Source organism: Cloacibacterium sp. TD35, from assembly GCF_028864635.1.
Lineage (GTDB): Bacteria > Bacteroidota > Bacteroidia > Flavobacteriales > Weeksellaceae > Cloacibacterium.
Genome location: NZ_CP104850.1, coordinates 230687 through 435000 on the forward strand (window position 1 = coordinate 230687; position 204314 = coordinate 435000).

The 204314-nt window shown below is 33.0% G+C and carries 178 protein-coding genes, 1 other RNA gene, 1 pseudogene and 1 riboswitch (1 of these 181 cut by a window edge); of the genes and pseudogenes, 65 read left to right on the forward strand and 115 right to left on the reverse strand.

Translation table 11 applies throughout. The features are described 5' to 3' along the window. A protein-coding gene (gene ygiD / locus N7277_RS00990; protein ID WP_274779924.1) for a 4,5-DOPA-extradiol-dioxygenase crosses the window boundary here: on the forward strand, nucleotides 1–109 show its 3' portion. It extends 719 nt beyond the left edge of the window; 109 of the gene's 828 nt are visible here — the last part of the coding sequence; its start codon lies off the left edge, out of view; its stop codon occupies nucleotides 107–109. 67 nt (nucleotides 110–176) lie between these two features. Here the strand turns inward: ygiD and hutH are convergent, their stop codons facing one another. The 9 genes from hutH to folE all read right to left on the reverse strand — a co-directional run bounded on the left by hutH (nucleotide 177) and on the right by folE (nucleotide 13862). Next, nucleotides 177–1670, reverse strand: a complete 1494-nt coding sequence (gene hutH, locus N7277_RS00995) for a histidine ammonia-lyase (protein ID WP_274779925.1) — start codon at nucleotides 1668–1670, stop codon at nucleotides 177–179. Between the two features lie 71 nt (nucleotides 1671–1741). After that, nucleotides 1742–3667: a transglutaminase gene (locus tag N7277_RS01000; protein ID WP_274779926.1), complete on the reverse strand. Its 1926-nt coding sequence runs from the start codon at nucleotides 3665–3667 to the stop codon at nucleotides 1742–1744. Nucleotides 3668–3670: 3 nt separating this feature from the next. Continuing rightward, nucleotides 3671–5557, reverse strand: coding sequence for a DUF3857 domain-containing protein (locus N7277_RS01005; RefSeq protein ID WP_274779927.1), 1887 nt, complete (start codon nucleotides 5555–5557; stop codon nucleotides 3671–3673). A 134-nt stretch (nucleotides 5558–5691) separates the two neighbouring features. Continuing rightward, nucleotides 5692–6135, reverse strand: a complete 444-nt coding sequence (locus N7277_RS01010) for a hypothetical protein (protein ID WP_274779928.1) — start codon at nucleotides 6133–6135, stop codon at nucleotides 5692–5694. A gap of 89 nt (nucleotides 6136–6224) precedes the next feature. Next, nucleotides 6225–7205 (reverse strand): glycosyltransferase family protein, encoded by a 981-nt coding sequence (locus N7277_RS01015; RefSeq protein WP_274779929.1) that lies wholly within the window; start codon nucleotides 7203–7205, stop codon nucleotides 6225–6227. 259 nt (nucleotides 7206–7464) lie between these two features. Continuing rightward, nucleotides 7465–8388, reverse strand: a complete 924-nt coding sequence (locus N7277_RS01020; protein WP_274779930.1) for a hypothetical protein — start codon at nucleotides 8386–8388, stop codon at nucleotides 7465–7467. A gap of 210 nt (nucleotides 8389–8598) precedes the next feature. Then, nucleotides 8599–11250, reverse strand: coding sequence for a 4-alpha-glucanotransferase (locus tag N7277_RS01025; RefSeq protein ID WP_274779931.1), 2652 nt, complete (start codon nucleotides 11248–11250; stop codon nucleotides 8599–8601). A gap of 310 nt (nucleotides 11251–11560) precedes the next feature. After that, nucleotides 11561–13033: a cysteine--tRNA ligase gene (cysS, locus tag N7277_RS01030; protein ID WP_274779932.1), complete on the reverse strand. Its 1473-nt coding sequence runs from the start codon at nucleotides 13031–13033 to the stop codon at nucleotides 11561–11563. A 163-nt stretch (nucleotides 13034–13196) separates the two neighbouring features. Continuing rightward, entirely contained in the window at nucleotides 13197–13862 is a 666-nt protein-coding gene (gene folE, locus N7277_RS01035; protein WP_274779933.1) for a GTP cyclohydrolase I FolE, read from the reverse strand. 171 nt (nucleotides 13863–14033) lie between these two features. On the opposite strand from folE, the gene N7277_RS01040 reads away from it, so the two are divergent. The 5 genes from N7277_RS01040 to pyk are packed head-to-tail and all read left to right on the forward strand — an operon-like array spanning nucleotide 14034 to nucleotide 18173. Then, nucleotides 14034–14273 (forward strand): acyl carrier protein, encoded by a 240-nt coding sequence (locus N7277_RS01040; protein WP_069800766.1) that lies wholly within the window; start codon nucleotides 14034–14036, stop codon nucleotides 14271–14273. Nucleotides 14274–14299: 26 nt separating this feature from the next. Then, on the forward strand, nucleotides 14300–15547 hold the full coding sequence (fabF, locus tag N7277_RS01045; protein ID WP_274779934.1) for a beta-ketoacyl-ACP synthase II: 1248 nt from the start codon (nucleotides 14300–14302) through the stop codon (nucleotides 15545–15547). Then, nucleotides 15547–16314 (forward strand): ribonuclease III, encoded by a 768-nt coding sequence (gene rnc, locus N7277_RS01050; protein ID WP_274779935.1) that lies wholly within the window; start codon nucleotides 15547–15549, stop codon nucleotides 16312–16314. The genes fabF and rnc overlap by 1 nt, the downstream gene beginning before the upstream one ends. After that, nucleotides 16289–16744, forward strand: coding sequence for an IPExxxVDY family protein (locus N7277_RS01055; RefSeq protein WP_274779936.1), 456 nt, complete (start codon nucleotides 16289–16291; stop codon nucleotides 16742–16744). The genes rnc and N7277_RS01055 overlap by 26 nt, the downstream gene beginning before the upstream one ends. Further along, nucleotides 16737–18173: a pyruvate kinase gene (gene pyk, locus N7277_RS01060; protein ID WP_274779937.1), complete on the forward strand. Its 1437-nt coding sequence runs from the start codon at nucleotides 16737–16739 to the stop codon at nucleotides 18171–18173. The genes N7277_RS01055 and pyk overlap by 8 nt, the downstream gene beginning before the upstream one ends. A gap of 42 nt (nucleotides 18174–18215) precedes the next feature. On the opposite strand, the gene N7277_RS01065 is transcribed toward pyk, so the two are convergent. Beyond that, nucleotides 18216–19511 carry an NAD-dependent succinate-semialdehyde dehydrogenase gene (locus tag N7277_RS01065; protein WP_274779938.1) on the reverse strand — a complete coding sequence of 432 codons (1296 nt, stop codon included), beginning with the start codon at nucleotides 19509–19511 and terminating at the stop codon, nucleotides 18216–18218. Nucleotides 19512–19529: 18 nt separating this feature from the next. Between N7277_RS01065 and N7277_RS01070 the strand changes: the two genes are divergently transcribed. Continuing rightward, on the forward strand, nucleotides 19530–19751 hold the full coding sequence (locus N7277_RS01070; RefSeq protein WP_274779939.1) for a hypothetical protein: 222 nt from the start codon (nucleotides 19530–19532) through the stop codon (nucleotides 19749–19751). Here N7277_RS01070 and hutG read toward each other — a convergent pair. The 3 genes from hutG to hutI all read right to left on the reverse strand — a co-directional run bounded on the left by hutG (nucleotide 19748) and on the right by hutI (nucleotide 22463). Further along, nucleotides 19748–20665 carry a formimidoylglutamase gene (gene hutG / locus N7277_RS01075; RefSeq protein WP_274780781.1) on the reverse strand — a complete coding sequence of 306 codons (918 nt, stop codon included), beginning with the start codon at nucleotides 20663–20665 and terminating at the stop codon, nucleotides 19748–19750. The genes N7277_RS01070 and hutG overlap by 4 nt on opposite strands. Beyond that, a complete protein-coding gene (locus N7277_RS01080; protein ID WP_274779940.1) occupies nucleotides 20665–20865 on the reverse strand; it encodes a hypothetical protein in 201 nt (66 codons plus the stop codon). Before N7277_RS01080 ends, hutG begins: the two co-directional genes overlap by 1 nt. A 371-nt stretch (nucleotides 20866–21236) precedes the next feature. After that, nucleotides 21237–22463 (reverse strand): imidazolonepropionase, encoded by a 1227-nt coding sequence (hutI, locus tag N7277_RS01085; RefSeq protein ID WP_274779941.1) that lies wholly within the window; start codon nucleotides 22461–22463, stop codon nucleotides 21237–21239. 102 nt (nucleotides 22464–22565) lie between these two features. On the opposite strand from hutI, the gene ruvB reads away from it, so the two are divergent. The 3 genes from ruvB (at nucleotide 22566) to coaE (ending at nucleotide 25170) form a co-directional block, all read left to right on the forward strand. Next, on the forward strand, nucleotides 22566–23588 hold the full coding sequence (gene ruvB / locus N7277_RS01090) for a Holliday junction branch migration DNA helicase RuvB (RefSeq protein ID WP_274779942.1): 1023 nt from the start codon (nucleotides 22566–22568) through the stop codon (nucleotides 23586–23588). A gap of 83 nt (nucleotides 23589–23671) precedes the next feature. Then, on the forward strand, nucleotides 23672–24538 hold the full coding sequence (locus N7277_RS01095; RefSeq protein ID WP_274779943.1) for an MBL fold metallo-hydrolase: 867 nt from the start codon (nucleotides 23672–23674) through the stop codon (nucleotides 24536–24538). Nucleotides 24539–24549: 11 nt separating this feature from the next. After that, on the forward strand, nucleotides 24550–25170 hold the full coding sequence (coaE, locus tag N7277_RS01100; protein WP_274779944.1) for a dephospho-CoA kinase: 621 nt from the start codon (nucleotides 24550–24552) through the stop codon (nucleotides 25168–25170). Nucleotides 25171–25237: 67 nt separating this feature from the next. Here coaE and N7277_RS01105 read toward each other — a convergent pair whose 3' ends face one another. The 17 genes from N7277_RS01105 to lpxB form a co-directional block, all read right to left on the reverse strand. Further along, nucleotides 25238–27211, reverse strand: coding sequence for a M43 family zinc metalloprotease (locus N7277_RS01105; protein WP_274779945.1), 1974 nt, complete (start codon nucleotides 27209–27211; stop codon nucleotides 25238–25240). Nucleotides 27212–27332: 121 nt separating this feature from the next. Beyond that, on the reverse strand, nucleotides 27333–27983 hold the full coding sequence (locus tag N7277_RS01110) for a DUF6048 family protein (RefSeq protein WP_274779946.1): 651 nt from the start codon (nucleotides 27981–27983) through the stop codon (nucleotides 27333–27335). After that, nucleotides 27949–28422 (reverse strand): DUF6452 family protein, encoded by a 474-nt coding sequence (locus N7277_RS01115; protein ID WP_274779947.1) that lies wholly within the window; start codon nucleotides 28420–28422, stop codon nucleotides 27949–27951. Before N7277_RS01115 ends, N7277_RS01110 begins: the two co-directional genes overlap by 35 nt. Nucleotides 28423–28586: 164 nt before the next feature. After that, nucleotides 28587–31067, reverse strand: coding sequence for a zinc-dependent metalloprotease (locus N7277_RS01120; protein ID WP_274779948.1), 2481 nt, complete (start codon nucleotides 31065–31067; stop codon nucleotides 28587–28589). 124 nt (nucleotides 31068–31191) lie between these two features. Beyond that, nucleotides 31192–32601, reverse strand: coding sequence for a 23S rRNA (uracil(1939)-C(5))-methyltransferase RlmD (rlmD, locus tag N7277_RS01125; protein WP_274779949.1), 1410 nt, complete (start codon nucleotides 32599–32601; stop codon nucleotides 31192–31194). A gap of 116 nt (nucleotides 32602–32717) precedes the next feature. Continuing rightward, on the reverse strand, nucleotides 32718–34229 hold the full coding sequence (locus N7277_RS01130) for a TlpA family protein disulfide reductase (protein WP_274779950.1): 1512 nt from the start codon (nucleotides 34227–34229) through the stop codon (nucleotides 32718–32720). 104 nt (nucleotides 34230–34333) lie between these two features. After that, a complete protein-coding gene (locus tag N7277_RS01135) occupies nucleotides 34334–36457 on the reverse strand; it encodes a peptidase domain-containing ABC transporter (RefSeq protein WP_274779951.1) in 2124 nt (707 codons plus the stop codon). A gap of 70 nt (nucleotides 36458–36527) precedes the next feature. Further along, on the reverse strand, nucleotides 36528–37049 hold the full coding sequence (locus tag N7277_RS01140) for a peroxiredoxin family protein (protein ID WP_274779952.1): 522 nt from the start codon (nucleotides 37047–37049) through the stop codon (nucleotides 36528–36530). Nucleotides 37050–37229: 180 nt separating this feature from the next. Continuing rightward, the gene (locus N7277_RS01145) at nucleotides 37230–37769 is read right to left on the reverse strand and encodes a hypothetical protein (RefSeq protein ID WP_274779953.1); all 540 of its coding nucleotides are present in this window, start codon (nucleotides 37767–37769) and stop codon (nucleotides 37230–37232) included. 120 nt (nucleotides 37770–37889) lie between these two features. Beyond that, on the reverse strand, nucleotides 37890–38174 hold the full coding sequence (locus N7277_RS01150; RefSeq protein WP_274779954.1) for a hypothetical protein: 285 nt from the start codon (nucleotides 38172–38174) through the stop codon (nucleotides 37890–37892). Nucleotides 38175–38386: 212 nt separating this feature from the next. Further along, nucleotides 38387–38905: a hypothetical protein gene (locus N7277_RS01155; protein WP_274779955.1), complete on the reverse strand. Its 519-nt coding sequence runs from the start codon at nucleotides 38903–38905 to the stop codon at nucleotides 38387–38389. Between the two features lie 76 nt (nucleotides 38906–38981). Further along, nucleotides 38982–39137, reverse strand: a complete 156-nt coding sequence (locus tag N7277_RS01160) for a hypothetical protein (RefSeq protein WP_274779956.1) — start codon at nucleotides 39135–39137, stop codon at nucleotides 38982–38984. A gap of 204 nt (nucleotides 39138–39341) precedes the next feature. Then, nucleotides 39342–40112 (reverse strand): succinate dehydrogenase/fumarate reductase iron-sulfur subunit, encoded by a 771-nt coding sequence (locus N7277_RS01165; RefSeq protein WP_274779957.1) that lies wholly within the window; start codon nucleotides 40110–40112, stop codon nucleotides 39342–39344. 22 nt (nucleotides 40113–40134) lie between these two features. Continuing rightward, a complete protein-coding gene (locus tag N7277_RS01170) occupies nucleotides 40135–42147 on the reverse strand; it encodes a fumarate reductase/succinate dehydrogenase flavoprotein subunit (RefSeq protein WP_274779958.1) in 2013 nt (670 codons plus the stop codon). A 13-nt stretch (nucleotides 42148–42160) separates the two neighbouring features. After that, nucleotides 42161–42817 carry a succinate dehydrogenase cytochrome b subunit gene (locus N7277_RS01175; RefSeq protein WP_274779959.1) on the reverse strand — a complete coding sequence of 219 codons (657 nt, stop codon included), beginning with the start codon at nucleotides 42815–42817 and terminating at the stop codon, nucleotides 42161–42163. Between the two features lie 100 nt (nucleotides 42818–42917). Further along, nucleotides 42918–44696, reverse strand: coding sequence for a ComEC/Rec2 family competence protein (locus N7277_RS01180; protein WP_342455287.1), 1779 nt, complete (start codon nucleotides 44694–44696; stop codon nucleotides 42918–42920). A gap of 49 nt (nucleotides 44697–44745) precedes the next feature. After that, on the reverse strand, nucleotides 44746–45852 hold the full coding sequence (gene lpxB / locus N7277_RS01185) for a lipid-A-disaccharide synthase (protein ID WP_274779960.1): 1107 nt from the start codon (nucleotides 45850–45852) through the stop codon (nucleotides 44746–44748). A 104-nt stretch (nucleotides 45853–45956) separates the two neighbouring features. Between lpxB and N7277_RS01190 the strand changes: the two genes are divergently transcribed. Next, nucleotides 45957–46466, forward strand: a complete 510-nt coding sequence (locus tag N7277_RS01190) for a DUF2480 family protein (protein ID WP_274779961.1) — start codon at nucleotides 45957–45959, stop codon at nucleotides 46464–46466. A gap of 27 nt (nucleotides 46467–46493) precedes the next feature. Here the strand turns inward: N7277_RS01190 and N7277_RS11920 are convergent, their stop codons facing one another. Continuing rightward, nucleotides 46494–46721: a 30S ribosomal protein THX gene (locus N7277_RS11920; RefSeq protein WP_342455288.1), complete on the reverse strand. Its 228-nt coding sequence runs from the start codon at nucleotides 46719–46721 to the stop codon at nucleotides 46494–46496. A gap of 380 nt (nucleotides 46722–47101) precedes the next feature. Between N7277_RS11920 and aspS the strand changes: the two genes are divergently transcribed. Together aspS and N7277_RS01205 are read left to right on the forward strand one after the other, a co-directional pair. Then, on the forward strand, nucleotides 47102–48850 hold the full coding sequence (gene aspS, locus N7277_RS01200; protein ID WP_274779962.1) for an aspartate--tRNA ligase: 1749 nt from the start codon (nucleotides 47102–47104) through the stop codon (nucleotides 48848–48850). 133 nt (nucleotides 48851–48983) lie between these two features. Continuing rightward, nucleotides 48984–50672 (forward strand): putative transporter, encoded by a 1689-nt coding sequence (locus N7277_RS01205; protein WP_274779963.1) that lies wholly within the window; start codon nucleotides 48984–48986, stop codon nucleotides 50670–50672. 81 nt (nucleotides 50673–50753) lie between these two features. On the opposite strand, the gene yajC is transcribed toward N7277_RS01205, so the two are convergent. The 3 genes from yajC to nusB are packed head-to-tail and all read right to left on the reverse strand — an operon-like array spanning nucleotide 50754 to nucleotide 52518. Then, the gene (yajC, locus tag N7277_RS01210; RefSeq protein ID WP_069800706.1) at nucleotides 50754–51074 is read right to left on the reverse strand and encodes a preprotein translocase subunit YajC; all 321 of its coding nucleotides are present in this window, start codon (nucleotides 51072–51074) and stop codon (nucleotides 50754–50756) included. A gap of 11 nt (nucleotides 51075–51085) precedes the next feature. Continuing rightward, entirely contained in the window at nucleotides 51086–51571 is a 486-nt protein-coding gene (locus N7277_RS01215; RefSeq protein WP_274779964.1) for a DUF1573 domain-containing protein, read from the reverse strand. A gap of 41 nt (nucleotides 51572–51612) precedes the next feature. Next, a complete protein-coding gene (nusB, locus tag N7277_RS01220; protein WP_274779965.1) occupies nucleotides 51613–52518 on the reverse strand; it encodes a transcription antitermination factor NusB in 906 nt (301 codons plus the stop codon). A 121-nt stretch (nucleotides 52519–52639) separates the two neighbouring features. Between nusB and N7277_RS01225 the strand changes: the two genes are divergently transcribed. Both N7277_RS01225 and N7277_RS01230 read left to right on the forward strand, forming a co-directional pair. Beyond that, on the forward strand, nucleotides 52640–54319 hold the full coding sequence (locus N7277_RS01225; protein WP_274779966.1) for an ABC transporter ATP-binding protein: 1680 nt from the start codon (nucleotides 52640–52642) through the stop codon (nucleotides 54317–54319). A 102-nt stretch (nucleotides 54320–54421) separates the two neighbouring features. After that, nucleotides 54422–54757, forward strand: coding sequence for a DUF3276 family protein (locus tag N7277_RS01230; protein ID WP_069800699.1), 336 nt, complete (start codon nucleotides 54422–54424; stop codon nucleotides 54755–54757). A 78-nt stretch (nucleotides 54758–54835) separates the two neighbouring features. Here the strand turns inward: N7277_RS01230 and N7277_RS01235 are convergent, their stop codons facing one another. The 23 genes from N7277_RS01235 to N7277_RS01345 all read right to left on the reverse strand — a co-directional run bounded on the left by N7277_RS01235 (nucleotide 54836) and on the right by N7277_RS01345 (nucleotide 73366). Continuing rightward, nucleotides 54836–55357, reverse strand: coding sequence for a hypothetical protein (locus N7277_RS01235; RefSeq protein ID WP_274779967.1), 522 nt, complete (start codon nucleotides 55355–55357; stop codon nucleotides 54836–54838). A 24-nt stretch (nucleotides 55358–55381) separates the two neighbouring features. Then, nucleotides 55382–55870, reverse strand: coding sequence for a hypothetical protein (locus N7277_RS01240; protein ID WP_274779968.1), 489 nt, complete (start codon nucleotides 55868–55870; stop codon nucleotides 55382–55384). Nucleotides 55871–55972: 102 nt separating this feature from the next. Beyond that, complete coding sequence (locus tag N7277_RS01245) at nucleotides 55973–57334, reverse strand: DUF4153 domain-containing protein (protein ID WP_274779969.1); 1362 nt, start codon at nucleotides 57332–57334, stop codon at nucleotides 55973–55975. Between the two features lie 18 nt (nucleotides 57335–57352). After that, nucleotides 57353–57643 carry a hypothetical protein gene (locus N7277_RS01250; RefSeq protein ID WP_274779970.1) on the reverse strand — a complete coding sequence of 97 codons (291 nt, stop codon included), beginning with the start codon at nucleotides 57641–57643 and terminating at the stop codon, nucleotides 57353–57355. A 107-nt stretch (nucleotides 57644–57750) separates the two neighbouring features. Then, nucleotides 57751–58041: a winged helix-turn-helix domain-containing protein gene (locus N7277_RS01255; protein WP_274779971.1), complete on the reverse strand. Its 291-nt coding sequence runs from the start codon at nucleotides 58039–58041 to the stop codon at nucleotides 57751–57753. Between the two features lies 1 nt (nucleotide 58042). Continuing rightward, nucleotides 58043–58594, reverse strand: a complete 552-nt coding sequence (locus N7277_RS01260) for a hypothetical protein (RefSeq protein WP_274779972.1) — start codon at nucleotides 58592–58594, stop codon at nucleotides 58043–58045. Next, nucleotides 58587–59204, reverse strand: a complete 618-nt coding sequence (locus N7277_RS01265) for a hypothetical protein (protein ID WP_274779973.1) — start codon at nucleotides 59202–59204, stop codon at nucleotides 58587–58589. The genes N7277_RS01260 and N7277_RS01265 overlap by 8 nt, the downstream gene beginning before the upstream one ends. Nucleotides 59205–59275: 71 nt before the next feature. Beyond that, complete coding sequence (locus N7277_RS01270) at nucleotides 59276–60043, reverse strand: enoyl-CoA hydratase/isomerase family protein (RefSeq protein ID WP_274779974.1); 768 nt, start codon at nucleotides 60041–60043, stop codon at nucleotides 59276–59278. A gap of 7 nt (nucleotides 60044–60050) precedes the next feature. Further along, nucleotides 60051–61292, reverse strand: coding sequence for a glycoside hydrolase family 5 protein (locus tag N7277_RS01275; RefSeq protein WP_274779975.1), 1242 nt, complete (start codon nucleotides 61290–61292; stop codon nucleotides 60051–60053). Between the two features lie 73 nt (nucleotides 61293–61365). Next, a complete protein-coding gene (gene paaZ / locus N7277_RS01280) occupies nucleotides 61366–63858 on the reverse strand; it encodes a phenylacetic acid degradation bifunctional protein PaaZ (protein ID WP_274779976.1) in 2493 nt (830 codons plus the stop codon). Nucleotides 63859–63917: 59 nt separating this feature from the next. Further along, a complete protein-coding gene (locus N7277_RS01285; RefSeq protein WP_274779977.1) occupies nucleotides 63918–64508 on the reverse strand; it encodes an acyltransferase in 591 nt (196 codons plus the stop codon). 192 nt (nucleotides 64509–64700) lie between these two features. Continuing rightward, nucleotides 64701–65909, reverse strand: coding sequence for a 3-oxoadipyl-CoA thiolase (gene pcaF, locus N7277_RS01290; RefSeq protein ID WP_274779978.1), 1209 nt, complete (start codon nucleotides 65907–65909; stop codon nucleotides 64701–64703). A 14-nt stretch (nucleotides 65910–65923) separates the two neighbouring features. Next, nucleotides 65924–66337: a PaaI family thioesterase gene (locus N7277_RS01295; RefSeq protein WP_274779979.1), complete on the reverse strand. Its 414-nt coding sequence runs from the start codon at nucleotides 66335–66337 to the stop codon at nucleotides 65924–65926. A 10-nt stretch (nucleotides 66338–66347) separates the two neighbouring features. Beyond that, the gene (locus N7277_RS01300) at nucleotides 66348–66554 is read right to left on the reverse strand and encodes a hypothetical protein (RefSeq protein ID WP_274779980.1); all 207 of its coding nucleotides are present in this window, start codon (nucleotides 66552–66554) and stop codon (nucleotides 66348–66350) included. A gap of 58 nt (nucleotides 66555–66612) precedes the next feature. Beyond that, on the reverse strand, nucleotides 66613–67716 hold the full coding sequence (locus N7277_RS01305; RefSeq protein WP_446715131.1) for a 3-hydroxyacyl-CoA dehydrogenase NAD-binding domain-containing protein: 1104 nt from the start codon (nucleotides 67714–67716) through the stop codon (nucleotides 66613–66615). A 95-nt stretch (nucleotides 67717–67811) separates the two neighbouring features. Continuing rightward, nucleotides 67812–68609 (reverse strand): enoyl-CoA hydratase/isomerase family protein, encoded by a 798-nt coding sequence (locus N7277_RS01310; RefSeq protein ID WP_274779982.1) that lies wholly within the window; start codon nucleotides 68607–68609, stop codon nucleotides 67812–67814. 115 nt (nucleotides 68610–68724) lie between these two features. Continuing rightward, the gene (gene paaD, locus N7277_RS01315) at nucleotides 68725–69189 is read right to left on the reverse strand and encodes a 1,2-phenylacetyl-CoA epoxidase subunit PaaD (RefSeq protein WP_274779983.1); all 465 of its coding nucleotides are present in this window, start codon (nucleotides 69187–69189) and stop codon (nucleotides 68725–68727) included. Nucleotides 69190–69191: 2 nt separating this feature from the next. Beyond that, nucleotides 69192–69932: a 1,2-phenylacetyl-CoA epoxidase subunit PaaC gene (paaC, locus tag N7277_RS01320; protein WP_274779984.1), complete on the reverse strand. Its 741-nt coding sequence runs from the start codon at nucleotides 69930–69932 to the stop codon at nucleotides 69192–69194. 79 nt (nucleotides 69933–70011) lie between these two features. After that, on the reverse strand, nucleotides 70012–70293 hold the full coding sequence (gene paaB, locus N7277_RS01325) for a 1,2-phenylacetyl-CoA epoxidase subunit PaaB (RefSeq protein ID WP_069800659.1): 282 nt from the start codon (nucleotides 70291–70293) through the stop codon (nucleotides 70012–70014). A gap of 16 nt (nucleotides 70294–70309) precedes the next feature. Further along, entirely contained in the window at nucleotides 70310–71260 is a 951-nt protein-coding gene (gene paaA, locus N7277_RS01330) for a 1,2-phenylacetyl-CoA epoxidase subunit PaaA (RefSeq protein ID WP_274779985.1), read from the reverse strand. A gap of 79 nt (nucleotides 71261–71339) precedes the next feature. Continuing rightward, nucleotides 71340–71597 (reverse strand): hypothetical protein, encoded by a 258-nt coding sequence (locus tag N7277_RS01335; RefSeq protein ID WP_274779986.1) that lies wholly within the window; start codon nucleotides 71595–71597, stop codon nucleotides 71340–71342. Between the two features lie 23 nt (nucleotides 71598–71620). After that, entirely contained in the window at nucleotides 71621–72706 is a 1086-nt protein-coding gene (locus N7277_RS01340; protein ID WP_274779987.1) for a 2Fe-2S iron-sulfur cluster-binding protein, read from the reverse strand. A gap of 72 nt (nucleotides 72707–72778) precedes the next feature. Continuing rightward, a complete protein-coding gene (locus N7277_RS01345; RefSeq protein ID WP_274779988.1) occupies nucleotides 72779–73366 on the reverse strand; it encodes a TetR/AcrR family transcriptional regulator in 588 nt (195 codons plus the stop codon). A 260-nt stretch (nucleotides 73367–73626) separates the two neighbouring features. Between N7277_RS01345 and clpB the strand changes: the two genes are divergently transcribed. Together clpB and N7277_RS01355 are read left to right on the forward strand one after the other, a co-directional pair. Then, nucleotides 73627–76233, forward strand: a complete 2607-nt coding sequence (gene clpB / locus N7277_RS01350) for an ATP-dependent chaperone ClpB (RefSeq protein ID WP_274779989.1) — start codon at nucleotides 73627–73629, stop codon at nucleotides 76231–76233. Nucleotides 76234–76590: 357 nt separating this feature from the next. After that, on the forward strand, nucleotides 76591–77574 hold the full coding sequence (locus N7277_RS01355) for a zinc metalloprotease (protein ID WP_274779990.1): 984 nt from the start codon (nucleotides 76591–76593) through the stop codon (nucleotides 77572–77574). Nucleotides 77575–77623: 49 nt separating this feature from the next. Here the strand turns inward: N7277_RS01355 and N7277_RS01360 are convergent, their stop codons facing one another. The 6 genes from N7277_RS01360 to N7277_RS01385 all read right to left on the reverse strand — a co-directional run bounded on the left by N7277_RS01360 (nucleotide 77624) and on the right by N7277_RS01385 (nucleotide 85962). Next, complete coding sequence (locus N7277_RS01360; RefSeq protein ID WP_274779991.1) at nucleotides 77624–79747, reverse strand: T9SS type B sorting domain-containing protein; 2124 nt, start codon at nucleotides 79745–79747, stop codon at nucleotides 77624–77626. A 68-nt stretch (nucleotides 79748–79815) separates the two neighbouring features. Further along, nucleotides 79816–80001, reverse strand: a complete 186-nt coding sequence (locus N7277_RS01365) for a hypothetical protein (RefSeq protein WP_274779992.1) — start codon at nucleotides 79999–80001, stop codon at nucleotides 79816–79818. 128 nt (nucleotides 80002–80129) lie between these two features. Continuing rightward, a complete protein-coding gene (locus N7277_RS01370) occupies nucleotides 80130–80564 on the reverse strand; it encodes a hypothetical protein (protein ID WP_274779993.1) in 435 nt (144 codons plus the stop codon). Nucleotides 80565–80599: 35 nt separating this feature from the next. Beyond that, on the reverse strand, nucleotides 80600–81481 hold the full coding sequence (locus N7277_RS01375; protein ID WP_274779994.1) for an SDR family oxidoreductase: 882 nt from the start codon (nucleotides 81479–81481) through the stop codon (nucleotides 80600–80602). A 137-nt stretch (nucleotides 81482–81618) separates the two neighbouring features. Then, on the reverse strand, nucleotides 81619–84546 hold the full coding sequence (locus N7277_RS01380; RefSeq protein ID WP_274779995.1) for a M16 family metallopeptidase: 2928 nt from the start codon (nucleotides 84544–84546) through the stop codon (nucleotides 81619–81621). Nucleotides 84547–84627: 81 nt separating this feature from the next. Next, a complete protein-coding gene (locus N7277_RS01385; protein ID WP_274779996.1) occupies nucleotides 84628–85962 on the reverse strand; it encodes a dihydroorotase in 1335 nt (444 codons plus the stop codon). 171 nt (nucleotides 85963–86133) lie between these two features. Between N7277_RS01385 and N7277_RS01390 the strand changes: the two genes are divergently transcribed. The 9 genes from N7277_RS01390 (at nucleotide 86134) to ribA (ending at nucleotide 93440) form a co-directional block, all read left to right on the forward strand. After that, a complete protein-coding gene (locus tag N7277_RS01390; RefSeq protein WP_274779997.1) occupies nucleotides 86134–87585 on the forward strand; it encodes a lipopolysaccharide biosynthesis protein in 1452 nt (483 codons plus the stop codon). Beyond that, a complete protein-coding gene (dut, locus tag N7277_RS01395) occupies nucleotides 87582–88022 on the forward strand; it encodes a dUTP diphosphatase (RefSeq protein WP_274779998.1) in 441 nt (146 codons plus the stop codon). Before N7277_RS01390 ends, dut begins: the two co-directional genes overlap by 4 nt. A 37-nt stretch (nucleotides 88023–88059) precedes the next feature. After that, entirely contained in the window at nucleotides 88060–89085 is a 1026-nt protein-coding gene (locus N7277_RS01400; RefSeq protein WP_274779999.1) for a sugar phosphate nucleotidyltransferase, read from the forward strand. 104 nt (nucleotides 89086–89189) lie between these two features. Beyond that, on the forward strand, nucleotides 89190–89984 hold the full coding sequence (locus N7277_RS01405; RefSeq protein WP_274780000.1) for a DUF4292 domain-containing protein: 795 nt from the start codon (nucleotides 89190–89192) through the stop codon (nucleotides 89982–89984). Continuing rightward, nucleotides 89981–91522 carry a murein hydrolase activator EnvC family protein gene (locus N7277_RS01410; RefSeq protein ID WP_274780001.1) on the forward strand — a complete coding sequence of 514 codons (1542 nt, stop codon included), beginning with the start codon at nucleotides 89981–89983 and terminating at the stop codon, nucleotides 91520–91522. The genes N7277_RS01405 and N7277_RS01410 overlap by 4 nt, the downstream gene beginning before the upstream one ends. Before the next feature lie 31 nt (nucleotides 91523–91553). Next, nucleotides 91554–91748: a twin-arginine translocase TatA/TatE family subunit gene (locus tag N7277_RS01415; RefSeq protein WP_104794158.1), complete on the forward strand. Its 195-nt coding sequence runs from the start codon at nucleotides 91554–91556 to the stop codon at nucleotides 91746–91748. Nucleotide 91749: 1 nt separating this feature from the next. Next, the gene (locus N7277_RS01420) at nucleotides 91750–92361 is read left to right on the forward strand and encodes a DUF4254 domain-containing protein (protein ID WP_274780002.1); all 612 of its coding nucleotides are present in this window, start codon (nucleotides 91750–91752) and stop codon (nucleotides 92359–92361) included. Nucleotide 92362: 1 nt separating this feature from the next. Further along, nucleotides 92363–92815, forward strand: a complete 453-nt coding sequence (locus tag N7277_RS01425) for a hypothetical protein (RefSeq protein WP_274780003.1) — start codon at nucleotides 92363–92365, stop codon at nucleotides 92813–92815. 25 nt (nucleotides 92816–92840) lie between these two features. Continuing rightward, a complete protein-coding gene (gene ribA, locus N7277_RS01430) occupies nucleotides 92841–93440 on the forward strand; it encodes a GTP cyclohydrolase II (protein WP_274780004.1) in 600 nt (199 codons plus the stop codon). Nucleotides 93441–93493: 53 nt separating this feature from the next. Here the strand turns inward: ribA and deoD are convergent, their stop codons facing one another. Together deoD and N7277_RS01440 are read right to left on the reverse strand one after the other, a co-directional pair. After that, the gene (deoD, locus tag N7277_RS01435; protein ID WP_274780005.1) at nucleotides 93494–94201 is read right to left on the reverse strand and encodes a purine-nucleoside phosphorylase; all 708 of its coding nucleotides are present in this window, start codon (nucleotides 94199–94201) and stop codon (nucleotides 93494–93496) included. Between the two features lie 153 nt (nucleotides 94202–94354). After that, nucleotides 94355–94870: a hypothetical protein gene (locus tag N7277_RS01440; protein ID WP_274780006.1), complete on the reverse strand. Its 516-nt coding sequence runs from the start codon at nucleotides 94868–94870 to the stop codon at nucleotides 94355–94357. A 106-nt stretch (nucleotides 94871–94976) separates the two neighbouring features. On the opposite strand from N7277_RS01440, the gene N7277_RS01445 reads away from it, so the two are divergent. The 4 genes from N7277_RS01445 (at nucleotide 94977) to N7277_RS01460 (ending at nucleotide 100118) form a co-directional block, all read left to right on the forward strand. Then, complete coding sequence (locus N7277_RS01445; RefSeq protein WP_274780007.1) at nucleotides 94977–95747, forward strand: alpha/beta hydrolase family esterase; 771 nt, start codon at nucleotides 94977–94979, stop codon at nucleotides 95745–95747. Nucleotides 95748–95872: 125 nt separating this feature from the next. Next, nucleotides 95873–97558 carry a glycoside hydrolase family 3 protein gene (locus N7277_RS01450; protein ID WP_274780008.1) on the forward strand — a complete coding sequence of 562 codons (1686 nt, stop codon included), beginning with the start codon at nucleotides 95873–95875 and terminating at the stop codon, nucleotides 97556–97558. Nucleotides 97559–97652: 94 nt separating this feature from the next. Beyond that, nucleotides 97653–98792, forward strand: a complete 1140-nt coding sequence (gene bshA / locus N7277_RS01455) for an N-acetyl-alpha-D-glucosaminyl L-malate synthase BshA (RefSeq protein WP_274780009.1) — start codon at nucleotides 97653–97655, stop codon at nucleotides 98790–98792. A 66-nt stretch (nucleotides 98793–98858) separates the two neighbouring features. After that, nucleotides 98859–100118 carry a DUF2851 family protein gene (locus N7277_RS01460; protein ID WP_274780010.1) on the forward strand — a complete coding sequence of 420 codons (1260 nt, stop codon included), beginning with the start codon at nucleotides 98859–98861 and terminating at the stop codon, nucleotides 100116–100118. On the opposite strand, the gene N7277_RS01465 is transcribed toward N7277_RS01460, so the two are convergent. After that, nucleotides 100115–102727, reverse strand: coding sequence for an MGH1-like glycoside hydrolase domain-containing protein (locus tag N7277_RS01465; protein WP_274780011.1), 2613 nt, complete (start codon nucleotides 102725–102727; stop codon nucleotides 100115–100117). The genes N7277_RS01460 and N7277_RS01465 overlap by 4 nt on opposite strands. A 149-nt stretch (nucleotides 102728–102876) precedes the next feature. After that, a riboswitch (SAM riboswitch) is annotated at nucleotides 102877–102987 on the forward strand. 63 nt (nucleotides 102988–103050) lie between these two features. Between N7277_RS01465 and N7277_RS01470 the strand changes: the two genes are divergently transcribed. Genes N7277_RS01470 through metF form a run of 3 tightly spaced genes read left to right on the forward strand, consistent with a single transcriptional unit; the run spans nucleotide 103051 to nucleotide 107746 of the window. Then, a complete protein-coding gene (locus tag N7277_RS01470) occupies nucleotides 103051–104061 on the forward strand; it encodes a homocysteine S-methyltransferase family protein (protein ID WP_274780012.1) in 1011 nt (336 codons plus the stop codon). A 39-nt stretch (nucleotides 104062–104100) separates the two neighbouring features. After that, on the forward strand, nucleotides 104101–106752 hold the full coding sequence (gene metH, locus N7277_RS01475; protein WP_274780013.1) for a methionine synthase: 2652 nt from the start codon (nucleotides 104101–104103) through the stop codon (nucleotides 106750–106752). Nucleotides 106753–106783: 31 nt separating this feature from the next. Then, complete coding sequence (gene metF, locus N7277_RS01480) at nucleotides 106784–107746, forward strand: methylenetetrahydrofolate reductase [NAD(P)H] (protein ID WP_274780014.1); 963 nt, start codon at nucleotides 106784–106786, stop codon at nucleotides 107744–107746. On the opposite strand, the gene N7277_RS01485 is transcribed toward metF, so the two are convergent. The 4 genes from N7277_RS01485 to N7277_RS01500 all read right to left on the reverse strand — a co-directional run bounded on the left by N7277_RS01485 (nucleotide 107743) and on the right by N7277_RS01500 (nucleotide 112337). Next, nucleotides 107743–108897, reverse strand: a complete 1155-nt coding sequence (locus N7277_RS01485; protein WP_274780015.1) for a hypothetical protein — start codon at nucleotides 108895–108897, stop codon at nucleotides 107743–107745. The two genes, metF and N7277_RS01485, sit on opposite strands and share 4 nt — an antisense overlap. 366 nt (nucleotides 108898–109263) lie before the next feature. Beyond that, entirely contained in the window at nucleotides 109264–110634 is a 1371-nt protein-coding gene (locus N7277_RS01490; RefSeq protein ID WP_274780016.1) for an alpha-amylase family glycosyl hydrolase, read from the reverse strand. Between the two features lie 82 nt (nucleotides 110635–110716). Continuing rightward, nucleotides 110717–111388: a hypothetical protein gene (locus N7277_RS01495; RefSeq protein ID WP_274780017.1), complete on the reverse strand. Its 672-nt coding sequence runs from the start codon at nucleotides 111386–111388 to the stop codon at nucleotides 110717–110719. Nucleotides 111389–111725: 337 nt separating this feature from the next. Further along, nucleotides 111726–112337, reverse strand: coding sequence for a recombinase family protein (locus tag N7277_RS01500; protein WP_274780018.1), 612 nt, complete (start codon nucleotides 112335–112337; stop codon nucleotides 111726–111728). 480 nt (nucleotides 112338–112817) lie between these two features. Between N7277_RS01500 and N7277_RS01505 the strand changes: the two genes are divergently transcribed. After that, a complete protein-coding gene (locus N7277_RS01505) occupies nucleotides 112818–114134 on the forward strand; it encodes a tyrosine-type recombinase/integrase (protein WP_274780019.1) in 1317 nt (438 codons plus the stop codon). 55 nt (nucleotides 114135–114189) lie between these two features. On the opposite strand, the gene N7277_RS01510 is transcribed toward N7277_RS01505, so the two are convergent. After that, nucleotides 114190–114891, reverse strand: coding sequence for a hypothetical protein (locus N7277_RS01510; protein WP_274780020.1), 702 nt, complete (start codon nucleotides 114889–114891; stop codon nucleotides 114190–114192). Between the two features lie 417 nt (nucleotides 114892–115308). Here N7277_RS01510 and N7277_RS01515 point away from each other — a divergent pair, with 417 nt between their 5' ends. From N7277_RS01515 to N7277_RS01530, 4 genes are all read left to right on the forward strand, one after another. After that, a complete protein-coding gene (locus N7277_RS01515) occupies nucleotides 115309–116118 on the forward strand; it encodes a hypothetical protein (protein WP_274780021.1) in 810 nt (269 codons plus the stop codon). A gap of 130 nt (nucleotides 116119–116248) precedes the next feature. Next, nucleotides 116249–116527, forward strand: a complete 279-nt coding sequence (locus N7277_RS01520) for a helix-turn-helix transcriptional regulator (protein ID WP_274780022.1) — start codon at nucleotides 116249–116251, stop codon at nucleotides 116525–116527. 12 nt (nucleotides 116528–116539) lie between these two features. Beyond that, nucleotides 116540–116941: a hypothetical protein gene (locus N7277_RS01525; protein ID WP_274780023.1), complete on the forward strand. Its 402-nt coding sequence runs from the start codon at nucleotides 116540–116542 to the stop codon at nucleotides 116939–116941. Between the two features lie 91 nt (nucleotides 116942–117032). Further along, a complete protein-coding gene (locus N7277_RS01530) occupies nucleotides 117033–118331 on the forward strand; it encodes a hypothetical protein (RefSeq protein ID WP_274780024.1) in 1299 nt (432 codons plus the stop codon). 52 nt (nucleotides 118332–118383) lie between these two features. On the opposite strand, the gene N7277_RS01535 is transcribed toward N7277_RS01530, so the two are convergent. Both N7277_RS01535 and N7277_RS01540 read right to left on the reverse strand, forming a co-directional pair. After that, on the reverse strand, nucleotides 118384–118950 hold the full coding sequence (locus tag N7277_RS01535) for a hypothetical protein (protein ID WP_274780025.1): 567 nt from the start codon (nucleotides 118948–118950) through the stop codon (nucleotides 118384–118386). Between the two features lie 541 nt (nucleotides 118951–119491). Beyond that, nucleotides 119492–119650 carry a hypothetical protein gene (locus N7277_RS01540; RefSeq protein WP_342455289.1) on the reverse strand — a complete coding sequence of 53 codons (159 nt, stop codon included), beginning with the start codon at nucleotides 119648–119650 and terminating at the stop codon, nucleotides 119492–119494. Between the two features lie 320 nt (nucleotides 119651–119970). Here N7277_RS01540 and N7277_RS01545 point away from each other — a divergent pair, with 320 nt between their 5' ends. From N7277_RS01545 to N7277_RS01560, 4 genes are read left to right on the forward strand one after another with little or no spacing between them, the layout of a single operon-like run. Beyond that, nucleotides 119971–120729, forward strand: coding sequence for a hypothetical protein (locus N7277_RS01545; RefSeq protein ID WP_104793492.1), 759 nt, complete (start codon nucleotides 119971–119973; stop codon nucleotides 120727–120729). 7 nt (nucleotides 120730–120736) lie between these two features. Then, entirely contained in the window at nucleotides 120737–121141 is a 405-nt protein-coding gene (locus N7277_RS01550) for a DUF5675 family protein (protein WP_274780027.1), read from the forward strand. A 1-nt stretch (nucleotide 121142) separates the two neighbouring features. Then, nucleotides 121143–121355 (forward strand): hypothetical protein, encoded by a 213-nt coding sequence (locus N7277_RS01555; RefSeq protein ID WP_274780028.1) that lies wholly within the window; start codon nucleotides 121143–121145, stop codon nucleotides 121353–121355. A 41-nt stretch (nucleotides 121356–121396) separates the two neighbouring features. Beyond that, entirely contained in the window at nucleotides 121397–121588 is a 192-nt protein-coding gene (locus N7277_RS01560; protein ID WP_104793489.1) for a hypothetical protein, read from the forward strand. 127 nt (nucleotides 121589–121715) lie between these two features. On the opposite strand, the gene N7277_RS01565 is transcribed toward N7277_RS01560, so the two are convergent. Both N7277_RS01565 and lnu(H) read right to left on the reverse strand, forming a co-directional pair. After that, entirely contained in the window at nucleotides 121716–122141 is a 426-nt protein-coding gene (locus N7277_RS01565; protein ID WP_213188625.1) for a DUF6943 family protein, read from the reverse strand. A gap of 1434 nt (nucleotides 122142–123575) precedes the next feature. Continuing rightward, nucleotides 123576–124346, reverse strand: coding sequence for a lincosamide nucleotidyltransferase Lnu(H) (gene lnu(H) / locus N7277_RS01570; RefSeq protein ID WP_077564604.1), 771 nt, complete (start codon nucleotides 124344–124346; stop codon nucleotides 123576–123578). 1035 nt (nucleotides 124347–125381) lie between these two features. Here lnu(H) and ere(D) point away from each other — a divergent pair. Next, entirely contained in the window at nucleotides 125382–126608 is a 1227-nt protein-coding gene (ere(D), locus tag N7277_RS01575) for an EreD family erythromycin esterase (protein WP_095073170.1), read from the forward strand. A 634-nt stretch (nucleotides 126609–127242) separates the two neighbouring features. On the opposite strand, the gene N7277_RS01580 is transcribed toward ere(D), so the two are convergent. The 3 genes from N7277_RS01580 to N7277_RS01590 form a co-directional block, all read right to left on the reverse strand. After that, nucleotides 127243–128055: a hypothetical protein gene (locus N7277_RS01580; protein WP_274780029.1), complete on the reverse strand. Its 813-nt coding sequence runs from the start codon at nucleotides 128053–128055 to the stop codon at nucleotides 127243–127245. A gap of 10 nt (nucleotides 128056–128065) precedes the next feature. Beyond that, the gene (locus N7277_RS01585) at nucleotides 128066–128587 is read right to left on the reverse strand and encodes a hypothetical protein (RefSeq protein WP_274780030.1); all 522 of its coding nucleotides are present in this window, start codon (nucleotides 128585–128587) and stop codon (nucleotides 128066–128068) included. A gap of 280 nt (nucleotides 128588–128867) precedes the next feature. Then, nucleotides 128868–130508, reverse strand: a complete 1641-nt coding sequence (locus N7277_RS01590) for a phospholipase D-like domain-containing protein (RefSeq protein WP_274780031.1) — start codon at nucleotides 130506–130508, stop codon at nucleotides 128868–128870. Between the two features lie 90 nt (nucleotides 130509–130598). On the opposite strand from N7277_RS01590, the gene N7277_RS01595 reads away from it, so the two are divergent. Next, entirely contained in the window at nucleotides 130599–130808 is a 210-nt protein-coding gene (locus N7277_RS01595) for a helix-turn-helix transcriptional regulator (RefSeq protein WP_274780032.1), read from the forward strand. Nucleotides 130809–131083: 275 nt separating this feature from the next. Here N7277_RS01595 and N7277_RS01600 read toward each other — a convergent pair whose 3' ends face one another. The 19 genes from N7277_RS01600 to ssrA all read right to left on the reverse strand — a co-directional run bounded on the left by N7277_RS01600 (nucleotide 131084) and on the right by ssrA (nucleotide 157956). After that, nucleotides 131084–131728, reverse strand: a complete 645-nt coding sequence (locus tag N7277_RS01600) for an SOS response-associated peptidase (RefSeq protein ID WP_274780033.1) — start codon at nucleotides 131726–131728, stop codon at nucleotides 131084–131086. Between the two features lie 145 nt (nucleotides 131729–131873). Continuing rightward, nucleotides 131874–134051, reverse strand: coding sequence for a hypothetical protein (locus tag N7277_RS01605; RefSeq protein WP_274780034.1), 2178 nt, complete (start codon nucleotides 134049–134051; stop codon nucleotides 131874–131876). A 172-nt stretch (nucleotides 134052–134223) separates the two neighbouring features. Further along, a complete protein-coding gene (locus N7277_RS01610; RefSeq protein ID WP_274780035.1) occupies nucleotides 134224–135339 on the reverse strand; it encodes a S41 family peptidase in 1116 nt (371 codons plus the stop codon). A gap of 634 nt (nucleotides 135340–135973) precedes the next feature. Further along, nucleotides 135974–137239, reverse strand: a complete 1266-nt coding sequence (locus tag N7277_RS01615) for a Y-family DNA polymerase (RefSeq protein WP_274780783.1) — start codon at nucleotides 137237–137239, stop codon at nucleotides 135974–135976. Continuing rightward, nucleotides 137239–137706 carry a LexA family protein gene (locus N7277_RS01620; RefSeq protein ID WP_274780036.1) on the reverse strand — a complete coding sequence of 156 codons (468 nt, stop codon included), beginning with the start codon at nucleotides 137704–137706 and terminating at the stop codon, nucleotides 137239–137241. Before N7277_RS01620 ends, N7277_RS01615 begins: the two co-directional genes overlap by 1 nt. Before the next feature lie 927 nt (nucleotides 137707–138633). Then, nucleotides 138634–141843: a type I restriction endonuclease subunit R gene (locus N7277_RS01625; protein ID WP_274780037.1), complete on the reverse strand. Its 3210-nt coding sequence runs from the start codon at nucleotides 141841–141843 to the stop codon at nucleotides 138634–138636. Nucleotides 141844–141852: 9 nt separating this feature from the next. Next, a complete protein-coding gene (locus N7277_RS01630) occupies nucleotides 141853–143973 on the reverse strand; it encodes an ATP-binding protein (RefSeq protein ID WP_274780038.1) in 2121 nt (706 codons plus the stop codon). A gap of 18 nt (nucleotides 143974–143991) precedes the next feature. Then, a complete protein-coding gene (locus N7277_RS01635) occupies nucleotides 143992–145242 on the reverse strand; it encodes an SIR2 family protein (RefSeq protein WP_274780039.1) in 1251 nt (416 codons plus the stop codon). A gap of 75 nt (nucleotides 145243–145317) precedes the next feature. Then, the gene (locus N7277_RS01640; protein WP_274780040.1) at nucleotides 145318–146475 is read right to left on the reverse strand and encodes a restriction endonuclease subunit S; all 1158 of its coding nucleotides are present in this window, start codon (nucleotides 146473–146475) and stop codon (nucleotides 145318–145320) included. Next, complete coding sequence (locus tag N7277_RS01645; protein WP_274780041.1) at nucleotides 146462–148012, reverse strand: type I restriction-modification system subunit M; 1551 nt, start codon at nucleotides 148010–148012, stop codon at nucleotides 146462–146464. Before N7277_RS01645 ends, N7277_RS01640 begins: the two co-directional genes overlap by 14 nt. 82 nt (nucleotides 148013–148094) lie before the next feature. Further along, nucleotides 148095–149276 (reverse strand): hypothetical protein, encoded by a 1182-nt coding sequence (locus N7277_RS01650; RefSeq protein WP_274780042.1) that lies wholly within the window; start codon nucleotides 149274–149276, stop codon nucleotides 148095–148097. Between the two features lie 2 nt (nucleotides 149277–149278). After that, complete coding sequence (locus tag N7277_RS01655) at nucleotides 149279–151744, reverse strand: N-6 DNA methylase (protein ID WP_274780043.1); 2466 nt, start codon at nucleotides 151742–151744, stop codon at nucleotides 149279–149281. Nucleotides 151745–151805: 61 nt separating this feature from the next. Further along, nucleotides 151806–152804, reverse strand: coding sequence for a helix-turn-helix transcriptional regulator (locus N7277_RS01660; protein WP_274780044.1), 999 nt, complete (start codon nucleotides 152802–152804; stop codon nucleotides 151806–151808). 107 nt (nucleotides 152805–152911) lie between these two features. Beyond that, nucleotides 152912–153553 carry an AAA family ATPase gene (locus N7277_RS01665; protein WP_274780045.1) on the reverse strand — a complete coding sequence of 214 codons (642 nt, stop codon included), beginning with the start codon at nucleotides 153551–153553 and terminating at the stop codon, nucleotides 152912–152914. Between the two features lie 57 nt (nucleotides 153554–153610). Beyond that, nucleotides 153611–154537, reverse strand: coding sequence for a transcriptional regulator (locus N7277_RS01670; protein ID WP_274780046.1), 927 nt, complete (start codon nucleotides 154535–154537; stop codon nucleotides 153611–153613). A 36-nt stretch (nucleotides 154538–154573) separates the two neighbouring features. Continuing rightward, entirely contained in the window at nucleotides 154574–154834 is a 261-nt protein-coding gene (locus tag N7277_RS01675) for a helix-turn-helix domain-containing protein (protein WP_274780047.1), read from the reverse strand. Nucleotides 154835–154976: 142 nt separating this feature from the next. Continuing rightward, complete coding sequence (locus N7277_RS01680) at nucleotides 154977–155819, reverse strand: RteC domain-containing protein (protein ID WP_274780048.1); 843 nt, start codon at nucleotides 155817–155819, stop codon at nucleotides 154977–154979. 256 nt (nucleotides 155820–156075) lie between these two features. Beyond that, nucleotides 156076–157308 carry a site-specific integrase gene (locus N7277_RS01685; protein ID WP_274780049.1) on the reverse strand — a complete coding sequence of 411 codons (1233 nt, stop codon included), beginning with the start codon at nucleotides 157306–157308 and terminating at the stop codon, nucleotides 156076–156078. A 248-nt stretch (nucleotides 157309–157556) separates the two neighbouring features. After that, nucleotides 157557–157956: a transfer-messenger RNA gene (gene ssrA, locus N7277_RS01690) on the reverse strand. Nucleotides 157957–158246: 290 nt separating this feature from the next. Here ssrA and N7277_RS01695 point away from each other — a divergent pair. Both N7277_RS01695 and N7277_RS01700 read left to right on the forward strand, forming a co-directional pair. Further along, nucleotides 158247–158975: a hypothetical protein gene (locus N7277_RS01695; protein WP_274780050.1), complete on the forward strand. Its 729-nt coding sequence runs from the start codon at nucleotides 158247–158249 to the stop codon at nucleotides 158973–158975. 73 nt (nucleotides 158976–159048) lie between these two features. Next, nucleotides 159049–159780: an SIMPL domain-containing protein gene (locus N7277_RS01700; protein ID WP_274780051.1), complete on the forward strand. Its 732-nt coding sequence runs from the start codon at nucleotides 159049–159051 to the stop codon at nucleotides 159778–159780. Nucleotides 159781–159788: 8 nt separating this feature from the next. Here N7277_RS01700 and N7277_RS01705 read toward each other — a convergent pair whose 3' ends face one another. The 4 genes from N7277_RS01705 to N7277_RS01720 are packed head-to-tail and all read right to left on the reverse strand — an operon-like array spanning nucleotide 159789 to nucleotide 162276. Continuing rightward, nucleotides 159789–160301: a GNAT family N-acetyltransferase gene (locus N7277_RS01705; protein WP_274780052.1), complete on the reverse strand. Its 513-nt coding sequence runs from the start codon at nucleotides 160299–160301 to the stop codon at nucleotides 159789–159791. Beyond that, entirely contained in the window at nucleotides 160301–160537 is a 237-nt protein-coding gene (locus N7277_RS01710) for a PspC family transcriptional regulator (RefSeq protein ID WP_446715116.1), read from the reverse strand. The genes N7277_RS01705 and N7277_RS01710 overlap by 1 nt, the downstream gene beginning before the upstream one ends. Further along, a complete protein-coding gene (locus tag N7277_RS01715; protein ID WP_274780053.1) occupies nucleotides 160537–160863 on the reverse strand; it encodes a nucleotide pyrophosphohydrolase in 327 nt (108 codons plus the stop codon). Before N7277_RS01715 ends, N7277_RS01710 begins: the two co-directional genes overlap by 1 nt. Before the next feature lie 12 nt (nucleotides 160864–160875). Continuing rightward, the gene (locus N7277_RS01720) at nucleotides 160876–162276 is read right to left on the reverse strand and encodes a hypothetical protein (protein WP_274780054.1); all 1401 of its coding nucleotides are present in this window, start codon (nucleotides 162274–162276) and stop codon (nucleotides 160876–160878) included. 210 nt (nucleotides 162277–162486) lie between these two features. On the opposite strand from N7277_RS01720, the gene N7277_RS01725 reads away from it, so the two are divergent. The 6 genes from N7277_RS01725 (at nucleotide 162487) to N7277_RS01750 (ending at nucleotide 166665) form a co-directional block, all read left to right on the forward strand. Further along, entirely contained in the window at nucleotides 162487–162738 is a 252-nt protein-coding gene (locus tag N7277_RS01725) for a type B 50S ribosomal protein L31 (RefSeq protein WP_069800586.1), read from the forward strand. A 241-nt stretch (nucleotides 162739–162979) separates the two neighbouring features. Further along, on the forward strand, nucleotides 162980–164140 hold the full coding sequence (locus N7277_RS01730; protein WP_274780055.1) for a GlmU family protein: 1161 nt from the start codon (nucleotides 162980–162982) through the stop codon (nucleotides 164138–164140). A gap of 192 nt (nucleotides 164141–164332) precedes the next feature. Continuing rightward, nucleotides 164333–164842: an RNA polymerase sigma factor gene (locus N7277_RS01735; RefSeq protein ID WP_104794192.1), complete on the forward strand. Its 510-nt coding sequence runs from the start codon at nucleotides 164333–164335 to the stop codon at nucleotides 164840–164842. Between the two features lie 11 nt (nucleotides 164843–164853). Continuing rightward, entirely contained in the window at nucleotides 164854–165492 is a 639-nt protein-coding gene (locus N7277_RS01740; protein ID WP_274780056.1) for a hypothetical protein, read from the forward strand. Nucleotides 165493–165505: 13 nt separating this feature from the next. Continuing rightward, complete coding sequence (locus N7277_RS01745) at nucleotides 165506–166072, forward strand: DUF4252 domain-containing protein (protein WP_274780057.1); 567 nt, start codon at nucleotides 165506–165508, stop codon at nucleotides 166070–166072. Between the two features lie 80 nt (nucleotides 166073–166152). Continuing rightward, nucleotides 166153–166665: a DUF4252 domain-containing protein gene (locus tag N7277_RS01750; protein ID WP_274780058.1), complete on the forward strand. Its 513-nt coding sequence runs from the start codon at nucleotides 166153–166155 to the stop codon at nucleotides 166663–166665. A 31-nt stretch (nucleotides 166666–166696) separates the two neighbouring features. Here N7277_RS01750 and N7277_RS01755 read toward each other — a convergent pair whose 3' ends face one another. Next, a complete protein-coding gene (locus N7277_RS01755; RefSeq protein ID WP_274780059.1) occupies nucleotides 166697–167221 on the reverse strand; it encodes a phosphoglycerate mutase family protein in 525 nt (174 codons plus the stop codon). 209 nt (nucleotides 167222–167430) lie between these two features. Here N7277_RS01755 and recA point away from each other — a divergent pair, with 209 nt between their 5' ends. Next, nucleotides 167431–168429 (forward strand): recombinase RecA, encoded by a 999-nt coding sequence (recA, locus tag N7277_RS01760; RefSeq protein WP_274780060.1) that lies wholly within the window; start codon nucleotides 167431–167433, stop codon nucleotides 168427–168429. A 105-nt stretch (nucleotides 168430–168534) separates the two neighbouring features. Here the strand turns inward: recA and N7277_RS01765 are convergent, their stop codons facing one another. The 7 genes and pseudogenes from N7277_RS01765 to N7277_RS01795 all read right to left on the reverse strand — a co-directional run bounded on the left by N7277_RS01765 (nucleotide 168535) and on the right by N7277_RS01795 (nucleotide 177868). Then, a complete protein-coding gene (locus tag N7277_RS01765; protein ID WP_274780061.1) occupies nucleotides 168535–168849 on the reverse strand; it encodes an MGMT family protein in 315 nt (104 codons plus the stop codon). Nucleotides 168850–168939: 90 nt separating this feature from the next. Then, nucleotides 168940–169917 carry a deoxyhypusine synthase family protein gene (locus N7277_RS01770; RefSeq protein WP_274780062.1) on the reverse strand — a complete coding sequence of 326 codons (978 nt, stop codon included), beginning with the start codon at nucleotides 169915–169917 and terminating at the stop codon, nucleotides 168940–168942. Nucleotides 169918–170131: 214 nt separating this feature from the next. Continuing rightward, nucleotides 170132–170523: pseudogene (gene arfB / locus N7277_RS01775) on the reverse strand (alternative ribosome rescue aminoacyl-tRNA hydrolase ArfB). Next, nucleotides 170523–171542, reverse strand: a complete 1020-nt coding sequence (locus N7277_RS01780; RefSeq protein ID WP_274780063.1) for an AMP-binding protein — start codon at nucleotides 171540–171542, stop codon at nucleotides 170523–170525. The pseudogene arfB and the gene N7277_RS01780 overlap by 1 nt, the downstream one beginning before the upstream one ends. 1 nt (nucleotide 171543) lies before the next feature. Then, nucleotides 171544–173301: an arginine--tRNA ligase gene (gene argS, locus N7277_RS01785; protein WP_274780064.1), complete on the reverse strand. Its 1758-nt coding sequence runs from the start codon at nucleotides 173299–173301 to the stop codon at nucleotides 171544–171546. A gap of 82 nt (nucleotides 173302–173383) precedes the next feature. Next, nucleotides 173384–174835 carry a SusD/RagB family nutrient-binding outer membrane lipoprotein gene (locus tag N7277_RS01790; protein WP_274780065.1) on the reverse strand — a complete coding sequence of 484 codons (1452 nt, stop codon included), beginning with the start codon at nucleotides 174833–174835 and terminating at the stop codon, nucleotides 173384–173386. 18 nt (nucleotides 174836–174853) lie between these two features. Beyond that, nucleotides 174854–177868 (reverse strand): SusC/RagA family TonB-linked outer membrane protein, encoded by a 3015-nt coding sequence (locus tag N7277_RS01795; protein ID WP_274780066.1) that lies wholly within the window; start codon nucleotides 177866–177868, stop codon nucleotides 174854–174856. Nucleotides 177869–178002: 134 nt separating this feature from the next. Between N7277_RS01795 and N7277_RS01800 the strand changes: the two genes are divergently transcribed. Next, entirely contained in the window at nucleotides 178003–178587 is a 585-nt protein-coding gene (locus N7277_RS01800; protein ID WP_274780785.1) for a ribonuclease HII, read from the forward strand. 54 nt (nucleotides 178588–178641) lie between these two features. Here N7277_RS01800 and yidC read toward each other — a convergent pair whose 3' ends face one another. Beyond that, nucleotides 178642–180447, reverse strand: a complete 1806-nt coding sequence (gene yidC, locus N7277_RS01805; protein WP_274780067.1) for a membrane protein insertase YidC — start codon at nucleotides 180445–180447, stop codon at nucleotides 178642–178644. A 147-nt stretch (nucleotides 180448–180594) separates the two neighbouring features. Continuing rightward, nucleotides 180595–182202 carry a CTP synthase gene (locus N7277_RS01810; RefSeq protein ID WP_274780068.1) on the reverse strand — a complete coding sequence of 536 codons (1608 nt, stop codon included), beginning with the start codon at nucleotides 182200–182202 and terminating at the stop codon, nucleotides 180595–180597. A 155-nt stretch (nucleotides 182203–182357) separates the two neighbouring features. Here N7277_RS01810 and N7277_RS01815 point away from each other — a divergent pair, with 155 nt between their 5' ends. The 4 genes from N7277_RS01815 (at nucleotide 182358) to N7277_RS01830 (ending at nucleotide 189739) form a co-directional block, all read left to right on the forward strand. Further along, on the forward strand, nucleotides 182358–185150 hold the full coding sequence (locus N7277_RS01815) for a T9SS type A sorting domain-containing protein (protein ID WP_274780069.1): 2793 nt from the start codon (nucleotides 182358–182360) through the stop codon (nucleotides 185148–185150). A 151-nt stretch (nucleotides 185151–185301) separates the two neighbouring features. Further along, entirely contained in the window at nucleotides 185302–187539 is a 2238-nt protein-coding gene (locus N7277_RS01820; RefSeq protein WP_274780070.1) for a T9SS type A sorting domain-containing protein, read from the forward strand. Nucleotides 187540–187643: 104 nt separating this feature from the next. Continuing rightward, nucleotides 187644–188993, forward strand: a complete 1350-nt coding sequence (radA, locus tag N7277_RS01825) for a DNA repair protein RadA (protein ID WP_274780071.1) — start codon at nucleotides 187644–187646, stop codon at nucleotides 188991–188993. A gap of 125 nt (nucleotides 188994–189118) precedes the next feature. Continuing rightward, nucleotides 189119–189739 (forward strand): acyl carrier protein phosphodiesterase, encoded by a 621-nt coding sequence (locus N7277_RS01830; RefSeq protein WP_274780072.1) that lies wholly within the window; start codon nucleotides 189119–189121, stop codon nucleotides 189737–189739. Here N7277_RS01830 and N7277_RS01835 read toward each other — a convergent pair. Beyond that, nucleotides 189696–190196: a DUF6702 family protein gene (locus N7277_RS01835; protein WP_274780073.1), complete on the reverse strand. Its 501-nt coding sequence runs from the start codon at nucleotides 190194–190196 to the stop codon at nucleotides 189696–189698. The genes N7277_RS01830 and N7277_RS01835 overlap by 44 nt on opposite strands. Before the next feature lie 64 nt (nucleotides 190197–190260). On the opposite strand from N7277_RS01835, the gene N7277_RS01840 reads away from it, so the two are divergent. From N7277_RS01840 to uvrC, 7 genes are all read left to right on the forward strand, one after another. After that, a complete protein-coding gene (locus N7277_RS01840; protein WP_274780074.1) occupies nucleotides 190261–190836 on the forward strand; it encodes a HupE/UreJ family protein in 576 nt (191 codons plus the stop codon). A gap of 113 nt (nucleotides 190837–190949) precedes the next feature. Beyond that, the gene (locus N7277_RS01845; RefSeq protein WP_274780075.1) at nucleotides 190950–193334 is read left to right on the forward strand and encodes a M1 family metallopeptidase; all 2385 of its coding nucleotides are present in this window, start codon (nucleotides 190950–190952) and stop codon (nucleotides 193332–193334) included. Nucleotides 193335–193519: 185 nt separating this feature from the next. After that, entirely contained in the window at nucleotides 193520–193798 is a 279-nt protein-coding gene (locus N7277_RS01850; RefSeq protein WP_274780076.1) for a co-chaperone GroES, read from the forward strand. Between the two features lie 73 nt (nucleotides 193799–193871). Further along, entirely contained in the window at nucleotides 193872–195500 is a 1629-nt protein-coding gene (groL, locus tag N7277_RS01855) for a chaperonin GroEL (RefSeq protein ID WP_274780077.1), read from the forward strand. Between the two features lie 192 nt (nucleotides 195501–195692). Further along, on the forward strand, nucleotides 195693–198833 hold the full coding sequence (locus N7277_RS01860) for a UvrD-helicase domain-containing protein (RefSeq protein WP_274780078.1): 3141 nt from the start codon (nucleotides 195693–195695) through the stop codon (nucleotides 198831–198833). Nucleotides 198834–198853: 20 nt separating this feature from the next. Further along, nucleotides 198854–199330 carry a hypothetical protein gene (locus tag N7277_RS01865; protein WP_274780079.1) on the forward strand — a complete coding sequence of 159 codons (477 nt, stop codon included), beginning with the start codon at nucleotides 198854–198856 and terminating at the stop codon, nucleotides 199328–199330. 91 nt (nucleotides 199331–199421) lie between these two features. Further along, complete coding sequence (gene uvrC / locus N7277_RS01870; protein WP_274780080.1) at nucleotides 199422–201212, forward strand: excinuclease ABC subunit UvrC; 1791 nt, start codon at nucleotides 199422–199424, stop codon at nucleotides 201210–201212. A 31-nt stretch (nucleotides 201213–201243) separates the two neighbouring features. On the opposite strand, the gene N7277_RS01875 is transcribed toward uvrC, so the two are convergent. The 3 genes from N7277_RS01875 to N7277_RS01885 form a co-directional block, all read right to left on the reverse strand. Further along, nucleotides 201244–202014, reverse strand: coding sequence for a hypothetical protein (locus N7277_RS01875; RefSeq protein ID WP_274780081.1), 771 nt, complete (start codon nucleotides 202012–202014; stop codon nucleotides 201244–201246). Nucleotides 202015–202246: 232 nt separating this feature from the next. Then, a complete protein-coding gene (locus N7277_RS01880) occupies nucleotides 202247–203326 on the reverse strand; it encodes a putative type IX sorting system protein PorV2 (RefSeq protein ID WP_274780082.1) in 1080 nt (359 codons plus the stop codon). 15 nt (nucleotides 203327–203341) lie between these two features. After that, nucleotides 203342–204241 (reverse strand): DMT family transporter, encoded by a 900-nt coding sequence (locus N7277_RS01885; protein ID WP_274780083.1) that lies wholly within the window; start codon nucleotides 204239–204241, stop codon nucleotides 203342–203344. Nucleotides 204242–204314 lie beyond the last annotated feature (73 nt).

Sequence of the window (204314 nt, forward strand, 5' to 3'; positions counted from 1 at the left end):
ACCCCTAATTTACACACTTGGTTTGAAAGAAAAAAGCGACAACATATCACTTTTTAACGACGAACTCATCGGTGGAAGTCTAAGCATGACGAGTGTTTACATAGACTAAAACGACTTGAGTAAAATAAAAAAAACCGCCAAAGTTAAGTTTGGCGGTTTTTTATTTTAATAGCGATTTAAACCTCCACTTTAAATACTCTATTTTTAACCATTTCTGCAATGGTGAGAATGTCTTCGCCGATTAATCGGTCATCTTCTAGTTTTCTTACTTTTTGGCGGATGATTTCGTAGTTTTCTTCGATGATTTTAGAAGATTTCAGCGGTCTGCGGAATTCTAAACCTTGCGCCGCAAACATAAGTTCTATCGCTAAAATATTTTCTAAATTCCCTAAAACTTGATTGAATTTTCTACCCGAAATACTTCCCATAGAAACGTGGTCTTCTTGACCTAAACTCGTAGGAACAGAATCTGCCGAAGCTGGGAAACAAAGCGTTTTGTTCTCGGTAACCAATGCGGCTGTAGTATATTGCGGAATCATGAATCCTGAATTAAGACCAGAACTTTCGATGAGTAATTTTGGCAAACCATATTTCCCTTCGAGTAAAAGATAACTTCTTCTATCAGAAATATTTCCTAATTCTGCTGCAGCTAAAGTGGCATAATCAATGGGTAAGGCCATTAATTGACCATGAAAATTCCCTCCAGAAATCGCTTCTTCATCAGAAATTACGATAGGATTATCGGTTACAGAATTCAGTTCTGTTTCTGCCATTTGTTTTAGATGTTCATAAGCATTTCTACTCGCACCGTGAACTTGCGGAACGCAGCGCATAGAATATGGGTCTTGAACTCTTCCACAATTTTCGTGGTATTCTAAATTTTCAGAATTTTTAAGCAGTTTGGTCATTCTTTTTGCGACCAATTGACTGCCTTTATACGCTCTAATTTCGTGCAATTCTTTCTTAAAAGGACTTGCAGAACCTTGATACGCTTCTATCGAAAATGCAGCAGCTACATCTGCTAAATCTAATAAATATTTGAATTTATCTAATCCTAAAATTGCATGTGCCAGAATAAATTGAGTTCCATTGATTAATGCTAAACCTTCTTTAGCTTGTAATTTTAGAGGTTGTAATTGATGTTTTTCTAAAACTTGGGCAGTTTGTACTATATTTTCGCCTTCCCAAACTTTTCCTAAACCCAAAAGTGGTAAAACCAAATGAGAAAGCGGTGCTAAATCTCCACTTGCGCCAACTGATCCTTGCTCTGGAACTACAGGAATAATATCTTTTTCTAGCATAAGCATCAATCGTTCTACAACGTCTAAAGAAATCCCCGAATACCCTTTTGACAAGGCGTGAATTTTACACACCATCATGATTTTTGAGAGTTCTTTAGCAATCGGTTTTCCTACCCCTACTGAATGCGAAATGATAAGATTTTCTTGTAACTGTGCAGTTTCTTCTTCGGAAATTTTTACATCACAGAGCGGACCAAAACCGGTATTAATTCCATAAACGGTTTTATCTGATTTTACAATCTTTTGTACATTTTGGTAAGAATTCTGAATTTGGTTTTTTGACTGTTTATCCAAATTTGCTATTTGCTTACCATTAATGATATTGATAACATCTTGGTAAGTAAAGTGGTCTACTCCGTAAATTAACATTTTAAAATATTTTGCCTAAAATTACACAAATCATCGCAAAGAAAAAAGCGAGAAAAAATCTCGCTTTTTGTTTATTTTTTTACCAGCGTTACTAGCTGACCTTCGAGTTGTGTAATACCATCAAAAATCTGCTTAAATGCTGGGTAATATTCTCTCGGGAAGTTATCAGAATCTATTTTCACAGAGGTTTCTACGGTGATTTTATTTCCTTCTGTACTTACTACATAAGAATAAACAATTCCATCATCTTCCGTCTTAAATTTTTTAGACTTCGGTAGATTTTCAAACTTATAGTTATCCGGGATTGTAATTACCACTTTTTTTACCGTTTCGTAAGGAGAAACGAATTCTATAGGATATTTTCTTGATTCAGTTTGATTAAACTCATGATTTTGTCTGTATAAAAAAAGTAATGGGTTAAAAATTAATTTACCTCCTACACCATCTACAAAACCGTCTGAATTAAAATCAAAACTAGTTTGAAACTCATTATCATTTACTACTTCTGATTTGTAATTATTGAAAGTAAAAGTGTACTTATTTTTATATTTTTTCTCGTAATCTTGTTTATTGTCTAAATATTCGTCATAAGACAGAATAGCAAAAGTTTTAGTATCTCTGTCTTTGAACTTTCCTTCAAAAGTATTATCATTATTGAGTTTAGCTTCTACATCTAAATAGGTTTTACTCTCAATAAAATTATTAATCTGTAGAATTTCCGTTTTTTTCTCTTTTAAAAGAATTGCGTTATAATTGTAAGCTCTCGGAGGCAATAGATTGGGTAAAGAAAACTTAGAAGTCGCATCATATAAATAGTAACTTCCGTTATCTTCTAGACACGCTACTACATAATTAGGTGCACCAATAGTGGGAAAAGAGATGTTTAGAAACCCTCTATTCACAGTATTCATTATCATCGGGCTTACGTTAAGACCAGCTTCTCTCATCAGCATAATGAGATATAGATTAATCTCTGCACTATTCCCGATTTTAGTATCTAACAAACTCTTAATTCCATTTTCTGTAAATAGTCCTGTATTTCCGTTCCAAGTGTAGCTAGTTTGCACGAATTTTAAAATTTTATTGGCTTTTTCTTTGGGTAAGGTCATACTCAAAATATCTTGTGAAAGAACATTTCTCGCCAATGATTTTTTGCCTAATTGTACTCCAAAATCATCATATTCTTTTAATTTATCTCTAATATCATCCCAGCTGGTAGCATAAGATTTAAAGATATTATTAAAATTGGTAGAATTAAGCTCTGGTCTTACACTTGTGATGTAATTTCTTTCATTTTTTATGAAATTTTCTGCTTTAAACGGCTGCACATTTTCGAAGCCTAATCTTAGAGAGTAATAGTCTTCTCCGTACATAATTTCTACCTTATCTTGCTTATATTTTGGTATTAATCCTCCTTGAAAATTATAATTATATCCTAAATACCTCGGAAAATCAAAAATATATTCCTCATATATAACAGGTATATCAAACTCTAAATAAGTTTTATCTAACATCTGTAAAAAAGGAGAATTTACTTGATACTGATATTCTATAATAGAACCATCTTTCACATTGGGAAAAGTAAATTTCTGAAGGAATAAATTTTTCTGTTCTTTTGATTTAAATTTAGCATCTTTTTCAACTTTAGAAGTGATTACTTTATCATTTTCGATGTTATAAGTATATGCTTTAAGACCAGAAACGGTTTCTTTTTCTCCACTGTATTCATAAAGAGGAACTTCTACATCTAGATATTTAGAGGCTTTATCTTTATTATAGATTTTAATTCTCCCAAAAACTTTAGTTTCTAATTGACCATTAGAAATAACATGACTCACTGAACTATAAAGAATTTCTGCTGGAGCATCTTCTTTGATGGTAGATTTGACCTTAGAAAGGTCATTTTTATTAAATTCTGGATATTTCAAAAACTTGTGCTGAGAAAACACAAACATTGAAATAAAAAATAAAAAAATGGTTAAAAATTTAGTTTTCATGAATTAGATTTTAGTTAAAAGAATTTTTGTATTATCGTGATTATTGGTTTTTTTTCTGAATTCTATATATTCTTTGTATTTTTCTTTAGGATAAATGTTTTTCTGAATGGTGATTTTTCTTTGGGTGACTAATTTGCCATTTTCCAATGAAAAACTAATAGAATAGCTTCCAAATTCTGAATTGAGAGATACAGATTTTGGGATTTCAGCTAATTTATAACCTTCAGGAATCTCTAGTGAAAAATTGTAAGTATCTTGATAAGGAAAATATACTTCTAATGGCAGTTTTCTATCTTCGTGACCGGTAGTTTGCAATAGGTCTAGAAATGGCATTGCTCTTAAAATAACGTCATTCCCTATCTTTTTAGAATAATTTTTGGCTTGGAGCTTTAATTCATAATTTACCAATGCTTCATCTCTATTATTGGTAATATTATTAGCTTCTAGGTTTTCCAGATTGAGGTAATAAAATCTTTCTTTAATAGCTTCTTTTACCTCATCTTTATTTAAAGTGGTAAGTGGCAATTGAAAATCATATTGTGCCCCAGAATATCTAAATTTAGCATCTATGTGAATGCTATTATCTGGACTTAATTTCACATGAGCATTTAGAATTTCGCTACTCTCTTCTGGCTTGTAAGAAGGCGTATTGATTAATTTGATTTCATTTTCAGAAATTGCCATCACGTTTCTATTGAGAGAAGTGTAATTCAAGTGATTAAAAGCAATTTCCTGCGATGTATTTTCTAGCCAAATATTCCCTTTTTCTGTAGGAATCATCAGAATGGCGTGATTACCAAACATTTTAGGAAAATCTTCGGAAAATTTTATGGGTGAGCGATCATCTGTGATAATACAATAATAAGATTTAATTCCTGCAGCCTGTAAAAGCGTTCTCATGTAATTCGTCAAAGCTTTACAATCACCATAACCTTTTTTTCTAACATCTTCTACCAACATAGGTTTCCAACCACCTATTCCTATTGCTACCAAAACATATCTGGTTTTACTCTGCATGTATTGATAGAGTTTTTTTACTTTGTCATGGGTACTTCCTGTTAAATTAAGTGCTGCTACTTCTGCTTGCAGTGCTGGTGTAACTTCAGAAACAGGCTGAATGAGGCTTTGGTAATACCAGCTTCCAAATTCATTCCATTGGGTAAGATTTCCTTGTTTACCTTCTAATGAAAATTTATCCAAAGAAAACTCTGCTTTTGGTAAAAAATCTATTAAACTTGGTGAGCGTGGTTCATCTTCTACTGCAGGAACATTAGAAAAACTATAAAAATATTTTTGTCCATTTTCAGAAAACGTAATCTTTGCAAAATCTGCCTCATGAACTTTGGTTCTTAGTCTAATACCAGATTTATTATTAATGACTAAACTCGTTTTTTCTGTAGAAACATTATACCCTTCAATGGGGAAAAAATCTGGCAGAAACACTGTATTTCTTGTTTCTGTGGTGTACGAATACTGTAAAGAATATGGGTAGCTAACAGACATATATTTCAGAAAAAGAATTCTGTTATCATCATAAAATGAAAAACTTGGGCTATGACTTGCATCGGTAAAATCACTTTTAGAATATTTTTTGATTACCTTTCCATTTTCGTCTAAAACCGCCACTTTTATATTACTTACAGATACACTTTTATCGTAAGGAATACTGATACTCGAGAAATCTTCTCCAGATTTATTAAGAATAGTAATGGTTTTACTGAAGGTTTGCACCATATTATCTATGGCATTAATATCAATAGAGGTCTCATCATTTCTTACAACAGCATTGGCTTTATGAAGTAAATTTTCTGGAATCGCTGAAACAGCAAAATTTTGAGAAAAATGTAAAGAACTGAAAATAAACAAGAAAATAGATAAAAATTTGCTCATATAATGGTTTTATAGTTTTTCGCTAAATTTATAAAAAAAGTTTTATCAAGCAAAGCTTTCTTACCTTGATATAAATCACAAAAAAAGCGAAAAAAAATCTCGCTTGTAATATTAAAAATATGAAAGAAAATTAATTATTGAGGTGAATTTTGTGGTTTCATTCCGCCTTTTCTCATAGCTTTATTTCTCCATGCATCTCTCTGTTTTTGCATGTTATCTAATCTTTGTTTTTGCCATTTATCATACTGCTCTGGCGAAAGTATTTTTTTCATTTCTGCTTCGTTAGCATCTTTTTTGGCTTGCATTTCTTGAAGTCGTTGCTTTCTCATTTCTTCCATTTTTGCTCTATTCGCTTCTCTTTCTGCATTATTTTTTTCTTGCAAACTTTTTATTTGTTCTACTTGCTTTTTAGAAAGATTAAGTTCTGCAGTCATCTTTTCTAAATTAGCTTGTTGTCTTTCTTTCGCTTTTTGAACCATTTCTGCTTTTTTAGCTTCTCGTTGTTCAGGAGTAAGTTTCTGTCCGAACATAAACACAGCACCGAAAATAGCTGCACTTAAAATTATTTTTTTAGTCATTTTTTTTTAATTATTTGGTTAACTGTCTTTTTGATAGTAAAACAAAACAAAGGTTAAATTCCCAAAAGCTAAAATTTCGTTAAAATAGTTTAACCGTATTTTTCGATAAGGTTTTTAATGACGATTTCTGTCTCATCAGGAAAATCTACTTGAATAGGCTCTGCATTTCTGAGCCAATAATCTAATTTTTGGTCAAATTCTTTTTCATTCCAAATCACAGTTACTCCCATTCTTTCGGCAGCCAAAGCATTGCACTGCTGTTCGTACTGATGAAACATGGGAACACACAAAAGCTTTTTTCCCAAAAATAAAGCTTCAGCAGGTCCTTCGAAGCCTCCCCCGGTTAATAGACCTTCGGATTTTGCTAAAGATTGATTAAATTTTTCATTATTCACCTTGTAAACCTCCACATTATCATGTATGTAATCAGTTCGTGTATGTTTAGAAAAAACTTGAAATTTTTGGTCTGGATGTTTTGATAATTTTTTCAAAATAAACTTATCTGAATACGCAGGTAGATAAACTGTGTAATGTCCTAAATATTCTGGGTTTAAATTTCTGATTTCCGAACGGATTACTGGAGTTCTAATAAAATTATCATATCGCTGAAAATGAAAACCCACTTTATAAGTAGCTGGCGCATAATTTTTGAGAATAATTGCACCCAGATGAATTCCAGAAATAATAGGTGTTTTAGGAGAAAGAAATGCAGACTGATGACTTAGCGCAACCGATTTTTTACCTCTTAGTTTACAAGCCCAAGCGGTAACGGGTTCAAAATCATTAATCACCAAATCATAATCTTTCACAGGGAGATTTCTAATATCTTTTATTAATTGTGAAAAATCTGCTTTTCGGAAACTGCTTTTGTAATTTATTCCACCGTTTGTTCCGAAATCAAACCCGAAACCTTTGAATTGATATTTTATTTCTTTATCTAAATTCACATCTGCTTGTGTTCCGCTGATGAGAATATCTAGTTCACCATATTTTTTGAGGATGGGAATTATTTCTCTAGCCCTAGAAACATGTCCATTCCCCGTTCCTTGAATCGAATACAAAATTTTCATAACCACTAAGTTAGAAGAAATAATTACTCAAAATTCAAGTTTAAATAAATTTAACATTAGAATAAAAAAAGCGGAGATAATTCCCGCTTTTTCTGTGAATGTAAAAAATTAATTTGATATGAAGAGTTACCTCCATTTATGTTATATCAAATCTCGTGCCTAAACAATTGTTTAGCTTTTTTTTGTAAAAAAATGAGGAACAAGTGAATTGTTCCCCATTTTAAAAATCAAAGTATTTAGTATGTAAAGTATGATGTTTCTATCTAAATCCTCCACCTCTGTTTCCGTTTCCTCTTCCATTTCCATTTCCATTCCCAGTAGAACGACTTTCTGAAGCTTTATTTTCTTGACCTCTGAAACCACCACTTCTTACGGCGTCATTTCCTCTGTTTTGGTTTTCATTTCTTTGAGGTGAAGCACTTCTGAAGCCATCATTTCTAGATGGTTGTTGATTTTGGTTTCCGTAATTTCTGTCATTATCATTTCTAGAATCTGAACTCCTAAAACCACCGTTATCTCTAGGTCTTTCTGCAGATGAACCTGATCTAAAACCTGAATTTTCTCGAGATTTTTCGAAGTTTCTATTGTCATTATACGATCTATCATTATTTCTGAAACCACCTGTTCTGTAAGCATCATTTTTAAAAGTTCTTACATCTAAATTTCTATATCTAGGCGTAACATAAACTGTTGGTCTATAATGTTTTACTCTATAATTTTGATAATAAACGATTGGATTATAATTGCGATAATATCTTTGATAATACACTACGTAAATTCTAGGACCTAGAATTCTTTCTAATGCAATAAATCTGTCATAGTACCATCTGTTAGGATTATATCTGTAATATCTGTGCCAGTTTCCGTAACTAGAGAAACGTGAGTTTAAAATTCTTATTTCTCTGATTTGATAAGGAGAAAGCCTGAATTCTACAAAAAATCTATCCCAATTGATGCTAATAATCGTGTTCCTATAATCATTATAATATCCTCTATATAAATCATTGGTATAATAATCATTAGGATATTCATAATAATATTCGTCTGGATAATTGTAATCATCATAATAATATTCTTGGCCATAATTGTTGCCATAATCATCATTAGGATAATATTGTGCGTATGAAATTCCTGTAACTGATAAAGCAGAGACGAGGAATAATTTTGTGAATATGGATTTCATCTTCTTAATTATTAAAGGTTCTATTAAGCATTATTAAAAATACGTGCCAAACTTTTTATTTTTTGATAACGATTGAAGCATATTTTTTCGAAAATGTAGAATTCAAGCCATATTTAATAACTAAAAATTTGATGTAGAAAAATAAAAAAAGTTAAAATCTAAACTCGATTTTAACTTTTTTATTGTGTAACTAAGTAATTTTAATCTCAATTATTGTCTGTTTGATTCACTAACAAACTGTGCAATTTTATCATTAAAATGTTCTTTTTGTAATAAATCTTCTAGTGCGATATGCATTCTGTATCTCCAATAATGAGGGAAAACCGCTGGATTATTGATTCTCTCGTCATCAGCATAAGGATTTACAATTTCATAATCTGTAGCAAAATACTCTTGAATTGGGAAAATCGCTAACATCGCTTGAGAATGTAAATGCTGTTTCATAATAATCTCTGCCAATTCTGGAAAAAGTTCCGAAGGTGCAGTTCCGTATTGATTAAGCTGATTATTATAGTAATTCTGTGTAAGTTCTCTGTTTTCTTTCCACCATTGTCTTAGTGTAGAACTGTCGTGAGAAGAAGCCGTAACTACGTTCATATAACCTGCATTTTGAGGGTTATAATATGGAACATCTTCTTTTGGCGAACGCTGAACTTTTAATGCTGTAATTCCTAAAGCATCCATCACACCAGGAACACAATCTGGAACCAAACCTAAATCTTCACCACAAATTAACATATCTGTTGCTGAAAGCAGCATTGGTAATTTTTCCATGGCTTTTTCATGCCAAAGTCCATCTTGTCTTCTGAAGAAATAATCGATATATACTTCATGCAACGCATTCTTTTCCCAATCAGAAAGATGTTGATATGAAGATGTTTTTTGAATATTAAATCTTGGGTGATAAACAATGTCTTCACCATTATTTTCGGTTAAGAATAACACATTCGCAGCAAGTGAAATCATTTTTTCTTCCATCCAATCTCTTGGATGAGTTTTAAAATAATCTACTAATTTTCTTTGCGAATCATATTCTGATTTAAAATGATACACTCCATTTTCTTGATACAAGAAATGTTCTGCAATCACCTCTTTTTCGTATCCGAAATTATCCCAAAGAATTTGGTCATTGATAAAAGGTCTGCAATATCTATCATAATTAAATGGAATATGTCTTGCCGAAAATTCTAGCAAAGTCACAGGAACCGCAGGATAAAAATACCCTAAAATTCCTTGTGTAGCAGACATTGGCATTCTCCAAATTCTGAAAAATCCTAGAATATGGTCTATTCTCATTGCATCAAAATAGCGCGCAATTACGTTAAAGCGTTTTTTCCACCAATCGTAATTGTTTTCTTTCATCACTTCCCAGTTATAAGTTGGGAATTCCCAGTTTTGACCTAAATCAGAGAATTCATCAGGTGGTGCTCCTGCTTGAAAATCCATTCCGAAAAGTTCTGGCTCTGTCCACGCATCGGCAGAAAATCTGTAAATACCGATTGGCAAATCTCCTTTCAGAGAAATTCCTAAACAGTGAGTATAATCTACAGCATCTTTTAACTGTAAATGCAACTGGTATTGCACCCAAGAATGAAGCATTACGCTTTCAAATTCGGCATGTTTTGCATCAAAAAACTGAGAAATTTTTCCTGCAACATATTTTTTATGCGTTTTCCAATTGTTAAAATTAGGCGTATTATTTTTGTCTCTTAAAACACAAAAGGCTGCATAAGGTTTCAGCCAATCTGCATTTTCTTTCAAGAATTTCAAGAAATCTTTGTCTTTAAGAATTTCAGATTTATTTTCTTCAAAAACAGCTTTGATGAATTTCCATTTCCCTGAAATCATTTGTTCATAATCCACAAATTTCTCAGCATTTAATTCATCTTTTCTGTGCTTATATTCTACTTTTAAATTTTCTGGAATTGAATACTGCAGATTTTCTAAACTCAAATACTGTGGATGCAATGCATACACCGAAATCGCCGCATAAGGATAAGAATCCGTCCAACTGTAATTAGCGGTAGTATCATTAATCGGCAAAATCTGAATGATAGAAAGATGGGTTTTATGTGCCCAATCTGCTAATTTTTTAATATCGGTAAATTCCCCAACTCCAAAACCGCTTTCGCTTCTTAAACTGAAAACAGGAATAGCAACTCCAGCTGCTTTGTAGAGCTGTTCGGCATTAAATCTGAAATAATGATCTGCATGAATTTGTAAAACTTCTGCATCTTGATTTGGGAAAGCTAATCTATTTTCGCCGTATTCTACTGCAATGATTTCACCTTTTTTCTCATCGAAAATTCCATATTTATACTGTACAAATTCTTTTTGTTTTTTTAAATCTACCGCCAATTCCCAAACGCCAACAGAAGTTTGAGCCATTTTTGGAGCGTCAGCATAACTCCAATTCCCTAAAGCTTCATTATTTCCTAAAATCACGATTTTCCAATCAGGCGAATACAGCGGAGCTTCTATTCTGAAATGATGCGTATGTTTTTTAAGAATTGTAACTTTCTCTGCTTTGAAATCTCCTAATTTATTTTGAAGAATCTTATTATTGAGATAGTTTTCGGGGAAATTTTTATTGTTCCAGACATCATAAATATTATACTCTTGGAAATTATTCACAAAATTCAATCTGTGATGGCAAATCTCCTCGTTAATGATTTGATTATTAGCATCTAGAACCAAATATTTGTATTCTATAGATTTAGAGAAAAAATCGATTTCGCCCTTCCAATTTCTATTATCAGAGAAATGAAGGTCATGTGTTTTCACATTTTTCCCTTCAGAAACTTGAATGGCTAACCTCTGCCCAAACTCAGTTCCATAATTAATAGTGAAATATAATTTCATTTTTTTCGTTTTTCAACTCACGAATTTACAAAAATATATATGCTCTAGAAAAAATTAATTATATGATTTTTAATTTGTTTCTGATTATTTATGTCTTTAAATAAAGGGATTTAATGTCTCCTGATGACATAATAATATCTAGTAAAGTATATAAAAAATCAAGTATTTTAAAAAATTTTATTCTGCTGTAAATTTGTCATTTTTAGTAAAAAGTATTCTAATTTTATAAACAGGAGTTTCTTTTCAAGAAAACAAAAACCCTTTCTGCATTTAGAATACAAAAAGGGTATATTATAAAAAATTGATTTTTTTAATTTAAAACGTAAGAAGTTCCTTCTCTTCCGTCTTTCAGTTCTATGCCTTGTTCTAATAACTTATCACGAATTTGGTCAGAAAGTTCAAAATTTTTGGCTTTTCTGGCTTGATTTCTTAGTTCTATAAGCACTTGTAATGTTTGGTCTAATTTCGAATTGTTATTTTCTTCAATATTTTGTAAACCTAGAACATCAAATACAAAAGCATTCATCAAGGTTTTTAATTCTTCTAAATCTTCTGCAGTAATGTTTTCTTTGCCATCTTTCAGTTTAAAAATAAAACTTACCGCTTCAAAAAGATGAGAAATTAAAATTGGCGAATTGAAATCATCATTCAAAGCATCATAGCATTTCTGTTTCCATTCTTTCAAATCAAAACTGGATTGTTCTTTATTTTTAGAATTTGATTCTTGATTCATCAAAATTTTCACTGCTTCCATTAAACGTTGGAAACCTTTTTCTGAAGCCAACATCGCTTCGTTTGAAATATCAAGAACGCTTCTGTAATGTGCTTGTAAAAAATTAAAACGAACTACGCTTGGATGAAACGGTTTTTCAAAAAAATCATTTTCACCAGAAATCAATTGCTGCGGAAGAATGTAGTTTCCTGTAGATTTACTCATTCTTTGTCCGTTCATGGTCAGCATATTCGCATGCATCCAATATTTCACTGGCGAAACACCGTTGCAACCTTTTCCTTGTGCAATTTCGCATTCGTGGTGCGGAAATTTAAGATCTATTCCACCTCCGTGAATATCAAATTGTTCACCTAAATACTTGGTAGACATCGCGGTACATTCAAGATGCCAACCTGGGAAACCTTCTCCCCAAGGTGAAATCCATTTCATAATATGTTCTGGACTGGCTTTTTTCCAAAGGGCAAAATCCTGTGGATTTTTCTTTTCGTTTTGTCCGTCTAAATCGCGGGTATTGGCAAAAAGTTCGTCTATATTTCTCTTTGAAAGTTCACCATAATTTCCACCTTTTTCGTTGTAAGCACGAACATCAAAATAAACAGAACCGTTGCTTTCATAAGCCAAACCTTTTTCGATTAAATCTTTGGTCAATTCTATTTGTTCGATGATGTGACCAGTTGCAGTTGGCTCAATCGTTGGAGGCAAAAGATTAAATTTTTCTAAAACTTTATGAAAATCTACGGTGTATTTCTGTACAATTTCCATAGGTTCTAGTTTTTCTAGACGAGACTGCTTCACGAAACGGTCGTTATTTACATCTCCATCGTCTGTTAAATGCCCTGCATCTGTAATATTTCTTACATAACGAACATCATAACCCAAATGTTTCAAACTTCTATAAATAAAGTCGAAATTCATAAAAGTTCTCACATTTCCTAAGTGCACATTGCTGTAAACGGTAGGTCCACAAACGTACATTCCTACTTTGTTACCGTTAATAGGTGTGAAAATTTCTTTTTCCGCAGAAAGCGAATTGTATATTTTAAGTTGCATTATTTTATAATTAAGATTTAAAAATTAAAGAATTAAGATTTTATTTTATAAAAATCAGCAACAACAAATAATTGTAGTTGTAAAAATCTGGTGTGATATTTTTTTAAATCTGGTCATAATTAATTATTTGAAGTTTAGATCAAAATAAATTTTCCAATTGAAATTAATCAAACTTCGCATGACTTCCTACGTAATGTAAGAATTCTTGTCTTGTAATAGGATTGGTTCTGAATATTCCGCTTAATTCTGCGGTAATCGTAGAACTTGCAGTGTCTTTTATTCCTCTGCAATTTACGCAAAGGTGTTTAGCATCTATAATACAAGCTACATCTTTCGTTCCGAGTGCTTCTTTCAGCGCATCTACAATCTGCATCGTTAATCTTTCCTGCACTTGCGGACGTTTTGCGTAATAATCTACAATTCTATTGATTTTAGAAAGCCCAATTACGTCTCCGTTTGAAATATAAGCAACGTGCGCTTTGCCAATAATGGGTAAAAAATGATGCTCACAGAAAGAATACACGGTAATATCTTTCTCTACCAGCATTTGTCTATACTTATATTTATTACTGAAAGTAGAAATTCCTGGTTTGTTTTCTGGCAAAAGTCCACCAAAGATTTCGTTTACATACATCTTAGCAACACGTTTTGGTGAATCTTTAAGGGAATCATCGGTCATATCAAGACCCAAAGTGTGCATAATCTCTGCAAACTTTTCTTCTATAATTTTTATTTTTTCTTCTGGAGTCTTTACGAAAGCATCCTCACGAAGCGGAGTATGGTCTTTGCCTGTAAAAACATCATCATCGTTTTCAAAAAAGTTACTCATAGTCTGAAATAATGTCACAAAATTAAGAATTAATCTCTAAATCGTATTACTAAAATATTATTAGACTGATTTACAATAATTTAAAATCAAAATATATGAAAAAAATTTGTATTGGCACAGAATTTTATATATTTGCACTTGAATTAACAAAAATTTTTAAAACAAATTGCTATGTCAGACATTACATCAAGAGTAAAAGCTATCATCGCAGATAAGCTAGACGTGGAAGAAACAGAAGTAACTCCTGAAGCAAGCTTCACTAATGATTTAGGTGCAGATTCTTTAGATACTGTAGAATTAATTATGGAATTTGAAAAAGAATTCAACATTCAGATTCCTGATGATCAGGCAGAAAAAATCACTACTGTAGGTCACGCAATCGCTTATATTGAAGAAGTTATCAAACAATAATTTTTATTACAAAAATTAACAAAACTATGGAATTGAAGAGAGTTGTAGTAACAGGATTTGGTGCAATTACACCAATTGGTAATAATGCTCAAGAGTATTGGGAAAACCTTGTAAAAGGTGTAAGTGGCGCTGCTCCTATCACTCTCTTCGATTCCACTAACTTCAAAACAAAATTTGCTTGTGAGGTTAAAAACTTCAATCCTTTAGATAATTTCGAGAAAAAGGAAGCAAAAAAAATGGACCGAAACACTCAACTCGGTGTGGTGGCAGCTCGCGAAGCTGTATCACATTCTAGAATTATCGAAGATCAAGTAGATAAAAACAGAGTGGGTGTAATCTGGGGCTCAGGAATTGGAGGTTTAGAAACTTTCGAAACCGAAGTTCTAGGCTGGGCAAAATCTGAAGGAATACCTAGATTTAATCCTTTCTTCATACCAAAAATGATTGCGGATATTACTCCGGGTCATGTTTCTATGGAATACGGTTTTCATGGACCTAATTACACTACAGTTTCTGCATGTGCATCTTCTACAAATGCATTGATAGATGCTAAAATGCTTCTCCAATTAGGAAAAGCAGATGTAATAGTATGTGGAGGTTCAGAAGCTGCTGTTACCGCATCTGGAATGGGAGGATTTAATTCTATGATGGCTCTTTCTACAAGAAATGATGATTATAAAACTGCTTCTAGACCATTTGACAAAGACAGAGATGGATTTGTACTAGGAGAAGGTGCAGGTTGTATCATCCTTGAAGAGTATGAACATGCTAAAAAACGTGGCGCTACCATTTATGCAGAACTTGCAGGTGGTGGTTTAAGTGCAGATGCATATCATATGACTGCACCTCATCCAGAAGGATTAGGCGCTTATCTGGTTATGAAAAATTGTTTAGAAGACGCTGGTGTAACTCCAGATGAAGTAGACCATATCAATATGCATGGTACCTCTACTCCATTAGGAGACATTGCCGAATCTAATGCAATTGTTAAACTTTTAGGCGAACATGCATATGATATTCAAATAAACTCTACTAAATCTATGACTGGCCACCTTCTAGGTGCAGCTGGTGTAATAGAAGCTATAGCAGCGTTAGGAACTATTTTACATGGTATTGTTCCTCCTACCATTAACCATTTTACTGATGACGAAAACATAGACAGCAGATTAGATTTTACATTTAATCATGCCGTAAAAAAAGATGTAAAAATAGCCATGAGTAACACCTTTGGTTTCGGAGGTCACAATGCTTGCGTTCTATTCAAGAAATTATAATGGGCTTAAAAAATTCATTACAAAAATTTCTACTTAAAAGACCTTTCAAAAAAAAGACTGAAAAAGAAAAGCTACTTTCTGCCAGAGTTAGTAAAATAATTGGGCAGAATGTGAAAAATCTTGATTATTATCATGAAGCTTTTTCTCTGAAAATTACTAATAAAACGTCTGGAACTAAAAACTACGAAAGATTAGAATTTTTAGGAGATGCAGTCTTAGGAAGCATTATATCCTGCTACCTTTATAAAAATTACCCCGATGCCAATGAAGGATTTCTTACCCAAATGAAATCAAAAATTGTCAATCGAAAAAACCTTAACTCTCTAGGCGAAAAACTGAAGCTTACAGATTTTATTCAAAATGGTGGCAATGGTAATTTAGGTGAAAACATTTCGGGGAATCTTTTCGAAGCCTTTATTGGTGCACTTTATTTAGACACCAATTATGAAACTTGCGAAAAAATTGTTTTAGAAAAATTGTTTACAGATAAACATATCGAAAAACTAGAAAACAAAATCGTAAGCTACAAAGGATTATTGCTAGAATGGAGCCAAAAGAAAAAGGTGACTATAAAGTATGAAATCACCGAAGAAACTTTGCCCAATAAGAACCTTCTATTTAAGAGTTGTATCTACTTAAATAATGTAAAAATCTCTTCTGCCACAGAAACTTCTAAGAAAAAAGCAGAAGAAAAAGCAGCACAAAGAGCGTTTTATTCCTTAAATAAAAAAGAAAACATTGTTGAAAAACAAAAAAATATTTCTTGACCTAGAAGATGACGAACCAATGGACATTGGTTTAGTAAGATTGGCTAAAAAATTACCCGATCACGAAATATTTTTCGAAATTAATAAAATAAATTCCTTTCAATTCGTAAGAACAGACGACTTAAAAATTAAACAGTTTTGTTTTACAAAATTCGAAGGATATCACAAAGAAACTAAAAATTGCTATTCTATAGTATCTAACAAATCAGCACCATTACGAAAAAAAACAGACAACGAACTCTTTGCCCAGACTGAAGAAATAAAATTTCTGATGCCTAAAAATAAAGATGTAGACTACATTATTTATGCAAAGGATAGTTTTAAAGATTTTTCACTAATTTTGCTGCCAGAAAACATCATGTTTCAAATACAAGATTTTTCTTTACAACCCAATAGCGAACTATACAAGCTAATAAATTATTATGAATAAGAGAGCGAAAAAAACCAAAGTAATCGCAACATTAGGACCTGCTTCTTCTACGAAAGAAATCATGCTAGAACTGGTAAAAGCTGGAGCCGATGTTTTTAGAATAAATTTTTCTCATGCCGATTACGAACTGGTTAAGAGAAATGTAGACATTATTAGAGAAATCAATCAAGAATACGGTTATAACATCTCTATTTTAGGAGATTTACAAGGTCCTAAATTAAGAGTAGGCGTGGTAAAAGAAGGTTCTTTCCTTAATTCAGGAGACGTACTTACCTTTACCAATGAACCTTGCGAAGGAGATTCTACCAAAGTATTCATGACTTATGAAAAATTCCCGCAAGATGTAAAAGTTGGAGAAAGAATTCTTATTGACGACGGAAAATTAGTTTTCGAAGTCATCGAAACCAACCAAAAAGATACGGTAAAAGCAAAAACGATTCAAGGTGGACCATTAAGCTCTAAAAAAGGAGTGAATTTGCCAAACACTAATGTTTCTCTTCCTGCTTTGACAGAAAAAGACATCGAAGATGCTAAATTCATGATTGAAAATGAATTCGACTGGATTGCGCTTTCGTTTGTTCGTCATGCTCAAGACATCATCGATTTAAAGAAATTAATTCAGGCGCATTCTGATTTCAAAATTCCAATTATTGCAAAAATTGAAAAACCAGAAGGGGTAAAAAATATTGACGAAATTCTTCTAGAATGTGACGGATTAATGGTTGCACGTGGAGATTTAGGAGTAGAAGTTCCTATGGAAGAAGTTCCTGTCATTCAGAAAAAATTAGTAGACAAAGCCAGATATTACTCTAAACCAGTAATTATCGCTACACAAATGATGGAAACCATGATTAGTAGCCTTACTCCAACTAGAGCCGAAGTAAATGACGTGGCAAATAATGTATTAGACGGTGCTGATGCGGTGATGCTTTCTGGCGAAACTTCTGTAGGAAAATATCCGGTAGATGTAGTTAAAAACATCACGAAGATTATTAAGAATATAGAATCTACTAATCTTTACGAAAAGAAAAATGATATTATAGAAAAAATAACTTGTGTAGACGACCGTTTCGTAACAGATATGGTTTGTCTAAATGCAGTTAAAATTGCAGAAACCACTGGTGCAGCAGCTATTATTACGCTTACTCACTCTGGTTATACTGCTTTCCAAATTTCTGCACACAGACCTACTTCTAGAATTATCGTTTTCAGTTCAAACAGAAGAGTTCTTACCATGCTTAACCTTTTATGGGGAGTAAGAGCGTTCTACTATGATATGAACAAATCTACAGACGAAACGGTAATCCAAGTAAACATGTTGACACACCATTACGGCTATGTAGAAAAAGGAGATTTCGTAGTAAATCTTAATGCAATGCCAGTTTATGAAGGTGGAAAAACCAATACACTCAGATTAACAACTATATAAAATGAAAGCTCCAAATTTTGGAGCTTTTTTTTATTTACACTTCTAAAACTTACCGATAATGGTTTTGGGAGCGGTAAATTCTTTAAGTGCATAAAGAGACAATTCTACTCCATATCCAGAATTTTTTCTTCCACCAAAAGGTAATCTTACGTCGGAACGAAAAATTTGATTAACTGCCACACTTCCGCTTTCTAAATTATCAGCAAAGAACAAAGCTCTTTCTCTATTTGAGGTGAAAACAGCGTTTCCTAATCCAAACATTGTATTATTGGCAATTTGCAGAGCTTCTTCATCACTTTTCACTTTAAAAACCATTGCCAATGGACCAAATAATTCTTCCTGAGCAATGGGATTTTCGGGATTCATTTCTAAAATCCCAGGTTTAAAAGCCATATTTCCTGTAGATTCTAACTCTAAAATAGCTTTAGCTCCGTTTTTAAGGGCTGTTTGATATTGTTTATCTAAATCTGTAGCTAAATCTTCTCTCGCCATCCATCCTAGTTTTGTTTCTTCATTCATAGGATTTTCTGGTTGGTATTTTTTATACTCTTCGATAAAATTTTCTACAAAATCTTGATATATTTTTTCGTGAATAATAAATCTTTTCCCTGCCACACAAGTCTGTCCGTTATTCTGTAATCTTGCTGAAGCACCATATTTAGCTGCTTTTTGTACATCTGCGTCATCACAAACTATAAAAGCATCACTTCCACCTAATTCCATCACACATTTTTTTAAATTTTTCCCTGCGGTTTCGGCAATTTTTCTTCCTGCAGCTTCGCTACCTGTGAGAGAAACTCCTCTGATAATAGGATGAGCAATCATTTCTTCTACTTGCGCATGAGAAACCTTTAAAAAAGTAAAAATGCCTTTTGGGAAACCTGCTTTTTCAAAAATTTCTTGCATGGTTTCACCAGATTTCTCACAAATAGAAGCGTGTTTCAACACAATTACATTTCCCGCTAAAATAGTAGGAACTGCAAATCTAATCGCTTGCCAAAAAGGAAAATTCCATGGCATAACTCCCAAAATAACACCCAAAGGTTCGTGATGGATTTCGGAAATTTGAAATTCTGTTTCTACTTGTTCTGTTTTCAGTACATTTTCTGCGGCAGCATAATAATCACATAACGCCGCACATTTTTCTATTTCTGAAATGGATTGCGAAATAGGTTTATTCATTTCTTGGGTAATGATTGTCGCAAACTCTTGTTTTCTATTATTCAGAATTTCAGATAGTTGAGTAAAATATTTTTGTCTTTCTTCAAACGGAATTTTTCTCCATCTTTGGAAAGCGTCTTGAGAATTTTGTAAGGTATTTTGAAGGAACTGTTCCATAATTTTTGATTAAAAAAAGTGTACAAAGATACTGTACTAAAGCCTAAACGTGGTTTTGCCAAAGATAAAAATTTTAAATGCTTATCATTTAAAAAAGTGAAAATAAAACCGAAACTAATTTCAAGCCCTGATTGCAGTGGAAATCCTTTTATGTTGGCTGAGCTTGTTGAAGCCATAAAAAAGATTGTAATGAAAAGCAGGACTGAAAGTGAAAGAAAACAGAAAATGTATTGCTTCTAAATCATAAACCACTCATTTACCAAACTGGCAGCCAATCTGGCGGTTCTTTCGGCAATGTCAAAATCTGGATTTACCTCAGCAACATCTAGCGCGACCAATTTTTCTGACTTCAAAATATGTCTGTAAAAATGTAGAAAAGTAGCATCTGCAAAAATACCGTTGTACGCAGCAGCCGAAACTCCAGGCGCAATAGAAGCGTTGAAAACATCCATACAAATGGTGAGGTACAATTGGTCTACCGAGGAAATGAGTTCGTCTATTTGCTGATAGATTTTGGGAAGATTTTCGAAGAAAATTTCGTCAGCCAAAATATATTTCATCCCGAATTGATGGGCTGTATCAAACAACTTCAAGGTATTAGAATTTTTCTGAATTCCTATGTGCAATGAATGGATTTCTCCTTCTTGGGCAATTTGCCAAAAACCCGTTCCTGAGCTTGCTCCTACTCCATTTTCGGGTTCTCTGTTATCAAAATGTGCATCTAGATTTATGATTCCTATTTTCTGATGAGGAAATGCTTTTTTAATGCCAGAATAATGCGCAAAAGTCACTTCGTGACCGCCACCTAAAACAATAGATTTTGCTTTTTTAACTAAAACTTGAGAAACTTTTTCAGCAAGATTTTCTTGAGTTTTTTCTAAATTTTGGTCTTCACAAGTTATATTTCCAAAATCCAATAATTTAAAATCTGGAGAAACTACAGGAAAATTGCTCATGTTTTTTCGGATGATGTCTGGAGCTTTGGCAGCGCCAATTCTTCCTTTATTTCTTCTAACGCCTTCATCTACCGCAAAACCATGCAAAACGAAATTATTAGGTGAAATATTTTCATAGTTCTCCGATACTTTTACTAGTTGAAATATTCTGTGATGAAGCGGAGAATCTCCGTCGTTTCTGCCTTGCCAATTTACCATTATTCTTGTTGAATCCAATTAAATTTATTTTTATTAAAATATATAACTCCCCCTCCACTACTTTCTAATTGATGAATAAAAACTGCATTATTAGGTAAAGTTACTTTTGGCAGTTTATCAATGATGCTATCTTCAGTGATGATTTCTCCTTCATCATTTACATTATTCCAAAAAACCTCTCCTTTTTTACTCCAATCCAATTTAGGTCATCAAATCCTTGTTCTAAAACATCTTTTCCTGCACCTAAAACTTCTTTTTTACCATTGGCAAAATGAAACTTCAAACCAAATCTTCCATTCTTAATGTTTTTAACGATAATAACACTGTCTCTTTTGCCATCGCCATCAAAATCTGAAACTAAAAAATTTGGTTTATGTTTTTTTGAATAAATAAAGTCTGATTTTTCTTTTGTGGATGTTTTAAGCGAATCAACTATAGCTTTTTTTGAAATTTCTGTATCAATATGAACAGCAGATTCCTCTTTCCTTGAACAAGAAAAAATAAGTATAGAAATTAATAAATATTTTATATTTTTTCATTTTCAAATTCTCAAAATTACCTCATCCCTAAATTAAATTTTCTCTCCATCAATATAAACTTCACTTGCCAACAAACTTCCTTGGTTATACAAAATATTTTGGAAATTATCGGTTTCAAAAACTACGAAATCAGCTTTCATTCCCTTTTTCAGAATTCCTCTATCAGTTAAATTTAATGCTTTAGCAGCACGGAAGGTAATTCCTGCCAAAACCTCGGCAGTGCTTAACTTCTGAAAAGTGGCTAAAATGGACGCTTGGGCAATGAGATTTCCCATCGGTGCAGAACCTGGATTCCAATCACTTGCAATAGCGAGAATTCCGTTGTGATCTAAAATTTTTCTAGCAGGCGTAAAAGGTTCTCCCAAACCTAAACTTGCACCCGGAAGTGCCACTGCAACGGTTTCTGAATTGGCTAAATATTCTATATCTTCGTCTATCGTAGCTTCTAAATGGTCAGCTGAAACTGCACCAACCTCAACTGCAATTCTGGAACTTCCTGCAGTGAATTGGTCTGCGTGAACCGTAATTTCAAAACCTAATGTTTTTGCTTTTTCTAAAAATTTTCGGCTTTCTTCTGGTTGGAATGCAGATTTCTCAATGAAAATATCTACTCTTTTCGCTAAATTTTCTTCTTTTACTTTTGGTAAAATTTCATCTACAATATATTGTAAGTATTCTTCATTATTCCCTTCAAAATCTCTTGGTTTTAAATGGGCAGAAAGACAAGTTGAGACTAAAGTTGCTTTGGTTTTAGTTTGTGCTTGTTGAATCACACGAAGCATTTTCAGTTCGCTTTCCACATTCAATCCGTAGCCAGATTTAATTTCGATGGTGGTAATTCCCAATGAGATTAATCGATTTATTCTTTCTAAAAGCGTTTCTAAAAGTTCTTTTTCGGAAGCATTTCTGGTATGCTGAACCGAACTCCAAATTCCACCTCCTTTTTCTGCAATTTCTAAGTAAGTTTTTCCTGCATTACGCATCGCAAAATCATTAGCTCTATTTCCTCCAAAACAAATATGAGTGTGACAATCTACAAAAGCAGGAAGGCAGATTTTATCCTTTTCTATTGTCTCAACCTCTATATTGGCGTAGTTTGATTTTAAACTTTCAAAATCATCAATTGCTTCAATTTTATGGTCAGAATTAATTAAAATTCCACCATTTTTGATTATTTCTAATTCTTCATCAGAGATTTTCCCTCTTAATGGAAGATGATTAAGGGTAAGAATTTGCTTGAAAGGACCGATTAGTTTCATAGTTGTAAATTTAAAAAATTTAACCACAGAGAGACAAAGTTTTTCCACGATAACCTGTAATTTGATTAAAAAGCAATAAATTTGAAGATATAATTTTCACTGATGCCAGATTTTTTACACGCAGATAAAGAAAATTTCTCTGATGAGGAATTAATGCAGGAAGAACAGATTCGTCCACAAAGTTTTAAGGATTTTGCGGGACAAAGAAAAACGTTGGATAATTTAGAGGTTTTCGTGGCGGCTGCTAAAAATAGAGGTGGCGCTTTAGACCACGTACTTTTACACGGGCCTCCAGGTTTGGGAAAAACTACTTTGGCACATATTATTGCCAATGAACTGGGCGTAAATTGTAAAATTACTTCGGGGCCAGTTTTAGATAAACCCGGAAGTTTGGCTGGACTTTTAACGAATTTAGAAGAAAACGATGTGCTTTTCATTGATGAAATTCATCGACTTTCACCCGTTGTGGAAGAATATTTGTATTCTGCGATGGAAGATTATAAAATCGACATTATGCTGGAAACAGGTCCCAATGCTCGTTCTGTACAAATTGGGTTGAATCCTTTCACTTTAGTTGGTGCTACTACTCGTTCTGGAATGCTTACCAAACCGATGTTAGCAAGATTCGGGATTCAATCTCGATTAGAATATTACACGGTAGAACTTTTAGGAATGATTATCGAGAGAAGTGCAAGAGTTTTAGGCGTTCCTATTTATGAAGATGCTGCATTGGAAATTGCGAGAAGAAGCAGAGGAACACCAAGAATTGCCAATGCACTTTTGCGCAGAGTTCGAGATTTTGCAGAAATTAAAGGAAACGGCGAAATTGAAATAGAGATTACCAAGTTTGCACTTAATTCTCTGAATGTAGATGAATATGGGTTGGATGATATGGACAATAAAATAATGCGTGTAATGATAGAAAACTTCAAAGGAAAACCAGTTGGTATCTCTGCTTTGGCAACTTCTATTGGCGAAAATCCTGAAACTTTGGAAGAAGTTTACGAACCGTTTTTGATTCAGGAAGGATTTATCATCAGAACTCCAAGAGGAAGAGAAGTTACAGAAAAAGCTTATAAACATTTAGGGATTATGAGGCCGAAAAATCCAGGAGAACTTTTTTAGGTTAAGGCAAAGAATTATGTTAAGAAAATGAAAAATATAAACTATCAGAAAATTAATTAAATTAGCACAAAATCACACTTTATATGAAACTCTATCCAATACAATGCGGAAATTTTAAATTAGACGGCGGTGCTATGTTTGGTGTCGTCCCGAAATCTCTTTGGGAACGTACTAATCCTGCAGATTCTAAAAATTTAATCGAACTAGGGACTCGTTCTCTTTTGGTGGAAGATGGCAAAAAACTCATCTTAATAGACTGTGGATTAGGAAATAAGCAAGATGAGAAATTTTTCGGGCATTATTCGCTTTATGGTGATGAATCTCTCGACAAAAATTTAAAAAAATTCGGGTTTGTAAGAGAAGACATTACAGATGTTTTCTTGACACACCTTCACTTTGACCATTGTGGTGGCGCCATTGAGTGGAATGATGAAAAAACAGGTTACAGACCAGCATTTAAAAACGCACAGTTTTGGACCAACGAAAATCATTGGCAATGGGCAACTGAACCCAATCCAAGAGAAAAAGCAAGTTTCTTGAAAGAAAACATTTTGCCGATGCAAGAAAGCGGGCAATTGCAATTTTTGCCTACTCCAAAAACGGGAAATTATGGTTTTGCACCAGATTTGAAAATGGATGTGATCTTTGTAGACGGTCACACCGAAAAACAAATGCTTCCTGTGATACAATATCAAGAAAAAACAATTGTTTTTGCAGCAGATTTAATTCCAACAGCTGGACACATTCCGCAAGTTTACGTGATGGGATATGACACGAGGCCGCTTCTTACCATGGAAGAAAAAGGAAAATTTCTGAAGCAATGTGTAGAGAATGAATATTTACTGTTCTTCGAGCATGATGCTCATCATGAATTGGCAAGTCTGAAAATGACTGAAAAAGGCGTGAAGCTAGATGAAACTTTCAGTTTTAACGAAGTTTTTGGGTATTAATTTGACGGAAGATGGAAGATGGAATTTTAAAAACCACAAAAAAAATCATAGGAATTACGGGCGGAATAGGAAGTGGAAAATCTACGGTTTCTAAATTTATAGAAGAGTTGGGATTTCCTGTATATGATTCTGATTTTTGGGCGAAAGAACTGGTGAATATTGACGAAAATCTAAAGTCTAGAATTATAGAGCTTCTTGGTGAAGAATCGTATGATGAACACGGAAAATACAACCGGAAATTTGTTGCAGAAAAGGTTTTTGACCATCAAGAATTACTTTTAAAACTGAATCAAATCATTCATCCTGCAGTGAAAATTCATTTTGAGAATTGGGTAAATGCTCAAAACGCTGAATTTGTTTTCAAAGAAACAGCATTGCTTTTTGAATTAAAATTAAATGAAAGTTGCTATCAATCTATTTTAGTTACTGCTGATGAAAACATCAGAATAAAAAGAGTGATGGATAGAGATAGCAGAACGTACCGTGAAGTAAAAGAAATCATCGGAAAACAAATGCCTGAAGCCGAAAAAGTAAAATTAGCTGATTTTGTGATCCAAAACAATACTGATTTAAAGACTTTAAAAGACTTTACTCATCAAGCAATGAATGAACTAAAAAGAATGGATTTGTAAATTCTATTCTTATAAAAATAAAAACCCTTGAGATTACTCAAGGGTTTTCTTTTTATGAAGTCAAAAATTATTTTTTGATGAATTTTAATTTAGAAGTTGCTCCTTTTTCAGAAACTTCTATGAAATAAACTCCTTTTACAAGAGCTGCAACATCTACTTTATTATTGGTCACTTTTCCTTTTGAAATGAACTGACCCGAAATGTTATAAATCGTAAAGTTTGCATTATTAGATACTTTAGTAACGTTTAAAACATCATTTGTAGGATTAGGGAAAATTTCTGTTATTAATTTATTTGTTTCTTTGATTCCTAAAATATTTCCTAAAACAAAGGCATATGAAGCCTCAGAAGAACTAAATGTACTATTGGTCATAATTGTACCCGTACTCGTTGTTAATTTATAATAACCACTTCCGTAATTGCAACATATTCCATCCCCTGCACTATCATATATTTTGAAATAATAGCAAGTATTATTTGCTAAATTAAACGTATAATTTTTTACTGCTGGTGTAGTTGGATTGCTATTTTGATAGGTTTCACTTGTATATAAAGAATTTCCTAAGCCATCTATTAATTTCCAAGAAGTTTCTGAGCCAAAAATATCTAATTGTAATTCTAATAAAACTTGTGTAGCTGTAAAGCTTTGAGTAGCTGCATAAACAAGAGTGTTAGTATTATTAGAAACCCTATTATCAGTTGAAGAATTAACTGAATTAATAGTAACAGAAATATTATTACTGGTGCTTGTACCATTTAAACTAATTGGAATAAATGTTTCTGAATTTGTAGCTAAACTACCTGACCAGCTCTGATTATAAACAACTCCAGCATCATTCACAGAAATTATTGCGGAAGTAAGTGTATTGTTTCCTCTATTTATTAATCTAATTTGAGCCTTCTTAGGGAAAGAACAATCGGTATTATAAATTAATTGAACCTCTACTTCTGCATCATTACTAACCAAAGCTACAGGAGTAAGTGCATCGGAAGTTAATAGTTCTTTTCTTCTTGGCGAGTTAGCTAAAACTGCATTAAACCTATCTACTTGATTAATTGTAAAAATATTCATACAAGCATCATTGGTATAATCCATATAGTTTTCAAACATCTCGTCTGCCGTAGGAGGTGTACAAGTATTCGCCTTAGGATGCGTAAAACAGCCATAATTTTCAGTCTTATGAGTTGGAGTATCTGCTACATAATCTGTACCGCAATCTGAATCTCCCCAAATGTGACGTAGCCCTAGCCAATGTCCAACTTCGTGAGTGGCTGTTCTACCATAGCCATAGGTAGTATTTAAATTAAAACTTCCATCATTATAGTCTAAATTCCCAAAAAACTTATATCCAATGATAACTCCATCAGTATTTGCAGTAAAAGGAGGGTAATTCAATCCGCTTAATGTACTTGCTTCAGGAAACTGAGCATAACCCAAGTAACCATTTAAATCTCCGCCAAAATTTACTACCCATAAGTTTAGATATTTTGTAGGATCCCAAATAGTATTAGGTTTTAATTCATTTTCAATGGAAAATTCATCCCAAGAATCTTTATTAAAAGAAATTCTATCAATACCATTTGTAGGATTCCCATTAGGATCTCTTACAGCTAAAGCAAATTCAATATTAGCATCAGCGCCAACTGGATTAGTGTTATATCCTTTAGTTCCTATTTTTTTCCTGTAATCATTGTTTAGGGTGGTTATCTGAGAAATAACTTGAGCATCACTGATATTAGTTCCTGTCCCTACCGCTTCCCCTTTATTGATTACGTGTACTACTACAGGGATTGTTCTTATTGCAGAAAGTCTGTAATTGATAAGTTTTTGCTTAGATATTTTATTTGAAATCCAATCTTCAAAAACATTTGTACTGACTCTTTTATTATTATTTTTCTGAAGATTATTTTCGTATTCTGTAGAATAACATCTTATGTATCCTTCTGGAGACCTATTAAGTATTTTATTCGATTTTTTTATTTGAGATGTAATATTAATGGTACAAAAAACCAATAATATCAAAAATAAAAACTTTTTCATCTACATCTTATTTTATATTACACATTCATTTTACAAAACTCAAAGTTATACACATTTCATCAATAATTTATAAAAATTAACATTATTATCTAATAAAATATAATATTATCATTAAAAACTCTTAAAACTGATACGCTAAATTCCAGCTAAAGCCAACATTAAATTTTGTAGAACTTTTCCCAAATCCTGGCACAATCATAGGAGTCATTCCTTCTTGTTTGGTAGAATATATTATAAATCTTGGTTGCGCATTTACATCTACATATAAATTTGATTTGAACAACTGAACTCTAGCTCCAGCAAAACCTTCTAACCAATAGGCAGACTGATTCACTGATGGAAAGGCAAGATATTGGTCGCTGCCGCCAAAACCACGAACTGGGACTTTTTTGTATTCTTGATTGTAAAAACTTGCCGCCATTTTCGCTCCTGCATAAAAACCATTATTAGGATTTTCGGTATCCATAGAAAGCATATAATATCCTCCTAATTTTCCGAAAATTCCATTTGCACTAGCATCATAACCGTTTTTCTGATAAATGTTTTTTTCAAAACCTACATCTAAAATCGCATGAAGATTTTTCTTAATCTCAGAAGAAACATATCCTTGAAATAATTTTCGATCACTAAAAGTAGATAATGCACCATTTAGTACATCTACTCCTACTGTAAAATTGGGTTTATATTGATATTTGGTTTTTGCTGAATCTTTCTCTTGAGAAAAACCCAAACAAAAACTAAAAAACAAGATAAAGGTGAGCTTTGTTTTCATTGATAATTTGATTTTGATTGAGTTCTACTTTAGTGACTGGATTTACAGTTTCTAGAGTCCCAGAAAGGTTTTGATAAAGTCTTTTGAAGCCACAAGCTGGCGAAACATACTCAGAAGTGGTATTATAATTCAGTTTTATTTTAGAAACACTACCTTTTTTAGTGGTTCTTACATACAGTTCTGTAAAACCTGCGTCATCTACCCGAATAGGAACCAACGCAGAATCTACTTTAGCAGCTTTAATCACCGTTAAAACATTATTATTACCGTAGTCTACATCTAAATAAAGTGAATCTAATGTCTTCACTTTGTTATCTGTGCTTTTAAATTTAATTTTTAGTCTAGGTGTAGCTTCTCCACTTACGCAAACATCGTCATCGTTTTCGCAGGAAGTTAGCATAAACCCCAATATTAAAAAGGGAAAGATTAATTTTTTCATTTTTTAACGAGGAAATAATATTCTGAAAACGTTCTACTATTTGGTAGATTGTTCTCAGATATTTAACTTACTATTTTGATTTTTCTTATTTTAAATTTTCAGAAAAATCTCTTTTATAAAACAAAGTTCACCATTTTCTGGAAATGATGAACTTTATTTTTCAATTATTTTACTTCTAAAGCTTTATCTATCCTGTAAACCAAATCTTCTAAATGATATTTGGTCACTGGGTCTTGTACATTTTGTACATTTTTAGAAGCTTCTGTTTTTATTTCTCTTAAAACCCCTCTGGTTAATGATTTCACATCAGAATTATCAGAAACGGTTTCAGCATTTCTACCCGTGCTTGGTTTACTTGCCTGAGTTCTAGCAATTAAAGTTTCCACAAAATTTTTCTGTAAATTTCTTCTGTAAATATCAATTTTAGAAGAAGATTTCAACTCAGCAAATACACTGTTTTTAATATCTTGAAGATAATCATACACTGCATAAGCATTAGCATCTAAAGATTCTCCTTCGTATAATTTATTCAAAACGCCTTCGCTTAAAACTCTATTGAGCACTGTTTTTTGAAGATTTTCTACCACTTCTACTGGCGATTTATCTATTTTAGTTAAAACAGAAGTTTTTAACAACCAATTTGGAGTCGTAAATACATTTTCTGATAAAAATTTCAAAGCTTCTTTTTGCTCTGATTTAGAAACCAATTCATAAATAGCTCCTTTTTGTTCTACCATTTTCGGCGTTTCTTTTACTCCACCAATGTATTTAGAAACGTGACCTAAATATCTAGCAAACTGTCCTGAAACTTGAGTAAATCTATTATTAAGACTGTTATAATCTTCATTTGGTTTTGTACTCCACGCTTCTATGTTTTCCATGATTCTCTGAAGGTTTTTCACTCCATATTTTCCAGCAAGCATAGGATTATCTCCTACTTGTTCGCTTTGTGAACGCGGGTCATAAGGATTGGTTTCTGTACCGAACCAAAGTCTAGGATTTTGTAATTTTTCGATTACCCATTTATTAAGATATGCTTTTTCTTTTTCTGGAGAATTATAGTTGTAAAATCTTCTATACCCCCATTCTATTGCCCAATCATCATAGTCACCAATTCTTGGCATTAATCCAGCTTCACCTACATTATCTTCTGGTTGTGCTACGTAGTTAAATCTCGCATAATCCATAATTGAAGGAGTATGACCATTGGCTTTTAACCAAGCTTTATTTCTAAGATTTTCTACAGGAACAGTAGAACTAGACCCGAAATTATGTCTCAAACCAAGTGTATGTCCCACTTCGTGTGAAGAAACAAATCTGATTAATTGCCCCATTAATTCATCATCAAAATCTACTTTTCTAGCTCTAGGATCATTCGGTGAAGCTTGTACGAAATACCAATCGTTCAAAAGTTTCATTACATTATGATACCAATTGATGTGACTTTCTAAAATTTCACCAGTTCTAGGATCCGCAATTGAAGGACCAGAAGCATTAGGAACATCTGAAGGTTTATAAACGATAGCCGAGAATCTTGCATCTTCTAAACTCCATTCTGGATCTTCTTTAGCATTAGGAACTTTTGCATAAATCGCGTTTTTGAAACCTGCTTTTTCAAAAGCTTTTTGCCAATCATTTACCCCTTGAATTAAATAGGGAATCCATTTTTTTGGAGTTAATGGGTCTATGTAAAAAACAATTGGTTTCTCTGGCTCTACCAATTCTCCTCTTTTATATTTTTCTAAATCTTTTGCTTTTGGTTCAAGTCTCCATCTTTTTACCAAAGAAACTCTTTCTACGCCTTGAGGATTTTCATCAAAATCTGTATAACCTACTGTAAAATAACCTACTCTAGGATCGAAATATCTAGCCTGCATTTTATTTTCTGGCAAAAGAATAATAGAAGAATTCACTTCTACAGTATAATTTCCGCTCACTTCAGGTTTTGGAGCACCTGGAATTGGCGAAGCTTCTCCTGCGCTTCTGTTATAGGTTTTAGTAGTGTTAATTTCAATATTGGTAGGGAAAGATTTCACGAAATTGACAAAAGATTTATCTTTTTGAAAAGCGCCTACTCTAAATCCTTTCTTGAATCGAGTGTCAAAAGAAACTACATCATTATCTGCATTGATAAAATCTGTAATATCTATCACGGTAGAGTTTTTTTCTTTACCGAAAGCTTTAATATCAAAAGCTTGTTCTATAGCATTTACGTTATTCCTCATCACCGTTTTATACATAGAAGAGGTAGAATCTTTAGCATAATCTACATAAGAAATAGAACGTAAAAAAACCTTATCATTTGGGCCTTTCTCGAAACTGATAACGTTTTGACTGATTTGATCTCCCGCATAACCTACTGTTCCCATTCTCATTTCAGCACCAGCTTTGGTCAGTCTTGTGACTACCAAAAATTCTTTTTTCAGCGCTTTATCTGGAATTTCGAAATAGTATTTGTCTTCTACCTTGTGAACGGTAATAATTCCTTCATCGCTTACCGCTTTGCTGGTAATTACTTTTTCAAAAGGTTGAATTTTTTCTGGTTTTTTGTCTTTTGGTTTTGCAGTGTTTACGGTGTCTTTTTTAGCTTTTACGTCTACTTTTACACTGTCTTTCTGTTGAGAAAATGCGCTCGCTGACATCATTAATGACAATGCGCAAAACAAATTCAGTACATTTTTCATTCGATATTTTAATTTTTTATTTGGTTAAAATACCTCAACTATAAGATAAAAAAATTGAGGATTCTGTTTCGAACCCCCAATTTAGTTATTTTTTTATTAATAGCGCTATATTTTCTACGTGATGTGTCTGCGGAAACATATCTACTGGTAAAATTTTAACCACATCATAATGTTCTTTCATCAGTGCTAAATCTCTGGCTTGAGTAGCAGAATTACAACTTACGTATACAATTTTAGGCGGTGCTAATTTCAGAATTTGCTCTACCACTTTTTGGTGCATTCCGTCTCTAGGTGGATCGGTAACCAAAACATCTGCTTTTGGGTGATTGGCTAAAAACTCTTCGGTGAAAACGTCTTTCATGTCACCACAATAAAACTCACAGTTATCCAAACCATTGAGTTTAGCATGTTCTTTTGCAGCATCAATCGCTTCTTGCACTGATTCTATCCCGATTACGTATTTTGCTTTTTTGGCAATATACTGTGCAATGGTTCCAGTTCCTGTGTACAAATCGTACACTACATCATTTTCAGAAATTTCTGCAAATTCTAGTGTTTTTCTGTAAAGATTCAGCGCTTGTTTATAATTGGTTTGGAAGAAAGATTTCGGTCCGATTTTAAATTTCAGTCCATCCATTTCTTCATAAATAAAACCTTCACCAAAATATGTTTGTACGTCTAAATCATAAATAGAATCATTCTGTTTCGGATTGATTGCATAAACCAAAGTTTTAATCTGAGGGAATTTTTCTAAAATATATTCAAATAATTGCTCTCTGTTTTCTTTTTCTTCTCTGTAGAATTGAAATAGTACCATCCATTCTCCTTGCGAGTTCTGGCGAAGCATTAATGTTCTCAAAAACCCTTCTTGATTTCTTACATCAAAGAAATCTAGACCTTTTGCGATGGCATAATTTCTAACTGCTAATCTTAAATCATTAGATGGCGCTTCTTGAAGGAAGCATTCTTGCAAATCTAAAATTTTGCTCCACATTCCTGGAATATGAAATCCTAAAGCATCTTTATTCCCGAAATTTTCTTCGGAACTAATCTCGTATTGAGTAAGCCAACGAGCGTTTGAAAAAGAAAATTCCATTTTATTTCTGTAGAAATATTCTTGCTCTGAGCCGAGAATAGGCAAAGTTTCAAAATTTTCGATTCCTCCTATTCGTTTGATATTGTTATAAACTTCTTCTTGCTTGAAATCTAGTTGTTTTTGGTAAGAAAGGTTCTGCCATTTGCAACCACCGCAAACTCCAAAATGAATACATTTGGGCTCAACTCTGTAAGGTGATTTTTCTAAAATCTCTATGGCTTCTGCTTCGAAATATTTAGATTTAGACTTTTTCACTCTTGCGTTTACTACATCACCTGGAACCGCACCAGAAACCAAAACAGTTTTTCCTTCCTCAGTTTTTCCTACGGCTACACCTTTTGCACCAGCAGTAATTAATTTAATATTTTCTAAAATAATGTTTTTCTTTTTCTTACTCATAACGTTGCAAAATTAATGTTTTAAAACTAATTTTCAGAGTGATTGTTGATTTGATGTCTACTGAAAAAATAAAAAGCGGACTAAAGTCCGCTTTTTGATATGATGTTTTATCTTTTTTAGTGACCGTGACCATCATTAGCAGAATGCTGTTCTGTAGCTGAAGGCGCTGTCATTAAATCTGGTGCTTGAGGAACAGCAGTTGGAGCCTGTAGGCCTGAAGCTTTGTTTAATGCATCTACTAAGGCTGGATCTGCTATGTTTAGGTAAGTTTTACCTGCAATTTTTCCATCTTTATCGATGATGATGAAACTTGGCATTTTAAACCCATATATTGCAAATTTCTGAGCAATTTCAGATTTCATACCACCCGTTGCATAATAATTATTTCCTTGAACTCCTGTAAACATCGCTTTAGAAGTTTTCACGAATTGGTGTTGTGTATCATCTAAATTGATGAATGCAAAATTCATTTTTGAACCATAAAACTTCACCATTTCCTTTAGAACAGGAAGCGTACTTTCTGAAATATAAGGATTCCATGAAGCGTAGAATACTAATGCTGTAGGTTTTCCTTTAAGGTCTGCTAAAGTTGTTTTTTTACCGTCTTGTTTTACTACATTTAAACTAGAAACATCTGTTCCTTGCTCAATTCCGTAAATTGCTTCTTCTAAATTTTTTAACTCTGATTTAATTGCAGAATTTTTGATTTTAGTATCCAAAAATTTGAAAACTTCTTGTAATTTAGGATTTGCTGGCTCTCTCAAATCATATTGAGCCGCTACAGCAGCAATAAGATATTCTTTGGTTTTATCTGAAAGATCTTTTTGAGTATCTAAGAATTTAGAGAACATTTGAACATTAGAAGTAGGAGCGGTATTTTTTTGGCTTTCGAAGAATTTTTGGAAACCTGCACTCAATTTGCTGATGTTATAAGTTCTATAGTTAGGCATATCTTCGATATAGTTATCGTTTTCAAGACCTTTTTGGAATGCCAATAATTTAGCACCTGCTTTATACTTAGGGTCATTGGTAGCTTGACCATGCATGTTTTCGTATTGAGAAGAAATCATCAATAAAGTAACATCTAATTCTCTTTTATTGAATTTTTCTACATCGCTATCTGGTTTTTTAACCTTAGCGATTTCATCCATTTTTTTAGAAATATCAGTTTTATATTTTTCTAATTCTTTTAAGAAATCTTCTTCTTTTTTAGTAATGATTGATTGGTCTAATTTAGACATGTATTGATTAATGAATTGCTGAGACTCCATTAAGTATTCTGTATTTCCTTTGGCATCACCAGAAATTTTCATTCCTTGTGGGAAAAGCATTGCTTCAAAATCAATATTTACTTGATCACCACCTTTTAGATAAAGGAAGCCTGTGTTTCCACCGTAAGTAATTACGTATACTCCGTCTCTAGGGATTTCTACTGTTTCTGAGAAATTTCCTTTGGCATCTATACCAAAATTAGCAATAGGTAAAGTTGCAATTCCTGAGGCTTCTATAATTTCTAATCTTTCTAATGGAGAACCATTAGTCACTTTACCATTTATGGTTACTTTGCCACCTTTAGAACATGATAGCAGTAAAATGGAGAATAAGAATAATAAAAAATATTTTTTCATTTCTTTAAAAAAGTTGTTTTTAATTTTAATCACGCAAAAATATACTTTTAGTTTTATTTGCAGAAAAAAACTTTGTGTTTTGGGAAAGTTTTAACGAAAAATCTTTAGATACTCTTGATTTTTGTGTCATCTATTTTGTAGATTTCTTTTGAAATAAGTACCAAATCTTCTAGATGATGGCTGATGATAAAAATTATTGTTTTTTCTTTTAACCTATTAAGTAGTTGATAAATAAAATCTCTATTTCCTTTATCTAAAGAAGAGGTAGGTTCATCTAAAATTAAAAATTGAGGAGTATGGTATAATGCACGAAGCCATCCAAGAAGTTGCTTTTGCCCGCCTGAAAGATTGACTCCTTCTTCTCCTACAATAGTTAAAATATTTTGAGGAAGAGAATTAATGAATTTTTCAAAACCTAAGTTAATAACATTTTGAAGTTTTTGTTCATCCAAATGCTCATCTAAAATAATATTTTCTAAAACTGTTCCATTAAATAATTGAATATTCTGTGGAACAACTGAAATGTGTTTTCTCCAATTAGAAATAGATATTTCGCTTAAATTAATACTTGTATTGATTGTTATTTCTCCTTTTTCTTGAATATAATTCTTTTGCAAAATCTCCGCGAAAGTAGTTTTACCACTTCCGCTTTCACCGAGAAGGCATGTAATTTTACCTTTTTCTAGTTTCAAAGAAACATTATTAAGCAGTTTACCTCTTCCGTTAAATCTAAAATCTAGATTCTTAACTTCTATACTTTCTATATCTGAAACCTCTTTGCCTTCTGTTTTCTCTTTAGGTATTGAAGAATATTCAAACATTCTATCAAAAGCTACTTTAGCTTCTTGAATCGGAATGCTTACTAATGCCAGATTGGTAATAGAAGAAAGTAAAGAACTTGCAATACCAATAATTGCCATTAGTTCTCCTACTTTTATTTCATTATTTAGAACATTGTATGATGAGAAACTTAAAATAGTTACAAGAAAAACTACTAAAGCTAAACCCGAATAAAGTGCAATCTTAAGATTTAGCCTCCCCAATTCAAATATTTTGGTTTGAAAATTCCCAAAGATTAAGATATTTTTTTTTAAGAATAAATCTTGTTTGCCAAAACCTTTTATTACATCTATTCCTCTTATGCTGTCAATATAGTTCGCTTCATTAATACTATAAGATTGCATCACATCTTTTTGAGACTCTATGATTTGTTTATTGAATCTAAAAATAATGTAAAAGATAATAGGTGAAATTACCAAACATACTATTGTTAATTTCCAAGAATAATAAAATAAAAACCCAATTGAAATTAAGACCCCTAAAACATCTACCGCAGTATTGGTAATTAATTGCTTTATTACAGCTTGTATTCTTTGGGTATCATTAAGTCTTGCCACAAAGTCACCAATTTTTCTGGTGTCAAAAAACATTTTGGGTAGATGCAATAAAGAAGAAAAGAAATTTTTGTTAATCCTTTGATTAAATTCCTTGCTTTGTTTTATGATATAAAACTCTCTTAAAGCCTGTATAATTAATCTAGCAAATAAAAGAAAACTTAAAAAGCCAATACTTAATAATAGTACATTCAGTTTCTTTTTGGGTAAAATATCATCTATTAATTTCTGTGAAAAGATATACATAGACATCCCAAGAAGAGTAAATATAACGCCTAAAACTATAATGGTATAAATAGACTCTTGGTCTTCTTTTACCAAATTAATCAACCATTGTTTTTTCTCTGAATTGGTTTTTTCTTTTTTTTCAAAATGCTCATTTGGTTTTAGGGTAAGACAAGTTTTAGAAACCCATACTTTTTCTAAATCTTCTTGAGTCCAATATTCTAAACCTTTGGTAGGATCTCCAATAAGAAATTTATAATCTCCATTATGATTATAAGAATAATAGATGACATAGTGCTCGTATTTTTGGTCTATTATTACATGTAAAATTACAGGTTCTCCGTGTTCTATTAAGGCGTTAATATCTGCTTCGCAACCGTCAGCATTAAAACCAATTGCATTAGCACATTGGTATAAACCTAAAAGTGTAGTTCCTGTTTTGCTAGTTCCGCTTTTTTCTCTGAGTGTTTCTAGTGAAATGTCTCCGCCATAATATCTAACTAAAGATTGCAGGCAACCAACTCCGCAATCTGTTAAATCTTTTTGAAGAGAAAAAGTTTTTTTTATCTGAGTTTCGAGTTTCGGAGAACGAGATTCGAGTTTAAACATTTTCTTGTTTTTAAATTTTGGCTAAAGCCATTTGCATTTTTGAAATTTGAAAACGGGCTTTAGCCCGATCCTATTGATAAACATTGAAATCCTTTAAAACTTTCTCTATTTTTATAGCGCCTGTACTGCGGTGTACCAATTTATTATTTTTATTGTAACCTAAGAAATAAGGAATACCCGTCATTGCAAATTGTGTATAAACTTCTGCTCTAGGGTCTGTACACCATTTGATATTCTCTGCATTTTGCAAGTTGTACTTTGTTGCAAAATTTTTAATTTCTGCTATACTTTGGCTACTAAACATAATCCATTGCATATCTAGATGTTTATTATTAATAGAAGAAAGCTCTTGCATCTCTGCTTGGCAATACTCACATTCTGGATTGAAATACACCAACAGTTTATTGCCTTCTTGTAAATTTTTGTTAGTAATAGTAACACCATTGATATCTTTTACGGAAAAAGTAGGAATACTTTTCAATGCTTCTACTTTTGTTTTTTTGCTTTGATAATTGGTAAAAAGATACACCATTACTCCTATTAATACTGTAGGAATGGTAATGGCTAATATTTTTAAAGTTTTATTTTTCATAATCAGTAATGCGGCATAGGTTTCGGAGGCGTAAAGAAAATTTTAAAATATTACGTTAAAAAATCTTTATTGTTTGAGCGAAGCGAGTTATAAAGATTTTAGAAATATTTTAAAATTTTTAGCCGAGAAACCAAGCCTTGATTTTTTGGTTCTTTTGTATCAAGACAAAAGAACATTATATTAATAAGAAACACTAAGTATCAAGAAACACACTACCCCTACCCAAAAGAGTAAACCTATACCATAAGTAAGCGCAACATAACCTAGAGACCTCTGGTAAGAAATCTTTTTATCTGCCAGTTGCCATATCCCCCAAGCTAAAACGCCCCAATACATCAGCTCAAAAACATTTACCAATTGCAATGGATAAGCCAACCATTTTTCTGTAGAGATGGCTTCTTTATAGTTAATAAGCGAAAGAGGATAATACGTTTGTAGAGTTTCTAATGTATAATCTGTATCTATTAAATAGAAATTAAAAAACTTATAAAACCCTGCTATAATAAATACGAACTCTGCTATCAATACTACCGTAAGTATATCTCTAAACTTTACATCTTCTAGCTTCTCACTAATTATTTTTACAAAATTTAAACAAAATGCTACCAGCAACACTTTAATACCAATAAGTACAGGCGTTGTAGCATAGCTTACCCACCACCATTTTTTTTGGCTCTCCATATAATTTTGTACTACAGAACTGGGGTATTTATTTGCCAAATAATCAAAAATTTTAGATTCTGTTGCAATAAAATTCGAATCTAAAAAAGTTAAAGTATAGTATATAATTATAACGACAAAATATAATAATAACTTTTTCATTAATTGATTAGTCATTATTTATGATGAAATATCAAATAATATAAAAGTAAAGAAAGCTGAAATTACAAGTATCTTAATTTTCTTTTTCTTCTCATTTTCTTTTTCTTTACTACCTATATTTTCGCTCAAAATCTTATTATTAATATTTTTTTTATTAGAATCTATAAGTTCAGAAGTTATTATAAAAACAAAACTAAAGGCCAATAAAAATATATTATATTTTGGTTGATATTCCATTAAAAAACAAAAAACATATGAAACCAAAAACACTAATGCTATATTTTTTAAAACTTTTTTTAACATAATTTAATGTTTATTTAAATAAAAAAAACATGTTAATAATAGAAACTAGATAAAATCTTTTAATTTGCTCTCCATATAGTTTTGCACTACAGAACTCGGATAATCTTTTGCCAGGAAATCAAAGATTTTGGAGGAAGTGGTGATGTAGGTTTTATCTAAAAATACAAGAAGTGAATATAAGAATATAATGAAAATAAATGTTATGAGTTTTTTCATGGACTATTATCAATTCTTTTTTTTGAAAAATCAACAGCTTTGATATATATTAATTTTTTGAATTTTTCAATTGTTTTACTGAAAACATTGTACAATCTTCTTTGATAAAAAGTATTTATAAAAATTTTATTGTCCTCACATATAAATACAATAAACTCTTTATCGGCTCTATGTTGGAGTTCAAACATATACAGTCCATCTATAGTTGGAGACTGATAAACACATTTCTGCTTTTCAGCAATATCTTTAATGATTCTAATGTTTTCTTCACAATGTAGATTTGTTTTAATGACTTTAAAAAAACGATTGTAAAATAATAAGACTAATATAAAAAGAGGAATTAATATAGTGATATTAATTAAAATAAAACCGTTATTAATAATTGAAATGATAGGAAATATTAGTAACAATAAAAAATTAAATAATAAAAATTTTTCATTCAAAGAAAAAGGAAGAAAATATTGATTAAATATTTTTTTTATTTTTCTTTTATTAGCAATATCTATATACTTCATTTCAAGTTTATAAAAATAATTTTTTACTAAAGACAACCCACAACGTGTATGGGTTGTCTTTATTTTTTAGATTAAATTACTCACAAAGCAACATACCTACTCCAAAAATGAATATACCTGCACCACCAGCCAAAGCAGATGCTGCAGCCAAAAAGCCAGCATATACATATGTACATTTAGGTCTTTTACCCCCTTGCAAATTTTCCATTTGCGAAATTTCTAATTTTTTCATGCTTGTTTAAAATTTAATATTAATAATTTTTTTAGCACTTTTGTTTTTTGCAAAAGCTGTACTCAAAGGTTAGAAATAATTAACTGTTTTAAAAATATTTTTTGTAGAAATAAAAACATCTAAGTGTAGAAATATTACTATACATTAATATAAAAAGACTCCCAAAATTTGGGAGTCTTTTTATAACATATAGTATTGATATGGTTAATCTACTGTAGTAAATTTAGCCGCAAGAAATTCTCTGTTCATTCTAGCGATGTTTTCTAGAGAAATTCCTTTAGGACATTCTATTTCGCAAGCCCCTATATTAGAACAGTTACCGAAGCCTTCTTCGTCCATTTGTTTTACCATGTTTAGCACTCTTCTCTTCGCTTCTACTCTACCTTGTGGTAAAAGGGCAAACTGAGAAACTTTAGCGCCTACAAATAACATTGCAGAACCGTTTTTACAAGTGGCTACACACGCTCCACAACCGATACAAGCTGCAGCATCCATTGCTTTGTCTGCATCTTCTTTAGGAACTGGGATTGCGTTTGCATCTAATGTATTTCCTGAAGTATTTACAGAAACGAAACCACCTGCAGCCATAATTCTGTCAAATGCGCTTCTGTCTACTACCAAGTCTTTGATTACTGGGAAAGCAGCACTTCTCCAAGGTTCAATAGTGATGGTTTCACCATCTTTGAACATTCTCATATGCAATTGGCAAGTTGTAATTCCTGTATCTGGACCGTGAGCTCTACCATTAATGTACAATGAACACATACCGCAGATTCCTTCTCTACAATCGTGGTCGAATGCTACTGGTTCGCTTCCGTTATTTACCAATTGTTCGTTTAGCATATCTAGCATTTCAAGGAAAGAAGAATCCGTAGAAACATCTGATATTTTGTAGGTCTCGAACTGACCTTTTGATTTATTATTTTTCTGTCTCCAAATTTTTAGAGTCAGGTTTAATCCTTTTTTTGCACTCATTTTTTAAATTATTTTATGGAGATTATTTATAACTTCTCGTTTTCACTTCAATATTCTCGTACACCAATTCTTCTTTGTGCAATACTTCGGCGTTGATATCATCACCTTTGTATTCCCAAGCTGCTACATATTTGTAGTTCTCGTCATCTCTTTCTGCTTCACCTTCTGGAGTAGCGTGATCCCAACGGAAGTGTCCTCCACAAGATTCTTTTCTTTCAAGAGCATCTTTCGCCATTAATTGACCTAGTTCTAAGAAATCTGCTACTCTGAATGCTTTTTCAAGCTCTGTATTCATTCCGTTTGCTTCGCCAGGAACTTTTACATTTTTCCAGAAATCATTTCTGATTTCTTCTATTTCCTTAATCGCTTCAGCTAGTCCTTCTGGAGTTCTTCCCATACCTACTTTGTTCCACATTACGTTTCCTAGTTTTTTGTGGAAGTAGTCTACAGAGTGAGTTCCTTTATTGGTTAAGAAGAAGTTTACTTTGTCTTGAATTTCTTTTTCAGCTGCTTCAAATTCTGAAGAGTTAGTAGGAATTTGTCCTGTTCTGATGTCTGCAGAAAGATAATCTGCAATGGTATAAGGCAATACGAAATAACCGTCTGCTAAACCTTGCATTAAAGCAGATGCACCTAATCTGTTTGCGCCGTGATCTGAGAAATTAGCTTCACCTATTACGAAACAACCAGGAATAGTACTCATTAAGTTATAATCTACCCAAACTCCTCCCATGGTATAATGAACTGCAGGATAAATTTTCATAGGAGTTACATATGGATCGTCTGCTGTAATCTTTTCATACATTTGGAATAGGTTTCCGTATTTTTCTTCCACCCATTTTTTACCCAAATCGTAGATTTGTTGTTCAGAAGGATTGTGAATGTTTTTCTCAGTAGCAGCTTCTCTACCTTTTTTCATAATTTCTGTAGAGAAATCTAAGAATACACCTTCTTTAGTATCATTATTTTCGATTCCGAAACCAGCATCACATCTTTCTTTAGCGGCTCTAGAAGCTACGTCTCTAGGTACTAAGTTCCCGAATGCAGGATATCTTCTTTCTAAATAGTAATCTCTGTCTTCTTCTTTAATATTTTCTGGTCTTAGTTTTCCTTCTCTGATTGCTTGAGCATCTTCAATTTTTTTAGGAACCCAAATTCTACCAGAGTTTCTAAGAGATTCAGACATTAGCGTCAGTTTAGACTGTTGTGTTCCGTGAACAGGAATACAAGTTGGGTGAATCTGCACGAAACAAGGATTTGCGAAATACGCTCCTTTTTTATGAATTTTCCAAGCCGCAGAAACGTTAGAACCCATAGCATTAGTAGAAAGGAAATATACATTTCCGTAACCACCAGAAGCAATCACTACAGCGTGAGCAGAGTGTCTTTCGATTTCTCCTGTCACTAAGTTTCTTGCGATAATACCTCTAGCTTTGCCATCTACCATTACTAAATCCATCATTTCATGACGGTTGTACATCTTAATTCTACCTTTACCAATTTGACGGCTCATTGCAGAATATGCACCTAATAATAACTGCTGACCTGTTTGACCTTTTGCATAGAAAGTTCTCTTAACCTGTGTTCCACCGAAAGAACGGTTATCTAACTGACCACCATATTCTCTACCAAAAGGAACACCTTGCGCAACACATTGGTCTATAATATTTACAGAAACTTCTGCTAGTCTATGTACGTTAGCTTCTCTTGCTCTATAGTCTCCACCTTTGATGGTGTCATAGAATAATCTGTAAACAGAGTCACCATCATTCTGATAATTTTTAGCTGCATTAATACCACCTTGAGCTGCAATAGAGTGCGCTCTTCTTGGTGAATCTTGGTAGCAAAAAGCTTTTACATTATAACCTTGCTCTGCAAGAGTTGCCGCAGCAGAACCACCAGCTAAACCAGTTCCTACTACAATAATATCTATTTTATCACGGTTATTTGGTGCAACCAAATTCATGTGTGCTTTATGATTTTTCCATTTGTCTGCTAAAGGACCTGCTGGAATTTTTGAATCTAATTTGCTCATAATATTATGTAAATTATTGAGTTACGAAATGAAATACAGCTACTACGATAAATCCTAGCGGAATTAAAATAGAATACCAAGTTCCTAATGTGTTTACACATTTTAAATATTTAGGATGTCTCGCTCCAATCGACTGGAATGATGATTGGAAACCATGTGACAAGTGCAATCCTAATAGAATAAAAGAAATTACATAAAGAACTACTCTCCAAAGAGGTTGAAATTTTTCTTGCAAATGCTGAAAATCTGATTCAGCATGAACAGCACCTAAGTAATTTTTAGAAATAGTTGGTATCCAAAAATCAGCTAAATGAATAAATAGATAAACTAGAATGAATGCTCCAGAAATAATCATGTTTCTAGACATCCACGTAGAGTTCCCACTGTTGTTAGCAACTGCATATTTCACTGGTCTTGCACTTTTGTTTTTAATTTCTAAAACAAAACCCATTACAAAATGAAATATTACACCCACAAATAATACTGGCTGCATCACAAACTGAATCAGAGGATTAGTCCCCATAAACTCAGATGCCGAATTAAATGCTTCCTCACTAAATACTGAGATTAGATTTATCGACAAGTGAATTACTAAAAATATCAGCAAAAACATTGCTGAAAGCGCCATTAAAAACTTTCTACCAATTGTAGATTGAGTTAATCCTGCCATTGTTTATTATTTTTTTGAATTTTCACAAAATTAAGAATTTGTTAACGTTTGAAATTATGACAAATGTCATGTTTTTTAGTTTATAACAATTCTAAATAAATTATTCTACACTATAATTTCTGTCATTAATGACTAAAGATTTTACATTTTGAGGAACAATTATAATTTTAACAAAATTAGTTCTTTTAGCCACCAAATAAGGCTCTATAATGTACTTTTTCTGTTTTTCAAAATTTTTAGAATCTTTTAAAAAGAAGACTATTTTATCTCCTTCCTTAACCGAAATTATTTTATGTGTGAAAAATTCATGAACAATTACCTCTGATTTTGAATATTCATAAATATTAAATCCTATTCTAATCATTAAAAATAAAATGACCAAAAAACCTACTTTGAAGAGTGATTTTAGATGATGAAGCCATAAAACTTTTCTCAAAAAGTAAATTATTATAAACAAAATAATGACTTCTAACCAATGCATTGAGACATTTTTAAAAAAGAAAGTGTCTAAATCTGCAAAAAAATGAATCACCTTCAACAAATAATGAACTCCAGAATCATAAATAGTATTTAACCAAGGAATTTCGAAGCCAAAACCTAATAAAATGGCCATCGAAAGTGCAAAAATAATTATCATTTCAGAAAAAGGAATAACAACCAAATTGGCAATAACCGAAATTAAAGAATACTGATGAAAATAATAAATTACTAATGGTATAGTCACTATTTGTGCTGCAATACTAATCGAAACTACGTTCACAAAAAAATTCTGAACACTATTTTTAGGCTTCGGCAGATATTTTAGAATCGGTTCATTGAGCCAAAAAATCCCAAGAACAGCTATAAAACTCAGTTGAAATCCCACATCAAAAAGTTGGTTCGTATCAAAAATCAAAATCGCGAAACCCGAAATCGCCATCGCATGTAAGAGATCTGGTTTCCGCTGTAATAAAACGTATAAATAATACGCAGTAATCATAATACAAGAACGCATTACTGAACTTCCATAATCTATAAAAATCGCAAATAAACAAATGAAAATCAAAGAAATTACAATCGGAAAATTTCTAAACCTTGCAGTAAAAAGTGGCTTTAAAATAAACAGAATTAGCCAAAAAATAATCGCCATGTGTGAACCTGAAATCGCCAAAATATGCACCAATCCAGATTTGCTAAAATCTTCTACAGTTTCCTGGTCCATTTCTGTACGGTCTGCCAAAATAATCCCTTTGGTAAACGCTCTAGCCTTTTCAGAAAGCTTTGCTTGGTCTATATTTCGCAAAACTTCTAATCGCTTTTGCTTTATTTTTTCAGACAAAGTAAGGTTTCCCTTGTCAGCAATTTGATAAGAATCAGAAGCATATCCTTGATAATAAATATGTTTTCTGGCTAGATATTTTTGATAATCAAATCCGAAATTATGTTCAATTCCTTTTACTTTATTCAGATAAATTTCAGCATTATAAAAATGTTTGAAATCCAGTTCATTTTCTTCTTTTGGGACAAACAAAACCAAACCTAAATCAATTCGTTTTTCATTCACTTTCAGAACATTCACTTCATAGCGTTTATTTTTCTCATTAGAATTCAGTTTTTTACTCAATGTAAAAATTACTTCCGAAGAATTAGGAAACTCAGGAAGCACCTTTTCTTTATTATTTAAATGATGAGCAAAAATTCCTAATACCACAAAGAAAATAGACAATACATAGTCTTTGACTTTGCTAAAAAAGTCAATTTTAAAAAAGCTAAGAACTAAGAATAGGAAGCTAAAAATCAAAAATACATTCACTAAAATAGCTGATAGACTTAATTTTTCGAAAATAAGAATCCCGAAAATAAAACAAAGCCACATGATTAAAAGTGGTTGCTTATGCATATAATTTGGTTATTAGTTTAACCAAATATAAAAATTTCTGAAGATAATTCTAAGAATTTACCAAAATTTCGGCTGCATTTTGGCTTGCTCCTTTACCTCCCAATTTTTCTCTGAGAAGTTCAAAGTTTTGAAGCATTTCATCCCGTTTTTGTCCATCTAGAATTTGTTGAAGCTCTGCAACTAAATTTTCTGTATTGAGTTGATTTTGAATTAATTCCTTTACCACTTCTTTATCCATTATCAAATTTACCAGAGAAATAAATTTGATATTTTTTACCACGCGCTTCCCGATTTCGTAAGAAATTTTACTGGTTCGGTAACACACAATTTCTGGAATATTCAGCAATGCCGTTTCGAGAGTTGCTGTACCCGAAGTCACCAAAGCTGCTCTAGAACATCTTAGTAAATCATAAGTTTTATTGGAAACGAAATGCACATCATCATCCACAAATTTCTGGTAAAAGTCTTTGGGTAAACTTGGAGCACCAGCAATTACAAATTGATAATTTTTGAAATAATCTCTCACAGAAAGCATTAAACTGAGCATTTTTTCTACTTCTTGTTCGCGAGAACCTGGTAAAAGTGCGATAATTTCTTTTTCATTTAAACCATTTTCCTTTTTGAAATTTTCAGCAGAAATTTCTGGCAAATCAGAAATCGCATCTAATAAAGGATGACCTACGAAATGCGCATCCACTTGATGTTTTTTATAAAAATCTTTCTCAAAAGGAAGAATCACCAGCATTTCATCTACATATTTTTTGATGGTTTCTACTCTGCCTTCTTTCCAAGCCCACAACTGAGGAGAAATATAATAAACTACCTTTATTCCAAGATTTTTTGCAAACTCTGCAATCCTTAAATTAAAACCTGGATAATCTACCAAAACCAAGACATCTGGTTGATAATTCTTAACATCTTCCTTACAAAGTTTTATATTTTTTAAAATCGTTCTAAGGTTCATCGCCACTTCCAAGAAACCCATAAAAGCCAGTTCTTTATAGTGTTTTACAGGTTTTTCACCAGCTACTTTCGCCATTAAATCTCCTCCCCAAAATCTGAATTCTGCATTTTGGTCTTTATGTAAAATGGCTTTCATTAAATTAGAAGCGTGTAAATCTCCTGATGCTTCTCCTGCGATGATATAGTATTTCATAAGTGAAAAAATAATGAGGAATAAATGATTTTATCAATTTCGAATATCAACCCTCAAATTTCAAATTATATTTAATTAATTTTGCTCAAAGATAATAATAAAAAATGTCAGAAGATTTTGAAATAAAAAATAAAGTAGCAGAAAGCGGTTTGGTGAATTTTGATTTATCAGAACTTTCTCCTAAAGGCAAAAGAATCGGGATAGATTTAAAGGATTTCCTTTTCATGGAAATGATTTTGAAAGAAAAAGACTTCCGCGAAAAAGTTGCAGAAATAGACCCCGAAATCTATCGTGACTCTTTTGTTTACGTTTATTGTTCTGTAGACGCTATTATCCCTATTTGGGCTTATTTTCTAATCACTTCCAAACTCACGGGGGTTGCTAAAAAAATAGTTTATGGAACCAAGAAAGATTTAGAAGTGGTTTTAATGCACGAAGCAATTTCTAATTATAATTTCACTGATTTAGAAGCTAAACGCGTTTTAGTAAAAGGGTGTAGCGAAGAAGACATTCCCGAAAATGCTTACATAGAGCTGGTAGAAAAACTGAAACCTATTGTAAAATCACTCATGTTCGGTGAAGCCTGCAGCAATGTTCCGATTTTTAAAAATTAGAAAAAGTCTCAATAAAAAAACCGAAGATTATTCTTCGGTTTTTTTCTTTCTAGTAGTTTTTGGCTTTTCTTCAGCTGTTTCTTCTTTTGGTTTTGCCACTTTTTTAGGCTTTTCAGCTTTTGCTTCCACTTCTTTTGGGGCTTTCTCTACTTTAGGAGCGGCTACTTTTGCAATTCCAGATTTTCTAGGTCTTGTTTTACCATAGCTGCCTGCGGTAACTTTTCCTCTTCTCGTTTTTTTGTCTCCTTTTCCCATAAAAATTAGTTTTAAGTAATTGGTTCTTACAAAGTTAAAAAAATTAAAATAGTACACAAATGCATTTTATCATCTTAAAAAGTAGATTTTTTGGGCGTGTCTTTTTGTTTTTCGCCCCCCTTCATTCCTTACCAAAAAAAAACAAAAAGTCGGTCTTCACCTGCAATTCCTCGTTCCCATTCTTTTGCCTTAGCTTACTGCGGGATTTTCGGTTACGCCCTCACGCAAATTCATGTATTAAAATAAAGTTCAATATTCATTTTAAAAATATCAAAAACTTAGTTCCCAATTTTCCATCTTCCATCCTAAAATCTTATCTTTGCAACTTGAAATTCAGAAAAATCTGAAATCAAAAATCTTACATCTAAAATTTAAATTTTATGTTCAGAACTCACACTAACGGAGAACTTACACTCAAAAATCTTAATGAAAAAGTTACACTTTCTGGTTGGGTACAAACCATCAGAGACAAAGGTTTTATGGTTTGGATAGATTTGCGAGACCGTTACGGAATTACACAATTGGTTTTCGATGCAGACAGAACTTCGGCAGAAATTCTAGAAAACGCTAAAAAATTAGGTCGTGAGTTTGTCATTCAGGCAGAAGGAACCGTAATTGAACGTGCTTCTAAAAACCCAAAAATCCCAACGGGAGAAATTGAAATTTTAGTAGAAAAATTAACGATTCTCAATAGCGCAGAATTGCCACCTTTCACCATAGAAGACGAAACCGATGGCGGCGAAGAATTGAGAATGAAATACAGATATTTAGACATCCGTAGAAATCCTGTGAAAGACAAATTGATTTTCCGTCATAAAATGGCGCAAAAAGTAAGAAATTACCTTTCAGAAAAAGGATTCATAGAAGTAGAAACACCTGTTCTCATAAAATCTACTCCAGAAGGCGCGAGAGATTTCGTAGTACCAAGTAGAATGAATCAAGGGCAGTTTTATGCGCTTCCACAATCTCCACAAACTTTCAAACAACTCTTGATGGTTGGTGGAATGGACAGATATTTCCAAATTGTAAAATGTTTTCGTGACGAAGATTTACGTGCAGACCGTCAACCAGAATTTACCCAAATAGACTGTGAAATGGCATTCGTAGAACAAGAAGATGTTCTAGAAATTTTCGAAGGAATGACGGCTCATTTATTGAAAGACATTACAGGAAAAGAATTCGGCAAATTCCCAAGAATGACTTTTGATGAAGCAATGAGAACTTACGGAAACGATAAACCAGACATCCGTTTCGGAATGAAATTCGTGGAAGTAAATGAATTGGTAAAAGGAAAAGATTTCAAAATATTTGATGAAGCAGAATTGGTAGTTGGGATTAATGTAGAAGGCTCGGCAGATTATACCAGAAAACAAATTGATGAACTCATTGATTGGGTAAAACGTCCACAAATTGGCGCTTCAGGAATGGTTTGGATAAAATTCCAAAATGATGGCGTGGTTACTTCATCTGTCAATAAATTTTACAACGAAGAAGACTTAAAGAAAATTGCAGAGAAATTCGGAGCAAAAGAAGGAGATCTAATGTTATTAATGAGTGGAAACGCCAATAAAGTAAGAACTCAACTTTCTGCATTAAGAATGGAATTGGGTAACAGATTAGGTTTAAGAAAAGGCGATGAATTTGCTCCACTTTGGGTAATCGACTTCCCACTTTTAGAATGGGACGAAGAAACTGGAAGATATCATGCAATGCACCACCCTTTTACTTCTCCAAAACCAGAAGATGTACATTTACTAGAAACTGAACCAGGAAAAGCAAGAGCAAACGCTTACGACATGGTGCTTAACGGAAACGAAATTGGCGGTGGTTCTGTAAGAATTTTCAATAAAGAATTGCAGTCTAAAATGTTTGATTTATTAGGATTTTCTAAAGAAGAAGCAGAAGCACAGTTTGGTTTCTTAATGAATGCCTTCAAATTCGGCGCACCCCCTCATGCTGGTTTGGCATTCGGTTTTGATAGATTGGTTGCCATTCTCGACGGAAACGAAGTAATTAGAGATTACATTGCATTCCCGAAAAACAATTCTGGACGAGACGTGATGATAGACGCGCCAAGTCCGATTGCCAATGAGCAACTTAATGAATTAGCATTGAAAATAAATTTATAAATTAGAGCGAGGTTTTTTCCTCGCTTTTTTTATGAAATTTAAACGATTATTTGATTTCTGATTTATTTCAGTTACCATTTATTATTCACAAAATAACAATAGCGTAACTTTGTATTGTAAAAAAACTATTATTATGTTTGAATGGCTTAAAACCTTACTATTCCCAGCTGAAGACCCAACTGTAATTCAATCATTAGTCACCATAATGCTTGCAATAGGTACTGGCGTTTTCTTTGGAAGATTGAAAATGGGCAAAATTACCTTCGGTGTTTCTGCAGTAATGTTTACTGGATTAATATTGGGACATTTTGGGTATAGAATGAATGAAGAAATCTTCGACTTCATCAGAGATTTTGGGTTAATTTTATTTGTATATGGTATAGGATTACAAGTAGGTCCATCTTTCTTCTCTTCTTTTAGAAATGAAGGATTAAAATTTAACATTCTTGCAGTTTCTACAGTTTTATTTGGTGGATTCATCACTTTTCTACTATTTAAATTCACAGGAGTAAGCATAGAAAACCTAGTGGGAATTATGAGTGGCGCTGTAACGAATACTCCAGGTTTAGGAGCTGCTAAAAACACCATTGTAGAACTAAAAAATCAGTTTCCTGATAAAACCTTTGACGACCCAACCATTGGTTATGCCATCACATATCCTCTAGGAGTTTTTGGAATTATTGGAACTATTATCCTTTCAAAAATTCTTTTGAAAATTCATCCTGATGTAGAGATGAGAAAATTCAGAATGAATAAAATTAATCGCGAAGAACCATTGGTCAACAAAAAACTAAGAGTGACCAATCCACAATATTTTGGAATTCCATTAGGTGAAGTTATTAGCAGTATAGGTCATGATATAGTAGTTTCTAGACTAAAACACAGTGGAGAAGTTTCTGTTTTCTCACCAAAATTAGACACAGAATTACAAGACAGAGATGTACTGATGATTGTAGGAAAAGATGCAGAATTAGAAGACTTTATAAAAAAAGTAGGAAGACATTCTACTGACTCTTTCATAGAATCTGACTCTGACATTAATAAGAAAAATATTTTCGTGACCAAACCTTCTGCTGTTCACAAAACGCTCTCAGATTTAGACTTGTATAATGCTTATGATGTAAAAGTGACTAGAGTTTTCAGAGCGGGAAAAGAAATGATTCCTAGACCAAGTTTAGAGCTTTTCTATGGAGATATTTTGAGAGTTATCGGTACAGATCAAGGCATTAAAGAAGCAGAAAAAATCATTGGTAATCAAGAGAAAAAATTAATAGAACCAGATTTCTTATCTCTTTTCGGAGGTTTATTAATAGGGATAATCGTAGGCTCTATTCCATTAGTAATTCCGGGTTTACCAATTCCATTAAAATTAGGATTTGCAGCAGGACCACTGATTGTAGCATTGCTTATTTCCAGATATGGTGGTATTTCTTTTATTCACTCTTACATCAATAATGGAGCGACTTATTTCATGAAAGATTTAGGGATTTGTCTATTCTTTGCAGCTGTAGGTGTACATGCTGGAGAAGGATTTTATGAAAATTTCATAAAATATAACGGTTGGTTATGGATTTTATACGGTTCTGCGGTAACTTTCATTCCATTAATTTTGATGGTAATTATAGGCAGATTTTTCTTAAAGATCAATTATTTACAATTGGTAGGAATTATGAGCGGAAGCTATACAGACCCAGCTGCATTATCATTCAGTACTAATTATTTAGATTCAGACATCCCAATCCAAAGTTACGCACAAGTTTATCCTTTGGTTACCATTGCCAGAATTTTTACAGCGAGTTTATTAATATTACTACTGACTTAAAAAATAATATTATACCAAATAAAAAAATTCCATCAAATTATTGATGGAATTTTATTTTATAAAACTTCTAATTTTTTAGAATTATTTTCCTACTGTTTCTGGGAATCTTGCTTCTGTAAATTCTCTAGAAATTGCAGCTTTTTCAAATTTTAATTTACCGCTCATGGTTTCTAAAATCACGCCATCTTCTACTACTTGTACAATTTTAGCATGCATACCAGAAGTGGTTACTACTCTAGCACCTGGTTTTAGAGAATCTTGAAATTGTCTTTCTTTCTTTTGCTTCGTAGTCTGTGGTCTCAAGATTAAGAAGTAGAAAATTACAATCATTAAGACAAATGGTAAAATCATTGAGAAGAAATCACCTCCACCTTGTGCTTGTAGAAATATTGTTGTAAACATTTTTTTATTTTTTAGGGTTGAATATCTGCTGAGAATCTAATTTCGATAGGAACTTGTGCTACGTTTGCATAAACTTCTGCTGATTTATACACTACACCATCAAAATTTGTAGAATCAAATTTTAGCGTGATTTGACCTTTTTGACCTGGCATAATTGGTTCTTTAGTATAATCTGGAGCAGTACATCCGCAACCTGGTTTTACCGCAGAAATAATCAAAGGATTTTTACCTGTGTTGGTTACTTCGTAAATGTGTTCTACCACATCTCCTTTTTTGATTTTTCCGAAATTAAAATCTGGTTCAGAAAGTGCTAATGTAGTTTCTGCATGATTTTTTGCTTCGCTTACTAAATCACTTTGTTTTACTACTCTATCATCTGCAAAAGGATATTTCTGCTCTGTAGCAGGAGTAGCAGTTGATGTTTGTGCTTCTTCATTTTTTTTACAAGAAGCTAAAGTCAAAACAGCTAGTAAGCTTAAACCTAAAATTCTTTTCATTGATTCTGATTTTTTAAAATTTCCTCAAATTTAATCAAAATTTATGCTCTAGAAATATCTTTCGTGTATTTATCTAAGATTCCATTCACAAAAATCTGACTTCTATCGGTAGCAAACACTTTAGAAACCTCTATATATTCGTTGATTATTACTTTTGCTGGAGTGAGAGGGAAATTATCTATCTCTGTAATAGCTGTGATCAAAATCAATCTATCCATTAAAGAAATTCTTTCTAAATCCCAATTTTCTAGTCTTTCTTCGATTTTTTTCTCAGAATTTTCCCAGTGAGAAATACATTGCAATAATAATTTTTTGGCAAAATGTCTGTCTTCTTCATCTTTAAGCATTTTGATTAAAGTATGACTCGGCTGATTTTGTTTCATAAAACCAATGGTCTTCTGAATCATAGAATTCGAAATATGGAAATCATCTGCCCAAGACAATTCTAATTCTTCTAAACGCTCATGAAAATCTTCATTTTCGGCAACATATTTTAGAAATAATTTCCCAACAAACTTTTGGTCTTCTTCAAAACTAAGGCTTTCTTCGGCCATATATTCGTGATAACGCTTACTCGCAACGATTCTCTGAAATGTTTTTACTAACAATTCATCGTGTAAATCCCACTGATATTTTTTGTATTTTGAGTTAAAGGAAAGTCTTTCTTCGTTTTGATCAAGTTGTAAAAAAACTTGATTATTCACGAATTTCATGTTAGGATTAAGGTCTTCTTCAGTCTTAATAAATTTATTTTTACCGATTTCAATTTGTCTTTCGGCAAGATCTTTTAATGCAACCAAGAAGTTGAGTTGATAAATATAGAGATAATAGATTTTTTCAATCTCTGTAAACATATTTTTCTCTAAAACATCAGTTTTTATAGGATTCTGATGATAAGAATATAGTGTCTGCACTACTTTTTCACGGATTTGTCTTCTTCCTAACATTTTCAAAGAGCTTTTAATAAGATGCTGCAAAGATAGAAAAAAATGCTGGAAGTAAGAAACATGAAGCCAGAAGTTATTTTTGCTTCTTTTTCAAACTTATATTTTCTGTATTTTTGCAACTATGAATTCACTTAAAACGCTTAATCCTTACTTTTGGAAACACAGAGTTCTGCTATTTTGGGGCTTGCTATTTATCATAGCATCTAACTTTTTTGCTATTTATCAAGTACAGTTTGTAGGCAAGAGTGTAGATGTTATCAAAAGTGTTTTAGATAAAAAGAGTGTAGATAAAGAATTATTATTCAATACTTTACTGATTAATGGAGCCATTATCGTAGGAACTTCGGTTTTGTCTGGAGTTTTCAGATTTATGATGAGACAAACTATTATTGTTGCCTCTAGAAGAATAGAATACGAACTCAAAAATAAAATTTACAGACATTATCAAGAGCTTTCGCTTACTACTTATAAAAAAACCACAATTGGTGATTTACTGAACAGACTTTCTGAAGATGTAGTGGCAATTAGAATGTACCTTGGTCCTGGTGTAATGTATGTGGTGAACTTGGTGATTTTATTAGTCATCACGAGTATTTACATGCTCATGACTAATGTGCAAATGACACTTTGGACACTTATTCCTCTTCCTATTTTGTCTTTTTTGATTTACAAAGTAAGTTCTATTATCAACCGAAAATCTAAAATTATGCAGAAAAGCCAAAGTGCGATTTCTACATTTGTACAGGATAGTTTTTCGGGAATTAGAGTGGTGAAATTTTTCAACAAAGAAAAGTACATCGAAAAAAATTACGGCGAAAAAGTAAAGGATTATCAAGACAAAGCATTAGATTTAGCCAAAACAGAAGCCTATTTCTTTACCATTATTTTATTTGTTATTGGTTTATTGAATGTTGCCATTTTATACATCGGTGGTAAAAATTATTTCGAAGGAAAACTTACGGTAGGAACCATCGCAGATTTCTTCATGTATATAAACATTCTGATTTGGCCATTTTCTATGGTAGGTTGGGTTTCATCTGTTAATCAAAGAGCTGCTGCTTCTATGACCAGAGTGAATGAATTTTTGGACATAAAATCTGAAATCGTAAACAAAAATTTCGACCAATATGAAATTAAAGGCGATATAGAATTCAGAAATGTTTCTTACACCTATCCTAATACAGGAATTAAAGCTTTAGAAAATCTAAGTTTCAAACTAGAAGCTGGGAAATTTATGGCCATTATGGGAAAAACGGGCAGCGGAAAATCTACCATTGCACTATTGTTATGCAGATTGATTGACCCAGATGAAGGAGAAATTTTAATTGATGGAAAAAATCTAAAAGACCACAATCTAGAATTATACAGAAAACACATTGGCTATATTCCTCAGGAAAGTTACTTATTCTCGGATACTATTGAAAATAATATTGGTTTTGCAATAGACCAGCCTACGCATGATTTGGTAGAAGAATTTGCAAAAAAAGCAGATGTGCATAAGAATATTGTAGAGTTCAAAGACCAATATAAAACCATGGTTGGCGAACGTGGCGTAATGCTTTCTGGAGGGCAAAAACAGCGTATTTGTATCGCAAGAGCGCTCATTAAAAAACCAGAAATTCTCATCTTTGATGATTCGCTTTCTGCACTCGATACAGAGACCGAAGAAAACATCCTTCAAAACATAGAAAAAGATATTAAATCTTGCACTTCCATTATAATAACTCACAGAGAATCAAGCGCAAAAAGAGCAGACTTTATTCTAAACCTTAGTGATTTAGATGCTACGGAAAACTCGTAAAAACTTAAAAATTACGCTAAAATCTCAATTTCTTTAAAATTTATTTTGAGATTAAAAGAAATCTTTTATATTTGTTCAATAGGATTTCTAAAATAAGTAACAATGAGTGATTACAAGGAGAGAAACGAAAATGAAATTTTCACAAAGGTGTTGAAGGCAGGTAGAAGAACTTATTTCTTTGATGTGCGCGAAACAAAAGCAGGAGACTATTATCTTACCATTACAGAAAGTAAAAAGAATTTTGGTGAGAATGGAGAAGCAACTTTCGAGAAGCATAAAATCTATTTATACAAAGAAGATTTTGCAAGTTTCAGAGAAATGTTTAATGAATCTACAGATTTTATCATTGCTCAAAAAGGTGAGGACGTAATTTCTGAAAAACATGACAAAGACTTTAAGTCTAGATCTTTCACTATCGAATCTGACGACGAAGTATAAAATTAAAAAAGCATCCTTTTTTAGGATGCTTTTATATTTTTAAATGATTCTTTTGATCCAAATTCTTGGATTATTTTTCTATTGAATTGTCGCTGGAATACTTGAAAATCTCATGCTAATAGTGAGATTAGTATCATTAGTCGCCGTATTTTTCAATACATAAGCTACTCTAGCCTTTACAGAACCGCTTTTTACAATTTGGTCTAAAATTTTAGAAGTATCAGGATCTAAATTGAGCGTATTCCCAATATTAGAGCCAATATCTGTTCTTTGAGCCACTAAAATTTCACCAGTGTTATTTCCAGAAAGATAAACTTTAATGGATTTAAAAATTCCCAATTCGCCATTCGTACTCAAGTTGGTAGCAGTCGCTTTGGCGCTAGAAATTCTAATATCTTGAACCATGCTGGTTCCTGCTCCTACATATTGAGCGAAACTTGTAGCAGAAGACGTTACAGAAATTTCTTGATTTCCTGGCACTCTAGAAGAAACCAAAACATTAGTGGTATAAGGAACGGTATTCTGTACGATGCTTTGCACTGTACCACAACTCACTGTGGTGGCTGCAATTACAAAAGCTGATAAAATTAAATTTTTCATATCTACATTTTTACTTTTTTTATTTTATTCTACTGTCACGGAGATATTTCCCGTCAGTTTTCCTTCTGCCATAAGATTTTTGCCAAAAACAATCTTATAGGTTCCGCTTTGTTTTTTATTGTATTTCATTTCTCTTGAAAAAGGACCATCTGCAGAACCATCTGGTAAAATAATTTGATTGATTCTGAGATTTCTACCTTTCTCTACAGTATTGATTTTAGCAGAAAGAGTGGGCTTATTAAAATTTTTAATCACCAGAATAAATTGTTGGTTCTCATCTGTAAACTCTTCACCAATGGTAAATGGAAGTTGAGAAGCGTCTACTGTCCTGATGATTTTATTACCTTCTACCGTTCTCATTGCACCTCGTCTTCCTTGTGATGGTTGAGAAGAATTATTTTCCATGATATCTGTTTTAGTTGTAGTTGTATTTACATTTTGAGAAATTCCGTTGTTTGTACAACAACTCACGCCTAAAATAGAACTCCATAAAACATTAATTAAAATTTTCATAACATTTAGTTTATCATTAGCGAACTAATATTATACCAAAGTTACTTAATAAATTGTAGAATATTCAGCTTGATGTAAATGTTGTAACAATTCGTTAGAATTCTAAAAATCTAGCGTCTCGTAGTAAAGAATTTTTGATAAAAACGGCTTTTTATCATTCAACCCTTTTTCATAATTCGCTCTTTCAGCCATTTCTTTCGGAAATTTTTCTTGAAGTATTTTATCATTGTAATTCAAAGAATACAGAAATTTAAAATCTGCTTTTCCGTTATTAATATTGTAAACTGTGGAAAGATTTCCCCAATTGATAAAACTACACACCAAAATCGTTCCATAGAAATACCAAACCATTTGGTTAAAAAGATATGCATTGGTTTTTTGCTGATGAATTTTAATGAAAGTAAAAATCAATCCAATAATGGCTAAAATTAAAAATGCATAAACACCTAATCTTTTGTATGTTAAGCCTAAATTAAATACGTATTCAGAATTTTTTACAAAAGCCGAAATCACTAAAACTGCATTCAGAAATACCCAAATTTTTGCCAAAACTTTCAATGATTTTGCTTGTCTATCAAAATTGAAACTGCCTTTAAAATAGAACATAATCACACCTATTGCCATCACAATACTCGCAATTACCGCTCCTACTCTTTCGTGAGTTTCTTCGGCAAGTTGATTGGCAGTAGCTTTTGGTAACTCTACAAACTGCTCATAATTAAATGTGAAGATGAAGAATAACAATAAAATATTCAATGCTACAAAAGAAACCACACCGCTTAATCTTTCAAAAGGAAGGTTTAGAAAATCGTATGTAGGGTTCAATTTTTTGTCTTCATTCAAAAAATCGTTTTTCAGATAATGATTGTTCTTGATAAAAAATTCATAAATCGAAAAGTTGAAATAATTAAAAGCCAAGAAAAAGCCTAAAATACTTAATGCGATAACTTGCCAAAGATTGATATCTAATTCATAATCAGAAAAAAGCGAAGCAAAATGTGAACTTCCGTGCGTATAAATCGAAAAGAAAATCAACAAAAGAAAAGCTGGGATTAAAACCACCGCTAAAATTTTTTGCCAAAAACTTTCGGTTTTTCTCTGTGGCAACCATTGTTCCAACTGAAAAACACGGTAAATAAAAGTCACAAAATTAATCGCAAAAACAGGAATTACGAAAATGGATTTAAGTTCTTTGTTTTTGGAAGTGAAACCCAATAAAAAAAGCGAAGTAAAAATTGCCAAAAAAGAGGCAAAATCACCATACCAAGCAAAAGCAATACTGCTTAAAATGCTGGTGGCCAAAACTGAATAAAAAGTTCGGGTTTTGAATCTTTTTTCGGTATTAAAATAAGTAAGAACCGCTACTAAAATCCCCAAAATTCCGATATTTAGTCCAGATTCTTGGTTATAAAACAGTACAACAAACATTGCTGTAACTAAAAAGATTAAATGATGTGTTTTCATAAGATTTTTTTATAAAAATTAACTTCCCGCAACTGGACTTCCGAAAATTCCTACCGCTAATTCTGCCCAAATAAGAAATAACGCTAACAGAATTATTACGATGTAAAACATTCTTTTCGCATTCTTTTTTTCCATTTTTAGAACCATATCTACACAAAATACTGTTCCAAAAAGGAGAATTCCAGCTACTAAAAAGTCAAAACTTGACCAATTAATTTCTATGGTAAACTGCATCCCAATAAACGGAATGACTAATAATAAAGCTGCTATTCCATAAATTGCGAAGCTTCTTTGTTTGCTTGTTATCATAATTTTTAATTTAAATTTTATTTAAAGTACTTTGAATCACAAAGTAAATTACTAAAAATTAAAGGAAATAATTTCCTTTTGAATTTTTATCGGCGCTTAATTTTTTATTAATTCCTTAATAATTTTTCTAGAGCTGACAGATGTTCTTCGAAAGCTTTTCTTCCTGCTTGTGTAACTCGGTAAGATGTTTTTGGCTTTTTGCCTACAAATTCTTTCTTTATTTCTATGTAATTAGATTTTTCTAATGCAGAACTGTGACTTGCCAAATTTCCGTCCGTTACTTCTAAAAGTTGCTTCATTTCATTGAAATCAACCCAATCGTTAACCATCAAAACGGACATAATACCCAATCTGACACGGCTTTCAAATTCTTTGTTGAGTTGATGGATTTTTAACATTTTATATATTTGCACTTATATAATAGATAAGTTTTAATTTAGGTTTAATTATAATAATTTGCACAGAGTTTGGTTTCAAACCATTTGTTGCTATATACCAAGGATAAACAAAACAATCTTCATTAAAAATATCTTTTTCTTCGAGAAACCAAGGTGTTTTTTCATTAAACATTGTTCCAAAATTTAATGCCTCTTTCAATATTTCAGGTAACTGGTCTCCTCTATACCATTTTCCAGTTTGAGTATTCTGTAACTCTGAGATATTAAAATTTTTAATTTTTATAAGATATGCTTCATGATGATCTGAGGAAAAACCATTTTCTGAAACATAACTTTTTAAGACTTCATCAATTTTACTATCTCCAAGTTCACACCAATTTAAAACAAATCTAACATCATTCTTACTTGCGAAATTTACTTTTTCTCTGTTTCCAATGGTTAGTGAATAAGTAATAAAAATAGCAATGAACAAAAAGAATACTGAAGAAAATACCCCAATAATAGCAAAAACTTTACGTATAAGATTATTCTGGAAAAATTTTATTTTATTCATACTTTTTATACATCACAATCCCATAAACAATATGCAAAATTCCAAAACCAATAGCCCAGAAAAATAAACCATACCCTAAAAAGAACAGTGATACAATTCCCAGTGCCATTTCGCACAATCCTAAATATTTAATGTCTGAAAAGGTGTAATTCCCTGCATTAAAAAGTGCTAATCCGTAGAAAATTAAAGTGGCTGGAGAAAGTAAACCATGTAAACCATGATACAATAATCCTGCACAAAATAAACCTCCAATTCCTAATGGAATGGCAAAGTTATACAACAATTTCTTGGTGGTAGCATCCCAAATTTGGAGATGATGGGCTTTGCTCTTTTTAATGGTAAAATATGCTCCCGAAGAAATCGCTAAAACCATGACAACCATCGCTACGATAACCAAATGAGTAATGATATCTATTTCATAGTATTTTACAGTTCCCTCGAAATAATCTACTCCATTTTTTTTGAAAAAGAAATAAACATAAATAGCACCAGCTAAAGCAAATAATCCTGCAAAAACGCCAGAAATTCCGCTCAACGAAATAAATCTAGAGCTTTTTTCCATCATTTTTCTGATGTGTTGCAAGTCTTCTTGGTAGTTTTTATTTTCCATAAATAAAGCACTTTGAAATACAAAGTTAATATTTATTTTGAAACTGCAAAATTAATTTTGCAGTTTCTTTATTATTTATTTCTAAGATTTTCTTTAATCTTTTCAATATTTTTCTTGGCTGTATCTTCCAAAATAAGACTTGCACTCATGTGAATTCTTTCTGGAGAAAGCTCTGTAAAGTGCTCTGTTCCTTCCCAAGAAACTTTTTTGATTAAAGCTAAAGCATCTGAACTTCTAATCGCTAATTTTTCTAAAAATTGAGCAATCTCAGTATCCATTTCTGCAATCGTTGGAGAAACCGAATGGTAAATATTATGCTGTTCTGCCCAATTTGCGCTTCGGAAATCTGCATCTATTGCCATCGCAGTAAATTGTGATTTACCTATTTTTCTTTCCACGTATGGACCAATCACAAACGGACCGATTCCTAAATTAATCTCAGTAAGTGCCAAACTTGCATTTTCTGTCGCAAAACAATAATCTGCAGCACAAGCAATTCCTACTCCACCTCCAGTCGTTTTTCCCTGAACTCTTACCACTACAATTTTTCGGCAAGTTCTCATGGCATTAAGCACTTTAGCAAAACCTCCAAAGAAAGTTTTTGAGGTTTCTAAATCGTTGATTGCCAACAATTCATCAAAACTTGCTCCTGCACAAAACGCTTTTTCTCCTTCAGACTTTAATAAAATAGCTTTCACTTCTTCTTTAGCCGCTTCGTCTAATATGGTTTGTGCTAATTTTTCTAAAATTTCTCCGGGTAATGAATTGCTTTTTGGCGTCCCGAAAGTGATTTCGGAGATATTATTTTTTATTTCTGATGTTACAAATCCTTTTTCCATAAATTTATTAAGGCTTCATTCCCAAAGCTTTGGTATAGCCTTCAATTTTTACACAGTTTTTAAATTTCATATTTTCCAGTAAATCAAGCATCGCTTTTTTTACCAATTCTTGATTAGGTCTTGCATCTCTTACTTTCCCTAAATCAATTCTATCTTTTTTGGTATATTCTACAATTAAATCCCAATTTTCTGGTTTTGGAATATACATCATTCCGCTCTTTTGAACCATTTTTTTGTATGGCCAATACGTCCAACCAATGTTATTTTCTTCTAAAGTAATTCTAAATTTTTCAACCCATTCATCGGTGTTTTCACCTGTTTCACCCATGTACATTGGCAGGTTTACTTTGTCTCTGAAATCTATAAAATCCTGAATACTTTGTTTGTCTGTTCCGCTCCAATAACGGTGGCAGGTAAACATAATTTTGTCATCATATTTCCAATCCGTAAAAATGGAAAAATTGCTATTCCACTGCGCTCCGCCTAACATAATGATGTGGTTTTTATCGACTTTTCTAATCGCCAAAGTACATTCTTTGTATAATTTCTCTAGATTCTGATTAAGTCTAGGCAAATCATCTTTGAAATAATGAGCAATTGGTTCGTTAAGCAAATCGTAACCTAAAACAGTGGTGTTATTTGCATATTTTTTAGCAATTCTAGTCCAAATTTCTATAAATTGTTTCTGATTTTCAGCATTCTCCATTAACCAAGGATACGCATAACTGTCATCTATATTATCCCCAGTTTGTCCGCCAGGAGCATCGTGCATGTCAAGAATTACGTAAATCCCTGCTTCTTTACACCACCCGATGACCTCATCTAAAATTTCAAAACCATTTTGGTTTTTGGTTTCTCCCATAAAATCTTCATCGGTAAATAATTTATAATGAAACGGAATTCTCAAAGTATTCATTCCAGTAGATTTTATATAGAAAATATCTTCTTTGGTGATGTAATTTTTCTTAAACTCTTTCCAAAATTTTGCTGTAAAATCTTCTCCCACCATTTCGCAAAAAGCCTGATTGATCAATCTATAACTAGATGCGTTTCCTTCGAAAAAAAACATATAGCCTTCTGGATTAAGCCAATTCCCAAGATTAGTTCCTTTGATAAAGAATTTTTCATGGTTTGGCGTATACAGATTCGGACCATCTATGTATACAAACTTAGTTTTTTTAGCTTGAGAAAACATCGATAAGCTAAACAAAGTTAAAAACACCAAGAAAATTTTTGTTATTTTTTTCATTTTTTAAAATTTTAAGCAAATTTACATTACTGTGGCTTTCGCTATTTATATTTTCAGCTAAATTTTATCAGTTTTACAACAATCCAAATTGTTCAAAATGATGCGTAAAATGTTTTCTGTGCATCAACTCCATCATTTCTTTATTGAGCTTTCCAAAGACAAAATGCATATGCTTCACTTCTGGATTTTCTCTGTAATAAATCTGATATTTCTGAAGATTTTCTAAAAATTTCTCTTTGGCTTGCTCCAGATTTTTATATTTCAACTCTAGTAAAGTTCCATCTTCTGGAAGGAACGGCGCAGGAAAATCTTTTGGCATTTTTCGGTGATTGTATAGAGAATTTTGATACTTTTCTAAATGTTCTTCTGGTGTGAAACATTTCTCCACTTCTGGTTCACCAATGCTGTACAGCAAAGTTATTTCTAAATGTTCCAGCATTTGTTGAGCAGTCATTTTTCCCCAATTCGGCTTCGTACTTTCAGTTAAGTTGTTCAATAATTTTTGAATATTTCTTTTATTCAGTTCAATGAAAGGAGATTTTTTGGCAACCAAAGTCAAAATGGTAGCGACACAAACCACTTCTTCTCTTTGATTGACTACTTCAACCAACCATTTTACCACTCCACTTGGAATATTTCTGCCTTTTACTCCTCTGTTGATTTTTTCTTTAGCCGTCAAATAAACGGTAATAGTATCCCCAGCATAAACTGGCTTAAAGAAACTTGCATTTTCTAGTCCATAATTGGCAATTACAGGCCCTTTTTTTCCTGAAACGAATAAACCAGCAGCAGCAGAAAGAATGAAATACCCATGAGCTACCGTTTTGTCAAAAATAGTTCCGTTTAAGCTGGTAGAGTCTGTATGTGCATAAAAATGATCCCAAGAAACATTAGAAAAATTCACAATATCTGCTTCCGTAACTGTTCTTCCTGCGGTTTCTAGAGAATCTCCAACTTCTACTTCTTCAAAATATTTTTGGAAAGGATGCTTATCACTGAATTTCTTTTCTGCTCCTTGAGTATAAACTTTTGTAATCGCCGTCAAAACATCTGGCGAACCTTGAATTGCAGTTTTTTGTAAAAAGAAATGAAGTCCGTTCAAACCTCCCATTTCTTCGCCACCACCAGCTCTTCCAGGACCACCATGCATCAATGTAGGAAGCGGTGAACCATGACCTGTACTTTCTTTGGCATTATCTCTATTCAAAACAAAAATTCTTCCATGAGAACTCGCCATTTTCCAAGAAGTTTCTGCCACAAATTTCTCATCATGCGAAATAATAGAACCTACTAAACTTCCTTTTCCTCGTTTTGCTAAAGCAGCAGCTTCTTCTGCATCTTTGTAAGGCATAATCGTAGAAACTGGGCCAAAAGCTTCGAGTTCGTGAGATATATTTTTTTCAAAAGGTTTATCATTATAGAAAACTTTCGGAGTAAAGAAAGCTCCGTTTTCATAATTTGCTTCTACCAAATCATGCTTTCCATCGTAGATGAGTTCTGTTTCTGCTTTTAAAAGATTTACTTTTTCTTCTAAAATCTGCATTTGTTCTTTGCCTACGATGGAACCCATTTTGGTTTCTCTGCTTAATGGATTTCCAATTTTTGTAGCATCTAAAGCTTTAGACAAAGCATTTTGAACATCACCAACTAAATTTTCAGGAACAATGATTCTGCGGATGGCTGTACATTTTTGTCCAGCTTTTGTCGTCATCTCATTTTTAACTTCTTTGATGAACAAATCAAATTCTGGAGTTCCCGGTTTGGCATCTAACCCAAGAATAGAACAGTTTAATGAATCTGCTTCCATATTAAAACGAACCGCATTTCCAGAAATTGACGGTAGCACTTTCAGTTTTCTACCTGTATTTGCGGAGCCTGTAAAAACCACAGAATCTCCATCTTTTACAAAATTCAAAATATTGCCTGGTTCGCCACAAACCAACTGAACTGCACCTTCAGGAAGATAACCGCTTTCTATCATATCTTTGAAAACTTCATTCGTAAGATAAGAACTGTACGGCGAAGGTTTTACAACAGCTGGAACTCCTGCCAAAAGCGATGTAGACAATTTTTCTAACATTCCCCAAACTGGAAAATTATAGGCATTGATTTGTACAGAAATACCTTCACTTGGTGTCAGAATATGCGTTCCGAGATGCGTTCCGTTGGCAGAAATTTTCTGTGTATCTCCATCTACCCAAAATGGTGTATTGGGCAACATTCTTTTTGCCAAACCTGAATAGGTGAAAAAAGTACCGAAACCGCCTTCTATATCCACCCAAGAATCAATATGAGTGGCTCCTGTTTTATAAGAAAGTTCATAGTATTTTTTCTTTCTTTCGAGGAGATAAAGTGCTACTTTTTTGAGCATTTCTCCACGGTCGTAAAAAGTCATAGAAGACAAGTTTTTATAACCTGTGGTTCTTCCAAAATGCAATGCTTCTTCAAAATCTAGTCCCGAAGTATCTGAAATGGCAACCAGTTCTCCGTTTACAGCATTATAAAGCGGAATTTCGTGGCCGTTTCCTTCAATCCATTGTCCTGATATATAGTTTTTTAGTTTCATATGTTTAATGTGATGATGCGATAATTAGATAATTCTAAGATTAAAAATTTTTGGCGCCATTATTTTGTCCAAATCGTGTAATCTACAATTTTGGTGGGCGTTTGTTCTACAAATTCTGTGTACGGTTCGCAAGGTTGAATGGCAATGTGACCTTCACGAGCCAATTCTTGATAAATAGCGGTTCCTTTGGTTTTCCAAGCAATCATTTCGTCTGAAACTTCGCGAATAATTTTTGCAGGACTGCCAACGATCAATTTTCTATTTTCCGAAATAAAACCAGTGGGAACGAAACTCAAAGCCCCGATAATGCATTCGTCTCCGATTTTGGCATTGTCCATCACTACGGCGTTCATCCCAACCAAACAATTTTTGCCAATGTGCGCCGAATGAATAATCGCACCGTGACCAATATGCGCCGATTCTTCTAAAATAGTCGGAATTCCCGGAAAAACGTGAAGCGTACAGTTTTCTTGAACGTTTGCGCCGTCTTTGATAATTATTTTTCCCCAATCTCCACGCAAAACAGCATTGGGACCGATGTATACTTCTTCCCCTATTTCTACATTTCCTATAATTACCGCTTGAGGATGAATGTATGCTGATTTTCTAATGATGGGTTTTATGCCGTGGTATGAATAAATATTTGCCATATATTTTTATTTATATTCTTTTGTCTTGAAACAAAAGAACCAAAAGTTCAAGACTGTGAATTCTCGGCTAAAATTTTTCATTAATTCTAAAATCCCTGAAACTCGCTTCGCTCAAACAGCAGGAATTTTTTAACTAATCAATTTCAAAATTTTTTAACGCCTCCAATTCAATGTCAAAAAAAGAAAAAGCTTTTAAATTTTTTCAATGATCATTGCGTATCCTTGTCCAACTCCGATACAGAGCGTACAAAGTGCATATTTTTTATTTTTTTTCTGTAATTCTAAAGCAGCAGTTCCTACAATTCTAGTTCCTGACATTCCGAGAGGATGACCCAAGGCAATCGCACCACCATTTGGATTTAATCGTTCGTCTTTTGCATCAATCTCTAATTCCTGTAAAACTGATAATGCTTGAGCTGCAAAAGCTTCGTTGAGTTCAATAATATCCATATCTTCTAACGAAAGACTGGCTCTAGAAAGCGCTTTTTTAGTCGCTTCTACTGGTCCGATTCCCATAATTCTAGGTTCTACACCAACCACTGCGCTTGAAATAATTTTTGCCAATGGCTTCAAATTATATTTTTTTACTGCATCTTCACTTGCCAAAATCATGGCAGCAGCTCCGTCATTTAAACCCGAAGAATTTCCTGCAGTAACACTTCCGTCTTCTTTTTTGAAAGCAGGTCTTAGCTTCGCTAATTTGTCTAAAGTAGTATCTGGTTTTACAAATTCGTCTTCTGAAAAGATTTTCGGTTCTCCTTTTTTTTGTGGAATTTCTACTTTTACAATTTCTTGAGCTAATCTTCCTGAATTTTGAGCAGAAGTAGCTTTTTGCTGAGAAAACAATGCGAATTCATCTTGCGCTTCTCTGGAAATTTTATAGATTTCGGCTAGATTTTCAGCGGTTTCTCCCATTCCATCAACTCCGTAGAGTTCTTTCATTTTAGGATTAATAAACCTCCACCCGAAACTGCTATCAAATAACTGTACGTCTCTGCCAAAAGGCTGAGCAGATTTACTCAAAACATAAGGCGCTCTAGACATCTGTTCAACTCCTCCAGTCAAATAAATTTCGCCTTCACCAATTGCAATAGCTCTGTAGGCATTGGCAATTGCTGCCATTCCAGAAGCGCATAATCTGTTCACGGTTTCTCCACCAATTTTTATAGGAAGTTCTGCCAAAAGTGAAGCCATTCTTGCTACATTTCGGTTATCTTCGCCAGCTTGATTGGCACAACCTAAAATCACGTCTTCTATTTCTTCGGCGGGAATTTGTGGATTTCTCTTTACAATTTCCTTCAAAACGATGGCTGCTAAATCATCTGCTCTTACTTCTGACAAGCCTCCTTGAAATTTAGCAATCGGTGTTCTGATGTAATCTATGATGTATACTTCTTTCATATCTGATTTCGAAATTATAAATCAACTACTTTTTTATCAATTTTATAAACAGTTCCTCTGAAACTTGCGACCACCACTTTATGCTGATTGGTAATCGCAATATCATAAACTGCCGTTTTTCTGGTATCTGCCATGAGAATACTCTCGGCAAAAAGGGTGTCTCCTAAACGCACTGCTTTGGTAAAATTAATCATGCAATTTAGTGCAACTGCTGCATCTCCCGTATTGTTAGAAGAAAATGCCAATGCAGAATCTGCAAAAGCAAAAGTTACTCCGCCATGAACTGTTTTTAAGCCATTAATCATCTCTTTTTTGATGGGCATTTCAATCAAACAGTAGTGTTCACGAACCTCAACCAGTTTTATCTCCATCCATTGAGAGAAGAAATCTTGATTGAGCATATATTGTGCGGTTTCTAATGGTGTCATTTTTTTGAAATTATTTAAGTTTTCTACCTTTTAAAAAGCTATTGTATATAGTGAAAATTAAAACAAATACTGCTAAAATCAACCATTTATCTTGGAAAAACTGTACAAAAGTATCCTCAGAATTGTTAATGAATTTATTCATAAAAAAACTCATCGGAACAATAATTACGAAAGATAAAATAGCGTTTATGATTGCAATAATTAGTTTTGGATTCATATTTTGAATTTGATAATGCGTTAATGAGACAATTTGATAATGAAACTCATCTCTTAAATTAATTCAATTTTCTAAGCAACGGACTTTGTCTGTAGCGTTCTTCTTGGTACTCTTCGTAGAGATTTTGTAAGACTTCCGAAATTTTTGGATAACCTATTTCTTTTCCCCAATTCAATAATCCTTTCGGATAATTTACGCCTTTTTGCATCGCAGTTTCTATATCTTCATCATTGGCAATACCTAATCTTTTTGCTTCTACCGCTTCATTAATCAACATAGAAATAATTCTCATGAAAATCATTTCATACAGACTTTCATCTTTTTGAGGAACTTGTTTTTCACTTCCATCAGAATAATCATAAAAGCCTTTTCCTGTTTTTCTACCAAGTAATTTGGCTTCGCTCATTCTTTGCTGAAGCAAGGAAGGTTTATATTTGGGATCGAAAAAATAATCTTGATAAACCGTTTTCGTTACCGAAAAATTAACATCAATTCCTATTAAATCCATCAATTCAAATGGTCCCATTTTAAAATTCCCCAAAGATTTCATCGCATCATCTACTTGTTCTGGCGTTGCCAAATTTTCTTCTACAATTCTCAAAGCTTCACCATAAAAAGGTCTTGCAATTCTGTTGACAATAAAACCGGGAACATCTTTCGCTATGATAGGAGATTTACCCCAAGATTTCATTAAATCTACAATTTCTTGAGCCAAATTATTCTCAGTCAACAATCCTGAAATCACCTCCACCAAAGGCATTAATGGTGCTGGATTGAAAAAATGAATTCCGATAAAACGTTCAGGATTTTTAAGCTCTGCCTGAAGTGATGTAATGGAAATAGACGAAGTATTAGAACCCAAAATACATTTTTCTGAAACATAGGTTTCTAATTCGGCGAAAACTTTTTGCTTGATTTCTTTATTTTCGATGATGGCTTCTATGACCAAATCACAATCTTTCAATTCCTTGATTTCTTGGCAAGGCTTAATTTGGCTGAAAATTTCTAAGGATTTTTCTGCAGAAATTTTTCCTTTTTCTGCTAATTTGTCTAATATAGATTTTAAATTTTTTAGAGATTTTTCGGTTTGTGAGAAGTTAGCATCGTATAAAAAAACCCTACAATTTGCAGTAGCTGCCACTTGCGCAATGCCAATTCCCATAGTCCCAGAGCCGATGATTCCTATTTTTGAGATTCCAGATTCGAGATTCGAGACTCTAGACTCTTGGTTCTTGATTCTTGATTCTTGCATCTTTGTTATTTTCCTGTATAATTAGGCTTTCTTTTTTCTAAAAATGCAGTAACGCCTTCTTTGAAATCTTGGGTTTCTGCTGCGTCTTGTTGATAAATTCCTTCTAAATCTAATTGCTCTTTTAAATCGTTTTCATAAGAGTAATTGAATGCTTTTTTGGTTAACGCAATCGCTTTTGTTGGTAAATGAGAAAGCGTTTCTAGAACTTCCATATATTTTGTAGAAAATTCTGCATCACCGAAAACATCTGCAATTAAACCTAGTTTCAAAGCATCATTTGCCGTGAGTTTTTTCCCTGTAAAAGCAAGATAATTCGCTTGTTGACGTCCTACTAACTTTGGCAACCAATACGTTCCGCCAGTATCTGGAATTAAGCCAATATTTACAAAAGCTTGAGAAAAATAGGAATTTTCTGTAGCCAAACAAATATCACAAATCAGCGCCAACATTGCTCCAGCTCCAACTGCAGGACCATTCACCAAAGAAACGACTGGTTTTCTACAATGTGCTATTTCTTCTACTAAAGGATTGTAATAGTCTACCACCATTTTCTGAATCACTCTTTCTTCCTCTACATTTCCGAGTGAAAGTGCTTCCTTCAAATTTTGCCCCGAACAAAAAGCTTTTCCTCTGCCAGAAAGTGCTACACAACGCACGTTTTCATCTTCATTGCATTCTACAATGAAATTTTTCAACTCTTGGAGTAAAACTTTATTGAGTGAATTATAAGTTTCGGGCTGATTGAGATAAGCGATTTTCAACTTACCCTCGAAATGGGCTTCTATTTCTATCTGAGTGTACATTTTTCTTTAGAATTGTTAATTTGTAAAATCGTAAAGTCGTTTTTACAAATCTAATGTTTTTATGTGATTTTTTTAGTTCTGCGATTTTGCAACTTTACAGTTCCACAATTTTACGCTAATGACATTTAAAATAATCAAAAGGTTCTAAACAATCTTGGCACTGATAACCGGCTTTGCAAAGTGTAGACCCAAATCTGCTGATTTGCATAGTATTTTCGCTACCGCATCTTGGACATTTTTTGGGAATGTGAAGATGGTTTTCGTCTGCACCTTTTTCTGGTGGAACAATTCCGTAAGCTCTCAATTTTTCTCTAGCTTCATCAGTCATCCAATCAGTAGTCCAAATCGGAAACATTTTGGTAACTACTTTTGCAGAAATCCCTATTTCTTTAAACAGTTTGACAATATCTTCTTCGATATTAAACATAGCCGGACACGCAGAATAAGTAGGCGTAATGATAATTTCTGCTTCTTTTTCAGAAATCATTTTTGCATCACGAACAATCCCGAGCTCCACGATGTTAATCACTGGAATTTCAGGGTCTGGAATCTGAGTGAGTATTTCTAATAAATCTTGCATTTCTACCAAACACAATTTGGATAGGTTCTTTGCATATACTGTAATTCACACAAAATATACCCAAAATATTCGGTGTGAATTCCTTTTCTGCTTCCTTTTTGCATAAATTCTGAAGCAGGAATTTCTAAACCAAATTTGGCAAAATCTTCTGCGATTTTAGCTTTCCATTCTTCATGAAGTTGTTTGGAAGCAGGAGTTAAATTCAGTGCCACCAAATTTTCCTCTTCTTCTACTTCATCAAAAAGTCCACCTGTGTATTCCCAAAGATTTTCGAGAGCCGCTTCTATTCTTTTTCGGCTTTCTTCAGTTCCTTGAGCAAAAATGCGCATCCAAGTTTCAGTATGTGTATAGTGATATTTTACTTCTTTCAGAGATTTTTGAGCAATGGCTCTCAGGTCTTCATCTGCAGAATTGCTTAAATTTTCATACAATAATTTTTGATAAACGGCAAAGAAATAAGCCTTCATAATGGTATTGGCATAATCACCGTTTGGTAATTCTACCAATTGTGCATTGAGGTATTCTTTTTCCACACGAAGCATGGCAAAATCATCTGCAGTTCTGCCGTCATTAAATAAATTTGCTGCTAAATTATAGAAATTATTGGCTTGCCCCAATTGATCAAGAGCGATGTTAATGACCGCAATATCTTCTTCCAAGTACGGACCTTTTCCGCACCATTCTGCCAATCTTTGCCCCATTATCAGGGAATCATCTGCGAGTTTTAGGAGGTAGTTTTTCATTTTTTTAGAATCAAAAAATAAGAACCAAGAACCAAGATAAAAAGTCTTACATCTTGATACTTGAATCTAATTGTCTGTTTTACATATTCTTCACATCATTAGGAATTTGGTAAAAAGTAGGATGACGATAGAGTTTATCATCTGCAGGATCAAAGAATGCTTCTTTGTCTATCCCTTCACTTGTTACCACATATTTGCTGGGAACTACCCAAATAGAAGTTCCTTCTCCGCGTCTTGTATAAACGTCTCTAGCGTTTTGAAGTGCCAGTTCTGCAGTTGGCGCTTGAACCGTTCCTGCGTGTTTATGAGAAAGTCCTGGTTTGGTTTGGATAAAAACTTCCCACATATCTAAATTGCTCATATATTTTAGGTTGAGATTAAGGTTGAGTTTGAGTAGAATTTTCAGAAACTTTTGCAGCATACGTAATTGCAGCTTCTTTTACCCAAGCGTTTTCTGCTTGTGCTTTTCTTTTGGTTTCGAGGCGTTTTTTATTGCACGGTCCGTTTCCTTTTAAGATTTCATTAAATTCATCCCAAGGTAAATCGCCAAAATCATAGTGCTGTGTTTCTTCGTTCCATTTTAAATTTTTATCTGGAACTTTCAGTCCTAAAAACTCTGCTTGAGGAACGGTAACATCTACAAATCTTTGGCGGAGTGAATCGTTACTTTCTCTTTTTACTCGGTAATTCATTGATTTTTGAGAATTAGGAGAAGCATCATCATTCGGACCGAACATCATCAAAGCTGGCCACCAAAATCTATCTAATGCATCTTGAGCCAATTGTTTCTGTTCTTTGGTCCCACGGCAAAGCGTCATCAGAATTTCGTAGCCTTGTCTTTGGTGAAAAGATTCTTCTTTACAAATTCTGAGCATAGCTCTGGAATAAGGACCGTAAGAATTTCCCATCAACATTACTTGATTCATAATGGCAGCACCGTCTACCAACCAGCCAATCGCTCCAATATCTGCCCAACTTAATGCTGGATAATTAAAAATACTAGAATATTTGGCTTTTCCAGAAAGCATATCATTATAAGTAGAATCTCTGTCTGCGGCTATTTCTCCGTTGTTCAGCGTTTCTGTAGCGGCATATAAGTACAAACCGTGACCTGCCTCGTCTTGAATTTTTGCCAAAAGTGCCATTTTTCTTCTCAAACTTGGCGCCCTGGTAATCCAATTGGCTTCTGGTAACATTCCGACTACTTCAGAATGAGCATGTTGCGAAATCTGTCTTACCAGAAGTTTTCTGTAATCTTCTGGCATCATATCTTTGGGTTCTACCTTATTTTCGGCTTGAACGTATTGTAAAAATTTTTCTGTATCCATATTTTGTAACGCAAAGGCGCAAAATAATTTTTAAAAATTTTAATGTTTGTAAGACGCAAATTTTGCCTTTGGCAAAAAATTATAGTTTTCCGTCGCTTAAATCGTCTTTTATATAAATCCCTACTTTAGAATTTACAAATTCTCCTGCAACGAAGTTTATTTTTTGGTCTCCGTTGGTAATTTCATACTCTTTGAAAAAGTAAACTTGCCCTTCATAAGGTCCTTTTACTTCTACTTTTTTGTTGACACAATGCCAATAATAATTCCAAATGTTTGTGCCATTTATTTTAAACTCTTCGTTTTCATCGATGGCTTTTGCGAATTTCCAATTGACCATTTTTTTAAATTTTTTAGAATGAATTATACATCATAGTTCAGCATAACAATATTGGTAGTAGGGTGACACTGACAAGTTAATACAAAACCTCTTGCGACTTCGTCTTCGGTAAGCGCAAAGTTTTTTTCCATAAAAACCTCACCTTCCATCACTTGAGCTTTGCAGGTGCAACAAACACCGCCTTTACATGCAAACGGAACTGGTAAGTTTTCTTTCAATGCTTTATCTAAAATACTTTCTTTTTTAGAATTGAGATGAATAGAATACTCATCATCATCTATAATCAGCGTTACAAAACTTTCTAAGTTGGGTATTTTCTTGAATTCCTCGCTCATTTCTGCATTATCTTCATCATCTGGAGCAGAGAAATATTCATATAAAACCTGCAATGCAGGAACTTTTCTTTCTTTTTTCAGAAAATCCGAAGTGGACTTAATCATTTCGGTTGGTCCACAAATGAAAAACGTAGAATCTTCTGGTTTTATTTCGAAATTTTTATCTAAAAGTTGGCCTAGCTTTTCAATAGTGATTCTTCCTTCAAAAAGAGCATCTTCTTGTGGCTCTCTACTCAAAATATACGTAACCTGAAATCTCTCTGGGAATTGCTCTTTCAAGGCATCTAATTCTTCTTTGAGTAAAATATTTTGAGAGTCTTTATTGCCAAAAAACAATAAAACTTTAGCATTTGGCTCTTGAAATAATGCTTCTTTGAGATTAGACAAAACTGGAGAAATACCGCTTCCTGCTGCTATTCCTACATAGTTTTTGTGATTAGACGCGTGATAATTCGTACAGAAGTTTCCCATAGGTTGTTGCACTTCTACCTCATCATTTTCTTTAAGATTTTGATTAAGATAGGTAGAAATAGTACCGTTTTCCATCTGTTTAACTAAAATGGAAAGCGTTTGAGAATTTTCTGAAGGAGCATCTATGATAGAATAGGAACGGCGAAACTCTTCTTCACCAAAATTAAACTTGAGGTTAAGATATTGCCCCTGTTTAAATTTAAATTTATCTTGTATTGTAGAAGGTATTTCGAAGGTAATTTTTACCGCTTCATTTGTAACCTTCTGAATTCTAGCTACTTTTAATGTATAAAAATGGTTCATATCAATTCATTTCTTCGGAAGTAACCCGAGGTCAACAAATATAATATTTTATGCGAAAAATAAAAGATAAATTTATTTTTTCCCAATAGCGCCATAAAGTAGCATACTTGAGAGAAAATGGTAGTGTTTTTTTAAATCAAAATTTTCTTCTGGAATATGCCTATACACATTATTTAAAACACTTAGGGCGAGCTTAGTAGTTAATTCTAATTCATCATCATCTTTTACTCCTAGAGAGGTTAAGTAATTTTTAATTATTTGACCAGAAAAATCTCTGTAAGAAATAATGATTTGAAAATATTTGTTTTGTTCTTTAAAATCTACTTTTAATCTATAAATATTGGTAAAAAAAACATCATAGGATTTTACATTATAGAACATAGCCTCTAAATGATTGGTTACCAATATCCTTATTTTATCTACATATGACAAACCTGGAGTATTAATCTCAGCGTTTTTCTGCATAAGTCTGTTACGTACATCTTCACAAATCCACTCCATTATTTCTTCTTTTGACTTAATGTGAGCATAAAGTGATGCAGCTTTTACATTCATCACTTCTGCAATATCTCTCATTGAGGTATCTGCATAACCTCTTTTGTGGAACAAATCAAGAGCTACATTAAGTATCTCCTGTTGCCTAGGGGTGAGATGTTTCATTTGCGTAGGCGTTTATACAAATATACAATATAAAACTTTTAAAAAAATACGCATTTCATCATAAAATAAATAATTTTTAAAACTATTGATTATTAAACATCAAAACATACTTCAGAAATTCTTTCAATTTCCAATATTAGAAAAATTTCGAAATCAGAAATTTTGTCTCTAATTTTTTTGAAAATTATAGAAATCAGGAAATTTTGACTTGAAAAATACTTTAGAATACATTTTGAAGCATACCAATCAAAACCATTAATATGAACTTAAACCAATATACCACAAAATCACAAGAAGCCATTCAAAAAGCACAACAAATTGCGCTGGATTTTGGCCATCAAAGCATTGAACCACAACATTTATTAGAAGGTATTCTTCAAGTAGATGAAAATATTTCTGCTTTCTTAATGAAAAAATCAGAAGCAGACCTTAATCTTATAAGAGAAAAAAACCGTGAAGCTTTAGAAAAACTTCCAAAAGTAGAAGGTGGAAACATTTATCTTTCTCAATCAGCAAATAAAATTCTATTAGACGCTCCAAATATTGCCAAAAAAATGGGCGATGAATACGTAACCATTGAGCATCTTTGGCTTTCACTTTTAGATGTAAATTCTGAAGTTTCTAAAATTTTGAAAGATTCTGGAGTGACTAAAAACTCATTAGAAACCGCTATCAAAGAATTGAGAAAAGGAAGCAAAGCAACTTCGGCAAGTTCAGAAGAAACCTATCAAAGTTTAAATAAATATGCTAAAAATTTCAACGAGCTCGCCGCAGAAGGAAAACTAGACCCTGTAATTGGTAGAGACGAAGAAATAAGAAGAGTTTTACAAATTTTATCAAGAAGAAACAAAAACAACCCAATTCTGATTGGTGAACCAGGTGTAGGTAAAACCGCTATTGCAGAAGGAATTGCTCACAGAATCATTAGTGGTGATGTTCCTGAAAACCTAATGGATAAAACCATTTATTCACTAGATATGGGCGCATTAATTGCTGGTGCAAAATACAAAGGTGAATTCGAGGAGCGTTTGAAATCTGTAGTGAATGAAGTCATCAAAAGTGATGGACAAATCATTCTCTTCATCGATGAAATTCACACTTTAGTAGGAGCTGGTGGTGGAGAAGGCGCAATGGATGCTGCTAATATTTTAAAACCCGCACTAGCAAGAGGAGAACTCAGAGCAGTGGGCGCAACTACTTTAAACGAATATCAAAAATATTTTGAAAAAGATAAAGCTTTAGAAAGACGTTTCCAAAAAGTAATGGTAGAAGAACCAGACACAGAATCTGCGATTTCTATCTTGAGAGGAATTAAAGATAAGTACGAAGCGCATCATAAAGTAAGAATAAAAGACGAAGCCATTATTGCTGCTGTAGAAATGTCTCAAAGATATATTTCAGACAGATTTTTACCAGATAAAGCCATCGATTTAATAGATGAAGCTTCAGCAAAACTGAGAATGGAAATCAATTCTAAACCTGAAGAATTAGATGTTCTTGACAGAAAATTAATGCAGTTAGAAATAGAACTCGCAGCAATTTCTAGAGAGAAAAATGAATTGAAAATCAATCATCTGAAAGAAGATATTGCAAAAATTCAGGAACAAAGAAACGAAATTCATGCAAAATGGCTTGGCGAAAAACAAAAATCAGAAGATTTAACCGCCATTAAAAAAGAAATAGAATCTCTGAAATTAGAAGCAGAAAGAGCTTCCAGAGTTGGTGATTACGCAAAAGTTGCCGAAATACAATACGGTAAACTCAGAGAAAAAGAGGAAGATTTGAAAAAATTAGAACTCGAAATGCAAAATCATCAGAATGAACTTATCAAAGAAGAGGTAACCGCCGAAAACATTTCAGAAGTCATTGCAAAATGGACTGGGATCCCAGTTACCAAATTACTTCAATCTGAAAGAGAAAAATTACTAAATCTAGAAACCGAACTCCACCACAGAGTAGTAGGTCAAGAAGAAGCTACCACTGCAGTTGCAGATGCCATTAGAAGAAATAGAGCAGGATTAAATGACGAGAAAAAACCTATCGGAAGTTTCCTATTCCTTGGAACCACTGGCGTTGGTAAAACAGAATTGGCAAAAGCTTTGGCAGAATTCCTATTCGACGATGAGAACAACATGACCAGAATAGACATGAGTGAATATCAAGAAAGACACTCAGTTTCTAGATTAGTTGGTGCGCCTCCAGGTTATGTAGGTTATGACGAAGGTGGGCAATTAACCGAAGCCGTAAGAAGAAGACCGTATTCTGTGGTGCTTTTGGACGAAATAGAAAAAGCGCATCCAGATGTTTTCAATACGCTTTTACAAGTTTTAGACGATGGAAGATTAACCGATAATAAAGGACGAGTGGTGAATTTTAAAAATTCTATCATTATTATGACTTCCAACCTTGGTTCGCATATTATTCAGGAACGTTTTGACGCTGCACAGCGCGACAAAGATGACAATATCGATTTTGAAACTTTAGAAGCAACCAAAGAAGAAGTTTTCGGACTATTGAAACAATCTCTTCGTCCTGAATTTTTAAACAGAATAGATGAAGTGGTGCTTTTCCAACCGTTAAGCAAATCAGAAATTGGTAAAATCGTAAATTTCCAATTAAGAGGATTTAATCAAATGCTAGAAAAGAGAAACATCATCTTAACTGCAACCGAAGATGCTTTAAAATATCTAACGAACAAAGGTTATGACCCAGTTTTTGGAGCTAGACCACTGAAGAGAGTTCTTCAACAAGAAGTGCTCAACAGATTGTCTAAAGAAATTCTAGCCGGGAAAATAAATGATGGCGACAGAATTACTCTAGATTATTTCGAAGAGAGCGGGCTGGTTTTTCGACCAGTTGAAATATAACATTCATATTTTTCATATATAACTAACCATTTAAGTTTTTCATAGGAGATCCGTCTGGAATTTTTTCAGGCGGATTTTTCTTTTTTAAAACATTACAAAAATTTTATCTAAAAAATAAATCTTCTGGAATTTTTCCTATCAACATTCCAAAAATAGCTTTGAAAGACAGTCATTTAAATTACATAATTCGTAAAGATTTAAGTTATTTTAACACTCAAAACACAATTATAAAATGATTATAATGAATAAAAATTAAGGATTTTTGAAAAAAAATTTCAAAAAAATATTGTACAATAATTTTCAACTCTATATATTCGCAATTGTGAATTAAACATTTTATTTAAAAATTAATTTTATATGAAGAAATTATTATTCGGAGTTATGGCGCTAGGAATGTTAGCTGCATGTAACACAACTGAGGAAACTGCTAGCTTATCAGAAAGCACAGCTAGAACTGCAACTGCCTCTAGAAAGGCTTGTCCTTCTGAAGAAATCAGAGCAAACTTATTAAAAAGTGATGCTGGCGCAAGAGCTAGATACGCTGCCCTAGAAGCGAAAACTGAAAAATTCATCCAAGCTAAGAAATTAGGAAGAGTATTAGCTGATGGAACTGTAGAAATCCCTGTGGTTGTAAATTTACTTTACAGAACTACTGCAGAAAATTTATCAGACGCTAGAATCGCAGAACAAATTAACGTTCTTAACAAAGATTTTGGAGCAACAAACTCAGACGTTAGTAAAATTCCAGCAGAATTTACTTCAGTAGCTGCAGGTGATACTAAAGTAAGATTCAGACTAGTGAAAACTGTTAGAAAATCTACTAAGACAAGATCATGGAGAACTAATGACGCAATGAAAAAAACTTCATCTGGAGGAATTGACGCTACAGATCCAACACAATATTTCAACATTTGGGTTGTAGGTGATATGGGAAGCATCTTAGGATATGCTACTTTCCCAGAATCTGCTGGTCTATGGAATGATGGTGTTGTATTAGCTGCTCCATACACAGGTGTAACTGGTGCAACCGCTCCTTATAACCTAGGTAGAACTGCAACTCACGAAGTAGGTCACTATTTAAACCTTCGTCATATCTGGGGAGATGCAACTTGTGGAAACGATTTCGTAGCTGACACTCCTACTCAAACTGGTTCTAATGGTGGATCACCAAGCTATCCTTTATACAATACATGTGGTGGTGTACAAAGATCTGTTATGTTCATGAACTATATGGATTATGTATATGACTCTGCTATGTATATGTTCTCTGCAGGCCAAAGAGACAGAATGCAAGCTGTAGTAGCTGCAGGAGGTGTAAGAGCAGGTTTAAGAAATTTATAAAATTCTATACATCAATAAAAAAGCCGAATCTATGATTCGGCTTTTTGTTTTATCTGTTTTTTAGAAGAATCCAACCCGTTCTGGTATAATGACCATCTATTTCCAGTACATACCAATAAGTTCCCGAAGGCAAAAGCCTACCATTATATAATCCATCCCAATTAAATTTAACCAAATTTTCTGCAGTAAAAACCTGAGTCCCATATCTATCAAAAATCTTAAGTTTCACATTTGAGAAAAATTCTATATTAGAAACCTTCCAAACATCATTATAACCATCTTGATTAGGCGTGAAAGCATTTGGAATAAAAAGCACCGCCGAAGTAGCTACTGCCGTACAGCTATTAACCTGAGATTTCACATAAACCTGATAAATACCCGCAGATAAATTTTTAAAGATATTGGAGGTTTGCCAGTTTACATTATCTAATGAATAAAAATATGGTGGATTACCATTTTCTGCTATAATTTCTAGAAAATCCTCGCCACTTTTAACCTGAGTAATTACAGGAGTAACCCCTAGATTTACATTTACCGTTTGAATAGCTACACACCCTTTACTATCTGTAAGTTTTACAGAATATTGCCCAGGACTTGAAACTTGTAAAGTTTGACTTACTATTGGCGGAACCGTTTGCCATTCTGCAATAAAACCAACACCAACATCTAAAACAATATTTTCTCCATCACAAATAGAAGTATCTTTTAAAACAGTGGAAAATGGAGCTTGTAGAATTTTAACTTTTACTTCTGTCCTTTCACTTTCGCAGCCGTTAACCGTTTGTGACACCCAAAAAGAAAAATCTCCAGCAATTGAAGTATTAGGAATTGGAGCGACTGAATCCCCAGTACCTCCTGTTAAACTAGTATACCATTTCAAATCAGTTCCGACTGCTGACAAAGATGCGGCAGTGGAATTTTGACAAAATTCATAGTTTGAAACGATAGGAGCCGATGGATTATCAAGAATATTAACCGAAATTTTCGCTCTTGCACTCTCACAACCATTTACCGTTTGGGTAATCCAAAAATCTTTAGTTCCAACTACAGAAGTATCAATAATAGGAGTATTTATACTTCCTACCCCACCAGTTGCAGAAGTGTACCAAAGTATATTATTTTCTGGAATCGTGAGGGTTGCGGTAGAATTTTTACAAAAACTAAAACTCCTATTGCTTGGTGCACTAGGATAACCATTGATTTTAACAGTAGAAACACCAGACATTACCCTACAAGAAGTCAAATTAATATTTGCAGCCTCGCCTACTATAAATCTGAATTGGTCATTATTCTGATAACTCCCTGCCGGAATGGTAATATTAGGATTACTTGTTGCGCCAGTTAAATTTATCCAAGTATTTCCACCATCAGAACTTTTTTGCCAAATATAATTTACATTTAGAAAAGTATTTGCGCTCATCTGCGCTGTAAGAATAAAATTTTGCGAATTATCACAAACCCCTGTTGTAAATATATTACCTAAAGTAGATGTAATAGAAGTTGATGGACCACAAGGCGAAAAACTTATATCATCTATAGCCAGATCGTTCCCGTTTCCTCCTGGTGAATTATTAATTAAAACTACATCTACTTCAGATGAAGAAGGATCTGATTTAAAATCCGTTGAAAAGTTTTTCCATACTTCTCCATTCTCTTCATTTAAATCTCCTGTAGAAAATGATTTTATAATAGCTCCTGAAGTACTTCTAATTTGAAACGTAACATTAGGTTTTATGATATTCGCTCCTGCTCTATGTATATTTAATATCCATGCAGAAAATAGGTAGGTTTGGTTAGGACATAAATTTGATACTCTTCTTCTATAAAATTCTCCTGGAGTATAATCTGCATTTACCACTAACATATTTCCGTAAGTTCCAGAGGGATCATTGGTATGATCTAATGATTTCTGCCAACCCCATGATAAATATTCAGTAGTATTTGAAATTGTATAACGGCCGTCATTTGGCGGAAATGTAGATGAATAAATGTAATTCGTAAAAGCTGGTGGCACTAATGCTGGAGAAATCGTTTGAAATGAATTATTTACCCTTCCAAAATCTTCAATAAAAATAGGGGCTCCAAAAGAACCTCCACATGTCTGAGAATTTATCCTTCCAAAGAAAACCAAATTTAAAAATAGTAGAAACTTAAAATAATTTTTCCACGACATTATTGCCTTTTTTTGAGACTATAAAATTAGGTATTTAAAATTAAAAATCCCGAAAATAATTTTCGGGATTAATTTATAGTTTTGGTTCCATTTATTAAGAAAGGAAAATCAAATTTAGAATCTGGGTCTGTTGTAAAATAGGTTTCATTCAAATTATTTACCACGAAGTAGAATCCATTATTATTTTTAATTTTACTCTGAGGTAAATGTGGTGCAAAATAAAAAAAGTTCGCTCCTTCATATTTAGTAGTCATTTTAAAATAATAATGACCACTTGATAAATTTAAATTTGGAATTTTAGCTTTTACACTATAAACCTGATGGGCTTCTGCTAGAGAAGTAGAATTGTAAGCAATCCTGTAAACATCTGTAGCCTGAGATTTTAAAAATAAATTAGTAGAAAATCCCCGAAAATCTTACGTGAAGTATTTAACCTTGGATCTCCATCATAAATTTCTAACATAACCGCACTCACAGGGAAAATATCATTTTCCAACCCTTTGAAAAAATAAAATGTAAACTCTTCAATATTCCAAGTTTCATTTCCTGGGACTACGAAATCATCTCCTATATAATGTCTCCTATTTTGAATAGTAGGATGCGTAAATGAATAAAAACCCAAGTTTATATATCCATTTTCAAGTTCACTCAAAGAAAATCCGGTAGGAGCTTGAACTCCAGTAGAGCTTACTTTTCCTGTTACCAAAGAACCATTATCATAGTTTAAAGAAGTTATTTCAGAAGTACTCTGCAAACCATCACTAGAACAACTGATTAAAGAAAATACAATTAAATTGGAAATAATTAGTTTTTTCATGGCATTTTTCCCAAATATAATAAAAATCCTTTATCCTATTTAGACTTTTTTGCTTTTATCATCATTTCCAGCATATCCCACATTTCTTGCGGAATTTGTTCTAGCATATTAAATTCTCCAGCACCTTGCAACCATTCTCCACCATCTATAGTTACTACTTCTCCGTTAATGTACGCTGAATAATCAGAAACCAAATACGCCGCCAAGTTTGCTAATTCTTGATGTTCTCCTACTCTTCTCAATGGCACTTTTTTTCTCATGTCAAATTTTTCGGCTAAATCTCCCGGCAATAATCTTTCCCAGGCTCCTTTTGTAGGGAATGGACCTGGTGCAATTGCGTTAAAACGAATATTATATTTCGCCCACTCTACAGCTAAACTTCTGGTCATCGCTAAAACTCCTGCTTTCGCACAAGCTGAAGGCACTACATAAGCAGAACCCGTCCAAGAATAAGTAGTAACAATATTAAGTACAGTTCCCGGAATTTTATTATCAATCCAATATTTTCCTACAGAAAGTGTACAGTTTTTGGTTCCTTTCAAAACAATATCCAAAATAGAATCAAAAGCAGAATGCGTCAATCTTTCGGTTGGTGAAATAAAATTTCCTGCAGCATTATTGAGCAAAATATCTATTCTACCAAATTCTTTTATCGCAGCTTCTTTCATGGCTTCTACTTCGTCCCAATTTCTTACATCACAAGAAACACAAAGTACTTTTCCGCCAGTTTCTGCTTCTAATTCTGCAGCTGTCCCCTGTAATTTTTCTAAATTTCTAGAAGTGATCACTACTTTGGCTCCCAGTTGTAGAAAATATTTAGTCATGGCTTTTCCCAAACCACTTCCACCACCAGTAACGATGGCTACTTTATCTTTTAATGCGTTCTCCTGAAGCATAGGTTGTGTGTACATATTCATGACAAGTCTTGTTTAAAATTAATTCTTAAAAGTAAGCATTTATAAAATTCCGAGAAAAAAATCTGTTATGTAAAGAAGATAATTCACAAAAAAAGACCGCAAAATTGCGGTCTTTTCTTAAAATATTTTGAAAATTTCTAGTATCCGAAAATTTCTTCTAAAGAAAGTTTTTTTACTTCTCCTAGTTTTTTCATATCATCCATAGAAACTCTTTTTTCAGAAGCTACAATTGCATACGTGTAAGGTTTTCCTGAGAAATAATTCTGGTGGAATTTCTTAACATCTGCCATCGTAATTTTATCTACCGTTTCATACATTTTCTTTCTAATGTCATCACTTAGACCTAAATTTTTAGCGTTTAAATAGTTATAAATGATACCATCTTGAGTAATCCTCTCTGTTTGAATATCTTTTTTCACTTGATTTTTAGCCAATTCTAAATTTTTAGTCAATTCTGGCATTTTGGTTAGCAATTCGTTCATGGCAACCGTAGCATCATTAAATTTATCTGCTTGAGAACCTACATAACCTAATAAATAGTAATCTTGGTCTTTTTTCTGTGGCTGAACATAATATCCGTAAGTACTGTAAGCCAAAGCTTTACTTTCTCTGATAGTTTGGAATACTAAACTTCCCATACCTCCACCGAAATAGTTATTGAAAACATTAACCATCGTAGTTTTTTCTGGATTGTAGGTTTCTGTATTTCTAATCCATCTAGTTTCTGCCTGAACCATATCATAATCTGCAAAAAGCACTTGATTTTTAGCAGGAACTTCTTGTTTGAAAGTTTTTGCTGGAGCTGCTACTGCAAAATTTGCAGGAACTTGATGCAATGTTTTCAACTGAGAAACAAAATTATAAATAGGAGCTGGTCCGTAATAAATTACCGTTTGCTCATAATTATTTAGATTTTTAATTCTGTCTACCAATTCTTGAGCGGTTACAGCATTCAGTTCTTCATTCGTCAAAACATTGTTGAATTTATTTTGAGTACCATAAAGCGCATAACTAGTTAAACCTTGTAAAATAGCACCTTTATTTGCTTTAGCATCTTTTCTAGCTTTATTCAATCTTGCTTTTAGCGCAGCTAAAGCTTTTTCGTCTGCTTTTACATTATTTACCACCTCTTCGTACAATTTCACTGCATTTTCGAAATTTTCTTGTAAACCTTCGATATTTACCGTAGTGTATTCTTCTCCTGTAGAAACATTAAAACTACATGCAATTTTGTAGAATGCTTTTGAGATTTCTTCGGCAGTCATTTTATCAGTCCCTAAAAACTGAATGTATTGAGAAGCTAAACTTTGTTTTTTATCATTCAAAGAACCGATTTTGTAACGGTAGCTTAATCTGAAAATATCATTGTCTTTGTTTGGAACGTAAAGCACTTCTGCTTTTCCTAATTTAGATTTCTGAATATCTTTTTTGTAATCTAAGAAAACTGGTTTTGCAGCAGTTGCAGGCATTTCATCAATCATTTTCACAAATGCTGATTGCTTATCTGGATTGGTTTCTACTGGTGTAATTGATGGTTTTTCAATTTTTACAGTCGCAGGAGATTCTCCTTTTCTTTTAAGAACTGCTACATAATTGTCACCAAAATATTTATTGGCAAAAGCTACGATGTCTTCTTTTTTGATTTTAGACAAATCATTTACATAAGCAACTTGGTCTCTCCAGTCTAATTCTGAAGTGAAAGCATCCATCAAAACGCTAGCTCTATCACCGTATTTTTCGGTTTCATAGATTTTGTTTTTCTTGATGTTATTGATGATAGAAGTGATTAATTGGTCATCAAAATTTCCTTTTTTAAGGTTCTCGATTTCATTTAATACCAAAGCTTTTACATCTTCTAAACTTTGACCAGAAGTTGGTGCAGCAGAAAGATATAAAATTCCGTAATCAATCAATGAATAAGTGAAAGCTGAAGCTCTCAATAATTTTTGTTTTTTAACCAAATTCAGGTCTAATAAACCTGCTCTTCCGTTGGTTAAAATTTGACCAACTAAGTCAGCTAACAAAGCATCTTTATCTTTATTTCCTGGCAATCTGTAACCGATGGTTAAGTTTTCTGCATCTGGGCCTACAATTTCTTTTACAATTGGAGCCGTAATAGCATCTTCTGGCTGGAAGGTGTATTTATCAAATGGTTTTGGTTGCATGTAAGAAAACGCCTTGTCTACTTTTGCAATTACCTCATCTGGATTGAAATCACCAGAAAGAATAATTCCCATGTTATTAGGAACGTAATATTTATTAAAATACTTTCTGATTTCAACTAAAGAAGGGTTTTTAAGGTGTTCTACCGTACCAATGGTTGTTTGTAAACCGTAGTTATGTTTTTTGAAAAGATTAGAGAATAAAGTTTCAGAAACTTTTCTTCCGTCATTATCCAGCGTTCTATTTTTTTCTTCATAAACCGCTTCTAATTCAGTGTGGAAAATTCTAAGTGTAGGATTTCTGAATCTTTCTGCTTGTACTGCTAAATATTTATCTAGAGAAGCACTAGGAACATCATCTGTATAAACCGTTTGTTCAAAACTTGTAAAAGCATTGGTTCCTTGAGCTCCCATTGCAGACATCATTTTGTCATACTCGTTTGCAATTGCATATTTTGCGGCAACTCCAGAAACTGAGTCTATTTTTTTATAGATGGCTTTTCTTTGAACTTCATCTTTAGTAGAATTATATTGCTCGTATAATGCGTCTATTTTTTCTAATTCTACTTTTTCTTTAGACCAATCTAGTGAACCGTATTTATCAGTTCCTTTGAACAACATGTGCTCTAAATAATGTGCCAAACCTGTATTGGTTGCAGGGTCTGTTTTACTTCCTGCTTTAATGGCAACATAGGCTTGAATTCTGGGATCCTTATTCGTAGGACTTAAAATAACAGTTAAACCATTCTTCAAAGTGTAGAAACGCGCTTTCGCTGGGTCATTGGTTACATATTTATAGGTGTAACCGCCACTCGAAGCTTCTTTCCACTGGAACTGGTTTTGGGCAAAAGCAGCCACAGAAACTAAGACTGCAGCAAATGCCAAAGTAAGCTTTCTAATCATATTGAACTCATTTTTTTCTATTAGACGCAAAAAATGTTAAAATGTTTCTTAAACATTCATATTTTTTGAAAAAGAAGAATTTTATCGTTCAAACAACAACCTTTCTCCGTGTTTTTCAGGAGAAACTTTACCATTTTCGAAAGCAAGAAAACCATTGACGAATGTATGTGTAATTTCTGAATGAAAAGTCTCGTTTTCTAGCGGACTCCAACCACATTTTGAAAGAATTTTTTCTTTTGAAACTGTAGATTTTCCTTGAGGATTAATGAGTACCAAATCTGCTTTGTAACCTTCTCTTACATAACCTCTTTTTTCAATTTCGAATAAAATAGCAGGATTATGACACATTTTTTCAACCACTTTTTCTAAAGTAATTTTTCCTTTTTTGAAATATTCAAACATCACCGGCAAAGAATATTGAACCAAAGGTGCTCCAGAAGGACATTTCAAATATTTATTATCTTTCTCTTCCAAAGTATGCGGAGCATGATCGGTTGCAATAATATCAATTCTATCATCTAAAAGCGCTTCCCAAAGTCCGTTTTTATCTTTTTCTGTTTTCACGGCAGGGTTCCACTTGATTAAAGAACCTTTGGTTTCATAATCTTCATTGGTAAAATGAAGATGATGCACACAAACTTCCGCGGTGATTTTTTTGTCTTTTAACGGAATATCATTTCGGAAAAGCTCCATTTCTTTTGCGGTAGAAAGATGATAAATATGCAATCTCGCTCCAGTTTTTTTTGCCAATTCAATTGCCTTTGAACTTGATATATAACAAGCTTCTTCGCTTCTGATGAGATGATGAAATTTCACAGGAATATCTTCTCCGTATTGTTCTTTATAGATCTCTGTATTTCTTCTGATGGTAGCTTCATCTTCACAATGCACACAAATCGGCATTTTTACTTGAGAGAAGATTTCTTCCAAAATTTCGGGATTATCTACCAACATATTCCCTGTAGAAGAGCCTAAAAATAGTTTAACGGCTGCTACATTTTTCGGATTGGTTTTCAGAACTTCTTCTAAATTATCATTGGTTCCGCCCATCGAAAAAGAATAATTGGCGTAAGATTTCTCCGAAGCAATTTTGTATTTTTCTTCTAAAAGCTCTTGCGTTACCGCATTGGGAACGGTGTTCGGTTGTTCTATAAAACTAGTTACTCCACCTGCAATTGCTGCTTTTGATTCGCTTTCTATATCGCCTTTATGCGTTAAACCAGGCTCACGAAAATGCACTTGGTCGTCTATCACCCCTGGAATAAGAAAAGAATTTTCGGCGTCAATAATTTTATCTACATTTTCTTCGGAAATAGTTGATGAAATTTTTGCAATCAAATCATTTTCAATCAATACATCAGATTTAAAAATCTTCCCTTCATTTACGATTTGTGCATTTTTAATTAAAGTTTTCATTTTACTTTTAGATTTATACAAATTTAGTCTAACTTTTGACTAAAGTCAAAATAATTTGGCTTTTTATATTGAGTTTAAGTCTCTAAAAAAGTGATTTAATAAAATTATAAAATCCAGAATATTAAATTTCAAATCTTATCTTTACTTTTGCAATCTAAAAACACTAAAAAATTGTATAAAAAACTATTCGGACAGACTGCCATTTATGGCTTAAGTTCAGTATTAGTAAGGATTTTTCCTTTTCTCATCGCTCCTATTGTTACACGAGCATTTGGGCCAGCTGCATCTTCACCATTTGTAGATTGGTACTCTATTGCTGGAGTTATTACGGTTTTTTTAACACACGGAATGGAAACTTCGTTTTTTCGTTTTGCTCAAGAAGATGATATTGACAAAAAAACCTTAATCTCTACTACTGCACTTAGCATTCTTTCTGTAGGGTTCATTTATTTGATTTTAGGTTATGTTTTCAGACAAGAATTAGCAAACGCTTTTGAAACACCAGACCAAGTAAATTTTTTGGTCATTTTCTTATTCATTTTATCTTTTGATGCGTTTTCTACAATTCCTTCAGCGGTTTTAAGACTCGAAGGAAGACCTATACAATATATGCTTTCTAAAGTAATCGGTTCATTGGTTTACTTTTTTCTAGTGGTATTTTTCATCAAATGGTTGCCTAAATTTCCAGAGGGAATTCTTGGGCTAAAATATAATCCAGAAATTGGGGTAGGTTACGTTTTTATTGCCAATTTGGTTCAGAGTATTGTGACTTTGGCGATTGTGGGCAAAGAGTTTGTTAATTTCAGTATCAAAAAATTTGATTTTCAACTTTGGAAAAGAATTATGAATTATTCTTGGCCAGTAATGATTGCAGGTTTGGCTGGAATTGTAAACCAAACACTTGACAGACAGTTTCTTAAATATTTACTTCCTGATAAAGAAGCACGCCATCAGATTGGAGTTTATGGCGCTGTTTACAAAATAGCCACTTTTATTACGGTTATTAGGCAAGCTTATCAGTTAGGAATTGAGCCTTATTTTTTCAGCAGTTTCAAAGATAAAAACAATCACAAAACTTATGCAGTTTTGATGGACGTTTTCGTAATTTGTAATTGCTTAATTTACATGGGATTGATGGTAAATCTTCAATGGATTTCTGAAAAATACTTGAGAAATCCACTTTACTACGAAGGCATAGAAATAATTCCGATGGTGATGTTAGGTGCTTTATTTTTAGGGATTTATCTTAACCTTTCTATTTGGTACAAACTTTCAGACCAAACTAGAGTGGGTTTATATATTTCTATCATCGGAGCAGCAATTACAGTGCTCATTAACGTTCTTTTTATTCCAGAATATGGATATTGGGCAAGTGCAACTGCTGCATTAGTAACCTTCACGAGTATGATGGTAATTTCTTACATTTGGGGAAGAATAAAATATCCTATTCCTTATAACACAGGTAAAGTTATATTATACTTATTTATTTCGGTTTCTCTTTCTATGATTTCGTTTTATTATTTTAGAACCAATTATATTGTAGGGAACTTATTTTTAGCATTATTCATAGGTTTTGTAGCCTTTAAGGAACAAGCCATTATCAAAAGAATTTTAAAAAGATGACCATAAAAGTAATCAACAAATCAAAACACGCTTTACCAAAATACCAAACTGCACTTTCTGCAGGAATGGATTTATATGCTAACATTTCTGAACCCATAACGCTGAAATCTTTAGAGAGAAAATTAATCAGCACAGGTTTATTCATTTCATTGCCAGAAGGTTACGAAGCACAAGTAAGACCTAGAAGTGGTCTTGCTCTAAAAAACGGAATCACCGTTCTGAATACTCCAGGAACAATAGACGCTGATTATCGTGGAGAAATTGGAGTAATTTTAGTAAATTTATCGGCCGAAGAATTTACCATAAATGATGGCGACAGAATTGCTCAGATGGTTATTGCCAAACATGAAACCGCAACTTGGGAAGAGGTAGACACCTTAGAAGAAACAGAACGCGGAGAAGGAGGTTTTGGCAGTTCAGGAGTGGCTAAAAAATAACAGTTAAAAACACTAATACATTAAAACCATATAAACTATGAAAATTATAGTTCCAATGGCAGGACGTGGCTCTAGATTAAGACCACACACCCTTACAGTTCCTAAACCATTAATTCCTATTGCAGGAAAACCAATTGTACAAAGATTAGTAGAAGATATAGCAAAAGTAGCTGGCGAAAAAATAGATGAAATAGCATTTATCATAGGAGATTTCGGGCCAGAAGTTGAACAATCTTTAATAGAAATTGCAGAAAAACTAGGAGCAAAAGGAAGCGTTTATACGCAAGACGAACCTCTAGGAACAGCTCACGCTATAAAATGTGCAGAACAATCAATGCAAGGAGACGTGGTAGTAGCATTTGCTGATACCCTTTTCCGTGCTGATTTTAAATTAGACACCAATTCTGATGGAGTGATTTGGGTAAAAAAAGTAGCCGATCCTTCTGCTTTTGGTGTTGTGAAATTAGACGATTATGGTTTCATCACTGATTTTGTAGAAAAACCACAAACTTTCGTTTCAGATTTAGCCATTATTGGAATTTATTATTTCAAATCTGCAGAAAAACTGATGGAAGAAATTAATTATATCATGAGTAATGATATAAAAGTAGGTGGTGAATATCAATTGACTACCGCTCTAGAAAATCTTCGTCAAAAAGGAGCTAAATTCTCTCTAGGAAAAGTAGATGATTGGATGGATTGCGGCAATAAAAATGCAACCGTAGAAACCAATGGTAAAATCCTTCAATACGAAAAAGAAGAATTTGCAAATTCCCCAGCATCAGCAGAAATAGAAAACAGTCTTATTATTCCTCCATGTTTTATCGGGGAAAATGTAAAAATTAAAAATTCTAAAATCGGGCCTTATGTTTCTTTAGGAAACGGAACTTGCGTAGAGAATTCTAATATCGAAAATTCTTTGATACAAGAAAAAACAGTGATTAATCATGGTAATTTAAGCAACTCTATGATTGGTAGTAACGCACAGTATTTTGGCGTTTCTAGAGAAATTTCCTTAGGAGATTATTCGGTGCTAGATTTCTTATCAAAAGTAAATGATTAATCTACTATAAATCAAATAAATAACCAAACCACACAAAACATTTTGTGTGGTTTGGCGTTAAAATTGTAATGTTCTTCCACAAGTAACATTTACAATCATAAAATATGAAAAATTATATACTTATCCTTATTTCATCATTAGCTTTATTATCTTGTAAAGCTAGAAAAACCGTAGAACCAACTCCAGCTCCTGCAGAAAATGTAAGTTCTAATAAAGCTTTTTTTGAAACAATTACTAAAAAAGATGCTTTTGAAAGTTTAAAAATTACCAGTAAAGTAAATGCGGAGACAGACAAATTTATTCCAACCATTGATGGAACATTTTACATAGAAAATGACCAAAAAATTTGGGCAAATTTCTCATTCCTTTTTATGTCTCAAGCAAGAGCCAATATTACTCCTACAGGAATCAAAGCCTACGAAAAAATAAATAAGACGTATATAGACTCTAATTTTGACTACATCAATAATCTTTTGAAAGTTAATTTCATAGATTACAGTGCTTTACAAAATTTACTTCTCGGTAAAACCTTTATTCCAGTCAATGAAAAAGATTATACTTTCTTACAAAATGAAAACGGTTATTTGCTTAATTCTGCTAAAAACCAAATCATCACGGTAAATGGCAAAACCAGTGAGTACAAAACTTCATTAGAATATTCTCCTGAATTGGCTTTGAAAAAGGTATTTTTACAAGATATTAAAAACAACAATAGCCTAGAAGTTAGCTATAATGATTATGAAACTTTAGGCTCACAAAAACTCCCAAAAAGTGTTAAAATAATTATAAAAGCACAGAAAACAGACCAAATTTTAATAGAAAATACGAAATTTGAATTTTTGAAGATGGAAACTCCTTTTTCCATTCCTACTAATTATACAAAGACAGAAATTAAATGATGCATAAGAAACTGAGTTTATTATTAGGATTACTAGCCTTTAGCATTTTCTTTTCTCAACAAGGAAGAAAAGAACAACTGCAAAAACAAAATTCAGAGCTAAAAAGACAAATTGCTACCATTAATGCTACTCTTGCAAAAGCCAGAGGAGAAGCAAAACTATCTCTTGCTTACCTTAATGATGTCAATAAAAAAATTGCACTCCGAGAAAGAGTTTATAATAACACTCAGAAAGAGAAAAGATTCATAGAAGATGACATCTACCTCCGTCAGTTAGAAATCAATAAATTTAACCGTGAACTAAAAGTTCTTCGTAAAGAATATGCTGATATTCTAGTAAAAGCATACAAGAACAAAGGTGTTCAAAACAAAGTAACCTTCATTCTTTCTTCCAGAGATTTAGGCGAAGCACTAAGAAGAGTACAATACATCAAGCAATACGGAGAATATCAAGATAAAAAAGCAGCTGAGATTAATCAAAAAGCAGCTCAAATCAAAAAATCCATCGGCTTAAAGCAAAAATCTGTAAAAGAAAAAGAAAACCTTCTTAATAAACAAAAACAAGAACTCGCTGTAATTCAGGTAGAAAGAAAACAAAAAGAAGTACTTCTAGAAGAGTTTAAGAAAAATGAAGCAAAGCTGGTTGCTGAACTTAAAACAAAGCAAGCCGAAAATAAAAAGGTAGAAAATGCCATCAGAAATCTCATCAATGAAGAAATAAAAGCAGCTAAAGCTAAAGCAGAAGCAGATAAAAAAGCAGAAGCAGAAAGAATAAGATTGGCAAAAATTGCCGCTGAAAAAGAAAAAGCAAAAATAGATGCTGCAAAAAAAGCAGAAACAGAAAGATTAGCTACTGAAAAGAAAAAAGCAGAAGAAGAAGAAAGAAAGGCGGCTAAAATAGCACGTGAAAAAGCAGAAGCAGAAAGAATTGCTAAAGAAAAAAATGATGCTAAAAAAATAGCAATAGCAGAAAAAGAGAAAAAAGAATCTGAAGAAAAAGCAAATGCAGCTAAAGCAAAAGCAGATGAAGCGAGAAATGCATCTCAAGCATTGGCAGATAAAACAGATAAAGAAAAAGCAGCTGTAGAAGAGAAAAAAATGAAAGACTTCGGTGTGGGAGCAATTACCGCAGGAAGTAACTTCGCAGCGAATAAAGGAAAAATGTCTTTCCCTGTTCCTTCTGGACAGGTTACCGAAAGATTTGGCAGACAACCACACCCAGTTTTCAAAGGAATTACTATTGAAAATAACGGGATAAAGGTTGTAGTTCCAAATGGAAGTAAAGCCAGATGTGTATTCCCAGGTGTTGTGAGCAACATTTTGGTAAGTGGTGGCGCAAAAACAGTATTGGTTAAGCATGGAGATTATTTCAGCATCTATGGAAACTTAGAAAATGTAAATGTTGCCAAAAACCAACAAGTCTCTGCAGGAACCACAATTGGAAGCATCGGAACCGATTTTGATGGGAATTTCGCCCTTGATTTTCAAATTTGGAATGGAGCCAATCCAGTTAATCCATTAGATTGGGTTTCGTATTAAAAAATCCTTACATTTGTAAAAAATTTTCAAAATGATTTCACCAATTATTATACTATCACTTTCTTGGCAGCATATGCTAATTGTTGCTGTAGTACTTTTATTACTTTTCGGAGGTAAAAAGATTCCTGAATTAATGAGAGGGGTTGGTAGCGGAATTAAAGAATTTAAAGACGCTGTAAAAGAAGACGAAAAAAAGCCAGAAGATAAATCTCAAAATCCTTCTTAAAATGTCTTTTACCGAACACGCTTGGAATATCTTCAACAAATCTGTTGAAGATTATCATTTACATGATAATGTAGACTTCCCTATCAATAATCCATTCGAAAATGGAAGTTTGGAACATCTTTTGTATACTAAGAATTGGATAGATACCGTTCAATGGCATTTAGAAGATATCATTAGAGACGAAAATATTGATCCGGTAGAAGCACTACAATTGAAAAGAACAATTGATGCTTCTAACCAAAAAAGAACTGATTTAGTGGAATATATTGACAGTTATTTTTTCCAAAAATATCAAAATATAACTCCTAAATCTGATGCTAAAATCAACACAGAAACTGTAGCTTGGGCAATTGATAGATTTTCAATTCTTGTTTTGAAAGTGTACCACATGAACCAAGAAGCTACTAGAGAATCTGCCTCAGAAGAACATAGAGCAAAATGTACAGAAAAGCTCAATGTACTTCTAGAACAGAAAAAAGATTTAAGCCAAGCGATTGATCAATTACTTTTGGATATAGAAAACGGTGATGTTAAGATGAAGGTATACAAACAAATGAAGATGTATAATGACGAAAGTCTTAACCCTATCCTTTATCAAAAATCTAATTCATAAAATGAGAAATATAATAAATTTACTTTTCGCCTTGCTTCTATTGACTTCGTGCTCGGTAGAAAAAGTAAATTTATCTCCTTTGTCTAATAGTTTTTCGAATTATTCTACATCAAGTAGTTTTTCAGAAGAAACGTATAAATCTATGGAAAGAGTGAATTACCTCTCTGAAATTACCAATACGCTTTCTGAATTTCCTGTTTTTAAAAATCAAAAACTAAATGCGGAAGTTTATAAAATGAAATTGCATATTTCAGACTATATATACGCAATCAAACAAAATAATAAAGAGGAAAAAACAAAGGCTTATAACAACTATACCAATTCTTATAAAACTATTCAGACCTTAAAAACAAGCCTTCAGAAAGACGACTTAGAATTAATGAATAGATATTTGGCTAAAATTAAAACAAATATTAGTCTTATAGATTCTTTCGATGGTAAAGAATCTAAGTAAATCTTACCTTTACACTAAAAATTAGATGATAACATTACAGGCAGAATCATTAGTTCCTACCGATTATGGAAACTTTAGAGTGATGGCTTTTTCTGATAGTGAAAAAGACTGGATGCCTCATATTGCATTGGTTGCAGAAAACACAGATTTTGCTAAACCTATAAATGTTCGTTTTCATTCAGAATGTATTACTGGAGAAGTTTTTCATTCTAAAAAATGTGAATGCGGTCAGCAATTAGATGCAGCCATGAAATTTATTCAAGAAAACGGAGGTATCATCGTTTATCTTCGTCAAGAAGGTAGAAACATTGGCATTATTAATAAGCTCAAAGCTTACGCATTACAAGAAAAAGGATTAGATACAGTTCAAGCGAATCTTCAATTAGGACTTCCTGCAGATGATAGAGATTTTAATGTAGCGATTGAAATTTTAAAATTATTAGACGTAAAAGAAATTAATCTTTTGACGAATAATCCTGATAAAATAAAATTTGTAGAAAACAGTGAAATTCATCTCAACAAAAGAATTCCACTTCAGATGGAAGCCAATGAAAATAGTAAAGAATATCTAAAAACTAAGAAAGAATATTTCGGGCATCTTCTAGATGACGAAACAGAAAAATAAAAAAACGCTTCGGTTAATTCCGAAGCGTTTTTTAGTATCTATTAGAGAATTTTTTAAAGTTTAATTCCACTTTCCAGAGCTAGAGTCATCATGGTTCTGAGAGCAGTTTCTCTTTGGTCTGCAGAAATTTCTTCACCTGTTGGAATAATATCAGAAACCGTCAAAATTGTTGCTGCATTTTTTCCTAAATGTTTAGCATTAGCAAAAAGTGCGAAAGCTTCCATTTCTACTGCTGGACAATTATACTTCTGTGCAATTTCAGGAACTCCTGGTGCTTTTCTATAGAAAACATCACTGGTGTGAATATTAGCTGCCTTGGTTTCAAGTGCCAATTCTTCAGCGGTTTCATTAATGACATCAAAAGCTTTTCCTTGGTGATAAATGATTTCTTCTTCCATTTCCCAAGCAAATTTAGCATAAGTAGACTCACTAGCTGCTCCATCTACATTAATCAGATCAAAAACATTAAGATCTGTGGTATATCCTCCACAAGTACCAATTCTGATAATGGTATCTACATCATATTCTGTAAACAATTCATAAGAATAAATCCCAATACTTGGCACTCCCATTCCACTTGCTCCTACAGAAATTTCCTTACCTTTATATAAACCTGTAAAATAAAAAATATTTCTGGTCTTGCTTACTAATCTTACATCTTCTAGAAAATTATCTGCTATGTATTTAGCTCTTAAAGGATCTCCTGGCTGTAATACAGTTTTTGCAATTTCGCCTTTTTTGGCACTGATGTGAACACTCATAATTTTAATTTTAAAAGGACAACAAAGGTAAGAACTTTTTGTGGGAAATAAATCTGATTTTTATTACCTAACAAAAAATCCCAGCAACTCATTTTGCTAGGATTTCTTTTTTGTGAAAAATTAATATATGGATGGTTTTGAATGATTTAGTGATTATTTTGGTTCTTTTAAATTAAAATATTTCACTACTGCATTATAATCTTCATAATCTACTTGAGAAGAAGTTCTGTTTGCTCTAGACGCAGGAACCAGCACAATTCTAAAAGTTTGATTGTTAAGATAAGTAGCTTTTTCTGTACTTGTCATTGTAGATTGATCAAAATTAGCTTCTGTTCTTACTTGCACTCTTTGCGTATCAAAAATAAAGTTGTAATCTAATTCTCTGTTATCACTTAAGTAAAAAGTTTTAGGTAAAAGTTGCCAAATTGCACTTGCTGAGCTGTTAGAATTGATATTTCTATACACTAAAACTACATCCGAAGAAGGAATACTTATGGCTTGGTCTAAAGCATAATTATTAGCAGAACTAAAAGTCCCAGTTACATCCTTCATCATAGGATAAGTGTCATTATCTTCAATATCTCTGTCTACCACTTCATTTATTTCGCAGCTCATCATCAATAATCCTCCAAAAATTGCAAGAACCATTAAAGTAAAATATTTTTTCATATCAATAATTTTTTATTTGTTATTAGTTTTTACATTCCAAGTTGCGTGCCAAAATATATTTTTAACTTTTTGGTTTAATTTTTATCAAAGATTTAAAGGATTTAAAATGAAAAACACAATCATTGCTTTCTTATTGATTTTCAACATAAAACTATTCGCCCAAACTGAAAAATTTTATCGAATTAATGGCGTAGAAAGAAAAGCAATTTTTTTTGAGCCAAAAATAAAAACAGAAAAAAATCCAGTAGTATTTGTTTTTCATGGACATGGCGGAAATGCGAAACACGCCAGTAGGAATCTTAATTTTCATCAAAATTTCCCCGAAGCGTTAGTCATTTATATGCAAGGAATTCCCGGAGTTACCAATTCTATTGTAGACAAAGAAGGAAAATACAATGGCTGGCAAATGAATCCTGATGAATTAGAAAACCGAGACGTAGAGTTTTTTGATGAAGTTTTTTCTCAAATTTCTAAAAATTACAACATTGATTTAGATAGAATTTATGCAGTAGGACATTCTAATGGTTCTAGGTTTGTAAATGTTTTATGGAAAATGCGACCAGAAATATTTGCCGCTTTCGTTACCGTTGCAGGTCCTGGAGGAAACTGGTTAAAATCTGCACCACAAAAATCTGTTTGGATCAGTTTCGGAAAAAATGATAAAATTGTTCCTTATAAGGTTCAAAAATTCTTTGCCAAGCAATATCTAAAATTCTTTGAAGCCCATGAAAGCACTGCTCAAACAGAAGACGAAATAACGGCTTATCAAACTTCTGAAAATAAAGAAATCATCATAGAAGACCGAAATGCAGGACACGAATTTCCACAAAATTCTATTCACCAAATGGTAGAATTCCTGAAAAGAAATCACAGATAATTGGTTCAAAAAAGGCTAATTCTGAGCATATTCTTAACTTTTAAAGATTTAAAATTTTAGAAATATATTATTTCTATAGCAATCACAAAAATATGTTTGTATTTTTGTTGAATAACATTGCTTTTATGAAATTCATCAAAAATATATTCACTTATTTATTCATTTTAATTTTCGCCAATCTTTCGGCACAATATTTTCCCAAAAACGCTCCAAAAAATTTAGAGCAAAAGGCCGAAAAACATGCTGATTCTCTGTATCAACAATTGTCTTTAGACGAAAAAATCGGGCAATTATACATTGTAGCTTTGTACAATAATCGTGGAGAAGAAGAAATTCAGAAAATTAGAAATTTGGTAGAAAAAGAAAAAATCGGTGGATTGATTCTCATGCAAGACAACGCTGAAAAACACATCCAATTACTGAATGAATTTCAAGGGAAATCTAGAGTAAAAATGATGATTGGCATTGATGGAGAATGGGGACTGTTCCAAAGATTTCCTACTGCACATAAATTTCCTTGGGCCATGACTTTAGGAGCTATTCAAAACAACTCTCTCATTTATGAAATGACTTCTAAAATAGCCGAGGACTGTAAAAGAATGGGTATTTATTGGGATTTCGCGCCAGTGGTTGATGTGAATACCAACCCAGCAAATCCTATTATTGGCAACAGAAGTTTCGGGTCAGACATTAATAATGTGATTGCGAAAGGTTTGGCTTATGCACAAGGTTTACAAGACAATGGTGTTCTCGCTTCTATGAAACATTTCCCTGGTCATGGCGATACAGATACCGATTCTCACTTAGATTTACCAGTAGTTTCACACAATTTAGAGAGATTAAATGCTATAGAGTTAGCACCTTTCAAAGCTTTGTTAGATAAAAAAATTGGCGGAGTGATGGTGGCACATTTATATGTACCAGCTATAGAAAAACAGTCTGGAATTCCCGCTTCTGTTTCTTATGACATCATTACCAACTTGCTCAAAAAATCATATCAATACAATGGTTTAATCATCACTGATGCGCTGAATATGAATGCTGTAGCGAAAAAATTTCCTGCGGGTGAATTAGATTTAAAAGCCTTCAAAGCAGGAAATGACATTATGCTTTTTTCACAAGACGTTCCGAACGGAAAATCTTTGATAAAATCAGCCTTAGAAAAAGGAGAAATCACCGAAAACCGTCTCGCAGAAAGCGTAAAGAAAATTCTGAAAACCAAATATTTATTAGGACTCCAAAATTTAAAATCTTTAAATCCTGAAAACATTAACGAAGATTTAAACAACGCTTCTCACGCAGAACTTTCTGAAAAATTGTACGCCAATGCAATAACTTTACTGAAAGACGAAAAAAATCTTTTGCCTTTAAATTGCAGCGAAACTTATTATTATCTTCCTTTGGAAGAAGCGCCGTTTCAGACTTTTGTAGAAAATTTGAATTTAGGAACTACCGTAAAAGTGATTTCAAAAACTGAAATTGCTCAAATTCCAGAAAATTCTACGGTGATTGTTGGTTTTCACAAAGACAATTCTACGGCTTACAAATCATATAAAATTTCACAGGAAAGCAAAGATATTTTGGCGGAATTAAGCAAAAAACAGAATGTTATTTTAGATGTTTTTGGTTCGCCTTACGCATTGAAAGATGTAGATATTTCTAAAATTTCTACGGTTTTGGTAAGTTATGAAAACAATGATTTGTCTTTGAAAGCTGCTGCAAAAGCACTTTTAGGAAAAACAAAAATTTCTGGAAAGTTACCAGTTATTGTCAATGAAAATTTGAAAGCAGGAAGCGGAATTGAGAAATAAAACAATAAATTTGATATGCTTCTAAGCATATACATAAATAATATATGAAATCCGAAGGATTACATTTGTCAAATAAAAAAATAATAAACTCCAAATGAAAATAGGAATCCTTTGTTATCCAACATACGGTGGTAGCGGAATCGTAGCTACAGAACTCGGAATGTCTCTTGCGAAAAAAGGCTATGAAGTACACTTCATTTCATCTGAATTACCAGCAAGATTAGACATGACTGACCCAAACATTTTCTTCCACAAAGTAAATGTACAGACTTATCCTTTGTTCAAACATCAACCATTTGATATTGCACTTTCTTCTACCATTTATCAAGTGGTGAAATTGTATAAATTAGATATTTTACATGCACATTACGCCATTCCTTATGCTTATGCTGCATTTTTCGCGAAACAAATGCTCAAAGAAGAAAACGCTGATATTCCGCTAGTTACAACGCTTCACGGAACAGACATCACTTTGGTTGGTCAACACCCAAGTTACAAACATGCGGTAGAGTTTTCAATTAATCATTCTGATAAAATCACCACCGTTTCTGAAAGTTTGAAAAGTGATACTCTGAAATTTTTCCAAATTACCAAAGAGATTGAAGTGATTACCAATTTTATTGATAATACCGAGTTTGACAATTTGCCTTGTTGCGAGAGACATCATTTTGCCGCTCCAGACGAAAAAATCCTGATTCACGTTTCTAATCTTCGTCCTGTTAAGAGAATTAAAGACGTTTTAGATATTTTCAACAAAGTTGAAAAATCAGTAAAATCTAAATTATTGATTTTGGGAGACGGCCCAGATGTAGAAGTAATCAATGAATTTATCAATGAAAACCCACACCTCATCAATAAGATTAAACTGCTGGGTAAAGTGGATAATTTATATCAAATTCTGAAGTTTGCAGATGTGTTTTTATTGCCTTCTGAACAGGAAAGTTTCGGTTTGGCAGCATTAGAAGCAATGGCCGCAGAAACTCCAGTAATTTCGAGTAATGCAGGTGGAATCCCAGAGGTAAACATTCAAGGAGAAACCGGATTTTTAGCAGAAGTAGGAAATGTAGAAGCCATGGCAAGTTATGCAATAAAATTGCTTTCAGACGATAAACTTCTGTCAAAGATTAAGAAAAACGCAAAAGCCAGAGCATTAGAATTTGACTTGGTCAATATTCTTCCGATTTACGAAAAAATGTATGAAGAAACGCTAGAAGAATTTCATAAAATGGCTTAACAATCATTCTCGCAGATTCTACAAAAAGTAAATCTGCGGGAAATAAAACTAAAAAACTAACCAACCATGAACGAAAATTTACTCCAATATCTTTGGAAGTATAAGATATTTTCCAAATTTGACTTCAAAGATACCGATGGAAGCCCAATCGAAATTCTTGATTTTGGAACCTTGAACACCAATTCTGGACCAGATTTTTCTTTGGCAAAAATTAAAACTAAAAACATCGTTTTAGCAGGAAACATAGAAATCCATGTGAAATCTTCGGATTGGTATTTTCACAGTCATGACCTCCAAAAAGACTATCAATCAGTAATTCTGCATGTTGTTTATTTTAATGATACGGATATTACAGAACTCAAAGAAGCTGGAATCCCTACTTTGGAACTGAAAGAGTACATTAATGAGGAGATTCTTGTAAAATATCAAAATTTAGAAAATCAATATCAGTTTATTCTGTGTGAAAAAATTTTTGATGCTCAAAAAATTCCATTTCTTTTTTCAGAAGAGACTTTACTCAAAAAATTAGATGAAAAATCTATAGAAATTGAACTTCTTTTGTCTCAATCTAAAAATAATTACGAAGCTGTTTTATTTCAAAAACTAGCCTATAGTTTTGGATTAAAAGTAAATGCGGAAATTTACCAGCAAATCGCCCAAAATATTGATTTTAAAGTCATTCAAAAAATTTCACAAAATCAATTTCAGCTAGAAAGTTTACTTTTTGGGAAAGGAAATATATTAGAAAAAGAAACCGAAACAAATCAAAAATGGAAGAGAGAATTTGAATTCCTGAAAACTAAATTTAAAATTTCAGAACAAACTTTTCCATTAAAATTTCTACGGTTAATGCCTCCTTCTTTTCCTACGATTCGGCTTTCTCAGTTGGCGATGCTGTATCATCTTCAACCAAATTTATTTTCTAAAATCATCCATGCAAAAAGCACCGAAGAAATAAAATCCTTCTTTGAAAAAGTAAAAACTTCAGAATTTTGGGAAAATCATTACACGTTCGAAAAAGCTTCAGAAGAAAAAATCGAGAAAAAATTGTCTGACGATTTCATAGAAATTCTTCTCATCAATGCAGTTTTGCCTATTATTTACACATATTTTAAAAATATAAACTCTGAAAAAACAGACCAAATTTTAGACTTTTACAAAAATCTGAACCCAGAAAAAAATTCTATCATCTCTTCATGGAAAAAACTGAACGTAAAATTTAGTTCAGCATTAGAAACCCAAGCGTTTTTGTATCATCATAAACATTTATGCTCATACAAAAACTGCTTGAATTGTAGTATTGGTCTTAAAATTTTAAAGACTTAATTTTTCAATCTCGGATGCAATAATTTGGCAACGGTAGAAGTCCAACCAGTTTGGTGGGAAGCTCCTACTCCACGACCATTATCTCCATGAAAATATTCGTAGAACATGATGTAATTTTTGAAATGTTCATCATGGTTTAATTTATCAATGTTCCCATTAAAAGCACGATTTCCGTTTTTGTCTGGCAAGAAAATATTGCACAATCTTTGACTCAAATGATCTGCCACATAATTTAGATTTTGGAAATTCCCGCTGCCCGTAGGAAACTCCACTTTCAAACTTTCGTCATAGTAAAAATGAAATCGCTGAAGACTTTCTACAATTAAAAAATTAATCGGGAACCAAATCGGACCTCTCCAGTTACTGTTTCCGCCAAACATACGGCTATCACTTTCCGCAGGTATATAATGCACAACGTGATTGATGCCATTAATTTCTAACTGAAACGGATTTTTTTCATACACTTTTGACATCGAACGAATTCCAAATTTACTTAGAAATTCTTTTTCGTCTAACATTCTATTCAGAATTTTGGTCAATCTCGTTTTTCTCAAAATACTCATAAGATGCTTCCTGCCTTTTCCTTCTACATCCCAATGCGAAACCAATTTGGCTAGTTCAGGTTTATTTTTCAGAATCCAATCCATTCTTTCGGTAAAATTAGGCAGTTTTTGAAGCATTTCGTGTTCTATCACTTCTACTGCAAACATTGGAATGAGACCTACAATACTTCTTAATTTTAAAGAAATTCCCGTTCCGTCGTTAAGCTGCAAAACGTCATAAAAAAATCCGTCTTCTTCGCTCCAAAGTCCATTTTTTCCTTCACCAAGATTTTCCATGGCTTCTGCAATGTAGAGATAGTGCTCAAAAAATTTAATCGCCATGTCTTCATAAACTGGATTATATAGTGCCAACTCCATAGAAATTCTCATCATATTCAGAGCAAACATCGCCATCCAAGAAGTTCCATCAGCTTGTTCTAAATATTCTCCGTTTTTAAACTGCATATTTCGGTCAAAAGCACCAATGTTATCAAGACCTAAAAATCCTCCACCGAAAACATTTTTCCCGTTTTTATCTTTTCGGTTTACCCACCAAGTAAAATTGAGCAACAGTTTCTGAAAAACACTTTCTAAAAATTGAATGTCTGGTTTTCCATTGATTTTTTCATCGATTTTAAAAACTCTAAAGGTGCTCCATGCGTGAACTGGCGGATTGACATCTGAAAAATCCCATTCATACGCTGGAAGCTGACCGTTAGGATGCATGTACCATTCTTTAGTCAATAATTGCAATTGATTTTTGGCGAAATCTGGATCTAAAATGCTAAAACTCACGCAGTGAAAGGCTAAGTCCCACGTTGCAAACCAAGGATATTCCCATTTATCTGGCATAGAAATAATGTCTTTGCAATTCATATGTTTCCATTCTACGTTTCTTACATGATGCTCAAAATTTCTTTCCACTGGGAAATTTGGGTCTCCATTTAACCATTTTCCAACTTTATAATGATAAAATTGTTTGTTCCAAAGCAATCCTGCAAAAGCCTGGCGCTGAACATTTTTTTCATCTTCACAAGTAAAATCTTTTTGAATTTCATAATAAAATTCATCTGATTCTTTTTTTCTTAATTCAAAAACCTCATCAAAATCAAAAAAAGCATTCTCCATTTTATGAGGAGACATTCTGAAATCAAAGGTTTTGGTTTCGCCACCTTCTAATTCCATATCGATTACAAAAGCAGCTTTCGTTCCGAATTTTTTAGGATTTACAGTATCTTCCTGATGAACAATATGATTATTAATTCCATCTTTAAAATATTTATTTTCAGATTTTTTTCCGAATAATTTTTCGGTATTGGTTTCATTTTCGCAGAAAAGAATTTTAACTGATTTATCACGAGAATAAAGTTTTTTCATTCCTAAACTCTCATGTTTTATTTCTATCTGTCCGCGATGGCGAGTTGTAAAATTAGGTTTATACTGACCATAACCCCAACTCCAGTTATTTCTGTACCAAAGTGTGGGCAAAATCACCAAGGTTGCTTTTTCTGTATTTCGGTTGGTGACGGTAACTCTGATTAAAATATCATCATGGTGAATTTTGGCATACTCTATAAAAATATCGAAATATTCATTTTGGTCAAAAACTCCCGTATCTATAATTTCGTATTCTGTTTCCTTATTGCTTCGCTCTGCATTTGTCTTGATTAAATCTTCGTAAGGAAAGGCATTTTGCGGATATTTGTACACCATTTTCATGTAAGAATGAGTAGGCGTATTATCTAAATAATAGAAAATTTCTTTAATGTCTTCACCATGATTTCCTTGATGGTTGCTCAACCCAAAGAAACGCTCTTTGACCATTTTATCTTTTTTATTCCAAAAAGAAAAAGCGAAGCACAAACGTTGTTTGTCATCAGAAATTCCCGCGATTCCTTCTTCTGCCCATCTGTAAGTTCTGCTTTCTGCGTCATCATGACCAGTTGCTCCCCAAGTATTTCCATCAAAGGAATAATCTTCTCTTACGTTTCCCCACTGTCTATTGCTTACATATGGTCCCCAAGTTCTATAATTTATATCTAGTAATCGTTGTTTTTCAGCATTCATAACCATTATTTTTTAAAATAATATGATGCGAAGGTAGAAAAAAATAAAAACTATAAAATTTCATTTAGATTAATTTTTTCAATGACAATTTCTTATTGTGAAAAAAATGATATAGCTTTGCAAAAGATTTGTTCTTTCATATAATCGAAATGTTATCAAGAAAGGTGGAGAGATTAGACTCTGTGAAACCTTGGCAACCTATCGCGTTTCTGAAACGAGAAAAGGTGCTACATTCTACTCATTTTTGGGATAGATAACACATAAAAACAGTTGATTCCCTCAACTTTTCTTGATAGCATTTCATTTTTTTTAATCACATTGAAATGCAAAATAGCGAAATACTTTATCAAAATTTACAGCAAAGAATCCTTGTTCTAGACGGAGCTATGGGAACTATGCTTCAGCGATATCAGTTTACGGAAGAAGATTATCGTGGGGAGAGATTTAAAAATTGGGAATCTCCATTGAAGGGAAATAATGATTTACTTTCTCTTACTCAGCCTCATGCTATAGAAGCAGTACACAGAAAATATTTAGAAGCTGGTGCAGACATCATAGAAACCAACACCTTTTCTGCCACTACCATTGCAATGGCAGATTACCACATGGAAGATTTGGTGTATGAACTGAATTATGAATCCGCAAAAATTGCGAGAAAAGTTTGTGATGAATTCACAGCTTTAACTCCAGATAAACCTAGATTTGTTGCTGGTTCTATTGGCCCTACTAATAAAACAGCATCTCTTTCTCCAGATGTAAATGATCCTGGTTACAGAGCAATTACTTTTGACGAGTTAAGAATTGCTTACAAACAACAAGCAGAAGCACTTTTAGATGGCGGTTCTGATATTCTTTTGGTAGAAACCATTTTTGATACTTTAAATGCGAAAGCTGCACTTTTTGCCATAGACCAAATTCAAGAAGAAAGAAAAATTCAGATTCCAATTATGGTTTCTGGCACCATCACAGATGCATCTGGAAGAACGCTTAGCGGACAAACTGCAGAAGCATTTTTGATTTCTATCTCTCATCTTAATTTATTGAGTGTAGGATTTAATTGTGCTCTAGGCGCGAAACAATTGACGCCTTATTTAGAAACCATTTCTAATAATTCTGAATTTTTCATTTCTGCTTATCCAAATGCTGGTTTACCGAATGCTTTCGGTCAATATGATGAGTCACCAGAATTTATGGCAGAACAAATCCGTGAATATGCAGAAAAAGGATTGGTAAATATCGTTGGTGGTTGTTGCGGAACAACTCCTGACCACATTGCTGCAATCGCAAAAATTGTTAAAAATTATCAACCAAGAAAAATGAATGTATCAGTATAAACCTATGGTTTTATTGGTACATTTTTATTTTAGTTAAATATGAAATATTTAAAACTTTCGGGCCTAGAACCTTTAATTATAACTCCAGAATCCAATTTTATCAATATTGGAGAAAGAACCAATGTAGCAGGCTCTAAGAAATTTCTCAGATTGATTAAAGAAGAAAAATTTTCTGAAGCTCTAGATATTGCTCGTCATCAAGTAGAAGGAGGCGCACAGATTTTAGACATTTGTTTTGATGATGGGCTTTTAGACGGAAAATATTGCATGATTAAATTCTTGAATTTAATCGCCTCAGAACCTGACATTGCCAGAATTCCAATGATGATAGATTCTTCTAAATGGGAAATTTTAGAAGCTGGTTTACAAGTAGTTCAAGGGAAATGTGTAGTCAATTCTATCAGTTTAAAAGGTGGCGAAGAAGAATTTATTCGTCAAGCCAAAGCCATCAAAAGATATGGCGCTGCGGTAGTTGTAATGGCTTTTGACGAAAATGGGCAAGCTGATAATTACGAACGCAGAATAGAAATTTGCAAAAGAAGCTATCAAATTTTGACGGAAATTGTAAAATTCCCTGCCGAAGATATTATTTTCGATTTGAATATTTTCCCTGTTGCAACTGGAATGGAAGAGCATCGCAAAAATGCTTTGGACTTCATCAATGCAACAAAATGGGTACGCAAAAATCTACCTTACGTTTCGGTTTCTGGTGGTGTTTCTAACGTTTCGTTTTCATTTAGGGGAAATGATACGGTAAGAGAAGCGATGCATTCCGTTTTCCTTTATCACGCCATCAAAGCTGGTATGAATATGGGAATCGTAAACCCTGCAATGTTAGAAATTTACGACGAAATTCCTAAAGATTTGTTGGAGCTGGTAGAAGATGTAATGCTAGACAGAAGAGATGATGCTACCGAAAGATTATTGGATTATTCTGAAAAACATAAATCCGTAAAAAAAGAAAAAGTAGAAGATTTAGCATGGCGAAATCAGCCTTTGCAAGACAGAATTACTCATTCTTTGGTAAAAGGAATTGACCGTTTTATTGAAGAAGATGTAGAAGAAGCCCGAAAAATTTCAGCAAAACCTTTGGATGTTATCGAAGGAAATCTAATGACGGGAATGTCTGTAGTGGGAGATTTATTCGGAAGTGGAAAAATGTTTCTTCCTCAAGTGGTAAAGTCTGCCAGAGTTATGAAAAAAGCAGTGGCTTATCTTCAACCGTTTATTGAAGCTGAGAAAGATTCAGCTCAAAAAGCCAACGGAAAAGTATTGATGGCTACTGTAAAAGGCGATGTTCACGACATTGGTAAAAATATTGTGAGTGTGGTTTTGGGCTGTAACAATTACGAAATTATAGATTTAGGAGTGATGGTTCCTGCAGAAAAAATTATTCAAACAGCCATTGAAGAAAAAGTAGACGTTATTGGTTTAAGCGGTTTGATTACGCCAAGTTTAGACGAAATGGTACATATTGCCAATGAACTAGATCGTCAAAACCTCAATTTCCCATTGATGATTGGTGGCGCTACAACTTCTAAGGCACATACTGCGGTAAAAATAGACCCAAAATATAAAAATGCTGTGGTTCATGTAAATGATGCTTCTAGAGCAGTTGGCGTGGTAAGTTCTTTATTGAGCAGTAGAAATGGAGCGTTTATTTCTGAACTAAAAGCAGATTATGCAGATTTTCGTGAGAAATTTTTAAACAGACAGGTTGACAAAGAATACATTTCGATAGAAGAAGCGAGAAATCAAAAATTCAAAATCGATTGGGAAAATGAGACCATCTCTGAACCTAAAAATTTAGGTATTCAATTGATTGAAAATCAAAATTTAGAAGAACTGCTTCCTTACATCGATTGGAGTCCGTTTTTCAGAAGTTGGGATTTGTTTGGAAAGTATCCTCAGATTTTAGAAGACGAAATTGTAGGAGAACACGCAGCGGAACTTTTTGCAGATGCTCAAAAAATGTTGAAGAAAATCGTGGAGGAAAAATTATTAACTGCAAAAGCAATTTTTGGAATTTTCCCTGCCAATTCTAATGAGCAAGACGATATTGAACTGAAAAACGGTGAGGAAATATTCACATTTAGAACGCTTCGTCAACAACATAAAAAATCTGATGGCAAAGAATATTTGGCTTTGAGTGATTTTATCGCTCCAAAAGATTCTGGGAAACAAGACTACATTGGTGCTTTTGCGGTGACTACAGGTTTTGGAACCGATGAATTGGCACAAAAATATGAAACAGAGCATGATGATTACAATGCGATTATGGTAAAAGCATTGGCAGATCGATTAGCAGAAGCTTTTGCAGAATATTTACACAAAAAAGTAAGAACTGAAATTTGGGGTTATTCTAGTGATGAACATCTAGAAAATGAAGATTTAATTTCTGAAAAATATGTAGGAATTCGTCCTGCTCCTGGTTACCCTGCTTGTCCAGACCATTTAGAAAAAACCACGATTTGGGAAGTGTTGAAAGTGAAGGAAAACATAGGATTAGAATTGACAGAAAGTTTGGCAATGTTCCCTACAGCTTCTGTTTCTGGATATTATTTTGCCAATCCTAAAGCAAAATATTTCGGAGTAGGAAAAATTACAGAAGACCAGCTAAAAGATTATGCAGAAAGAAAAAATATAGATTTAGAATTGGCGAGAAAATGGCTGAGCCCGAATTTAGCTTAAAATTTAAAATATTGAACTTTGAATTGAGAAAATGAAAGTTACAGAACACATACAAAACGCAAACGGAAAAACACTTTTTTCTTTTGAAATTTTGCCACCTCTAAAAGGTCAAAATATACAGTCAATATTTGATGCGATTGATCCATTGATGGAATTTAATCCTGCATTTATAGATGTTACGTACCATCGTGAAGAATATGAATATGTAGAGCGTGAAGATGGACTTCTGGAAAAACGAGTAGTAAAAAAAAGACCGGGAACTGTGGGAATTTGTGCTGCCATTCAGAATAAATATGGTGTAGATGCAGTTCCGCATATTTTGTGCGGTGGATTTTCTAAGGAAGACACCGAAAATTTCTTAATTGACATCGATTTTTTGGGAATTCATAATGTAGTGGCTTTAAGAGGAGATGCGGTGAAAACGGAAACCTATTTTAAACCCGAGAAAAACGGACATGCTTTTGCCAAAGATTTGGTAGAACAAATCGTGAAAATGAATCACGGAACTTACCTAGACGAAAGTTTAGAAAATTCTGCTTGTACAGATTTTAACATCGGTGTTGCTGGTTATCCTGAAAAACACATGGAAGCAGCAAGTCTGGAACAGGACATTTACCACCTCAAGAAAAAAGTAGAAGCAGGCGCAGATTATATCGTGACGCAAATGTTTTTCGACAATCAAAAATATTACGATTTTGTAGAAAAATGCAGAACTTCTGGTATTAACGTTCCTATTATCCCAGGATTAAAACCGATTACTACCAAGTCTCAACTAAGTATGATTCCGCATCGTTTTAAGGTAGATTTGCCTAACGAGTTGGTGATTGCCATTGCTAAAGCAAAAGACAACAAAGAAGTAAAAGAAATTGGCATCAACTGGTGCATTCAGCAGAGCAAAGATTTAATGAAAAACGGCGCTCCTGTTCTTCATTATTATTCTATGGGAAAAAGTGAAGTGGTAAAAAGAATTGCTTCTGAAGTGTTTAAAGACTAAAGCATTTTATGTCTTTCAAACGGAAAATTTCGGTCAAAAATATAACGATAAGTCGCGAGTTTTCTCGTGACTTTCGTTTCTAAATTTTCGGCAATTTTAATCATTCTTGGATTAAAATCTCCAATCCATTGCATTTCGTAATCGGTATAATTTCTGGTCTTTCTGAAATGTTTTGTGCCTTCCCAAATCATAAATCCATCGATGCCTTTTCTTTGCCATTCTGGAACAATTCCGAAAACTAAGCCAACCATTTTCTTATTTTTTATAAAAAATTTAGCCATTAAAAACTTCAATTTTTCAATCCAACCGAATTTTCCATTCAGGTATTTAAACCATTGATTCAAATCTGGAATGTTAATCCACATCGCAATGGGTTTATCGTTTTCATAAATGAACCAAGAGATGTTTTCGTCTAAAATAGGTTTCATGGTTTGAAACATTTTCAGCACTTTTTTCGCTTCTATTTGCTTTCTTTCACCATGATTTGCCCAAGCTTTGTTGTAAATTTCTGCAAAATCATGCGCAAATTTTTCCAATTGATTTTTTTTCCAATGAACTGCTTTCAAATTTGGATTTTTGGCATTCATTCTATGCCCATTCATAAAAACTTGTGAAACCTCATCGTAGACTTTCCTGCCGTAACACAATTGATTAAAATAAATCTGAAAACCATAATTTTCAAACAATTTCTGATAATACGGCGCATGAAAATTCATCCCGTACAACGGTTCATGAAAACCTTCAATGAGCAAACCCCAAAACTTATCACGCTCCCCGAAATTTATTGGACCATCCATTGCTTCCATTCCGCGTTCCCGCAACCAATTTTTACAAAAATCAAAGATGAAATTTGCTGTTTCTTGGTCATCGATACTATCAAAAAAACCAATTCCGCCAGTTTTTAACTTTTGTTCATATTTTGGATTGATAAAAACCGCAACTTTCCCTACTGTTTGATTTTCTGCATTTTTAAAAAGAAATCTTTCGCACGTTCCATTTCTGAAAAATCTATTTTTGTTGGGATTAAAAACCTCTTCAATATCTTTATCTAAAGGGCGAATGTAATTTTTCTCGTTTCTAAACAAACGAGCTGGAAATTCTAAAAATTCTTTTTGCGTTTCTGGCGAATTAACGAGAATAGATTTCAGCATACATTTAAAATCCGATTGAATGAATCGGATTTTAAATGTAGTAATTATTTTTTATTCTTTAAAAATTTGAAATATGTAAACAAAACCATTGCAATTGTAAAAAGCATCTGTATGCTCACTATCAAAATTTCATTTTTAAAAAATGCTAATCCATTTACCAAAAAGAATGAAAACAAATATGAGATGAAAAGCAGCGCAATTAGAAACAATTTTCTTTTCCAATGGATATTTAAAAACAATATTCCAACAAAAATTATCAATATTATTATAAATTCTATCAATAAAAAATAAAGTACTTCTTCTCCATGAGCAAAACATAGAAAAGGTATAAATAATAATAAAATTGAATTTTTAAAATTTTTCATTTTAATCTTTCACCAAAACTTTGTAATCCCAAGGTTTCAAAGAAACAATATAGTTTTCTTTTACTTGAATTTTTTCTTTACTAAAAAGTTCGGTGTAATTTCCTTGGAAATATTTAGAATCTAACGTCACTGTTAATTCTTCATTAGAGAAATTAAAAATAGGCAAAACAGCGTCATTATTTTTTTCACGATGGAACGAGATTACTTTGTCCATTTTATCATTGGTAATTCTTACCATTTCGCCACCGTATTTTCCGTTCCAGAGCGCTTGATTTTTGTGTTTCAAATGAAATAAAGTTGTAAATAAGGCTGCATGAGGATGGTCTTTCCATTCGATTGGGTCTTTGTCAAAAAATTTCAAACTTCTGTCTAAACCAGCTTCTTGTCCGCTATACATGAGAGGCATTCCGTTTACCACACCACAAAAAACGATAGACAATTCTAAACCTTTTCCGAAATTTCTTTGTGGCGTTCCGTTCCAAGAATTCATATCATGATTGTCTGTAAAAACCATTCTGTAAGCATTTCTAGGAACCGAACCTACATCGTGAGCTAAATATTCTACCAACCCGCCAATTCCTTTATTTTGTGTAGTGGCATCTTTTAATTTATCAAAAAGCGTCCAAGAGTAAGTCATGTCAAAAGATTTTTTGTACAAATCTCTACTTTCCCACTCCGCCAACATGAAAACTGGCTTTATTTGGTCTAATTCTTTTCTTGCATTTTCCCAAAAATCTACAGGAATAAAACCTGCTACATCTGCTCTATAACCATCAATATTAGCCTCTTTTACCCAAAATTTAAGAGATTCTGTCATGTATTGTCTAAATTCTGGATTTTCATAATCAAAATCGATAACATCATCCCAATCATACCAAGGTGTAGGTTGGAAATTTCCGTCTCTATTTTTGGTGTACCAATGAGGATGGGTGGTTGCCAAAGAATTATCCCAAGCAGAATGATTACCAACCCAATCAATGATTACGTACATTCCCATTTCATGGATTTTTTTTACCAAATTTTTAAAATCTTGCATGGTTCCAAATTCTGGATTTACCCCACGAAAATCTTTTACAGAATAATAACTTCCTAAACCTCCTTTTTTGTTTTTTTCACCAATAGGATGAATCGGCATGAGCCAAATAATATCTACACCCATGCTTTTCAGTCTAGGCAAATGTTTTTCAAAGGCTTTGAAAGTTCCTTCTGGAGTATATTGACGAAGGTTTACTTCATAAATGGTAGCATTTTTGCTCCATTCCGGATGCGTAATTTCTACATAATCTTTAGGATAATATTTCTTGTCAATTTTTTGAGAAAAAAAACTTTGAGATAAAATGACAAGGAAAAGAACTAGGATTTTTGTTTTCATTTTTCAGTAATTTCATCAAAGTTAAGAAATAAAAAATCGCTGAATATATTTTACCCAGCGATTTTAATCATATAATAATTTTTTATTTTACAACTGTTTTTTCAATAGTCATGGCTTTATCTAAAGTTGCCTTCATATTGTTCATCACATTTTCGTATGCTGGTGGCAAATCCCATTTTCCTTTAACTGGTGTCATTTGAACATTATCATTTGCTAGATAAAGTGAATTATCCGTAAGATTTACCAATCTGGTGTCAAAGTAAGTATAAGCGGCTCTACCAGTTTCTATCATACTGTAGTAAGAAATCATCATTCCGTAGTTTACATTTACGAAAAGAACTTCGTCTACTCCATATTTAGACTTTAGTGCTCTAAAATCATAATTAGAATATTTTTTAGACTTATCTGCATTTGATTTATCAAATTTAGGAGCTGTTTTAGCATCGAATTTTTCATCAATTAGCACCACTTCTTTTCCTTTTGATTTTAGGATTTCTGTGTACATATTAATTAAATCTTGTTGAGGATTCATGGTTTTGTCTATGTTTGCAAGAACTGGCTGATATTTATCTCCAGAAGTCAATGCAAGGTCTAATAAGCCCTGTGAGCCTTGTCTAAATTTAGCCGCTGGATTTACATTGACCATAACTCCAACTTTAGAAGATTTAGTCCAGTAATCAGCAGAAAGTGGAACTTGAACTTGACAACTGACAAAAAATAACGCGAGTAGCGATAATAGAAATAGTTTTTTCATTTGGTTAATTATTTAGTTGCATAAAAATATTAATTTTCTTTTGTGTTTTTGTAACTTATGTTAAAAATCATAAAAAAATCTGCAAATCATTGATTTACAGATTTTAGTGGAGTCGTAAAGAACCTAACGTTCCATTTCTCTCAACTTATCACAACTTCAACTTTATCAATGACTTACATTTATTTTTACTAACTCAAATTCACTTTTTCAAAACCCTGTGGTCACATATTGTCCACCATCACATAACCAATCTGATATAATTTTCTTCTTTTACGGGTCTCCCTGCGTTTCTCTTCGTTCCACTTCAGTCGACCCTTCATCCCGATGATTCTAGAACTCAATTAGAGACCATCTGAGACATCTTCTTTACCTTAACAATAGTTGTTGTGGAACACCCAACAATTTTTGATATTTCGTGGTAAGAATAGGTTCCTTTGGAAAGATAATCCAATATTCTCTTCGACCTATCCTTACTCAATAATCTTTCAGGGGTATCACCTGTTCCAACTCTTCTTCCTGTATACAATCCTTTCTCTTTTCTGATTCTAATTCCCTCCATTTGTCTCTCACGGATTAACCCACGTTCAAAGGAACTCATTGTTGAGAGAATGGACATTAATAGTTCGGAGAACTTGTCCACCTTACCATTCTCATCTATGTTCCTAATTAATGGGTTCTTACACTCGATTATAATCCCATTGGAGGTTAGTTCTTCCCAAACTGATAAAACATCAAGGGTATTCCTTCCAAGTCTGTCTATGGAGTGGATATGAAGTTCCTTGAGTAATCCAAGGCCAATCAATTTCTTAACCTGGGATCCCTTCGGTCTTTCAAATAGAGGTATAGAACCACTACAATAATCTGTGAAGATATAGTCGTAGTTCTTGTCTTGAAGTTGTCTCTCAGGGTTTTGGTCTAAGGTTGAAACCCTTGAATATAGTACCCTCATTTGTATCAATTTATATGTGGATACAAAGTTACTCTATTTCTGGTTCATACACAAGTATAATCAATTGATTTTCCGGTATTTAACGTTACATTTTTAACTTTACTACAAATTAGACCCTATTAAAGAGATATAATTTGAGTGGACTAAAATGAAAATCATTTAAAACATCCTAACAACAAGGGTTTCGGGATGTGAACTTGGGATGAAGATTCAGGATGAAGGAGGTTCCGAGAGGAACCTCCGTAATCACTGATAAGGGATAATGTGGAGTTGGAGGGAGTATAACAACTAAATTTATTTAAATTAAACCACCTCATCAAAAATATTAATAAAAACTAAAAACCCTTTATTAATAGTACTTTATAATGTTTTATGTAAATCTCAAAAATAAAATAGATTTAAAGTAATTTAAAATAAGTTTGCAAAATGTTTGCAAGATGTTTGCAAAGTTGTAAATTTGAATTGTTCAAACTTTACATTATGGCAACTTTAAAATTCAGATTACTATCTAAAAAGGAAAACGCACCTATTTATTGTTACTTTTCTATCGGGCGCGGAAAATTCTACCAAAGAAAAACGCGCGAAACAATAAATCCCGAAAACTGGAACACCAAAAAAGGCGAACCGAAAAACATTCAGAGCGGAACACAAAAAAGTCTAAATGATTTACAGAAACTAAAACAAAGACTTACCGAGCTCGAAAGTTATGTTTTAGAACAGTACAGAACGCGCAAAGATGACGAAATAATTAACGGTATTTGGTTAGATGAGGTAATTACCGCGTTTTATTCAGGAGGGCGTAAAATCCAACAATTAGACTATTTAGAAAACTATTTAGAATATTACAAAACAGAGGTTTTACCATTCCGTAAAATCAGAGGGCAAAGGATAACAGAATCCACCATAAAAAAACAGATTACCATTATCAATAAAATAAAAGACTTCATTAAATCCCAAAACAAAAAAATAAAAGTTTCAGATTATGACGTGAACCTATCTAATAAATTTGAACTCTATTTAGAAAATCAGGGTATTGCGAAAGGTACAATCGGGCGTTATATAAAATACCCTAAAACCATTATTTCACACGCAAAAACCGTAGGAATTGAAACAAACGAAAGTCTATCCGAAATTAAAGGTTATACCACAGAAACGCCAACAATTTACATTACAGAAACAGAACTAAAACAGATACAAAATACTATTTTCTTAAATAAGAATTTAGAAACCGCCAAAGATTGGTTAATAATAGGTTTTTACACAGGGCAAAGAGCATCAGATTTACTACAAATGAGTAAAAATAAATTAACCACACACCAAAATAAACTTTGTATTAAAGTTATTCAGAAAAAAACTAACACTACCGTTTTAATTCCTTTACACAAAGAAGTAATAAAGATTTTAGAAAAAAGAAACGGAGACTTTCCACAGAGATTTTCAGATAATTTAGAGAGTGCAAAAACATTTTTCAATAGATATTTGCGCACCATTACAAAACAGGCGAATTTAGACCGTTTAGAATACGGTAAAAAATGGAATGACGAAACAAAACGTTTTGATTATGGTAAATACCCATTACATGAAATAATATCCTCCCATGTTTGCAGACGTTCTTTTGCTACTCATTATTACGCCAAAATCCCAACGCCAATAATTATGGCAGTAACAGGACATAAAACTGAAAAAGAATTTTTAAACTATATTGGTAAAGATTTTAATGACTTATCAATAAAAATCTTTGATTTCGACATAGAAGAAACCGCAGAACCTCAACAAAATACTAAAACCGCAAATTAAACTGTAACAGGCACAACTCTATTTTGCGGTTAAGGTTTGAAAAAATCATATTATTTTAAAATTGTTCAGCAACAATTACAAAGGACTTATTAGCAGTTGGACTTGAGTCACCAGAGATATAAAATGTTACTCTATAGTAAACCCCGTCAGTAGAATCTACAATGTGCGCTATGTTCAATTCATAATTTACAATACTATTTGCCGACTCCCAACTTATATCCCTAAATGTGGTAGCGTTTGTAGTGTTGAAGACTTGGGTGTAGTTTTTATATTCAAATCCATTTGGTCCAAATTGTTGATTAAATCCCACATAAATGGTTTTGGCTACAGCAGATGTCAACGACATTTGCGGCCCCCATGTGCCACTATTATTAAAGAATCTAAAAACCATACCACCTATAGTTACTGTTTTATTGGAGTCTGGCGCTGTTGCGGAATAAATGATTTTTTTGATTGTTGAACCAGAAGTAGGGTTTATAACCTGGGGTATTCCGTCTGAATAGCCCAATACACCGTTAGCGTCCGCTAATACAGTTCGTATTCCCGTAAAGGTTTGGTTTTGTGTAGCAGAGCTTGTTCCTGCGGAGGTAGTATTAATAGCGTTAATAGCACCATTAATAGGTAAATCTCCTATTCTTAAAGTTCCGTTTACATGAAGGGATTCCGAAGGAGAAATAGTATTAACACCAACTTTTCCAGTTTGAGATAATAATAAAGTTGGAACAATGAAAAGAAGTAGTAAAAAATTTTTTGTCATCTTAGATAGTATTTTGAGAATTAAATTATTTTAATTTTTTATTATTAGTATGCTTTAGGCATAACTTTTTTAGTAAGTACAGTAGTATTTATTATTTATTTACGCTATTAATTGGGAAAGGATTTAGTTTATTATTTAGCTTTAAAACTAGATAATACATAAAGTTTTTGTGTTTTTAATTTGACTGGATTCAATGGTTATATTTTTTTTTAAAAGTAATTCGTAAATATGTATTTAAATATATTTCATCAATAGATTTTATTTATCTTGCTAATATGTATTTACTATTATAATCTTTTGCACATATAGGAATTTATGATTTGAATTATTTACAAGAACAAATAAATTATATCGAAATAAATTTAAAATCTTATTTTCAAACTTTGTAATTATATAAAAACGTTCAAACTTTTGACTATGGAAATACCATTTTATTGTTCATTCAATGATTTTCAAAATAATTATGAAAATGATTTAAAAAACTTCTTAAAAATATTTGAAGACGCCACAGAAAAAGATTATCTAAAAGAAGTACTTAAAATTTATAAAAGTTTTTTAAATGCTGGTCAAAACCATGTAATAGAAGAAATTTCTTGCGATTACATTATGGAAGACTATCCTGAATATGCTGAATTAAATTTAAACAGTTACACAGAGATAATGCAAGAAAAATTAAAAATTTATTGTTCTATTCGTGGATTTTATGACAATGAAAAAAAATTCCATGAAGATGTAGAAATATTAGACTATTGGGAAAATTGTAATATTAGAACAAAAGAAAATAAACTTGTAATTACTGACGATAGACATAAATATTACAGACAATTTTATAATTCATTTTTTGACAATATTGCACTTGACGAGTTAAAATATGACAATTTCACATTTTCTATTTTTAAAATATTAGACTTCATAAACAACAAAACAAACAAAATAGAGCCTGAAATAATACAACCTGAAAATAATATTGAGCTAACAAAAGACCAAAAAAAAAGATTTACCACACCAATAAACATTGCAATATTAAAAGAATTGGGAGTTTTTGGGATAATGGCAAAAAAGGGATTTAATCGTAAATCAATTATTGATACTTTATATCAAATAACTGGTGCAAATAGCAAGAATTTAGAAAAGTATTATGATAGCATGGTAAAAAATGACAATATAGAATTTAATAATACGCACACAAAAAAGGCAAAAGAATTTTTAAATTCAAAAGGCTACTAATTTACTGTAAATCAATTTTTTACATTTTAATTACTACTACTAAAATACTACTAAACTACTACCAAAAAATAAAATACGGTAATCGTAATTAAGAATTTTGTTTCAGAAAACGAAACAAAATTTTTTATTTATGAATACAATTCAATTTTACAGCGTAGAGCCAAACGCATTTATTAAAGAAATTACCGAAACGGTAAAAAACTCTCTATTATCCGAACTTACAAAAACCATTCAAGAGAATGAGCCAAAACGCTACTTATCCGCAGATGAGGTTTGCAAACGTTTCGGAATTACAAAACCCACGCTACACGAATACAGAAAACGTAACATTCTAAAAAGTTACAAATTAGGAGCGCGCGTTTATTACAGGTTAGACGAGATAGAAAACGCAATGATTATTAACGATTAAAATTATTGCATTATGGTAACGTTCACACCTGACAATTACAAAACCACTTTTGTTTTTGATACTGAAAAAAAGACTTTCAAACAGTACAAATTACAATCCGCAGAAATCCCACTTTTGCCCGAGCTGGTAAGATTAGAAAAAAACAATGGTTACAACTCTATAACAGGAGCAGACAACCTATTGAGAATAAGAAACGCCAATAACTGGAGCAAATGCACCCTAACAGGATTACGCCCCACAGGAATAAAACATTTCTATTATTCAGATTTGCCAATTGAGGGCGTTAAATCACTATGCGTGATTAAATACACACCCGAAACAGAGATAATAGAAATAAGAGTGTGTAAACAGTTTTATCCGTACAATTCCCACGAACGCACACGCATAATAAATACAATCATTCAAGTTTTTTAAGTCCAAAAAAAGGGAGTGCAAAACCGCATTCCCTTTTGGCGTTCAAACCTTGACAATAGACAACCTATTGACATTACAAAGATATTAATTTATGTTAGATTTTATCAAATTAAGAACTTATAATCAGGAGTTAATTAACAGAGTGTTTTTACACCCTGATTTTGTGGAATGTATAACCAAAACTTATTATTACTATTCTAAATATCAAAAAGAAATAAATAAAAAACTTCAATTAGATTTTCATAAAATAAATGACACAAATGAATTTAATTATGTAGATGTTTGTATCAGTCCGCATTATCATTTTAATAATTATCTGCATAATGGTAATGATTTAACGCCTGAAAATTGTATAAAATCAATTTTTGAGATATTATACTATTTACAAATAAAATCTTACGAACTGGACGAGCTAAAAGTGGTCAATTTAGAAGTAGGAGTTAATATAATACCCGAAACAGATGTAAAAGAATTAATAAACGGTATTTACTACTCTAAAAAAACACCTTTCATGGTATATAATTCAAAAATCCCTTATAACAGACGAACCGAAGAAAAAGTTTCAGAATACAAAATCATAAAAACGTACGCCAAAGGTTTACAATGCCATGAGAGACAGCAATATGAAGTCGATATAAATACGTTTCGTTTTGAGGTAAAAACAAAGAAACACCGCAAAATAAAATCTTTAGGCATTACCACTGCAAAAGACCTATTAAACATTGCTAAATATCCACGTTTAGCAGAAGAGGTAATAAATGAATGGCAAAACGTTTTATTAATCAATTTAACGCCTGATTTAACCACTTTAAGACGTGATGAGATACAATTTATAAAACAGTCTGTAAAGTTTGATTTTTGGAACGATTTAATAACAAAAAAACACCGTAATACAGTCAGGAATAATAAAAATAAGTATTACAATATCCTGAAAGGAAAAAACAATCTGCACCACCTCATCAAACTACAAATTATTGATAAAATTTATCAGTTATTAAATTGTGCAAATTCCCCACAGGAAACCACCATAAACAAAGGGATTCTTAAAATCAAAGAAACCGACCTAAATACTATAAAGGGTGAAAATGCACAATTAGAGCAAACAAATAGACTATGTTTAGTTACAGGTTTGCGTATAGATATGCAGAGAAAAAACAGTGTTTATTTGTCAAATACTGGTTTATTATGGTACTTTAAAAATGACATTAAAACATTCTTACAATTACAAAACAGATTTTTAACTTCAGACAAAAGAAAATTAAAAATAATTGAGCAGATATACTACATTGCGCACAATATCAGGAACACCAAAACAAACGAATATCACAATAGAAACAAATTTGTAGAACGAAACTATAATGTAAATCAGTTACAGTTTACATTTACATAAATAAAAAAACCACTTACAGAAAATGCAAGTGGTTATATTTTTTTATTAAAAGTTATTTACTACTAAAACTTAAATATATAACAAAGGCATAAAAAAGAGTTAAAATTATTTTTATTGGTTGAGATATTTTTTTATTTTTCCATACTCCCAAAAGTCCAAATGGCCATAAGAAAATACATAAAATAATTAATAACCAAATTTTTTCATACCAATGAGATGAGTTTACAGGTTTATTATTTGTTTGAGAATTATCTTTTAAAGAATTTATTTCTTCAGGACTTTTAGTTAATAAAACAGATATAGCGTTAAGTGTTTTTGCGATATGTTCGTTTGCGTTTGTAATTTCATGAGATTTGTCAAAACTTCCTATCTTTCTTCTAATCTCTATGTTTATTTCTGTTTTATTTTCATTAATCGTATTTAGATGTATATCTATGTAAACTCCAAAACTTAAAAATTCATAAGACTCAAAAGAGTATTGATTTATAACTTCATTAAAATTATACTCCTTATATTTTTTGTTTATAAGACTAATGTTTTTTACACTTTGTTTTACTTTTTCAATAGGAAAATCAATTTGAATTGATTTTTTAGGATTTGGAATTACATTTTGAAACATGATTATTATTTTTAATTAAAAACAAATATAATAATTAATAACGTACAATGTAAGCGCGAAAGAGATTAAAGATGATTAAACAATAAACTTTTTCAATTTGATTAATCACATTATTTCAAAATATATACATTTTACAATATCTTAAAAAGTAAAACAATACGCGCGCGAGGGATTTAACTTATTGTTGTCTATTTTATCTACAAAACAGAAAAGAAAAAATTAAAATTTGTACCTCGTTTTTAAATTGAGCAGAACCACTAAAAAGAATGAAATTTTTGTTAAAATTTAGAGATGTTTGCAAGATGTTTGCAATAAAAAACAAAAACCACCTGATTATCAAGTGGTTAAATTTAATTTTGTGGAGTTGGAGGGAAAACCACCTACTTACAAAACCCTTTATTAATTGGACTTTTTAAATCTTTGAACAACTTTACTCACCTAATTACTCACCTATAAATTTGTAGGTTTTTGGTTCATTTTGATAAAGTAAATTTACAAAATTTGGTCTATTATATCACTATATTTCTTGATTAATTTGTGATTAATCCGTGATTATTTCTAATACTTTTTCTTTTTCTAGACCAGTGTATTGGCAGAATTCTTCGATGGTAATAAATTGATGTGGAGGTCTGTTTAAAGAGGCTTTAATTTTGGAGAGAAGTGTGCGTGAATAGGTTTCACTTTTGCCTGTAATTTTCATTACGTCTTTTGGGTAGATGCACAGCCTAAAAAATCTTTTTTTCATACACTATCTATGCTTTTGATATGGAGTTGACTTAGGTGTGGTATACTGATATCAAATTTAATTATTTTCTAAATACACTAATTGTTATAAAAAGCTCTAAATCCGCTAAAAGTTGTGTTTACAACAGAAAGTATCGTTTTCCGCTAAATGTGGGTAGAACCGCTTTATTATTTGCTTTGGGGGGTTAAATTCTCAAATTTTGTCATGTGAATTCGCGAAGGTTTGAACAGGTGAGCCTCATCATCTGAAAAATAAATCTAGTAAAAAGTAAAAAAATGGCAAGACAAAAAAGTATTATCAAGTTAGATGGTACCATTGGTGGTATCACCTTTTACAAATCTAAAGACGGCTACCTCGCAAGAGAGAAAGGCGGTGTATCGGCGGAAAGAATTAAAAATGACCCTACCTTCCAGAGAACCCGAGAAAATGGTTCAGAATTCGGGAGAGCGGGAAATTCTGGGAAGGTTCTCAGAAATGCAATTCGTCCGCTTTTGTTAAGAGCTTCTGATTCCAGAATGGTAAGCAGATTGACCAAAGAAATGGTAAAGGTTATCCAAATGGACCAAACTAACCCTAGAGGAGCTCGTAACGTGATTGATGGCGAAGCTATCCTTTTAGATGGTTTTGACTTCAATATCAATGGGAAGTTGGGGAACACGCTTTTCGCACCGAAAACGGTGGATATCACCAGAACCAGTGGTTTATGCCAAGTGAACATTCCAGCTTTTACGCCAACGGTGATGATTGCTGCTCCTGGGGGAACTACTCATTTCAAAATTGTAACAGCTGCAGCTGCAGTGGATTTTGAAAATGGTGTTTTTGAAACTCAGATGAATGAGTCTCCAGTTCAAGCGTGGAATGAAACGGCAACGGACGAGTTCATTTTGGATAATGAATTAACTCCGAATAGCCCTCACCCCATCTTCTTGTTTTTGGGAGTAGAATTCTTCCAAGAAGTGAATGGAGAAAAATACCCATTGAAAAATGGAGCTTTCAACGCATTGTCGATTGTGAAAGTTGATACACCAGTGTAAAATTTACATGGAAATCGTATTGGAAAGGATGTATTTTCCCGAAGGAACGAACGGCGTTTTAAGCCTAAACAGCAAAGAAATTTGTAAAACAATAGAATTGCCTTGGCGAAATAATAAAGCTCGAGTTTCGTGTATTCCAGAGGGAAAATACAAAATCCGAAAGCGTTATAGTGCAAAGTTTAAGTGGCACTTGGAGTTGATCAATGTAAAAAATAGAAAATACATTCTTTTACATCCAGCAAATAACGCTTTGAAGGAGTTGAATGGTTGTATTGCTCCGGTAAGTCAAATTACAGGAGAAGGTAGAGGAAATGAATCGAGAAAGGCTTTTGAGAAGCTCAAAAATTTGGTTTTCCCTTATCTAGAGAATGGTTTTGTAGTTGAACTCATTGTTACCAAAAAAATAAAATAGTATGAAAAAATTAGTGCAAAGAATTCAGGAACCAACGCCAAAGTTTTTCCGCAAGCTTAGAAACATTGGTTTAGCCTTAACAGCTGTAAGTGGTGTTATTGCGACCGCTCCTGTTTCGCTTCCAGCTTTGGTGGTGAGTGTAGCAGGATATTTGGCAGTAGCTGGAGGCATTGCTTCGGCGGTAAGTCAAGCTGCAGTATATCGTGATGATTAGCATTTTTTGGTCGATGGGTATTCATTTTATATTGATTTGCTATGAATTACGTGGATAACTCGACAAAATTTAGCACTGCATTTGGGACGGTTTTAAGTATATTTGTTAACCTACAAGCCGAAGATATTCTGAAGACCATCATTCTTGGATTTTTGGGTGGTGTATCGAGTTTTGTAGCAACACTTTTGGTTAAGAGATTACTCCAAATGATGAAAAAAAAACCTAATCCTTAGTTGTGGTGACTATTTGGATAAAAAAGAGCCTCTCCGATTTGGAGAGGCTTTTTCGTTTATAAAATTTGGTAGAAAATTTTATCAATCTTGAAAAATTAAAAAACTCCCCGAAGGAAGTTTTAAAAATTTACATCGATAAATAGTAACGTCTAACTAAACTATCACGAAGTTCTTTTACTGCTTTTGCCTGCTGTTCAATTTTCTTTTCTAGTTCCCATGTAGATTTGATTTTAAGTGTCATTTCTGGGTTTTGGGAGGATTTTTCAAGAGCTGGAATAATAAAATTGCGCATCAGTGTTTTTAGTTCAGAAATACGAAGCATTTCAATAACACTTCCGCACAAGTAAGGATGGAAAAAGCCATGTTTCCAGAGGGCGTAAAATGTCCAGTAAACATTTTCCATTTCTTCTAAGCTGCTGCAGTATAAAATAAAGCAGTTCGGACAAGGTTCTTGGAGCGGTTTTCCAGCATTTCTGCCACGGTTAAGAATAAAAATTGCGGTTTTTGGCGTAGCCTGTTGTACATCGTATGTACGTACTTTGAAATTTTGCATAACTCGGGATTTAAAAGTTATGCTTCGCAGGAAAATTTCTAAAAGAAAAAAAAGAAAAAAAAAGAAAGTGTTCAATTCTACAGGAGGGAAAATGCGATGCAATATTTTTTTGAAAAAAGTATGGGCGTTTTTTGCTTTTCACGCACATAGTTTTTTCAAAAAACCCTTTATGGGCTAGATATTGTCAGCGCATTTTTCCCGGACGTATACCTTTACTTTCTTTTTTTTTATTTTTTTGCCGAGGGACGGCATCCTATTTTTTGACGAAAACGCTGAAAAACTGTGCACGTTCTTATGATAACGTTACCAATGGGAAGAAATGGCAAAGACAGTGGTGTGCCCTTTGGCTTAGTTGAGGGAAAAGCACACGACTGTGCGCGGTTCATTAGTCAGCGCATGTGAGGCAGGAATGAAACGGACCTATTTCCGTGAAAGGAATGCCGAACATGGGCTGCAGGAACTTGGGAAGCGGTGGGAATTGGGAATGGTGCTGTAAAAACGGGGTAAACACTTCGTGCAGAAAATGGTGGGGTTCGACAAGCTCACCCACCGAAAATCTTTATTTGGATAACTGCCTGAAAAAGCGGAGGGAAAGACAGTGGTATTATAGCTGAAAAAAATTGCTTTTTGTTGGCGTTATCAGATGGCGCAGAGCATAGACCAAATAAAAGACTTTGACAACTATTATGCTTTGTGCCGTCTGATAATATAGCGGAGGGAAAAAGTGATTTTTTTCAGCTCTAATACTACTGTGCGCGGTACTGGAAGCTGACCAATGACAAAAAAATCTTTTTCTTTTTATAAAGATTTTTTTGGCAGTGGTTTGCTGGAGGTACTGGAAAAAGAGAAAACGAGTACACCATTTTCTAAACTCCTATAAAAGGGTGGCGGGGATTTGAAGGTGTTCATTGTGGGACTGCTCTACTAAATTATAACCAAGCGAGCGGTTGGAAGGTGTAGCGCATAAAGGCTTTGACTGTTGCTAGGAAAGCATTTAACATAATGCCACATTATAGGGACTATGTAGGGATGATGGCGGAACCCTTCGGCAGGCTCAGAGCTGGCTGGGTGGAGACAGCTCTCTGTAGCTAGGCAGTGCGTATAATGTTCATTATGTTACTTGCTGCGGACAGCGGTGGTTTTGGGACTTTAGAATGTTAAAAAAACACTAAAAGTATTAGGCTTCGGAGTGAATGTTTTTATTTTATTATTGTACAAAGATTTCAATTCTGGCAACGTTTTGCGGCTTTGCGAAGGAGCGGATTAGAAAGACTAAACTTTCAATTTTGAACTAACTTAAGCAAAACCATTTTTTCTATTTGCTAATTTACATTTTAAAAGCAAATAAAAAATGGTTTTGCGGATTAAATGCACAAACCTTGAATTAACCACTTAACCCGCTCTTTTGCAAAACCGATGTTGGCGGTAGTTTTTTTATCTTATTTTGTGTAGGATTTCTTTCAGTTTGGGTTCAATATTTAGTTCATCAAATAGTTTTTCCGATAAATTTAATGAGTTCTCAAAAGCCAAAATGATGTTTTTGGGATTTAAATCTGATGTTACTTTTTTATACGCTGAATACCAAATCGTGTCAATGTCCTTTTCGAGACTTTTAGTCGGACTTTCCCAATGTTGCGTTTTGCTTGTTCTTGCTCTTATAAGCCAAAGCAAGTATTTCTGCACATTTGATAAACTGTGATGAGCGTGAGCAAATTCTTCTCGTTTAATCAAGTTGCTTGTTGTCAGTACAACATTCAGTAATGATTGGCTTAACCACAAAATATTTTCATTTGTTATTCTTTCAGGCGATTTCGTTTTGATTTGATTAAGCGTTTTCCTTAAAAGTCCATCTTTGTCGGTTAGGTTCATTTGGTCAAAATCGCTAAATTCAACAATTCCGTCCCAAGATTTGATAATTTCAATTTCCTCCGTTTTTAAAAAATGGAATTCTCCTCTGACCATATTCTCGAAAATAGCAACTTCACTTCCATATTCGTTTGTAAAATATAAAGCCAAAGGATGAATTTGATTTACCCATTTTTCTGTCGAGAAATTTTCTTTATTTTTCAAGAAGATGTAAAATTCGATGTCAGAATATTTGTCTCCTTCGTTTTTGGTAAATGAACCATACATAAAAACGGCGGAAACATTTTCGTCTTGTTGAGCTATATATTTTGTTTTGTCAATCATTTGTAACTGTGTCATTTTTCTAATTTTTAAATGTTGATAATAGAAATTTTCACTACTTTTCGAAAGCAATGAAAAAGTTTTACGTTGTTTATTTTGGACAGTTACTTATAGCTTCATCGGATTATACTTTTTTATGTTCAACATTCTGTTTGGTAAAATTACCGCCAACACTCAAATAGACGAAGTAAAATTGTAAAATTCTTATAATCAAGGAAATATTCGTTTGTAAATGATTGTAAGTATTTATTTTGTTCGTTATTTGAGTTTTTGTTTATTAGTTCTTAACAAATTTATACAAAATAAATTAAGTTAAAAAACTGAAAATGTATATTTTGTGTTAAATGTGGAAAATTCATAAAAAAATCTATCTCTGTTTAAAAACCGAGCTATCGGGCAACGGTAGTTTTGAAACCTTGATGATGTTATAAAGAAATTAACGTTTTAGTTTGTTTTAAGGTTACGACTTTGTTTTAAGGGAACGGATTAAAATTCCGCGCCATCGGGTGATGGCGGAACCCTTCGGCAGGCTCAGGGCTGGCTGGGTGGAGACAGCTCTCTGTAGCAAGGCAGTGCGTATAATGTTCATTATGTTACTTGCTGCGGAGAGCGGTGGTTTTGGGACTTTAGAATGTTAAAAAAACACTAAAAGTTTGAGGCTTCGGAGTGAATGTTTTTATTTTATTATTGGACAAAGATTTCAATTCTGGCAACGGGAAACGCATTGGCGAAGTGGCGGATAAATTGGACAAAAAGTTCAATTTAGCGAGAACGTAGCCGATGTGTTTCCACAGAGCTAACTTACAAATAAAAAGCGAATGTGGAACACATTCGGCGGAATAAAATGCAGAAACTTTCAATTTAGCACTTAACCTGCCATTTTGCCAATGCGATGTTATGTGAAGGAATTTTTAGTATCTTTGTATTCAAATAATTCACATTTTATGTATTTCAGCAAGCCTTGGTAATTAAAAATTAAAGTAAATTATTAAATCGTCTTTTTGAGACGGTTGCTATTTGGTACGTTAATTTTTAATTTAAAATAAGGTAATAATGAAAAATATAAAACCCTTAACTTTTCCGTTTAATTCGGAAAATAATACATCCATAAAACAAAGTCTTTTTCGATTTCGAGAATATTTTGATTCTTCTACAATTGTTGGTTTAGGCGAAAACTCACATTTCATAAAAGAGTTTTTTACATTCAGGCATCAAGTTATTGAGTTTTTAGTAACTGAATGTGATTTTGACACCTTGGCATTTGAGTTTGGTTTTTCTGAAGGATTAGAAGTTGATAAGTGGATAAAATCACAAATTCCATTCGACGATTTGGATAAGTTACTGTCACACTTTTATTATCCAAATGAGTTTAAAGATACTTTGCTATGGCTTCGTCGGTATAATCAAGACAATAATAATCAAATTACCTTTTTAGGTGTGGATATTCCTAAAAATGGAGGTTCTTATTTTCCAAACTTTCGTATTGTATCTGATTATTTGCAAAGACTTTCAATCGTTTCTTCTGATGTCTTACAGAAGATTTTAAATCTTGCTGAGAAATTTGATTTCTATTCGACTTCTCAGCTTGCGTTAAATTTATCGCTTTTTGATGAAGCTGAACATAATGAATTAAAAGCATTGCTATTAAAAGTTTACATTCGTTTGATTACTCTTCAACCAAAATTAGAAAGTTTAGAATTTCAATCGATAGTTCATCAAGTTAAAGGCTTGATTTATATGAATTATAATGCTGATGCTATGGAAAGTTTCATTACTGAAAGGGGAATTGAAGGAGATATGGGAGCAAAAGACCAGTATATGGCAGAAAGCATTGATTGGTTTTTGAAAAATTCACTTGGTAAAAAGATTATTTTGGTTGCCCACAATGCTCACATTCAAAAAACTCCGGTAGATTTTGATGGATTTATTAGTTGTTATCCAATGGGGCAAAGACTTTCGATGACTTTTGGAGAAAAATATAAAGCATTTGCAATAACTAATCTACGTGGAGAAACTGCGGCATTGTATCCTGATAATGATTATCAATTTGGCTTTAGGGTTGATAAATTTCCACTTGATTTTCCAGAGTCGGATTCTGTTGAATTTATTATGCAAGAATTTGGAGGAAAAGAATGCTGTTTACTAATGAACAGAAGTACAGAATTAAAAAATTGTAATAAGATTCGATTTGATTCGATGTGCCTAAAAACTGAAATAGAAGAAGCTTTTGACGGAATTTTTCTAATAGAAAAATCAACTGTTTCAGAAGTAGTGGATTGAGAATTTATAAATTTAATTTCGAAACGGCACTTTCTTTTTGGAGGTGCCGTTTTATTCTTTCACATAACGGTTCGGCGGATTTGCGAAGTCCCAAGAAGGAAGTTTGCTTCCGTTCTTGGGATTTAGCAAATTCACAGATGTGCGAAGTTCGCGTAGCGACGAGCAACATCTGCGGATGTAATCCGCCGAACCGATGTGGCAAAAGGAGCGGAGCGGATTTTGCCACATCACTCAAATAGACGAAGTACAATTGTAAAATTCTTATAATCAAGGAAATATTCGTTTATAAATGATTGTAAGTATTTATTTTGTTCGTTTTTTGAGTTTTTGTTTATTAGTTCTTAACAAATTTATACAAAATAAATTAAATTTTAGGAAGTCACGAATTAAAAATCCGCGCCATCGGGTTTTGGAACCTTGACGATGTTATTAAGAACTGAACGTTTTAGTGTGTTATAAGGGCACGACTTTGTTTTAAGGTCAAGGATTAAAAATCCGCACCATCGGATAAGCCGCATTATTGTAGTCAATAAAAAAGAAATGCCCTATGTAAAAACCCATCAATTTGCCAATTGAAAATATTTAAAATTTTTCTTGTTTCTTGACATAGAATATGTTAGCTGATGCCCTTGTTTTAAATGCTTATTATTGAATTTGCAACTCTTTTTTCGCCTCCAATTTGTGTTGTATAAAAGCGTTGCTCTATTCCCCACAATACAAACTTTAAATCATCATCATTTTCAATTTTAAACTTTCCATTTTCGTAAGCTACTTGGCCATATTCGTTCGTATAATCATAGATTGCTATCTTTTCATCGTCAGTAAGTTTATTTAAAGTTTCATTTACTAATGCAATTCTTTTTCGATTTGGAATAGTTACCAAATTGGCAGAGAAACCTTCAGAAACTTCTAAAAAATCAGATTGTAAAAATGTTTCAGTTTCAGCCTCAGTTGCTTCTTTGTAAAGCTGGTCCATTCCTTTAAATATTTTTTGAGCTGCGGTTAATTTTTTAAAATATAAAGTATCATTATCCTTATTATATATTGCGTCAGCGAAAGAATTAATTGTTATAATTGGTTTTTCCGTTTCTAAAGTTAACTCATCAATTGAAAACCATTTTTTGCTTATAAAAAAACTTGAATTTATTATTTGGAAAAAATATAGGTTTGCCTGTATTGTGCAGATAAATGATAATTTCTTTAAATCAGCTTTAGTAATTTGATTTAAATCAACAGTATTTAATTCTTCAGTCAAAAAGTTTAAACAATATTCGGTTTCTGAGAAATTTGTTACTTGATATAACTCTTCATCTTCAATTAAAGTTGCTGGATTATAATCAATACCATTTAAAACTAAATCAGCAGTATTATAAACCTCTTCTTCAGTTTCAATTACTCTAAACAAATTTTGTTTTCTTTTTACTTTTCCTAAAATATAATTTGCCATAATTTATTGGTTATAAGTCTATGAATGTATAATTGTTTATTCTTTTTAAATTTTGAAATCCAATTTCTCCAGGTTTCTTTAAATGCTTTCTTGTAATTAGAAAAATTTTTATGTTACTATTGGTTTTTAAAAAATAGAAATGGTAACCAAAAAGTAAAAAAATTGGATTAAAATATAAGGTTTGAGATAAAAATGTAAATACATAAATTATTAAGAATACAACAATTAGAGTTGGAATATCATTTATTCCAAGAGAAACGAAAAAATATCCTAAATAAGTAGGTAGAAAATTATTGTTTGCTAATTCTATCTCGTTTACTGAAGAACTTGGTAATTGGTCTTTAGGTAATTTGTATGCAATTAAAAAACTTAAAGCTGTTAGAATAATTGGAATTAAAATAAATATTGACCAAGAATAATAAATATTGTAATTATCTAAAATGTTGAATTTGTATTTTTCCTTTATTAGGTATACAACAACAATTAACCAAGTAGAATTAAAAGCTAAGAATAATTGATAAATATATTTCATTCTAATAGTTTGAATTGAGTCGTTGTTTGTTTGCAGTTTCAAAAAGGGTTTCCGCTAACTCTCAAATAGACGAAATATTATTATAAATTTTTATAATCAAATAAATATTAGCTCGTAAATGATTATAAGTGTTATTATGAGTTCGTTATTTGAGTTTCAGCTTATTAGTTTCTAACAAATTTATACAAAATAAATTAATTTAAAAAACTGAAAATGTATATTTTGTGTTAAATGTGGGTAATTCATAAAAAAATCTATCTCGAGGGAGATAGATTTTTGTTTATTTTTTGAGGAGTTTTGTTTGGTAGGTTTTGTCTCCGATTTTTAGGTTGATGAAATATAGGCCTTTTGGATATGTTTTAAGGTCTATTGGGGTGTCTTTTAGTTGGGTAAAGTTCTTCTCTAGGATTTTGTTCCCTGCAACGTTAAAGATAATATAAGAGCCACTTTGGTTGGCTGTACGGCTGTCTGATTTGATGTAAGCGATATCAGCAGTTGGGTTTGGATATGCAATGAACTGATGATTTGCTTGTGCGAATTCTGTGGCATTGAGAACGCCTCCTGCGAAATTGTAGAGGTAAGCAAATGCTTGGAAATATTGGTCGGTCACAATTTTGTCGTGAATGATGAGGGTGTTTTCGTCATTTCTGGTTTCTGCGGAAGTTGACCAGTTGTGAGAACCGGTTAAGACTTGAGGGTCTGAACCTGCATTGTAATTGTCAACCAACATGAATTTATGGTGGAGGATTCCAGAGCCTGAATATTTAACCACTTTGTTAGTGCCAATGGCCGATTGTAGCGCTGCAAAATCATTGCCTGTTGGGTTTTGGCTGTCGAAAACTGCATTGATGGTTGATAAGCCTGTGTTGTATTTATTGATTAAAGCATCGCGGATATCGTCTCTTGTGATGAGCATATCTGCAATTTCTATGTCTGTATTGGCTGAGTTGATTACGTTTATGATTTTGGCAGTCACCCCATCAGAAGGGCTGAAATAGGCATTGACTACTTTTCCCCCAATGACGAAATTGTGAGGGGTATTGTCGGTTTTATAAGGTCCGAATTTTGATATGGTGGTATTTGGTGTGAGGGTATTGGAACCCCACATTTCTTCGAACTCTGTTTTGTAGGCTTGGGCTAATGCTTGGTCTTGAATGGCGATGGCATTGTTTTTATCGGGTCCATCAATTTGAACGGCTGTCCAGTTGGTAGAACCCGTCCATACCCAAGGGGTGTTCGGGTCTGAGCTGTCGGCATCGAAAATGACAAATTTGTTGTGCATGATACCATAGTCAGAAGTTGTAGGACTTGGTAATTTTGGAATGGAAGGATTGAGCAAAGGTATCATGACACTGGAAGTGCTGCCGTCATAGATTACTCTTACATTCACCCCACGAGAATAGGCATTGTTGATTGCCCCTGCAATTCCATTAGAACTATCTGGAGAGTAGCTGTTGTAAATGGCAATATCTAGGGTGCTTTGGCAGGCGTTTATGTAATCGATTAGTTTGTTATCTAATTGATCTGCCAAGTTTACTGCGTTCTGATACTGTGCTAGTGTATTGTTTACGGTGTGGTTAAAATAGACATTCATTACTCCTGTAGAAGCTGATTTTGCAACGATGTAATTGGCTTTAGCTGTTCTGGAAGTATCGTCATTAAAGGTATATTCTAGTTTGATGACCTGTGCAGGATTTAGGCTATCTAAAACGAAAGTGTTTTGGTTGAGGTCTCTGGCAACTCTTTTTGTAGTTTGGGTTTTAATGTCAAAAGCTTTGAGTGAAACGCCTTTATTGAAGGTAACTTCAATTTTATTATCCTTGTAGTTTAAGGTATAGTCGTGTTCTTGAATGGTCTGAGCTTGGGAATTAACCGCCAATAAAACGGTGGCAAAAAATAAGTTGGTAAAAGTTTTAATCATAAACTGGTATTTTTACAAATTTAATCATTATTTCGATTGGCAGAGATATGAAATAAAATGGTTATTTTTACTTTGAAATACGAACGAAAGATGGAACTCACCACAACAGAAAAGAAAATCATTTCCTTGTTGAAAAAGGGGCAACAACAGACTGAAATAGCTGAATATTTTAGAAATAATAAGAGCTTTAATATTAATTCACAATCTGCGGTAGAAAAATTGATTATGGGGCTAAAAAAGAAGTATGGCGTTAAAACCATGTTTCAGTTGGGTGTGGTTATTGGAACATCAAAAATTTGATTTCTCAATTAATTTTTTTTAAATTTGGACTTCTTTATTTTAATTATGGGAAAAAATTATGGGCTTAGGCTCATGGTTACCACTCAATTTTTTGGGTGGTTTTTTTGTGGGTTTTGGAAAAAAAAGCTCCGAAGGTATGAGGTTCGGCTTCGACAAGCTCAGCCACCGGGCTTTACTAAGAACAGTTTTTGAGGGGTAAGCTCCCCCAGCCCATCCTAAAGGAAGGGAGAAAGATGGGTGTAATAATTTGATTTATTAATCAATTTAATCAAAGATTAAAATAAGGATTGAGCTTCTAGGTTGGTGAGGTTTTCTGCGGTGAGTTGGGGATTGTAATTTGGGTAGAGAAAGTCTTCTACTGGGATATCATCAAGCCAACGGTATTGGATTTCTTGGTTTAAAAGAATTGGCATTCTGTGTTTGGTGTTGTGGATTTCTGCCATAAGTGGGTTGGCTTCCGTGGTTCCTATGGTACAGGTAAGGATTTCTTCATCGGTTGCTGGGTTTATCCAAATGTTGTACAGTCCGCCAATGGCAAAGATTTCTTGGTCTTTGATTTTGATGAGGTAATTGTCTTTTCTTTTTCCTTTGTCGTCTAACCATTTCCATTCGTGGAAGGCATTGACTAAAATGAGGCAACGATTGTTGGTGTAGTTTTTATAGGTTGGCTTTTGGTGTACTTCTTCCATTCTAGCATTAAGGGTTTTCTTTGCGAATTCGCTGTCCTTAGCCCATGATGGGAGGAAACCCCACTGCGCTGCAATGATGTGGTCTGTATCGTGGTCTAAAATCACTGGTAGTTTTGGATTGGCAAAACCGTTGATTTTGTCGTCTCTGGTGTAATCGTCTCCAATGTATTCTGCTTGATAGGCTTGTTCTAGTTCTTTTGGGGTGGATTTTATTCTAACGTAGTTGCACATGGTGGAAAGTTATCAGTCAAAAGTAGTGAATTTTTGAGTACTATGTACTTTTGGTTTTGGTAGTTTGAAATGGAGAAAAAAACTCCGAAGTTGCAAAGTTTGGAGTTTTGCAACTGTTAAGATATTTAGCGGTAGTTCTTGTTTATCAAAGTGTTGAAACTTGTTTGTACAAATCAATTAAGTGAAACACTGACATATCAATTAATGGTTCATACATAAATGCATTAATATGTATATTTTCAGGCGTCATCAAATTTACTTTATCTAAAATTTTAATATTAATATGGTTAGGATTAACTCTTTTGAATTCTTGAAACAAATTATTCATTTGATATGAAGAAATTTGAGTTAAATCATAACGAGGTAACTCCCTAATTAAGTATTCTTCAGCTTTTAATCTTGTCGCGATAGCTAAACAAATTTTATTTTCAAGTTTAATTTCATCTACAGAAGGTTCGTTAGTAATACTATCAGCTGTGGTTTTAATTAAATCTAAAACATTTTCGGCGCCAAATGAAATTGTTTTGCCTGATAATTTTGGTAGTTTAGAAATATAAATATTAAAGATGTTATTAGCAGTTAATGTACTAGTATTACTTTTTATGTGAAGACAACTTGTTAATAAATCATACTCTGTACATCTTTTGGATTCTATATATTCAATAATATTTCTTACAAATGCAATTAAGCTTATAAAAATCTTTTTATCACTATAATTTTTAAGGAAATGAACAAATACGTCTTTGCGATATTGACCATTGTGGAGTGAAATCTCTTTATTGTCGTTTTTAGTGGCCATAAATACTACATCTTTACCTAAATTTAATCTAGAGGCTATAGTTCTATAAAAATCAAAATTATGTGTTAGAATTATCATTCTAAATTTGTTTGATAAACTTAAATCTTTAATGTATTCAATAATTGCAAATTTATTTTTGTAGTCGAAAGAATCAGCAATATCATCAAATATAATTATGCATTTATCAGGATTTGATTTTTTAGATTCTATTTCGAATAAAAATTGTAGAATAAAGTATGCTCTTTGTTCACCTTTACTTAGAATACTTAATAAATTTTCCTTTTTTTGTCTGATAGGAGTTTCATTTTTTTCCAAATATTCAAATTCTAAATTAGCTGTGTCTTGTTTAAGAACTATATCTTCCTGATTAGTTAATATAACTTTAAATGGTACATAGAACCTAGAATTGAATGTTTCTATAATATCTTTCCAAAGCATAAATTCTTTTTTTGCTTCTGAAATAATCTTTTGTAGTTCAGACTTCAGTTTAGAATAAAATATGTTTAATTCTTCCGCTTCAGTTTTTAATTGAGATAAAGAATCAATCCATACTTTTTTTCTAAAGCCTTCGTAATCTTTAAGTGATAACAAAATTAGATTATCTTTTTCTATTACTTTTTTAAAAACTCTTAATTCAGTATTAGCTCCAATAGCTTTATCAACTTGGTCGAACGATTTTTTTAATTTTTCGTCATTAATAATTTTTTCAATTTCTTGAGTAACTATATCTTTTAATTTTTGAGAGTTTTTAATTTCAGTTCCGTCGTCTAAAATAAATTTGTGTCCTGCTTCAAAGAAAGTGTTATCGTCAATAGATTTTAAAATTTCATTAGCTTGATATGTACCAAATGAATTATCACCTTTTAGCTTAAAGAAACTTGATTTGGTTAAGAGATTCTTATAATCAGATACGTACTGATCTAATATTTTAGAGTTCTTTTCTAAAAATTTTTTGACATTGTTCTTTTTATCAAAGATATCATTGTATCTGAATTTATGTATATCGTATTTATCAGTTAGACTGTTAATATTTGCTTCTAAAATTTCGAAGAAATTTTTATCATTTCTATTTTCGGTGAAACAATCTATAATTTCTCCTTCACAATCTGAACTCTGAGAAATAGATTTCAATTTCTTAATGAAATCTGATTTATGAAGATTTAAATCTTCATAAATTTTATCGTATTTTTCTTTTAGTTCTTTACTAGCTATGAAATTAGTAATTTTATTAGATGCATCATAGTTATTATCTTCTGCATTAACGACAAGAATGTTTTCAGGATTAATAACATTACCATCAACTACAATGTCATATTTAGAAGATCTGTTGTATATTCTATCTGAAGGAACATTTTTTATGTCATTTTTTGATACTAAATCAAACGTTCTTGAAAAAGAAGTTTTCATCGTTCCGTTAGGAGCATAAATTAGGAATGTATTAGAATTATTAGAAGTAAAATCAAATTCAAATTTCAATTTACCTATTCCGAAACAATTTTCTAAATCGATTTTTAATTTATCCATAAAAATTTATTTGGTGATTAGTTTTTTTAGAATTACGGCTAACGTTTTGCCGCTTTGCGAAGGCGGGGATTTTTAGCACTAAACTTCATTAGATGCACAAAGCTTGAATTTAGCAATACACTGTCATAGAAGCACGAAACCCCCGCTTTTGCAAAACGGCTGTTGTAGGCAGTTATTGTTTTTCGCTTATTAATTTTAATGCATATTCTAAGTAAATATTTTCATTATTAATATATTGATTTATTGTTGGGATTACTTCGTAATTGGGTTTTACTCCACTTCCAAATGGTAATTTTGGTTCAACATTCATCACAAATTGTAATGCTGGGATTTCAATGGTTATTTTGGAATTTGGCAAAGTTAAATCTTGACTATATCCACTCGTATTTCCATAATAACCTCCGCCTGTTTCTTGTCCAATAAATGTTGCTAATCCTTGCGAATACATCATATTTGAAAATTCGCTACCGCCAGAATATGTTATTGGACTAATGAGAACATACACATTACCTTTAAAGGTGTCTTTTGGTGCTTTTTTGTATGCCATAAGTCCGAGACCTAAATTATTTTTTCTTTCAAGACTTCCATCTTTCATTTTTTTGTTTACAAAAATTCGTTCTAAAAATCCGAATACTTTAAGTTTTATCGGTTTGTCAATTCCATTATTAAGGATTGCTTTTTGAGTTTTGACTCTTACTTTAGAGTATTTTTGGTAATTATCGCCAAAATAAGAATATAACAAACCTTCATTTCCTTCAGTTCCACCGCCATTTTTACTAACGTCAATAATCACATTTTTAATATTATGTTCTTTTATTTCGGAAAAACTTTGTTTCAAGAACTTTTTTAATGTTTTATATTTGCTTTCTCTTTTAATTATGTCGTTTGAGAATGTTTGAATATCCAAATAAGCTGTTTTTGCATTTATAATTTTGAATTGCAAAGGTTCATTTTCAGTTTTTTCTTTGTCAATATTGTTGTTCTTTTTTAGGTTTTCATTAATTTGACTAATTGACAATGAATTAATTGTGATAGGCTCTGTAATTTCTTTGAATTTCACTTCATATTTCTCAATTATTCCATAGTAGTAAAAATAGTTTTTAGAAAAATTAAAGCCACCCAAATCACTGTATTTTACAGATTTTATGTACCCATCTGATGCAAATAAAATTCCAATTTTTGTGACAATTTCTTTGGGTGTTTCTCCATTGATTTTTTCAATTTCAAGATTTTCAATTTTTGCAGAATTATTTGAAGCATTTTTGACACAATATAACTTCTCGCCCAAGAAAACCACAGTTAAAGGTAAAAATCGAATATTTTCATTTTTATTGGTCTGTTCTTTAACTTCTTTTGGTAAAAAAATGTCTGTGTGGTCTTCTCTTGATAATGCTACTAATGGTGCGATTATTTTGTGAAATTCATAAACATTAAGGTCGTTTGTGATTTTGTTTTTCGCAGTTTGGAAAGCAAAATCAACGCTGTCTTTTGGGGTGTACCAGTACATTCCAGAATGAAACTTGTCCAAGCCTTGATACAATAAATCTAAATCTCTATGAAGTTTCTCCTTTGCAATTTTGGGAAAATCTCCAAAATTCTGAGAATACGTGGTTTGTATCAGTAAAATTAAAAGTATAAATGTCGATATTTTCTTCATTGACGGGTCGTTCTGTATAATTGCCTACAACTCATAAATATACGCAATTAGATACTAATTTATTGATATAGAACAAAATATTCGTTTGTAAACAATTGTAAGTATTTGATTGGGGTAATATTGAGTTATGCTTATTTGTTTTTATCAAAAATAAACAAATTTTATGAATAAAAAATATGGGAAGTCAGAATTTTGATGGAAATTGATGAAAATCATTGAGTTTATGAAATAGACACCCCTCTAAAAGAGGGGAACTGATAGTGTGTTATTTTGCTTTGACTTTGATGATTTGGTGGAGGTCTGTGGTGTAGCGTGGAGAGAGGTTCTTTTGGTTCATCTTCCAGGTTCTTTGGACGTCCATGGAGCCGAGCTTGATTTTGTCTGCTCCTAGTCTTTTGTTCATCACGTCTATTACCTGCATGATTGGGCGGTGTTTGGCGTGAAGGTCTTCATCAAATAATGAGGTCATTCTCTCGGTTTCGGGAACGAATTCTGTGACCATCACCCCTGCTTTTTTGTATTGGAAAAATGGCAGGTAGATTTTTTCCAGTCCTTGCAGTGCTGCTTTGGAAATTTCAATAGCGGAATTGGAAGGATTGGTTAAGGTGATGGTGATGGAGTTGCTGTATTGTTTTAAGTCCAGTTTGAAACGGTCGGTCATAATGAAAACGGTCACGTATCTGCAGCATGATTTTTGAGCTCTTAGTTTCTCGGAGCATTTATAGGCGAAGGTAGAAACTCTTTCTTTCAAGGTTTCTAAATCGTCTGTTCTTTTGTCGAATGTTCTGGTGGTGGCGATTCCTTTTTTGGGTTTTGGAATGGTTAGGTCGTATTGAGGTATTCCACGTAATTCGCGGTGCATTCTTAGTCCGAGGATTCCCATTTCTTTTTGGACGAAAGCTTCTGGCAGTTGGGTAAAGTCCCAAGCGGTTTTGATGCCTCTTGCCGAAAATCTTTCGTAGTATCTTCTCCCGATGCCCCAAATATCTTCTAGGGGGAACCATTTTAAAGCTTTTTCAATTTTGGAAGGTGTATCAATTATATAAACGCCATTGGTTTTCTCGGGAAATTTTTTTGCAATTTTATTGGCCACTTTCGCCAAAGTTTTTGATGGTGCAATACCGATACTGCAAGGAACATCAAGACCTCGTAGAACGGTTTCCCTTAATTCTTCGCAGTGTTTCTGTAAATCGTAATGCTCGTAACCGTGGAAATCTAAAAAAGATTCATCAATGCTGTAAACTTCAATGTCTTTGCAGAATCTACGGCAAATATTGGTAATTCGGTTGCTGATATCACCATATAAAATAAAATTGGCGGAAAAAACGGTAAGCCCTGCTTCTTTTTCTAGGTGTTGGATTTGGAAGTATGGTTGCCCCATCTTAATTCCCAAGGCTTTGGCTTCGTTAGAGCGTGCAATGGCGCACCCATCGTTGTTGGAGAGTACCACAACGGGTTTGTTTCGCAAGTCTGGGCGGAAAACCCTTTCGCAACTTGCATAGAAGTTATTGCCATCGATTAAGCCGTACATTATTTTCTTAGTTTGTGTAGGTTCCAAGTTGCCACGCCCCAAAGCTCGAAGTCTGTGTCTTCGTTGATGTCTATATCTGAGTAATTGGGATTCTCGGATTTTAGTTTTATTTTCTCTAATCTTAGGGAGTTTTCTTTGTATTTTGGTTTGTACCTTTTTACATAAAATTCTCCTAGGTAAAAGACAACTACTATATCATTTTCTCTCGGGAATAGTCCTTTTTGGACGATGAGGATGTCGCCATCAAATACTCCAATCCCATTCAGTGAGTCACCTGTTACTCTTGCAAAGAAAGTGGTTTCTTTGTCTTTGATTAAGAGCTTTAATAGGTCTATGGTGTCTTCGGGGAAGTCTAATGCAGGACTTTCAAAACTGCCATAACCACCAGCTTTTACCTTGGCTGGAAGGACTGGAATGATTAGTTTTTCTTCATTCTCGAGTTTGAAAAGTTCTATCTTGGATTTCATTTTTCAAAGGTATAAAATAAAGCAAAATGAATGAGGGGGTGTGGAAAAGTTTTGGTTGATGGGTGCTGGATGCTGGGTGTGAAACAATTTTCTTTTCCCCTCCCTAAAGGGAGGAAAATTGTTTGGGGAAAATTTTTGCCCCGACCCTGACTTCGACGACGCTCAGTCACCGTGGGTGGAAAATTGGAAAGAAAAATTTTTGCCCCGACCCTAAAGGGTGAAATTTTTCTTAATTGTAAAGGGAGGAAAATTGTTTATTGTTACCTCAGCTTTGAAATCACAACGGAGGGTGCGTTGTGAATTTGGTGATGTGTTTTTAAGATTGATTTTGCACTATGCGATATAAATTAGCGAAATGAAGCAAACAAATCCATCGACTCCGCTCAGGATGTTGGGCTCTAGGAAGACTTGGACTAGAGACGGTTTTTGTGAAGCTGAGTGAGATAATGGTTACGGAAAGTTGAGTCACCGAATTGAGGAAAATTGTTATATTCGTTTTTAAGAACTTTTCTTTTATGGAAGGAATTTTGGAATTATTTTAGAGAGTATTGGGTAAATAAGCCTTTGGAGGTAAAATCATACTTGAATGAGTGGATGATTTGATTGCTAAGGGTGAGGTTTTGATGGGATTTGACTATTTATAAGCTCCGAAGTCTGGAGGCTAAGGAGAGTGGGGCTTCAGACAACATAATTTCAGTAAAAACTTCCTGTTTATTTTCCTGTGAAAAGCTACTCAGCATTACGTTGGCTTCGCCCAATTGTAAAGCAAAGTTTTGTATGTTAGGAAGTAATTTCTCTGTACTAAAAGAAAAATTAGGGAAGTTTTCTAATTGTCAAATAAAAGTCATGAGCCGATTAGGTTTTATATTCGGCTCATTGTGTAAGTTTGTCTACGAAAAAATGAAATCTGCTAATGCTATTCTTAGATTATTTACTCAACTCTTTCGCTAACATTTCTGCTTGTTTTAACACTGTTTCCGTAGCCAACGATTGCATATCTGGTGGATAACCATATTTACGCAATAATCGTTTTACAGCAACTTTCAGCTTTGCCCGCACGCTTTCTTTTATATTCCAATCGATGGTTGCATTTTGTTGGATGGTATTGGTTAATTCAACCGCAAGTTCACGTAACTTTTCTTGCTGAAGTAATTCTATAGCACTATCATTATTAGAAACTGCGGTATAAAAAGCATATTCATAAGATGTTAAACCAAGTTTTTTTGGTTCATCATCCATTTCGACAATATTCTTACTCAGCTTTATAAGCTCATCAATCACCTCTGCAGCTGTTAGAATTTTATTGTGGTAGCGATTAATTGATTGCTCGAGCATTTCCAGCAATTTCTTACTCTGTACTAAATTGGTTTTTGATCGTGATTTTATTTCATCATTCAACAACTTCTTCAAAACCTCTAATGCCACATTCTTGTGTTGCATATCCTTTAATTCCATCAAGAAATCATCCGATAAAATGGAAATATCTGGTTTCTTAATACCTGCTGCATCGAATACATCAATCACTTGATCGGATACCAAAGCCTGATCAATTACTTGACGAATGGTGGTTTCAATTTCTTCATCTGTTTTACCTGAACCCGTACTATCAAACTTTGCTAACCTTGCTTTAACGGCTTGGAAAAATGAGATTTCATCTTTAGCATCCATCGCTTGATCGTGTGGTATCGCAATAGCAAATGCTTTTGATAAAGCAGTTACTTCATCAATATATCTTTTCTTGCCATTTTCTAATCCTAAAATATGATCTTCGGCAGCTAATATCATCGACAGTTTTTTTGATGTGTCGGCATCAAAATAATCTTCATAATTGAAACCGTGATACATTGCAGAAATCACTTCAATTTTTTCTAACATTAGAGTAACTGCCTGTTCTTGTGCTACCGCCGGATCTCCTTTTCCTCCCGCATCCGAATAAAAAGCTAAGGCTTTCTTTAAATCGGAGGCTATACCCAAATAATCAACGATTAAACCACCTGGCTTATCCTTATACACCCGATTTACACGAGCAATCGCCTGCATCAAGTTATGCCCTTTCATCGGTTTATCGATATACAACGTATGCATACTTGGAGCATCGAAACCTGTTAGCCACATATCACGAACAATAACCAATTCTAATTCATCATTCGGATCTTTCATACGTTCGGCTAACATTCTACGTTGATCTTTTGTTGTATGGAATTTTGCCAATTCAGGACCATCAGAAGATGCAGAAGTCATAATCACTTTTATCTTTCCTTTCTTCAAATCGTCCGAATGCCATTCAGGTTTTATAGCAATTATCGCATTGTACAAATCCGCCGCAATACGACGACTCATTGACACGATCATTCCTTTCCCTTGAAACACTTCCTGACGTTGCGTAAAATGATTGACGATATCAGCAGCTATATTTTGAACACGTTGTTTCCCGCCAATCAGGGCTTCTAACTGAGTCCATTTACTTTTTGCCTTTTGAGTGGCTGTTAAATCTTCCTGATCCAATTCATCATCTAACTCATCTACTAGCTCTTTTCCTTCTTCTGTTAGTTTTACTTTTGCTAATCTACTTTCATAGAAAATACGAACTGTTGCTCCATCCTCAACTGCTTGAGCAATATCATAGATATCTACATAATTACCGAAAACTGCTGGCGTATTGACATCCGTACTTTCAATTGGTGTTCCTGTAAAACCTAAATAGGTAGCATTGGGTAAGGCATCACGCATATATTTGGCAAAACCGTACACGATTTTTTTACCAATTACATTTCCGTTCTCATCCTTATCATCAACCGTTTTCGCACTAAAACCATACTGTGTACGGTGGGCTTCATCGGCAATTACAATAATATTTTCTCTGGTAGATAAAGTTTCAAAAACGTTTCCTTCTTCCGGTTGAAATTTTTGTATCGTCGTGAAAATTACCCCTCCAGAATTTACCTTCAATAAGTCTTTCAATTGCTTACGATCCATCGCTTGAACAGGATCTTGACGCAATAATTGTTTCGAAGCCGCAAATGTGTCAAATAATTGATCGTCTAAATCATTACGGTCGGTTATTACTAAAACCGTTGGATTATCTAATGCCAATACAATTTTCCCTGTATAGAACACCATAGACAAAGATTTACCCGAACCTTGTGTATGCCAAACCACACCCCCTTTTCGGTCACCTTCAGGTTGGTTTTTCACGCCTGGTAAACCGTAGCTTTCTGGGGATTCTTTTACTAGATAATCTGAAGTTTGCTTTGAGATAAATCCAGAAGCTCTTTTTGTAGATTCTACCGCACGATTTACGGCATAATATTGATGATAGGCTGCTAATTTCTTTACCGTTTGTACAGTAACAATTCCATCAGCGTCTTCTTTTTTAAATTTTTCGAAAACCACAAAATGTCTGACCAAATCCAACAATACGCTTGGTTGCAACATTCCTTTAATCAATGTTTCTAATTGGCTGATTTGTTTAGAAGCTTCGTTGATACCATCTGTAGTTTTCCAAGCCATAAAACGGCTCAAACCTGCCGAAATGGTTCCTGCTTTTGCTTCCAAACCATCAGAAATAACCGAAAAAGCATTGAAAGTAAACAATGATGAGATCATTGTTTTGTAGGTTTCTATTTGGCGGAAGGCAGACTGAATGGTGGTTTTATCATCCGTAGCGTTCTTTAATTCAATCACAACCAATGGTAAGCCATTGACAAACAGAATAATGTCTGGTCTTTTATTGACTCCGTTTTCTATGATTGTGAATTGATTGACTACTAAAAATTCGTTGTGTAACGGATTTTCGAAATCAATTAAAAACACACGATCCCCTCGTTCCTGTCCATTCACCCGTTTGGTCACCGGAATACCTTCTGTCAATAAACGATGAAAGGTTTCGTTATTGGATAACACATCAGGCGAAGCAATACGCAAAATTTGCTTTACAGCATCTTGTTGTGCATCTACAGGAATATTAGGATTTATACGGCGAACCGCATTTTCCAATCGTTGTTTTAGCACCACTTCTTCAAATGATGTTCTTTCCAGATTTCCTGCATCAGGAGCTAAATGAACGCCATTGATATAATTATATCCCTGGTGTTTTAATAATGTTATAGCGAGTTGTTCGATTTCGTTTTCGGTCATGGTACAATATTATTTTTCTGATTCTCCTTCACTGTCATTTTCTCCTAACCAACGGCTAACTGTTTGTTCGTATGGTATTATTTCATCACCTAACCAATTTTCAATATATCTAGGGTTATGACTGTTAGGAGTTGGATAAACATCATCAATTCTAACTTGTATAGGTGCACGTACACAATCACCTGTGATAATTGCATGTTGCTGTGGAATAACTGGTAACTGGTCTAAAATATCGGCATTAGCACTAGAAACTAAACCACGAATATATTTTTGATCTTCTGGATTTTGTAGACGATGAATAATGAATGAATTACATTGCGATAAAACTGTTTTTGATAATTCAGATGGTCTTTGACTACTCACAATTAATGAAATTCCATATTTTCTCCCTTCTCTTGCTATTCTTTCAAACACAGTTTTAGCTACTGAATATTTATTCTCAGCAATATAATTTTGAGCTTCCTCTAAAACTATGACAATGGGATATTTTCCTCTGTCCGCAGGAACAAAATATGAAACAAACTCCAATATAATTCTTCCTAATAATGCTGTAACCGTTTCCAATACTTCAAATGGAAGTTGAGAAACATCTATAATATTTACTTGATGGGCTCTCGTTTTATCATAGACTGTAGAAGTATCATTATATTTCTTAATAAAATGTTCTTCTGTTTCTTGTGAAAAAACATTATTATAATCTCCTAAAAGAAAAGCTAGAAATTGTGGTAAGACATTTTTATTTATTTCTTCTGTATTCTTTAACATCAAAGGAATTGCCATTCTTTTATCGTTTAAAAAACTGTTCATTCTTAAACGTAAAGTAGAGATAAATTCATTAAGCCTCGCGTTTCCAGAACCTTCATTTTTTATAGCTGCATCTAAAAATTTAGTACACAATTCTTGATAACTAAAATATATTGGTAAATCTATATTTTGAGAGCTTGTAATTTGTGTTTCTGTAGCTTCTTCCATCAATACATTTAAACGATCTTGAATATTTCCTATGATTGGCGTTTGTAATGCAGCATTATTAAAATTTATTTCTGCTCCTAAATTTGATACTAAGTCAGCCAGTTCATTATCAAAAGGTCTTATAGCTTCTGCAATATTTAAGATTTCATTATTTACCAACCACTTCCATCTACCAAAATCTTGATATCCTGTTCTTTTCTTTATATCTTCATTTGAAAATGTTCTTATACTCTCCAAATCAGCTGTTAAATTTAAAGGAAGAACCAATCTAGCAATACTTTCTTCACTATTTTTTGCTAAACCAATTGCACTATTTAATAACGGAGCTTGAGTAGCATCACTTGGATTTAATAAAGCTCTAAAATCTGACCAATTCATTAACCAATAAGGAACCTGAACATTATCTTCACCACCATAATAGTTTGCATTAATTAATTTCAATTCTTCCTTAGTCTCAGGTGTCATCTTTTCAAGAATTTCATCATTAGGTAAAAAGGCATCTTTATATTCTCCATTGGTATCGAAAATTACAATATGTGCATTTTTTAACGAACCACCATTGTAATCATATTTGAAAAGATTTCTAAGGATTGAAGTCAATGTACAAGATTTACCTGAACCTGTATTACCTAGAATTGCAGCATGCTTAACAAAAAATTGATCTGGTGAAATCTTTACCTGATAATCAGAAAATGCTGGTGATGTTCCAACAGGAAGATAAAAATCTTTTTCAAATTCTATTTTATCCTTGTCGATCTTATCATCAAAAATATGCTGTAAATCTTTTTCAGTAACGTACCAAACTGGATTATCTAATGTTGGAAAGTTATATACGCCTTGAATAAATTTCTCGCTATTCCCATTTTTTGAAATTGTACCCAACATCGTAGCCGAAATATATCGAGCGGATGTTGGTAAAGATATTGAAGTTGAATTCTTACCAAATTCAACCTCTTCTTTCATTGTTACACGGGTAATTAATGCAACCACTCGATCTGCACCTACCGGTATAATCAAATAGGAATTAATACGAGCTATTTCATAAACATCCAAAACTCCACTTTTATATGTTCCTCTAAGGTCTTCCTCAATTTTAATAAAAACTCTAAAATTATCTACTGAAAGAACTCTACCTATAATTCTATTGTTACTACTCATAAAAGGCTGTTTTACAAATTAAAAAGGTAAATCATCGGGAGCATCTGAATCTTGTTTAGTATTCGAATCTGATTCTACTATTTCATCTTGCGTAATAATATCATTTTCTTGAACATCTTGATCATTCTTTTTGGTAGGATAAATTTTTTCCATTGTTTCCGCCACATAAACTATTTCATCCTCTTCATATAAATCAGGCATAATTTTATCTACAAAACCTACAAAGGTTGATTGATCTGCAACTGTCTGATCTAAAATAATAATTCTTCTATCCCCCAAAGCCTTTAATTTTTCTATTTCTGATTTAGGATCAGCTGTTGGAGCAAAGTTGGCTATAATTAAAGTAAAAGAAGGAATAGATAATGCTTGCTTAATAATATCATTTATATGCTCATCATAAAAAGAATATCCTACACAAATCAACACTGATTGTGGCTGATTAATAGCTTGAGAAAATTGTCTGAATAATTCCGAGTATGGTAAATCAAGCGTGAAAGATTTTTTACTTACACATGGATAAATCATAATTTCATTATTTTCATCAATAGTAAAATTATCATTTAATGGAATCTCTTTAATTCCGTAAGTATTGGATACATTAGGTGGTGTAGAAACCCAAGATAATGAACCATGCATTTTATAATATCTTAAGACCTTTTCTGCTCTATGTACTTTACCTATTGCACTTTGCCCAGGGTAATACAAATCGTAGTCATATACTTCTGGTCTAAAGAATCTGTTATGTACTCCCATAAAACCATTTATATAGTGCACTCCTAAATTATCTAAAGCATAATCAAATGCCATATCATAATTAGTTGTAAAGAGGTTTGCTCTTCTTAGATGAACAGGTCTTTGTAACAGTTTCTTGACTAATACCTCATGATAATGATATCTGTTTTTCTGAAGCTTTGAATCAGATGTATAATATTCATTAATGGTTGTTTTATTCGTATCACATTGTTGAAACAACCACTGTTGCATTTTAGTAATTGATTTATTTATATCACAAACACATGTACCTTTTTTCTCTCCAAGATATCTATCTGCTTGTAAACAATTGATTAAATCTTCAAAAGAAGGCTCTGCATCTTCTCCAAAATAACGAGTTATTTCAGTTGAACATTGATCTTTTAATGATTGGGGAATTGTTCTAATTACAGGAGCTCCTAAATGAAAACTTGAACCGGCACCGAATAAGAAACTAACATTTTCTAATTCAAGATATTTTTTAACTTTTAGTTTAATACTTTCAATTGTTTCTGTCATGATTTGTTTAATGGATTTCTTAGCTTTGGTTAATAGCATTAAGGAGCTGAATTGGCTAACAACTCCTTTATATTTTTATAACTTCACCCGCATCTCGCCACTCATTAACTTAGGCAATAAGGTATCGCGAAGTTGGGTTAGGGTTTGGATTTGCTGTTGATTAGCTCCAATCTTATTAAAATACTCTTTAACAAGTTCATGAAACTGATGAATCACCTCAATATTAGGTTTTTTAAACTTTAAATCCATTAAATGTGGTACTTTAATACTTGGTTGTACTCCGCCAATATCAAGGTTTAAAATATCTTCTTTGTTGATTTTTAAGAAAAGATAAATGAAATATGGAGAAATATTATCAGAACGTAAACCAATTAAATTTTGAGCGATACACCCAATATTTGATGTAAAAATTGAAAAGACGCCAATTGTACCTACTGTAGAAACAATTACATCATTTACTTTTAAATGTTTTCTAAACCAAGAATTATATGTTTCCTCAACAACATACTTTCTGATAACATTATAATTAACTAAGCAATCAGATGTATTAATTGCATTCACCTCTATTAATGGATATGCTGTTTTATAATCTACAGTTGGTGGTGTTTTACCTCTATTATCTACAACTAAATCTATTATTGAACCTAATGAAACTTCCTTCCAATCCTCTTTCGCATCCACTATAAACCACTGACGGAATAATGTTTCCGCCAATGCCTCTAAGGTTTGGTTTTGTTGGTGTAATAAGTCGATTTTATCATCCAAACTCGACAATACCGATGCAATGGCTTTTTGCTCGGGAAGTGGGGGAAGTTGGATTTCAAAATTTCTAATAGCATCTTTATCGCCTCTTGGCATTTTCGCTCCTTTAGATGTCAGAACTGTATATTCTGTAAATTCAGGATTACATAAAATATAGTAAAGAAATTTTGAAATAATATTTTCTTTAGCTCTAAAAGTTAAAACATCCTGAGAAACAGTACCGTCAAATTTAGCGTGCCATACTTTTTTGAAATAAGTTCTGATGTTTGAAAATAATATATCATTCTCTACAAAAGCATTTACTGTATTTGTTGTAGGCAATTTCTCAGCATTTTGAACTCCACCAAAATCATTGATCATATTTTCTGTTGAAATATAATTTTCTAATGTTGCATTTTCGATAGGTGTCTTTGTTGAAATAATATCACTAATATCCCCTAATTGAACTTCTTTCCACTTATTCTCCATCATTCGTCAATTCAATTTTTAACAAATTTTCAGCAATCATTGCATTCAATTCCGCTTCTTTGGCTAATTGTTCTTCCAAAGTTGCTTTCAGGGAAGTAAAACGCTCTACAAAGTTGAAATCGTCTTCTTCATCCGGTAAACCTACATAACGCCCAGGTGTTAAGACATAATCCAACTCTGCAACTTTAGACACCGGCACCGAAGCACAGAAACCAGCTACATCTTCGTATTGCCCATCGACATTACGCCAATTATGATAAGTAGAAGCAATTAAGTCGATATCCTCTTTACTCAGCTCACGGTTTCTACGGTTGATGAGATGCCCTAAATTACGCGCATCAATAAACAAGATTTCGTTTTCGGTATTACGGAATTTGGCATTCGGTACTTTCTTACGGCGCATAAACCATAAGGCCGCAGGAATTTGAGTATTCAGGAACAACTTGGCTGGTAAGTTCACAATACAGTCAATCAAACCTTCTTCGATTAATTTTTTACGGATCTCGCCTTCACCTGAAGTTTTAGAGGTTAAGGCTCCTTTTGCCAATACCACACCTGCTTGCCCTGTTGGTGCTAAGTGATGGATGAAATGTTGCAACCAACCAAAGTTGGCATTCCCTACGGGAGGTGTACCAAACTGCCAACGCGCATCGTTACGCAATAAATCGCCCGACCAATCACTCACATTAAACGGAGGATTGGCAATGATATAATCGGCTTTTAAATCTTTATGTGCATCGTTCAAAAACGAACCTTCTGAGTTCCATTTTACGCCCGTAGAATCAATCCCACGAATGGCTAAATTCATCTTCGCCAAACGCCAAGTGGTTTGGTTGGATTCTTGTCCGTAAATCGAGATATCATCAATTCTTCCCTGATGGTCTTCCACAAACTTTTCCGACTGCACAAACATACCACCCGAACCACAACACGGATCGAAAACACGGCCTTTATAAGGTTCTAGCATTTCTACCAATAACTCTACTACCGAACGTGGCGTGTAGAACTGTCCACCTTTTTGACCTTCAGCCAAAGCAAACTGACCTAAGAAATATTCGAAAACATGTCCTAACACATCGGCAGAACGCTCCTGCGTATCGCCAAAGTCAATATTCCCAATCAAATCTATTAAATCGCCTAAGCTTGTAGGATCCAAATTTTGTTTGGCATATACTTTTGGTAAAATACCTTTTAATTGTGGGTTTTCCGCTTCAATAGCATCCATTCCGTCATCTACAATTTTACCAATAGTTGTTTGCTTTGCACTAGATTGTAAAAACGACCAACGCGCTGAAGGTGGCACAAAGAATACGTTTTCTGCCGTGTATTCTTCTCTGTCTTCCGGATCAGCTCCTTGATCAATCTGTGCGGTTAAATCAGCATGTAATTTCTCAAATGCAATTGATATATATTTTAAGAAAATCAATCCAAGAACCACATCTTTATACTCCGCAGCATTAATATTTTTACGCAACTTATCCGCTGCTTTCCATAAGGTTTTCTCTAAAGGTTCTTCAACCGTTTGTTTTTTCTTAGCCATAAATTTTATTTATCGAAATAAATATAAAGTCAAATTTAAACCTTTATATTGTAATTAAAAGTATTATATTAGAATTAATCAATTAGATTTTAATACATTTTACCCTATTTTTCAAAAGATTAGTGCCATTGGGAGTATATTCTTCTATTTCAACTTGCACAGGTAATTCTTCAATAAGAGAATGATTGGTAACTAAATGTGGTGGTATGAAAATATTATCTCCCCCCTCATCTGGTTTAAAAAAAGCGAAGCCTTTATGGGGATTAATATTGATGACCTTACCACAAATGTAGACTTCGTTATGTTTAGCCTCCTCAGTTTCTGTTTCCACTTTTACCCAATTCTCTTTTTTAGGATTTGAATCTACATACATTTTAAACCATATCAAGACATCTAATAGTTGAAAAGAAATACTTTTCAAAAGATAAGTAGTTCTTATGGTCTTAACATAATTATCAATTTCTGACCTATGTGAGCCAGCTTGTGTTATAGATAAAATACTGCGTAAGTATGAAGCAATCTGTTTCGGAAGATGTGTTTCTTGAAGATGCTTGTGTTGTTTGTATACAGCGTCGGTATTCTCATATTGGTCTTGACCAGCAAGGAAAATACTCGTTTGATTTAAAGCGACACTTGGTGTAACAAATTCAGAAGGCAGTAAATTGAATTTATTGAATGCTATAAAAAGGTCTTCGACTACTTTTCGAATAGCGTTGAAATAATTGTCAATGTTTGTATCATCATTGACTTTGAGTAGGTTCAAAATATCTTGACCTGCAAACTCGCCAATGTACTTTTCTGTACATACGTCAAACACTCTTTTGTAATTGTGACGAATTTGAGTATCTTCCTGTTTTGCAGCAGCAGTCCTTATATCTGAAAACAGTCTGTCAATTTCCTCGTCACTACCTTTTTTGTAAACATTGGTAAAGGCCTTTTTGAAGGTTTTGTCTTCATAAGCTTCGGCTTGCCCTGTCAGTACAAATACTTCAAACTTCTTTTTAATTTGAAGTAATCTTTCTTTGGCTCTATGCACATTGTAGGTGTCTTCCGTTCCTTGGACATCATCTTCATTTTCAAAAAATTTAGCGTCTAATAGCACGCCATCATAAAAAGGATAATTCCTTTCTAATTCATCCATGCCACTATTCAAAGACTTGAATGGAATCAGGTTTATGCCATTTCTTTTTGCACGGCCTTTAGTTCCAGTTAGTGTTTCATGCTCATCGTCTATCCACAATATATTATAAAATATGTCCTCCATAATTAATTAATCAATTTTATTGGAAATTGGAATTTGAACTTCACCAAAAAGAATGGGTCTTCATTCAGTGAAAGTATCCAATCCGGGTTGTTAAAATCACTAGCAATTCTGTGTATATCATAACCACCTAAACCACTGCCATTGTTAGAATCGGCTGTCGAGTATTTGGTTATAAACTTCTCCCTGTCAAAATTCTTCGGAAAAGGTTTGCCGTTATTTCTGATTTCCATTACTAAAGAATCATCAACTTCGGTCAGTTCAATAATTACTTCGTTGCCTATAGCTTTTTTATCAAATGCATACTTATTGGCATTTGTGAGAATGTTATCCAGCAATGTTTTGAAAAGCGTTTTGTTAGCATAAATGCCTCTTTCTTTGAGTTTTTCACCTTTTAATAAAAACTTCTTTATTGTGAAGTGAAAGCCGTTATTAGACAGTTCGTTGACGGTACTATTAATATCTGACAGCGAAATAATTTGTTTTTCGTACTCGGACAATACAAGTCCGTTTTCACCCTTTTCAAGCACATCTGTAATGAAGTTTACATCACGCTTGATTTCCTTAAGGGCTGATAAAATATCAATATCATAGAAATCGGAAAATACTTTGTTCAATTCTTCAAAATCGTTCTTTTTCTTGGTTAAAAAATCCAACAAGTTGTCAGACCAATCCAAAATATTTTGTCTAGGTCTTCCCAAAGTATGCTTTAATGATGCAAATTCATTGAACTGCTTTATCGTCTTACCATGAACCAAGGCATTACGTTCTTCTTGCAAGCTTTTAATCTTATCAGATAACTCATTAATAACCTGAACTTTAGCACGCTGCTCTTCTAATGAAGGTAATTTAATTACTACCTCAAGTAAATCTTTCTGTCGAATAAAAGGTATAGTAGCTCCTAAACGGTAGGAATCTAATTGATGATTAACATATTCCGACTGAAGCTCATTGATTAAATAAGCTTTATCAACAATTTCTTCATTAACTTTAAATGAAAAAATATCCTGACTTCTAAAAATAGGCTCATCTTTGAACTCAAAAAAAGTTGGCTTTAAAGAACGCCAACGCATAGCAAGCAGTAAGCATGATTCTGAGACAATATGAATGTCAGATCTCCTCAGTTCTGTCTCTTCCACATTTGAAATATCAAGTGTAAAATCCACTTTATCGTCTTTTAAATCACGGATGCGAATTAATTTGCCTGATTCTGGTAAGTTTCCTCTTTGGCCTCTAACTAACTCTAGAATATCACCTAGCTTTACTAATCTTTCGTTTTCTTCAAAAATGATTTCATTAAGAAAATATCTTGGTACGCTTAGGCTATATTCATTCGAAATGATTTGTTCATTACTCACAAACCTAATAAACTCTGAATCAATTCTAGTATTATGTATTAGCTCACTGAGTTTATTATCATTTAGAATCTTTCCTTGACCATCTTTTTCTTCAACAAATTCACTGGCATCAACAAAGCGAACCAATCCTGATTTTTTCTTATTTTTGTTAAGCATCAGAATCACAAGGGGAATTCCTGTATTTGATAATAATCCTCCTGGCAATGATATAATAGTATCTAATACATCTTGTTGAATCAATTCTCTTCTTAATTGCTTTTCATATCCTTCTCTAGACAAGAAACCCAGTGGTAGTATAGATATTAAATTACCCTTAGAATCGAGAGATTCCAGTCCCCTTTCAATTAAAAACTGTTCAACTGAATTTACATTATGATAGTTTCTGTCAAATTTCATATTAAACGGTGGATGAGCAATAACTAGATCAAATTTTTCATTTGATGAAGGCCAATTCTTTGTAGAATCAACACATACATAATTTGAAAGACGAAGTTTATTATGCGCTAATAGACGAAGTGTTCCTAATGCCCAAGATTCCTCAGAGATTTCTTGACCTAAATAAGCTATTTCTTTGTCAAGACACACACCAAATGAAGCCAAGCCTGCAAAAGGATTAAAAACTTTGGCATCTTTTTTTAAATCAGCTAAACTAGACATTAAACGTGTTAACTCAACAGGTTGAATAAATTCACCAGCATATCTGCCCTGAGATTTAGAAATTTTATACAAAATATCTTCAAAAAAACTTGGAAAATAATCAACTAGCATCTTTCTATCTAATTGAAAAAATTGAAATAAAAATATATCAAATGGTTGATTAAAAAGATTAGTCAATGAATTGTTAAGCGTATCAACAATTTGAATATATGCTTCCTTAGTCTGGGAATTTAAAACTGAATTAACAATGAGCGATTTTAATTTATTTAAGTCAAAATCATCTGTAAAAGAACCTTCATTTATTACACCATCTTTATATAATGATATCAATAATAATGTAATCTGAACAGAGTCACTTGTATTGTTGAATTTTGAGTTATATCTAAATGAATTTAGAATACCTATAACTTTAAAAGATAACACATCAACTGGATTTGAATAAACTATATTTACCATAAAAAAAACTCTTTTCTAATTACTCTGCAAATGTATTTTTAATTAGTGCACTGAATCTGCATTAATAATTATTTTTCATCTTTTCAATTCTACTTTTCATCTTTTCCACAAAAGAAGCAGGTTCTAAAACCTGTAAACTTTCACCATAGGAAAGCAATAATGATTCTAATTCATAATTAGGGATTACTTTTATTATAACACGATGTATATTGTCTTCAAACTTATAGGCTTGTGATGGATGTAGTGGTTTTGTTTTGATATAGGGAACTAAAGTTTCTGCAATTTTAATTTTTATGGTTTCCACTTTTGCTTCTGGAATGGATACCCCTACAATATCATCGAAATATTCATTAAAATCTATGTCACTTTTTTCATAGGTTTTATTGGTTTCCTTAATAGAAATAATTCTGTCTAAAGCCAAGTTTGTTAGTGTTTCGAAATTGGGAGACTTACCAAATAAAAACCAACGCTTGTTGAATTGTTTCAAATGATAAGGACTTAATTCGTAAGTTACACTATTTTCATTTTTAAACGTTTTGTATTCAATTGCAACTACTTTTTTGTAAATGATAGCGTTGTATAACTCAGAGATAAAGGATTTGCCTTCTAAGTATTCGTTCTCTTCAAAACTCATCACCTTATCTGAGTTTTTATTTAGTTTGAATTCGGCATCTAATCGTGTCCCTAACTCATCAATCCAATCATATTGTGGCATTCCTTTGAATCTACTCAAGGTAAGTAAAGCTTCTTTTAATTGAAAAGCTTCAGTTTCATTTAAAGGTTTATTTGATATAGAAAAGTTTGGATCTTCATAGCGGTAATACACTTTTCTACCTTCTTTTGTTTTTTCTAATTCAATTGACCACCCCTGTTCACTTTCCATGAATCGGATATCATCATACAATTGTCTTTTTTTAATTCCTTCTTGTTTACCTGTGAACTCGTAAATAGCATCATTACATGCATCTACTAAATCTTCAATGGCAAATCTTTTACCAGGATTTCTAAAACACTTGTCTAATGTATTATATCGAATTTGAGCATGTTTATTAGTTGCCATAGAAATTTATGTCTATTCACAAAAATACAAAACCAAACCACAATAAAAAACGGAAAGCTATAAAATAACTAACAATGTACCATAAAACGAATTAAAATTAATGAAAATCACTTTCTTTTGTCGGTAGAGTTTAGGTCGTAGCCGAAAAGATTGAACATTTCTCTCATTCGGGAGCGGAGCCTGTTTCCGTAGATGGATTCTATTTCTGCTGCAGAAAGATTGGTGGTGAGGTGTGTGATAAGTCCTTTTTCTTTGAACAGGTCATAGCGTGTGAGGAGGATTTCTGCCATTACATTGCAGTCGTTTCCGTAATACTTCGATGAGGTTTCAATGCCTAAATCGTCAAAGCAATAGACTTTGGCTTTTCGAGCATCGTGGGTGAAGTTTCCTTTGGAGTAGTTCTCTAGGATTTGATAGCCCGACTGCATGAATTCTGAAACGATTTGGCGTGTGGAGACTATACCGAATTTGTTTTTGTTGCCTATGAATTTTTGCATGAGCTTGAATAAGGTGGTTTTTCCGCAACCGATAGGACCAGAAAGGAGAATTCCTTTTTGGAGGTCGAAGTCCATTTCTTTGGCCACTAAATCGTCTTGGAGCATCCATGCAATGGTGGCGAAGACTATGGGTTTTTCTTCGTCTGGAATGAGGTAGTTTTTACCGATAAACTGGGAAGCGAATTTTTTGAATTCTGGAATGATTTTGTAATAATCATAACGGGTTTCTATGGGTGGTGTAGGAAAGTTCATAGAGTGAGGTTGAGGTTAAGGTTAAGGTTAAGGTTGAGGCAGTGGTTGAGGTTGAGGTTAGAGGGGTTCTTTGTAGCTTTTATTGGTGGTGGCTTGGAGATTATTGCGTTTGCCTTCGGCTCCGCCGAAGCTTCGGTGATTTAAATTATCATTAAATTTTTTGGAGTTTTTGAGCCAATTGCGTGCAGCTGCTTCCCAATTTTTCATTTTGGATTTTCCACCCACGAGCCAGCCGTTGGATTCGTAGTGGTCAAAAAATCTTTCGGCTTCTGAAAGCGGTGTGTCTTTTTCTTCAAAAAAAAGTTTTACCTCAGCAAAGGTGGGTGGGATTTTGGGAGCTGATATTGGCGAAAGTTTCTTTTTGCCTCCATAATGATTATTTTTTTCGATATGAGTCGGCGAAAGCTTTGCGCTTTTCTTTTCGCGCAACTTTTCTTTTTCTTTAATTTTTTGAGATAGTGATTTTGGGACAATTTCTTGGAAAGGAATTGCAGGTAAAAAAGCTTGTTTAAAATTTGAACTGGTCTCGGGTGTGGTAATACTATGTTTATTGTTTATATTGTTTATATAGTTTATAGAAGGCTCCAATGCTTGTTCAATACCTGTTCCGATTTTGATATGGTGCTGGTTCAATGCTTGTTCAGAGCTTGTTTGATTTTTAGCATGGTAGCTGTTCAAATTTTGTATTTCTGTATCTTCAAAATTGAATAGATTTACCATGCTTCCTTTGTAGGGATTGAATGAAGGTAAATATTCGATATATCCAAAATCTTGAAGGTCTTTGATGCACTTGTGGTAAGTACCGTAAGCTGCAATTTTACTGAGCTTCATCATTTCATGTCGTGAAATGCTTATTGGGTTCTGGAAGTGGTTGAGGTTCCAGAACTGAAATAAAGCAAGGTATAAGCTGATGTGTGTGGGGTTAAGGCGTGAGTCTTCGTGGATTTTTTCGTAAAATCCTGTAAGGTGGCGGATGTAGTTCATTTTTATGTTGGGAGTTGGATGTTGGGTGATGGATGATTAATTTTTGGACTGGAGAAGCTTTTCAATATCCTCATAGTTGTAGTATAGTGTACCTCCTACTTTAGAGTAACGGAGAGTGCCATTAATCCTCATGTTTTGGAGAGTTCCTGAGGAAATTTTGAGGAGTGCTTTTACATCTGCGCTTCGGAGCCATTGTTTTTGGCTGTTTGACTTTGGGAGGAGTAAGTTTTTGAGTTCTTGTAATAGATCATTTTTGAACTCTTGAAGGTCTTCTTTGGTAACAATTTCTAGTGCCATAATTAAAAAGTTTAGGTTAAGGTTAAGGTTAAGTTGGTTTAGAATTCCGGCAATGATTATTCATCCCCGGAATTGTTTACGGCGAAATTGTGCTGTTTTGGTAAGATTTATTCACAACGGAGACTGCGTTGTGAATGATTTTTTAGAAATTTTCGTCTGTTTCCTCCATTCTTAACAGAAGTTTATCTTTGAGGGTATTAATAAATTTGGCTCTGTCGTCTTTTCGGGTTCTGATGTCTAGGAACATACGCCTGTATTGTCCTAAATCTACATTGAAGGTTTCTTGGAATTGGTCTGCAATGTCTTTAACATTAGCGGTTCCGTTGTTGAAAACGCCTTCGGTTTGGAGGGCGTAGATGAGTTCAATAAGGGCGACTTTTGGAGCCGTCCATTGGAGTTTGGAGGTTTGGGTTGAAAGATAGCAGTTTAATGCTTTTTCAAGTTCTAGAATCTTTTTATCAATGTAAATAGACAAAAGGTCGTTTGCCATGATTAAAGCGACTTTGTAATCATGTGTAGTGGAGAATTTTGAGTCTAACTCAAAATTATAATTGTTGAGGTTGATTTTAAAATCTACATTTCCTCTCAAAAAATATTTTTCATCTAGGAAAGTGCTATTCGTACGGTAGTATTGATAAAAATCTAAATTCTTATCAAAGAAATCTTTTATGTTAGCCTGTTCAGCCTCATAATATTTTTTGAGGATTGATGCACCTCCTAGTGGGGCTTGGGAAGCAATTCTGTAAATAGCCATGTGATAATATAGCTTGGAAGTGAATTGCGGTTTTATGGATTTAAAAAATAAAATTTCTTCATGCTTAGATTTAAATTTATGCTTAATGACCATTTTTTTGAGCTGCTCTAGAGTTTTGAGAATGACTTTGATAATTTCTTCGGATTTTTGAAGAATGTTATCAAACTCAGATTCTAAAAATTCAATTTGTCCATTAAGCTCTCTTAAGAGATCAATAGATTTAGTTTCCACAGTTAATTTTTGTTTTTAAGGGTGCTAAAAATATAATTTTAACGATAATGCAACAAAAAAAATTAAAAAATATTATCAACAATAATAAATGAATTTTATTAATTATTCATAATCAATTAATTATGATAATTAGAAATATTCGTTAATACATAGCATTATATTGAAAATATAACAATGTTGTTATATTATATATTAAAGTTGCTTTATTAGACTGGTTTGAAGCCGTTTGGATTTTTACCAAAAAAGAAAATGAAGATTAAGAAATCTTCATTTTTAGTTCTTTTTGGGCTAATTTTTCTTTTAAGATATTCATGTCGTTGCTGACTTTGGAATCCAAAATTTTAGCGTAGTGCTGGGTCATTCTAATACTTGTGTGACCTAACATCTTACTAACTGTTTCGATTGGTACACCATTATTTAGAGTTACTGTTGTGGCAAAAGTGTGTCTTGCTGCATGAAAAGTTAAATCAAATTCTATATCACATAGAGTAGAAATTTCTTTTAAATACTCATTCATTTTTTGATTGCTTAAAATTGGGAGGACTAAATTTTGGTTTAAACATTTAGGATTGTCTTTATATTTGGTCAAAATATTTTCTGCAATTGGCAAAAGTGGTATGCTTGCATCAACTTTAGTTTTTGTTCTTTTGATTTTAATAAATCTCGCTCCACTAATGTTTGTAGATATATCATCATATTTTAGATTCTTAATATCAACATACGCTAAACCCGTGAAACAGCTAAAGATGAAAACATCTCTAACAAAGGACAGCCTTTCACTTTTAAATTCTTTGTCAATTATTGACTCTAACTGCTCCTCACTCAGAAAGTTTTTGTCTACTGGCTGTAGCTTTGTTTTGTAATTTATAAAAGGGTCTTTATTTATCCATTCATTATCAATACAAAGTTTTATGATTTTTCGGAAGTTTTTCAAATATTTTACAGAAGTATTATTACAACAGTTTCTTATGGTTCTAAACCATAAGTCATAGTACGAAATAAATTCTGGTTTGATATTTTTGACTTCCATATCTGAAATGTTGTATTTCCATTTCATAAACTCTATAGTGTGTTTTAATGAAGTTTCATATCTCTTCCATGTTCCAAATGAGTATGTTTTTCCAATAAGAGAAAACACCATCTTATTGTGTTCCTTGAAAACTTCTACAAGGGTAATTGCTTTTTCATCAATTCCCAAAAATTTATTCTTTAGTGTTTCTGCAGTAACCTCCTTATTAGCAAAAATAAGTTCATTGTAACTTGAAAAAACTTTTAGTTTATAGTTGTCAATTAATGAATTGATAGCTTTTGCCTGTTGACTATTTCCTTTTAGTTTACCAGATTTAGAACACCATGAAGCTGTTGGGATAGTTTGCCCAGTTGATATTTCAGAGCGTTTTCCTCTAACTGTAATACGTAAATAAATGGCTGATAGTTCTGGATTGCTTTTTGTTTTCTTTGCGTAGAAAATTAAATTGTAGTGGTTCATGTGTGGTGACATTTAAGGGTTATAAATTTATTTTTGACCCAAAGAACCTACAAGATGTTCAATCATTGAAATGGCTTTGTATAAGCAGTTTCAAGAGAGGTAGGTGAGTACTTTGGTGATTTTTTGATACTCACCGGATCACTCTATTTAAAGATTGATTTATTATGGTAATATTTGTTATTCGAGAAAATAAAAAACCCTTTAAAAATCTAAGTTTTAAAGGGTTTTAGTAAAATTTGAATTTTACATTGTGGAGTTGGAGGGATTCGAACCCTCGTCCAAACAAGCAATACGCAAGCTTTCTACATGCTTATTTTGCTATTGGTTTTCGTCGTAAAGCAGACAGCAAACAGCCAACTTTACGCTTATCTTCTAAAATTTTCGTTCCCGAACCGAAGTTTTTCGGGACTTATTTCCGCATTTTCTATGCCTCGGAATCGAACGTCGCAGAACAGAACTTTCGGGAGACATCTTGTTTCCTTACTATACTTCGGGAAAAAAGCTAATCCTACTAAGCTTCGGATTAAGCAGCAAGAGCAAACTCTTCGTTGCCAGTTAAATTCTGTAGCAAGGGATTAAAGAGATCGCGCTACGGTTCTCTGCATGCTTACTTACCCATTGGTCTTGCTGTCGAAACCAGTCAACCCCAATTTTTAAGTATGCAAATATAAGCAAAAAACATACCTAAATTTTAATTCTGTATTTCTTTTATTGTGGCGCCAAATTTCCGCCTTCCGTTCCCGCTATTTTTGTGCGGCGGCTTCGCCGCCGCACAAAAATAGCTCCACTCAAGTCGGGGCGCAATTCCGTTATCATTAGAACTTTTTAACCAAATTTTGAAAATTCACCTCTTAAAAACTCATAAAAAAGTTAATCTCGGTTAAAGTTGTTTCAGCAATCAAATTTCAAAATAATTTTGAGACTGCTAATCATAACCTATGAAGAAAACTCTACTCCTATTTTTATTCATTTTCGCCCATTCTTTTCATGCTCAAGAATACGTTTTTGGCAAAATTACATCAGAACAAAACATAGAATTATCCGGAGTTTTAATCCTCAACACCAGAACAGACGAAAAAACATATTCAGACAGCGATGGCAATTTTATGATAGCTGCAAAAAACAATGATGCGCTACGATTCGTAAAACAAAAATTCGATAGAATTACCTATTTCGTAAAACCCGAAGATTTAAAAAACTCTATAAAAATCACGCTTATAAAATCCGTTGTAGAAATAGAAGAAGTAGAAATTAAAACAAAACTCACAGGCAATTTAAGAGAAGATGCAAAAAGAGTAGAATCTGTGAGAAAAGTAAAACTCAATAAAGAAATTTCTAAATATATTGCTGAAAAATCTGACCCAGAAATTATAAAACCAAGAGGCGGTGAATTTGTACAACCAGTTGGGCAAGGTTTTTCTGTAGGAAAAGTTTCTAATCAGGCAGACCAAATAGATTTAGCCGAAGATTTTCTAGAAATTCTTGGCGAAGATTATTTTACAGATTTAGGACTTAAAAAAAGTGAAATTTCTGCATTCATTTTTCATGTAATGAACGGATTAGATTTAAAAAACGCCTATAAATATGGTTATTTAAAAGGAATCGATATTGCTCAGTTCAGAAAACAAGCAGAAATAAAAATCTATGATTTTAGAAAGTTAAAATAATATGGAATTGAATTTGATGTATTATTTTTTGTAAATTTAATGTTATCAAATCACCACCTAAAATCACAATTTTATGAACAAAAACATTATCGCCATTGCTGTTGCTTCTTTGGGCTTCATCATTGGGTTTGGCTTATTAGGAAGCGCCATCAAAAACCGAAACAAATCAGAAAACACCATTTCTGTTACCGGTCTTGGAACCAAAAAATTCACTTCGGACCTCATCACTTGGAGCGGAAACTTCTCCAGAAATAGTTTTGAACTGAAACAAGCATATGATGCACTTTCAAACGACCGAAAAATTATTGAAAACTATTTGATTTCTAAAGGAATCCCTAAAACCGAAATCGTTTTTTCGGCGGTAGATATTCAGAAGCAATATAATTATGTTTCGGAACCTAACGGAGGTGGCCATCAGACTTTTGCTGGCTATCAGTTAACTCAATCGGTTTCATTAGAAAGTAAAGATGTGGCAAAAATTGAAAATCTCTCAAGAAACATTACCGAAATCATCAATCTTGGGATAGAATTTACCTCATCAAAACCAAGTTATTTCTACACAAAACTAGCCGAAGTAAAACAGGAAATGATTGCCAATGCAACAAAAGATGCTAAAGAACGTGCCGAAAAAATCGCAGAAAATGCAGGTTCAGAATTGGGAAATCTTAAAAAAGCAACAATGGGTGTTATCCAAATTACAGCTCCTAATTCCAATGAAGATTTTTCTTACGGCGGAACTTATAATACTCAATCAAAAGAAAAAGAAGCGAGTATTACAATTAAATTAGAATATGAAGTAGATTAGTTGAAATTTTATATTTCGTAGACAACTTCGTGTATTTCCTTAATGCAATTTTCTAAATTTTCAGGCTCGAAATTTGCCATTAGAAATAAATTTACAACACTTTTACCTTCGCCATAACTCGGTTGAAGGTAATTTTTTTCTATGATGCTAAAACCATTTCTTTCATAAAAACGCAATCTTCTTTCTGCAATTTCTGAAAGTGAATCTGGCTCAGTTTCTAAAATGAGCTTTTCGAATTTTTCTTGCAAACTTTCCAGAATTTTTTCTCCAAATTTTTGATTTCTAAATTCCTCAAAAACTTCGAAATGTTCTAAAAAATAAAATCCCTGAAGCTCCCAGATCACGCAGTATCCTATATTTTCATCTTCGTGATTAATGGAATAAACGAATGCGTCAGGATTCTCGGCTAAATCTAGAAATTGGTCTTTGCTACGCCTCTCTTCTTCGGGAAAAGTTTTTTCGTAGCGGTAGAAAATTTTAGAAATTTTCTTGCGGTTTTGTAATTCTTCGAACCAAATCATTACAAATCGAATACATTAGGTCTTCTGGTGATGAAAATATCTTTTACCCAAAGTGTAAATGCCATCATAAGATATACTAAGAAGAAAAAACCAGCTGTGGCAAAAGTGGAATAAATGAAAAATACACGCAATTTAGAAACAGGAATTCCTAGCCTGCTCCCAAACCTTGTGAGCGTTCCGAACCATTCGTGTTCTACTCTGTGTCTTAAATCCGTAATTATTTTGGGCTCTTTCATTATTTTAATTTCTCATTATTTTGATGACGGTCAAAATCTCTTTCAGTTTTTACTTTCATCTTTTTATCAAAAGCGGTTTGTAAATCTACACCAGTTTGGTTTGCCAGGCACAAAGTTACAAAAAGTACATCTGCTAATTCTTCGCCTAAATCTTTAGATTTGTCAGATTCTTTTTCGCTTTGTTCACCATATCTTCTGGCAATAATTCTGGCAACCTCTCCTACTTCTTCGGTTAACATTGCCATATTCGTTAATTCATTAAAATAACGAACACCAATGGTTTTTATCCATTCATCAACTTGATTTTGTAGAATTTTTATTTCCATAATTTTTCTCAATTATTGATACGCTCCAATTGTAGGATTAGTAGTTCTGTTCACTTTTACAATATCTAGAGGAACCAAAGCTGCTATAGAAGCCTTTCCCTTCGTTTTTGCAGGAGACGCAATTTTTACTCTCAGATTCATTTTTTGGGTAAAGTAATTCTCAAATTTTGGATCTTCATTTTTAATGGAATTCACAATTTTTGCATTCCCGTCCCAAATGAAACCTGCATTTGCAGCTTCAAATTTCACCAAACAATTCTCGATGAAATAATTAAATGTTTGTCCAGAAGTTGGCTTGAACTGAATCGCGTTATTTCTTTCGGTGTAAACAATAGAATTTTGAAGATTCAATGTTAAAGCGCCTTGTTCTGTAGAAGTTCCGTTGTTATACTCATTAGCAGCATAAATTCCGAAACTTGGCAAACTGCTATTTAAATTCCAATAATTAGCAAAAGTAGCATGTAAAAATGTATAATTTCCGCCTTTGAAAATTCCTAAATTCGCTTGTCCACAGTTATTGATTACCAAATTTTCTGCTTGAACGGTTGCATTAATTCCTAAAATTCCAAAATCTTGAAATGTATGAACAATCGTGTTTTTAAGCGTAGCAGAAGCGTGATTGAGTTCTAAACCAGTCGTTCCACCAATAATTTTAGCATATTTTAAATTGGCAATTGCACCTTGTTCTAACTTAATTCCATCCCAGTTAAGTGGAAGAGTGTCATATCTCGCATCATTTCTGTCTCCACGGAAAATAACTTCTTTGCCTAAATCTCCATTTGCAATCAATTGAGCATTTTTCCCGATTTTCAAATTAGCATTTTTATGAAAATACACTTTTGTGCCCTCAGAAATAGTAAGTGATTTTCCATCGGCCAATTTTAAATCGCCATAAATAATTTTCGCTTTCGTATTGTTCCAAGAAGTATTGTCCGTTAAAATCTTCGGACTGGTTTCGGTAGAAATATAAAATTCCACATCTTGAACTACTGACAGCAAAGTCACGTGTTGATTCGCTACTGGCGATTCTATTTGAATTCTTTCTTCGGCAATCGCTTCTGGAGCATTTGCAGTAGGAGCAATTTCTACAAAAATATAAAGACTGTCTTTTTTACGAAGGGGCACATTGGTAAATTCTGTCCCTGCTTTTCCGTCTACATTAATTCTGTATAGTGAAGTATTACCTGATTCTAGATAAATTTTCGGGATAGAAATATCTTTATTTTCGTCGTTATAGATTTTTACAGCATAGGTTTCGCTTCTCACCTGATTGTAAACAGTGTCTAAAACCAAAGTATCTACTGAAAATCTAAGTTTTTTGCTTGGCGCATCGAATGAGATTTCATCTCTGTTACAAGAAATGACAAAAAGAGCCAACCAAAACCCGAAAAAAAGAAAATATTTTGTCTTCATGGAAGTATTAAAATAAGCGTAAAGTTAATGAAAAAAGCTGAACTGTTTCTAAAAACGAAAAAACGGGAAAATTTCTTTCATAAAAAACTTAATACGCTATTTGTCAATTCAAAAAATATTTTTATTTTTGCAGTCTAAAATTAAGAATAATAAAAGCAGTGCCATTACACGCAATTATTATCAACTAAAATTTAAAAAGACAATAAAGATATGAAATCAGGAATTCACCCAGAAAATTATAGATTAGTTGTATTCAAAGACATGAGTAATGACGAAGTGTTTCTTTGCAAATCTACAGCTGAAACTAAAGATACTATTGTTTACGAAGGTACAGAATATCCATTAATCAAAATGGAAATATCTTCTACTTCTCACCCATTCTACACTGGTAAAGTAAAATTAGTAGATACTGCAGGTAGAGTAGACAAATTCATGAACAAATACAAAAAATTCGCTAAGTAATTTAGCCGATTTTTTCATAATAAATCAGTCCTTCAAAAATTTTGAAGGACTTTTTTTGTAAATTTGTTTACAATCAACGCAAAGACGCAAGAAAAAATAAAAATTGAAACGTTTTAAAGGCGCCAAGAAAAATTTGTTTAAAGACAAATTCTTTGCGACTTAAAAGACTAACGCTGATAAAAAATTGTTTTGCGCCATTGCGTTAAAATTTTTGAATTTAAATTTTAAATCTTGAATTAAAATGCAACTTATATTTTCTGATGCTCAATTTTGGGGAGATTTCCTTCCGCTTACTTATACCAAACCTATCGCAGAACTTAGAACAGGAATTCTTACGTTTTCTGAACGTTGGCAAAAACTGCTAGATTCTTCAGAAGTTTCTTACATCACCGAAGATTATCTTCAAAAAAAATATAAATCCTACGAAAAGAAAGAAAGTTTACTGATTACTCCAAATTTTCTTCCTTCGGAAAGTGTTTTGGCTCAAATTAAAAATTTGCAACTGGGAGAAGCTTTGATTTATGAAAACGAAGTTTTAGCGGCTAGATTAAACATGGAAAACTTCTCACTTTCGCAGATTGAAAAAATGACAGACATTACCGAAGAACTGATTTTCTTTAAAAAATCTACGGATTTATTTTCTCTAAATGACAAAGCGATTGATTTTGATTTTGAATTGGTGACCAAAGGGAGAACTTCTGCTCCACTTTCTGAAACCAATGGATTTTTAGGCAAAAAAGAAGATTTATTTATAGAAGAAGGTGCCGAGATAGAATTTGCCACGCTTAATTGCAAAACTGGGAAAATCTACATCGGCAAAAATGCAGAAATTATGGAAGGTTCTGTAGTTAGAGGAAGTCTCGCACTTTGTGAAGGCTCTAAAATTAATATGGGTTCTAAAATTTATGGAGCTACAACCATCGGTCCACATTCTAAAGTAGGTGGTGAAGTGAATAATATCGTTATCTCTGGTTTTACCAATAAAGGTCACGAAGGTTTTGTAGGAAATTCTGTGATTGGCGAATGGTGCAATCTTGGAGCAGACACCAATTCTTCTAACCTCAAAAACAATTACGCAGAAGTAAAACTCTGGAGTTATCCATCCAAAAAATTTGTAAAAACTGGACTTCAATTTTGTGGATTAATTATGGGAGACCATTCTAAAACAGCCATTAACACTCAATTTAATACAGGAACTGTAGTGGGAGTTGGCGCTAATATTTTCAAAAGTGGATTTCCACCAAATTTGATTGAACATTTTTCTTGGGGCGGATTTAAAGGAGATGAAAAATTCAGATTAGAAACTGCCTATGAAGTTGCAGAAAAAGCTATGGCAAGAAGAAAAATAACTTTAACTGAAGAAGATAAGGAAATTCTGAAATGGGTTTATGAGAATTGTTAATTTTTTGAACACAACAATTTAAACTATTGCGTTATCATTTCGTAGGAATCAAAACACGTATAAAATAAATACAAGCCGCTTTCAAAATATTTGAAAGCGGCTTTTTTAATTAAAAATCAAGAAAATAAAAAATTTTTATTTCTGATGTAATATTTTTCCGACCTTCGTTGTCTTACCTATAGAAACTAACCTATGAACCAAGAAACATTTAAGAATACTGTATTTGTTTTGAAAGACGAGATGTATCGTTTTGCAAAGCGATTCTTGGTGAGTAGTGACGAAGCCGAAGATTTGGTGCAGGATTTAATGCTGAAATTTTGGCAAAAAAAAGATGAATTGGTACATCTTAATTTAAAATCTTATGTACTAAAATGTGTGAAAAACGAGTGTCTCAATAAACTGAAACACGAAACGGTGAAACAGAATTTTGCAGATTTTCAGCTTCATAGAAGTGAGCTCTACAAAATGGAAACCAATAATCTGAAAGAGAAAATTTTAGAATTTATCAATGCGCTCCCCGAAAAACAGAAATTGGTTATTCACCTGAAAGATGTAGAAGAATATGAAGTCTCGGAAATATCGGAGATTTTAGAAATAGAAGAAAATGCAGTGAGAGTGAATCTGATGAGAGCCAGACAAAAAGTAAAAGAACAGATTAACAACCTGTTAGCGTTTGAAAATAGAAAAATTCAAAACATTTAAAACACTAAACAATGAACCCAAATATAGATAAAGAATACCAAAACATATTCCAAGAACTGAAGGAAGAAAAAATGGATTGGAATTTCGAAGATTTCTTGAAAAAAACCGAAGAAAAACCAAATGAAACTAAAAGAATTCCTTTGAAAAAAGGATCTGGTGGCGGCAGTCAAAAATGGTATTGGATGGCTGCAAGTTTGGTTACGCTGTTTGGCATGATGATGTTTTTTAACCCAGACATTACAGAACCAACTTTGAAACCTATTGCTTCTAATAACAGTAATCCCTCACAAAAACCAACGCAAACAAAAACCACTAAAATAACTGAAAATCAAAACTTTAACAACAATTCAAACACCACCAAAGTTGCTGAAAACAACGTAAAACCAACTAAAAAAATAAATCACGAGTTCAGAAATGAACATCAAAATATTGCTTCCCAACCATCTACAAACGTAAAAAATTCTACTGAAATTCTAGAAAATCCAGCAGAAGAATACAGCGCTGATTATGTAATCGTTAATGGCAAAAAAATCTATAACGAAGAAGAAGCAATCGATATTACGAAGGACGCATTTCAACTTTTCGCGAGTAACGTTACCAAAACTATAAACCAGGCAGAGCCTATCAAAAATTTATCTATTAACTTTTAAAAAAATTAATACAATGAAAAATATTATCACATTCCTATTCCTTATGTTTTTGCCAGTGTTTGCTTTGGCTCAAACTGAAAAATTAGACGCTATTTTTGAAAAATATCAAGAAGCAGAAGGCGTAACTTCTATTAAGATTGCTAAACCAATGTTCAGGCTGCTCAATAACATCAATATAGATGATGCAGATATGGACAAAATTAAACCGCTTATTAGTAAAATGAATGGTTTAAAAATTCTTATCATGGAAAAACCTGAAACGGCAGAAAAACCTACCGCTGCTCAATTAGCTGCCATCAATGAAGCAAGTAAAGTAAAAAATGAAATTCTAGCTGCAGTAAAAAATCTGAAATATGATGAACTCATGACGCTAAACAGTAAAGACAATAAAATCAAGTTTTTAGCAGCAGATACAAGTTCTAATTTACTGAATAACATGCTATTAACCATTTCTTCTGAGGATGAAAATATCTTGATGATGTTAGACGGACAAATCTCTATGGACGATGTTTCTAACTTGATTAATGACGTTCAAAAAGAAGATAAAGCACCTAAGACACCAGAAAAACCTAAAAAATAAACACTAAAATCGCCATTGTAAAATAGAACTTTTGAAAATGGCGATTCTCTTTCAACCATTGTCAACTAAAATTAACACTTATGAAATCATTTCTAAAACTTATAGCAATTTTTACCATTTTGGTCTCTCTTCAATCTTGTATTGTAACTGAAAAGTCTCTCTACAACGAAGAAACAAAAGGAAACGCAACCGTTACCAAAATAAATGTTCCGATGTTTATAGTAAAACCTTACATCAAAAAAGCATTAAGAGAAGACGGTGAATCAGAAGAAGTTATTCGCCTTATCAAAAAAATCAGAAAAGTAAAAGTTTACACCGTACAAAATGCTTCTGATAAAATGGTTACCCAATTTTCTAGACAATCTTTTGGTAGCAATTTACAAGAATTGATGAGTGTAAACAGCAAAGATTCTAAAATTAAAATTATGTCTGCAATTACAGATTCAGAAACAATGATTAAGGATTTACTGATTACCGTGAGAGATGATAAAGAATTGGTTTACGTAAAAGTTTTAGGAAAATTCTCTTTGGATGACATCTCAAGAATCGCAGAATTATCGAAAAAGAATAAAGATACCGTTGCAAATAATTAAAATAAAAACTGCCTCAAAAAGGGCAGTTTTTTTAATACAATAAATGATAAATTTTCACTTTTTTATCATTTTCAAAAAAATTGACAATATAAATGTCATTAAATTTTTCGTCTGGAATATCTTTGAACAAAGGTTGCTGAATAAATTCATTAAGCAAAACTGGGTTGGTATTAGAATGTCCTGAAATAATATTGACTTCTGTTTTTTTAGTCAAATCATTTTTCACAAATTCAGAAATTTCTCTCGGATTGTAAATCTTCAAATCTAATTTTTTCTCTAAAATCAAAGGCTCTAAAGTTTCTCGAGTTCTGAAAAAATCTGTGCTAAAAGCATTCTGAATTTTTACTTTTTTGAATAGTTGAGCTAAATGTTTTGCCCTTTTTTTTCCTGCTTCAGAAAGATGAGGATTTTTGCCATTATTTTCTTTCTCACCATGTCTTACGATAATATAAACCAAGGCTTTTTTATCAATACTTTGCTTTATATTTTTAGATGTCGCTTTACCCACAAAAACAGTATCTACTTTTTGCTGTGCAAAAGTAAAATTGAAGTCCAAAAAAAATAATAAAAGAAAAAAAGAAACAGTTCTCATTATTTTCATAAAGTAAAATTATCTTACAAATCTAAAATAAAATTTTAAATCAGTTTACACGACATATTTTGTCGCATAACCATATTATCTTTGTCGTAGAAAAGAAGAAAATAACGAAATTTTCTTTCTATGTATAAACAAATTAATTGTATTTTTGATAAAATTTAAGAAAAATGAGCAGTATAGACGATAAGAAAAAAGCACTCGCATTAGTCCTCGAAAAAATGGATAAAACCTACGGAAAAGGTACCGTAATGAAAATGGGAGACAATGCAGTAGAAGAAGTAGAAGTAATTCCTAGTGGTTCACTTGGTTTAGATATTGCTTTGGGAGTTGGTGGTTATCCAAAAGGAAGAGTCATCGAAATTTACGGTCCTGAATCTTCAGGTAAAACCACACTTACTATGCACGCGATTGCAGAATCTCAAAAACAAGGCGGAATTGCAGCTTTTATAGATGCAGAACACGCTTTTGATGCGGTTTATGCTAAAAAATTAGGAATAGATGTAGAAAATTTAATTATTTCTCAACCAGATAATGGTGAACAAGCATTAGAAATTGCAGATAATTTAATCCGTTCTGGAGCGATTGATATTGTGGTAATCGACTCTGTGGCAGCATTGACCCCAAAAGCTGAAATTGAAGGAGAAATGGGTGATTCTAAAATGGGATTACATGCTAGATTAATGTCTCAAGCTTTGAGAAAATTAACAGCTACAATTTCTAGAACAAAATGCACCGTAATTTTCATTAACCAGTTAAGAGAAAAAATTGGCGTAATGTTCGGAAATCCTGAAACAACCACTGGTGGAAACGCACTGAAATTCTATGCTTCGGTAAGAATTGACATCAGAAGAAGTGGTTCTCCTATCAAAGTAGGCGAAGATGCTGTAGGAAACCGCGTGAAAGTAAAAATTGTTAAAAACAAAGTTGCTCCGCCGTTTAAAAATACAGAATTCGATATTATGTACGGTGAAGGAATTTCTAAAGTAGGCGAAATTCTAGATTTGGGTGTCGAGTTTGATATTGTTAAAAAATCTGGTTCTTGGTTCAGCTATGGCGATACGAAACTAGGACAAGGTAGAGACGCAGTAAAAGAATTACTAAAAGATAATCCTGAACTTTTAGAGGAGCTTTCTGAAAAAATAAAAGAGGCTATTAAAAACAAATAGTTTTTTGAGCTGTTAAATAACCCGGCGCGAGCTTTGCTCGCGCCGGGTTTGTTTTATTTATTTTTTTAAATTTTTTGAATGCACTTTTTTGACCAATTCCTTTGTCTACAAATTAATTTCTTCTAAAGGATTCCAAAAAATTTGCTTGAAATTCTGAATTTTATTTCCTTTTACTTCTACTCCTTCTTTGGCTAACTTTTCTGTAAATTTTGGAATACAACTTTCTGCAGAAATAATTCCACAAGCGCTACAAACTCTATGTGCTGGGAAATCTTCTTCATAATGTCGTAAAGCATTCCCAACATGACGAGAATGATTAGGAAAACCAACTGCTTTAGCAATCGCTCCATAAGTAGTTACTCTGCCTTGAGGAATCATCCTGATGATTTCAAAAACTTGTTGTTTGAAGGTTTCGTTCATTGAATAAATTTAAATAAAATTAACAAAAAAACGCCCAAAATAATTTGAGCGTTTATATAACTTTCAGCGTCTAACTTTCGTCTTCTTGCTTTATGAATTTTCTAAAATATATTTGAAAATTAAAGGTGCACAAATTGTAGCATCACTTTCAACGATGAACTTCGGTGTAGTGATATCTAATTTACCCCAAGTGATTTTTTCGTTTGGAACAGCTCCAGAATATGAACCATAAGAAGTGGTAGAATCTGAAATCTGACAGAAATAGCTCCAGAATGGGATGTCGTGCATTTCCATATCCTGATACAACATTGGCACTACACAAATTGGGAAATCTCCTGCAATTCCTCCCCCAATTTGGAAGAAACCAACTCCTTTACCACCGCTATTTTTTGGATACCAATCTGCTAAAAACATCATATATTCAATTCCAGATTTCATGGTAGAAGGTTTTAAATCTCCTTTAATACAGTAGCTTGTGAAGATATTACCCATCGTAGAATCTTCCCAACCAGGTACTACAATTGGTAAGTTTTTCTCTGCTGCAGCAATCATCCAAGAATTTTCTCTTGGGATTTCATAGTACTGTTCTAGAACTCCAGAAAGAATCATCTTGTACATATATTCGTGCGGAAAATATTTTTCTCCTTTAGCTTCTGCATCTTTCCAAATTTCATAAATATGTTTTTGCAATCTACGGAAAGCCTCTTCTTCTGGAATACAAGTATCCGTAACTCTATTTAAACCTCTTTCCAATAAATCCCACTCTTCTTGAGGAGTAAGATCTCTGTAATGAGGCACTCTTTCGTAGTGAGAATGTGCTACCAAATTCATTAAATCTTCTTCTAAATTCGCACCAGTACAAGAGATAATATCTACTTTGTCTTCACGAATCATATCTGCCAAAATTTTTCCCATTTCTGCAGTAGACATTGCTCCAGCAAGAGTAATCATCATTTTACCTCCGTCTTTTAGGTGTGCTACATAACCTTTTGCAGCATCTACTAAAGCAGCAGAATTAAAATGCAAATAATATTTTTCTATAAATTCGGTAATCGGTTTATTGCTCATTTTTATAAGAATTTTTGCAAAGATAAGGTTTTTAAAGAGAAGTGAGAAGTGGTACTCACGAAGTTTTAATCCAATGAATTGATTAAAACATAATATCTAAAAGCCAAAATTCCTTTTTGAAATTTCGTTAATTTCGTTGGGTCAAGATGGCTGTATTTGGGTAAGAACTTTTTATTGAATCGGTTAACAATTCGGAAAACTGACTTTTTCATATTTAATACTTGAATTTTCTATTTTCTTTCTTTTCAGAGAGCTTTTTTTGCTTTCTAGGCGCTTTTCTACTTTTGCTCGGCTTGGCTTGGTTGCAATTCTTTTCTTCGGAACGATGAGCGATTTATTTACCAGTTCCTGAATCTTTTCAATCGCAATTTTTTTATTTTGCAATTGTGTTCTGCTTTCAGAAACTGTAGTTTGAAGAATTCCTTCTGCATTAATTTTGTTTTTAAGCTTCAACAAAATTCTTTCTTTTTCACTTTCTGTAAAAACCGCAGAATCTTCTACCTTCCATAGTACTGTTACAGAAGTTTCTACTTTGTTTACATTTTGTCCGCCACTTCCGCTACTTCTAGAAGTTTTGTAAGAAAGCTCTTGCGCGAAAGACTTCATTAATAAATCAATTTTAAAATTTCTTTCCTTAAAACCTTACCGTTTTCCGCTCTTGGGAATTTCTCTAAAAATAAGATTTCTTTAGGAATATGAAACTTGCTTGGAAATTCTAAATTATAAATTTTAGACTTTAGAAGTTCTTCATTTTTTCCTTCGATGACTAAAACCAATTTTTCGCCAAAAATTTCGTCAAATTTCCCAATAAAAACTAAATCTTGAGTAACATATTTCTTAACCAAGCTTTCTAATTCTTCGGCAAAGATTTTTACTCCTCCAGAATTAATAACATTGTCAAATCTCCCTAAAAATTTGAATTGCTTTTCATTCAGCAATTCTACAATATCATTAGTTTGCAAAATTTCTGGATTAAGTTTTGGTGCGAAAATTTTCAAACAGTTTCTTTCATCTACAGATATTTCAACATCATTAAAAATCGTAAAATAATTTTCCTGAACTGGCGAAATTTGCTTCAAAGCAATATGAGAAAGCGTTTCGCTCATCCCATAAGTCTCAAAAATTTTGTTGGATGATGGATGTTGGATAACAGATGTTAATTGAGATTTGAGATTTTCTGAAACGGCCGCTCCTCCAATGATAAGGTTTCTGATGAGATGAATATTTTCTATTGAATTTTGAACCTGCAAGGGAGTCATCGCGCAAAATTCTACATTTTCATAAATTTTAGGAGTAGAACTGGGTACAGAAATAATAATTTTCAGCTTTCTTTCGATAGCTCTCACTAGCATCATTTTACCAGAAATATACTGAACTGGCAAACAAAGCAAAGCTGTATCCCCTTCTTTCAATCCTAAAAAATCGCATGTCATTTTCGCAGAGCTGAGCATTCTCTTTTTTTCGATTTCAAAGACTTTCGGAATTCCTGTAGAACCCGAAGTTTGAACCGAAACGGTTTCAGAATGAGAAAACCAATCTTGCAAAAAAGAAATCACCTTTTCCTCGAATTCATTCTCTGGAAAAAGTGATTCTATATTGATATTTTTAGAAAAATCAAAAATCATTTTACATTCTGTTTACCACATTAATTCCCAATAAATTTAAGGATTTTTTGATGGTTTTTGCGGTTAAATCTGAAATTTGGAGTTTGAATTGCTTAGCATTTTCGTCTTCCAAAGTCATCACAGGATTGTTTTGATAGAAAGAATTATACGTTTTAACCAAATCGTAAACGTAATTCGCAACTTGAGCCGGGCTTAAAGTTTCTGCAGCTTTTTCTACAACGTCTTTAAAATTAGATAATTGCATGATTAATTCTTTCTCTGAAGCATTTGGCTGATAACTTCCAAAATCTGCTTCTACAAAATTTGCTCTATTCAATAAAGATTGAATTCTAGCATAAGTGTATTGAATAAAAGGCCCTGTATTTCCATTGAAATCGATACTTTCTGCAGGGTTAAAAAGCATTTTCTTTTTAGGATCTACTTTCAACATAAAATATTTCAAAGCACCTAAACCTACAATTTCGTAAGATTTTTCTTTTTCTTCGCTTGTTAAACCTTCTAATTTTCCTAATTCTTCCGATTTTTCTTTAGCAGTAAGATACATTTCTTGCATTAAATCATCTGCATCTACCACTGTTCCTTCACGAGATTTCATTTTGCCTTCAGGCAATTCTACCATTCCGTAAGAAAGGTGATACAATTGGTTTGCCCAATCGTAGCCTAATTTTTTCAGAATTAAAAACAATACTTGAAAGTGATAATCTTGTTCATTACCAACGGTATAAATGAGTTTTTGAATGTCATTTTGTTTGAAACGTTCTACTGCAGTTCCCAAATCTTGCGTCATGTACACAGAAGTTCCATCACCACGAAGAACGAGTTTTTGATCAAGTCCATCTTCAGTTAAATCAATCCAAACAGAATTATCTTCTTTTTTGAAGAAAACACCTTTTGCCAAGCCATCTTCGATGATGTCTTTTCCTAAAATATAGGTATTGCTTTCGTACTGAACTTGGTCAAAATCAACACCTAGTCTTTTGTAGGTCTCGTTGAAACCTGCATAAACCCATGAGTTCATTTTCTCCCAAAGTTCACGAACTTCTGGTTTATTTTGCTCCCAATCTAAAAGCATTTTTTGAGCTTCAAGAATTATTGGCGATTGTTTTTTTGCAGCTTCCTCATCTAAACCTTGTTCTTTAAGCTCAGAAATTTGGGCTTTATAATTTTTATCAAATTCTACGTAATAATTCCCAACCAATTTATCTCCTTTTAAACCAGTAGTTTCTGGGGTCTCCCCTTTACCAAATTTTTCCCAAGCGAGCATTGATTTACAAATATGAATCCCTCTATCATTGATGATTTGAGTTTTTACCACATTGTAACCTGCTTCTTTAAGAATTTGAGCGACAGAAAAGCCTAATAAATTGTTTCTGATGTGCCCTAAATGCAATGGCTTATTGGTGTTCGGTGAAGAATATTCTACCATTACGGTTTGATTCTTATTTTCCTTTACGTCAAACTGAGATTTTATTTCTTTGAAATTCTGAACAAACGCTTCGTTATTCATTGATAAATTCAAGAAACCTTTTACAACATTAAAGTTGTCGATAACTCCTTGATTTTTTAATTCTTCTCCTAACTCATTGCCTAAAACATCTGGACTTTTCTTTGCCAACTTTACCAAAGGAAAAATAACCACTGTGAAATCTCCTTCGAAATCTGTTTTGTTTTGTTGTACTTCTAAAGTAAGATTTTCAATTTGATAATTGATTTTTAAAATCTCAGAAATAGAGTTTTGTATATGCTGTTTAATATCCATTTTCTATATTTTATGCAAAGATAATAAATAAAAAAACCACCCGAAAAATCGGATGGTTTTTATTGTATTTATTTGAAATAAATTAGAATTTATCCCAGAATAGTTTTGTAAGTGCATTATCTCCACCAATAGCTGTAGCAGCAGCTTTTACATTAGCAGGATTTAATACATATTCTTGATCAGAATAAGGTAATCTTACTGGCACTCCATCAAGTCTTGAGTTTGCTGGGTTAACCATAACTGGATTATCTAATCTTCTGATAAAGTTCCATGAAGCAAAAGCTTGATCACCAAACATTGCTATGAAAGCTTCCTTACCAATTGACGCCTTCCAATTTACAGCATCATAAACAACAGTTGCTTTATATGCTGTAGCAGCTGCTGTAGAAACACCATACTGATCCATAGATGCTTGAATAGCACTTGAGAATAATGTAGCAGCAGTACCACCAGCATTATAACCTCTTGCAGCCGCTTCAGTTCTTAAGAACATTACCTCAGCATAAGAAAGCAAAGTAATAGGACCTGATGCAGAAGAGAAATACTTACCTGCGTCTTTATTTCCTAGATTTGCGTTCTGTTTATAGCTGTTTAAAGAACCAAAAGTCCCTCCTGGATATTGACCTGCATTTGCTCCTTCTGAAGCAGGGTTAAATAAGATTGGAATTCTTGGGTCTGAATTAGCATTCATATAATCCATTACAAGTTTAGTTGGTACAAAATCATATCTACCTGAAGCAACCAACTCATCATGGAAAGGTGATTTAAATTGAGAACCGTCAAAAGACATTGCATAATTATCAGCGTTAGAAGCTAAAACGCCCGAAGAAATAGCACTTTCTGCTGCAGCTTTAGAAGCCGCAGGATCTACATCTGCTAAGTTCATCGCTAATCTCAATTTAATTGAGTTTGCTAATTTTTTCCATTTAGCCATATCACCATGATATGCATAATCTGAAGAATAACCGTCTTCACTAGTGTTAATTTTTGCAATAGCAGCATCTAATCTAGTTAATAAGCTAGTATAGATAGTTTTTGCATCATCATACTTAGGAGATAAAATTTGTGGAGCTTTTAGAGCTTCTGAATATGGAATATTACCATAAGTATCAACTAAAACTTCCCAAGCATAGATAGAAGAAATTTCTAAAGTTGCCCATTTGTTGTTTTGAACAGCTGGAATATTTCCTTCTTTTTCTAACTGTAGCATAGCATCACTATAATTCTTAAGAACTCTATCGTACATTCTATTAAAGAAGTTTCTAGGCTGGTTTCTAGTAACTAAATCATAGTTCGTTTCATCAGTATATGTAGTCTCTGCAATTTGTTGTGTTAAGAAAACAAAGTTTCCTTGGTTAACGTTTGGAGATGCAACATAATAAAATTGCTGTTGCTGAGCGGTTGCCAATAATAAATAAGAAGGCAAAGTTTGGGGATGTTTGGGATCAACATTTAAAGCAGTAATATCTCTTTCACAAGAAGTAACACCTAATGCTGCTACTGCCATACCCAATATTAATATTATTTTTTTCATTTTCTTAGCTTAATTTAATTAAAATTTGATCGTAAGATTAACACCAATATCTCTAGTAGTAGGTAATAAACCAATTGATTGACCTACACCTCTAAGACCACCTCCTGTACTTGCTTCAGGATCTGCATATGGCATATTTTTACTAATAATCCAAAGGTTTCTACCTATTAAAGAAACTTTAGCCTCTTGAATAAATGTTCCTGCTAATAAAGATTTAGGAATTGAATAACCAATACTTGCTTCTCTTAATTTAACAAATGATTGATCATAAACAAATCTTTTCTGTGGCATTCTAGCATAACCATCTAATGAACCAAATGCAGATGGATCAGCTGTTACAGTAGTGTTTACATTTCCATTTGGATTAACACCTGACCATACTACACCATTTTCTCTCATGTCTCCAACTGCTGTTTCTGCGTATAGACCAGTTGCAAGACCATAATACATGTCTGTAGAGAAAATATCACCACCATGTCTCATATCAATTAAGAATGAAGCTGAGAAATTTTTATAGCTAAATGAGTTTCTCATACCACCAATCCAATCTGGATTAATGTTTCCGATCACTTGGTTAGCATTTCTTAAATAATAACCAGTAGTAGCACTGATTACAGGCTGACCGTTTAAATAAACATAATCTCTACCAATTAGCGTACCAAAAGCTTTACCTTCTGTAGCGTTTAATGATACACCTCCTTGATATGAATCCATAAGTAGGTTAGTAATATCATTTGTTTCATCGTGATATAATTTCACAACTTTGTTTTCGTTTTTAGACCAGTTTAAATCTAAATTCCATTTAAAATTATTTGTTTTAACTGGCACTAAACCTAACTGAACTTCAATACCTTTATTATCAATCTGTCCTGCATTAATAACTTTTTTAGTATAACCTGTACTCGCAGAAATTGGTAATTCGATAATTTGATTGAATGTTTTTGTTTGATAAGCCGCAATATCTAAAGTAATTCTATTATTGAATAATGAAGCTTCCATACCTACTTCTACCTCTTTTGATCTCTGAGGAAGTAGGTTTTGTTCAGCTAAAGTTAATGGATTTAAATAAATTCCTGTAGGACCTCCAGCTCCATTAAAAATTCCTGCAGAAGTGTATGTATTGGCCAACTTATAAGGAGTAGTAGAACTACCAACTTCTGCATAGTTAGCTCTCACTTTCCAGAAACTTAACCAAGATGGATCTACTAATTTTGATAAAATTAATGCTCCAGTTACAGAAGGATAACCATATACGTTATTTCCTTTTTTAAGGTTAGAGTTTTTATCTACTCTATAGGTTGCATCTAAATAGAAAGTTTGTTTATAGTCAAAAGATGCAGTAGCATATCCACTACTTGTAACGTATCTCCATGCAGTTTCTGCAGGAGCTACCACTGGATTCAAAGAGTTTGATAAAGAATATAACCCTGGAACAACCAATCCTCCTTCAGTAGATGCATAAAGATTATCTCTTGTATTTCTTCTTACGTTACCTCCTACTACACCACTTACATTAATATCATCTGTGATGTTAAATTTATAGTTTGCAAATAAATCGAAGTTTGCTTCAGTATCAGTAAAGTTTTGTCTTGAATAACCAGATGAAACTGCGTTACCAGAAGCTCCAAAACTTTGAGATAAAGAACCAACTGCTAATCTTTGCTCAAGTAACATAGTTAAATAATCGTATGATACTTTACCTGTAATACTCCAATTTTTATTGAATTCGTACTTTAACTGAGCATAACTAAAGTTTCTAGTTCTATCATCAGAGTTAAAGTTTTGATATCTTTGGAAATATGGGTTATTCCAGAAAATAGGGGTTCCATCTCCTGATGAAATTCTGTTCCAAGTTACGTTACTGAATGCAGGACCAAAAGCGTTTAAATTTCTAAAATAAGCATCTTTTTGCTCTAAAACATCTACGTTTACTTGCCACCACTGTCTGAAACCAGAAAGTAAGTTATCACTATATCCTGTTTCATTACGACCAACTGTATTTTGTTTTGTAATAGTTGTATAAACAGTTGAACTTAATTTATCAGTGAAATAGTAATTAAATTTTGCTGATAAAGTGTTTTTCTTTAAATCAGAGTTTGGCATAATACCGTTAGAAATCATATTGTCAAAAGATAAAGCAACATTGTTTTTTGCATCACCTTTTTCTAATGAGATAGTATTCACAAAACTCATAGCAGTTTCAAAGAATTTCACTGGAGTATTTTTAGCAGCTACCCAAGGTCTTGCTTTACCATAGTTAGCAGAAGTTGGGTCAAATGAATCCCAATGATACACTAATAAATTAGGATCAAACTTAGGTCCCCAAGAAGCATCCTCTGCAAAGTTCACATAATAATGACCGTCTGATGCTGGATCTTCAGTATAGAATGATGGATCATACCCACCACCATATTTATTTTGATATTCTGGAAATGTAGATTTATCAACCTTACCTGTTTGAACAGAAGAAGATAATGTTACACCCCAAGATCCATCTTTTTTACCTTTTCCACTTTTTGTAACAATAACAATTACCCCATCAATACCTCTTTCTCCGTATAGTGCAGAAGCAGCAGCTCCTTTAAGAACGTTAATTGAAGCAATGTCTTCCTGATTGATATCAGATAAAAAGTTACCATAATCATAAAACCCAGAAAGAGTATTGTTATTTACAGGAGAACCATCAATAACGATTAATGGAGAACCTCCACCTAGTGACTTATAACCTCTAATTAAAAGGTTAGATGAACCACCAAAGTTATTATTGGTCTGTACTTGTAAACCTGCAACTTTACCTGACAATTGAGAAGCAACGTTACCAGTATTGGTAGTTCCTCCCACTAATTCTTCAGCTTTTACCTCTTGTGAAGCATACCCCAAAGATTTTTTCTCTCTTTTAATACCCAAGGCTGTAACTACTACACCTTCGATATCTTTTGTCCCCGCTGTATCTACTTTTGCTTTTTGAGCGTATGTAACGCTAAATGAAGCAGAAAGAACAACAGCTAAAACGCTTTTTGTTAGTTTCTTCATATCAAATTAAATTTTTCATTGATACAAAAATGCGAAACATTATTAACATATACAAACTTTTTGTTAAAAAAACCCTAAAGAATCGTTAACTTTGTAATGTTTTCAATAACGCAATTGATTTTTTGTTAAAATTTATAGAATTGATAAAAAAATGGTCTGAAAATTATATCGAGGCGGGGTGCGACGAGGTAGGAAGAGGGTGCTTATGTGGCCCTGTAGTGGCTGCAGCAGTGGTTTTAGACGATAATTTTGAGCAAAAATTAGTTAACGACTCAAAAAAACTAAATTTTAAAACTCGTTTAGAATTAGATGATTACATCAAAAACAATGTAAAAGATTATGCAATTGCAGAGCTTTCGCCAGCATTTATTGACCAACATAATATTCTCAACGCAAGTATACATGCCATGCATAATGCGCTGGATAAACTTACAATAAGACCAGAATTAATTTTAGTAGATGGCAATAAATTTCACCCCTATAATTTCATTCCCCATCAGTGTATTGTAAAGGGGGATTCTAAAGTATTATCTATTGCTGCGGCTTCTATTCTTGCTAAAAACTATAGAGACCAACTCATGATTCAGTTGCATGAAGAGTTTCCTGAATACGGTTGGAATAAAAATATGGGGTATGCTACTAAAGTTCACATAGAAGCTTTGAAGAAATTTGGCCCCACGAAATATCACCGACAATCTTTTAGATTAAACTATGATTAAAAACAATAAAAAGTCGGTTAATTTTTAACCGACTTTTATTTATTTTAAACTGAATTATTTTTTATTTGGCTTTTTGCGTTGCTCTTCTTGCATTTTTTGTTGCTCTTGAGCTTTTTCCATCATTTCACGCATACGTTTCTGGAATTTTCCTTCTGGTTTTGGCGCTTTAGATTTATTTTGTTGAATCTGAGCATGAATTTTCTTTTCATCTAAAATCCAATATTTAATCGCAAGGATAATTAATATATTTAAAGCATTCGAAACAAAATAATACCAAGAAAGTCCAGAAGAAGAGGTGTTCAAGAAGAAGAAGAATGTAATTGGGAAAATATACATTATAATTCTCATATCTGGCATTCCTTCTTGCTGTGGTTGTTGCATTTGCCCAGAAGTCATAATTGTATAAATCAAAACTACGATGGTACATGCTACTGCAAAAATACTGATGTGCTCCCCGATTAATGGAATATGGAATGGCAATTTAATTAAATCATCATAAGCAGTAAGGTCATTAGCAAACCAAAATCCTTTTCCTCTCAAGTCAATCATATTCGGGAAGAAACGGAAAAGCGCATAGAAAATAGGAATCTGAACCAGTGCTGGTAAACAGCCTGCCATTTGATTAATTCCAGCTTTTCTGTATATTTCCATAGTCGCTTGTTGACGCTTCATTGCGTTTTCTTGACCTTTAAATTTCTCTGTGACTTCTTCTATTTCCGGCTTTACCACCTTCATCATAGCACTTAATTTGTGCTGCTTAAACATCACTGGAGACAAGATAAGTTTAGTTGCAATAGTCATTAAGAAAATTACCCAACCTGCTGCAATTCCCCAATCTGACAACCAATTATATACTGGCACAAAGAAAATTCTGTTCAAGGTGCCAATGAAACTCCAACCTAGAGGTAATATCGTATCAAATTCTTTCCCTTCAAAAGTTTTAAGCAATGGCAAATCTAATGGCAAGAAATACCATTTGAAATTTTGATTCAATTCATTTCCTGCCAATTTTACCTGACCATCAAAATTGAATTTTTTCAAAAACGCTCCTTTTTCTATTGTTTCTTGAGTTCCTTTAGCGTGTGTGAATCCATTACTAGACTCTATAATTGAAGTGAAAAACTGCTGTTTTACCGCTAGCCAATTTAAGGTTTCTTCTGGCTCTTCAAATCCGTTTGTATCATAATCGGTAGAACCATAATTATCAAAAGCGTAATTAAATTCTGAATGGGTTTGCTCTTGCGAACGCCCTTTTTCCATTCCTCTTACAGTGTAATTCCAATGGAAATCTGCATTTTCGTCTGTAACTATAGCAGATAACCCTTGGGTTCTAACATTAAAATCTAAAGTATAATTATCTAAAAGCTGATACACGTACTGAATTGTTGCACCAGAAACTTGAGCGGTCATGGTAACAGCATTATCTTTTACGCTAGGCACAAAAACTAGATCTTTTGTATTAAAAATCTTTCCCGTTTTGTCTTTAAACTGAAATCCGTAGCTAGAATTATTTTTTTCTATTAAATAAAGTGGCAAATCGTGTTTATCGGTTTTAGCATTATAAGCTTTGTATTGATTAATTTCTACAGACGAAAGCTGCCCTCCTAAACTTACAAATTCTAAGGTAAGCTCTTTATTTTTTACGGTAACATTTTTAATTGTAGCCGCGTTTATTGTAGCATTAATATTGTTAGCAATTGTTTTAGAAGCTACTTTTTGCTCTGTTTTTGCTTTAGCATCTGCTACTTGTTTTTCGTCTGATTGTTTGTTTTGAAAATAAAACATGAAAGCCATCAAGATGGCAGAAAAAATCACAAAACTAATCAGTTGATTTTTATCTAATCCGTTATTCTTTTGCATTACTTTAATTTAAGATTTGAAATTTAAGATTTGAGATTTAATTTTCTCAAATAGCATTCCTTTTTAATTTGGGTGACAAAAATATGAATTTTTTGTCAGATTGTCATTTCTAAAAAATTAAACTCTCAAAAAATGAGAGTTTAAGATTTATTTTTCTGTAGCTGCTTTTACCAAAGCTATAAATAGCGGATGTGGCGTCGCTACAGTACTTTTATATTCTGGATGATACTGAACGCCTATATAAAAAGGATGATCCTTCAATTCTAGCGTTTCTACTAATTTAGTATCTGGATTAATTCCCGAAGCATACAAACCATTTTTCTCAAAAGCCTCTAAGTAATCTGAGTTAAACTCGTAGCGATGACGGTGTCTTTCGGTAATATTTTTGTTTCCGTAGATGTCTATTAATTTAGTATGAGGTTTTAATTGACACTTCCAAGCGCCCAGCCTCATCGTTCCGCCTTTATCTACAATATTTTTTTGCTCATCCATCAAAGAAATGACTGGATTTTTAGTCGTTAAATCAAATTCTGCAGAATTGGCATCTTTTAATCCCAAAACATTTCTCGCAAATTCGATGGTCATAATCTGCATTCCTAAACAAATGCCCAAAAGCGGAATTTTATTTTCTCTAGCAAATTTTGCAGCAAGAATTTTCCCTTCAATTCCTCTATCACCAAAACCTGGAGCGATAAGCATCCCATCAATTCCTTTGAAACTTTCCGCTAAATTTTCTTCGGTTAAATCACCACTGTAAACCCATCTCAGTTTCACTTCAGTATCTTGCGAAGCTCCTGCATGAATAAAGGCTTCGGCAATAGACTTGTAAGAATCTTGAAGCGAAACATATTTTCCAACTAAAGCAATTTCTACTTTTTTCTTAGGATTTTTATATTTTTTGAGGAAGTTTTTCCAATCTTTTAAATCAGATTCTTGATTCACTGGCAACGCCAATTCTTTAAGAACTACCTCATCAAATTTTTGTTTTTGTAATTCTAGCGGAACTTGATAAATCGTTTCTACATCTATACTTTCGATTACATTTTCTGCAGGAACATTACAGAATTGCGCTAACTTAGCTTTAATTTCTTTGGTAATTTTATGCTCTGTTCTGCACACCAAAACATCTGCTTGAATACCACTTTCCATCAATTGTCTTACAGAATGCTGAGAAGGTTTGGTTTTCAATTCGCCACTTGCTGCAAGATAAGGAAGCAAGGTAAGATGAATTACCATAGAATTATTTTCGCCGAGCTCCCATCTTAATTGGCGAACACTTTCTATATAAGGCAGTGATTCTATATCGCCCACTGTTCCGCCAATTTCTGTAATGATGATGTCGTAATTTTCTTTGGCAAGAATTTTTATTCTGCGTTTAATTTCATTAGTAATATGCGGGATTACCTGAACGGTTTTGCCTAGAAAATCTCCTTTTCTTTCTTTTTCTATTACGGTTTGATAGATTTTTCCTGTAGTAACGTTATTATTCTGAGAAGTGGCAGAATCTAGAAATCTTTCGTAGTGACCCAAATCTAGGTCAGTTTCTGCGCCATCTTCAGTTACATAACATTCTCCATGCTCATAAGGATTAAGCGTTCCTGGGTCTATATTAATGTAAGGGTCAAGCTTTTGGATGGTTACAATAAATCCTCGGGATTTTAAAAGCAGGCCAAGAGAAGCCGAAACAATGCCTTTTCCCAAAGACGAAGTTACACCTCCTGTCACAAAGATGTATTTAGTATTCTTTTTACTCATTAGATTAGGTTTGTGCAAAGTTAATGGATTTTGACTAAAGTCCCAAAAAAGAAATTTACAAGCCTAAAGAAAATGCACCCCTAAAAATACGCAAAATGCATTATTTAGGGTTTCAGGCACAACTTTTATCTTTATCGCCACACAAAAACACAACGATGAAAACAAATTTCTACTCTTTAATACTTCTGGTATTAATTAAAATCTGCTATTCACAGAATTTAGGCGACTACAGAACTATTGCCTCTGGAAATTGGGAAGACACATCTAATTGGCAAATATTTACCGCTTCAGGATGGACTGCAACCAATCAGTTCCCGGGCCAAACTAATGGAAACTACACCGTCAATATAAATGACACCCATACGATAACGGTAGGAAATTATACTAACGGTAATAACAGCGGCCCAACTTTGACCAAATCTTACAACATTGGAAACTTGAACATTTTAGGGCAACTTACCTTAAATATTAATTTAGAATTAAATAATACAAGTCATCTTACCCTTGATGCTGGAACGGTACTTTGGAACCAAAATAATGTTTACTTAAAACTAAAACAAAACGCAGAGGTAAAAATCATAAATACTGGAAATAACACCTGCACCAGTAGTAATGGGATAAATGGCTTTGGGTTCATTGGAGGAAACTGTTCCAACCAAACATCATTAATAATAGGGTCAATAACCTATACGAATTGTGCAGGCAGTGGTAATTCTATAGCGGGCACTTTTTGTGATGTAAATCAAGCAGGTGGCACTATGGATGCCACTCCCGTAGCATCTTCTACAAGCATTTGTTACAATGCTAATATTAATAACAGCGTTACCCTTACCGCGAACAGTAACAGTAATATTTCTGAGCCCAAAACATACACTTGGTACTTAGATAGTTTCCCATCAAATTTTTCTGGCTTTTCATCTCAAAATAGCCAGACACTAACCATAAACAATTTAATTCCAGGAACCTACACCTTTAGATTAAAAATAAGCATCACAAAATCTGGAATTACTTACAGTGCTGAAGGGCAGGTTACAATAACCGTTTATCAACCCATCACTCCTGGAAAACTCAATGATATAAATTACTGCAGCAAATACAGCTCTATAAAAACACTTACTTTATCTGAATATTATGGAAATATCATTAAGTGGCAAACCTCCACTGATAAAAATTTTCTAAACAATGTAAATGATATATCAAATAACACCAACACTCTTACTATAGATAATATTACAGACCAAGAGCAATATTATAGAGCTGTTCTAACCAATGGAAGCTGCTCCGGATACTCTGCTGTTGCCACTGTTAAAAATACCTTTACTACATACAATGGTAATTGGAGTAATGGCTTACCAGACCTCACAAAAAAAGCAATATTTTTTAATAGCTACACCTTGGCATCGGATTTAAACGCTTGCTCCATAGAAATAAAAAACAATGCAGAAATTACCATACCAACAGGTAAAAACCTAACCATAGATGGAGAAATCGAATTAAATTCTGGGAATATAATAGTAGAAACAGATGCCAATCTCATTCAGATTAATGAATATTCTAAAAATTTAGGCAACATTTTAGTCAAAAGAAAAGCAACACTCAAAAGATTGGACTACAACAATTGGAGCGCTCCTGTAAGCGGACAAAACCTGAGAAATTTCTCTTCAAACACACTAGAAAACAGATTCTATGTACATAATGAAAGCAATGGTTACTACGACGGCATATTTGTAAAAAACCTATATCCTAACAATAGTGTTAGCCTTACTCCTTTAGAAGATAAAAACACCTATATTTTCGAAAAAGGCAAAGGCTATGTTATTAGATCACCAAACAATTACACCACCAATTTTACAACTTTTGATTGGACTTTCACAGGAAACCCTAATAACGGAATCATTGAAGTTCCTATCCATAAAGACAATCAGGGACTTAATCTCATAGGAAACCCATATCCTTCTAATATAAGCTTTGAAGCTTTTTACCAAGAAAACAGCAATTTAATAGAGCCTATTGCCTATTTCTGGACAAATACTAACCCAAACCCAACCATGATGCAAGGTGCAAGTTATGACGGCTCAAATTATGCTATTAGAAATCTTACCGATGGAGTTCCTGCCTATAATCAAGATATTTCTGAAAGACCTACAGATGCAATTACCATTGGCCAAGGATTTATCATCAGAAAGACAAATTTGGGAAATTCTAATTTAACATTTAACAATCGCATGAGAACCCCAAATAAGGGCAGATTCTTTAATGCAAGAACCATGAACGTTGAATCACATAAATATTGGCTCAAATTAATTACGCCTGCTAAAAATTTCAATACTATATTAATTGGATACGTAAAAGGAGCTACAAACGGCATAGACAAAGGATATGACACAGAAGGCATTCAAAAATCTTCTGATATGTTTTACTCTGTACTGGAGGACAAAAAACTTTTAATACAAGGATTGTCAAATACCTTTAGCACGAATGATAAAATTCAATTAGGCGGTATATTTTATGAGCCTGGTAATTATGAAATTTCTTTGGCACAAGTGGAAGGCGTTTTTAAAAATAATCAAAAAATATATTTAAAAGACAAACAAACAAATACTGTCGCTAATCTTTCTGAAAGTTCTTACAAATTTTATTCAAAATCAGGAGAAATTAATGACCGATTCGAAATTGTCTATAAAACAGACGGAACATTAAGTTCCGTAGATATAAATTCAAATAGAAATACTCTTATTTACGAACAATTAGAAGATATAATCATAGAAAATAAAGCAGAAAAAATAATTTCTTACCAAGTTTTTGACGCTTCTGGAAAACTGTTGTACAGCACAAAATTAAACCAGAACAAAGCAGCTATAAACAAAAATAGATTCCAAAAAGGAGTAGTGTTTTTCAGTGTAAAATTGAATGACAAGACCTTCACAAAATCCTTTTTAATTAAATAAAAAACACCGTTTTAAAACAAAATAAACACTATCTATTAAAAAAATATATAAAAATAATAATATAAGATGATAAAAATCATTTGGTTATAAAAATTTTTTTATCTTTGCAGCGCAAACGAACAACGATGAAAAAATTCTTATCTCATTTTTGATGATAGGGTACTCTCTGGTGGCGCAGTCACAAACTTGTACACCTACCAATCAACTCATGTTTTATCAAGACTTTGAGACAAATCAACCCACTTTACCAGAATCATCTAATGTGGGCTTATCGCACCACATTACTGCAGGTCAGGTTTTCGGAACAAAAGCAATGGCAATTCACAATTCAACAACTGCTCTATCAGGAACATATGGCCCTGTGAATGCTTCTTTTGCTACCGATGTAAAAGTATCAATTAACTTTTTACCAATTCTAGTGGGATACAATGGAAACAAAAATTTTGTCTCATTAGGTGACGATTATCTTAGTGTTTTGGTTTCACTAAACAATGGTCAGACTTGGAGCAGAGAAATCGTAATGTATAGTAATGAAGAAGAATTAAAATATGATTTCAGTTCGATTGTTTCACAATCTTTAACCTATAAAGGAACTGGCCTTTATGACTTAATAGCTTTAACAAGCAACAATAAAGTAAATAAAGTTGAACTTTTATTTCCTAATGGCACAGATTTATCAAAACTTGCTATAAGAGTTGAGGGTTTAATTAACAAAAAGAAAAATGACCCAGACAAACACTGGGTTTTTGATAATATCTTCATTGAAGGAAAATTCGTAGAAACTAAAACTTGGAACGGAAGCACTTGGGTAGCTTTATCTAATCCTAAGAAAACACTTCCTCCAACCAGTACAGAAAAAGTTGTAATAGACGCAAACTACACCACTCAAAACAATGGTAGTTTTACCGCATGTGAATGTACAATTAATTCTGGCAAAACATTAACTATTAATCCAGACACTTATGTTTCTGTTTATAACGACATTACAAACAATGGAATTGTAAATGTTTTGGATGACGCGAATCTCATTCAGGTTAATGACAATGGTAAGTTTACAGGAAACCCTATAAAGGTTAATAGATCAACTAAGCTTAAAAAGAACGAATACAACTATTGGGGCTCACCAGTAAGCAACCAGAATTTATTAAGCTTTTCACCTAGCACTTCTACAAGTGGATTTTACACATATAATGAATCTACAGATCTTTTTGCTAGGGTAACTCCTGGATCAAATAGTTTTGCATCAGCAAAGGGTTACGCTATATTAGCTCCAAGCAATTATACAACGAGTTCTAATACTGTATTTAATGGAACTTTTACAGGAACTCCTAATAACGGAATTCAAACAATACAAATTTCTAAAAACAAGAATGGGAATAATCTAGTTGGAAACCCATACCCATCAAACATCAGTTTCAGAAAACTATACGAAGCCAATAGCTCTATTATTGAGCCTATAGCATATATATGGACCAACACCAACCCTAACCCTACTAAAATGCAAGGGTCTAATTACAGTGGAGCAAATTATGCAATTGTAAATCTATCTGGAGGGATTCCTGCACTTAATTCAACAGACAAACCAACTGAGACTATTTCTGTAGGGCAAGGATTTATTATTAAAAAGTCAAATCCAGGAACTTCAAACTTGGTATTCAATAATAATATGAGAATTTCTACAAAAAGTAAATTCTCAAATGCAAGATTACCTCTTCTAGATCAACCTAAAGTTTGGCTTAAACTTACTACACCTGCACAAAACTTTAACACCACACTTATTGGATATATACAAGGAGCTACTGACGATATTGATAACGGGTATGACACTAAGCCAATGTACAAAACGTCTGACATGTTTTACTCAGTTGTAAACAGTGAAACACTTGTTATTCAAGGAAAAAGCAATAATTTCAGCATTGATGACAAAGTTCAACTGGGTGCAGTGTACTACGAACCTGGAAACTACGAAATATCAATTGCTCAAGTAGAAGGAATTTTTAATGGTGCACAAGATATATATTTAAAAGACAATCAGCTCAACAAGACTGTAAACCTTTCTCAAGGACCATATCACTTCCAAGCAGAAACAGGAGTTGACAACACTCGCTTCGAAATCGTTTACAAAACAGATTCTACTCTTGGAGTAGATAACTTTTCTAAAACTAAAGAAACTGTAGTTTACAAAAGCGCTGAAAACATTATTGTAGAAAATAATTCAAACAAGATTACTTCGGTTCAAGTTTTTGATGCTACAGGGAAATTAGTTGCTTCAGCTAAACCAAATAGCAATCAATTCAGCATTGAAAATTCTAAATTCCAAAAAGGATTAGTAATCTTCAAGATAAGTCTCAATGACAAAATAGAAACTAAAAAATTCTTAGTAAAATAAAATAAAAACTCCCGAAATATTTCGGGAGTTTTTTTATTGGTATTCATTTCTTTTTCCTTTCAAAAATTCTGTAAATTGCAACATCATTTATCAATTATAAATCTGTGGCAAAAATAAAAACTGCATACTATTGTCAGAAATGTGGAACGCAATATCCGCAATGGCACGGACAATGCAAAAACTGTGGAGAATGGAATACCCTAGTAGAAGAAATCGTAGAAAAAAAATCTTCTCATTATGACATTCTAGGAAGCGGGAAACAAAAAATCATTAACATTACCGAAGTAGAAACAGGAACAGAAATTCGTCTGAAAACCGTTTCAGAGGAACTAAACCGTGTTTTAGGAGGCGGAATTGTTCTAGGCTCTGTTATCCTCATCGGTGGCGAACCTGGAATTGGTAAATCTACGCTCCTACTCCAGCTTGCCTTGAAAATGAAGAAGAAAATTCTGTATGTTTCTGGTGAAGAAAGTGCTTCGCAAATTAAAATGCGTGCCGACAGAATTACTGACATTCAAAACCCAAACTGTTTCCTCTATACCGAAACTTCTATCGAAAAAATCTTGATGGAAGCCAAAAATCTACAGCCAGATTTGATGATTGTAGACTCTATTCAAACTCTACAATCACAATTGCTCGAAAGTGCTGCAGGAACCGTTTCACAGATTAGAGAATGTTCTGGAGAATTGATAAAATTTGCCAAAGAAAAAAACATTCCTGTTATTTTGGTTGGTCACATTACCAAAGACGGACAAATTGCCGGGCCAAAAGTTTTGGAACACATGGTAGATGTAGTTCTTAATTTTGACGGAGACAGAAATCACCTTTTTAGATTGCTAAGAGCTCAGAAAAACCGTTTTGGCTCTACTCAAGAAATAGGTATTTATGAAATGGTGACTCAAGGTTTAAAAGAAATTAAAAATCCATCGGAAATCTTAATCACCAAAAAATTTGAAGAACTTTCTGGGAATGCAGTTGCCGTCACTATAGAAGGAAACAGACCCATGCTTTTAGAAATTCAGGCTTTGGTTTCTACTGCCGTTTACGGAACTCCGCAACGCAGTTGTACTGGTTTTGATAGCAAAAGACTGAACATGCTTCTTGCTGTTTTAGAAAAACGTGCTGGTTTTATGTTGGGCGCAAAAGACGTCTTCCTCAATATTACCGGTGGAATAAAAACTGATGATCCAGCCCTTGACTTGGCGGTAATTGCAGCAGTATTAAGCAGTAACGATGATTTATCCATTTCAGAAAAATATTGTTTTGCTGGTGAAATAGGTTTGAGTGGAGAAATTAGACCCATTCCTCAAATTGAACAAAGAATTTCTGAAGCAGAAAAACTAGGCTACGAAAAGATTTTTGTATCAAATCTCAACAAAATTCCTAAAAGAAAATTCGGAATTAGAATAGAAGAAGTAAGTAAAATAGAAGAGTTCCACGAAAAACTTTTTTAAAGAACACTAAAAATTTATTTTGCTATTTTGAGCATTATTTTTTCTTTTTTTCAACTCAATAATTTTCATTAAATTTGAAAAAAGGGCGAATAATTAAATTTTCGCTTCTAAATTTTTTAGATTAAATGAATTTCCTTGCACATACTTACCTTTCTTTTACCGACGAGCAAATCGTGGGGAATTTGATTGGTGATTTCATTAAAAATAAAAGTCGAGATCACTTATCAGAAGGGATTCAGCAAGGAATTACGTTGCATAGAGCTATTGATGCTTTTACAGATGTTCACCCAAAAGTTTTAGAAGCAAAAACTGTTTTCCAACCAATTGTGAGGTTGTATTCTGGTGCTTTTGTAGATGTGGTTTTTGATTATTTTTTAGCCAATGATAAAAATGTAAAATCTGACAAAGAATGGCGTGATTTTACCGCTCATGTTTATCAAGTTCTCAATAAGCACGAAGCTATCTTACCTGAAAATTTCAGAAAAGTCCTTCCTAGAATGGAAAAAGACAATTGGCTCTATAATTATCGTTTTGATTGGGGAATGGAATACAGCATTAATAATGTATTGAATAAAGCAAAATATCTGGACAATTCTATTCCTGTGTATGGTTTTTTCCAGCATCACAAAGAGTTTTTGCGCTCTTGCTACGAAGAATTTTTTCCAGACTTACAACAGTTCTGTATTTCCCTGAATGATAATTTTAAAACATCTGATACAGATATCGATCCGGATAGTTTAGTTTAGAACTTTTTCTTTCGCCATTTACAATAATGTGTACAATATTCATTTGATCATCAAAAAAACTGTACAATAGACTCACTGCCGTTTCTACTTTTTTTGGCATTTCTGTCGCTTCAGATTCTAGATAAACATTGACAGATTCTTTATCTTCTTCAAAACCTAAATAATTGATTTTTAGAAATTTATTATTTGATTTCAATTTAAAATATTCTGCAAAATAATTTTCTAGAGCTTGGTCTAATCCTGCTTTACTTTTTTCCTCACCAAAATGTAACGTTTTATTATACTTGGCATTAAGACTATTTTCTAAATCGTCTAAGAAAAATTTGGCAGAAATCTCAAAAGTTTTGGTTTTTGTATTATAATTAATTTCCACCGAACCTACGTGATAAGGATGAATAGGTTTTGCTGAAACTAAAAAAGCCAGTAAAAAAGTAAAAAGTAAGAAGATTTTTTTCATGCGTTTATTATTTCAAAATCTGTTCCGAAATTAATGATTATTTTCGTAACTCAAATTTTAAAACATGCAAGATTTTTTATTTTATCTACAACTAGGTTGGGAACACATCATTTCAAAAGACGCTCTAGATCATCAATTATTCATTTTGGCGCTCATTGCTATTTTCAGTTTTAGAGATTGGAAAAAAGTTTTAATTCTAGTAACTGCATTTACGATTGGGCACTCTTTAACATTGGTTTTAAGCGCATTAGACGTGTTCAGATTTCCTTCTGATTGGGTAGAATTTTTAATTCCTTGCACTATAGTTTTCACGGCTTTAGACAACATTATTTTTTCAAAAAATGAGAAAAAACTAATACAACTTAATTATTATTTAGCATTATTATTCGGTTTAATTCACGGAATGGGTTTTGCCAATTCTGTAAGAATGATGCTCGCAAGTGAACAAGACATTACTTTACCCTTGTTTGGATTTAATGTTGGACTTGAATTAGGGCAAATTGTAGTCGTAGCCATCGCACTATTCATACATTATATTTTCTCAGAGATTTTAAAGCTTTCTAATAAAATTTGGATTTACATTATATCTGTTCCCATCTTCATTTTCGCTCTAAAAATGGCATTAGAAAGGGTTCCATAACCAATTTTATCTGCATAAAACAATAATAACAGTTATTTTTCATAAAAAAAACATGCTTAATTGTAACAAATTTTTATATTTGTTAACAAATCAATAAAATTTAAAAATTTATAATGAAAAAAGTTCTAAGTATTTTTGTTTTTCTTTACGCTTTCGTAAGTACTTCTGCCCAAAATCACCAGAATAATCCTGGGAGCAATCATGGGAATAAATTCGAACAATTAGGTACTATTTTACCTACGCCAAACAGTTACAGAACCGCTTCTGGAGCACCTGGCCATGAATATTGGCAACAACGTGCTGATTATGAAATCAACGCTTATTTAGATGAGGAAAAGCTTAACTTAAAAGGTTCAGAAACAATTACTTATTACAACAACTCACCAGACGAATTAGAATATCTTTGGTTACAATTAGATGAAAATGACACGAGCAACACTAAAGATGCTGGTTATCAATCTTCTTCTACTCTAGCTAAACAAATTTCATCTGATAGATTAAAAGCTACTGAATTACCCGTAAAAGATAATGGCTTTGGGATTAATTTAGAAAAAGTAACTGATGCTAATGGTAATGCGCTTGCTTATGTGGTAAATAAGACCATGATGAGAATAGATTTACCTAAAAAACTAAAAAAAGGTGAAATTTTTAAATTTAAAATTGACTGGAATTATAACATTCCTGACAGAATAAAACAAGGAGGAAGAGGCGGTTATGAATTCTTCCCAGAAGATGGTAATCACCTTTTTACCATGACACAATGGTATCCTAGACTTTGTGTGTATTCGGACAATCAAGGTTGGCAAAATCACCAATTTACAGGTCGTGGAGAATTCACCCTTACTTTTGGAAATTTCAAAGTAAATATGAATGTTCCTGCTGATCATATTGTAGCTTCTACAGGTTCTGGAAAAAATTTCTCAGAAGTTTTAACCGCAGAACAGTTTGCAAGATGGCAAAAAGCTCAAAACACTAAAGAACCTATAGAAATTGTTACACTAGACGAAGCTAAAAAAGCAGAAAAATCTAAATCAAAAAACAGAAAAACTTGGACTTTCGAAGCAGAAAATGTAAGAGATTTCGCATGGACGTCTTCTAGAAAATTCATTTGGGACGCAATGCCTCAATTGATTGAAGAAAATAACAATAAGGTAATGTGTATGAGTCTTTATCCTAAAGAAGCATACAATTTATACAGAAAATATTCTACTAAAGCTGTAGCTCATACGATTAAAACGTATTCAGAATTCACGATTCCATATCCATATCCTGTAGCACAATCTATAGAAGCGTCAAACGGTATGGAATATCCTATGATTTGTTTCAACTATGGTAGAACAGAAAAAGACGGAACCTATTCAGAAGGAATTAAAAACGGAATGATTGGAGTAATTATCCACGAAGTAGGACATAATTTCTTCCCGATGATTATCAATTCAGACGAGAGACAATGGTCTTGGATGGATGAAGGCCTTAATACCTTCGTAGAATATCTTACCGAAGAACTTTGGGACAATAAATTCCCTTCAAGAAGAGGACCAGCTCACACCATTGTGAACTACATGAAATTGCCAAAAGATCAATTAGAGCCTATTATGACCAATTCTGAAAACATTATTCATTTCGGCCCTAATGCTTACGCAAAACCTGCAACTGGTCTTAATATTTTGAGAGAAACCATCATGGGAAGAGAACTTTTTGACAAAGCTTTCAAAACGTATTCTAAGAGATGGGCATTCAGACATCCTGAACCTGCAGATTTATTCAGAACTATGGAAGATGCGTCTGGAGAAGATTTAGATTGGTTCTGGAGAGGATGGTTCTACAGCACAGATGCAGTAGACATAGCCATAGACAAAGTTACTGTTGCAACTCCAGATTTTGATGGACAACCACAAGCTAGAGATTTTAAATATAAAGTAGACGAACCACAAGTAAATGATTTCGAAGATATTTCTAAAATCAGAAATAAAGAGGACAAAAAAATTACTTTCAAAACTGATGAAGATCAATCTTTAAGAGACTTCTATTGGAGATATGCAAGAGGTTTAGAAAAAGTAGACGCTCAAAAAGAATACACCATAAAAGGTGAAGCTCCGAAAAATCTTGACACTAAAGAAAGAGAAAACCTAAAAAATATCACAGGTTACCAAATTGATTTCGCAAACAAAGGAGGAATGGTAATGCCTCTTATTTTAGAATTCACTTTCGAAGATGGAACTAAATTAAACGATAAAATCCCAGCGCAAATCTGGAGACATGACGAGAAAAAAGTTTCTAAAACATACTATTTTGACAAAAAATTAAAGTCAATTCAATTAGACCCAATGTTAGAAACTGCCGATATTGATACAACTAATAACCTATGGACTGCTGATAAAGTTACACCAGAAGGCACTTCTAAATTCCAAGTGTTCAAACAGAACCAAGAAAACAGAAGAAGAGGAGCTGCTGCTGGAATGGTAAACCCAATGCAAGCCGCAGGAAAGAAAAATTAAATCTTAAATAATTGATATAACCCTGAAGCCACTCACAAAATTGAGTGGCTTTTTTCTGCCAAAATTTCACTTCATTTTGAGAAAATCTGCCAAATTATCTTTCAATTTTGAATTTATAATGAAGAATTACTATTGGCACAGAATTGGAGAATTCCATCACAGAAAATTTAAAAATAATTATACATATGTCAGTAAATTTTAAACCATTAGCAGACAGAGTTTTAGTAGAACCTGTACAAGCAGAAACTAAAACAGCTTCAGGAATCATCATCCCTGATACCGCAAAAGAAAAACCACAAGAAGGAACTGTAGTTGCTGTTGGCAACGGAAAACCAGACGAACCTATGACAGTAAAAGTTGGTGATAGAGTTCTTTACGGTAAATATACCGGTTCAGAATTAAAACTAGACGGTAAAGATTATTTAATTGTAAGAGAAGGTGATTTATTAGGAATCATTGGCTAATCCAAGAATCAAGAAATTTTAAAAAATTTAAAAGTCTAGGCTCTTGTGTCTAGTATCTTAAAATCTAAAAATTATGGCAAAAGAAATTAAATTCGATATTGAATCAAGAGACGCCCTAAAAAGAGGTGTTGATGCATTAGCAAATGCAGTAAAAGTAACTTTAGGTCCTAAAGGTAGAAACGTAGTGATAGAAAAAGCTTTCGGTGCTCCTCACGTAACCAAAGACGGTGTTTCTGTAGCAAAAGAAATTGAGCTAGAAGACAAAGTAGAAAACATGGGTGCACAAATGGTAAAAGAAGTAGCTTCTAAAACCAATGACATCGCTGGTGATGGTACTACTACCGCTACTGTTTTGGCTCAGGCTATCGTAAGAGAAGGTCTTAAAAACGTAGCTGCTGGTGCTAATCCTATGGATTTAAAAAGAGGAATCGACAAAGCGGTAACTGCTGTTGTGGAAAACCTTAAATCTCAATCTCAATCTGTAGGTGATTCTGCTGAAAAAATAAGACAAGTAGCTTCTATTTCTGCAAATAATGACGATACTATCGGTTCATTAATCGCTGAAGCTTTCTCTAAAGTAGGGAAAGAAGGTGTAATTACTGTAGAAGAAGCAAAAGGTACTGATACTACTGTAGATGTAGTAGAAGGTATGCAATTCGATAGAGGTTACCAATCTCCATATTTCGTAACGAATGCTGAGAAAATGGTTGCTGAATTAGACAATCCTTATATTCTTTTGGTTGAGAAAAAAATCTCTTCTATGAAAGAATTATTGCCAGTTCTAGAACCAGTTGCTCAACAAGGAAAATCTCTTTTAATTATTTCTGAAGAAGTAGAAGGCGAAGCTTTAGCAACTTTAGTAGTAAACAAATTAAGAGGTTCTCTTAAAATTGCTGCCGTTAAAGCTCCAGGTTTCGGAGACAGAAGAAAAGCAATGTTAGAAGATATTGCCATCTTAACTGGTGGACAAGTAGTTTCTGAAGAAAGAGGCTTCAATATGGACAATGTTACGATTGAAATGTTAGGTAGAGCAGAAAAAGTAACTATCGACAAAGACAATACAACCATCGTAAACGGTGCTGGTAACGAAGAAGAAATCAAAGGTAGAGTAAACCAAATCAAAGCTCAAATGGAATCTACTACTTCTGATTATGATAAAGAAAAACTTCAAGAAAGATTGGCTAAATTAGCTGGTGGAGTTGCTGTACTTTACGTAGGTGCTGCTTCTGAGGTGGAAATGAAAGAGAAAAAAGACAGAGTTGATGATGCACTTCACGCAACTAGAGCAGCTGTAGAAGAAGGAATTGTAGCAGGTGGTGGTGTTGCTTTAGTAAGAGCAATTTCTGCACTAGATAACCTTTCTGGAGCGAATCAAGATGAATCTACAGGTATCAAAATCGTAAAAAGAGCGATTGAAGAACCACTAAGACAAATCGTAGCAAATGCAGGTGGTGAAGGTTCTGTAATCGTAGCTAAAGTAGCAGAAGGAAGCGGAGATTTCGGTTACAATGCTAAATCTGACGAGTATGTAAACATGCTAGAAGCTGGTATTATAGACCCAACTAAAGTAACTAGAGTTGCCTTAGAAAACGCTGCATCTGTATCTGGAATGCTATTAACTACAGAATGTGTAATCACAGAAGTTCCAAGACCTGAAGCTGCAATGCCACCAATGGGAGGCGGAATGCCAGGAATGATGTAATAGCAATTCGCTAAAACAATAAATTTTAAAATCCGTTCAATTTTTTTGGACGGATTTTTTATTTCAAAAATTTTTCAGGAAATTAGACCAATAATTCAAACTAATGAAACACCCAGCTTAAAATGTATTTTACAGACAAAAGCATGATTATGGGTGTTCCATCTGACCATTAAAAACAATAAAAATAATCAGATGAAACCATACATCGCCATCAATGCTTCTGCCGGTTCTGGTAAAACCTACACTTTGGTACAAAGAGTGTTGATGATTTGCCTTGAAAATCCATATCAAAAAGACGCTATCCGTCATATTTTAGCGCTTACGTTCACCAATAAAGCAGCCAACGAAATGAAGGAGAGAATTCTTTCTTGGCTCAAAGAATTTACGCAAGAAAACTACTCTGAAAACAATAAATTGCTCGGAATTCAACAAAAATTTGAAGAGCAAGGCAAGAAAATTACCTTAGACGATTTGCATCAGCGTTCGCAAAAAGTGCTGGATTATATTTTGCACAACTACTCTACATTAAACATCGGTACGATTGATAAATTCAACGCAAAATTGGTGAGAAGTTTTTCTTACGAATTGGGTTTAGCGCAAAATTTTAACTTAGAAATTCAGCCAGAACCTTTCTTGATTGAAGCGGTAGATCAAATGCTCAATAAAATTGGCGAAGATGAACAAATTTCTGAAGCGTTCTTGGACTATGTAAATTACAGCCTCGACCAAAACGAACGTGTAAACATTAATAAAACCCTACTCGATTCTGCTAAAGAATTTGTGAATGATAAACATTATCATTGGCTTGAGCAAAATAAAGATTTTGATTGGAAATCTTACGAAAGCACCAAAAACAACATCAGAAAAGAAATTAAAGAGCTCAAGGAAAGTTCTAAAAAGATTGCCCAAGATTCTTTAGATTTAATTCAAAATAATGGTTTAGAAATCGAAGATTTTGCAGGTGGACAAAAAAACGGAATAGCTATATTCTTTAAAAAATATATTTCTAATTCCGAACCTTTACTTTATGAATCAGAAGAAAAAGAAAATAACACATTAGAAAACTTTCAAAAGGGAGCTTCGGGAAAAGGCAAAAGCAAAGAATCTGAAATCTTCTCAATTCTAGAAACTTTAATTGAAAACCGCAGAAAAATCATTCAAAATTATATTCTCGGAGAGAAAAAAGAGAAAATTTTGCGTGCATTGTTGCCTTTGAAAGTCAATAAAGAAATTCAAGACCAATTGCAACTCATAGAAGATGAAAATGATTTGGTTTTATTATCAAAATTCAATGTACTCATCAACGAAAATCTTCGAAACGAGCCTTCTGCATTCATTTATGAAAAAGTAGGAACACAATTTCAGCATTATTTCTTTGATGAATTTCAAGATACTTCCGCTTTGCAATGGATGAATTTTCTTCCACTCCGCGACCACAATATCGCTACCGAAAATAGTAGTTTTACGTTAGTTGGCGACCCAAAACAAAGCATTTACAGATTCCGTGGCGGGAATGCAGAAATAATGCTGGATATTATCAATAAAAAAGATTTTTCACCCATTGAAGTAGAAATTGAAACGCTTCAACAAAACTTTAGAAGTGCGAAAAACATTGTGAAATTCAACAATGAATTGTATCATTTTTACGGAAGTTACCTGAATGAAGAACACGCCAAATTATTCGGGAAAGATGCTGAACAAAGCGCATATTCAGAAAAAGAAGGTCGAGTAAAAGTTCATTTTTTAGAAAATGATGTTAAAGAAACCTATTACCAAGATTGTACAGAAAAAATGCAACAGGATTTGCAAGAGTGTATCAATAATGGTTTTGAGTTTTCAGACATCACCATTCTTTGTCGAGGAAATAAAGACATTTTCAATTTTTCTAAATTGTTGGGAAACCTGAAAGTGAATTACAAAGGCGAAGAAACGTACATTAAAACCATTTCGGAGAAAGGTTTAACGCTCGAACTTTCGGGAACGCTTCGTGCTTTGATTCAATTTTTATATTGGGAAACGTTTCCTAAAAATAGAAGATTTCTGGTAAAAATGATGTACGAATTAAACAAATCTGGCAGAATAACAATGCAGGATTTTTCGTTAGAAATGAAGCAGATTTTAGACATCGAAAACAAAAAAGACATTGAAATTTTCATCAAAGAAAAATATAAAGTTGCGCTAAAACAAGAAGATTTTCCTCATCTTAATTTGTACAATTTTATAGAATATTACATTCACGAATTTTCGGTAAAAGATAAAGAAACCGATTTCTTGCTTAATTTTTTAGAATTGCTTTACAATTACACCCAAAATGCAGGCGCAACGCTGAAAGATTTTCTCAATTTTTGGGAAGAAGAAGGCAAAAACACGAGCATTCAGGCTTCAGAAAATATAGATGCCATTCAATTGATGACCATTCACAAAGCGAAAGGTTTAGAATTCCCGATTGTATTTCTTCCGATGGAAAATGCGCACAAAGATGGCAAAATTCAGGATTGGTTTTCTTTGGAAGACAGTACAGAACTGAAATCGGTAAATATTGGAGGTTTCGAGAAGAAATTGCAAACCTATGATGAAGAAATTTCTGAATTTAACGAAGAGAATACTTACAAAAACTTCATTGACCGATTATGTCTGCAATACGTTGCCACAACTAGACCTGTAGAACAGTTGTTTCTTTACGTTCAAAGACCTTCAAAAGACAGTAAAACGGGAGTAGAAAAACCATCAAATATTGAAATTTATGAATTTTTAAAATCTAAAAACACAGAAAATGTAGACAGTTTTGATGTTTTTAAAATTGATGAAAATACGCTGAAAAAACAAAGCAAAAAAGAAGAAAAACAACACGTTTCTCAACAGATTTCTTCTTTGACTCAAAAGCATGAGAAATCTGCAAACATTACTATTGCCACACCTTCCAAAAACTACCAAGAAAGAAATGAAAAGGTAAGAAATGGAATTTTCACCCATGAAATTTTAGCAAAAATCAACACCAAAAATGATGTAGAAAAAGTATTGAAATCTTATTTTTTAGAAGGATTAATCACTGAAACTGAAAAATATGAAATCGCCGAAAGGATTTTTGAAATCATTGAAAAACACCCGAAATATTTCTCAGAAAATCAAGAAATTTTAAGCGAAAGAGAATTGATGATTGAAGGGAAAACTTATAGACCAGACAGAATGGTGAAAATAAATGACGCTTGGTTTATCATCGATTTTAAAACGGGAAATCCGGCAGAAAAACATCTAAAACAAATTGATTTATACCAATCTGCAATGGAAAATCTTGGTAGAAAAATTGGTGGAGCTGAATTGATTTATTTGTAACTTCGTGAAAAATTAATACCATGAAAAAATTATTATTTTTCCTTGCTTTGTCTTTTGTTCAAATGAGTTTTGCTCAAAATTCAACAAGCATATATTCCAAAGAAAAAGCGCCTTTAGTGATTGCAAATGGAAACAAAACTTATCTTTATGCCTGTGCCTTAAATGTCAATAACATTTTAACTATTAATGTTTTTAAAGGAGAAAAAGCAACTCAATTATTTGGTGAGAAAGGTAAAAATGGTGTTTTAGAAATGAATTTTAAACCTGAAACTCAATTTTTAAATCTCCAAAATTTTTACACCGAGTATAACATTTCAAAAGCAGACCAATTCTTACCTATCGTTCTCAACAAACATTTCGTAGATGAAAAAGATTATCTCCTTTTAGATAAATCAGCTGTTCTTTCTGTAAAAATCTTAGAGGAACAACCATTTGTAGAACCTGTTCTTTTGCCAAAAGGAAAAGCCATTTATATTGAAGCAATGGAAACAAAATAGTAGAGAAAAAATAATTAAGATGGTTGTATGAAACGTTAAAATCTCGAAACTCGTATCGCCAACCTCAAATCTTTTTCACTATTTTTGTTCAATGAATTCAAACCTCGAACTTCAACTCAAAACGCTTCCTTCAGAACCTGGAGTTTACCGTTATTACGATAAAAACGGACAACTTTTGTATGTAGGAAAAGCTAAAAATTTGAAGAAAAGAGTGCTTTCTTATTTCAATAAAAATCAAAACGGTTACAGAACCAGAATTATGGTTTCTAAAATCGTGAGATTAGAAACGACCGTTGTAAACTCTGAATATGACGCACTTTTATTAGAAAATAATCTGATAAAAGAGCATCAGCCGTTTTACAATGTCATGTTGAAAGACGACAAAACCTACCCTTGGATTTGCATTAAAAACGAAAATTTCCCACGTGTTTTTCTGACCAGAACCATCATCAAAGATGGAAGTGAATATTACGGACCTTATGCTAAAGTTCGTCCAGCAAAAATTTTATTGGAAACAATTAAAAATTTGTATAAAATTCGTTCTTGCAATTTAGATTTGGCTCCCCAAAAAATTGAAGACGGAAAATATAAAGTTTGCTTAGAATACCACATCAAAAATTGCAAAGGTCCTTGTGAAGGCTTAGAAAGCCTGGAAAGTTATGATGAAAAAATAGACGCCATCCGTGGAATTATCAAAGGAGATTTCCGAAAGGCAAGAAAATATTTAGAAGACGAAATGTTTCGTTTTGCTGCCAATTTAGAATTTGAAGCAGCACAAACCGTAAAAGAAAAATTAGATATTTTAGATGATTATCAAGCGAGAAATACCGTTGTAAATCCAAACATAGACGATGTAGATGTTTTCGGAATGACCAGTGATGAAACCGCTGCTTATGTGAATTTCTTCAAAATCAGAAACGGAAATATTGTACAAAGTTTCACGACAGAAATCAAAAAAATGCTGGAGGAGACAGATGAAGAAATTTTGGAAGAAGCTTTGATAGAAATTCGTCAAAAATTTGCTTCAGAATCCAAAGAAATTTTGCTTCCTTTTCATTTGAATATAGAAATCCCGAATATAAAACTCATCGTTCCAAAAGTGGGAGACAAAAAGAGAATAGTAGAACTTTCTGAAAAAAATGCCAAAGAATACAGACTGGAGAAACTAAAACAAGTACAGATTGTAGATCCGGAAAGACACACTACAAGAATTATGGCAGAAATGCAAAAACTGCTCAGAATGCCGGTGGAACCAAGACATATAGAAGGTTTTGACAACTCCAATATTCAAGGAAGTAATCCTGTTTCTGCGTGTGTAGTTTTCAAGGATGGAAAGCCTAGTAAATCTGATTATCGAATTTTTCACGTAAAAACAGTGGAAGGTCCGAATGATTTTGCGACGATGGAAGAAGTGATTTACAGACGTTACAAAAGAATGCTGGATGAAGGAGAAAATCTTCCGCAATTGATTTTGATAGATGGTGGAAAAGGTCAACTTTCGTCTGCGGTGAAAAGTTTGAAATTATTGGGTTTGTATGGAAAAATAACTATTGTAGGAATTGCAAAACGTTTGGATGAAATTTTCTTTCCAGAAGATCCAATTCCGTTGTATTTGGATAAAAAATCTGAAACACTAAAGGTTTTACAGAGAGTAAGAGACGAGGCTCACCGTTTTGGCGTAAAACATCACAGAACGCGCAGAACCAACAACACCATAAAATCTGAATTAGAAGAAATTCCTGGAGTGGGCGAAAAAACGATAGAGCTCCTTCTGAAAAAACTAAAATCCGTAAAACGGGTAAAAGAAGCCAACCTAGAAACTCTGGAAGAAATTCTTGGGAAAGCAAAAGCTAAAGTAGTTTGGGAGTTTTTTAATCAATAAAAAAAGCATCAATAAATTGATGCTTTTATTTTTATTTTGCTGTAAAAATTTCTTTCTTATAATTCCCATCACTGGTTGGGATTTCTATCACTAGATTTCCGTTTTCTGAGTAACCTAAAGTAGAAGTTCCGTTTTCTAAAGTGACTCTGTAAACATCTGCCTTTGTAGTATTTTTAAACGTAGCAAAAGGAACAGAACTGCTAGAACTTACCAAGATGAATTGGTCTTTAGAAATTTGTACTTTTTGAAAATTTACACTTCCGTTAGAATATAATTCTGTTTTTTTAGATGCTACACTTGTGTTTTCTGAAGATCCAATTGGCTTTATCTCTTGTTTGTCAGTAACTTTAGGAACTTCTGAGTGAATAGTACCCTTAATATCAATAGGTTTAGGATTACTAACTGCAATATTTTCTAATGAAGTTTTCAAAGCATCTTGATAACCTAAATCGAATTCTTTGTACATGGAAGTAGCCTTGATTTCAAAAACTAATTTTTTTTCACAATCAAAAAATTGTAGTTTAACTCTATTTCTAAACATATTAGAATCATTAAGCAATTCTGCACTTAAAACTTTACAGAGATTTTGTCTCAATTCTAAAGGCCAATTCACTAATTCTTCTTGTATCACTTTATACTTTTTCCCTTCTAAAGCTTTTTTCAAAAGGGTATTGAGATTATATTCATTTGCTTCAAAATCTTTGAATTTTTTGGGAACATAAATGTATTCGTAATCGGTAATATTTTGAGCAGAAAATATCAGGGTGAAAAACAAGAAAGCAAGTGCAAATGATTTTTTCATTGTGAGAATTTTTAGTGAAGTAAATGTAAAAAATAATTAAGTTCTAATGAAATTAATTTTCTGAAAAACGTGCTTACGAAGAAATGTAAGTGAAAAATAGCCCTGATTGAGCCTTTGTTTGAGCTCTTTTTGTTTTTATAGATTCCTCGACTTCGCTCAGAATGACAAAAAACAAAAAAGCGAGTGGCGAAAGCAGGTGAAAATGTAATTATAAACTGAAAACAGGTTGCTTCTAATATCTAAAATCCCTCATATCCAGTTTCAGAGAAAAGAAATTTGAAAAATAATTACTACCACCAATTCCAGTATTGGTGATGGCGTAATCTAGGGTAAGTCCCTTGTATTTGATACCAATTCCGGCGCTTGGTTGCATAGAAACTTTGCGTTTTAGGTCTTCGATATCGGTAACAGTTTGAAATCTATTGAGACCAGCTCTTACAAAAATCATTTTCTGGAAACTGAGTTCCGCACCAATATATGGCGAAATACTCGCAAAATCGGTAGAAATTACTGCGGCGGTTTTGGCAAAATCTACATTAAGACCAGCTTCTGGCAATAATTCTAAATCTCTATTGATTTCAAAATTTTTTGAAACGCCTAGATTCAATTTAGGCATGGTAATTTCCATTTTATCTTTTGGAGCGGGATTGAATTCTTCTCCATTTACTACTGCTGACAATTCTTTTTGGTTGATGCTCCAAAAATTCACTGTAGTAGTGGCATCTCTCAACATTGCTCCAAATTGGTAACCAGAATCCGCACGATAAATGGCTCCTGCATCAAATCCAAAACCAAAACCATTGGCAAATTTCCCAATATTTCGGTAAACGATTTTGGCATTAATTCCCACGCTTAATTTTTGGTTTCCACCAGGGCGAAAAGCATAAGAAATAATTCCTGCATAATCCGAAGTGGAAAATTTAGAAATTTTATCATAATCGATATTCCCTTCGGAATCTATCATCTGAGTAGTGTTCAAAATATTATCAACTCCCAATCTCACAATAGAAATTCCCAAAACTCCGTCTTTAGAATCGAGCGCTTTGGTAAAAGAAATATAATCGTATTTAGCAATAGATTCGAAATATTCTGCGTGCATTGCTGCGCCTTGCCAATCGCTTTCTACTTCTGTCAAACCAGCAGGATTCCACATAGGTGCATAGACATCATTCTGATTAGAAATCACAGCTCCTCCCATTGCTAAACCTCTGGCTCCAGCTCCAATGTTAAGAAATTCGTTAGAATATTTTCTGACGATTTGTGCGTTGCCAATAACTGACAAAAAGGTTAAGAGAAGTAAATATTTTTTCATCAAATTTGTTTAATATCACTCTTGAGTGTTTTCTAATGTTACTTCTTTGGAGTTTTTTCTGGCTTTAATGACTCCATTAATAACAATTGCTAAAATCATAACCAAAGAGGCTCCATAAAAAACGGCACTCATTTTTTCTGATTCTCCAAAGATAAAAAATGCCAATATAATTCCATAAATAGGCTCTAAATTCACTGTAAGAATAAGAGTAAATGGTGAAATATACTTCATTAAATTTACTGACTCAAACATAGGATATGCTGTAAAAACACTCGCCAATAAAGTTAATAACGCTAAATCTCGATAACTTATTTCGCCAATTTGAGAAATTTGTCCAGAAAAGACATAATACAAACTTATCACCAGCCAACCTCCGAAAATTTCATAGAAAATAATATTTCCAGATGATGTTTTGCCATATAATTTTCCGTTAAAAACTGAAAAAATCGTTCCGAGTAAAGCACAAATTAACCCGTAAATAATTCCTAATTTATACTGAAATTCTACTTTGAAAATTAAGGAAATACAAATCACTATCACCACTCCCATTATAATCTCCGAAACATCTATTTTTCTTTTAAAAATAAGAGGTTCTAGTAGTGCGGCAAACAAGGTAGATGTTCCCAGACAACTCAGTGCAATAGATACATTAGACACTTTAATAGAACTGAAAAAAAACAACCAGTGAAATGCCATTAAACTACCTACTCCTACTAGTTTCAAGAGCATTTTTTTAGAAACTTTTATGTTGTCTTTTTTGATAATTCTAATAAATAGATAAAGAAAAACCGAAGCAAAAAGCATTCTATAGAAAACCAAAACTTCTGCATTCGCATGAATCAGTTTTCCCAAAATTGCTGTAAATCCCCATAAAAAAACAATCAGATGTAGCCTAAAAGTAGAATTTTTATACATATCACAAATTTTCAGTACAAAAATATCATTAATTTTCTATTTATCACTGGGTTTCCTCAAATCATTCCTATAA

Coding starts and splice junctions, on each gene's coding strand:
- ribA (WP_274780004.1), top strand. CDS start 92,841: ATGATAACATTACAGGCAGAATCATTAGTTCCTACCGATTATGGAAAC.
- N7277_RS01625 (WP_274780037.1), bottom strand. CDS start 141,843: ATGACCGAAAACGAAATCGAACAACTCGCTATAACATTATTAAAACAC.
- N7277_RS01340 (WP_274779987.1), bottom strand. CDS start 72,706: ATGAACCATTTTTATACATTAAAAGTAGCTAGAATTCAGAAGGTTACA.
- N7277_RS01830 (WP_274780072.1), top strand. CDS start 189,119: ATGAATTTCCTTGCACATACTTACCTTTCTTTTACCGACGAGCAAATC.
- N7277_RS01425 (WP_274780003.1), top strand. CDS start 92,363: ATGAGAAATATAATAAATTTACTTTTCGCCTTGCTTCTATTGACTTCG.
- N7277_RS01335 (WP_274779986.1), bottom strand. CDS start 71,597: ATGGTCAATTGGAAATTCGCAAAAGCCATCGATGAAAACGAAGAGTTT.
- N7277_RS01400 (WP_274779999.1), top strand. CDS start 88,060: ATGAAAATTATAGTTCCAATGGCAGGACGTGGCTCTAGATTAAGACCA.
- N7277_RS01345 (WP_274779988.1), bottom strand. CDS start 73,366: ATGAAACATCTCACCCCTAGGCAACAGGAGATACTTAATGTAGCTCTT.
- N7277_RS01860 (WP_274780078.1), top strand. CDS start 195,693: ATGAAACCATACATCGCCATCAATGCTTCTGCCGGTTCTGGTAAAACC.
- N7277_RS01875 (WP_274780081.1), bottom strand. CDS start 202,014: ATGAAAAAATCATTTGCACTTGCTTTCTTGTTTTTCACCCTGATATTT.
- pyk (WP_274779937.1), top strand. CDS start 16,737: ATGAATAAGAGAGCGAAAAAAACCAAAGTAATCGCAACATTAGGACCT.
- N7277_RS01255 (WP_274779971.1), bottom strand. CDS start 58,041: ATGTTAAAAATCCATCAACTCAACAAAGAATTTGAAAGCCGTGTCAGA.
- cysS (WP_274779932.1), bottom strand. CDS start 13,033: ATGCAACTTAAAATATACAATTCGCTTTCTGCGGAAAAAGAAATTTTC.
- clpB (WP_274779989.1), top strand. CDS start 73,627: ATGAACTTAAACCAATATACCACAAAATCACAAGAAGCCATTCAAAAA.
- N7277_RS01040 (WP_069800766.1), top strand. CDS start 14,034: ATGTCAGACATTACATCAAGAGTAAAAGCTATCATCGCAGATAAGCTA.
- metH (WP_274780013.1), top strand. CDS start 104,101: ATGAAATATTTAAAACTTTCGGGCCTAGAACCTTTAATTATAACTCCA.
- N7277_RS01505 (WP_274780019.1), top strand. CDS start 112,818: ATGGCAACTTTAAAATTCAGATTACTATCTAAAAAGGAAAACGCACCT.
- N7277_RS01670 (WP_274780046.1), bottom strand. CDS start 154,537: ATGAACTACATCCGCCACCTTACAGGATTTTACGAAAAAATCCACGAA.
- N7277_RS01535 (WP_274780025.1), bottom strand. CDS start 118,950: ATGTTTCAAAATGTAATTCCAAATCCTAAAAAATCAATTCAAATTGAT.
- N7277_RS01595 (WP_274780032.1), top strand. CDS start 130,599: ATGGAACTCACCACAACAGAAAAGAAAATCATTTCCTTGTTGAAAAAG.
- N7277_RS01440 (WP_274780006.1), bottom strand. CDS start 94,870: ATGAAAAAATATTTTACTTTAATGGTTCTTGCAATTTTTGGAGGATTA.
- N7277_RS01010 (WP_274779928.1), bottom strand. CDS start 6,135: ATGACTAAAAAAATAATTTTAAGTGCAGCTATTTTCGGTGCTGTGTTT.
- N7277_RS01720 (WP_274780054.1), bottom strand. CDS start 162,276: ATGAAGACAAAATATTTTCTTTTTTTCGGGTTTTGGTTGGCTCTTTTT.
- N7277_RS01705 (WP_274780052.1), bottom strand. CDS start 160,301: ATGATTTGGTTCGAAGAATTACAAAACCGCAAGAAAATTTCTAAAATT.
- N7277_RS01540 (WP_342455289.1), bottom strand. CDS start 119,650: ATGAAAATTACAGGCAAAAGTGAAACCTATTCACGCACACTTCTCTCC.
- paaZ (WP_274779976.1), bottom strand. CDS start 63,858: ATGAAACTAAAAAACTATATATCAGGACAATGGATTGAAGGAAACGGC.
- N7277_RS01650 (WP_274780042.1), bottom strand. CDS start 149,276: ATGGAGGACATATTTTATAATATATTGTGGATAGACGATGAGCATGAA.
- N7277_RS01530 (WP_274780024.1), top strand. CDS start 117,033: ATGTTAGATTTTATCAAATTAAGAACTTATAATCAGGAGTTAATTAAC.
- N7277_RS01850 (WP_274780076.1), top strand. CDS start 193,520: ATGTCAGTAAATTTTAAACCATTAGCAGACAGAGTTTTAGTAGAACCT.
- N7277_RS01020 (WP_274779930.1), bottom strand. CDS start 8,388: ATGAAATCCATATTCACAAAATTATTCCTCGTCTCTGCTTTATCAGTT.
- N7277_RS01740 (WP_274780056.1), top strand. CDS start 164,854: ATGAACCCAAATATAGATAAAGAATACCAAAACATATTCCAAGAACTG.
- N7277_RS01735 (WP_104794192.1), top strand. CDS start 164,333: ATGAACCAAGAAACATTTAAGAATACTGTATTTGTTTTGAAAGACGAG.
- N7277_RS01750 (WP_274780058.1), top strand. CDS start 166,153: ATGAAATCATTTCTAAAACTTATAGCAATTTTTACCATTTTGGTCTCT.
- N7277_RS01795 (WP_274780066.1), bottom strand. CDS start 177,868: ATGAAGAAACTAACAAAAAGCGTTTTAGCTGTTGTTCTTTCTGCTTCA.
- N7277_RS01155 (WP_274779955.1), bottom strand. CDS start 38,905: ATGAAGTATATAGATATTGCTAATAAAAGAAAAATAAAAAAAATATTT.
- fabF (WP_274779934.1), top strand. CDS start 14,300: ATGGAATTGAAGAGAGTTGTAGTAACAGGATTTGGTGCAATTACACCA.
- N7277_RS01110 (WP_274779946.1), bottom strand. CDS start 27,983: ATGAAAACAAAGCTCACCTTTATCTTGTTTTTTAGTTTTTGTTTGGGT.
- N7277_RS01835 (WP_274780073.1), bottom strand. CDS start 190,196: ATGAAAAAAATCTTCTTACTTTTTACTTTTTTACTGGCTTTTTTAGTT.
- paaB (WP_069800659.1), bottom strand. CDS start 70,293: ATGAGCAATTTAGATATGTGGGAAGTTTTTATCCAAACCAAACCAGGA.
- N7277_RS01445 (WP_274780007.1), top strand. CDS start 94,977: ATGAAAAACACAATCATTGCTTTCTTATTGATTTTCAACATAAAACTA.
- N7277_RS01465 (WP_274780011.1), bottom strand. CDS start 102,727: ATGAATGCTGAAAAACAACGATTACTAGATATAAATTATAGAACTTGG.
- N7277_RS01765 (WP_274780061.1), bottom strand. CDS start 168,849: ATGAACGAAACCTTCAAACAACAAGTTTTTGAAATCATCAGGATGATT.
- N7277_RS01230 (WP_069800699.1), top strand. CDS start 54,422: ATGAGTGATTACAAGGAGAGAAACGAAAATGAAATTTTCACAAAGGTG.
- N7277_RS01745 (WP_274780057.1), top strand. CDS start 165,506: ATGAAAAATATTATCACATTCCTATTCCTTATGTTTTTGCCAGTGTTT.
- N7277_RS01235 (WP_274779967.1), bottom strand. CDS start 55,357: ATGAAAAATTTAATTTTATCAGCTTTTGTAATTGCAGCCACCACAGTG.
- N7277_RS01115 (WP_274779947.1), bottom strand. CDS start 28,422: ATGAAAAAATTAATCTTTCCCTTTTTAATATTGGGGTTTATGCTAACT.
- N7277_RS01815 (WP_274780069.1), top strand. CDS start 182,358: ATGAAAACAAATTTCTACTCTTTAATACTTCTGGTATTAATTAAAATC.
- N7277_RS01565 (WP_213188625.1), bottom strand. CDS start 122,141: ATGCAAAATTTCAAAGTACGTACATACGATGTACAACAGGCTACGCCA.
- hutG (WP_274780781.1), bottom strand. CDS start 20,665: ATGGTAAATTGGCAAGGCAGAAACGACGGAGATTCTCCGCTTCATCAC.
- N7277_RS01305 (WP_446715131.1), bottom strand. CDS start 67,716: ATGGGAATTGGCATTGCGCAAGTGGCAGCTACTGCAAATTGTAGGGTT.
- N7277_RS01510 (WP_274780020.1), bottom strand. CDS start 114,891: ATGACAAAAAATTTTTTACTACTTCTTTTCATTGTTCCAACTTTATTA.
- N7277_RS01790 (WP_274780065.1), bottom strand. CDS start 174,835: ATGAAAAAAATAATATTAATATTGGGTATGGCAGTAGCAGCATTAGGT.
- N7277_RS01130 (WP_274779950.1), bottom strand. CDS start 34,229: ATGAAAAAATATTTTTTATTATTCTTATTCTCCATTTTACTGCTATCA.
- N7277_RS01885 (WP_274780083.1), bottom strand. CDS start 204,241: ATGTATAAAAATTCTACTTTTAGGCTACATCTGATTGTTTTTTTATGG.
- N7277_RS01260 (WP_274779972.1), bottom strand. CDS start 58,594: ATGAATAAAATAAAATTTTTCCAGAATAATCTTATACGTAAAGTTTTT.
- N7277_RS01490 (WP_274780016.1), bottom strand. CDS start 110,634: ATGAAAACAAAAATCCTAGTTCTTTTCCTTGTCATTTTATCTCAAAGT.
- N7277_RS01300 (WP_274779980.1), bottom strand. CDS start 66,554: ATGAATCCAAAACTAATTATTGCAATCATAAACGCTATTTTATCTTTC.
- N7277_RS01000 (WP_274779926.1), bottom strand. CDS start 3,667: ATGAAAACTAAATTTTTAACCATTTTTTTATTTTTTATTTCAATGTTT.
- N7277_RS01460 (WP_274780010.1), top strand. CDS start 98,859: ATGAACGAAAATTTACTCCAATATCTTTGGAAGTATAAGATATTTTCC.
- N7277_RS01655 (WP_274780043.1), bottom strand. CDS start 151,744: ATGGTAAATATAGTTTATTCAAATCCAGTTGATGTGTTATCTTTTAAA.
- N7277_RS01295 (WP_274779979.1), bottom strand. CDS start 66,337: ATGACACCATTAGAAACCGCACAATATATGCTCAATCAAGATTTCTTC.
- N7277_RS01580 (WP_274780029.1), bottom strand. CDS start 128,055: ATGGCAAATTATATTTTAGGAAAAGTAAAAAGAAAACAAAATTTGTTT.
- N7277_RS01410 (WP_274780001.1), top strand. CDS start 89,981: ATGATGCATAAGAAACTGAGTTTATTATTAGGATTACTAGCCTTTAGC.
- N7277_RS01585 (WP_274780030.1), bottom strand. CDS start 128,587: ATGAAATATATTTATCAATTATTCTTAGCTTTTAATTCTACTTGGTTA.
- N7277_RS01215 (WP_274779964.1), bottom strand. CDS start 51,571: ATGAAAAGAATTTTAGGTTTAAGCTTACTAGCTGTTTTGACTTTAGCT.
- N7277_RS01500 (WP_274780018.1), bottom strand. CDS start 112,337: ATGAGGGTACTATATTCAAGGGTTTCAACCTTAGACCAAAACCCTGAG.
- N7277_RS01880 (WP_274780082.1), bottom strand. CDS start 203,326: ATGAAAAAATATTTACTTCTCTTAACCTTTTTGTCAGTTATTGGCAAC.
- N7277_RS01710 (WP_446715116.1), bottom strand. CDS start 160,537: ATGAAAGAGCCCAAAATAATTACGGATTTAAGACACAGAGTAGAACAC.
- N7277_RS01245 (WP_274779969.1), bottom strand. CDS start 57,334: ATGAAAACACATCATTTAATCTTTTTAGTTACAGCAATGTTTGTTGTA.
- aspS (WP_274779962.1), top strand. CDS start 47,102: ATGTTCAGAACTCACACTAACGGAGAACTTACACTCAAAAATCTTAAT.
- N7277_RS01170 (WP_274779958.1), bottom strand. CDS start 42,147: ATGAGCAAATTAGATTCAAAAATTCCAGCAGGTCCTTTAGCAGACAAA.
- N7277_RS01005 (WP_274779927.1), bottom strand. CDS start 5,557: ATGAGCAAATTTTTATCTATTTTCTTGTTTATTTTCAGTTCTTTACAT.
- N7277_RS01550 (WP_274780027.1), top strand. CDS start 120,737: ATGGAAATCGTATTGGAAAGGATGTATTTTCCCGAAGGAACGAACGGC.
- rlmD (WP_274779949.1), bottom strand. CDS start 32,601: ATGAGTAAGAAAAAGAAAAACATTATTTTAGAAAATATTAAATTAATT.
- N7277_RS01675 (WP_274780047.1), bottom strand. CDS start 154,834: ATGGCACTAGAAATTGTTACCAAAGAAGACCTTCAAGAGTTCAAAAAT.
- N7277_RS01025 (WP_274779931.1), bottom strand. CDS start 11,250: ATGAAATTATATTTCACTATTAATTATGGAACTGAGTTTGGGCAGAGG.
- N7277_RS01560 (WP_104793489.1), top strand. CDS start 121,397: ATGAATTACGTGGATAACTCGACAAAATTTAGCACTGCATTTGGGACG.
- N7277_RS01780 (WP_274780063.1), bottom strand. CDS start 171,542: ATGATTTTTGATTTTTCTAAAAATATCAATATAGAATCACTTTTTCCA.
- N7277_RS01360 (WP_274779991.1), bottom strand. CDS start 79,747: ATGTCGTGGAAAAATTATTTTAAGTTTCTACTATTTTTAAATTTGGTT.
- N7277_RS01015 (WP_274779929.1), bottom strand. CDS start 7,205: ATGAAAATTTTGTATTCGATTCAAGGAACGGGGAATGGACATGTTTCT.
- N7277_RS01700 (WP_274780051.1), top strand. CDS start 159,049: ATGAACAAAAACATTATCGCCATTGCTGTTGCTTCTTTGGGCTTCATC.
- N7277_RS01105 (WP_274779945.1), bottom strand. CDS start 27,211: ATGAAAAAGTTTTTATTTTTGATATTATTGGTTTTTTGTACCATTAAT.
- N7277_RS01240 (WP_274779968.1), bottom strand. CDS start 55,870: ATGAAAATTTTAATTAATGTTTTATGGAGTTCTATTTTAGGCGTGAGT.
- N7277_RS01525 (WP_274780023.1), top strand. CDS start 116,540: ATGGTAACGTTCACACCTGACAATTACAAAACCACTTTTGTTTTTGAT.
- N7277_RS01285 (WP_274779977.1), bottom strand. CDS start 64,508: ATGGCAAATATTTATTCATACCACGGCATAAAACCCATCATTAGAAAA.
- N7277_RS01275 (WP_274779975.1), bottom strand. CDS start 61,292: ATGAAAAAAATAACAAAAATTTTCTTGGTGTTTTTAACTTTGTTTAGC.
- metF (WP_274780014.1), top strand. CDS start 106,784: ATGAAAGTTACAGAACACATACAAAACGCAAACGGAAAAACACTTTTT.
- N7277_RS01065 (WP_274779938.1), bottom strand. CDS start 19,511: ATGGAACAGTTCCTTCAAAATACCTTACAAAATTCTCAAGACGCTTTC.
- N7277_RS01135 (WP_274779951.1), bottom strand. CDS start 36,457: ATGTTTAAACTCGAATCTCGTTCTCCGAAACTCGAAACTCAGATAAAA.
- N7277_RS01645 (WP_274780041.1), bottom strand. CDS start 148,012: ATGGCTAAGAAAAAACAAACGGTTGAAGAACCTTTAGAGAAAACCTTA.
- yidC (WP_274780067.1), bottom strand. CDS start 180,447: ATGCAAAAGAATAACGGATTAGATAAAAATCAACTGATTAGTTTTGTG.
- argS (WP_274780064.1), bottom strand. CDS start 173,301: ATGGATATTAAACAGCATATACAAAACTCTATTTCTGAGATTTTAAAA.
- N7277_RS01600 (WP_274780033.1), bottom strand. CDS start 131,728: ATGTGCAACTACGTTAGAATAAAATCCACCCCAAAAGAACTAGAACAA.
- hutI (WP_274779941.1), bottom strand. CDS start 22,463: ATGAAACTAATCGGTCCTTTCAAGCAAATTCTTACCCTTAATCATCTT.
- N7277_RS01545 (WP_104793492.1), top strand. CDS start 119,971: ATGGCAAGACAAAAAAGTATTATCAAGTTAGATGGTACCATTGGTGGT.
- N7277_RS01180 (WP_342455287.1), bottom strand. CDS start 44,696: ATGCATAAGCAACCACTTTTAATCATGTGGCTTTGTTTTATTTTCGGG.
- paaA (WP_274779985.1), bottom strand. CDS start 71,260: ATGGATACAGAAAAATTTTTACAATACGTTCAAGCCGAAAATAAGGTA.
- N7277_RS01205 (WP_274779963.1), top strand. CDS start 48,984: ATGTTTGAATGGCTTAAAACCTTACTATTCCCAGCTGAAGACCCAACT.
- N7277_RS01615 (WP_274780783.1), bottom strand. CDS start 137,239: ATGTACGGCTTAATCGATGGCAATAACTTCTATGCAAGTTGCGAAAGG.
- N7277_RS01620 (WP_274780036.1), bottom strand. CDS start 137,706: ATGAAATCCAAGATAGAACTTTTCAAACTCGAGAATGAAGAAAAACTA.
- N7277_RS01265 (WP_274779973.1), bottom strand. CDS start 59,204: ATGGAAAATAAAAACTACCAAGAAGACTTGCAACACATCAGAAAAATG.
- N7277_RS01695 (WP_274780050.1), top strand. CDS start 158,247: ATGAAGAAAACTCTACTCCTATTTTTATTCATTTTCGCCCATTCTTTT.
- N7277_RS01375 (WP_274779994.1), bottom strand. CDS start 81,481: ATGAATATGTACACACAACCTATGCTTCAGGAGAACGCATTAAAAGAT.
- N7277_RS01605 (WP_274780034.1), bottom strand. CDS start 134,051: ATGGATAAATTAAAAATCGATTTAGAAAATTGTTTCGGAATAGGTAAA.
- N7277_RS01165 (WP_274779957.1), bottom strand. CDS start 40,112: ATGAGTGCAAAAAAAGGATTAAACCTGACTCTAAAAATTTGGAGACAG.
- hutH (WP_274779925.1), bottom strand. CDS start 1,670: ATGTTAATTTACGGAGTAGACCACTTTACTTACCAAGATGTTATCAAT.
- N7277_RS01190 (WP_274779961.1), top strand. CDS start 45,957: ATGTCAGAAGATTTTGAAATAAAAAATAAAGTAGCAGAAAGCGGTTTG.
- folE (WP_274779933.1), bottom strand. CDS start 13,862: ATGAGTAACTTTTTTGAAAACGATGATGATGTTTTTACAGGCAAAGAC.
- N7277_RS01270 (WP_274779974.1), bottom strand. CDS start 60,043: ATGGAAAAAGGATTTGTAACATCAGAAATAAAAAATAATATCTCCGAA.
- N7277_RS01630 (WP_274780038.1), bottom strand. CDS start 143,973: ATGAGTAGTAACAATAGAATTATAGGTAGAGTTCTTTCAGTAGATAAT.
- N7277_RS01685 (WP_274780049.1), bottom strand. CDS start 157,308: ATGAACCACTACAATTTAATTTTCTACGCAAAGAAAACAAAAAGCAAT.
- N7277_RS01865 (WP_274780079.1), top strand. CDS start 198,854: ATGAAAAAATTATTATTTTTCCTTGCTTTGTCTTTTGTTCAAATGAGT.
- groL (WP_274780077.1), top strand. CDS start 193,872: ATGGCAAAAGAAATTAAATTCGATATTGAATCAAGAGACGCCCTAAAA.
- N7277_RS01370 (WP_274779993.1), bottom strand. CDS start 80,564: ATGAAAAAACTAATTATTTCCAATTTAATTGTATTTTCTTTAATCAGT.
- N7277_RS01405 (WP_274780000.1), top strand. CDS start 89,190: ATGAAAAATTATATACTTATCCTTATTTCATCATTAGCTTTATTATCT.
- paaC (WP_274779984.1), bottom strand. CDS start 69,932: ATGAAAAACTACCTCCTAAAACTCGCAGATGATTCCCTGATAATGGGG.
- N7277_RS01640 (WP_274780040.1), bottom strand. CDS start 146,475: ATGATGGAGAATAAGTGGAAAGAAGTTCAATTAGGGGATATTAGTGAT.
- N7277_RS01415 (WP_104794158.1), top strand. CDS start 91,554: ATGATTTCACCAATTATTATACTATCACTTTCTTGGCAGCATATGCTA.
- bshA (WP_274780009.1), top strand. CDS start 97,653: ATGAAAATAGGAATCCTTTGTTATCCAACATACGGTGGTAGCGGAATC.
- N7277_RS01225 (WP_274779966.1), top strand. CDS start 52,640: ATGAATTCACTTAAAACGCTTAATCCTTACTTTTGGAAACACAGAGTT.
- N7277_RS01450 (WP_274780008.1), top strand. CDS start 95,873: ATGAAATTCATCAAAAATATATTCACTTATTTATTCATTTTAATTTTC.
- N7277_RS01310 (WP_274779982.1), bottom strand. CDS start 68,609: ATGTACACTCAGATAGAAATAGAAGCCCATTTCGAGGGTAAGTTGAAA.
- N7277_RS01810 (WP_274780068.1), bottom strand. CDS start 182,202: ATGAGTAAAAAGAATACTAAATACATCTTTGTGACAGGAGGTGTAACT.
- recA (WP_274780060.1), top strand. CDS start 167,431: ATGAGCAGTATAGACGATAAGAAAAAAGCACTCGCATTAGTCCTCGAA.
- uvrC (WP_274780080.1), top strand. CDS start 199,422: ATGAATTCAAACCTCGAACTTCAACTCAAAACGCTTCCTTCAGAACCT.
- N7277_RS01635 (WP_274780039.1), bottom strand. CDS start 145,242: ATGACAGAAACAATTGAAAGTATTAAACTAAAAGTTAAAAAATATCTT.
- N7277_RS01485 (WP_274780015.1), bottom strand. CDS start 108,897: ATGCTGAAATCTATTCTCGTTAATTCGCCAGAAACGCAAAAAGAATTT.
- N7277_RS01250 (WP_274779970.1), bottom strand. CDS start 57,643: ATGATAACAAGCAAACAAAGAAGCTTCGCAATTTATGGAATAGCAGCT.
- N7277_RS01175 (WP_274779959.1), bottom strand. CDS start 42,817: ATGGCAGGATTAACTCAATCTACAATTGGTAGAAAGTTTTTAATGGCG.
- N7277_RS01515 (WP_274780021.1), top strand. CDS start 115,309: ATGGAAATACCATTTTATTGTTCATTCAATGATTTTCAAAATAATTAT.
- N7277_RS01730 (WP_274780055.1), top strand. CDS start 162,980: ATGCAACTTATATTTTCTGATGCTCAATTTTGGGGAGATTTCCTTCCG.
- deoD (WP_274780005.1), bottom strand. CDS start 94,201: ATGAGTGTTCACATCAGTGCCAAAAAAGGCGAAATTGCAAAAACTGTA.
- N7277_RS01160 (WP_274779956.1), bottom strand. CDS start 39,137: ATGAAAAAATTAGAAATTTCGCAAATGGAAAATTTGCAAGGGGGTAAA.
- N7277_RS01420 (WP_274780002.1), top strand. CDS start 91,750: ATGTCTTTTACCGAACACGCTTGGAATATCTTCAACAAATCTGTTGAA.
- N7277_RS01095 (WP_274779943.1), top strand. CDS start 23,672: ATGAAACTCTATCCAATACAATGCGGAAATTTTAAATTAGACGGCGGT.
- coaE (WP_274779944.1), top strand. CDS start 24,550: ATGGAAGATGGAATTTTAAAAACCACAAAAAAAATCATAGGAATTACG.
- N7277_RS01120 (WP_274779948.1), bottom strand. CDS start 31,067: ATGATGTCAGCGAGCGCATTTTCTCAACAGAAAGACAGTGTAAAAGTA.
- N7277_RS01380 (WP_274779995.1), bottom strand. CDS start 84,546: ATGATTAGAAAGCTTACTTTGGCATTTGCTGCAGTCTTAGTTTCTGTG.
- N7277_RS01355 (WP_274779990.1), top strand. CDS start 76,591: ATGAAGAAATTATTATTCGGAGTTATGGCGCTAGGAATGTTAGCTGCA.
- paaD (WP_274779983.1), bottom strand. CDS start 69,189: ATGCAAGATTTATTAGAAATACTCACTCAGATTCCAGACCCTGAAATT.
- pcaF (WP_274779978.1), bottom strand. CDS start 65,909: ATGAAAGAAGTATACATCATAGATTACATCAGAACACCGATTGCTAAA.
- ruvB (WP_274779942.1), top strand. CDS start 22,566: ATGCCAGATTTTTTACACGCAGATAAAGAAAATTTCTCTGATGAGGAA.
- N7277_RS01365 (WP_274779992.1), bottom strand. CDS start 80,001: ATGACTACTAAATATGAAGGAGCGAACTTTTTTTATTTTGCACCACAT.
- N7277_RS01840 (WP_274780074.1), top strand. CDS start 190,261: ATGCAAGATTTTTTATTTTATCTACAACTAGGTTGGGAACACATCATT.
- nusB (WP_274779965.1), bottom strand. CDS start 52,518: ATGTTAGGAAGAAGACAAATCCGTGAAAAAGTAGTGCAGACACTATAT.
- N7277_RS01770 (WP_274780062.1), bottom strand. CDS start 169,917: ATGAGCAATAAACCGATTACCGAATTTATAGAAAAATATTATTTGCAT.
- N7277_RS01385 (WP_274779996.1), bottom strand. CDS start 85,962: ATGAAAACTTTAATTAAAAATGCACAAATCGTAAATGAAGGGAAGATT.
- N7277_RS01660 (WP_274780044.1), bottom strand. CDS start 152,804: ATGGCAACTAATAAACATGCTCAAATTCGATATAATACATTAGACAAG.
- yajC (WP_069800706.1), bottom strand. CDS start 51,074: ATGTTTACAACAATATTTCTACAAGCACAAGGTGGAGGTGATTTCTTC.
- N7277_RS01495 (WP_274780017.1), bottom strand. CDS start 111,388: ATGAAAAAACTATTTCTATTATCGCTACTCGCGTTATTTTTTGTCAGT.
- N7277_RS01820 (WP_274780070.1), top strand. CDS start 185,302: ATGATAGGGTACTCTCTGGTGGCGCAGTCACAAACTTGTACACCTACC.
- N7277_RS11920 (WP_342455288.1), bottom strand. CDS start 46,721: ATGGGAAAAGGAGACAAAAAAACGAGAAGAGGAAAAGTTACCGCAGGC.
- rnc (WP_274779935.1), top strand. CDS start 15,547: ATGGGCTTAAAAAATTCATTACAAAAATTTCTACTTAAAAGACCTTTC.
- lpxB (WP_274779960.1), bottom strand. CDS start 45,852: ATGAAATACTATATCATCGCAGGAGAAGCATCAGGAGATTTACACGCT.
- N7277_RS01845 (WP_274780075.1), top strand. CDS start 190,950: ATGAAAAAAGTTCTAAGTATTTTTGTTTTTCTTTACGCTTTCGTAAGT.
- N7277_RS01590 (WP_274780031.1), bottom strand. CDS start 130,508: ATGATTAAAACTTTTACCAACTTATTTTTTGCCACCGTTTTATTGGCG.
- N7277_RS01520 (WP_274780022.1), top strand. CDS start 116,249: ATGAATACAATTCAATTTTACAGCGTAGAGCCAAACGCATTTATTAAA.
- N7277_RS01715 (WP_274780053.1), bottom strand. CDS start 160,863: ATGGAAATAAAAATTCTACAAAATCAAGTTGATGAATGGATAAAAACC.
- N7277_RS01725 (WP_069800586.1), top strand. CDS start 162,487: ATGAAATCAGGAATTCACCCAGAAAATTATAGATTAGTTGTATTCAAA.
- dut (WP_274779998.1), top strand. CDS start 87,582: ATGACCATAAAAGTAATCAACAAATCAAAACACGCTTTACCAAAATAC.
- N7277_RS01150 (WP_274779954.1), bottom strand. CDS start 38,174: ATGTTAAAAAAAGTTTTAAAAAATATAGCATTAGTGTTTTTGGTTTCA.
- N7277_RS01470 (WP_274780012.1), top strand. CDS start 103,051: ATGCAAAATAGCGAAATACTTTATCAAAATTTACAGCAAAGAATCCTT.
- N7277_RS01555 (WP_274780028.1), top strand. CDS start 121,143: ATGAAAAAATTAGTGCAAAGAATTCAGGAACCAACGCCAAAGTTTTTC.
- N7277_RS01140 (WP_274779952.1), bottom strand. CDS start 37,049: ATGAAAAATAAAACTTTAAAAATATTAGCCATTACCATTCCTACAGTA.
- N7277_RS01665 (WP_274780045.1), bottom strand. CDS start 153,553: ATGAACTTTCCTACACCACCCATAGAAACCCGTTATGATTATTACAAA.